183 protein-coding genes and 2 pseudogenes (2 of these 185 cut by a window edge) are annotated in these 230686 nt (G+C 43.9%); 91 read left to right on the top strand and 94 right to left on the bottom strand.

The genetic code is table 11. The features are described from left to right. Window positions 1–259 carry the 5' end (the start) of an SDR family NAD(P)-dependent oxidoreductase gene (locus ACFI6G_RS04420; RefSeq protein ID WP_010431869.1) on the bottom strand. It extends 560 nt beyond the left edge of the window, so the window shows 259 of its 819 coding nt (coding positions 1–259); its start codon is at window positions 257–259; its stop codon lies beyond the left edge, outside the window. Between the two features lie 324 nt (window positions 260–583). Next, entirely contained in the window at window positions 584–2656 is a 2073-nt protein-coding gene (locus ACFI6G_RS04425) for an alkyl/aryl-sulfatase (protein WP_016784370.1), read from the bottom strand. 197 nt (window positions 2657–2853) lie between these two features. Here ACFI6G_RS04425 and ACFI6G_RS04430 point away from each other — a divergent pair, with 197 nt between their 5' ends. Next, window positions 2854–3756 (top strand): LysR family transcriptional regulator, encoded by a 903-nt coding sequence (locus tag ACFI6G_RS04430; protein WP_010431866.1) that lies wholly within the window; start codon window positions 2854–2856, stop codon window positions 3754–3756. Between the two features lie 86 nt (window positions 3757–3842). On the opposite strand, the gene ACFI6G_RS04435 is transcribed toward ACFI6G_RS04430, so the two are convergent. Further along, entirely contained in the window at window positions 3843–4742 is a 900-nt protein-coding gene (locus ACFI6G_RS04435) for a DMT family transporter (RefSeq protein WP_016794848.1), read from the bottom strand. Between the two features lie 197 nt (window positions 4743–4939). On the opposite strand from ACFI6G_RS04435, the gene ACFI6G_RS04440 reads away from it, so the two are divergent. The 5 genes from ACFI6G_RS04440 to ACFI6G_RS04460 all read left to right on the top strand — a co-directional run bounded on the left by ACFI6G_RS04440 (window position 4940) and on the right by ACFI6G_RS04460 (window position 9386). Then, window positions 4940–5329: a VOC family protein gene (locus ACFI6G_RS04440; protein WP_010431863.1), complete on the top strand. Its 390-nt coding sequence runs from the start codon at window positions 4940–4942 to the stop codon at window positions 5327–5329. A 51-nt stretch (window positions 5330–5380) separates the two neighbouring features. Beyond that, window positions 5381–5905, top strand: a complete 525-nt coding sequence (locus tag ACFI6G_RS04445; RefSeq protein WP_462710150.1) for a hypothetical protein — start codon at window positions 5381–5383, stop codon at window positions 5903–5905. A gap of 171 nt (window positions 5906–6076) precedes the next feature. After that, the gene (locus ACFI6G_RS04450; RefSeq protein WP_010431861.1) at window positions 6077–7516 is read left to right on the top strand and encodes a 6-phospho-beta-glucosidase; all 1440 of its coding nucleotides are present in this window, start codon (window positions 6077–6079) and stop codon (window positions 7514–7516) included. Window positions 7517–7623: 107 nt separating this feature from the next. Beyond that, window positions 7624–8622: a LacI family DNA-binding transcriptional regulator gene (locus ACFI6G_RS04455; protein WP_193846224.1), complete on the top strand. Its 999-nt coding sequence runs from the start codon at window positions 7624–7626 to the stop codon at window positions 8620–8622. A 203-nt stretch (window positions 8623–8825) separates the two neighbouring features. Continuing rightward, a complete protein-coding gene (locus ACFI6G_RS04460) occupies window positions 8826–9386 on the top strand; it encodes a sugar O-acetyltransferase (RefSeq protein WP_016787417.1) in 561 nt (186 codons plus the stop codon). Window positions 9387–9549: 163 nt separating this feature from the next. On the opposite strand, the gene ACFI6G_RS04465 is transcribed toward ACFI6G_RS04460, so the two are convergent. From ACFI6G_RS04465 to ACFI6G_RS04500, 8 genes are all read right to left on the bottom strand, one after another. After that, on the bottom strand, window positions 9550–10908 hold the full coding sequence (locus ACFI6G_RS04465) for a diguanylate cyclase (RefSeq protein WP_016793232.1): 1359 nt from the start codon (window positions 10906–10908) through the stop codon (window positions 9550–9552). A gap of 36 nt (window positions 10909–10944) precedes the next feature. Further along, the gene (locus tag ACFI6G_RS04470) at window positions 10945–11814 is read right to left on the bottom strand and encodes a hypothetical protein (RefSeq protein WP_016797865.1); all 870 of its coding nucleotides are present in this window, start codon (window positions 11812–11814) and stop codon (window positions 10945–10947) included. Continuing rightward, on the bottom strand, window positions 11783–14221 hold the full coding sequence (locus tag ACFI6G_RS04475) for a fimbria/pilus outer membrane usher protein (protein ID WP_102416625.1): 2439 nt from the start codon (window positions 14219–14221) through the stop codon (window positions 11783–11785). Before ACFI6G_RS04475 ends, ACFI6G_RS04470 begins: the two co-directional genes overlap by 32 nt. Window positions 14222–14264: 43 nt before the next feature. Beyond that, window positions 14265–14939, bottom strand: coding sequence for a fimbria/pilus periplasmic chaperone (locus ACFI6G_RS04480; protein ID WP_010431845.1), 675 nt, complete (start codon window positions 14937–14939; stop codon window positions 14265–14267). 52 nt (window positions 14940–14991) lie between these two features. Then, window positions 14992–15663 (bottom strand): hypothetical protein, encoded by a 672-nt coding sequence (locus tag ACFI6G_RS04485; RefSeq protein WP_010431836.1) that lies wholly within the window; start codon window positions 15661–15663, stop codon window positions 14992–14994. Between the two features lie 122 nt (window positions 15664–15785). Further along, entirely contained in the window at window positions 15786–16430 is a 645-nt protein-coding gene (locus ACFI6G_RS04490) for a response regulator transcription factor (RefSeq protein ID WP_010431833.1), read from the bottom strand. A gap of 31 nt (window positions 16431–16461) precedes the next feature. Further along, window positions 16462–17220: a helix-turn-helix transcriptional regulator gene (locus ACFI6G_RS04495; protein ID WP_010431830.1), complete on the bottom strand. Its 759-nt coding sequence runs from the start codon at window positions 17218–17220 to the stop codon at window positions 16462–16464. A gap of 387 nt (window positions 17221–17607) precedes the next feature. Further along, window positions 17608–18792: an MFS transporter gene (locus ACFI6G_RS04500; RefSeq protein WP_010431827.1), complete on the bottom strand. Its 1185-nt coding sequence runs from the start codon at window positions 18790–18792 to the stop codon at window positions 17608–17610. Window positions 18793–19073: 281 nt separating this feature from the next. Here ACFI6G_RS04500 and ACFI6G_RS04505 point away from each other — a divergent pair, with 281 nt between their 5' ends. Then, a complete protein-coding gene (locus tag ACFI6G_RS04505; protein ID WP_010431824.1) occupies window positions 19074–19955 on the top strand; it encodes a LysR family transcriptional regulator in 882 nt (293 codons plus the stop codon). Window positions 19956–20081: 126 nt separating this feature from the next. Here ACFI6G_RS04505 and ACFI6G_RS04510 read toward each other — a convergent pair whose 3' ends face one another. Next, window positions 20082–20372, bottom strand: a complete 291-nt coding sequence (locus ACFI6G_RS04510) for a putative quinol monooxygenase (RefSeq protein ID WP_016767356.1) — start codon at window positions 20370–20372, stop codon at window positions 20082–20084. A gap of 206 nt (window positions 20373–20578) precedes the next feature. Further along, on the bottom strand, window positions 20579–21076 hold the full coding sequence (locus ACFI6G_RS04515) for a hypothetical protein (protein ID WP_016767357.1): 498 nt from the start codon (window positions 21074–21076) through the stop codon (window positions 20579–20581). Window positions 21077–21169: 93 nt separating this feature from the next. Here ACFI6G_RS04515 and ACFI6G_RS04520 point away from each other — a divergent pair, with 93 nt between their 5' ends. Continuing rightward, window positions 21170–21448 carry a transcriptional regulator gene (locus ACFI6G_RS04520; protein ID WP_462710151.1) on the top strand — a complete coding sequence of 93 codons (279 nt, stop codon included), beginning with the start codon at window positions 21170–21172 and terminating at the stop codon, window positions 21446–21448. A gap of 137 nt (window positions 21449–21585) precedes the next feature. Further along, window positions 21586–23118 (top strand): phospholipase D family protein, encoded by a 1533-nt coding sequence (locus ACFI6G_RS04525; RefSeq protein WP_010431804.1) that lies wholly within the window; start codon window positions 21586–21588, stop codon window positions 23116–23118. Between the two features lie 89 nt (window positions 23119–23207). Here ACFI6G_RS04525 and nfsA read toward each other — a convergent pair whose 3' ends face one another. Further along, entirely contained in the window at window positions 23208–23930 is a 723-nt protein-coding gene (gene nfsA / locus ACFI6G_RS04530) for an oxygen-insensitive NADPH nitroreductase (protein ID WP_010431802.1), read from the bottom strand. Window positions 23931–24171: 241 nt separating this feature from the next. Between nfsA and ACFI6G_RS04535 the strand changes: the two genes are divergently transcribed. The 4 genes from ACFI6G_RS04535 (at window position 24172) to ACFI6G_RS04550 (ending at window position 27983) form a co-directional block, all read left to right on the top strand. Then, window positions 24172–25155 (top strand): HAD family hydrolase, encoded by a 984-nt coding sequence (locus ACFI6G_RS04535; protein ID WP_032545022.1) that lies wholly within the window; start codon window positions 24172–24174, stop codon window positions 25153–25155. A 223-nt stretch (window positions 25156–25378) separates the two neighbouring features. After that, on the top strand, window positions 25379–26074 hold the full coding sequence (locus ACFI6G_RS04540) for an aspartate/glutamate racemase family protein (protein WP_010431798.1): 696 nt from the start codon (window positions 25379–25381) through the stop codon (window positions 26072–26074). Between the two features lie 596 nt (window positions 26075–26670). Continuing rightward, entirely contained in the window at window positions 26671–26907 is a 237-nt protein-coding gene (locus ACFI6G_RS04545; protein WP_010431796.1) for a YdcH family protein, read from the top strand. A 179-nt stretch (window positions 26908–27086) separates the two neighbouring features. Then, window positions 27087–27983 (top strand): LysR family transcriptional regulator, encoded by an 897-nt coding sequence (locus ACFI6G_RS04550; RefSeq protein WP_010431794.1) that lies wholly within the window; start codon window positions 27087–27089, stop codon window positions 27981–27983. Window positions 27984–28086: 103 nt separating this feature from the next. Here ACFI6G_RS04550 and ACFI6G_RS04555 read toward each other — a convergent pair whose 3' ends face one another. From ACFI6G_RS04555 to ACFI6G_RS04580, 6 genes are all read right to left on the bottom strand, one after another. After that, a complete protein-coding gene (locus tag ACFI6G_RS04555) occupies window positions 28087–28896 on the bottom strand; it encodes an SDR family NAD(P)-dependent oxidoreductase (RefSeq protein ID WP_462710152.1) in 810 nt (269 codons plus the stop codon). A gap of 298 nt (window positions 28897–29194) precedes the next feature. Beyond that, on the bottom strand, window positions 29195–30754 hold the full coding sequence (glpD, locus tag ACFI6G_RS04560; RefSeq protein WP_016786363.1) for a glycerol-3-phosphate dehydrogenase: 1560 nt from the start codon (window positions 30752–30754) through the stop codon (window positions 29195–29197). A gap of 269 nt (window positions 30755–31023) precedes the next feature. After that, entirely contained in the window at window positions 31024–31809 is a 786-nt protein-coding gene (locus tag ACFI6G_RS04565; protein WP_010431787.1) for a DeoR/GlpR family transcriptional regulator, read from the bottom strand. A 262-nt stretch (window positions 31810–32071) separates the two neighbouring features. Beyond that, window positions 32072–33598, bottom strand: a complete 1527-nt coding sequence (gene glpK / locus ACFI6G_RS04570) for a glycerol kinase GlpK (protein ID WP_010431785.1) — start codon at window positions 33596–33598, stop codon at window positions 32072–32074. Between the two features lie 59 nt (window positions 33599–33657). Beyond that, on the bottom strand, window positions 33658–34509 hold the full coding sequence (locus ACFI6G_RS04575) for an MIP/aquaporin family protein (protein ID WP_010431784.1): 852 nt from the start codon (window positions 34507–34509) through the stop codon (window positions 33658–33660). A gap of 497 nt (window positions 34510–35006) precedes the next feature. After that, window positions 35007–35438, bottom strand: a complete 432-nt coding sequence (locus ACFI6G_RS04580; protein WP_010431783.1) for a PACE efflux transporter — start codon at window positions 35436–35438, stop codon at window positions 35007–35009. A gap of 126 nt (window positions 35439–35564) precedes the next feature. Here ACFI6G_RS04580 and ACFI6G_RS04585 point away from each other — a divergent pair, with 126 nt between their 5' ends. Next, a complete protein-coding gene (locus ACFI6G_RS04585; RefSeq protein WP_010431782.1) occupies window positions 35565–36452 on the top strand; it encodes a LysR family transcriptional regulator in 888 nt (295 codons plus the stop codon). A gap of 90 nt (window positions 36453–36542) precedes the next feature. On the opposite strand, the gene arsB is transcribed toward ACFI6G_RS04585, so the two are convergent. The 3 genes from arsB to ACFI6G_RS04600 all read right to left on the bottom strand — a co-directional run bounded on the left by arsB (window position 36543) and on the right by ACFI6G_RS04600 (window position 38683). Next, window positions 36543–37598: an ACR3 family arsenite efflux transporter gene (gene arsB / locus ACFI6G_RS04590; RefSeq protein ID WP_462710153.1), complete on the bottom strand. Its 1056-nt coding sequence runs from the start codon at window positions 37596–37598 to the stop codon at window positions 36543–36545. A 105-nt stretch (window positions 37599–37703) separates the two neighbouring features. Continuing rightward, complete coding sequence (locus tag ACFI6G_RS04595; RefSeq protein WP_010431780.1) at window positions 37704–38045, bottom strand: ArsR/SmtB family transcription factor; 342 nt, start codon at window positions 38043–38045, stop codon at window positions 37704–37706. A 119-nt stretch (window positions 38046–38164) separates the two neighbouring features. Then, window positions 38165–38683, bottom strand: a complete 519-nt coding sequence (locus ACFI6G_RS04600; RefSeq protein WP_010431779.1) for an HPP family protein — start codon at window positions 38681–38683, stop codon at window positions 38165–38167. A 155-nt stretch (window positions 38684–38838) separates the two neighbouring features. On the opposite strand from ACFI6G_RS04600, the gene ACFI6G_RS04605 reads away from it, so the two are divergent. Continuing rightward, window positions 38839–39411 carry a TetR/AcrR family transcriptional regulator gene (locus ACFI6G_RS04605; protein WP_016787401.1) on the top strand — a complete coding sequence of 191 codons (573 nt, stop codon included), beginning with the start codon at window positions 38839–38841 and terminating at the stop codon, window positions 39409–39411. 78 nt (window positions 39412–39489) lie between these two features. Continuing rightward, window positions 39490–40287, top strand: a complete 798-nt coding sequence (locus ACFI6G_RS04610) for a Cof-type HAD-IIB family hydrolase (protein WP_371968156.1) — start codon at window positions 39490–39492, stop codon at window positions 40285–40287. A gap of 90 nt (window positions 40288–40377) precedes the next feature. On the opposite strand, the gene ACFI6G_RS04615 is transcribed toward ACFI6G_RS04610, so the two are convergent. Continuing rightward, window positions 40378–41577, bottom strand: a complete 1200-nt coding sequence (locus ACFI6G_RS04615; protein WP_371968155.1) for an MFS transporter — start codon at window positions 41575–41577, stop codon at window positions 40378–40380. A gap of 202 nt (window positions 41578–41779) precedes the next feature. On the opposite strand from ACFI6G_RS04615, the gene ACFI6G_RS04620 reads away from it, so the two are divergent. Together ACFI6G_RS04620 and ACFI6G_RS04625 are read left to right on the top strand one after the other, a co-directional pair. Further along, complete coding sequence (locus ACFI6G_RS04620; RefSeq protein WP_016795387.1) at window positions 41780–42427, top strand: DsbA family oxidoreductase; 648 nt, start codon at window positions 41780–41782, stop codon at window positions 42425–42427. 34 nt (window positions 42428–42461) lie between these two features. Then, complete coding sequence (locus ACFI6G_RS04625) at window positions 42462–43670, top strand: winged helix-turn-helix domain-containing protein (protein ID WP_016767367.1); 1209 nt, start codon at window positions 42462–42464, stop codon at window positions 43668–43670. A 63-nt stretch (window positions 43671–43733) separates the two neighbouring features. Here ACFI6G_RS04625 and ACFI6G_RS04630 read toward each other — a convergent pair whose 3' ends face one another. After that, the gene (locus ACFI6G_RS04630; protein ID WP_016767368.1) at window positions 43734–44672 is read right to left on the bottom strand and encodes a LysR substrate-binding domain-containing protein; all 939 of its coding nucleotides are present in this window, start codon (window positions 44670–44672) and stop codon (window positions 43734–43736) included. A gap of 106 nt (window positions 44673–44778) precedes the next feature. On the opposite strand from ACFI6G_RS04630, the gene ACFI6G_RS04635 reads away from it, so the two are divergent. From ACFI6G_RS04635 to ACFI6G_RS04645, 3 genes are all read left to right on the top strand, one after another. Next, the gene (locus tag ACFI6G_RS04635) at window positions 44779–45102 is read left to right on the top strand and encodes a putative quinol monooxygenase (RefSeq protein ID WP_016793231.1); all 324 of its coding nucleotides are present in this window, start codon (window positions 44779–44781) and stop codon (window positions 45100–45102) included. A 3-nt stretch (window positions 45103–45105) separates the two neighbouring features. Next, a complete protein-coding gene (locus ACFI6G_RS04640) occupies window positions 45106–46080 on the top strand; it encodes a Gfo/Idh/MocA family protein (RefSeq protein WP_046209057.1) in 975 nt (324 codons plus the stop codon). A gap of 198 nt (window positions 46081–46278) precedes the next feature. Further along, entirely contained in the window at window positions 46279–46617 is a 339-nt protein-coding gene (locus ACFI6G_RS04645; protein ID WP_102290479.1) for a Fis family transcriptional regulator, read from the top strand. 323 nt (window positions 46618–46940) lie between these two features. Here the strand turns inward: ACFI6G_RS04645 and ACFI6G_RS04650 are convergent, their stop codons facing one another. Together ACFI6G_RS04650 and ACFI6G_RS04655 are read right to left on the bottom strand one after the other, a co-directional pair. Beyond that, on the bottom strand, window positions 46941–47156 hold the full coding sequence (locus tag ACFI6G_RS04650) for a hypothetical protein (protein ID WP_016767370.1): 216 nt from the start codon (window positions 47154–47156) through the stop codon (window positions 46941–46943). Window positions 47157–47335: 179 nt separating this feature from the next. After that, complete coding sequence (locus tag ACFI6G_RS04655; protein WP_010431743.1) at window positions 47336–48094, bottom strand: DeoR/GlpR family DNA-binding transcription regulator; 759 nt, start codon at window positions 48092–48094, stop codon at window positions 47336–47338. A gap of 280 nt (window positions 48095–48374) precedes the next feature. On the opposite strand from ACFI6G_RS04655, the gene ltnD reads away from it, so the two are divergent. From ltnD to ACFI6G_RS04695, 8 genes and pseudogenes are all read left to right on the top strand, one after another. Continuing rightward, window positions 48375–49289, top strand: a complete 915-nt coding sequence (ltnD, locus tag ACFI6G_RS04660) for an L-threonate dehydrogenase (RefSeq protein WP_010431740.1) — start codon at window positions 48375–48377, stop codon at window positions 49287–49289. Window positions 49290–49291: 2 nt separating this feature from the next. Further along, the gene (otnK, locus tag ACFI6G_RS04665; protein WP_010431737.1) at window positions 49292–50548 is read left to right on the top strand and encodes a 3-oxo-tetronate kinase; all 1257 of its coding nucleotides are present in this window, start codon (window positions 49292–49294) and stop codon (window positions 50546–50548) included. A gap of 11 nt (window positions 50549–50559) precedes the next feature. Then, on the top strand, window positions 50560–51207 hold the full coding sequence (gene otnC, locus ACFI6G_RS04670; protein WP_016784348.1) for a 3-oxo-tetronate 4-phosphate decarboxylase: 648 nt from the start codon (window positions 50560–50562) through the stop codon (window positions 51205–51207). Further along, complete coding sequence (otnI, locus tag ACFI6G_RS04675; RefSeq protein WP_102290478.1) at window positions 51207–51983, top strand: 2-oxo-tetronate isomerase; 777 nt, start codon at window positions 51207–51209, stop codon at window positions 51981–51983. Before otnC ends, otnI begins: the two co-directional genes overlap by 1 nt. 178 nt (window positions 51984–52161) lie before the next feature. Beyond that, window positions 52162–53615, top strand: a pseudogene (locus tag ACFI6G_RS04680) (GntP family permease). Between the two features lie 113 nt (window positions 53616–53728). Then, window positions 53729–54916 (top strand): glycerate kinase, encoded by a 1188-nt coding sequence (locus ACFI6G_RS04685; RefSeq protein WP_102265431.1) that lies wholly within the window; start codon window positions 53729–53731, stop codon window positions 54914–54916. A gap of 287 nt (window positions 54917–55203) precedes the next feature. Continuing rightward, window positions 55204–56655 carry a catalase KatE2 gene (gene katE2 / locus ACFI6G_RS04690; RefSeq protein ID WP_010431722.1) on the top strand — a complete coding sequence of 484 codons (1452 nt, stop codon included), beginning with the start codon at window positions 55204–55206 and terminating at the stop codon, window positions 56653–56655. Between the two features lie 182 nt (window positions 56656–56837). Next, window positions 56838–57710 carry a patatin-like phospholipase family protein gene (locus tag ACFI6G_RS04695; protein WP_010431719.1) on the top strand — a complete coding sequence of 291 codons (873 nt, stop codon included), beginning with the start codon at window positions 56838–56840 and terminating at the stop codon, window positions 57708–57710. Window positions 57711–57842: 132 nt separating this feature from the next. Here the strand turns inward: ACFI6G_RS04695 and ACFI6G_RS04700 are convergent, their stop codons facing one another. The 3 genes from ACFI6G_RS04700 to ACFI6G_RS04710 all read right to left on the bottom strand — a co-directional run bounded on the left by ACFI6G_RS04700 (window position 57843) and on the right by ACFI6G_RS04710 (window position 60281). After that, window positions 57843–58838: a 2-hydroxyacid dehydrogenase gene (locus ACFI6G_RS04700; RefSeq protein ID WP_010431715.1), complete on the bottom strand. Its 996-nt coding sequence runs from the start codon at window positions 58836–58838 to the stop codon at window positions 57843–57845. 221 nt (window positions 58839–59059) lie between these two features. Continuing rightward, window positions 59060–59392 (bottom strand): TehB-like domain-containing protein, encoded by a 333-nt coding sequence (locus ACFI6G_RS04705; RefSeq protein ID WP_010431713.1) that lies wholly within the window; start codon window positions 59390–59392, stop codon window positions 59060–59062. A 79-nt stretch (window positions 59393–59471) separates the two neighbouring features. After that, window positions 59472–60281 (bottom strand): ferredoxin--NADP reductase, encoded by an 810-nt coding sequence (locus ACFI6G_RS04710; protein WP_010431711.1) that lies wholly within the window; start codon window positions 60279–60281, stop codon window positions 59472–59474. A 332-nt stretch (window positions 60282–60613) separates the two neighbouring features. Between ACFI6G_RS04710 and ACFI6G_RS04715 the strand changes: the two genes are divergently transcribed. Next, window positions 60614–61558: an acyltransferase gene (locus ACFI6G_RS04715; protein WP_010431709.1), complete on the top strand. Its 945-nt coding sequence runs from the start codon at window positions 60614–60616 to the stop codon at window positions 61556–61558. A gap of 110 nt (window positions 61559–61668) precedes the next feature. Here the strand turns inward: ACFI6G_RS04715 and ACFI6G_RS04720 are convergent, their stop codons facing one another. From ACFI6G_RS04720 to glgX, 3 genes are all read right to left on the bottom strand, one after another. Continuing rightward, on the bottom strand, window positions 61669–62391 hold the full coding sequence (locus ACFI6G_RS04720) for a tRNA (adenine(22)-N(1))-methyltransferase (RefSeq protein ID WP_065100714.1): 723 nt from the start codon (window positions 62389–62391) through the stop codon (window positions 61669–61671). Window positions 62392–62533: 142 nt separating this feature from the next. Continuing rightward, complete coding sequence (locus ACFI6G_RS04725; RefSeq protein ID WP_462710154.1) at window positions 62534–64276, bottom strand: sensor domain-containing diguanylate cyclase; 1743 nt, start codon at window positions 64274–64276, stop codon at window positions 62534–62536. A gap of 230 nt (window positions 64277–64506) precedes the next feature. Then, on the bottom strand, window positions 64507–66501 hold the full coding sequence (gene glgX, locus ACFI6G_RS04730; RefSeq protein WP_016786361.1) for a glycogen debranching protein GlgX: 1995 nt from the start codon (window positions 66499–66501) through the stop codon (window positions 64507–64509). A gap of 434 nt (window positions 66502–66935) precedes the next feature. On the opposite strand from glgX, the gene ACFI6G_RS04735 reads away from it, so the two are divergent. The 4 genes from ACFI6G_RS04735 (at window position 66936) to ACFI6G_RS04750 (ending at window position 71670) form a co-directional block, all read left to right on the top strand. Continuing rightward, window positions 66936–68210, top strand: coding sequence for a maltoporin (locus tag ACFI6G_RS04735; protein WP_016797881.1), 1275 nt, complete (start codon window positions 66936–66938; stop codon window positions 68208–68210). Between the two features lie 103 nt (window positions 68211–68313). Further along, window positions 68314–69123: a MalM family protein gene (locus tag ACFI6G_RS04740; RefSeq protein ID WP_016797882.1), complete on the top strand. Its 810-nt coding sequence runs from the start codon at window positions 68314–68316 to the stop codon at window positions 69121–69123. 331 nt (window positions 69124–69454) lie between these two features. Next, entirely contained in the window at window positions 69455–69958 is a 504-nt protein-coding gene (locus ACFI6G_RS04745; protein WP_016797883.1) for a hypothetical protein, read from the top strand. 89 nt (window positions 69959–70047) lie between these two features. Beyond that, complete coding sequence (locus ACFI6G_RS04750; protein ID WP_016797884.1) at window positions 70048–71670, top strand: alpha-amylase family glycosyl hydrolase; 1623 nt, start codon at window positions 70048–70050, stop codon at window positions 71668–71670. A gap of 127 nt (window positions 71671–71797) precedes the next feature. On the opposite strand, the gene ACFI6G_RS04755 is transcribed toward ACFI6G_RS04750, so the two are convergent. The 3 genes from ACFI6G_RS04755 to ACFI6G_RS04765 form a co-directional block, all read right to left on the bottom strand. Beyond that, entirely contained in the window at window positions 71798–72013 is a 216-nt protein-coding gene (locus ACFI6G_RS04755; RefSeq protein ID WP_016797885.1) for a hypothetical protein, read from the bottom strand. Between the two features lie 563 nt (window positions 72014–72576). Beyond that, complete coding sequence (gene pulA, locus ACFI6G_RS04760; protein ID WP_102397437.1) at window positions 72577–76224, bottom strand: pullulanase-type alpha-1,6-glucosidase; 3648 nt, start codon at window positions 76222–76224, stop codon at window positions 72577–72579. Between the two features lie 403 nt (window positions 76225–76627). Beyond that, a complete protein-coding gene (locus ACFI6G_RS04765) occupies window positions 76628–78400 on the bottom strand; it encodes an alpha-amylase family protein (RefSeq protein WP_462710155.1) in 1773 nt (590 codons plus the stop codon). 180 nt (window positions 78401–78580) lie between these two features. Here ACFI6G_RS04765 and ACFI6G_RS04770 point away from each other — a divergent pair, with 180 nt between their 5' ends. Further along, entirely contained in the window at window positions 78581–78970 is a 390-nt protein-coding gene (locus tag ACFI6G_RS04770; protein ID WP_010431668.1) for a DUF1294 domain-containing protein, read from the top strand. A 56-nt stretch (window positions 78971–79026) separates the two neighbouring features. Here ACFI6G_RS04770 and ACFI6G_RS04775 read toward each other — a convergent pair whose 3' ends face one another. Further along, the gene (locus tag ACFI6G_RS04775) at window positions 79027–79611 is read right to left on the bottom strand and encodes a LysE family translocator (RefSeq protein WP_010431665.1); all 585 of its coding nucleotides are present in this window, start codon (window positions 79609–79611) and stop codon (window positions 79027–79029) included. Window positions 79612–79752: 141 nt separating this feature from the next. Here ACFI6G_RS04775 and ACFI6G_RS04780 point away from each other — a divergent pair, with 141 nt between their 5' ends. Both ACFI6G_RS04780 and ACFI6G_RS04785 read left to right on the top strand, forming a co-directional pair. Beyond that, window positions 79753–80193: an Lrp/AsnC family transcriptional regulator gene (locus ACFI6G_RS04780; protein WP_010431662.1), complete on the top strand. Its 441-nt coding sequence runs from the start codon at window positions 79753–79755 to the stop codon at window positions 80191–80193. Window positions 80194–80219: 26 nt separating this feature from the next. After that, complete coding sequence (locus tag ACFI6G_RS04785; RefSeq protein ID WP_016767381.1) at window positions 80220–81149, top strand: LysR family transcriptional regulator; 930 nt, start codon at window positions 80220–80222, stop codon at window positions 81147–81149. 185 nt (window positions 81150–81334) lie between these two features. On the opposite strand, the gene ACFI6G_RS04790 is transcribed toward ACFI6G_RS04785, so the two are convergent. From ACFI6G_RS04790 to dsrO, 5 genes are all read right to left on the bottom strand, one after another. Then, on the bottom strand, window positions 81335–82396 hold the full coding sequence (locus ACFI6G_RS04790; protein ID WP_462710156.1) for a c-type cytochrome: 1062 nt from the start codon (window positions 82394–82396) through the stop codon (window positions 81335–81337). Window positions 82397–82405: 9 nt separating this feature from the next. Next, window positions 82406–83047, bottom strand: a complete 642-nt coding sequence (locus ACFI6G_RS04795; protein WP_462710157.1) for a c-type cytochrome — start codon at window positions 83045–83047, stop codon at window positions 82406–82408. 413 nt (window positions 83048–83460) lie between these two features. Beyond that, window positions 83461–86553: a molybdopterin-dependent oxidoreductase gene (locus ACFI6G_RS04800; protein ID WP_462710158.1), complete on the bottom strand. Its 3093-nt coding sequence runs from the start codon at window positions 86551–86553 to the stop codon at window positions 83461–83463. Window positions 86554–86567: 14 nt separating this feature from the next. Continuing rightward, complete coding sequence (gene nrfD / locus ACFI6G_RS04805; protein WP_016795950.1) at window positions 86568–87716, bottom strand: NrfD/PsrC family molybdoenzyme membrane anchor subunit; 1149 nt, start codon at window positions 87714–87716, stop codon at window positions 86568–86570. Next, window positions 87713–88549, bottom strand: coding sequence for a sulfate reduction electron transfer complex DsrMKJOP subunit DsrO (gene dsrO / locus ACFI6G_RS04810; RefSeq protein WP_016795949.1), 837 nt, complete (start codon window positions 88547–88549; stop codon window positions 87713–87715). The genes nrfD and dsrO overlap by 4 nt, the downstream gene beginning before the upstream one ends. Before the next feature lie 221 nt (window positions 88550–88770). Between dsrO and ACFI6G_RS04815 the strand changes: the two genes are divergently transcribed. The 3 genes from ACFI6G_RS04815 (at window position 88771) to ACFI6G_RS04825 (ending at window position 92826) form a co-directional block, all read left to right on the top strand. Further along, window positions 88771–90642 (top strand): sensor histidine kinase, encoded by a 1872-nt coding sequence (locus tag ACFI6G_RS04815; RefSeq protein ID WP_462710159.1) that lies wholly within the window; start codon window positions 88771–88773, stop codon window positions 90640–90642. 11 nt (window positions 90643–90653) lie between these two features. Further along, a complete protein-coding gene (locus ACFI6G_RS04820; RefSeq protein WP_462710160.1) occupies window positions 90654–91256 on the top strand; it encodes a response regulator transcription factor in 603 nt (200 codons plus the stop codon). Window positions 91257–91575: 319 nt separating this feature from the next. Beyond that, on the top strand, window positions 91576–92826 hold the full coding sequence (locus ACFI6G_RS04825) for a tetratricopeptide repeat protein (protein ID WP_016784328.1): 1251 nt from the start codon (window positions 91576–91578) through the stop codon (window positions 92824–92826). 198 nt (window positions 92827–93024) lie between these two features. On the opposite strand, the gene sstT is transcribed toward ACFI6G_RS04825, so the two are convergent. The 7 genes and pseudogenes from sstT to malT form a co-directional block, all read right to left on the bottom strand. Next, entirely contained in the window at window positions 93025–94239 is a 1215-nt protein-coding gene (gene sstT / locus ACFI6G_RS04830; RefSeq protein WP_010431627.1) for a serine/threonine transporter SstT, read from the bottom strand. Window positions 94240–94620: 381 nt separating this feature from the next. After that, window positions 94621–94745: pseudogene (locus ACFI6G_RS04835) on the bottom strand (ribosome small subunit-dependent GTPase A); the annotation flags it as partial. Window positions 94746–94846: 101 nt separating this feature from the next. Continuing rightward, entirely contained in the window at window positions 94847–95305 is a 459-nt protein-coding gene (locus tag ACFI6G_RS04840; protein ID WP_010431625.1) for a copper chaperone PCu(A)C, read from the bottom strand. An 87-nt stretch (window positions 95306–95392) separates the two neighbouring features. Next, window positions 95393–95989: an SCO family protein gene (locus ACFI6G_RS04845; RefSeq protein WP_010431623.1), complete on the bottom strand. Its 597-nt coding sequence runs from the start codon at window positions 95987–95989 to the stop codon at window positions 95393–95395. Then, window positions 95986–96426, bottom strand: a complete 441-nt coding sequence (locus ACFI6G_RS04850; RefSeq protein ID WP_010431620.1) for a hypothetical protein — start codon at window positions 96424–96426, stop codon at window positions 95986–95988. The genes ACFI6G_RS04845 and ACFI6G_RS04850 overlap by 4 nt, the downstream gene beginning before the upstream one ends. A 204-nt stretch (window positions 96427–96630) precedes the next feature. Continuing rightward, window positions 96631–97551, bottom strand: a complete 921-nt coding sequence (locus ACFI6G_RS04855; RefSeq protein WP_010431618.1) for a polyprenyl-phosphate transporter — start codon at window positions 97549–97551, stop codon at window positions 96631–96633. A 559-nt stretch (window positions 97552–98110) separates the two neighbouring features. Then, complete coding sequence (gene malT / locus ACFI6G_RS04860; RefSeq protein WP_010431616.1) at window positions 98111–100819, bottom strand: HTH-type transcriptional regulator MalT; 2709 nt, start codon at window positions 100817–100819, stop codon at window positions 98111–98113. A gap of 569 nt (window positions 100820–101388) precedes the next feature. On the opposite strand from malT, the gene ACFI6G_RS04865 reads away from it, so the two are divergent. The 3 genes from ACFI6G_RS04865 (at window position 101389) to glgB (ending at window position 108551) form a co-directional block, all read left to right on the top strand. Continuing rightward, complete coding sequence (locus ACFI6G_RS04865) at window positions 101389–103842, top strand: glycogen/starch/alpha-glucan phosphorylase (protein ID WP_010431613.1); 2454 nt, start codon at window positions 101389–101391, stop codon at window positions 103840–103842. Between the two features lie 172 nt (window positions 103843–104014). Continuing rightward, entirely contained in the window at window positions 104015–106195 is a 2181-nt protein-coding gene (gene malQ, locus ACFI6G_RS04870) for a 4-alpha-glucanotransferase (protein ID WP_016767391.1), read from the top strand. A gap of 175 nt (window positions 106196–106370) precedes the next feature. Beyond that, window positions 106371–108551: a 1,4-alpha-glucan branching protein GlgB gene (gene glgB, locus ACFI6G_RS04875; RefSeq protein ID WP_010431606.1), complete on the top strand. Its 2181-nt coding sequence runs from the start codon at window positions 106371–106373 to the stop codon at window positions 108549–108551. 56 nt (window positions 108552–108607) lie between these two features. Here glgB and ACFI6G_RS04880 read toward each other — a convergent pair whose 3' ends face one another. From ACFI6G_RS04880 to ACFI6G_RS04905, 6 genes are all read right to left on the bottom strand, one after another. After that, window positions 108608–109084, bottom strand: coding sequence for a TetR/AcrR family transcriptional regulator (locus ACFI6G_RS04880; protein WP_010431603.1), 477 nt, complete (start codon window positions 109082–109084; stop codon window positions 108608–108610). Between the two features lie 217 nt (window positions 109085–109301). Then, window positions 109302–110141, bottom strand: a complete 840-nt coding sequence (locus ACFI6G_RS04885; RefSeq protein WP_010431601.1) for an energy-coupling factor transporter transmembrane component T family protein — start codon at window positions 110139–110141, stop codon at window positions 109302–109304. After that, window positions 110138–111832 carry an ABC transporter ATP-binding protein gene (locus tag ACFI6G_RS04890; RefSeq protein ID WP_462710161.1) on the bottom strand — a complete coding sequence of 565 codons (1695 nt, stop codon included), beginning with the start codon at window positions 111830–111832 and terminating at the stop codon, window positions 110138–110140. The genes ACFI6G_RS04885 and ACFI6G_RS04890 overlap by 4 nt, the downstream gene beginning before the upstream one ends. A gap of 6 nt (window positions 111833–111838) precedes the next feature. Further along, window positions 111839–112387, bottom strand: coding sequence for an ECF-type riboflavin transporter substrate-binding protein (locus tag ACFI6G_RS04895; RefSeq protein ID WP_010431596.1), 549 nt, complete (start codon window positions 112385–112387; stop codon window positions 111839–111841). Window positions 112388–112689: 302 nt separating this feature from the next. Next, a complete protein-coding gene (locus ACFI6G_RS04900; RefSeq protein WP_016767392.1) occupies window positions 112690–113820 on the bottom strand; it encodes an HlyD family secretion protein in 1131 nt (376 codons plus the stop codon). Next, window positions 113820–114215: a DUF3302 domain-containing protein gene (locus tag ACFI6G_RS04905; RefSeq protein WP_010431581.1), complete on the bottom strand. Its 396-nt coding sequence runs from the start codon at window positions 114213–114215 to the stop codon at window positions 113820–113822. The genes ACFI6G_RS04900 and ACFI6G_RS04905 overlap by 1 nt, the downstream gene beginning before the upstream one ends. A 313-nt stretch (window positions 114216–114528) precedes the next feature. Between ACFI6G_RS04905 and ACFI6G_RS04910 the strand changes: the two genes are divergently transcribed. Next, window positions 114529–115437 carry a DMT family transporter gene (locus ACFI6G_RS04910; RefSeq protein WP_010431578.1) on the top strand — a complete coding sequence of 303 codons (909 nt, stop codon included), beginning with the start codon at window positions 114529–114531 and terminating at the stop codon, window positions 115435–115437. A gap of 11 nt (window positions 115438–115448) precedes the next feature. On the opposite strand, the gene ACFI6G_RS04915 is transcribed toward ACFI6G_RS04910, so the two are convergent. The 4 genes from ACFI6G_RS04915 to deoD form a co-directional block, all read right to left on the bottom strand. Next, on the bottom strand, window positions 115449–117029 hold the full coding sequence (locus ACFI6G_RS04915) for a GGDEF domain-containing protein (RefSeq protein WP_010431576.1): 1581 nt from the start codon (window positions 117027–117029) through the stop codon (window positions 115449–115451). Then, window positions 117029–118498, bottom strand: a complete 1470-nt coding sequence (locus tag ACFI6G_RS04920) for a hypothetical protein (protein WP_016767394.1) — start codon at window positions 118496–118498, stop codon at window positions 117029–117031. Before ACFI6G_RS04920 ends, ACFI6G_RS04915 begins: the two co-directional genes overlap by 1 nt. A 186-nt stretch (window positions 118499–118684) precedes the next feature. Continuing rightward, window positions 118685–120154 (bottom strand): hypothetical protein, encoded by a 1470-nt coding sequence (locus ACFI6G_RS04925; RefSeq protein WP_010431571.1) that lies wholly within the window; start codon window positions 120152–120154, stop codon window positions 118685–118687. A gap of 117 nt (window positions 120155–120271) precedes the next feature. Then, complete coding sequence (deoD, locus tag ACFI6G_RS04930; protein ID WP_010431568.1) at window positions 120272–120982, bottom strand: purine-nucleoside phosphorylase; 711 nt, start codon at window positions 120980–120982, stop codon at window positions 120272–120274. A 347-nt stretch (window positions 120983–121329) separates the two neighbouring features. On the opposite strand from deoD, the gene ACFI6G_RS04935 reads away from it, so the two are divergent. Then, a complete protein-coding gene (locus ACFI6G_RS04935; protein ID WP_016767396.1) occupies window positions 121330–122301 on the top strand; it encodes a L,D-transpeptidase family protein in 972 nt (323 codons plus the stop codon). Between the two features lie 182 nt (window positions 122302–122483). Here the strand turns inward: ACFI6G_RS04935 and ACFI6G_RS04940 are convergent, their stop codons facing one another. Continuing rightward, a complete protein-coding gene (locus tag ACFI6G_RS04940) occupies window positions 122484–122750 on the bottom strand; it encodes an Lpp/OprI family alanine-zipper lipoprotein (RefSeq protein WP_016767397.1) in 267 nt (88 codons plus the stop codon). Window positions 122751–123111: 361 nt separating this feature from the next. On the opposite strand from ACFI6G_RS04940, the gene ACFI6G_RS04945 reads away from it, so the two are divergent. Next, entirely contained in the window at window positions 123112–124443 is a 1332-nt protein-coding gene (locus ACFI6G_RS04945; protein ID WP_010431556.1) for a DEAD/DEAH box helicase, read from the top strand. 153 nt (window positions 124444–124596) lie between these two features. Here ACFI6G_RS04945 and ACFI6G_RS04950 read toward each other — a convergent pair whose 3' ends face one another. Further along, window positions 124597–125847: an SGNH/GDSL hydrolase family protein gene (locus tag ACFI6G_RS04950; protein ID WP_010431553.1), complete on the bottom strand. Its 1251-nt coding sequence runs from the start codon at window positions 125845–125847 to the stop codon at window positions 124597–124599. Between the two features lie 523 nt (window positions 125848–126370). Here ACFI6G_RS04950 and ACFI6G_RS04955 point away from each other — a divergent pair. The 7 genes from ACFI6G_RS04955 (at window position 126371) to ACFI6G_RS04985 (ending at window position 137129) form a co-directional block, all read left to right on the top strand. Next, window positions 126371–127312 (top strand): lipase family alpha/beta hydrolase, encoded by a 942-nt coding sequence (locus tag ACFI6G_RS04955; protein WP_010431550.1) that lies wholly within the window; start codon window positions 126371–126373, stop codon window positions 127310–127312. Window positions 127313–127350: 38 nt separating this feature from the next. Then, entirely contained in the window at window positions 127351–128238 is an 888-nt protein-coding gene (locus ACFI6G_RS04960) for a lipase secretion chaperone (RefSeq protein WP_010431547.1), read from the top strand. Window positions 128239–128579: 341 nt separating this feature from the next. Beyond that, window positions 128580–130601 carry a prolyl oligopeptidase family serine peptidase gene (locus tag ACFI6G_RS04965; RefSeq protein ID WP_016767400.1) on the top strand — a complete coding sequence of 674 codons (2022 nt, stop codon included), beginning with the start codon at window positions 128580–128582 and terminating at the stop codon, window positions 130599–130601. Beyond that, complete coding sequence (locus ACFI6G_RS04970) at window positions 130602–132743, top strand: TonB-dependent hemoglobin/transferrin/lactoferrin family receptor (RefSeq protein ID WP_462710162.1); 2142 nt, start codon at window positions 130602–130604, stop codon at window positions 132741–132743. Window positions 132744–132752: 9 nt separating this feature from the next. Continuing rightward, window positions 132753–135080 carry a proprotein convertase P-domain-containing protein gene (locus tag ACFI6G_RS04975; RefSeq protein ID WP_010431532.1) on the top strand — a complete coding sequence of 776 codons (2328 nt, stop codon included), beginning with the start codon at window positions 132753–132755 and terminating at the stop codon, window positions 135078–135080. 4 nt (window positions 135081–135084) lie between these two features. Beyond that, entirely contained in the window at window positions 135085–136569 is a 1485-nt protein-coding gene (locus ACFI6G_RS04980; protein WP_016787334.1) for an Lcl domain-containing protein, read from the top strand. A gap of 2 nt (window positions 136570–136571) precedes the next feature. After that, on the top strand, window positions 136572–137129 hold the full coding sequence (locus tag ACFI6G_RS04985; protein WP_010431524.1) for an Lcl C-terminal domain-containing protein: 558 nt from the start codon (window positions 136572–136574) through the stop codon (window positions 137127–137129). 101 nt (window positions 137130–137230) lie between these two features. On the opposite strand, the gene ACFI6G_RS04990 is transcribed toward ACFI6G_RS04985, so the two are convergent. Then, window positions 137231–138874 (bottom strand): methyl-accepting chemotaxis protein, encoded by a 1644-nt coding sequence (locus ACFI6G_RS04990; RefSeq protein WP_016784315.1) that lies wholly within the window; start codon window positions 138872–138874, stop codon window positions 137231–137233. Between the two features lie 471 nt (window positions 138875–139345). Between ACFI6G_RS04990 and ACFI6G_RS04995 the strand changes: the two genes are divergently transcribed. The 5 genes from ACFI6G_RS04995 to ACFI6G_RS05015 all read left to right on the top strand — a co-directional run bounded on the left by ACFI6G_RS04995 (window position 139346) and on the right by ACFI6G_RS05015 (window position 145464). Further along, a complete protein-coding gene (locus ACFI6G_RS04995; RefSeq protein ID WP_016799468.1) occupies window positions 139346–140167 on the top strand; it encodes a phosphate ABC transporter substrate-binding protein in 822 nt (273 codons plus the stop codon). A gap of 122 nt (window positions 140168–140289) precedes the next feature. Further along, window positions 140290–141219, top strand: a complete 930-nt coding sequence (gene pstC / locus ACFI6G_RS05000) for a phosphate ABC transporter permease subunit PstC (RefSeq protein ID WP_010431512.1) — start codon at window positions 140290–140292, stop codon at window positions 141217–141219. A 65-nt stretch (window positions 141220–141284) separates the two neighbouring features. After that, window positions 141285–142148, top strand: coding sequence for a phosphate ABC transporter permease PstA (gene pstA, locus ACFI6G_RS05005; protein ID WP_010431509.1), 864 nt, complete (start codon window positions 141285–141287; stop codon window positions 142146–142148). A 75-nt stretch (window positions 142149–142223) separates the two neighbouring features. Further along, on the top strand, window positions 142224–142973 hold the full coding sequence (gene pstB / locus ACFI6G_RS05010) for a phosphate ABC transporter ATP-binding protein PstB (protein ID WP_010431506.1): 750 nt from the start codon (window positions 142224–142226) through the stop codon (window positions 142971–142973). Window positions 142974–143319: 346 nt separating this feature from the next. Further along, window positions 143320–145464, top strand: a complete 2145-nt coding sequence (locus ACFI6G_RS05015; RefSeq protein ID WP_010431504.1) for a sensor domain-containing diguanylate cyclase — start codon at window positions 143320–143322, stop codon at window positions 145462–145464. 174 nt (window positions 145465–145638) lie between these two features. On the opposite strand, the gene ACFI6G_RS05020 is transcribed toward ACFI6G_RS05015, so the two are convergent. Genes ACFI6G_RS05020 through ACFI6G_RS05045 form a run of 6 tightly spaced genes read right to left on the bottom strand, consistent with a single transcriptional unit; the run spans window position 145639 to window position 152587 of the window. Then, window positions 145639–147321: a BatD family protein gene (locus tag ACFI6G_RS05020; RefSeq protein WP_016792231.1), complete on the bottom strand. Its 1683-nt coding sequence runs from the start codon at window positions 147319–147321 to the stop codon at window positions 145639–145641. A 2-nt stretch (window positions 147322–147323) separates the two neighbouring features. Beyond that, window positions 147324–149219: a VWA domain-containing protein gene (locus tag ACFI6G_RS05025; protein WP_462710163.1), complete on the bottom strand. Its 1896-nt coding sequence runs from the start codon at window positions 149217–149219 to the stop codon at window positions 147324–147326. Next, complete coding sequence (locus ACFI6G_RS05030) at window positions 149212–150219, bottom strand: vWA domain-containing protein (protein ID WP_462710164.1); 1008 nt, start codon at window positions 150217–150219, stop codon at window positions 149212–149214. Before ACFI6G_RS05030 ends, ACFI6G_RS05025 begins: the two co-directional genes overlap by 8 nt. Continuing rightward, on the bottom strand, window positions 150212–150697 hold the full coding sequence (locus ACFI6G_RS05035) for a DUF4381 domain-containing protein (RefSeq protein WP_016789912.1): 486 nt from the start codon (window positions 150695–150697) through the stop codon (window positions 150212–150214). Before ACFI6G_RS05035 ends, ACFI6G_RS05030 begins: the two co-directional genes overlap by 8 nt. After that, on the bottom strand, window positions 150694–151620 hold the full coding sequence (locus tag ACFI6G_RS05040; protein WP_016792234.1) for a DUF58 domain-containing protein: 927 nt from the start codon (window positions 151618–151620) through the stop codon (window positions 150694–150696). The genes ACFI6G_RS05035 and ACFI6G_RS05040 overlap by 4 nt, the downstream gene beginning before the upstream one ends. A gap of 10 nt (window positions 151621–151630) precedes the next feature. Next, window positions 151631–152587, bottom strand: coding sequence for an AAA family ATPase (locus tag ACFI6G_RS05045; RefSeq protein WP_016767410.1), 957 nt, complete (start codon window positions 152585–152587; stop codon window positions 151631–151633). 455 nt (window positions 152588–153042) lie between these two features. Between ACFI6G_RS05045 and ACFI6G_RS05050 the strand changes: the two genes are divergently transcribed. Next, window positions 153043–154959, top strand: coding sequence for a methyl-accepting chemotaxis protein (locus tag ACFI6G_RS05050; protein ID WP_010431461.1), 1917 nt, complete (start codon window positions 153043–153045; stop codon window positions 154957–154959). A gap of 195 nt (window positions 154960–155154) precedes the next feature. Continuing rightward, window positions 155155–155355 carry a restriction endonuclease subunit S domain-containing protein gene (locus tag ACFI6G_RS05055; protein WP_010431457.1) on the top strand — a complete coding sequence of 67 codons (201 nt, stop codon included), beginning with the start codon at window positions 155155–155157 and terminating at the stop codon, window positions 155353–155355. A gap of 249 nt (window positions 155356–155604) precedes the next feature. Here ACFI6G_RS05055 and malK read toward each other — a convergent pair whose 3' ends face one another. Then, window positions 155605–156717 carry a maltose/maltodextrin ABC transporter ATP-binding protein MalK gene (gene malK, locus ACFI6G_RS05060; protein ID WP_010431455.1) on the bottom strand — a complete coding sequence of 371 codons (1113 nt, stop codon included), beginning with the start codon at window positions 156715–156717 and terminating at the stop codon, window positions 155605–155607. A gap of 666 nt (window positions 156718–157383) precedes the next feature. Between malK and malE the strand changes: the two genes are divergently transcribed. The 3 genes from malE (at window position 157384) to malG (ending at window position 161123) form a co-directional block, all read left to right on the top strand. Then, window positions 157384–158568, top strand: coding sequence for a maltose/maltodextrin ABC transporter substrate-binding protein MalE (gene malE, locus ACFI6G_RS05065; protein WP_010431451.1), 1185 nt, complete (start codon window positions 157384–157386; stop codon window positions 158566–158568). A gap of 81 nt (window positions 158569–158649) precedes the next feature. Further along, window positions 158650–160221 carry a maltose ABC transporter permease MalF gene (gene malF, locus ACFI6G_RS05070; RefSeq protein ID WP_010431449.1) on the top strand — a complete coding sequence of 524 codons (1572 nt, stop codon included), beginning with the start codon at window positions 158650–158652 and terminating at the stop codon, window positions 160219–160221. 11 nt (window positions 160222–160232) lie between these two features. After that, the gene (gene malG / locus ACFI6G_RS05075; RefSeq protein WP_010431447.1) at window positions 160233–161123 is read left to right on the top strand and encodes a maltose ABC transporter permease MalG; all 891 of its coding nucleotides are present in this window, start codon (window positions 160233–160235) and stop codon (window positions 161121–161123) included. A 532-nt stretch (window positions 161124–161655) separates the two neighbouring features. Here the strand turns inward: malG and ACFI6G_RS05080 are convergent. The 3 genes from ACFI6G_RS05080 to ACFI6G_RS05090 all read right to left on the bottom strand — a co-directional run bounded on the left by ACFI6G_RS05080 (window position 161656) and on the right by ACFI6G_RS05090 (window position 164491). After that, window positions 161656–161901 (bottom strand): hypothetical protein, encoded by a 246-nt coding sequence (locus ACFI6G_RS05080; protein WP_016767859.1) that lies wholly within the window; start codon window positions 161899–161901, stop codon window positions 161656–161658. 305 nt (window positions 161902–162206) lie between these two features. Then, on the bottom strand, window positions 162207–162710 hold the full coding sequence (locus ACFI6G_RS05085; protein ID WP_010431444.1) for an acyl-CoA thioesterase: 504 nt from the start codon (window positions 162708–162710) through the stop codon (window positions 162207–162209). 887 nt (window positions 162711–163597) lie between these two features. Beyond that, the gene (locus ACFI6G_RS05090; protein WP_010431441.1) at window positions 163598–164491 is read right to left on the bottom strand and encodes a DMT family transporter; all 894 of its coding nucleotides are present in this window, start codon (window positions 164489–164491) and stop codon (window positions 163598–163600) included. 98 nt (window positions 164492–164589) lie between these two features. Between ACFI6G_RS05090 and ACFI6G_RS05095 the strand changes: the two genes are divergently transcribed. The 3 genes from ACFI6G_RS05095 to ACFI6G_RS05105 all read left to right on the top strand — a co-directional run bounded on the left by ACFI6G_RS05095 (window position 164590) and on the right by ACFI6G_RS05105 (window position 167694). After that, window positions 164590–165378 carry an AraC family transcriptional regulator gene (locus ACFI6G_RS05095; RefSeq protein ID WP_010431438.1) on the top strand — a complete coding sequence of 263 codons (789 nt, stop codon included), beginning with the start codon at window positions 164590–164592 and terminating at the stop codon, window positions 165376–165378. Window positions 165379–165487: 109 nt separating this feature from the next. Then, a complete protein-coding gene (locus ACFI6G_RS05100) occupies window positions 165488–166396 on the top strand; it encodes a LysR family transcriptional regulator (RefSeq protein ID WP_462710165.1) in 909 nt (302 codons plus the stop codon). 128 nt (window positions 166397–166524) lie between these two features. Continuing rightward, entirely contained in the window at window positions 166525–167694 is a 1170-nt protein-coding gene (locus ACFI6G_RS05105) for an MFS transporter (RefSeq protein WP_010431430.1), read from the top strand. Window positions 167695–167939: 245 nt separating this feature from the next. On the opposite strand, the gene ACFI6G_RS05110 is transcribed toward ACFI6G_RS05105, so the two are convergent. The 4 genes from ACFI6G_RS05110 to ACFI6G_RS05125 form a co-directional block, all read right to left on the bottom strand. Then, window positions 167940–168500, bottom strand: coding sequence for a ricin-type beta-trefoil lectin domain protein (locus ACFI6G_RS05110; protein ID WP_010431427.1), 561 nt, complete (start codon window positions 168498–168500; stop codon window positions 167940–167942). Between the two features lie 46 nt (window positions 168501–168546). Next, window positions 168547–169287 carry a DUF1499 domain-containing protein gene (locus ACFI6G_RS05115; protein WP_372015025.1) on the bottom strand — a complete coding sequence of 247 codons (741 nt, stop codon included), beginning with the start codon at window positions 169285–169287 and terminating at the stop codon, window positions 168547–168549. Window positions 169288–169395: 108 nt separating this feature from the next. Further along, window positions 169396–172533: an efflux RND transporter permease subunit gene (locus tag ACFI6G_RS05120; protein WP_372029002.1), complete on the bottom strand. Its 3138-nt coding sequence runs from the start codon at window positions 172531–172533 to the stop codon at window positions 169396–169398. Window positions 172534–172536: 3 nt separating this feature from the next. Continuing rightward, window positions 172537–173700: an efflux RND transporter periplasmic adaptor subunit gene (locus ACFI6G_RS05125; RefSeq protein WP_372015031.1), complete on the bottom strand. Its 1164-nt coding sequence runs from the start codon at window positions 173698–173700 to the stop codon at window positions 172537–172539. 330 nt (window positions 173701–174030) lie between these two features. Between ACFI6G_RS05125 and ACFI6G_RS05130 the strand changes: the two genes are divergently transcribed. From ACFI6G_RS05130 to ACFI6G_RS05145, 4 genes are read left to right on the top strand one after another with little or no spacing between them, the layout of a single operon-like run. Continuing rightward, on the top strand, window positions 174031–175272 hold the full coding sequence (locus tag ACFI6G_RS05130; protein ID WP_016787325.1) for an efflux RND transporter periplasmic adaptor subunit: 1242 nt from the start codon (window positions 174031–174033) through the stop codon (window positions 175270–175272). Window positions 175273–175274: 2 nt separating this feature from the next. After that, a complete protein-coding gene (locus tag ACFI6G_RS05135; RefSeq protein WP_462710166.1) occupies window positions 175275–177326 on the top strand; it encodes a MacB family efflux pump subunit in 2052 nt (683 codons plus the stop codon). 10 nt (window positions 177327–177336) lie between these two features. Next, window positions 177337–178770 carry an ATP-binding protein gene (locus ACFI6G_RS05140; protein WP_016767866.1) on the top strand — a complete coding sequence of 478 codons (1434 nt, stop codon included), beginning with the start codon at window positions 177337–177339 and terminating at the stop codon, window positions 178768–178770. Between the two features lie 23 nt (window positions 178771–178793). Continuing rightward, window positions 178794–179504: a response regulator gene (locus ACFI6G_RS05145; RefSeq protein ID WP_016767867.1), complete on the top strand. Its 711-nt coding sequence runs from the start codon at window positions 178794–178796 to the stop codon at window positions 179502–179504. Between the two features lie 15 nt (window positions 179505–179519). On the opposite strand, the gene ACFI6G_RS05150 is transcribed toward ACFI6G_RS05145, so the two are convergent. From ACFI6G_RS05150 to ACFI6G_RS05160, 3 genes are read right to left on the bottom strand one after another with little or no spacing between them, the layout of a single operon-like run. Further along, complete coding sequence (locus ACFI6G_RS05150; RefSeq protein ID WP_016797912.1) at window positions 179520–180644, bottom strand: lipocalin-like domain-containing protein; 1125 nt, start codon at window positions 180642–180644, stop codon at window positions 179520–179522. Next, the gene (locus tag ACFI6G_RS05155) at window positions 180644–183181 is read right to left on the bottom strand and encodes an ABC transporter permease (RefSeq protein ID WP_016797913.1); all 2538 of its coding nucleotides are present in this window, start codon (window positions 183179–183181) and stop codon (window positions 180644–180646) included. Before ACFI6G_RS05155 ends, ACFI6G_RS05150 begins: the two co-directional genes overlap by 1 nt. After that, window positions 183168–183890 carry an ABC transporter ATP-binding protein gene (locus ACFI6G_RS05160; protein ID WP_010431399.1) on the bottom strand — a complete coding sequence of 241 codons (723 nt, stop codon included), beginning with the start codon at window positions 183888–183890 and terminating at the stop codon, window positions 183168–183170. Before ACFI6G_RS05160 ends, ACFI6G_RS05155 begins: the two co-directional genes overlap by 14 nt. Window positions 183891–184528: 638 nt before the next feature. On the opposite strand from ACFI6G_RS05160, the gene ACFI6G_RS05165 reads away from it, so the two are divergent. Next, window positions 184529–184792, top strand: a complete 264-nt coding sequence (locus tag ACFI6G_RS05165; protein WP_010431397.1) for a YrhK family protein — start codon at window positions 184529–184531, stop codon at window positions 184790–184792. A gap of 424 nt (window positions 184793–185216) precedes the next feature. Here ACFI6G_RS05165 and ACFI6G_RS05170 read toward each other — a convergent pair whose 3' ends face one another. Beyond that, entirely contained in the window at window positions 185217–187310 is a 2094-nt protein-coding gene (locus ACFI6G_RS05170; protein ID WP_016793203.1) for a TonB-dependent siderophore receptor, read from the bottom strand. A gap of 717 nt (window positions 187311–188027) precedes the next feature. On the opposite strand from ACFI6G_RS05170, the gene rpiB reads away from it, so the two are divergent. The 3 genes from rpiB (at window position 188028) to ACFI6G_RS05185 (ending at window position 190226) form a co-directional block, all read left to right on the top strand. After that, the gene (gene rpiB, locus ACFI6G_RS05175; RefSeq protein WP_010431394.1) at window positions 188028–188489 is read left to right on the top strand and encodes a ribose 5-phosphate isomerase B; all 462 of its coding nucleotides are present in this window, start codon (window positions 188028–188030) and stop codon (window positions 188487–188489) included. 355 nt (window positions 188490–188844) lie between these two features. Further along, a complete protein-coding gene (locus ACFI6G_RS05180) occupies window positions 188845–189708 on the top strand; it encodes a DMT family transporter (protein WP_016784300.1) in 864 nt (287 codons plus the stop codon). Beyond that, a complete protein-coding gene (locus tag ACFI6G_RS05185; RefSeq protein WP_010431390.1) occupies window positions 189702–190226 on the top strand; it encodes a MerR family transcriptional regulator in 525 nt (174 codons plus the stop codon). Before ACFI6G_RS05180 ends, ACFI6G_RS05185 begins: the two co-directional genes overlap by 7 nt. Before the next feature lie 96 nt (window positions 190227–190322). Here the strand turns inward: ACFI6G_RS05185 and ACFI6G_RS05190 are convergent, their stop codons facing one another. The 4 genes from ACFI6G_RS05190 to kdgR form a co-directional block, all read right to left on the bottom strand. After that, complete coding sequence (locus tag ACFI6G_RS05190) at window positions 190323–191108, bottom strand: phytanoyl-CoA dioxygenase family protein (protein ID WP_016767874.1); 786 nt, start codon at window positions 191106–191108, stop codon at window positions 190323–190325. A 128-nt stretch (window positions 191109–191236) separates the two neighbouring features. Beyond that, window positions 191237–192118 (bottom strand): DMT family transporter, encoded by an 882-nt coding sequence (locus ACFI6G_RS05195; RefSeq protein ID WP_010431385.1) that lies wholly within the window; start codon window positions 192116–192118, stop codon window positions 191237–191239. Between the two features lie 123 nt (window positions 192119–192241). Then, the gene (locus ACFI6G_RS05200; protein ID WP_032544939.1) at window positions 192242–193573 is read right to left on the bottom strand and encodes an MFS transporter; all 1332 of its coding nucleotides are present in this window, start codon (window positions 193571–193573) and stop codon (window positions 192242–192244) included. 292 nt (window positions 193574–193865) lie between these two features. Further along, window positions 193866–194651: a DNA-binding transcriptional regulator KdgR gene (gene kdgR / locus ACFI6G_RS05205; RefSeq protein WP_016767876.1), complete on the bottom strand. Its 786-nt coding sequence runs from the start codon at window positions 194649–194651 to the stop codon at window positions 193866–193868. A gap of 245 nt (window positions 194652–194896) precedes the next feature. Between kdgR and kduD the strand changes: the two genes are divergently transcribed. The 7 genes from kduD (at window position 194897) to ACFI6G_RS05240 (ending at window position 203012) form a co-directional block, all read left to right on the top strand. Then, the gene (gene kduD / locus ACFI6G_RS05210; protein ID WP_010431375.1) at window positions 194897–195658 is read left to right on the top strand and encodes a 2-dehydro-3-deoxy-D-gluconate 5-dehydrogenase KduD; all 762 of its coding nucleotides are present in this window, start codon (window positions 194897–194899) and stop codon (window positions 195656–195658) included. 18 nt (window positions 195659–195676) lie between these two features. Continuing rightward, complete coding sequence (locus ACFI6G_RS05215) at window positions 195677–196201, top strand: YgjV family protein (protein WP_010431373.1); 525 nt, start codon at window positions 195677–195679, stop codon at window positions 196199–196201. A 7-nt stretch (window positions 196202–196208) separates the two neighbouring features. Beyond that, window positions 196209–196529, top strand: a complete 321-nt coding sequence (locus tag ACFI6G_RS05220; protein WP_010431369.1) for a cupin domain-containing protein — start codon at window positions 196209–196211, stop codon at window positions 196527–196529. Between the two features lie 72 nt (window positions 196530–196601). After that, on the top strand, window positions 196602–197240 hold the full coding sequence (locus ACFI6G_RS05225) for an RpiB/LacA/LacB family sugar-phosphate isomerase (protein WP_016789899.1): 639 nt from the start codon (window positions 196602–196604) through the stop codon (window positions 197238–197240). Window positions 197241–197645: 405 nt separating this feature from the next. After that, the gene (locus ACFI6G_RS05230; RefSeq protein WP_016797915.1) at window positions 197646–199412 is read left to right on the top strand and encodes a sodium:solute symporter family protein; all 1767 of its coding nucleotides are present in this window, start codon (window positions 197646–197648) and stop codon (window positions 199410–199412) included. 159 nt (window positions 199413–199571) lie between these two features. After that, on the top strand, window positions 199572–200996 hold the full coding sequence (gene uxaC, locus ACFI6G_RS05235) for a glucuronate isomerase (RefSeq protein ID WP_016787321.1): 1425 nt from the start codon (window positions 199572–199574) through the stop codon (window positions 200994–200996). A gap of 9 nt (window positions 200997–201005) precedes the next feature. Then, the gene (locus ACFI6G_RS05240; protein WP_016797916.1) at window positions 201006–203012 is read left to right on the top strand and encodes a heparinase II/III domain-containing protein; all 2007 of its coding nucleotides are present in this window, start codon (window positions 201006–201008) and stop codon (window positions 203010–203012) included. 180 nt (window positions 203013–203192) lie between these two features. Here ACFI6G_RS05240 and ACFI6G_RS05245 read toward each other — a convergent pair whose 3' ends face one another. Further along, entirely contained in the window at window positions 203193–204704 is a 1512-nt protein-coding gene (locus ACFI6G_RS05245) for a DUF1214 domain-containing protein (RefSeq protein WP_016797918.1), read from the bottom strand. A gap of 110 nt (window positions 204705–204814) precedes the next feature. Further along, on the bottom strand, window positions 204815–205603 hold the full coding sequence (locus ACFI6G_RS05250; protein ID WP_016797919.1) for a hypothetical protein: 789 nt from the start codon (window positions 205601–205603) through the stop codon (window positions 204815–204817). Window positions 205604–205732: 129 nt separating this feature from the next. On the opposite strand from ACFI6G_RS05250, the gene ACFI6G_RS05255 reads away from it, so the two are divergent. Both ACFI6G_RS05255 and ACFI6G_RS05260 read left to right on the top strand, forming a co-directional pair. After that, entirely contained in the window at window positions 205733–206659 is a 927-nt protein-coding gene (locus tag ACFI6G_RS05255; protein WP_016789896.1) for a LysR family transcriptional regulator, read from the top strand. Between the two features lie 274 nt (window positions 206660–206933). Next, complete coding sequence (locus ACFI6G_RS05260; RefSeq protein ID WP_010431347.1) at window positions 206934–207209, top strand: hypothetical protein; 276 nt, start codon at window positions 206934–206936, stop codon at window positions 207207–207209. A gap of 113 nt (window positions 207210–207322) precedes the next feature. On the opposite strand, the gene luxN is transcribed toward ACFI6G_RS05260, so the two are convergent. Continuing rightward, a complete protein-coding gene (gene luxN / locus ACFI6G_RS05265) occupies window positions 207323–209932 on the bottom strand; it encodes a quorum-sensing autoinducer 1 sensor kinase/phosphatase LuxN (RefSeq protein ID WP_010431345.1) in 2610 nt (869 codons plus the stop codon). Next, a complete protein-coding gene (locus tag ACFI6G_RS05270; RefSeq protein WP_016797920.1) occupies window positions 209925–211160 on the bottom strand; it encodes an acyl-homoserine-lactone synthase in 1236 nt (411 codons plus the stop codon). Before ACFI6G_RS05270 ends, luxN begins: the two co-directional genes overlap by 8 nt. A 439-nt stretch (window positions 211161–211599) precedes the next feature. On the opposite strand from ACFI6G_RS05270, the gene ACFI6G_RS05275 reads away from it, so the two are divergent. Both ACFI6G_RS05275 and ACFI6G_RS05280 read left to right on the top strand, forming a co-directional pair. Then, on the top strand, window positions 211600–214023 hold the full coding sequence (locus tag ACFI6G_RS05275; RefSeq protein WP_016797921.1) for a M9 family metallopeptidase: 2424 nt from the start codon (window positions 211600–211602) through the stop codon (window positions 214021–214023). 297 nt (window positions 214024–214320) lie between these two features. Beyond that, window positions 214321–214695, top strand: a complete 375-nt coding sequence (locus ACFI6G_RS05280; protein ID WP_010431338.1) for a cystatin domain-containing protein — start codon at window positions 214321–214323, stop codon at window positions 214693–214695. Window positions 214696–214852: 157 nt separating this feature from the next. On the opposite strand, the gene ACFI6G_RS05285 is transcribed toward ACFI6G_RS05280, so the two are convergent. Beyond that, window positions 214853–215431: a hypothetical protein gene (locus ACFI6G_RS05285; RefSeq protein ID WP_016797922.1), complete on the bottom strand. Its 579-nt coding sequence runs from the start codon at window positions 215429–215431 to the stop codon at window positions 214853–214855. 209 nt (window positions 215432–215640) lie between these two features. Then, window positions 215641–217239: an isocitrate lyase gene (locus tag ACFI6G_RS05290; RefSeq protein ID WP_016767890.1), complete on the bottom strand. Its 1599-nt coding sequence runs from the start codon at window positions 217237–217239 to the stop codon at window positions 215641–215643. Window positions 217240–217369: 130 nt separating this feature from the next. On the opposite strand from ACFI6G_RS05290, the gene ACFI6G_RS05295 reads away from it, so the two are divergent. Both ACFI6G_RS05295 and ACFI6G_RS05300 read left to right on the top strand, forming a co-directional pair. Beyond that, window positions 217370–218323 (top strand): LysR family transcriptional regulator, encoded by a 954-nt coding sequence (locus ACFI6G_RS05295; protein WP_010431332.1) that lies wholly within the window; start codon window positions 217370–217372, stop codon window positions 218321–218323. 174 nt (window positions 218324–218497) lie between these two features. Beyond that, on the top strand, window positions 218498–220681 hold the full coding sequence (locus tag ACFI6G_RS05300; RefSeq protein WP_016767891.1) for a malate synthase G: 2184 nt from the start codon (window positions 218498–218500) through the stop codon (window positions 220679–220681). 225 nt (window positions 220682–220906) lie between these two features. Here ACFI6G_RS05300 and ACFI6G_RS05305 read toward each other — a convergent pair whose 3' ends face one another. Both ACFI6G_RS05305 and ACFI6G_RS05310 read right to left on the bottom strand, forming a co-directional pair. Next, the gene (locus ACFI6G_RS05305; protein WP_016792247.1) at window positions 220907–222328 is read right to left on the bottom strand and encodes an NAD-dependent succinate-semialdehyde dehydrogenase; all 1422 of its coding nucleotides are present in this window, start codon (window positions 222326–222328) and stop codon (window positions 220907–220909) included. A gap of 147 nt (window positions 222329–222475) precedes the next feature. After that, the gene (locus ACFI6G_RS05310; RefSeq protein WP_016794524.1) at window positions 222476–223258 is read right to left on the bottom strand and encodes an IclR family transcriptional regulator; all 783 of its coding nucleotides are present in this window, start codon (window positions 223256–223258) and stop codon (window positions 222476–222478) included. Between the two features lie 153 nt (window positions 223259–223411). On the opposite strand from ACFI6G_RS05310, the gene pta reads away from it, so the two are divergent. Both pta and ACFI6G_RS05320 read left to right on the top strand, forming a co-directional pair. Next, on the top strand, window positions 223412–224485 hold the full coding sequence (gene pta, locus ACFI6G_RS05315; protein WP_016795932.1) for a phosphate acetyltransferase: 1074 nt from the start codon (window positions 223412–223414) through the stop codon (window positions 224483–224485). 66 nt (window positions 224486–224551) lie between these two features. Further along, on the top strand, window positions 224552–225319 hold the full coding sequence (locus ACFI6G_RS05320; protein ID WP_016794526.1) for a TSUP family transporter: 768 nt from the start codon (window positions 224552–224554) through the stop codon (window positions 225317–225319). A gap of 183 nt (window positions 225320–225502) precedes the next feature. On the opposite strand, the gene ACFI6G_RS05325 is transcribed toward ACFI6G_RS05320, so the two are convergent. Further along, window positions 225503–227221, bottom strand: a complete 1719-nt coding sequence (locus ACFI6G_RS05325; RefSeq protein WP_462710167.1) for a cobaltochelatase CobT-related protein — start codon at window positions 227219–227221, stop codon at window positions 225503–225505. 3 nt (window positions 227222–227224) lie between these two features. Next, window positions 227225–228208 carry an AAA family ATPase gene (locus ACFI6G_RS05330; protein WP_016789648.1) on the bottom strand — a complete coding sequence of 328 codons (984 nt, stop codon included), beginning with the start codon at window positions 228206–228208 and terminating at the stop codon, window positions 227225–227227. Between the two features lie 262 nt (window positions 228209–228470). Here ACFI6G_RS05330 and xsc point away from each other — a divergent pair, with 262 nt between their 5' ends. Beyond that, window positions 228471–230282, top strand: a complete 1812-nt coding sequence (gene xsc, locus ACFI6G_RS05335) for a sulfoacetaldehyde acetyltransferase (protein ID WP_010431312.1) — start codon at window positions 228471–228473, stop codon at window positions 230280–230282. A 354-nt stretch (window positions 230283–230636) separates the two neighbouring features. Further along, on the top strand, window positions 230637–230686 hold the start of the coding sequence (locus ACFI6G_RS05340; protein WP_016792251.1) for an FRG domain-containing protein. Its footprint extends 766 nt past the window's final position; the window shows 50 of its 816 coding nt (coding positions 1–50); the start codon lies at window positions 230637–230639; the stop codon falls past the right edge of the window.

The raw sequence follows: 230686 nt of genomic DNA on the forward strand, positions 1-230686 counted from the left end.
TAATCAGTACATCAAGTTGTTTGTGCGCTGAGTTGATCTGCTGTGCGAGTTCCTTTACATCTGCCAGGGAAGATAGATCAGCAATATAACTTTCGATGACTGCGTTTTTAGAGAGCCTGGATAAACTGGTTTTTACCTTATTCAGTTTCGCAGGGTTGCGTCCATGAATCAGGATATGGTGTCCTTGCTGAGCCAACATTCTTGCTGTCTCTAAACCTATACCATCTGTCGCGCCTGTGATCATGATTTTTTTTTGCATCTTTCTTCCTTTGAAACGTTGTCCGTGCAACTTTTATAACAAAGTTTGACCGCACAAAATTTCTATTGGTTCACATGCTGGGACTAAGAAAGGGTATGAATTGTGTTGTAAGTGAGAAATATGACAATACAGAGGCCCATAAAGAGACCGCCTGGGTGCTGCTACTTTATGATAGTTGATTGGAAAGTATAGGAAATGAAGCACTGCTTTATTCTTTGATAAGAAAGCCTCAACTAAATGAATTAGCTGAGGCTTGGTCGGTATTAGCCTTGTGATAGCCTATATTGGCTTCGTTGACGTTATTATAATGCTGTTATTTAGACCTTAATGAGCGTGTACAGCTGAATCTTGGTATAGCTCAGCGTCGACTTCTTCACCTTTGTTCGGGCGAGGCACAATCTCAAAAGAGGTATCAGCTTCAGTGAGAGAAGACAATAGTTTGTTAAGAGACGACTTGTCGCCTTTCACACCTGCTTGCCTTGCTTCCATCAGCTTATTGAGTGTCGTTCTCTTCAGTACGATGTCAGACACATCTGATTTGTTGATGATCAGTGTAGTATCTGCATCTTGTAGGTCTGATACTTGAATGTTGTTCAGGTTACCGTTAGACATTTCAACGTAGTAGAACTCTTTCACATCAGGTAACTGAATGTTCATCGTAAATGGCGTGTTTTGAGCCTTCAATGAATCCACTTTTACCGCTAAGTAATCCAACAAGTTCTCAATGGTCATGTTAGCCAATACATCCGGTGATGCTGTTTTTGGTGCGCCCGGCTGTGTGCCAATACGAAGCTCTTGAGCGCCCGTTAGGTAGATGTTTCTCCAACCTGCACCTTCTGATTGATAACCCAATTGCTCGTAAGTATCGGCCAATAAGCCACGTGCAACTTTGTTCTCCGGTTCAGCTTGAATCACCTTATTCAGTGCTGTTGCAACGAAGCGGTATTCACCTTCTTGGAAATCTTGCTGTGCTTTTTCAATCACAGCGTCGCTACCGCCCATGTACTCAACAAACTTCACCGATTCTGGTTCTATCGGCAGCGGGTTTAGGTTGGCTGGGTTCATATCAAAGTAGCCAAGATACATGTTATACACAGCGCGAGCGTTGTGCGAGTAAGTGCCATGGTAACCATTGGTGTGCCAAGATTGTTGAATACTGTCTGGCATCACTTTGTAGATCTCGTCACCGATGTCTTGTAAAACCACCCCATTATTCGCTAGGCGCAGTGTTTGGTTATGAGTAAAGCCGTACGCGTCACGCTGCATTTTTAGGTAATCAGAGATCTCTTGCTCTCCCCAAACTGGCGCTGAATGAGAAGCAAACAGCACCTCTGTTTCTTCGCCCCATGTCACTAGCATCTCGTTGATTTTCTTAGACCACTTCAAACCATCACGTACTTTTGCACCGCGCAGCGTGTACAGGTTATGCATGCCTTGGTAGGTCAGTTCGCCTGTCCAAAGAGCTTTCATGCTTGGGATGTAAGTGACCATTTCTGATGCCGCTTCGGTGCCTGATGCATCCATGAATTGCATTTCTAAGCCGTCAATAACTAGCGTTTCAATTTCTTCGTTATGGTTCAGCTCGTAGTCTGGCAGTACGTAAGTAATGCTACCTGTTGATAGGCCTTTCGATAATGCCGCATCAACAATACCGTGTTCATGTCGGTTCAACGTAGCACCGTATTGATAAGCAGTACGTCGAGACATCGCATTACCTGCCAATACGTTCTCGTCTACGATTTCTTTGGTAATATTTTTCGAACCGTACACTTTCACATCTGGGTAAGCGTCTTTAATCGCTCTTGCGCCACCAAAGTGATCAGCGTGTGAGTGTGAGTAGATCATTGCGACAACAGGCAGTTCACCGCCATCAGGCACATTGCTCTTGAAGAATTTGAGTGATTTAGCGGCTGCTTCTTTGGTGAGAAGAACGTCATAGGCGATCCAACCATTGTCACTGCGGATGAAAGAAATAGACGCTAAGTCTGCACCTCGTACTTGGTAAACCTTACCTGGAACAACTTCATACAAACCTTCAGCTGCTTGGTTTAGTACTGCTTGGCGCCATAATGATGGATTAACTGAATCAGGTGCTTTGTCTGCGTTTGTGACACTTGGTTCGATAAAGTTGAAACTGTTACGGATGATGTCGCCTGTTTCTTGGTCGAAGCTTGCGATTAGACCTCTGTTGTTATTGTCGAACGCTCGGGTGTCTGAGAAGTTGAGCGTTTTCGCAAATTCTTGGTTGGCTTGTGTTGTCATTTTAGTCGCGTCTTTGCCACCTTGGTCGCCAATGTCACTAAAGTGTGCATGGTCATGATTTGCAGCAATAGCAGGAAACGCTAGAGAGATTGCAAGCAACAGTGAAGCATTTTTGAAAGTGCGTGAAGTTGTCATTAGAGCCTCTTCAATTCGGGGAATTGTTTCGTTGAGAGGATTATATGGCCGTCAAGCATAGCGGAAAATAAAGTAAACTTTAGTTAATACATCACGAAATGTTATGTATAAGCTAAGCTTTAGTGATAAACAGAATTTAGAGTGTGATTTTCTAGCCAGTAGCCAGATAGAAAGGTTTGTTAATAAGGAGTTCGTTTGTGAGTGACGTTGAAAAGTTAGATTTAAACTTGCTGAATGTGTTTTTAGAAGTGTATCGGTTGAAGTCGATAACTTTGGCATCTGAGTCTCTGGGTATGACACAGCCGGGTGTGAGTGGCGCACTCAAGCGATTGCAGTCTCAGTTAGGCACCGATCTTTTCATCAGAGAGGGGCGAGGGATCAGTCCCACGAATGCTGCAACGCAATTAGCACTTAGAATCGAACCTGCGTTAGACGGAATCTCAAGCGCTGTAAGTTCATTGCAACAGTTCGATAATCAACAACATCATGTGTTTCGAATTCTGGTTAATGAGATAGGTTTAACCAAGCTTCAACCTCTTGTAGAAAAAGATAATACTCTTGGAAATATCTCTATTGAGTTCAATATGGTACCGAATAACGAAGAAGATTTGCTTCAGAGTTTAAGTATGCAGCAAGCAGATTTAGCGATCGATATCCACTACCCACAAGTTAATGGGTACATGAATCAGCAAGTCATTGAGGATAGGTTGGTGTTGATCGCTCGCCAGGGGCATCCAAGAATTGATGGTTCAGTCACTGAAGCTCAATATTACGATGAAAAGCATGTGACTTTTAGGATGCGTCGCTCTCGTCTGTACACTGCAGATTACTTTACTAAGCAGGCTATCAAACCGAGAAAAGTGAGTTCTGAGTGTGATTCATTGATGATGATGTGTGTGTTAGTTTCTGGCTCTGATTGTGTTGGTAGTACTTCTCGTGACTTCGCTAACCAATTTGCAGAGCGATTCCAACTTCAAGTACTTGAGCAACCGTTTGAGGTGTTGCCGATGCAGCAATATATGATTTGGCATAAAAGAACGGAGTCGAACCTTGCTCATCAGTGGTTGAGGAACAAGATTCAACAATACATGGCTGATTAGCCGTGGATCAATTATCTGTTGTCGATTAGCTTTTATAGCGGTTCAAGCATGCATTGTTGAGGTGTTATGGGTTCATTGGTCACTGATTAGCGAGCAGCTCTCGCAGCACGTTTTTGTTTTGCGCTCTCTATCATCTTAGAAGGTGTCATACCTGTCACTAACATGGTGCCAGTGATTACCAGAATTGAACCAGTAATCGTATTGATGCCAATTGCTTCACCTAAGAATAAGTTACCCCAGAGAATACCAAATACCGGAATGATGAAGGTAACGGACAGGGCTGAAGGTGCGCCGAGTTCAGAAACTAGATTGAAGTAAAGCAGGTAAGCAAGTCCAGTACACACCGCGCCCAGTAAGATAACCGATGTGGTAATAGTTAGATCCGGAGCCTCTCTCATCGGAATGAAAAAGATGAACGGCAACACGATCAATACCGCAGCCCACATGCTGCCATGAGCATTATTGAATGCCTCAACTTTAGGTGCTTGTTTGGTATAGTTTGAAGCTATTCCGTAGCTAAACGCGGCCATCACCGCAGCAAAAATCGGAAGTACAGCCTCATGGCCAATGTTTATCGCATCCCAACCAACGAGTACTCCTACTCCCGCTACCCCAATCCCAAGTCCTACTAGAACTCTCGCCTCGAGTGCTGTTTTAGTCCATATCGCACCAATGATTGCCGCCCATATTGGCGCGGTAGAATTCAAGATGGCTAGGGTCGAAGCGTTAAGTGTTTGCGCGGCATAAGCGAACAGTAAAAAGGGAACTGCGGTATTAAACAGCCCAAGAATAAAGAAGTGTTTAGCATGAGTGTTGAACGTCAGCTTTTTTCTTAAATACAAAGACACCAACATTAGCGTGATTGCTGCAAACAGTACTCTTGCTTCAATTAACACTGCTGGGCCCAATGGGTTAGCGGCAATTCTCATGAACAGAAACGAACCGCCCCATATCGCAGCGAGAGTTATTAATTTTAGAAAGTTCACGGCTTATATCTCAGAATGTGTAAAACCCGACTATGGAGGAAAGATAACTATTACACAAACATAGATACCAATACTGTGCGGTTATGGACATAAAATCGAGTCCGTTAATCAGGAACAATTTCGATGAATTTCGTTCTGTTTATAGTTCCTTATTTGATGAGTAATCTAGCGTTAGACATCAAACTTAGGCAAACAAAATGAAGATTGAACACATCGCAATTTGGACCAAACAACTTGAAGTTCTGAAGCTATTTTATGAAGATTATTTCGGCGCGACATCGAACTCAAAATATCACAACCCAACTAAAGGGTTTTCTTCCTACTTCCTCTCATTTGAAACTGGAAGTCGTTTAGAGATTATGGAAATGGATTCTGTCCCTGAATCGAAAGACGACATCTATGATCAGTTCACAGGCTTCATTCATATGGCGATTTCACTAGGGTCTGAACAAGCGGTCGATGCACTGACTCAAAGTTTGGTCGAAGATGGCTATGAGCGCTTAGATGGCCCAAGAAGAACAGGTGATGGCTATTATGAGAGCTGTGTACTCGATCCGGATGGTAATCGCTTGGAGCTTACCGTTTAATAGAAGGCGCTTGAATAGCGTTTAATTCACTAACGGAACTGAGGTATTACAATGATGAAGCGTACTTTGACTTTCCTTTTTAGTCTTGGGCTTATGGGATGTGTTACCTCAGCTCTGGTGTATGAGAAGAAGCCAGATGCGAAGCCTGACTTGTCACAACCCATTGGTTACCTTGGCTTTAAAGCTCACCAAGAGTGGGCGATTCAATTCAATGATTGTACGGTCTACGATTTAATCGGTGCGCAACCTTACCAGTGGTTTGATCGCACTTCAGCCTCTGTGAGCTGTTATACGTTTAAGCTAAACGATGCCATCGAGCCATTATCAGTCTATGCCGACGCAAATTTCGACAGCAATAAGCTAACCCCGATTAACCGCTTTAAAGAGCTGCAGGTATCAGAGTCAGGCTGGGGCAACTTTCCTGTCGTCTATGAGACCAGCGGCACCAATTGGCTGAGAGTTAAGGAGGGTTGGATTCACCTCACACTAGCGGATCAGACGCTCGTTCAGTTCTACCCAGGAACTCAAGACCAATTTGGCAAATCACAGCATGATCAGTATTTTGAGCAGCATTGATTGTAACGCTGACTTTTGATTAGTCTTTAGTTCGATCAAAAAAAGATCTATTAATTATTGTTGAAACCGGTTTCAGGGTGTATCTTTGTTCTATATTGAAATCGATTTCAGGGCTGCAATAGGCTCTCTAATCCTGATCTGTTTCACGAATAACTTGTAGCGAGTAATGGTATGAACAACGAATTTCCAAACGATTTTTTATGGGGCGGTGCAGTTGCGGCGCATCAGCTAGAAGGCGGCTGGGATGCGAATGGTAAAGGTGTCAGTGTTGTTGATGTATTAACAGCAGGCGCTCATGGTGTACAACGTCGAATTACCGATGGTGTGATTGATGGCGAAAATTATCCAAACCAAGTCGCAGTGGATTTCTACCATCGTTACAAAGAAGACATTAAGTTATTCGCTGAGATGGGTTTTAAGTGTTTCAGAACCAGTATTGCCTGGACACGCATTTTCCCAAATGGCGATGAATCAGAACCCTGTGAAGCGGGTTTAGCGTTTTACGATGATCTGTTTGATGAACTACTGAAATACGGCATTCAGCCAGTGGTAACACTGAGCCATTTTGAAATGCCTTATCACCTAGCCAAAGAATACGGCGGTTGGATGAACCGTAAAGTGATCGACTTCTTCGTTAAGTACTCGACCACAGTGATGGATCGCTACCAGCACAAAGTGAAGTATTGGATGACGTTTAATGAGATCAACAACCAGATGAACACCTCGGCAGACATCTTCGGTTGGTTGTGCTCTGGCGTGAAGTTTCCACAATGCGAAAAGCCTCAACAAGCCATGTATCAAGCGGTTCACCACCAGTTTGTGGCGAGTGCTTTGGTGGTTAAGAAAGGTCACGAGATCAACCCAGATCTGCAAATCGGTGCGATGTGTGCGATGGTGCCTTTTTACCCTCGCTCGTCAAAGCCGGAAGACATTATGCTGGCGCAGCAAGCGATGCGTGATCGTTACTTCTTCTCGGATGTGATGGTTCGCGGCCACTACCCAAGTTACGCAAAACGCGATTGGGCAATCAAGGGCTTCAACATTGATATGCAGCCAGAAGATGAACAGATCTTAAAAGAGGGTAAAGCGGACTATTTAGGCTTTAGCTACTACATGTCGAATACTTTAGATTCTTCTTCTCATCAATCCACAGAAGAGGCAATGGACGGCGGTCATGAAAACTCGGTCGATAACCCGTTCATCCAGTCTAGCGATTGGGGCTGGCCAATTGATCCAACGGGTTTACGTTTCTGTTTAGCTTCTCTGTATGAACGTTATGAAGTGCCATTGTTCATCGTTGAGAATGGTTTTGGCGCTGTTGATACCATTGAAGAAGATGGCAGCATTAATGATGACTATCGTATTGCTTACCTTTGCGACCACATCAAAGAGATGAAAAAAGCGGTTGCGATTGATGGCGTTGATCTCATGGGTTATACCCCTTGGGGCTGTATCGATTTGGTGTCGTTTACCACAGGTGAGATGAAAAAACGCTACGGATTCATTTACGTAGATAAGCACAATGACCAATCTGGTTCATTGGAACGCAAACGCAAGAAGTCGTTTGAGTGGTATAAAGGTGTGATTGCATCTAACGGTGCCACTATTTAGAATGCGTTTCGCCTTACTGTTATGTGGTTTGTAAACTGCATAATAGTTAGTTAACAATGAATTAGCCGGCTTATGTCGGCTAATTTTTTATAAAGGAAAAGAAGCCAATGGTAACCATGCTTGATGTCGCGAACCGTGCAGGCGTATCTAAATCGACAGTTTCTCGTGTCTTAAATGGGAAGAACATTGTGCGCCCAGATGTGGTGAAAAAGGTATTCGATGCGATACAAGAAACGGGTTATCGACCGAATTTGTTGGCTCAGCAATTGGCGACTAAGAAGACTAACTTCATCGGTTTCGTTATCACCAATGAGTTGTTCAATGGCCCGTACTTTTCCTCCTTGATGTATCACGCTGCGTCTTATAGTGAAAAATCGAATCACCAATTGGTGATCACCGATGGCAAACACAGCGCTGAAGACGAAATAAAGGCGATCAATTTCCTGCTAGATATGAAGTGTGCGGGCATCATCATTTATCCGCAGTGCTTAACCGAAAATGAGATTGCTAAGCTCATAGAAAGCACTGACACACCGATTCTGGTGCTCAACCGAGAAATGCCGTCGAAGCCCAATAATGCCATTACCACAGACCATTATCAGAGCGCTCGTTTGATGGTTGAACACATCATCGAACAGGGGCATACCGATATTGCCGTGATTCGTGGCAAAGCAGGTTCTTCGACCGGTACGCTGCGTTACCAAGCCTATCAAGACGTGTTAACTAAACATGGTATTACATTGGATGAGTCTAAAGTTATTCAGGGCGAATGGACGATGGAGAGCGGTTATCACGCCGCTCAGGTTTTAGCAAAAAACAAAGCCACGTTCACCGCTATTTTATCCGGAAACGATGATATGGCGATTGGGGCAATTAAGGCATTAACCGAGCTAGGTTATTCATTACCCCAAGATGTTTCTATCGTCGGTTTTGATAACAGCAAAGTGGGTGAGTTTTTAACGCCAAGCCTCACGTCTGTAAGTGTGCCGTTAGAACAAATGACCCTAAAGGCTATCTTGAAAATTGTTGGAGCTATCGAACAAGCTGAATCGGTTTGTACTACTGGAAACTTGGTGTTGCGTGATTCGATAGCGAAGCTAAATTAGTACTGATTGAATTTCATATTTCACCTACAAAAAATGATGAGCTGCGCATCTATTAAATCAAGCGAAAAGACTCTTTATTCACTGTTATTTAGATGTGCGATATTGCGTTTTTGGGTCGATGAATTGACCATCATTAGTTAAGTAATGTAAAAGCAGTTTAGTAATATGAAAATAGCTAAGTTATGTGAAAACAGGTAAGTAACGTGAGAACAGAAAAGCAAAAGATGTTAGCAGGTGAACCTTATCAAGCTTGGGATAAGGCGCTTTATTCAGAACGTATCGAATGTCGTAAGGTGCTTCAAAAACTCAACAATAGTATTCCTGATACACCCGAGTGGAAAGCGGCAACCCAAGAGCTTATTCCGGGCTGTGAGAACGCGCACTTAGAGCCGCCGTTCCATTGTGATTATGGTTCAAATATCAAGTTAGGTAAGAACTTTTACGCTAACTTCAATTGCGTGATTCTGGATGTAGCAGAGGTGACCATTGGCGATAATGTCCTACTTGGTCCGAACGTTCAAATTCTTACCGCAGGTCACCCACTCGATGTGAAAGGCCGCGTTGAAGAGGGCGTGGAGTTCGGCACTCCGATTAACGTTGGTGATAATGTTTGGCTTGGCGGTGGTGTGATTGTTTGCCCAGGAGTAACCATTGGCAAGAGCAGCGTGATTGGTGCGGGCAGTGTGGTAACTAAAAACATCCCAGCGAATGTGGTTGCCGTAGGTAACCCATGTAAAGTACTAAAATCGATTGATAATGATTAATTGACGCCACTGCATTTTTGAGCGGCTTTCGATCTCTGAGTTGTAGTAAACTAATGTTATTTTTGTAAGCCCAGCTTTCTTCGTTGGTTGATTGGCTATTCTTTTCCTGTTCACAATTGCGGTTGCGGTTGCGGTTGCAGCGAACAGGAAAATTCGTTTTCTTTCAGATAAGGGAGCTTTGAACCAAATTGCGCCCTTGGTTTTTCGCTTGATACAACATCTCGTCAGCGGAAATAATGGCCTCTTCAATCGATTGCCCAGTCGATAAATCCACAAGCCCAAGCGAAGCTGATACTCCTCCTTTAATCATACTTCTGAGCTGTGGGTCGTAGGCGATTTTATCTCGAATTCTATCTGCTAACTTGATGATATCGGACTGACTTTCTGTTTTGAGAATGACGATGAATTCGTCTCCACCGATACGATAGCACTCATCGTTGTTTCTTACATTTTCTAATAATATCTCGCTTATCCGAACTAACACGTTGTCGCCGGTATGGTGTCCGTAGTTGTCGTTGATCAGTTTAAAATGGTCGAGATCAATGGCAATAACTCCGATACATCGGTTGTTTTTGCTCGTTCCAGCATCGCGAATGCGTGAGTTTGCACTTTCTAAGTAAGAGCGGTTCTTCAACCCTGTTAATGCATCTGATTCCAAAGCAATTGAGGTTCGATATTGATAATGAGAAAAAGCGATCAGTAACACATAGCCTATCCCTAACAATGCGATGACCTCAACAAAACTTTGAATCACTCCCTTTATTTCAGCCACAGAACTGGTCATATTATCAAAGATAAAAAGGGTCGCACGAAGTTGTGGTAACGGAACTTCAACAAGATGAAAGTATCGAGAATTGTCATTGTTTAATTGGAAAAATATGACGTCCAGTAGTTCCACTTTGCTTACATAGACAGCGGTGTCTTCTAGAGGTTGTAAGGCGTGCGTGTTCGATAAGTCTAGATTTATCTTTTCTCCAGAAGGCATAAAGTATTGATGTTGATTGTCTCTTATAAAAAGAAGCGTGTTGGCCGTGCCGTTGATTTCTGGGAAGTAATGCTGCAGATCGACATTCGCCTCGTGGTATAGGGATGTCCGCTGCGACACGAGCCCTGCTATTAAGTTGATATGAGGTTTTGGATGATTGAAATTAAATCCCCAAAGTGTCGTTTTTCCGTTTTTCATGGCAAGAAATTGAGGTGACGATGTACTGATATTGAATCGTTCTGCGATGCCTTTAATGTCAGAATTTGAGAAAGGTCGCGTAGGCTGATAATAAACGCCACCCACATTGGGTCTGTTGGTATTTGTTGCTTCTGAGTGTAAAGAAGTACCTAAAATATTCAGTGTTCGCACGACATTACTTTGAACCAGCGTTTGAATGAGATCGCTTCGGTGAGTTTGATCTTTCTCAACAAAATGGATGGTTCTACGGATTTCACCAATATGAATACAAAGGATGACCAAAGCGAAGCAGGCCATGACCCAATGTCTTTGTTTCATTGCTAAATTGATAGCATTCATATTGGTGTACCTTTGTTAAAATGTCACAGCGCTACTTCAGAAAATAGGATCTATTGCTTTTACTTGGATATATAATTCATCGCGGTAACTTCCCGCTCGTGACAGGTTGGTGTTGTCAGTGATCGAGAGTAAAAAAGGAATGGTGTGCTGGCCGCGATTATAGTTTTTTATGGGAGTCATGCGGTGCAATCTGGACACTTCTATCCCATTCACGGTCAGTTGATAGGTAATCGTCCAATCCGGGTTCTGGGTATTGATCAGTTTGCCGTGTCGAGATTTAACCCAAAGCTCTGTCAGAGAATTAGAACGGATCATAAAATCTGCTTGATAACGCTTACCACTATGAAGTTCACCGAGTTGCCAACTGTATCCTGTTGCTGAGCGGTGAATGTTGCTTCCATGGCCAGACCAATCAAAAGTAACGAAAGACTTTATCTTGTAAGTTGCGGTACTTGTTAGTGTTGATACAGGGTTGTCTTCATACTTGAGCTTGGCAATAAAAGGCACAGTGTATTTTGCAGCGTAGTTAATTTTTGCTCTCGGATCGACCAAGTAAAAACGGACCGGAGAATTGTATTTTGCGTATAGCAAGTACTCTCGCTCTTTGGGATCATAAGTAAGCATTGTTTGGCTTTGGTTGACGAAATAAGGTCCATTTTTGTCCAACGTATTGAGAATTTTTAGTCGAACCGACCTTAATGAACATTCGCCGCTTTGAGAGCGTAGCTTTTTGAGCTCGTATTGAATTTTCGCAAATCCCGATTTATCAAACTCAATCGGACCATTGTTAAGTTGGGTTAAGCTCCATACTCCGTTGCAACTCTGTGCTAGTAATGGTGAAGGCAGCCAGAGAATGCATAATGTGAGCAGCCAATTAGTTTTTTTCATTGGAGTTACTTTGAACATTGTTTGCTCCTTGTTCTAGTTGAATATCAGAAAGTCTCAACAGGTTATCGTCTGATTCAGGGATGCTGATGATCCCCGTTGCGTTGGAGTTGATCGTTTCGATTCGATAATCACCGCTGCCTATTCCTTCAATAACGAATCTTCCGCCTTTGTTGGTGAAGAATGGATAAGATGTGTCATCGAGATCGGTTAAATAGCCTTGAGTTAACGCAAGCGGTTGACCGTTAGCTAATAGTAATTTGCCTATTATGGTTTTAGATTTATTGGACCCAACGGTGATGAGATGACTGGTATAAGCGCCTGGGGTGATGTTGTACAGATAATTGCCGATGTCATAACCAACAGGTGCGTTTGGCGCATCTACAGTAAAGCTCTGAGTGATGTGGGCTGTAGAGAGGCTGATAGCATTGGGGTAACCTTGCTGAGAAATCGCTTCTGCGTACGCGTCTTCATCGCTGTTTATTAGGGCGTCCGACTCTAAACTTTCATGAACTTGCACCACAGCCGCCGCACCATATATTGGGCGTGACCAAGAGAGATTGCTGTCACTAATTGTGAATGCTGTACTGGGTCTAAACGAGGTGACCACGGTGTCTTCGGTACTGTTCGAGTTGTAATAATTGATGTCTCCATCATATCGAACCCGGTTGCCTATGTAGTCACCACGTAATTGATACTGTCCTTGATTCGATTCGACATCAGCAGATAGAGAATAGCCATATTGGCCAACTTGATTTTTACTCGGCTTACTAAAGCTTGCTCGTAAGATCTCAGTATCGCTGGCGTATCCGGCATCTGCGGTGTATTGCCCGTCATCAGAACTCCATGTCCAATCAACAGATACAATACCCTCTGTGTTCGAAATGCCCTCATTTGGGTCTTCTTCATGAGTAACACCTAAACCGACCACTACATTGGAGTAAGACCAAGACGTTGAGGCTTCTGCACTCCATTCCGTATCGTAACCACTCTGCTTATCAAGGTTATATGAGAGCGATAAGTAAACATCATCGGTAATGCCTAAGGTATAGCTGACTGCTGCTGAATGGCCTGTCGTTCCTTCTTCCGTCCAAGGTTGATAGGAATAGGTATCGTAAGATTCAAGCGCGATACGTAAGTTGGGGGCGCTGTAATTGTTTTGATCCCAGAGCGAGGCGGCATAATCGATGCTTGCGATATAACCGGTTTCATCATATTCACTCGACTGGCTGCCTGATAGTCGAAAGCCAATATTACCGATGGGGGTGCCAAAAGTGGAGATCCCCCCTAGTATGAATCCATCTTTATGATAAAAGCCATTCAACCCAAGCGTTAAGTATTCGGTTAAGCCATAGTCATAATAGGCACTGGTGATTAAGCTTTCGGTATCGTACCTATAGTGACTGTCTTTTATTTCTGAAGGAGCACCCAAATACACGCCAAAGTCGGATATTCCCTCTTTGAGCAGTTTAGAGTTGTAGAATACGCTGTAGAGAATGGAGTCTCGTCTTCCCGATTGATATTCAATATCTAAACGAACGTCATTACTACCTGAAGACAGTGGCAAGTTATCGAGCATATAACGTCCAGGTGGAAGTCGAAACTCTGTCACGTAGGAACCATTAATGTACAGTTCGATGTCGGCAGACTCTTCAAGCACTAAGGCTTGAGTGCCTCCTACCTGAATACTGCGATTCGGTTGTAATGCTGAGTAATTACGTTCAAACCCGATTCCGCCAAATTGTTGGCTAGGTAGGTGGCCTGAAGTACTGTTAACTTGGTCGCCAAAAGTGACTCGATAAGGGGTTTCTGCACGGTCGATAAAGGCCGATATATCGCCACGATAAAAAGTTTGTTCCTCACTGGTGCCATCATCAAAATAGCCTGACAGTTTATAGTTAACTCCCCGCGCACCAGCAAAGTTTCCTGTGGAGATCCACTCTATATTCCACTTTTGTTCTTCATTTTGAGTCTCAACTCCTCGTGTATCAGATAGGCCAAAGTTAAAGTTATTGATGTTGGTGAAAAAGGCTGATGTGGAATAAATAGGAGGAGAGTAAGGTGCGCTGAAACTTAGCGCTTGCTCTTTTCGTGCATCTTGAACGAAAGATAATGAGATAGACATGTCAGAGGATGAAAAGGAGAGCAACACACCCCACTCTTTCAATGTTTCCACTGAAATAAAGGTATCTTTGTACGAAGATAATTTACCTGATACTTCACTTGTAAGCGCTGAACCAATCAGTGTATTCAGTTGAATGGTATGAACCTTGGAGATCGTTTTACCATCAGAGAACGCATCAATATCGCCCACTGTTGAGCCTAAATAGTTGATTGGGAATGGAAATAACCAATCCGCGGAATAGGCGTGAGGTTGGGCTAGCAAGCATAGATAGACGCACAGAAGAACTGTGTAATATCGGCTCATGTTACCTCCCAATAAAGCTCGTGTAGAAGCAGGTGGTTCAGTGTTAATTATTTTGTTTTATGGCAATACCAGTGACTTTTTTGAATTCGTTTGGAATAGGATAATAAGCGGTGGCACCAGGCATTAAGTAACCACTTGTCTTAGTGTCAATCTGGCTCCACGGTAGGTCTTTTTTCTCGCCGTTAGTTTGAAGTTCGAATACGGAATGAAGCAAGTTCACTAGAACTTGGCTTGTGTTTTCTACCACTATGTTTCTATCTTTAATCGAGGACTTCATAGTGGGCTTTATTGAGTTCGGAGATACAAAAGCTAAGGTCGAAAAACTAAGCAGTGTTCTTATTTTACTGTCACTATCTTCAGGCCCTTCGACTTCTAGTTCGTTGAATTCAATGCGGTACAGTTTGGTCATTGTGAGAGTATCGCTAGGGATATAGCGCACCCGAATCTTTTGAGAACTTTGTGGGTCTACCATTATTTGAGGAGGCAAAATGAGAAAACTGTCTTCATTAAGTGTTAGTACCTCTCCGGTTTCATCGTAACTTACGTCATACACTACAACTTCAATTGGGAGTGAACGGTCTTGAGGGTTATTGATCGTATAGCTTGAGAGAGCCTTTCCTCCAAATTCGTTCATTTCTTGATACATAGGGGTAATTTCGTAGCTGAAAGCGACGGCGTGGAAGAGTAGCAGACTGATAAATAAAGTAATGTTTTTCATAAAACCCTTCCTTGGTAAAATGAGCCCACGTTTGTGGGCTCTAATTTATGAGCTAAAATCCACACATGTGGTGACAAGTTTTCGCTTGGAGTTTCACATACACTGTAGAGCGATAATTACCGGCCCTTGCTAAAGCTGCACCCTCTGTTGTGATACTAAGAGGAACTTCTGCAATTCTTGCTTTTTGGTGTTCACCACTCCATTTAACTTGGAAGTTACCTGTCGTATGACCAAACAAACCATCACTTGCATTGCTTGTATCGAAAATGTCGGTTTGATTTGCTTGTAATGTGTAATCGATACGTTCTTTACCAATGGCCATGCCGAAACGAGTCATTTTGAAAGGTGTGGCAGTCATATCGACTTCCATTGATTTCCCGTAGTTACACCAGGCACGAAGACTTGCAATTGGTTTACTGGCTGTTAGCCCTGAGACCAAATTTTTGCTATCTGCCAGCATGTTCGTTAGGTGGATATCACCATTAACAAACTCTCCGGCTTGTGCTGATTTCAAGTTGAGCACACAACGTTGTGGAATCGTGCCTTCCATGCGAATGTGTGCGCCATCAGTGTTCGTTGCATTGGTCAGAAGAGCATTGGTTGCTCCTCCAAATTGAACCACATTAGCTTCTAACTTGGTTCCACCTGGACCACCACCAACAGCGAAACTATTTACACTGAACATCACACCGGCTACTGCTACCGCTAATATTAATTTTTTCATAATTATTCCCTCATTACTCTTGTTATTCCCGACAACAAATACATAGTAATTAGGATTTAAAAAATACACCTCGCAACGAGGGGTGATATATTGAATAAATAAGTATGAAAAGAGTGCTAATTTTAAACGGTTAATTCATGAGCTTTAGCAAATAGTTCATGTCGAGAATGTACATTCAACTTGGACATCACATTGTAAGCGTGTGTTTTTACTGTGTTTATACTGACATTTGTGTCGTTTGCTATTTGTATGTTTGAAAAACCTTGAATCATTAATTCAAAGACTCTTTGCTCTTTCTTTGTTAAAAAAAACTTTGATGTTACTTTTTCTGTGATGGAATAGGATTTCTTAGAAACGCTACTGATACAAAGGTCAATAATAAAGCTTTCCATAATATGTCTAGGGAACCAAAGCTCTCCCTCTTGAACAGATTTAATGGCTTTTGGAATAAATTCAAAATGATTCACTTCTATTTGGCCAAAAAAGCCAAATTTTAGGTAATCGTAACAAGCGCTGCATTTAATATTGATGGCGATCCACTTATCTTTTCTATTGATAATTGAAACACCACACTTGTCTGGCATCGGTATCGTACTTCTGTCTAAAAGCACAACGCCTTTATACTCAGGGTCAAGTTCAGAATAAGATTCGATAACTTGAAATTGATTGAGTGGGAAAGAAAGTTTCAATAAATCTCTGATCACTCGCGACAAGGTGTTGCTGCGAGTGATCAAGCATGTGTAAGGTGCTGGTCGATTATTTTGCATACTTTGAGCCTTCCTTGGCGGCAGAAGCGAATTAGGTGTAAGCAGAGCGTATTGGTGGGCTGATGAGCCACTGCCCTTGTCCAAATCGAGAGATCAGTTGGTTTTGGTTTTTACATTGTGTTTTGTGCAGGATACTCTTGATCTGACTGCGAACCGTTTCTTTTGATACATCACGGGTTTGTGCGATCTCAGTACCGTTCAATCCTTTAGTCAGTAGATCAAGCACATCAAGTTCTGACTTAGTCAAAGACGGGCTCGTGTTGGCCGTTTTTGGCTCAGAATATTTACGCCAATGTGAGACCATAGTACGGTGGGCGACCCATGAATTTGCCCAAGCGATGGCAATGTCACATATTGATTTTAACTGGCGTAATTCATCAATCCGGAGTTCATCGACACTATGAAACATTATTGATATTCCATGTTCGTAAAGTAGATTTTCAGAAATACTATAGAAATTCAGATAATCTTGGGCGACAGGGAGCTTGTCATGACCCAATATTCTATTGTCCATTATGTCATCTAGCTTGTGATGAATTTTTCCTTTACGGCTCTTTGAAATCAACATGAGATAATCATCTAGATTGTCTGTGATTACCTCTGTCAGCGAGACTCCATCTGACAAACCATCAATATATTTGAAGGCTGGGAAGTCTGGTTTTGATGAGATAACTAATGTGACATGCTCAATTCCAAGTGTAGTTAATCCATTTCTTATCGCTTCTTCGAATTCAGACGGGGATTTATTAAGTCCATTTTCTAGTGGAATCTTCAATTCTGATATCTGCATAACTCAATCCATTTAACCTATTGCAAGCGATAACTCGAATATATTTTGGTGCTTCATTTGAGTTTATCTAAGGTTGATATTAGTCATTAAATGATAGGTTTATCATCACCCAATTGGGTGAAGTAATCCACAAACAATCCACTTTTTATAATAATGGATGCTTATTGAGCAATTAATTGATTTGAATCAATATTAGAAGGGCGATATGGAAGGGTATTTAAATTCAAAAAAAGATTCATAATAAATTATTACTCAAATTATAATTAATAATCTCTTAATTTAATTCAATCGAGGATGTGTTATTTATGTTGTTCGATTCTTATTTGCGATAAGACAAGATAGAAAATAGCAACGATGTAAGATTTCATCGTTGCTATTTGGTTAGAGTTATTGGTTCGTCGCTTGGAATGCTGGTTTTTTATTGTCTAGAGCACCACTAATTCGGGTCAACACTAGCGCGATTAAGACAATCATAGCCCCAATCCAAGGTGTGTTCATTAATCCAGATTTTGCGACAATCAAACCACCTCCCCATGAGCCTAATGCAATACCTACGTTGAAAGCTGCAATGTTGAGCCCTGATGCCACATCGACTGCGTCAGGTGTGTATTTCTCAGCCAGTTTCACTACATAAACCTGTAGTCCCGGAACGTTACCGAAAGCAAATGCACCCCACACAAGTATGGTTGCGACCGATGCATAAGGGTTTACCGCGGTAAAGTTGAAGATTACCAGTACTGACGCTAAGCCAGAGAATATAACGGTCAGTGCTTTTATTGGGCCCATTTTGTCGGCCATCTTACCGCCCCAGATGTTACCAACCGCGACTGATACACCGTAAACGAGCATGATTAAACTGATAGAACTTGAATCAAACCCTGATACGTTTTCTAGTATTGGAGCGAGAAAGGTAAAGGCTGTGAATGTACCGCCGTAACCGAGTGCTGTGATGGCGTAAACCAACAGTAATCTAGGCTGAGTTAGAACCTTTAATTGCGTTGAAATCTTAGCGGTTGGCGGTTGTTTAAGGTTGTTTGGAACTAAGAAGGCGCTTCCAATAAGGGCTACCAGGCCAAGAATAGCAACGATCAAGAAGGTCGCTTGCCAACCAAAAGTTTGGCCGATGTAGGTGCCCAGTGGTACACCGGTTACCAATGCAACAGTTAAACCCGTAAACATGATCGCAATGGCACTGGCTGCTTTATCTTTTGAAACTAAACCGGTCGCGATGGTTGATCCAATCGAGAAGAACACACCATGGGCAAGGCCTGTCAAAATACGAGCAGCGATCAATGTGTTGTAGCCTGGTGCTTGCCATGCCAGTAAGTTGCCGACGACAAACAAGGCCATCACGCCTAGCAGTACCAGCTTACGGTTCCATTTTCCGGTCAACGCCGTTAATACTGGCGCGCCAATGGCAACACCAAGTGCATATAAACTGACTAATAGGCCTGCTGATGGCAAAGATACATTCAAGTCGCTCGCCATCGTGGGGATCAAACCCACGATGACAAATTCTGTGGTTCCGATGGCAAAGGCGCTGAGCGTCAATGCAAATAGTGCTAGTGGCATAATCATCTCTCTGACTGTTCTGTGTTGATTATTGAGCGCGATAACATGGGGCAGCTTGCTACTGCGATAAGAGCGCTTCGTCTGATGGCGGGGATTATCTAGTAAAATATATTTGTTAAAAATGTCATCATTAACAAATAACCTTTGTGTTATTTGCAATAATTAGAGAGTTAGCCGATCATTGGATTAAGTTAATAAGATCGAAAAGACACAGATGATTTGAGCTGTGATGAGCACAAACGAGAGGACATTAAACAACATGAAAGTAGTGAAGGAGCATCATGCTAACCCGTTCAGATGATTTAGAAATGGTACTCACCGTCGTCGATGCTGGTGGCTTTTCTGCGGCGGCAGAGGCGTTGGATGTACAGGTTGCCAAGGTGTCTCGTTCGGTGAGTAAGGTTGAGTCGCAACTCGGCGTCTCAATATTCAACCGAACAACGAGACGAGTGGAATTGACAGAGGAAGGGCGGCAGTTTGTTGATTCAGTAAGGTTGGGGTTACAGGTGATCCAGAGCGCAGAAGAAGAAATTGTGTCGCGCGGTGAGTTGCCAAAAGGTCGTTTAAGAGTTGATGCCGCCAGTCCATTCGTATTCCATCAGCTAGTGCCTTTGGTGCAGTCATTTAAAGAGGCTTACCCAGATATTGAATTGGAACTCACTTCCAACGAGGGCTTCGTTGATCTTCTGGAAAAGAGAACTGATGTTGCGATTCGAATCGGTAAGTTGTCCGATTCAACACTGCACGCCCGTCCGTTAGGGAAAAGTTTGCTTCATATTGTAGCGTCGCCTGATTATCTCGCTAAGCGTGGGTTGCCCACCAAACCTGAAGATTTGAGTTCGCATCAAGTTGTGGGATTTGCAGGAAACAAAGTGCTTAATCACTGGCCTTTGCCAAACCAAAGTTATATCCCGCCTACTGTAACAGCCAGTAATGGTGAAATCGTGCGTCAACTGGCATTAGCTGGAAATGGGATTGCTTGTTTATCGGGTTTTATGGTGCAGGACGATATAGCAGCAGGGCGCCTAGTCCCTATTTTGGAGCAAGACAAACTTGCCAACACAGATCGAGAGCGAGTGAATGCGGTTTACTATAAGTCGTCATCCGTCTCTAAGCGTATCTCGGCGTTTATTGATTTTATACAGCCAAGGTTAAAGCTCTAACTAAGGCTGATTGACGACGATATACGCTTAAATGAAAAAGCCCCGCTGACGTGCAGCGGGGCTTTTAAATCAAAATCAATTGATTGTAAGCGTGTTATCCAGTAGCAGATAACTTGGAATCAGTATTTAAGCGATTTTAGTCATTTCATTGAGCGTGAATGACGCAACACAACCTTCCGTTGCTGCCATGTACTCAGCAAGATGGGCATTACCCATGTGCTGTTGCCACAGTTCACGAGACGTCCAGTTTTCATAGAAAGTGAAATGCGCTGGGTTTTCATTGTCTTGGTGAAGGTCGTAGTTGATGCAACCTTCTTCCGTACGAGTTATATCAATCAGTTTTAATAGCTCGGCTTTAACCAATTCGATTTTGTCTTCGTTAGCGACGATGTTTGCGACGATAGTTAGTTGAGTCATGTTCGTACCTATATTACTTTTCACCGAAATGGTGAGTTGTCTGTGTTTACAGCGCCACTCTTTGTTCATTGAGCTACAGTCTGTATCGATGGATAAATAATAGTAGGAATATTTGAAACGATAAACAGCGCCACATTTGAATTATTTTCAAAAATAAATTGATAATAACCTGGGGTTATGTGCTACCAGGCGTAGGTAAAAAGTGTTTAAAAACCGCCCGCCCACGCATCAAAGTCATCAATGTTGTCGAGCTCTTCCTTGGTTCTTGGGGCTGGGTAATATGGCAGAGCCAATCTTTGAGCGGAAGGTTGCAGTTCCCAATCGGGCGTAATCTTGAGTCGTGTTAACTCATCGTTGAGGCGCACAAACATATAGTAACCATCGCTATGAGTATTGGCGTAACTTGCGACTGTAGCGATATCACCGGAAGGTAATTTTACGTCTCGACCCAGTGGATAGAGTTGGTGCAATGCGAAACTCACTTTGGGATCTTCAAGCTTGCCTTGCTTAAAGCGTTCTAATCCGATGGCGGTTGAAGTGGTGCGCGGCTTCCACCCCGTGAGGAATAATCCACTTAAGTTATCTTGGAACGGCTTACCCTTACGATTACCTTCGTTGCTAATGAATTGAACCGTTAGTGTATCTCCAGATTCATTTAGAATTTCTAAAAATTGTTCGCCTGTTCGATCGACTAAAAGCTTCATGAGATCCAGATACCATTAAGGATGAAATATGATAAAGGGTACTACTTTAGGGGAGGCTTGTGTAGGGACGATAAACGTTATGTAGCGTGAACAATGTTTCCGGTGTTGAATGAGTATCGAGGGTTGTTAGAAACCTTATTGACAATGAAACCTCTTGGTCCTGTAGAAGTGTTTAGCGAACGTTTTGAAGCAGTAGTACACCCTTTAAATCTGACCTCAGAGCAAACTGAAAATGCGCTCCATTTGCTAGTGGACTATTTGCATGGCTACGCTTTAGCACTGAACTGTAATCAAGACAGAACTGAAATTACCGTCGAAATGGTCGAAAAACCACTAGGCTTATACTGTTTAGGGCTGACTCATTTGAAGTGATTTGTTGCTTTAATTGCTGGGCTTTCAATTTATCCTTGATAATTACCTATAAATTTCAGGTAATAGCAGCAATAATCAATAGGTAAATAGGAATGGCTGCGCACCCTGAAAGCCATCGTTGAAAGGAAGTTCAATACATGCCCGTGCTCCAACGCATTAGTTTAACCCTAATTTTAATTGCTATTCTAGGTGGGTGCTCTTCTCTCCCTGAAGGCATTGATCATCCAACAGAACCGCAAACCTTCCCCTCATCCAGTGTCTTGTCGGTCTTAGCTGCGGATTATCAACCTGAGTCTGTTGAGCAAGGAACGACGGCCGTTAGCTTACAAGAATCTGGCTGGGATGCGCTAGCTCAGCGATTGGCACTGGTTGAATCGGCTGAACATACCATCGATATTCAATACTACATTTGGAATTCTGATGAATCGGGTAGCTACCTAGCCAGTCGTTTGTTAGCCGCTGCTGACCGTGGTGTTAAAGTTCGAGTGATGCTTGATGATATTAACCTCAATGAACGTGAAGGTTTGTTATCGGCATTGGATGCGCATCCTAACATTGAGATTCGCATCTTTAATCCAACGCCAACACGTCGTGGCTTCAGCAAATGGTTGAGTTTTTTGGGGGACTTTTCTCGGTTAAACCGTCGCATGCATAACAAGTCGTTTACTGTAGATAGCACTTTGTCTGTCGTTGGTGGGCGTAATATCGGCGATGAATATTTTGACCTCTCTGACGAAATCAATTTTCGAGATCGCGACGTGATGGTCATGGGCTCTGTGGTAACCACTATCCAAGCGAGTTTTATTGAGTATTGGAATAGCCGTTGGTCTTACCCTGTTGATATGTTAGGTGGTGAAGAACAGCCTGATATTTCATTGATGAACGACATCGCTGCTCCGCATTATCTGAACTACCCTAAATTGCCAGAAGACGGTAAATCGAGCACTGAATTGTTAAAAAGTGTCTTGAGTCAAATGACTTGGGTCAATGCCCGTTTTGTTTACGATCCCCCAGTCCCTATCGACTCAGATGATACTAATTTACCTAAAGCAACGGCTGTGTTACTTGCGGATCTAGCACGTAAGTCTGAACACGAAATCTTGCTAGAGTCTGCCTACCTAGTGTTTGATGATGGACAACTTGATGAGTGGCAATCTCTGAGTAGCAACAACGTTGAAATAAAGGCGCTTACCAATTCTATGGCGTCTAATGATCTGGTGACTAATCATTCTGCTTATGCGGGTCGCCGCTACGACATGTTAGATCATGGTATCGACCTGTTTGAGCTAAAACCAGAATCTAATCTTTGTGAAGCATCTACCCAAGATGTGTCTAAATGTGCTCCGGAGACGGCCTATGGCTTACATGCTAAATCGGTAGTATTTGACCGTAGTATTGCGAGCATTGGATCATTTAACTTCAATTTGCGCTCTACGTATCTCAACACGGAATCGGTTTTAATCATCGAAAATAAAGTCATTGCCGAAAAACTAGCAGAAACCATTGAACAAGCAATGAATGAAGATAATAGCTGGCGCCTAGAACTGGAAGACGGTGATGTGTATTGGTATTCCGGTGAGCAAAGTTGGGACAGCGAACCTGAGACAGGTAAGTGGGAAAGAATGCAATCCGGTTTTCTACAATTGCTACCGATTGAGAAATATCTGTAGCAAAACCAGTACCGTATAAACAAAAAAATGTCAGCGTATATTGCGCTGACATTTTTTATTGTGCTTTCTGAATATCGAGTGTGAGCAGTTTATCGCTTGGTCAGTCCTTTACTGTTCAAGTAAGGAAGGATGTGTGGTCGAGACTCACCAGATAACTTTTGTGTGATCTGTTGTGACCAACTGCTCTGCTTTTGGTTACTTGAACGGCTTGCGTAGTAGCTCTGCATCGAATCATCGTAGCTGGCAATTTCGTCTAGGCTTAGCGGTTGGTATTGGTTTTCGTGCATTACTACGTGAGCAGGAAGGCGAGGCTTAACCTCTGGTTGCTGTGCCGGGTGACCTAAACACATCCCGAACAACACGGCGGTGTGTTGTGGTAGTTCTAACAGTTCATCGACTTGTTGTGCGCTGTTACGCAGTCCACCGATATATACACCACCCAAACCTAGAGACTCTGCAGCCAACATGCAGTTTTGCGCCATGATGCCAGAGTCGACTGCACCAATCAGAGTCAGCTCAGTAAAGTCGGTTTTCACTTCAGGGTTAATTTTAGCGTGACGTTGATAGTCGATACAGAACACCAAAAACTCGGCTGCATTTTCTACGTAAGCTTGGTTACCTGCGTATTCCGCTAGCAGCTTGCGCTTCTCGTTGTCTGTGACTCTAATGATGGAAACAGCCTGTAGTAAGCTCGACGACGATGCAGCAAGGCCTGCTTGAACAATCATGTCGAGTTGTTGCTTTTCTATTGGTTGGCCCGTGTACTGGCGAATGGAGCGGTGCCCCAAAATGGTCTCAATCGTGCTGTTCATAATTTTCAGGCAGTCCTTGTTTTATGATGATATGACAAATCACCATAACGAGATTTGTCGTTGGGGTAAACCACAAAGCAATCTTGTGTGAGCTGAAAATTTTAATGCTGAAGCATTACTTCTGCTGTTCAAATCGCAACATAAACATCGGTTATAGTATCCATAAGTGGAAAATCGCGATAGACAAACTAGGATGAATGAAAGTGAACCCTATAATCAATTCAACAACATGGTAGTTGCTATGAAGAAAATATCCCTTTTGTCAGTTGTGATTTTATCGAGCTTTTCCTTTTCATCTTTTGCTAAAGATTGTGATCCTTTGTTGCTGCCTTCTTGGAAGGATGGTGAAAGCAAATCCGCTATCGTAGATTTTGTTGGGCAAGCCACCCAAACAGAGTCCGAGGCGTTTGTGGCGATTGAAGATCGAATCGCTGTGTTCGATAACGATGGTACGCTTTGGTCAGAACAGCCTTACTACTTCCAATTAGCCTTTGCACTAGATCGTGTAAAAGAGTTGGCTTCTGAGCATCCTGAATGGAAAACGGAAGTACCGTTTAAGTTTGTACTAGAAGGGGATATTGAGAGCGTTCTTGGCAGTGGTGAAGAAGGGTTACTCAAAATCATTTTAGCGACACATTCTGGCATGACAGTTGAGCAATACCAAGAAGATGTTGAGCAGTGGTTAGCGGTAGCAAAAGATGCACGTTTCAATAAAGCTTACACAGACCTGACTTACCAGCCAATGAAAGAGATGCTGATTTACCTACAAGAGCATGACTTTAAAACTTACATTGTATCGGGAGGAGGCGTTGATTTTATGAGAGCATGGGCTCCTCAGGCTTACAACATTCCTTCTGAACAGATTATCGGCAGCGCGCTTAAATACAATTACAACTATAACGATGGTAAACCGACGGTCACTAAAGACTCTTCCATTTTGACCATCGATGACAAAGCTGGAAAAGTATCGAATATTCAGCATATTATAGGTAAAAAGCCTATTCTAGCTGTCGGGAACTCAGACGGAGATCAAGCGATGATGCAATGGGCAACCAGCCAACCAAACTCAATGGCTATGATTGTTCATCACACTGATGGCGAACGTGAGTGGAAGTACGACCGAGAGTCTCATGTTGGGCAACTCGACAAAGCATTAGACGAAGCGAGCTCAAGAGATGACTGGACACTGATCGATATGAAGTCAGATTGGTGTGAGGTGTACTAACGCCAAAACTTTGGTTGGTCAAAAGCAACAAAGGCTCGGGTTCTTAATTCGAGCCTTTTTTATGAACGGAGGTTTTTGGAATAAACGGTTTGAAAGCAATGGTTTGGAAAGAATGGTTTGAAAGGAGTAAGGTGTTATGGGCTCGCTTTAAGCAAGAACGTACTATAAATTTGCAACGCATAACGATTTAATCGGGTTAGTCGGAATCTAAAGGGACAGGAATATGAAAACGATCGGTTTGCTCGGCGGAATGAGTTGGGAGTCGACAATGAGTTACTATAAATCCATTAATGAAGGTGTTAAAGCCAATCTTGGTGGCCTTAACTCTGCAAAAATTTGCATGTACAGCGTGAACTTTGATGAAATCGAAAGGCTACAACACCAAGGACGTTGGTCAGAGACGGCTAACATCTTGTCGGACGCGGCTTTATCGGTTGAGAAAGGCGGAGCGGACTTTATCCTTATTTGTACCAATACCATGCATAAGGTCGTACCTGAGATAGAAGAAAAGATTACTATTCCTATCCTTCATATCGCTGATACCACCGCGCAAATACTGCTTGAACAAGGTGTTAAAAAAGTAGGGTTATTAGGTACGGCTTTCACAATGGAGCAAGATTTCTATAAAGCTCGCCTAGTCAATAAATTCGGTATCGGTGTTGTGATTCCTGATGAAAGCGACCGAGAACAAGTGCACAACATCATTTACCAAGAGTTGTGTCGAGGCGAAGTAAAAGAAGAGTCTCGTGATGTATACCGTCAAATTATAGAGAAGCTAAGCCAGCAAGGTGCTGAGGCCGTTATTCTAGGGTGTACTGAAATCGCCCTGCTGATTCAGCAACAACACACTGATGTTCCTTTGCTCGATACCACGTCAGTCCATGCAGACGCAGCGGTCCGTTTAGCGCTTGGAAACTAGTTTTTAGACCCTCGTTTCGACCTCAATGCAGCCTTTATTGTCGTTTTTGTGTAATTTTTATTCGGATGAGTGAAAGTTTTTTGTACAAAAGCAGGTCGTTAATTAATGAGAAGATACTTTGTTCATTAACCAAGGCTTTATTTATGCGTAAGACTTTAGTTAATGGCTGAGGTATCTAAGCTAATAAGCACTATGCTTCAGTCATGAACAAAAGAGGATTTATTATGAAATGGCTTATCTTATCTGTGACGCTGTTATTCGTGGCAGGATGCCAATCGACGGGCTCTGACACATCATCACATGATCACATGAATAAAATAGATACGAGAGGGTGTAGTAGCTAGCTCCTTTTTGGAAACACCTCTTTAGCTATCCACTTATTAGAAAGACCTCTTTAAAGCCTTACGATTACGTGAGGTTTTCTTTTATTCAAAACTAATCCATCTGTTTTGTGGATGGGTGCTGTACATTTTTGAATCAGAATTGTCTATATTCTATGCTGTGTACTGGATCTCATTTGTTATTTAAACCACTTGCTAAGGTTAATAATGAAATGTTTTTAATACCAATCACTTTACTCAACTTAAGAGGTTTCTATGCTAGGTGAAAATCATTCTCTTGTTCACGAATTTCCTGAAATGAAAGATAAAATTGCTGAGCTTGTTAAAACTGACGATGGATTTGCTGAAGATATGAAGACATACGACAACCTTGATAAAGAGATTCGTAAGCTTGAGCTGAAAGATTCACCCATTGATGACGGTTCGATGCACCAGCTAAAACATGATCGTTCTGTACTTAAAGACGCGCTGCATGCTCGCTTAGTAGCTTAGTAGCTTAGTAGCTTAGTTGATCGAGATAACATCGTTTTAAAATTGTTAAACTCCTTCGGGAGTTTTTTTAGTTCAATAATATGGCCAAAATGAAACGTTCATAAATATTACATTGCTATGTTTTTGGCAAGTAATGTGGTCTATTAACAAAGGATTTTTAAGATTTTATTGGTAATCATATGAATATTGAACACCTTAAGTTATTTGTTCGTTTAGCTTCCACACATAACATCAGTATGGCTGGCCAGGAGCTTGGTTTGTCTCCTGCGGTTGCTAGTTCGCACATCAGTAAACTTGAAGATAATTTAGGTGTTCGCCTGGTACACCGAACGACTCGTAAGGTGTCTTTAACAGAAGAAGGTGAAGCGTTTTTACCTCACGCTGAAGAGGTGTTATCGAGTGTTGATGCTGCCAAGTCGGCAGTCGGTGTGGGCTGTGATTCACCAATCGGAACATTGCGCGTTACGGCCTCTGCGTCTTTTGGGCGTTTGCATCTTGTTCCTGCATTGCCTGGATTTCTCGATCGTTACCCTGGTCTAAAAGTCGATTTGAGACTGTCAGACTCCATGGTCGATCTTGTGGAAGGTGGTTTCGATATCGCGATTCGCATCTCTGAACTGAAAGATTCGACACTCATTGCTCGAAAGCTCGCAAGAGACAAACGTGTTGTGTGCGCATCGCCAGATTATCTAATCAAATACGGCAATCCTGCCAAGCCTCAAGATCTTAATGACCACCAGTGTATTAGTTTGATTGGCTTAGAAAACTGGACCTTCAATACCGAAAACGGGCCTAAAACGATTAAGGCATCTGGATCGCTCAGGGCTGATAATGGAGAAGCCCTGCGTGATGCTGCTATTGGTGGGTTGGGTATCACGGTGACATCAAATTGGTGTGCGTATGAGCAACTGAAAAACGGTCAATTGATTAAAATATTGGAAGACTACTCTTTAACGTCAGAACCTGCGATTTGGGCGGTGTACCCAAGTTCAAGGTTGATTGCACCAAAGGTGAGAGCCTTCATTGATTATTTCTCTGAGTATTATGGTAACCCGCCATATTGGGAACAAAAGTAGAGTCAGATAGATTTAGAGAAAAAGCCCTGTGTTTCTAAACTAATGCATTAGAAAAACAGGGCTTTTTGCTTAGAATCAGAAAATCAATTGAGCGTAGCTGTCATTAAGAAAGCGTAGCCGCGATGATCTCATCAATTTTAGCGACAACTTGCTGTGATTTATCACCATAAATTGCATCTGGGTGTGGGTTAGCAAAGGTATTGTTGTCGTTATCGAAGTATTGACCGCCAGCTTGTGCGAACTCGTCAGACAATGAGGCGCGAACTAGAATATCAGAGCCAATGCTTAGGTCGCCGCCTGCAATGCCGTACGCATCTTTCACCATCTTGCTGCCTAATAAGGAAGCCGGGTTTACTGCAACAACCATCGGCCCTGTTGAACCTAATTCTTTTGCCATTTTACGAGTCCACATGGTGATCGCCAGTTTGCTTTGTGCGTAAGCATCACCATCAGAAAGCGTTTTTTTCCCTTCGAGAGCTTCAATACTTACTGCCGCTTGTGCCGCTGAAGATAGGTTCACCACTCGGCTAGATGAACCGAGCAATGGCAATAGACGTTTGGTTAGGTGATAAGGCGAAACCGTATTCACTGCAAAACGAACATCTAACCCGTCTTTAGTTATTGGGTTCGGAGTATTGAACACGCCAGCGTTGTTAATCAGTACATCAATCTTATCGTGCTCAGCAATCACTTCGTCGGCCAACGTATCGACCTCTGCCAGAACCGATAAGTCTGCTACGTAGCTTTGAATTTTCGCTTCAGTCGAGAGCGCCACAAGCTGTTGCTCAACGTTTTTGAGTTTGCTTGGGTTACGTCCATGCAATAAAACGTGGTGGCCTTGTTGAACGAGTACTTTTGCAGTTTCGAAGCCGATACCATCAGTAGAGCCAGTGATCAGGATAACTTTTTGCATGGAATAGATTCCTTATTAAAGCGCTGACATCGCGAGCGTTTTTGAATGTTTCGTTGAGATAAAGAATAGCAACCTTTTGTAAAGTTGATAATCCAGCAGATTAATAAAACACTATTTAGTTTTTGTTGAAAATAGGGGAATGAACAAAGCCTCAGTCAGTGTGAAGGAGACGATCAATCGAGAGGTTTATCTGATCGAGCTCTTAGATCGGAATAGTAGACAATAAAAAAGCTTAGCGTGGGGAGCGCTAAGCTTTGTCATTATTTATATTCAGGAGCAGATGGTTTTGCTAGAAGAACTAACCGACTTGAGAAAAGTTCACCACAGTGCTTTCAAGGTTCTCTTTTAAGTAGCTAGAAACTGCATGCTGCTCTGTTTCACTTAAGTACAGACCAAGCTTGGTTCTGCGCCATAAAATGTCTTCGTCTGTTAGTGCCATCTCTTCATTGATCAAGTAATCGATCTCAGCTTGATAAACGCCGTGTGCTTCGCTTGAGAATTGGATACCAAGATCAGCTTCGCTCGTTGCACCTTCCAGCAGCTTCCAAGTGTAAGTACCAAATTGAGTCACATAACGTAGTAACAGTGCTTCTGATATCCAAGGGTACTTGGTGTGGATCATCTTAGCGAGCTGTTCTCTGCTGCAGCTGAAGTTACCACCTGGCAGGGTATCGTTAGCCGTCCACGGAGCGCCCATGTTGGTTAGGTAAGGGTTGAGTTTCTTAAGCGCCGCTTCACCTAGCTTACGGTAGGTGGTTAGTTTGCCGCCGAAGATCGAAAGTAGTGGCGCTTGGTCTAGCTCGGCATCTAATTCCAGTGTGTAGTCACGAGTGATCGCTTGTGGTGAATCCGATTCATCATCACAAAGCGGTCTTACGCCACTGTAAGTCCAAACTACATCTTCACGCGCTAACTGTTGTACGAAGTGCTGGTTAACAATATCAATTAGGTAATCCACTTCTTCATCGTTAATCTCTACTTTACGTGGGTCGCCTTTGTACTCAAGATCGGTAGTGCCAATGATCGAGAACTTATCTAGGTAAGGGATCATAAACACAATGCGATTATCTTTGTTCTGCAGAATGTAGGCTTGTGGTTCGTCATGAATGCGTGGCACGACAATGTGCGAGCCTTTAATCAAACGAATATTTCGAGGAGAAGCCTGTTTTAGCCCGTCATCAAAGAATTGCTTAACCCAAGGGCCGGCAGCGTTCACTAGCGCTTTCGCTTTGCGCTCGAAACGTTGATCCGTCATTACGTCGTGGATCGTTACATGCCAGATTCCACCTTCACGATGCGCTTTTTCAACTCGGCAATAGTTACGCACTTCTGCGTTATTCTCTTTAGCCGCTAGAACGTTGAGCAATACCATACGCGCATCATCAACCCAACAATCTGAGTATTCGAAGCCCGTCTTCATTTCTGGTTTCAATAGACCTGATTTTGCTAAGTTGACTGTCTTACTTCCTGGAAGCGTGGTGCGTTTACCCAAGTTATCGTAAAGGAATAGGCCACAGCGAATCATCCAAGCTGGGCGCAAAAATGGTCGATGAGGTAAACGGAAGCGCATTGGTTGTGCAACGTGAGGTGCTTTTCTTAGCAGAACTTCACGCTCAGCAAGTGCTTCCGAAACCAAACGAAACTCGTAATGTTCAAGGTAACGCAAGCCACCGTGAATTAGCTTTGAGCTCGCCGATGACGTAGCAGAAGCAAAATCATTCGCCTCGTATAAACCAACGTTAAGACCTCGACCTGCCGCATCTGCCGCGATGCCCGCACCATTGATGCCGCCGCCGATCACGATCAAGTCTAAAGTGGAAGATGTACTATTTTTTGAATTATTTTGTTGAGCACTCATGATTTTGACCTCTTGCTGAGCGAACGAGCATTTTAGAACATAATTGAATCCTATATTAACTTTCGTTTGCGGTCATTTATTATTTTCGTTTATGAGCGTTTTATGTGATTTGTGCATAAAAAAACCTCTGCTTATGAAAGCAGAGGTTCAAATAAGTCTAATTCGAGCATAGAAGCGACAGTGACAACGAGCAAGTTTTACTTTATTAACTTTTCTATAAAGAATCGTGATTCATTTAAGAAAGTGGCGTCACTGAGTTATTTTTTGATTTATACGCTCATAGGACGAGCGGTATCGATCACTTCTAATGGTATTGCAGAGTCTTTAAGGATGTTGAGAATCTCTTCTGGTGGTTGCTTGTTGGTAAATACCATGTGCGCTTGAGATATGTTACCAAGCTTAACCATCGCGTTACGGCCAAATTTACTGTGATCGACCGCTAAGAAAATACTGCGGCTATTATCGATAATCGCTTGTTTTACGCGAACTTCATGATAATCAAAGTCAAGCAGTGAACCATCAAAGTCGATGCCGCTGATTCCCAAGATACCGAAGTCGAGACGGAACTGCTTTACAAAATCGAGTGTCGCTTCACCGACAATACCACCATCGCGGTTTCGTACTTCGCCACCCGCCAAGATAACCTTAATCTCAGGGTTCGGCAGAAGGATACTTGCTACATTGATGTTGTTGGTCACGACTCGTAACTGTTTGTGGTTTTTGTTAAGTGCTCGGGCAACGGATTCTGGTGTAGTTCCGATATCGACGAATAGAGTTGCGCCATCTGGAATGTGCTTAACCAATTCATCCGCAATTACGTCTTTTTCGTTAAAGTTAAGTGCTTTACGCGTGTTGTAAGAGGTGTTTTCTGAGCTTAAAGGAATGGTTGCACCGCCATGATAGCGACGAATTTTGTTGCTGTCAGCGAGCTCATTTAGGTCACGTCTGATGGTTTGAGGACTTACATCAAACTTCTCTACCAACTCTTCGGTACTCACATACCCTTGTGTTTTAACCAGGTCGACTATCTGCTGGTGTCTTGGTATTTGCTTCACTTTACTTACCACTCCCTGCACGCTGCTGTGTTTTAGCGCACTTAATTCTAAATATCACCTCGCGCTATTGTGCTCGAATTGATACTCAGAGAGAAGTAATGATGGTAAGGAATCATGTCTAAACCGCAAAAACGAAGCTCAAAATGTAGAAATAACCACTGAAACGCAAAAAAGAGCACAAGATTGTGCTCTTTTTGGTTTCGTTCACTGAGACTCGAATAACCGGTTTATTCGTATCTTAGTTTTAGTCTGGGCATTTGGACTAGTCTTCACCTTCGTCTTCATTGTGAAGCTCAGACCAAACTTGCGCACACTTGATTGCGCGTTTCCAACCTTTGTAACGGCGGTTGCGTTTTTCTTCGTCGTGATGTGGCATAAACGTACGGTTTAGTACGGCTTTATCTTGAAGCTCATCAATACTGCCCCAGAAACCAACCGCTAGACCCGCAAGGTAAGCAGCACCCAATGCCGTTACTTCTGTTACTTCAGGACGGTGAACTTCAGTATCCAATACGTCTGATTGGAATTGCATTAGGAAGTTGTTTGCTACTGCGCCCCCATCAACACGTAGGTTGGCTAGCTTAATACCAGAGTCAGCTTGCATTGCGTCTAATACGTCGCGAGTTTGGTAAGCAATGCCTTCCAGCGTTGCACGAATGATGTGGTTCGAGTTCACACCACGAGTCAGGCCAACAATCGTACCACGAGCATAAGCGTCCCAGTATGGCGCGCCAAGACCAGTAAAGGCAGGAACAACATACACACCATTTGACGAGTCTACTTTCGTTGCAAAGTACTCAGAATCTTCTGCGCCAGCCAGTAGCTTCATTTCATCACGTAGCCATTGGATTGATGCGCCGCCCATAAATACCGCACCTTCAAGTGCGTAAGCTGGTTCGCCGTTAGGGCCACATGCTAGTGTTGTTAACAGGCCGTTCTTAGATGTGACTTTCTCTTGGCCGGTGTTCATTAGAAGGAAACAACCTGTGCCGTAAGTGTTCTTAGCTTGGCCTGCTTCTACACACATTTGACCGTAAAGAGCGGCTTGTTGGTCGCCTGCAATACCTGCGATTGGAATACGAGTACCACCTTTACCACCAAGGTTCGTTTGGCCGTAAACTTCTGAAGAACGTTTTACTTCAGGCATCATTGACGCTGGAATACCCATTTCGTCTAGCAGTTTGTTATCCCAGCATAGGTCGTTGATGTTAAATAACATAGTACGTGACGCATTGGTGTAATCCGTAACGTGAACACGTCCTTGAGTCATCTTCCAAACCAACCAAGTATCAACCGTACCAAACAGTAGTTTGCCAGCTTCAGCGTCTTCGCGAGCGCCTTCAACGTTGTCTAGAATCCATTTTACTTTTGTACCTGAGAAATACGGGTCAAGGACTAAGCCAGTATTGTCACGTACGTAGTCTTCTAGGCCACGCGCTTTTAGGTCTTCACAGATGTCTGCTGTACGGCGACACTGCCATACGATTGCGTTATAAACCGGTTTGCCTGTTTCTTTGTTCCAAACAATGGTGGTTTCACGTTGGTTAGTGATACCAATACCCGCTAGCTCATCGCTGCGGATGCCGGCTTTAGCAAGTGCTTCAACCAATGTAGAGCTTTGAGTTGCCCAGATTTCCATTGGATCGTGTTCAACCCAACCCGCTTTCGGGTAAATCTGAGTGAATTCTCTTTGAGAAGAGCTAACGATGTTTGCATCGTGATCGAGGATTACAGCGCGAGAACTTGTGGTGCCTTGGTCTAGGGCAACAATGTATTTTTGCTCGGTCATGGTAAGAATCCTTTTTGTCTTGTTATTTATATTTTAGTAAATGTAGGGGCGCTTAGGGATTAAGCTTGAGCTTGTTCAGCTTCTTCTGTATCACATTGGTTTGGAATGGTGCAGCCTTGGCCTTCAATTGGCAGGTAAGCACCGATAACTCGTGGGTATAACCAACCACCAAAACAGGCACCAGCAATTGGAGCAAGGATTGGTACGATGAAGTAAGGGATATCACGAGCACCTGTTAGTGCGAAATCCCAGCCTGCAAAGTAAGCAAACAGTTTTGGTCCAAAGTCACGAGCAGGGTTCATTGCAAAACCAGTTAGTGGACCTAAAGAACCACCGATAACCGCGATCAGTACACCAATTAGTAGAGGGTTCATTGCGCCGCGTGATGCGCCGTTGTTCTCATCACCTAACGCTAAGATAGCGAACATCAAAACAGCAGTAATCACAAATTCCACAGCAAAAGCGCCAAAGAAAGAAAGTGAAGCATGTGGGTATGTTGAGAAAATACCGGCTGTTGATAGTGCATCTTGGCTGCTACGTACGAAGTTGTGTGCAATTTCGTAGTCGGTGAATAGGTTACTGTACAGGCTGTAAACCAATGCCGCAGAGCAGAATGCACCAAGTAGCTGAGAAATGATGTAAGGCACAACTTTCGCTTTATCAAAACCGTGGAACATTGCTAAGGCAATAGTCACTGCAGGGTTGATATGAGCGCCAGAAACGCCAGCTGTACAGTAAATGGCGATTGCTACGCCGAAGCCCCAAATAATGCTGACTTCCCATTGTCCGAATGTTGCACCAGTTAATACCAGTGCCGCCACACAGCCAACGCCAAAGAATATGAGCAAGCCTGTACCGATAAATTCGGCTAGGCATTGCCCGAATAAAGAAGGGTGTTTGTTTGTTGTCATGTTCGAGTCCTTGTTAGTTTTTGCTTATCTAGCACGTGCATTGTGCATATATTTGCGAACTCGAAAACAAACGAACATTAAAAGTGAGCGTTTGAGCATAAATTTGTTAATTAAAGTCACTTGAAATGTTAATCCGAACACTTTTGTTCGAAAAAGAAGCTCGCATGAACGTCATTGCTTGAATTGATATGTTCCGTGGTCGCTAAAACTACCTGTATGTAAGTGAATGCACAACTGGTACGAGGAGCCTTCTGTTGGGATTTGTGACGGTACTTCGTGGATGGTGGATTATTAAACTGAAATTTTGTGGACTTTGTAGCGTTCTCAATATGTTAGAAAAGCGTTAACAAACAAGGTGATATTGTCTAAATGAATAAACTACCAAACCCGATGTGGTTTGGTAGTTCGTTTTTTTGGTTTTCTTTTCTAAGCATTAAGCATTAAGCAGTTAATCACTTGAGCATTCAAGAACTAAGCATGAGCGATCGAATGGTTGATTAACTTAGTGCACGGACTTTTCCTTGAGCGACAAAGTAATCCCGAACCGAGTCATACACCCAGTTAAAGCCAATTGCATACAACACGAAGAAAACCACTAGGCCAATGTCCATGATCAGTACAGTTAAGAAATTGAGCTGCAGGACCCACATCAAGACAGGTAGAGTTACTGTCATCAAGCCAAGTTCGAAACCTAGTCCATGTAGTACGCGTGTTTTCTTGGTTCGTTTACTGCGGTCTGCTCCGAATACCTTGTCGTAGCCGTAGTTGTAAACATAGTTCCAAGCCATTGCGATTAAAGACATAGCGAGTGCCAATCCTGCCATTTTCCCCGCGCCATCCCCAGTTATGTAAGTTGCAAGCCCTGCCATCAAAATCAAAGCTGCTAATTCAAATAGCACCATGTGTAACATGCGTTCTTTATGTGACATCTTTTACTCTCTTTATATTTTCTAGCCTCTATGAGCTAATGACTTGTTTAGATAATATCTATTTAAGTGATAATATAAAGATAGTTATCATCAAATATGGTGATAGCAAGTGTTGGGAGATACCGAATGTACAACATTGAACAGCTAAAAATGTTTGTGTATGCCGTTGAATTAGGGTCATTTTCTGCAAGTGCTCGCCAACTTGGAAAAGTGCAATCGGCGGTGAGCCAAGGCATCAGTAATCTTGAAATAGATTTTAATGTTAAGCTTTTTGATCGTTCGACTCGAAAGCCCTCACTAACCAAAGCGGGCGAGCAGTTATTTAAACAGGTCAAAGCAATCGTGCTTCAGGTTGAAGACCTGAATGTGACGGTTAATGCGATGGGGAGCGGTGAAGAAGGACTCATTAAAATTGCATTAGATGATTCATTATTGGTCCCGAACCTATCTAAAATCCTAAGTGAGTTTAGTAAACAGTTCCCTGCGACTGAAGTTGAACTGGTGGCGTGTACCACAACAGAGGTTAATCCGTTGATTATCGAAGAGAGGGCTGACATTGGATTAATGTTTACCAACTTGGCTTTTGACGTCGGATCTGAGCCATGTTTTATCGGTCACTTACCGTTTATTGCTGTGTGTCACCCAAGTCATGCGCTCGCAAAAACAGGTGTTGCGAAACTCTCTGACTTACTTCCGCATCGTCAGTTAATGTTGAGGGGAGACAAAGGTAAGGTGATGGATCAGTTTCCGCTGATTGCCGGAAAGGTATGGTGGTCAAACAGCTTTATTGTTATCAAAGAGGTGGTGCTCGGCAGTGATATTGGTTGGGCTTATTTACCCAAACACCTTGTCGAAGAGGAGTTGGATAAGCAACGTTTAGTAGAGATTAATGTCTCATTCGATCACAAAACATGGTCGCCACCCGTTGATCTTGTTTTGTCTAAAACACGCTCGAAAGGTCCTGCATTACTTTGGCTTGAACAGGCCCTGAAAGGCTTATTGGACGAAACGTAAACTGGACGAAACTGAATAAAGAAAAGGCTCACCGTTTAACGTGTGAGCCTTTCTGTTTTATGTGATGCAGTTTTTTGTTAGTGCTAGATGCTAGATGCTAGCTTTAACGGTTTGACCGTTGTAGTACTTGTCTTTCATCTTAAGCGCAACGTTCACTAGGTAAATCAGTACTGGTACTTCAATCAGTGGACCGATAACGCCTGCAAACGCTTGGTCTGAGTTGATACCGAATACAGAGATTGCTACGGCAATGGCTAACTCAAAGTTGTTACCTGTCGCTGTGAATGCAATTGATGCGTTCTTGTCGTATTCAATACCCATCTTCTTACCAATGAAGAAGCTGATGAAGAACATCGCTGTGAAGTAGATAGTCAGTGGAACCGCAATCAGCAATACGTCCATTGGCAGTTCTACAATCATCTCGCCTTTTAGGCTGAACATTAGAACGATAGTGGCTAGTAGTGCAATCAGTGTGATTGGAGAGGTGCGTGGAATAAACACATCGTTGTACCATTGCTCGCCTTTCATCGACACAAGGATTTTGCGGCTTAAGAAGCCCGCTAGGAATGGGATACCTAGGTAGATAAGTACACTGTGTGCAATATCGATCATCGAGATATCAACCATCATGCCTTCGTAACCGAATACAGGTGGTAGAACGCTGATGAATAACCACGCCATAAAGCTGTAGCTCACCACTTGGAATGCGCTATTCAATGCAACCAATGCTGCGCCGTACTCTTTGTTACCGCCGCCGATATCGTTCCAAACCAGAACCATCGCCACACAGCGAGCAAGACCAATCAGAATGACACCCACCATGTAACCAGGGTGGTCACCCAAGAACGTCAGTGCCAGCACGAACATTAGAATTGGGCCAACTAACCAGTTCATGATTAAAGATAGCTTGATGGCTTTCTTATCTTTGACCACGGTGCCTAACAGGTTGTAGTCAACCTTAGCCAGAGGTGGGTACATCATTAAGATAAGGCCAATCGCAAGTGGAATGTTGGTAGTACCAACCGACATCGATTCATTCCACTGTTCGATCTGTGGGAACAAGGTGCCAAGCAGAACACCAAGCCCCATCGCAATAAAGATCCACAGTGTTAAGTAGCGATCTAGAAAACCTAACTTTGGTTTCATGATATTTTCTCTTTAGTTGATATCGTTAATCGTCGAAAAGCGATATTAAAAAACAAAAAAATACGCTTAGTTTGTTCTGTATTCGACAAACTAAGCGCGATGAATCTATTTTAGAATGGTATCGATTAGCGTCTCAAATTGCTGAATCTTATCTCGATTAATGCGGTAGCACATCTTCGGTGGTATCGATTCAGCAGTGATGAAACCTGAGGTTTTCAAGATTCTTAGGTGCTCTGATACAGTTGATTGCGCTAAACCTAATTCGCTAACTAGATCACTGTTCAAGCAGCCGCCAGACTTTTCTAAAGCGGATAAAATACTAAGTATGCGAATTCTCGCTGGATGCGCGAGTGCTTTTGCTAACGCAGCCATCTCTTTTTCTGCTTCGGCATTACTTGGCGGAAGAGGAAGAGAACAGCTTTCTGTTACTTGGCATGTTGTAGTCATACTTAAGTGGCTCACTTTACGCTAATCGTTAAAAGACGATTAATAGTAGGCTTATTTCTTTTAGTGGTCAACGCTAATTTGTTTAATGTCTGATAGGAATGGCCAGTTCTAACATTGATTTAAGATTTCCCTACCCAATATAGCGGCCACTTTTGCTGTGCTGACGTGTTATTGAGCATCGCTCCTACACAAACTAATGCGATGCTACCAATCAAAACTGGGGTAAATAGGAAAGTCCAATCCACAGCCGATGTGCCAGCTAACGCGATGACGATTGGGTTAGCTCCTGCTGGCGGGTGAACAGCGCGGAAATATTGCATCAACATGATTGCCGAGCCTACCGCCATCGCCATTACTAAATAAGAATCACCAAACCCATAAAGTGCGATCAACCCAACCGCGGCAGAGATAAAATGACCAGCGATGATGTTCCTTGGTTGAGCGAGAGGTGATGTTGGAACGGCAAACAAGAGAACGCAAGTCGCGCCAAAAGGTGCCATCAACCAAGGAATTTCAGATTGCTCTGCGAGTAAACATAAAAACAAGATGCCTACCGTGCCACCAACAAATCCCCTTATTAACTGACTGAGCGTTGCCCGTGGTGGAAGTTCACCCCCGCCGATTAGTTTTTTCATCATCGCGACTGACCTCTTTCAAGATTAAAAATACAAAGTGTACAGATCTGTACCTATTGAGCTGAATAATACAGATCTGTACACTGTTGACAACAGGTAATTTAGTCGCTGTAAATTTAGCAGCATCAAATTTTTCCCGATTTGAAAGAGTAATAGGCATGAGTAAGAAAGAACTGATCTTGGATGTAGCCGAATCTTTGTTTAACCAATTTGGGTATACCGCCGTTGGTGTAGATAGGATCCGAGATGAGGCCGAGGTTTCTAAGACATCGATGTACCGTCACTTTGGGTCAAAAACTAAGTTGATTGAAGCTGTGTTGGAAAGGCGTCACCAGCGTTTTGAATCGAGTTTAGAAGCGGCACTATCATCAACTTCTGGATTACAAAACCAACTCGATGCGCTGTTAGATTGGCACCTTGCATGGTTTGAACAACCTGACTTTAAAGGCTGTATGTTCATGCACGCGCTGGCTGAATTTAAAGAGTCTGAAGATGACATTGCGATGCTCTCGCGACAGCACAAGGTTTGGCTCAAAAATAGCATTCGTGATGTGTTAAGAGGTAATGAAGAAGTCGACACTGCAATACTCGAATTACGCAGTGAATCGGTTATGACTTTTATCGAAGGACTTATTGTAAGAGGTGAATTTGGTCAGCTTGATTCAAAGTCAGACTCAAACAGACAAGCCTACCGAAAAGCATTGCATTCACTGGCTATTCTAGCGATATAATCGAACGCAGAACCGTTACACAAGATAACGAAAAATCATAATTTACACTTTAATCTTTACTTATAGGTAAGCCCTGAAATGCCACAACAGAACATCAAATTTATCGCTGCTGATATGGACGGCACTCTGCTTAATGAACACGGAAAATTAGACCCGGAATTTTTCAATCTTTATGAGCGCTTAGAAGCTCAAAACATCATTTTTGCTGCGGCATCGGGTAGACAGTACTACAGCTTGATGGAGACATTTGCTCCACTTAAAGATCGCATGATGTTTGTTGCTGAAAACGGCACATTAGTGATGCACAAAGGCCAAGAACTTTACAGCTGCTTGCTAGATACAGATGCCATCAAAGAGATCATTAAAGAAGCGCGTGCTATTGAAGGTGCACATGTGGTGCTGTGTGGTAAGAAGTCGGCATACATCGAAACCAAAGATGAGCGTGCTTTAGAAGAGATCTCTAAGTACTACCATCGCCGTGAGCAAGTAGAAGATTTACTGGCGGTAGAAGATGAATTCATCAAGGTGGCTATCTGCCATTTCGACGGCTCACAAGAGAAAGTAAACCCAAGCATCAATGCCAAGTTTGGTGACAATTATCAAGTGGTTGTGAGTGCAAAAATTTGGTTGGATGTGATGCATGCTGAAGCGTCGAAAGGGGCGGCAATTAAACATCTCCAGAACACATTAGGTTTCACTTTCGAGCAGACCATGAGTTTTGGTGATTACCTGAATGACTTGGAAATGCTTAAAGAGAGCTACCACTCTTACGCGATGGAAAACGCGCATCCCAAGTTAAAAGAGATCGCACGTTTTAGCGCGCCAAGTAACGTCGATGCCGGTGTATTCCAAGTACTTGAGAAGTTGCTAGCGTAACGCGGTTAAGCTCAATCCGGTTTTTATCAAAGCCAACTCGTGAAGATGAGTTGGCTTTTTTGTTGGTGAGCCTGAGCTTTATAATTCGTCTTAACATTGATTCGCCAACGTACATTCAGGTTTGATTTGTTTACCAAGTTTACTCATCCAAAATGTAGCAGCTAGAACCACAATCCCTGCAATGATAAAACCGTACACAATGGTATCTGCTTGCGCCAATACCGCAATCAACACATAGCTTAGGCTTTGTGTGAGTGTGGCAAATAGGGCTAGCCCTCCATCCACTCTTCCTCGCTGTTTCATTGCCACCGCGTGGTGCATCCAATTGGTACGTGCGATTCTATTGAGCGCGTTGAATGCCCCGAAGATGAATGTCAGCACAATGATATACGCTGGGTTTTCTACTTGGCTCATGAGCAGTAAAGAGACGGCGATAATCACCATGGCTAATTGGATGATTGTTTTGTGGGAAGCGGACTTTAGAATTAATGGTAAAGACACGCCAATGATCAATGCACCCATGCCGAGTGAGATGTTGTAAAGCGCGAGCCAATCTCCGGTCACATTGAGCTCTGAAAACCAGATAGGAACCAATCGACTTAAAAAAGTCATCATCGGATATGAGAGACAAGAAACAATCAGGAATCCGTAGAATTGTGGCGACTGAGAAAATACTTCTTTAATCTCGGTTAGCTGCTGCTTGAAAGGTGCGTTGACGCTGTCCTTGATTCGTCTTCTGTACGGTGTCATTAGGTAGCTGATAGCTGAAATGGTCGAAGCAATACCTGCAAAAATCGCAAACTCATTGATGCTCCATTGTTCTAGTAGCACAACGCCCAAAGCCCCAGCACCTAATGTTGTCGACTGCAGAATAATTTCTTGGTGGCTAGAGATTTTGGCGTATTCGTGGTGATCGTAATTTTCTTGTGTAAAGGCGTTGTTGGTGTGCCATGCAAGGCTACTTGAGACCCAAAAGATCAGCTGAGCCGCACCTAACACCATAATCGAGCCAAATCCGAGCCAGTATATAGCTGCGACAATAAATGCGGTTGAAGCTTGAATTATCTGCGCGATGATCAGAATGTGTTTACGAGAATGGCGGTCGATCAACGCAGAAAAATACGGGGTTACTAGAAAAGTTGTGACGGTACAAAGCAGGGCGGTCAGTGCGACAAAAGTCCCCATGTTAGGTGTCGCTAGCATTAACCAAGGCAGCGCTAACATAAACAGCCCTGAGCTGATGCCATCAAAGAAACGTCCGGTAAGGTAGGGTGGTGTTTTTCTCTTCATATCGTTGTCTCATAGTCTCTGTTTTGCATAACTCTACAACTTAAAGTTAACTTTAAGTCAAAGGTTAATTGGCAGAAGTTGAAGTTATTTTGGAGGGAAGATATTGATATTTGAACGATTGTTCATCTTGTTGTAATCTTAGTGACAAAGATGGGTATTCACTTGTATTGAGTACGCCTTATCAACCACATTTGGAATGACGATGAGCAAGAAACTTCAACTCGATATTATTTCTGACGTAATGTGCCCTTGGTGCGTAGTCGGCTACAAAAACCTAGAGCAAGCCGTTTCTGAACTTGGCTTAGAACAGCAGATTGAACTTGAATGGCAGCCGTTTGAGCTGAATCCCGATATGCCGCAAGAAGGTGAAAACCTGCGTGAGCATATCATGAGAAAATACGGCTCTAGTGCGGAAGAGAGCCAAAGTTCACGTGAGCAACTGGCTGCTCGTGGCAAAGCGGTAGGGTTCGATTTCAATTTCTATGACAGCATGAGAATGGTGAATTCACGTCACCTACATGTGCTGCTTGATTTTGCTCTAGCGCACGGTAAACAGACTGAGTTAAAGCTACGCTTCTTTACTGCTCATTTTTCAGAGCAGAAAGATCTGTCTGATCTTGAGGTTATCGCACAAGAGCTTGAAGCGGTTGGGCTAGATTCGACGAAGGCATTGAAACGCCTAAAGAACATCGATAACTTGAAGCAAATTGAAGCTCAAGAGTTTGAATGGCAACGCATGGGTATTTCAGCGGTGCCAACAGTGGTATTCAATCGTAAAAGTGCGGTAACAGGTGCTCAGACGGTAGAAACGTACAAGCAAATTCTTCAAGAACTTATTGCTGAATCATAAGCCGATCATTGATATCAATTAGAGTCTGAATCTCATGGAATCACTGTCACTCGCTCAGGCGCAAAAAATGGTACTGCTTTCGCAGAAATTGCCACCTAAGAAGCTGCCGCCTAAAAAGCAACGTAATGGCGGCTCCTTGGCGAATACGCTGTCTGCGATTGAAAACCTTGGGTATGTGCAAATTGATACCATCTCTGTGATTCAGCGAGCTCACCATCATACGCTGTGGAATCGTAATCAAGACTATCAGCTTGATCATCTCGACAAGCTGTTAGAGCGTCGAGAGGTGTTTGAGTATTGGTCGCACGCCGCCGCGTATTTACCCATGCGTGACTTCCGATTCAGCCTACATCGCAAGAGTGGATTCGCAAGCGGTAAGCTTAAGCATTGGTATAAAAAAGACGATGCCCTGATGGCACATGTTCTCAAACGTATTGAGAGCGAAGGGCCGTTGATGGCGAAAGACTTTGAAGGGGATAGGCCAAACCCCGGTGGGTGGGGCGGTAAACCGGCCAAGCAAGCATTGGAAACCTTGTTCATGCAAGGCGATTTAATGGTGCCAAGCCGAGTGAACTTTCATAAAGTGTATGACTTAACCGAGCGAGTTTTACCGAGCGGAATTGATACCTCTGAACCGACTGAACAAGAGTACATCGAGCATCTGATAACTCGTTATTTAGAGGCTAACGGAGTTGGAATAGCGTCGGAAATGAGCTACCTACTCAAGAACACAAAGCCTCTTATTCAGAAAACACTCCAACAGATGTTTGAAAATAATCAGGTGCTGAAAGTGGATGTTCAAGGTTCTGATTACTATGCTCTGCCGGATGCCTTTGACCTGTTGAATCAACCCCTTTCTAGAACCAAACTAAAGATACTGTCGCCATTTGATAATTTGTTGATTCAACGTAAACGAATGCAATCATTGTTCAACTTTGACTACCTCCTTGAGTGCTATGTGCCAGAGGCCAAGCGTCAGTTTGGTTACTTTAGTTTGCCTATTCTGTGGCAGGGTGAGCTGGTGGCACGAATGGATTGCAAAGTTGATAGGAAGAGTGGCTTACTCAATATTCGTAACTTGGTTGTTGAAGATCGAATCAAAAACCATGAATTATTAATTCACGCCTTATGCGATGAGCTTAAACACTTCATGGTGTTCAACCAATGTGATGAGATGGTCGTCCATAACACTACTCCTTCTGAGCTTGGTAAGCACTTGATGAGTCATTGGCAAATGGTTTAGCGTTCATCGTTGCTTTAAAGCCATTAGTAACGCAGCCCACCTTAGTTACTCAGATCACTCTAGTTATTTAGAAAGCTCGGCTAACAAGAACTCGACAAAGGTTCTGTTCTTCAACGACAGTTGCTTGGTCTTGTAGAGTAAGTGAATCGGTTTGGGTAACGGTGCCATGCCGGGCAAGATCTCCAATAGCATTCCACGCTCAATTTCTTCGGCAACTAAGATAGTCGGCTGTAACAATACGCCTACGCCTTGAAGGGCAGCATATCGCAACACATCCCCATTGTTCGACATCAAACGTACTTGCCCTTTATTCACCGCGCTATGCGTTGCTTGGTGGTTCTGAGGAGCTAGGAGTTGCGATTCACTGCTTTGCGCACCCCGCGCTTGTGTATCTCGACCACTCACATCACGACGACTGCTATAGCTGAATCCAAGCGATGGGTGTTGTGCAAGGTCTTCCAACACACGGATTTCTGCATGTTGGTTAAGGTACTCAGGAGCCGCGCAGTAACACATCTCATAATCCCCTAAGTATCTAGCGACTAAACTAGAGTCAGATAGATCGCCGATTCGCACAATCAAATCAATATCGGATGAATAAGGGTCGACAAGGTCATTGTTCAACACGAGTTCGACGTTGATCGTTGGGTGATTTGCGAGGAACTTAGCCACTATCGGGGCAAGTACCTTGTTTCCATAGGTGACCGGGCAGTTTATTTTTACCGTGCCTTGAGGCTGGTTTTCCAAGGTTTGAATCAGGTTTTCAGCATTGCTGAGGTCTTCAAGAATTCGTTTACATTCTCGATAATAAAGCTGACCTGAATCGGTTAAAGATTGCTTACGCGTGGTGCGATGAATCAGCTGAGAGTTAAGGCTCGTTTCAAGGTGGTGGACATGTTTACTGATCATGGTTGCCGACAGGTTGAAGTGGTTGGCGGCGCTGCGAAAGCTGCCTTGCTCCACTACGTAAACGAAGACCTTCATGCTAGTTAACTTATCCATTAAATACTCTCAGTTGATAAATAATAAACAAAAGGTGAGTTTATCAATTATTAGGGGTTAATTATATTAATGGCAAACCGATAATTAACTTAAATAAGAGCGTGAAATGCCTCAAACAAACGAAACCATCTTTGTGACTGCCGAACTTAAGATCAAAACCAACATTGAAAGTGAGGCTGCGGTTGAAGCTATCGAGCAGTTTTGCCTAGACATGCAAAGCGAACCTGGCTGCCTACAAGCAATTGCGACCTATGATCAAAGCCAAAGCGATCGTGTGATTTTGCTTGAGCAATACGCAAACCGCGAGGCTATTAATCAGCACTTTGTGATGCCTCATACCCAAGCGTTTATTGAGCGTGATATTACGGAATTGGTGCAAGCATTTGAAACACAACGTGGACCTATCAAAACACAAGAGCAGGAGATCTAAGACATGAAATGGGGAATCCTAGGAACCAGTTTTATCTCAGGTGTAATGGCCGATGCGATTAAAGGTGATGCTCAAAGTGAATTGTATGCCGTCGCTGGACGCACAGAGAAAACACTCAATGAGTTTGCTGCACAGTACCAGCCAACACGAACCTTCAACAGCTACGAAGCCTTGATTGAAGACGAGTCGGTCGGCATTATCTACATTGCTCTTCCAAACCACGTTCATCACGAATACGTGATTAAAGCGGCTCAAAAAGGCAAAGCTATCTTGTGTGAAAAGTCTCTGTCGGTTGATATGGAAAAAACCGAGCAAGCTTTGCAAGCAGTGAAAGAAGCGGGCGTATTCTTCGCTGAAGGTCTGATGTACCTAAACCATCCACTGATCGCCAAGCTTCATCAAGAGCTAGCGACAGGTGAGATTGGCGAAGTGCGCTCTATTCAAGGTTCCTACGTTGCGGCGATTGATCAGTTCGTTAACCCTGCGAGCAAGGGTGCACTGTACAACTTGGGTTGTTACCCAATGTCTCTGATTCACTCTGTCGCGCAACAACAGTTTGGTGAGAGTGTGTTTGATGATGTGCAGATCTCAGCAATCGGTCGACGAGGTCAAGATGGCAATATCTGTGAATCGTCGGCGATGATACGTTTTAATGACCACTTCACCGCACAAATCCATACCGCAGAAGACCACGGCTTAAAGCATGGCTTCACGATTCTAGGCAGCAAAGGCTGCATCACTCTTGATACTAACCCATGGTTACCGACCGAAGAAAACTCGTTTACGGTAGAGATCTATGAAACGTCGACACGTGAAGTGAAAGTTGCAGCCCAAGGCGACGGTTTCCACTATCAAGTTCGTAATATTCGCCAAGCAGTTGAGCGAGGTGACACACAACTTGCTGCGCCAATGGCGACCCATCAAGACTCGCGCGTAATCATGAAGCTATTAACCGATTGGGATCTCGCGGCGAGTTAGTGTCTTAGTCAATTCTATGTTCGCCTCATGCTTGATAGCCTTGTCAGTGATCAAGCAGGAGGCGTTTCCTCTATATCTTCTAGCCGACTCTCCTAATAAATACTTTGCATTTGAAACTGCCACAGTGTCCAATGTCGGTTAAGACAACATTGACAGAAAAACCTTATTTTTTAAGGTGTTAAATAGGACCTTTGCCGCATGCGTAAATCAGACAAGAAGATCGAGAATCAAATCAGAGATGTGTTAAATGATGTTTGTGAAGATACACTGAAAGGCTTCGATGGTTTTTTGTGGGTGACTCACTCGGTCAACTTCTCTTCATTCCCACAAAGTTTGAAAATTGTCTGTGTATTCGATACCAACCAGGATAGAACGAACTTCTTAAATGGCGAAGGTCAACAGAGTGTCTCTGCGGCAATCCAACAAGCGTTCAATCAAGTTGGGATTCAACTGAAGAATATCGATAAGCACGTGAGCTTCGATACACAAGAGAATTGCGACCGAGACCATCAAGGGAAGTGGAATAAAAGGCTTTAATACTTTTTCTGCTTTAGAGCCCCCCTGTGTTGTGATCAAAAGGTCGTGAAATGAAAAAAGCTTAAATATCGCTTAACAAGAACACACTGCTAAGTGTGTTCGAGCAACTTTTAATACCAGCCTTATGGCTACTCGCAGGAAGTGTCGTTTGGTTTGGTTTGTTTGGTTTGTGTGGGGGATTAACGTTGTCCCCTTTGACGATCCTTACCTCTCTGATACTGAGTATCAGCGTCTAATTAAGTAAGAAACTCAGCTGATCAATATCGGCCTATGGGTAGGCAAGCTTTATATCGCGTGTGTGGTGATGTTTTTTATTGTACGCGTTAGGAAAGTGCTTCGAGCCTCAAGCGATTGATGAAATCAGTAAGGGTTTCGCTTTGAACAACTTTTTGTATCAATTTGACTTGGGCTTCGGTCATGGTTTTCGCAAGTGCATTTTCTTGTTCGATGCGTTCCATTCGCTCACTAAACGTTTCGGTGTGCGCGGAAAATACAAAAGTAACGGGTAAAACCAATGCCAAAAGGCGCTTGAAAAACATAACCTAACTCGTTGAATGGACTCATGACTATTATGCCGACCAACGACAATATTATTAATGAATAAACACGCTTAACTGTAAAAATTATTTTTATCGAGTGGATAAATAAATGTTCTTGGAATTGGGTTATTCAGGCTCTGAATGTTTGGTTGGTGAGCCTGAAAATTGATGAGGATCCGTTACGAATTAATGACCTTAATACCTTTGTCTTGAAGTTCATCAATCACACTACTCGAAAGATCAATATCGGTGATCACGCCATCAAGCGCGCTTAAATCTAAGGCGTGGAAGGTAGCGATGCGCCCGTATTTGGTTGAGTCTGAAATCAGATAGTTTGAATTAGCTGCTTGAACAATGGCTTGTTTGACTAACACCTTATTTTCACAAGGTGTCGAGAGCCCTTTTAGATTCCAAGATGAAGAAGAGATAAACGCAATATCAATATTCATCCCTGCCAAGAACTCAGCCACTTTACCCCCAATACTCGATTGATTTTCACGGTCAATCTTGCCACCAGTATGGTAAATCTCAGATTGTGTGTTGTTCATTAGGTACGCGGCAATTGCGAAGTCATTGGTGATGATAAGCAGATCATCTCGCCCTGCAAGTTGGTGGGCGATCTCCAAAGAGGTTGTTCCAGCGTCTAAGTAGATAGTCGAATACTTAGGAACCAATTGAGCCGCTAGTTGACCTATTTGAGCTTTTTCGCTTGCTTGCTGTTCTACCTTTATGTCGTGTGACAATTCGCTGTGAAGTGCTTTAGTCAGCTGAACACCGCCCGAAACTGAAATCACTTTCCCTGATGTCTCTAGCTTTACGATATCCCGACGAATGGTCATATGAGAGACCTCTAGGTGCTCTACAAGCTCAGAAATACTGATCACTTCTTGGTGTGATAATAGTGACAAAATGGTTCTCTGACGTTCCGCTGGAATCATGATTCTTCTTCTATGTTCTTATTTTTCATCATCCTATCAATCTTTCTCTGTTTTGTGAATATCTGTGAATATCTGTTGTTAAATAGTAATTAGAACTGTGATAGTCGCCGAAATTACCATTATCAAATGCCTCGAAAGGGTTAAATTACTCATAAGTGTTAACTTTTGTTAAAAGTGTGACTTATCACTAAGTCGCATTCGATTGCTTCACATATAATCACAAACATAAACAAGAATTAACAAATTTAGAGTTTAACAATTACGTGAAAGGCATCTTGCTATGAATGAAGTTCAATCTGTTGGTGTTATCGGTTTAGGTTCTATGGGCATGGGCGCAGCGAAGTCATGTGTGCGAGCAGGGCTTGATGTATATGGTTTCGATTTGAATCCGCAAGCGCTTGAAACCTTGGGTGAATATGGTGCAAAAGTGGTCTCGACAAGTGCGGTTGAGTTTGCAGACAAACTTGATTCTGTTTTGATATTAGTTGTGAATGCTGCTCAAGTTAACACGGTACTGTTTAAGACTGGTCTTGCGGCGGCACTAAGACCTAATACACCGATTATGGTATCGGCGACGATTTCCGCGGAAGACGCAAAACAAATCGAAGCTCAGTTATCTGAGTACGGTCTTGTGATGCTTGATGCTCCCGTTTCAGGTGGTGCAGTAAAAGCAGAAGCCGGTGAAATGACCATTATGGCTTCAGGCGCAGTAAGTACATTTGAAGCTCTGGCTCCTGTACTCGATGCAACTGCAGCAAAAGTCTACAACATTGGCGAAGCGGTTGGACTTGGCGCGACTGTGAAGATTATTCACCAGTTACTTGCAGGTGTTCACATTGCTGCAGGCGCGGAAGCGATGGCATTAGCGGCACGCGCAAACATCCCTCTAGATCTTATGTACGACGTAGTGACCAATGCTGCGGGCAATTCTTGGATGTTTGAGAACCGTATGAAGCACGTAGTGGATGGCGACTACTCTCCAAAATCTATGGTCGATATCTTTGTTAAAGACCTCAATCTAGTATCCGATACGGCTCAGGATCTTAAATTCCCACTTCCGCTATCCAGTGCAGCACTGAATATGTTTGTGAGCGCAAGCAATGCTGGCTTTGGACAAGAAGATGACAGCGCCGTTATTAAGGTATTCCAAGGTATTGATCTACCGGGTGTGAATACACCAAAAGTGGAGAAGTAATCATGTTATTAGGCGTTATTGCAGACGACTTTACTGGTGCGACAGATATCGCGGGTTTCCTTGTTGAAAACGGTATGCGCACTATCCAATTAAATGGCATTCCTACTGGTGATTTTGAGGTTGCAGCGGATGCGGTCGTGATCAGCCTTAAATCACGTTCTTGCCCCGTTGATGAAGCTATTACCGACTCCGTTGCCGGGCTTAAATGGCTACAAGCACAAGGCTGCCAACAGTTTTACTTCAAATATTGCTCCACTTTCGACAGCACGGCTGAGGGCAATATTGGGCCTGTCACTGATGCGCTTTTAGCGGAACTTGGGGAATCATTTACGATGGTTTGCCCTGCATTGCCAGTAAATGGTCGTACGGTTTACAACGGTCACTTGTTTGTTTTTGGTGAGTTGCTCTGTGATTCAGGTATGCGTTATCACCCTGTTACACCAATGACGGATTCAAGTGTGGTTCGAATGATGGACGCACAGTCAGCAGGTGTTTCCGGTTTAGTTAACTTTCAAACGATTGAACAGGGCTCTGATGCTGTTACCGCTCGTCTTAACGAACTCAAAGCTCAAGGTAGTCGCTACGCCGTGGTAGACGCATTTAATGCAGAGCACTTGGTGACGTTAGGTCAAGCGGCTAAATCTCTGAAACTAATCACAGGTGGCTCAGGCCTAGCTGCTGGTATTGCTAAAAATTGGACGAAACATCTTGCTGACCAAAGTGATGCAAAACATGCAGGTAGCCCAGTCAAAGCACCAACGGTTGTATTCTCTGGTTCTTGTTCAGTGATGACTAACCAACAAGTTGCGCTATACAAACAGCTTGCTCCTCACTTTGCTATCGATGTGAAGGCTTGCTTAACCAATGATCAATACGCCAATGAAGTATTCGATTGGGTGATGACTCATATTCAAAGTGAATTTGCACCGTTGGTATACGCGACGGCTGAAGCAACGGCACTAAAAGTTATTCAAGAAGAGTATGGCGCGCATGCCTCTAGTCATGCGGTTGAACAGTTCTTTAGCCAGCTAGCGATTAAGTTGCAGCAGAACGGAGTGAAGAACTTCATTGTCGCTGGTGGTGAAACCTCTGGTGTAGTGACCCAAAGCTTGGCTGTGAAAGGTTTTCATATTGGCCCTCAAATCGCACCAGGTGTGCCTTGGGTGAGGTCGGTTGAAGGTGATCTTTCATTGGCACTTAAATCTGGCAACTTTGGTGATGAAAACTTCTTCGCTAAAGCTCAATCATTCTTTTCATAAGCGAGATTCAAATGAGTAAAGTTTTGATGAACGAGCAGCAGTTAAGAGAGCAAATGGTCACGCTCGCTCGTTCAATGTTCGAGCGAGGTTATGCTACAGGTGGCGCAGGTAACCTATCTATCAAATTGCCAAATGGGCATTTTCTAGCAACACCAACAGGCTCTTCATTTGGTCGCCTTATCGCTGAGGAATTGTCGGTTGTTGATATTGATGGTAACCACATTTCAGGTAAGAAGCCTTCGAAAGAAGCCGCGTTCCACTTAGCGATTTATAGAAATAATGAAGAGTGCAATGCGATTGTGCACCTGCACTCTACATATCTAACTGCACTGTCTTGCCTTGAAGGGTTGGATGGTAACAACGCGATTAAGGCTTTCACACCGTATTTCGTGATGCGAATTGGTGAGTTACCAGTGATTCCTTACCTACGGCCCGGCGACCCAAAAATTGCTGAAGAGTTGGCAAAACGAGCAGGTGATTATCGAGCATTTTTGTTAGCAAACCACGGCCCAGTAGTCACTGGTACCGATTTTGTAGATGCGGTGGATAACGCCGAAGAACTGGAAGAGACCGCTAAATTGGCGTTCTTATTGAAAGATAAAGACATCCGTTACCTAACAGACGAAGAAGTGATGGATTTAAAAGGGAGAGGAAAATAATGGCTAAGTTCGCTGCAAACTTAACAATGCTGTTCACAGAAGTGCCATTTCTAGAGCGTTTTGAGAAGGCACACCAAGCGGGCTTCAAAGCAGTTGAATACCTATTCCCTTATGCATTTGAGGCCGAAGAGCTTTCAGAAAAAATGCAGAAATTTGGTTTTGAACAAGCGCTCTTTAATATGCCTCCAGGTGATTGGGATGCAGGCGAGCGTGGCTTTGCCGCTATTCCTGGTCGTGAAGATGAATTCAAAGCCAGTGTCGACAACGCGCTTATGTATGCCAAAGCTTTAGGCTGTAAAAAAGTACACGCTATGTCTGGTCTACTGGATGAACGTTTTACTAAAGAGCAACACGTAGAGACGTTCATATCGAACATTCGTTTTGCGGCAGACCAGTTTGCTGAGCAAAACATTGAATTGATGATTGAACCGCTGAATAGCCGTGATGTTCCTAATTACTTCATTGCTCACCAACGTGATGCTGTCGAACTGATTAAGTTGGTCGATAGGCCAAATGTGAAGTTGCAACTCGACCTTTATCACGCGCAAATTATGGATGGTGATTTAAGTACTTTGATTCGTGAAGTTGCTGCTTATACCGGCCATATCCAAATTGCTTCTGTACCAGAAAGGCATGAACCATCGGAAGGCGAATTGAGCTACCCACACTTATTTAGTGTTTTGGATGATTCAGGTTACCAAGGTTGGATTGGTTGTGAATATAACCCAAGAGGCACGACAGAAGAGGGGCTTGGCTGGGTAAAAAGTTATTTATAGCGTGGTGTGAATGGCGTTTATATGTAACGAACCATAAAAGTAAAAACTGATTTAGATAACACGGCTTATAGGTAAGCCAACACATAACGATAAAGTGCAATAGGTGATCCCGATATCACTTATATGCACCACCCTACAATTTTCATAAAAATGAAGAAAGAGACAAAAGGAATATAAAATGGATGGAGCACTGATAGGCATCGTAATTGGCATTTTAGCCATGATGGGTATGATTATTAAAACGAGAATCCCAGTCGCACTTGCTATGATTATTGCAAGTATCATCATGGGTCTGTTTGCAGGAATGGCACCAACCGAATTGATCAACGCAATTAAAGCAGGCTTCGGTGGTGTTTTAGGCGGCATTGGCCTGATTATCGCGTTTGGCGTGATCATGGGCGCGTGTTTCGAGCGTTCTGGGGCTGCGGTTCGTATGGCAAAAACCTTTGTTAAGCTTTGTGGTAAAGGCCGTGAAGATTTAGCACTAGGTTTCACTGGCGTATTAGTGGCTATCCCGGTTTTTTGTGACTCTGCGTACATCATTTTGCATTCCCTTGTTCGCGCAATCTCACGAGATACGGGTAAGTCAGCGGTTGGCCTTGGTGTGACTCTAGCACTTGGCTTGCTTATCACTCACGCACTTGTGCCACCAACACCGGGCCCAGTTGCTGTGGCTGGAATTCTAGGTGTAGATCTAGGTGAGTACATGTTGTGGGGTTTGATGGTTTCTATCCCTATGATGCTTCTTTCTATGATTTATATTCGCCGAGTAGGTAACGAGTACTACCGCGTACCAAACGGTGAAACATGGATTACGAACCAAGCTGATTGGGCAAACCTTGAAAAAGTAAAAGAAACAGATGACAGAGAGCTACCAAGTAACTTTTTATCATTCGGTCCAATTTTGTTGCCAATCGCATTCATTCTAATCAATACGCTTGTTGGTCAAGGTGATACTGCAATGCACAACGTTATTTCGTTGATTGGTAACCCAGTGGTGGCTGTAGGTATCGGTGTTCTTATGGCGCTATACGGTCTTACTCGCCACATCGAACGTAAAGACATGGTTAGCTCTATGGATGATGCGCTATCGACTACAGGTCTAATATTAGTAGTGACTGGTTGTGGTGGTGCAATGGGGGCTGTACTTAAAGCATCAGGTGCTGGGCCTCAAGTTGCAGAAGCGATCGCGAGCAGTGGCATTCCACCATTATTAGTACCATTAGCAATTGCATCTATGCTTCGCTTAATCCAGGTTCAGCAACGGCGTCCATGATGGTTGCGGCGACAATGACATTACCTCTTGTTGAAACGTTAGGTTTGGATCCTGTGTTCGTGGCCCTTGCTTGTGCAGTAGGTCCTGTAGGCTTCTCTCACTTGAACGATTCATACTTTCATATCATTAACCGTACGTTAGGTATTACTGAACTTGCAGACCAAATCAAGATCTGGTCTGTGTCTTCAACTATCGCATGGGCGATTGGTGCAAGCATCATCATGGTTCTCAACCTGGTATTTGGTAAAGGCGGTACGTGGATTGATCCACTGATACCAATTGCTGTGTTAGGTGCTCTGTTTGTGTGGCTAAAAAGTAAAGAGAAATCACAAGTAAAGACAGCCGTTACTAACTAATATTGCATAGCTTTATATACTGCCCCTATTAAGTGATTAGCTTGCTGATCTTCAATAGGGGCATTTTTGGATCGGGCACTCATCAAAATTACTAATCTTTTGGATATCTCAGTATGAAAATTGTTATTGCACCAGACTCGTTTAAAGAGTCTTTATCTGCCTTATCGGTGGCAGCGTGTATCGAAAAGGGCTTTCGTGAAATCTTCCCTGACGCTGACTATGTGACCTTGCCTTTGGCCGATGGCGGTGAAGGGACTGTGGATGTATTGCTCCAAGGGCTTTTTGGTGAAAAGCGACATAGCCAAGTCGAAGGGCCGTTAGGGCAACCAGTCAATGCAGAATGGGCAATGCTAGAACCGTCGGATCAGAATCCTAAGAAAACGGCTTTAATTGAGATCGCCGCTGCCTCTGGTTTGGATTTACTTAAATCAGAACAGCGTAACCCGTTAATAGCTTCTTCATTTGGTACAGGGCAATTGATCTTAGAAGCCATTGAACAAGGTGCTGAGAGCATTATTTTAGGATTGGGTGGCAGTGCGACCAACGATGGTGGTGCAGGTATTGTTCAAGCGTTAGGTGGACGCTTGTTAGTTAGTAAAGGGCAAGATAGTACTGGACAAGAGCTTGGCCGAGGTGGTGCTGCACTTGCAGAATTAGCATCAATAGATCTTACAGGTTTGGATTCGCGCTATGCAGATGTCGAGTTGATTGTGGCATGCGATGTTGATAATCCATTGTGTGGCGATAACGGTGCCAGCCATGTATTTGGTCCGCAAAAAGGAGCGACACCTGAACAAGTCTTAATGCTTGATAAGGCGCTTGCGAATTTTGCTCAAGTCGCAGAAACGCAAGGTTGTGTAGACGGCGGTGAATCCGTTCAAAAGCGTATGGGTTATGGTGCGGCTGGTGGCTCGCCGATGGGACTTGGTTTGCTATTCAACATGCAAATTAAACCTGGTATCGAGATGGTACTGGACGTTTTGCAAGCCGATGATGTGTTGAAAGGTGCCGACCTTGTGATTACCGGTGAAGGGCAGATGGACAATCAAACTCTGCAAGGAAAAACACCTTATGGCATTGCCAAACGTGCGAGCTTACAGGGCATTCCAACAATAGGAATTGCCGGATCTTTAGGCACCGAAGTAGAAGCGCTTTACGGCGAAATGAGCAGCTTGTTTGGAACTGTAAGATCGCCACAAACTTTAGAAAAAGTATTACAAGAGGCGGAGCTTAACTTAACAAGAACGGCAAGAAATATCGCAGCGACTTTACGGTTAGGTCACAAAATATCTCAAAAATAGTGGGCTTCTACGAGGTAGGCTGCGCCTAGCTTTGGTTTGCTGTGTTTTGTAAGTTCATGATTATTATATTGTAAATATTATTGTCAATATTGAATGATTATGATTTAGATCATTAATTTGATAGGTTTTATCCATGATAACGATAAATACAAACGATTATATTTTACTTTAGCCCAGGCGTATTCTATATCCTTAATTACTGCGTGGTTTTGTGTGATGAATAGCCACCATTCAGAAGTAAAGATGCAACAAAGATGGTGCATCTAAAAGGTAATAAGGAATAGATGATGAGTAAAAAATTAACTACAGCTGCGGGTTGCCCTGTTGCTCATAACCAGAATGTTCAAACTGCGGGTAAACGCGGTCCTCAACTTCTTCAAGATGTTTGGTTTTTAGAAAAAATGGCGCATTTTGATCGTGAGGTGATTCCAGAGCGTCGTATGCACGCGAAAGGTTCAGGGGCTTACGGCACTTTCACTGTGACTCACGATATTACTCAATACACCAAAGCTAAACTATTCTCTGAAATTGGTAAAAAGACGGATCTGTTTGCACGATTTACAACGGTAGCGGGCGAACGTGGCGCAGCGGACGCGGAGCGTGATATTCGCGGTTTCGCGTTGAAGTTTTATACTGAAGAAGGTAACTGGGATATGGTGGGTAACAACACGCCAGTATTCTTCCTTCGTGATCCTCTTAAGTTCCCAGACTTAAACCACGCCGTTAAACGTGACCCTCGCACTAACATGCGCAGCGCGAAGAACAACTGGGATTTCTGGACTTCTTTACCTGAAGCACTTCACCAAATTACTATCGTGATGAGTGATCGCGGTATCCCTGCGACTTACCGCCACATGCATGGTTTCGGCAGTCACACGTTCAGCTTCATCAATGCTGACAACGAACGTTTCTGGGTTAAATTCCACTTCAAATCTCAGCAAGGTATTAAGAACTTGTCTGACGCAGAAGCGGCACAAGTGATCGGTGATGATCGTGAAAGCCACCAACGCGATTTGCTAGACAGCATCGATAATCAAGATTTCCCGAAATGGACGTTGAAAGTTCAAATTATGCCAGAAGCTGATGCGGCAACGGTTCCTTACAACCCATTCGACTTAACTAAGATTTGGCCTCACGCTGATTACCCATTAATTGAAGTGGGCGAATTTGAGCTAAACCGTAATCCACAAAACTTCTTCGCAGAAGTTGAGCAGTCGGCGTTCAACCCAGCAAACGTAGTTCCGGGTATCAGTTTCTCACCAGATAAGATGCTTCAAGGTCGCCTATTTGCTTACGGTGATGCACAGCGGTACCGTCTAGGTGTTAATCATCAGCATATCCCAGTAAACGCACCTCGCTGTCCTGTACACAGTTATCACCGTGATGGTGCGATGCGTGTTGATGGTAACTTTGGTAGCACATTAGGTTATGAACCAAACAATGAAGGCCAATGGGCAGAGCAACCCGATTTTGCAGAACCAGCATTGAATCTTGATGGCGCAGCAGCGCATTGGGATCACCGTGAAGATGAAGATTACTTCTCGCAACCCGGTGACCTATTCCGTCTGATGACACCAGAGAAGCAAGCGATACTGTTTGATAATACCGCTCGTAACTTAGGCGGTGTACCAAAAGAGATTCAACTACGTCACTTAAGACACTGTTACAAAGCTGACCCTGCATATGGTGAAGGTATTGGTAAACTGCTTGAAATCGACGTAAGCGAGTTTAATTCGTAACGGTTTAATCTAATTCGATTTAGATGCTTAAACTTTAAAAGCTGTTGGGTGAACACCTAGCAGCTTTTTTCTATTTTAATTGATAGCTTTTGCCTATCGAAGTTATCAATTTATCCCATTATATTTCTAAGCCTGAGCGGATTATTCTGTCCCTATCAATTTATAAAGTAGTTGGGTTTGAGATGAGTAAAAGCGCATTAATCGTTGAAGGTGGAGCAATGAGAGGTATTTTCGCTGCCGGAGTGTTGGATGCTTTTATGCAAGACGACTTCCGTCCTTATGATTTTGCCATTGGCGTATCTGCGGGTGTGTCTAATTTGGTGGGTTACTTATCTCAAGCACCGAAGCGTAGTTATGATGTTATTACAACGATGGCAACCGATAAGACGTTTTTTAACCCCGCGCGCTTTGCCAAAGGTGGCAACTTAGTAGACGTGAAGTGGTTATGGAACGAATCCAATCAACGTTATCCACTCGATTGTGGTGAGCTGTTTTCAAGCCTCCCACTCATAGCAGCTGTCACAAATGTCGATACGGGTAGTGCAGACTACTATCATATCAAGCCAGAAAACCTTTCTAATGTGGTTGAAGCAACAACAGCTTTACCTATAGCTTACCGCGAAACACCGTGTTTCTCGGGTGGTTGTTATACCGATGGTGGTGTAGCGGATTCGATTCCGGTTCGCGAAGCATACCGTCGCGGCGCACGAGACATTACGGTGATTCTTTCTCATCCTCTTAGCTACCGAATGAAACCGCAGAGGTATCAGTGGATGCTGAAAAAGCTGTTAAAGAAATTCCCAAATATTGCTGAGTCGATGGCTGTGCGCGCCGAAAACTACAACCAGTCTTTGGAGTTCATTCGTAACCCTCCCAAAGATGCGACCATTAAAGTGATTGCGCCGCCAGAAGCCTTCGCGGTGAAGCGTTTGACCATGGATCAAGTGACACTTGATGCAGGTTACGAGATGGGCATCCAAGCTGGGGAAGAGCATATCGCGATCCGAAAAGGCGTGTATGGTTTGGATATTGAAGATTGTCACTTTTGTGTCTAGTTCTGTTTTCGATAATGGACTAAGCTAAAAAGCCACGCTATTCATTAAGACCTAGCGTGGCTTTATATTTTAGAAAACAATCTATTTTTAAAACAATATTTTATTAAAGCAGCCTGTTACTAAACCAGTCTATTACTCGACCAATTCATTACCGCTGGTGTTACCAGTAAAGAAGGCATCAACACTGGTGAGCGTTGTGTTGGCAATGTTGAACAACGCATCTTTAGTCAAGAAAGCTTGGTGACCTGTGAACAGTACGTTGTGGCAAGCGGACAGGCGGCGGAATACATCATCCACAATGACATCGTTCGATTTGTCTTGGAAGAACAACTCTTTTTCGTTGTCGTAAACATCGAGGCCAAGCGCGCCAATCTTGCTCTGTTTAAGCGCTTCGATTGCAGCTGTTGAATCTAACAATTCACCACGACTTGTGTTGACTATCATCACGCCATCTTTCATTTTATCAAATGCAGTCGCATCCAATAAATGGTAGTTTTCTTTGCTCATTGGGCAGTGCAGAGAAATAACATCAGACTCTTGGTAAAGCTCGTCTAGTTCAACATATTTAGCCCCAAGTTCGACAGCCAACGGATTCGGATATGGGTCGTAGCATAGGATGTTCATGCCTAAACCTTTCAGAATACGCATGGTCGCTAGGCCAATTTTTCCAGAGCCTATCACACCTACAGTTTTACCGTGGAAGTTGAAGCCTACCAAGCCCTCAAGAGAGAAGTTTGCATCACGAGTACGCTGATACGCTTTGTGCAGCTTGCGGTTTAAACACATCATCATGCCGACCGTATGTTCTGCTACTGATTCTGGTGAATAAGCAGGAACGCGAACCACTTGTAGACCAAATTCTTTGGCTGCGTCTAGATCGACTTTATCAAAACCTGCACAACGCATCGCAATCAGTTTGGTGCCACCTTGCGCTAGAATTTTAAGCACGTCTCGTGACAGGTCATCGTTTACAAAAGCACAAACAACTTCGTTGTCGTGCGCCATTTTTGCGGTTGTTGTAGTGAGTCGAAAATCGTGAAAATGAAACTCAGCATCGAGTTTACCTTTCGCAAGTTCGAATGATTTTTCGTCGTATGACTTTGAGCTAAAAAAAGCAATGTTGAGCATAGCTTCCTCTCTTACCTAAAATGTGAAGACCCAAAATTTTATTATCTAAAACCGGGTTCAAATTAATAACTTTATTCAGTGTGCTAGAGTTTTTTTGTCTTGTCTATCACCATTAGCCATTGTAATTATTATGGTTAATTAGATTTCACCTTCGCTTTTTTAACATTGAAAACCATATTACGAAGTAGCTAGCTCATAAGTTCATTCAGATTGAATTGATCTTATTTTCGGGTATTAAACATTTTCTTGGTCTCTTTTTCTGACCAGAAGTTGATATTAAACTGAGCATCGTCACTAAGTTCAATACGGTGCCAATATTGCGGAGGGCTTGTCGCAAATTGTCCGGCATTGATGATCACGGTGACTTCTGGTTCTGTCGCATCTGCGTTTGCAAAACCGTGGTAGGTAACCGTACCTTCCATAACACATAATTGACCGAATACACCCTCTGCGGTGTTGTGGTGGCTGATTAACGCGGCAGGCACGTTGTCTTTAGTGAAGAATGGTGTTGAACGTTGAATCTTCCAATGTGAAGGAATGCGTAAATGACTCATATAAAACCTCTCAGACTTTCATACTTTATGTAATGGACGTATCAAGTGCACGATCGCCCCTCAATATTTGTTAACTTTATTACCAGTAGTTTTCGCTACTAAATTGACCTGGTTTTTTACGTAAGTGTTTTTGTAATCCCAATGAGATCAGTGCTTCGCTCGTGTCTCGAACCATTTGGGGATTACCGCAAAGATAGAAGAAACTATGTCTTTGGTTGATAGTGATAGACGAGGCTCGCTCAAGGTCGCCTCCACGTAACAAGCTTGGGATTCGTCCGCGCAATGTTCCGGTGACTGATTCTCTAGAAATAATTGGCACATACTGTAGTTTCCCCTGAAAATGTTGAACAAGCTGAGTGATACGATCTCGATAAGTCAGGTCTTGCTCTGTTCGTACTGCGTGAATCAGCACAAGGTTTTTGAACGATTTACCCTTTTCTGGCCCTAACCCTGCGTCTTTCTGCTGTTGTATCTGCATGCTTTCGAGCATCGAGATAAACGGACCAACCGCGGTTCCTGTCGATAGCATCCATAGATCGTCTGCGATCTCTGGGATCTCATCCAATGTCATAAATCCACTAGGGTCTTTGCCGACAAAGACATCATCACCCACCTTCAGTTGATGGAGTTGAGGAGAGAGCTGGCCGTTTTGATCCTTAACAATCAAAAACTCCAGGTGTTGATGACCTTTTGCATGTTCTGGCGCATTCACCATTGAATAAGCGCGTCGAACAAATTCACCTTCACTGTTGCGTAACCCCAACTTTGTGAATTGACCAGCTTGGTAGGATGAAACTGGTGCACTGACTTGGAGTGAGAACAATTGATCGGTCCACTCTATCTTGTGTAGGACTTTTCCGGTTACCAAACCATGAGGAATATCTGTCATATCATCACCTTTACGTAGAGAAGCTATCTCATTAAGGATACTCAACTATCTTACTTTTTGGAGTTGCATGTACCATGCCAATAATGAGAATGCTTATCAGTACTAATTCTTTAGTGGGATATAGGTTTGATTGAGTCAGAAAGACTAGATTATTTTGGTGTCCAAAAGACTCTATTGTGTTTTTTTGTTTCTATTAGCGTTCTGAGAGTTAAGTGAGCCATGTCCGAGATCTGTTGAGTGGTTCGACCCTTAGGATATTCCACCAATAACTAAAGAGAATAATTTGTAGATGCGTATAATGGCGGCTTTCGATCTCAATATAGCCGTGTTTTATGCTTGATAATCTTCGTATGGCCTTGAACGTGTTGTTCGTGACCATCAATACTGCAATGACTGCGTTTACCGTAAGCTTCTTTGGCCTCATTAAACTAATTCTTCCAATCCCTGTTGTGCAGAAGTCATGTACTCGTCTCGCTAACTTCACATTTTGGTGTTGGGCTTCGCTCAATCTTTGGATGTTGAATGTTAATAATGATATCGAATGGCAAGTCGAAGGGGGGGAGGACATTTCAACCAAGCAGTGGTACTTGATGATGTCTAATCACCTGAGCTGGGCGGATATTGTGATTTTGTCTTCTATCTTGAAAGATAAGATGCCGATGACTAAGTTCTTCCTCAAGCATGAATTGTTATACGTTCCTTTTGTCGGACTGGCATGTTGGGGTCTAGATATGCCTTTTATGAGACGCCATTCACGTGAGTTTCTGATTCGTAACCCTGAACGTCGCAATGATGATTTTGACGCAATTAACAAGGCGTGTACTAAGTTCAAGTTGGCGCCGACGACATTGGTGAATTTTGTTGAAGGAACCCGTGCCAACCATGAGAAATTATCGACAGTGAAGACACCTTATCGACACCTACTAAAGCCGAAAACTGGTGGTGTGGCGTTTGCTTTGTCTGCAATGGGTCCGATCTTAGATGGTATTGTCGATGTTACTTTGGCTTATCCAGAGAATCAGACTTCTCCATTTGAAGACATGCTGAAAGGTAAGATGAAAAAGGTGGTCGTGCGTATTAAATTACACCCAATGGATGAGAACGTAAACGGTAACTACTTTGAAGATAAAGCCTTTAAACGCCGTTTCCACAGTTGGTTGAATAACACGTGGAAAGAGAAGGACGACTATCTTGATACGGTTTATGGGGTTGATACGCCCTGTGAGGTTGAAACGTTTGATGAGCCCGATGCGGTTCATAAGAAACAAGAGCAGTAAGCTTAAACTAAACCAATAGCATCAAAAAAGCCGATAGTTCATTGAACTATCGGCTTTTTTATTGAATTGGTTGTATCAGAGGTAAGCGATAGAGTTAGTACTTACTACAGTCAAATCGCTTGGTAAGCATCAATGATGTACTTCACTTCGCTAGGCTTACCTTGCTGATCTTGGCCTTGATGAATGCGTAAATAATGCTGTAATGTTTTGGCTTTGTATTGCTGAGATATCTGTAACTGATGCTCACAACTTGGCGCCCAGATCTTGTCACCAACGTTTGATATCTCACTAAGTGGTCGAATGTTTTCGCTTTCGCCTTGGTTGTTACTGACCAATAAAATCTCGTAGTAACGGCGGTTCTCTTCAATCAACACTTCGTCAACAAGGCCGAACTTGAGCGCTTTTAAATGGCTTCTTAGTTCGAATTGCTGATGCACTGGGCAAAGCAAAAAATCGATATCTTTGTCTGGATGCTGGTGATGAATGTCGTCGACGAGCTTCTGAGTCAGATCGCCACCCACACCAGCAATAATAACGAGGTGTTTGCCAGTGTGCTTATTCAGAGGAATGGCTGCGACATCTAAACAATAGACTTTCCACTGACTCCGCTTGTGTTGTTCAACGTTGTTATCTTGAGGAAAGTAACGCGTTAATTTGCCTTCAAGATCGTGCATAAGAGAGGGAACAATATCGACAAAGTGAATCAGAGGCGCTTTGTTGTCTGACAACAATTGAACACCCAAGAATCCATGATCACAGCAACAATCCCAAATGTGTTGGTAATCATCGCTGACAAGAGAATGGAGTGTTTGCAGTCGGTTACTTAGCTTCATAAGGTTCGTGTCGTTAGGAATAGGGTATTGTCGTGGCGAAGGCGCATTGTAATGACTTTCTATAAAAACAAAAGCACCTAGAAAATAAATCCTAGGTGCTTAAGAAGTCGATGCTTGAAACAATGAGTGACTTCAAGGCTCTTTAAGATTCTTTTGCGACTGCTCTTATATGGCCTTCTACTCTGTTCTTTCCGAGTTGTTGGGCGATAAGTTTCGCCTGTTCCGCTAAAGCTAACGCTGAATCTCTTTCGCCTTCTATTCGTGAAAACCCTACACTAACACCTAACGAAAGCGTGATGTCTGGTGTAGCGATAGTTTTCTCTGAGATCCTAATTCGACACTGATCCAATTGGAATTTGGCATCTTTAGCATCATTTGCTTTGAATAAGATGGCGAACTCTTTCCCACCAACTCGAGCAAGGCACAAGCTCCTTGGTTTAGGGAAGTAGGAACGTAGAGTTTCTGCAGTGAGCTTTATCATATTGTCGCCAATCGCTTCACCGTAGGCGCGGTTTACGTGGTCAAAATTATCGATATCAAGTAAAGCAACATAGGTCTCTGGCTCACTTGCGTAGTTTTTTAATGCGACATTGAAACTACTTTTGTTATCTAGCTGCGTCATCAGATCCTTGCGGCTCAACTGGTGGTTGAGTAACAAGTTAGATAAAGAGACTTCAGTGTAATCTCTGATCATACGCAGAATACTTTGGCTGATCGGCAAACTCGCATTCACATAGAGAATCGCAATCAACTGTTTGCGAGAGTGTAAAGGAATACAGTAATGACGTTGATGGATCTTGAGTTTACATGCCAATGGATCTGCGTACTTTCCGTTTCGGTAAACCATGGTGTCTTCTGGAAAGCGCTCTGCAAGGGATTGACCATAGTGTACTGTTGATTTGTTCCCATGATAATCAATGGTACTAAACGAATGATTTTCCGGCTGATAAAGGCAAAACTGAACGCCTTTATGGTACGTAAAGCTATCCAGTATCGATTTTAACTCTCGCTTAAAGCTGGCGAGGTCATTGACTTTATTAAGTCGTGATAACAACACATTTAAGCGGTAAGCCAGATAGTTTGCCCCAATCCACAGTAGAAGCAGTGAGCCTAGCACCACGCCCGTTAACGTAAATTGGTGTGAACTGGTTAATATGTCGTGGCGATCAGTACCCGCGATGAAAACCCAATTTAAGCTGTTGTCTGCGTCGAAAACCGATATCTTAAAATTATCTTGGTAGTAGTATTCGTGTAACCCGCCAGTTTCACCTTGTGAGAGTTGCTTGCTGATACCGGCATGATAGCTGATTGATTTAGAACCAATACGTTTCGGATCTGGGTGGAATACCAGTCTTTCAGTTGTTCGATCGACAACGAAAACATAGCCATTGCTGAGTGTTTTAAGGCTTCTTAAACCCTGCGTGGTGTGCAACAAGTCAAATTCAATCCATATTTCCTCGTTCAATCTTTCTACCGTGTGTTTTACCGCAAATACCCAACGCCCATCAGGCTTTTGATAAACGGAAGAAATGTAGAAATCCTCAACGACGTTATCTATTGAATGCCATTGTATTACGGCGATTTGTTCGCTCGAAAGTGGAAGACCTCGAGTGGAAATATAATTTTGAGATTGCGGTTTGTATCGAACGATATCTGAGAAATTGGGTGTTCTTTTTAGGATATTATCACTGATTTCGCGAAATTTTTTGTCATCAAAGCTGGATGCCTTAGGTAAGCCTAAACTGGTCTCAAGAAAGTAAAGCTTGCCGAAAACGGCTTCGATATTTGAGCGAATAGTGGAACTAGCGATACGAATATTTGATGATGATTGGTTAGTTGCTGTAGTTTCTACTTTCTCTAGTTGAGCGATAGCTAAATAAAGCATTCCTCCGGTTAGTAAGAGCATGTATGGTTTGAAAAGCCGAATAAGTGTTTTAGGTAAAGCCATGATATCCAAGACGTTATAGATTCATTTTTATAGTACGGCAATACTAAACAGTTTCATCCATCACATCAATGCAAATGATTCCATATAAAAGAATGATTTATGTGATATTCAGCTAATAAAAAAACCAGCTATAAATATAACTGGCTTTTATGGTTTTTGGCGTTTTATTAAGCTAGCTTAGCTTTTACTTCAATCAAATCAGTGTTATCTGGCGAGTAGTGCAAAATTGCCATCGAAGTCGGCGATAGCAGCATTTCACCTTCTGCATGACCTGGTTTTACATTCCGTAAGTTGGTATCACAAATGGTGACCCAGTTTTGGTCGCGATCAGTCGGTAACGAGAATCGAGCGGGTGCGTTGGTTTGGTTTATCAAATAAATCAATTCGTCACCGTCTTTGCCAATACCTAAGTGCAGCGCAACAGAGCTTAAACGGTTCCAATCATCATGCTCCATGAGTGTGCCATCGACACGGCTCCAGAAGATGCGGTTCGAGTTGCGTTTTTCTCCACTGAACGCCTTAATAAAAGGCACCATATATTGTTGACGTGCAGAGATCATTTCAGCTAACCAAGTCTTGAAATAAGTTTTTCGCTCAGAATCTTCCCAGTTAATCCAGCTAGTTACACTATCTTGACAGTAAGCGTTGTTGTTGCCTTTTTGAGTGTGAGATAACACATCAGCTGTCAGAATATGTGGAATGCCAAAGGCAAACAACAGACTCGCCATGAAGTTACGTTTCTGTTTTTCGCGTGTGGCAACAACCAATAGGTTTTCGGTTTCCCCTTCAACACCGTAGTTATCAGAGCGGTTATCACCGTGTCCATCTCGGTTGTTCTCGCCGTTATCTTCATTGTGCTTGTGTTTGTAAGAGACAAGATCTTGCATTGTGAAGCCGTCGTGATACGTGATGTAGTTTACGGTTAGTCTATATGGCCAGTGTGCTGCGCTGTAGATATCGCGAGATCCCATTAAGCGCGTCGCAAACTCTTTTAGATAGCCTTGATCACCGCGCCAGAAGCTACGTGTGATATCACGCAGTTTGTCGTTACATTCATTCCAGCCTAGTGGAAAGTTACCTACTTGATAACCGTTAGGGCCAATATCCCACGGTTCTGCAATCAACTTGGTCTCTTTGAGCACAGGATCTTGAGCAACGGCTTTGAAAAAAGCAGCTTCAGGGTTGTAATTATCGCCTTCACGTCCCAGCGTCGCGGCCAAATCAAAACGGAAGCCGTCGACTTTGAATTCACTCACCCAGTAACGAAGCGTATCCATCACTAAGTTGAGTGCGGGCTGGTGGGTGAGATCTACTGTGTTTCCACAACCCGTGAAATTCGCATAATGGCAGCCATGTTTAATGTAGTAGCGGCTATCGAGTGCTTTTAGGTTGAAGGTGGTTCCGCCTTCTCCACCCTCTGCTGTGTGGTTGTACACCACGTCTAGAATGACTTCGATGCCATTGCGGTGCAGTTCGCGAATCGCAGTCTTTAACTCGTTTACGGCATCTTTCTCTGCGTAGCGAGGGTCAGGCACCATAAACAAGTATGGGTTGTAACCCCAATAGTTCACTTTACCCATGTCTAATAGGTGTGGTTCATGCATGCATGCGGCAATGGGCAAAAGCTGTAGAGAGTTGATATTTTGCTGTTTGTAGAACGCAAGCATTTCAGGGCTAATCAACCCTAAATAACGACCTTTCGCGTTAGTCTCCACCGCTGGATGAAGTTTAGATAGGCCTTTTACATGAGTTTCAAAAAGAACAGTTTCTTCGCGGCTAATACGTGGCTTTTCGACGTCTTGCCAATCAAAGGTATCATCGACAACAACACATTTCGCCATCGAAAAGCTTTTTTCATTGGTATATGGAGTGACGTAATCGAGCGGTTCGCTGATTGATTTGGCGTATGGGTCTGAAAGTAAGATTGGGCCATCGTCAGTTTCAGCAATGAAGCCGTATTTTTGTCCAGCTTTAATGCCTTCGATAAACACATATCTGATATCGGCGTATTCATCTTCCAACGTGTAAGTGGTGAATTCATCGTTCTCATCAAAGAGCGCGAGAGATAGAGATTTACAGTCAGGAGAAAAAATAGAAAAGTTACAGCCAGTGTTACCTAGCGTTGCGCCTAGCGGATAAGGGCGAGCGAGCGTTCTAGTCATTGCTTGATTTCTTGTTCGTTTATCGACATCAGTGAACTATAAGTAAAAAGCTTTGTCACAATAAGGTCAAGCAACTTCACAGATTAATTACGGTAAAAAAAATAATTCATCGATGAAGTTCAAATTATATATTTGAGCTAGATCTCACTTATGTTGAATAATTAGATCTGTGTGCTGTCTACTCCTCCTATATTAAGTGATCTACCTCTTTAAAACACCATTCTGTATATTTTCTACTCCCCTCTAGTCCCCCTTAATTAACTTAGGGGCGGAGGAAGTCAAACTTGTCATCCCCTCTTAATATTGACCCCGTTGAAACGAATCAGGGGAAACCCTAAACCTCTCTATCTTACGACTACCATTACTGCCTTTGGTTGCCGCAAGAGAGCAAAAATATAAAAACCTAAAATAAATCGTCCTTAATGGAGTTAAGAATGAAAAAAATAAGTTTGATTGCTACAGCAGTGGCAACTACGCTAGCTGCTGGCTCTGCGTTCGCTGTAGATTTCCATGGTTATATGCGTGCTGGTGTTGGCCTTAGCGCTGACGGTGGCCAGCAAGTAACATTTGAAAAGAACAAAATCGGTCGTCTAGGTAACGAAGGCGATATATACGGTGAAGTTCAACTAGGTAAAGAAGTTTACAATAACAACGGCAAAACGTTCTACGTTGACTCTATGTTTGCAATGACTTCTAACGGTTCAAACGATTGGGAAAGCACTTCTACTAACTGTGGTCTTGACGACGCTGGCGATATTAAATGTGTTGATGATGCACAATTCGCGCTACGCCAGTTCAACGTTCAAGCTAAAGGTGTTCTAGATTTCGCTCCTGAAGCGACTCTATGGGCAGGTAAGCGTTACTACCAACGTCACGACATCCATATCTCTGACTTCTACTACTGGAACATCTCTGGCGCAGGCGCTGGTATCGAAAACATCGAAGCTGGTCCAGGTAAACTATCTCTAGCATGGGTTCGTAACGACCGTTCTGACATCGCTGACCCAGGTAACGATGGCGGCGACGCAAACGTAAATACACTTGATGCGCGTTACGCGGGTCTTCAAGTATGGGATAATGGTTCTCTAGAACTAGGTCTAAACTACGCGTTAGTTAACGAAACTGACGCAGCGCCAGACAGCACTAAAGATGCTAAAGATGGCGTAATGTTTACAGCTGAATTGACTCAAGGTCTAGATACAGGCTTTAACAAAACTGCAATTCAATACGGTACTGAAGGTTACTCTAAAACAATGGCGTTTTACGGTGACGGTAGTTGGTACGGTGCAGAAGCAAACAGTGGCGCATCTGGTTACCGCCTAATCAACTGGGGTGTAATCGGTATGGGTGATAGCTGGGAACTTGGTCACCAACTTGTTTACGGTGTAGGTGAAGACATGTGGGACGGCCAAGATAAGTGGGAAGCGATGTCTGCTGTTGTTCGTCCAATGTACAAATGGGATGACAACCACAAAACTATCTTCGAAGCAGGTTACGCTATCGATGATAACGATGGTGCAGAGAACAAATACGGCAAGCTAACAGTTGCTCAAGCATGGTCAGCTGGCTCTAGCTTCTGGGCTCGTCCTGAAATCCGTCTATACGCCTCTTACCTAACAGCGGATAAAGACGACAACTCTAACACATTCGACAACGGTCGTTCTGACGATACATTCCAGTTCGGTGTACAAGCTGAAGCTTGGTGGTAATCATCTAGCCATTAAGTCCTAAATTGTCCTAGAATGATACAGCCAGAACCTTATCTGGCTGTATTTATTTCAAAAAAACAATAATGAGTCGAGGTAGAAGGTAATGAAAAAATGGCTTGCTCCCGTACTGTTGGGAATGTTGGCTACAGGTTGTACTTCTGTAGAACAAGTCGATATTAACCCGAAAGGTCAGCAACAAGTGATCACGCAATCGGGCGACATTCAATGGGTACAAATTGATGTGCCTGTGGTTACTGAGTTCGCTTTGACTGACAAAAGCCAAATGCTGTTAGATGGCAATAGCGCTGGCGCAATTGCAGCGTTCGTGTTACCAGGTAATCGCGGCAGTCTCGATATCAAACTAGAGACATTTGTAAACAAAAATCTAGAGTTTTTCGCTCCTAACGTCACGGTAATGAATACGGCTGGCGAAACTATTTACCAAGCAGATTTCTCAAAGTTTAAGTACGAGCCAGCAAAACTGTTGGATAACGATAAGTTTGTACTTGAAATGAATGTGATTCCTGATATGACAGGTAACGACTTGCATGTTTTGGTTTACACGACTTCTTCTGATCTCAAAGGAAGTTCAGAAGTTCTTCACCCTGCAAAAGCCTTCGCTCTGGCAAATCACACTCAGCCGCCAGATATTGCAGACCCTCAAGCGAAACATAACCCACTCGGTCAGTTCCGTTTTTCAATATCCGCGAATGATATAGTGAATGCTAAGATTGTCGCGAAAAACGACAATATTCCGCAAGGTACAGACTTAACCAGTTACTACCATAACGCCATCAAAGTGGCCGTCGAAGCTAATGATATCCCGAAAGCTCTGACGCTTCTCGATGAAGCAAAAGAACTGGGTATTGAAGGTGCACAAACTGTATTTGTTAAAGCAATAAATACGAAATAATAAAATCGAAAGGCCAGTATTATGTTGGCCTTTCAAAATTTCAACTGGTTCATTATAAATTCGCCCTCCCTACATAGAGTTAGCTTATTAAAAAATTTATTTGTTTTGCTTTGTTTTTCATATTTAATAGATCAATAATTAATTTTGTTTCTAACCTTACTCATCCTAGACTAGGAAATAATTAAACCTATCAAAGTGATTTATCTCAAAAAAATAGAAAATAATATTCTTTATCAGTAGTTCGATATTTGCTTATTTTTAAATGTTAAATTTTCACGAACTTGGTGAGTTTTTATTTATTTTGGAATATTAAAAAGGAATTAATGTGAAAATGGACATGATGAAAACTTCGCTTGCTGCTCTATTTATTGCTCTTGTTGGTTGTCAATCGACGACTAAACCTGAAGCGACTGCCGAGCCAATTGTTAATCTGTCTCAAGACGAAGTCGTTGCTTTCATGGCGGCTTGTGACAAACCAGATAGCACTGCGAAAGGCCCGATATCTAAACCTTTGTTTGTTGTCGGTACGTTTGTTGATTCTGATTGGAAGCATGTACCTCAACGTAAATACACTTACAAAGGCAATAACTTCTACCAAGTTGTGACGCAAGAAAAAGTAGGCTTTTATAATATGCAGTATGCAACAGAGTTGTGGACCCCTCAATTTACTGCAAAAGGCAACCAAATGAATGTTGGTGAATTAACCCCACTTACATTTGGTGGTTACGAGTTGGATACTTCGGTTGATATTAAAAAAGATGGTAAATATGTCTGGAGTCTTCAATTTGAAGAAAAAGGCAAGCCAGTTCACGTAATGGTTAATAAGTGCCAGTAATATTCTATTCAGTCTTTATATTTTATTTGTTATTTATTAACCCCTGTATGTAATTTATGTTGGGGTTAATTTTACCTGGGAGAGTTTTAATGCATTATATCCGATATAATAAGATGCTCGGTAAATCTCTTATTGCCTTGAGTATTGTCAGCGTTTTATCTGCATGTAATTCATCTGGTGGAAGCGATAGTGGCAGCACACCATTGCCCGATACAAGTTACGCCTGCCAAGCGAATGTAATGGAGCAAAGCAATCAGCTTCGGACTTATCAAATCATGGTTGAAAGTTTTGTAGATGGAGATTCGAACATAGGTCATGGAACGGGTTATGGCACCAGTCATCACAATGGTGATCTTCAAGGGATTATTGATTCGCTCGATTACATCCAAGATTTGGGTATGAACGCAATTTGGCTTACTCCGATTTTTGAGTCTCAAGCGATCACGGGACAAGATCATTGGGCCGATCGTTTGGATGCAACGGGCTACTTTGCCACGGATTATTTTAAGATTGATCCTCGCTTTGGTGATTTGGAAACCGCGAGAACGCTGGTAGATGAAGCACACAAACGTGGCTTATATGTTTTCTTTGATGGTGTGTTTGGTCATCACAAAGAAGGGTTGATTAAGACATCTCCATCGGGTTTGTTACCTTCTGGTTCGAGCAATCCAGTGGATTACCCAGCAAGCTTGGATTTCTATAAAGAAGTCGCTACTTACTGGGTAAAAGAGCTAAAAATTGATGGTTGGCGTTTAGATCAAGCGTACCAAGTTCCAACCGACGCATTGACACAAATCCGCAAAGCGGTGGATGAAGCCTCGCAAAGTGTGACTTACACCAATGCGGATTGGGAGCAAGTTAATCCTTTGGGCTACATGGTAGCTGAGATTTGGAAAGGCGAATCAGAGATTGCAAGTGATGCGTATGGTGCGTCTGCTGAACCTGCGTTGTGCTCGGCATTTGATTTCCCTATGCGCTATCGTGTGGTGGAAACTCTTGCAGTGAACGAGAGCGGTGTTGGCGGTCGTGGTGTGCAATGGTTAGACAATGGTTACCAAACACACAACCAATACCCGTCTCATGCTCAGCCAAACTTGATGATTGGTAATCACGATTTGGTCCGCTTTGGTGACTTGTTGCAACGAGGCGGGTTAGCTGATGTGAACGACGCTGAATACTGGCAACGCCACAAAGCAGCGTTTGCATTCCAAGCGGCTTACACCGGACCAATTACTCTCTATTACGGAGATGAAATTGGTGACCAAGTTGATGATTTTTCGGCAAAAGAAGACAACAACACCTGCGCAGCCCGAGGCGTGTGTGATGATCACGTCGCGCGAAGCAGCGCTAAGATCGAAGGCGTAACTGCGACCTTAGATGCCAACCAGGTTGATCTGAAAAACTACGTTAAGTCATTGATGGATATGCGTGCTGTTCATCCTGCTTTGTATCAAGGTAGCCGCACTAACTTGCTAGCAAGTAATGGCAGTTATGTGGACTTGAAAGTATCTGGCGATGACCAAGTCTTATTTGCTTTGAATACACTAGAGAGTGCTCGCAACATTGTACTGACAGAATCGCAAGTTGGTAGCAATCGAGTGCTGGTGGATTTAATCACTAACCAACAAATCACATCAAGTAACGGGCAATATCAGTTCTCAATGTCTTCGTTACAAGGACGCTTCTTCAAAGTGAGGCTAAGCGGACAATAAGTTTTCCCTATTCATCCAAAGCCAAGTGTTGTTGCTGACCCCCCATAGGTGCACGCTTGGCTTTTTGTCCAAAATGCCGCTTTTTCTTGGTAACTATTCAGCTGCGAACTATTGACGTCGGCTTATGCTAGAATTCTGGTGTCTGATCATCCTCTTGGATCATATGGTGCTCGATAATTTTACGCAGCCACTTATAAGCTGGGATTTTCTGAAGCTTGGCGGTTTCTATCAGTGAGAACATGTACTCACGAAACAGATCTCCTCGATATGAGCGAGTCACGTAACAAAACTTTCTCATCAAGATATATTTACGCAGGACTCGCTCTGTAGCGTTGCTTGTCAACGGGCACATCCATAAAACGCCAGACTATGGCGTCATCAGCGATGAGATTTCGGCACCTACCTCGATATCGTTTCGAACATTGGTAACTGCCTAATTTGAGCCAGTGAAGCCAACTCTTCCTTAACTGCCTGAGTCGACAGTAATATTGGTTTCGGTAATTGTATTCTTGATATATCGATGGTGACACCTGAATACGCAATAAGCGACTAAAGCGAGTTTTTCTCTGATTTTTTGGTTTTCAGGATAAACGCTCTCCTCGATAGATATGACATTCCTTAGTATTTGAGCCCAGTATAGTTGGCGCTTAGATTCATCTATATATTTATAAGCTGAGTATTGGTCAGTCACTCAAAGGTGTGAAGCCGCCTCACCAAGCAGTGTTTGAATTCCAAGTTAACTGCAACCCGTTTGTGGACCACCCTGAGTTTGTAGAGATGGTTTGGGGGAAACTAACCACATTAGTTAAAGCGACTCGCTAGAAATAAAAAAGGGAGACTGACGTCTCCCAAAGGCTAGCTTTCGCTGGTTTTATTATTTGTTATTAGAATTCTATGCTTTAAGACTTAGTTCTTGGTTACTGAAACGACCGCTTTTTCAACGCTGTCATCCAACTCATGAATCGCATTTAGAGTGAATGTGTAGTCGCCAGCTTCTACTACGCTTAATTGGCAGTTACCATCAGTACCAAGGTCGATTGAACCATCAGCAAGTTCAACTGAATCACAACCGAAGTTAGGTGTTTTCCAGTCAGCATCGGCAAACTTGAAGCCATAGTCCCCCGCTTCCAAAGTACCTGTTACAGAGTAAATCCCATTAGCAACAAAGCTCATCGCCCAATTATCAGCTGCACCCCATCCATTCATGTCACCACGAACGTAAACCGTTGTTTGACCGTATGGAGGAATGCTAGACACATCTTTATCAGAGTTATCAACTGGCAGGCCGACACCTTGTGCGTCACCTTGTACTTGTACAAATACAGCGGTGGTTAATGCAGGTACCGTGAAGGTTTCAGCGGCAAAGCTTGCGCCTTTCACTGTGTTATCAGCGGAGTTTTGTTGAACGCCGTGAAGTGTAAAGCCTTTCGCACCTGTGATTTTGAACGATTGAGATTCATTGGTTGAGTTTACAACTGCCACAATCGCATCATTGGCTGGGTCAAGATCTTCGCCCGCAGACACGCCATCATCGATAGACATCACGACCAGGCCTTCGACTTGATCTTCGCCAACGTTACGGAAGTCGACTCGCTTCATGACTTCGTCTGCTGTGTCTAAGCGGAACAGTTCACTTGAGCTACGGATTTTGAGTAGTTCTAGGAATTGCTGCTTAGTCAGCGCAATGTCGTCTGCGTCCGGTTCAGCCGTGCTGTCACCAATGATGGTTTTGATCAAATCCCAGTTAGCACCATCTTTATCTTCACGTGGTAAACCAACATTCCAGTTATTGTCAGTACCATCAAACATGACGCGGTTGTACCAGTCACCTGAATCGTAAGAATCACGCTGCATAGACTTAGAGCGAAGTAGTTCAGAACCCATATGGATGAATGGTATGCCTTGGCCTAACATCACGGTAGAAAGCGATACAGACTGCATTCGAGCACGCTCTGCTGAGCTAGTACCTGCCGCGATCTTGTAAGCGTTGTTATCCCAAAGCGTTTGGTTATCGTGTTTTGAAACGTAAGAAATGTTTTCTGAAGGCATTTTGGTGTAGCCAGCAGGCGCGCCGTTGTAGTCAACGTTTTTACCCAGTTTGGTGTCGCCTTTGTAATCAATCAACACGTATTCTGCGAGGTTACCTGCCATACCTAAGCGAACAAGGTCTTGGTTATGCAAGCGACCATTGATCGAATCTTGATCAACTTTGGTTTCTTCGTTGGCAATCGCTGCGTTACCAAAGCCTTGGTTAAAGCGAAGCGGGTGGTTGCCTTCTGAATCGACGCCACCATCAAATGGGCTGCCGCCTCGTACTGCATCACGTAAACGATCCGAGAAGGTACCGATTTCTGTGCCTGCCATGTTGATTTGGTTTGCTTGGTCGAAGCGTGCATTGTTTGCTACTTCGCCAAAGTCCCAGCCTTCTCCATAGAACAAGGTATTCGGATCGATCTTACGCACTTCTTCCAATGCTTCTACCATCACGTCTTTTGGCTGGTGGCCCATTAAGTCAAAACGGAAACCATCCACTTTATAGTCGTCAGCCCACACCTTAAGTGAATCGACCATTAACTTACCCATCATTAGGTTTTCGGTCGCAGTGTTGTCACAACAAGTCGAGTTTTCGACGCCACCAGTGTTTACGTTAAGACGGTGATAGTACCCAGGGACAATCTTATCCAGTACTGATTTATCGTTCACACCAGACGCGTTGGTATGGTTGTATACCACGTCCATGATCAGCTTGAGATCCATGTCGTGCGTGGCTTTCACCATTTGACGGAACTCTAGGATACGCTTAGAACCATTTGGATCTGTCGCATAACTCCCCTCTGGAACCGTATAATGGAATGGGTCGTAGCCCCAGTTGAAACTGTCGAGCATGCGCAGGTCGTTCATTAGCGCTTGGGCATCGCCTGTAGAAGGGTCATAACCATCGAGTACATCCTCGATGACCTTATTTTCGTCTTCGTTTCCACACAAGGCGGCAGCAGGTTTTACATCACATAGCTTACCAACGGTGTCCGTAATATCGACACGGCTCGCTTCATCTTCATCTACGGTAGCGATATCGAATGCGGGTAAGATATGTAGTGTCGTTAAGCCCGCATCTTTCAATTCTTGAAGGTGTTTAACCGATTCACGATCTGCTTCTGTGAGCGCTAGGTATTTGCCGTTCCATTCTTTTTTACCTAGAGTGTCGCTGAAGCTAAAGTCTCGAAGGTGTGATTCGTAAAGCACGTGGTCTTCGTCTTTCTTTACAGTAGGACGTTTATATCCAACCCAGCCTTCAGGCATTAATGCCGCATCATTAAGGTCGATAACTTGAGAGTATGCAGAGTTTTTTGACAAACTGAGTGAGTAAGGGTCGGTTACTAGGCGAGTTTCAATGTTACCTGTGGTTGGATGGTAGACCTTCACTTGGTAACGGTAGTAACTGTTGACTGCATTAGACACAGCATCAGTCGCCCAAATACCGGTTTCAGTGCTCTCCGTCATTGGGAACACTTGTGAATTTTGCAGATCTTCGCTGTATAGGACGAGTTCTACATCTTGCGCTGTTGGTGCCCAAAGTTTGAAGGTAGCCGCACTGCCTTCAACAATCGCGCCTAGTTCTTCACCCATTGCATTACCAGCATCTTCGCTAGCAAATACCGCATCAAGCACACCTGGCTTTTGAACCTCAGTTGAAGAGATAACATCGCCATTGGCATTATAGGCAACAAAAATTATCTGAGATTTTAAGATGGTGCGTAATGTGTTGTCGTCAACGTCGATAGCAAGGGCAGGTAAGCTTGCAAGGTGGCGGAAACGCTCTTTCAATTCAGAAGACAATTCCCCATCTTTGCTTAGTTCAATTGCAGTGCCGCCCACGATCTCTTTGTCGTCGTTCATCGTGATGCTGTTATCGAGTGCGTAGAACAGTTTCACAGAATCGGCGTTACCAGCGGCTTCCCAGGCGATGGTCTCTGCGTCCAACCAATGCGCTTTTTGGCCATCGATATTGACGGGGCGATCTGAAATCGGGTCATAATACAATTCACTGCTGCCATGGAAACCGAATACGCCTTGGGATTCACCAAGTTTATCTAGCTCGACTTTAGAATTGGCGCTACCAAATGCTTTCTCATCGCCATTATGTAGGATGAAGTTCATACACTTGTGCGGGTCAGATGCGTCCGGATTCACTCTCAACACGTAGTAAGCACCATAGGTATCGCTGATACCCTCGTATTCGTAAGGGCTGTTCCAATCGGTTCCAGTTTCACTGAGACCCATGGCAACGAGGTCAGTGCTGGTACAGCCTTCGCCGTTCCACAGATGAAGGCCCCAGCCGTCGTAGGTTGAGCCAGAAGTACTCGCGGCTGCAACATCACGTTTGTAATAAATAACAACCTCGTTTTCGCCCGCTTTGTACAAGCCACTGTTGCCAGCCTCTGTACCGTTGTCGCTATCATTATCACTGCCACAACCTGCGATCAAAGTTGCCGTGAAGAGAGGTAAAATCGCTTTAGCCAAAGTAGAGCGTTTGAAGCTCCTCTTTTTGGTCATGTTAAAGGTACTTTGTAGAGTCGCGTTTTTATTAATATTTATATTGTTCACGTTTAATATCCATATTTCACTTTTTATGAAGATGAATATCCTAGTCCGAATGATGGCCAACTATTTGTGATGGCTATATGTAAAGTTATTTTTAATATGTAAAAATACGAAACCTAGTGTCAGTATCACGCTTTGTATTTAGTTTAAGTAAAATTAATTGGATCAATAGCTCATATATTCGATATTAATAACCTAAGGCGTAGATGCTAGGAGTAGATAATAAGGATGAGAGCTCATCCTTATTAATGTGAGGAAGGTATCGAATTGAGAGTCTGTTAATTTAACTCGGAAATTAAGTTAATTATCAACGAGAAAGGTAATAGTTGCTTGGAAACTAATATTGATAGATAGGTTATTCATCTAACGATAATACCCAAACCAAAGATGCGAGCGGCTTTAATTCGATATTAAAAGTACCAATGCCCTTTTCAATGGTGAATTTTTGCCGTTGAACGCCTTCAATATGTTCATCTAGCAAGTAATTACCATCAGTTATTTTGAGCTTTAGGACAACATCGTTTGGAATCTTCAAGTGAATACTCTCAGTGGCGTCCTGGCTGAAGTTTGCGGCAACAATGGTGAGCTCTTGGTTGTCATAGCGCAGGAATGCGTAAACGGAATCATTCAAGTTGTTACTCTGGTGTAAGTCTTGATAATCACCAGTTATTGAAGAGTGCTCAAGGGAAAAGTTCATGACCTTCTGATAGAAGTGACGTAGTTGCTTTTCGTTGTCGTTTAATAATCCGCCATCGAATGCACCGTGATTCATCCATTTTTGATGTTGTGGGACTCTGATGTAATCGAATATAGAGGTACGTGAGGGTTGTCCAAAGCCTGCATCTTCCGCTCCCGGTTCGCCAACTTCTTGTCCAAAATAGATCATGGTCGGTGAACTGCTTAATAATGCGCTGACGAGCATTGCAGGCTTTGCGATATGTGGATTGCCAACAAACTCTGGGGAAGCGATGCGTTGCTCATCATGGTTATCCAAGAAATGCAGCATGTGATGTTCAATATCCATCATCTGATGTTGGATATCGGGGATGATTGCCGTTGAAGCCTTGCCTTGCATGATGTCTTTTAGACCGTCATAAAGGTCAACTTTATCGTACAGGTAGTCCATTTTTCCTAGGTGAATATAGTCGCGGTACAAGTCCGGCTGATAAACCTCTGCCATTAAAAAGGCATATTGGTTTTCCATCTTTATCGATGAGTTGAGGTAACTCCAGAACTCGACGGGCACCATCTCTGCCATATCGTAGCGAAACCCATCAACGCCTTTTTCTAACCAGAACAAGGCGATGTCTCGGAATTTAACCCAAGAGCTAGGTACATCAACAGATTCCCAGAAGCGGAAATGATCCATGTAATTTCTCTGAGCATAGTCACTTGGCAGTTCAGGGAAATCTTTTGAGCCGTCAGGGCGCACGCCGTAATTGATTTTCACCGTTTCATACCAATCATCGAAATTGGGCTTGTCTAAGCGAGAGCCGTTACCTGTCCATTTGGCGGGCGTTTCGATAAACGGAGAGCGTAGGTTAGGGTGCTGTTCACCACCAAGCGGGGTAAAGGCAGGAGCTATATCTGGCAGTTCAAAGGAGCTGTTGGGAATGTAATAAAAGTTGTTATTTCGGTGATATTCGAGTGTTGTGTCATCTTGAGCGCCAAAGTCACTGACTCCCTCTGGGTTATTTAAGCCTTGATAATGACGCGCAACGTGATTCGGTACGATATCGAGGATCACTTTTAAACCGTTGTTGTGGCTCCTTTTGATTAGTGACTCAAATTCTTCTACACGGCGTTCAGGGTTCTCAGCGAGGTCTGGGTTCACTGAGTAATAGTCTTTGACTGCATAAGGTGAGCCTGCGCGTCCCTTTACTACGCTCGGGTGATTGTCTGAAATCCCGATGTGTTTGTAATCATTGATGACGGCGTGATGTGGCACTCCGGTATACCAAATATGCGTAATGCCGAGTTTGCGGATTTCCGATAGCGCTTTGTCGGTAAAGTCATTGAACTTGCCGACGCCATTTTGCTCGATTGTGCCCCATGGAACATGCTGGGTGTTTTTATTGCCGAATAAACGCGTAAAAACTTGGTAGATGGCGTACTTTTGGTTGTACATATTTAAAATTCCTTTAACTTCCATCATGTTATGTAGGGATGGAAGGGCTTTTCTCTTAATTGGGAGGCTGACCTAATTGCTGTTTTATTTATACCAATCGTGGTAAATAACGGCTCATCCTTATCAAAATCTATAGGGCGTAATTGCTACAGTATATGAGCTGTTACCCAAAAGGAGTTGATGTTGTCTTCATCTATTCAAATCGCTATCACCTATATGGTGTTGGTGGTGGTGTCTGTGTTGTTTGTAGAAAGTTCGAAAGCGCTGTTGGCGTGGTATTTAGTTATCGGTGTGGTGACGTTTTTTGTATACGCAAAGGACAAGAGAGCAGCGATCAATGGTAATTGGCGTGTGCCTGAGAAAACCCTGCACATTTTGTCTGTTGCTGGTGGTTGGCTAGGGGCGTTAATCGCTCAAGATAAGCTGCGTCATAAAACGCAAAAACAACCGTTCAGAGCGATTTATTGGCTGACTGTGTCAATGAATGTAGCAGCGTTTGTGTGGACGTTAACACCGAGCGGGCAGGCGTTATTTGGTCGTTGGTTAAGTGAGATTATTGGGTATCTTTAACGGCAATGATGGCTAGTACTCGTGTACTAACCATCACAATATAGGACGTTATTTGATTAGAGCATCGGAATCGTCGAGGCTAACAGTAAGCCCGCCATGCCGTAATTAAAGCTTTTGATGCGTACCGGCGTTGTTAGCCAGTGCTGTAGCTGTTTGCCTGCTGCCGTCCAGAAGGTCACCGATGGTAAGTTGGCTAGCGTAAAGATCGCCGCGATGATCGCAAGCTCCCACCATGAACTGCCACTGCTGTACACTGAAATCGCAGTCAGTGCCATTGACCAACCTTTCGGGTTTACCCACTGAAAACTTGCCGCGCCAATGAAGGTCATGGGCTTATAAGCCTCGGTGCTTTTTGCTTTGCCGCTCAATGCAATCTTAATTGCTAGGTACACAAGGTAAGTCAGGCTTAGGTATTTCAATATCTGGTGAGAGACAGGGTAAGCGTTGAAAATGCCCATTAAGCCGAAGCCAACCAACAACAACATGGCTGCAAATCCCAGAGCTATCCCAAGCATGTGCGGAATAGTACGGGCAAAGCCAACATTGGCACCTGATGTCATGAGCATGATGTTATTTGGACCCGGCGTGAACGTCGAGACAAACGCAAACAAGGCAAGTGCGCTAAGTTGTTCTAAAGGCATAATGGTTCTCCAGCAATAAAATGAACGAAGTGACTGACCGGTCATGACTTTCACGTGTTGAGAAACATAGTAGGTGGAAAGTGAGGCAATTATGTGCTTTTATTTCCTCTATTATCACTAAATGCACAATAATAAGTACCTATGGATAGATTTGACGAAAGGATATTGCAAGAGCTTAAATTGGACGGCAGAATCTCCAACATCGAGCTTTCAGAACGAATTGGCCTGTCAGCTTCAGCGACCCTAAGGCGAGTACAAGATCTCGAACGTAAAGGTATCATTCAAGGTTACCGCGCGGTTCTGGATAATGGCCTGATGGGTGTCGGCTTTATTGCTTATGTTTCGATTGGTTTATCGAGCCACAGCAAATCGGCTCAGCTAGAATTTGAACAGCATGTCAGCATGGAAAAAGAAGTGGTGGAGTGCCACAACATTACCGGTGCTAACGAATATTTGCTGAGGGTAGAAACCAAAGATCTGCCGGGCTATAAGAAGTTTCATGCCGATGTGCTTGGGGAATGCGCTCAGGTTCAATCCATTACGACCATGGTTGTGATGGATACCCCCAAAGATGAACGCTAGTCGAGTTTTATTTCAGGAGAGGCGCAGTGCCCAGTACTAATCAGTTGTTATTGTTCTTAGATGTGGTTCAACAAGGGTCGTTTACCAAAGCGGCAACCTTGCATGATATGGACAACTCATCACTCTCAAAACAAATAAAAAAGCTTGAGCAAGACCTAGGTGTTCAGCTGCTCAACCGTTCCACGCGCTCGTTCTCGCTGACGTCAGCAGGGGAAGATATTCTCGCGCAAACCTATGTGCTGAAAGATACCATCAATCAGATCCAAGGTATTGCTGATTCCTATCAGTCTGAACCCAAAGGTGTGCTGCGAATTACTTCACCGATCTATTTTGGTCAGCAATATCTGCAACCTATCATCACGCAGTTCATGAGAAAGTACCCGGATGTTCAGATCGTGCTGTCATTGGACGACAAGATCGCCAACATTATCGCAGGGCAGTTTGATATCGCATTTCGCTTCAGCAAGCTTGTTGAATCGAATTTGATTGCGAAGAAGATTGCCGACAGTAACTTTATGTTGGTTGCCTCGAACGACTTTGTGAAGCAGCATGGCGAACCTAAAACGCCACAAGATTTGCTCGCGTTACCTGCTGTAATTTATACCAATGGCGATATGACGGTCGATCATCTGCGTATCAGTGAAGAGCCGCATGGCAACACTTTCCAAAGCCTAACGATTCGTGGCAACTATAAGGTGAGTGATGTTCGCACCATGGTCTCTTGTGTAAGAGATGGCCTAGGGTACGGCTTCCTCGACCAATCAAACTTGTATGCCTCAATGAAAGAACTTGGCTTGGTCACTTTACTTCCAGACTATCCAATCTCTACTGCTGATACGGCTATTTATGCCGTTTATCCGCACCGTAAGCAGACCAAGCTGGTTAAAGAATTCATCACTACGGTTCAAGACTATATTGGCTCTCCGACGATTTGGGAGAAGATGCAGCAAGGTTAGTTATTTTTCTAATCGTTCAAACACAAAAAAGGAGCCAGATCGTTAAACAATTTGGCTCCTTTTTATTCGTCCAGTTGTAACCAATTTACAATGTAAAGCTTAGCTATAGCTGGTGTAAGCAACTATCCGGTCTCACTGAAAGGCATGACTACTCACGAAAGCCGGTTACTGCTCTTTAAAACGAATTAGTGATCATTAATCACTTCTTTACCACTTGGGTAGGCTTTTGAACCCAGTACATGACCGTCGACTTCTTTGCCATAGTAACCTTGGTGGCTGTGGTAACGCTTAGCATTGCCGGCAACATCGCCTTTGTATCGAGGGTCTTGTGGGCGTTCATGACTGTTTACAAACGCTGCCACATCCCACGCATCCTGAATTGACAGCTGTTGGCTTTTTCCAAGCGGCATGTTTTCGTAGATGAAGTACGCGGCGGTGTTCACTCGGTGCATACCTGCGCCCCAGTTGAACGAATTCTCGCCCCAAAGAGGTGGTAGGTATGATCGGCCATCCGCCCCTTTAATGCCTTCGCCATTTTGACCATGACAGGTTTGGCAGCTGGTTTGGTAAACCTTTTCACCACGCGCTATCGACGGTTCTTGTTCAGGGTTATCAATTTTAGGGTAGCCACGACCTGCCAACTTGCTGCGGTCATCGATTGGGTATTTGCTTAGCAGTTCTTCAGGAAGAGGGAAGCTATCTGCTTTTCCTCCGACTTGTAAATCGGCATCGCTGATCTCAGGAACCGGCGTGTCTTGCATGCCGTTCTTGTCTAAGATGCCGCCCATCGCTAGCCAGTATGAATAAGCCGTGAGCGCGACCATCTCTTTTGAGCCTACTGCTGGTGGCAGGCCATTCATTGAATAAGTGAAACAGCCTTGGATACGTTCTGCGTAGCTGTTTACCTTGTCGTTTTTCTTACGGTAAGCAGGGTAGGCCATATACGCTCCCCATAGAGGTGCTGCATTCGCCTTCATGCCCGCTTGCATGTGGCAGTTGACACAGTTTTGTTCATTGCCGACGAACGTACCGCGCATCTGTTGTGAATCGACAAACAGCGAGTAGCCCAGTTTTACCTTGTCGCCAAATTCCCCATCAGGAATATTTACCAAGTCTCGTGGGACCAAATATTTGTTATCTTGAGGCTTCTCAACGGCTGGTAATTCGGTTTGGCGATCAGGCAACTCAGCTTCGGCATAAGCGATTCCAGAGGCAAGGGTTGCGGTAATTAGAAGTAGTGTTTTCATGCGAGCCCTTTAGTATCGGAAAGATGCGAAGTAGTACGACAGGTTTTTGATTTCATCGTCGGTTAGCTTGCCCGCGATGTTGCCCATCATGTTCAAATCATCACCCTTCCGAGTGCCGTTTTTCCAAGCGTTGAACTGAGTTTGAATGTAGTCGGCGTGTTGACTGGCTAAGCGTGGGAATTTGTCTACGCCCATCCCACTTGGTCCGTGGCAGGTTGCACAAGCTGGGATGTTTCGGTCCCAATCGCCTTGGAATACAAGTTTACGATAAGGGTTATCGATATCAGCTTGTGAGCCGCGCTGTTCTAAATCGGTGAATTCGTATGAAGGCAGTGATGCAAAGTATTCTGCGACTTCACGACGAACGGCAGGGTCAGACACACCGTCAGCCATTCCCTTCATGATTGCGCTTTGACGCTCACCACTTGAGAACAGGATTAGTTGGTGTTCGAGGTAATCAGCATTGAGCCCTGCAAGCATAGGGGCGATGTTGGGCATGCCTTTACCGTCGGCTTGGTGGCAGCCGCTACAGGTTTCTGCAGCTTCTGGCATTGGGTTAGGCGCTGCTTGTGCAAAAGCGGATAAAGAAAGGCTTCCTAGAGCAGCGATGCAAAGCGTTAAAGTTTGAGTTTTAATTGTCAGCTTAATCATGAGGCGTCGCTATTGGTTGTAATGCACGCATTTTCGACATAATTGGTTGTTCGCGCTATTGTGGATTTCCACATTAATTCACTTGGAACTTGAGGTAAGTCTCACATTAATAACCTCAGTCACCATAGTGGCATTGATGTGAATTTCGATAGGCGAATCTGACTGCCGTTAACGAAATGCAAGGGAACTGCCATGTTCGCCTCGGTGTAACTGCTTGTTAAGGCTCTTTTATGGCACCGATTGTATAAGCATAGCCGCTTGATGGGGCTAGGTAAGAAACATGTAGGGAAGTGATGTGAAGGGTTGATGGTTTGGCGTTGAATAGGTTAGAAAAGAAGAGCAACCTCAAATGACGAAGTTGCTCTGCTGCGTTCCTATTCAGGAATGAATAGGGATAGGTATTGGATCACTGATTAGACTTTGTAGATCTTAGCCGGAAGTGCTTGTCTTGCTGCTGCGCCTACCACCCAATCCAGCATCACACCTTTGCCTTCTCTCGTCGGATCAATTAAACCAATATCATTGATGTTAACGCCATCGTTTGACTTCATTTTTACTGGTTGTTGTGTGTCTCCAATCCAGTGTGCACGTTCACCGAGCTCTTTATGGCCAAAGCCATGTTCAAAGCCTAATGTGCCCGGTTTGATGCCATCAATCACCATCGCCAACGCATGTGTGGTTGAGCTCGGTGTTTCAATAGCAAATACGTCACCGGTTTTGATGCCTGCAGAAGAGGCGTCTTGTGGGTGAATGTAAACCGGGTTCACGCCTTTGATCGACTCTAAGCGTGGTGATAGGTTAGATACCGCACTGTGAATATTGGATTTAAAGTTGGTCAGAGTAAATGGCCACTCTTTTGCTGGGAACTGCTCTGCTAATGGCGTGCCATCTGCCAGCTTTTGTGGATACCATGTAGGACACCCCATGTATTGCTCGCCGCTGATGGTGTTGCGAGAGGTACCAAGCTTTTCATTCCAAATAGCCAATGGTTTGGTCCATTTGTACTTCATGGTTTCATTGGTGTAGGCATTGGTTGCGTCTTCAAAACGACCGCCACGCGCAAAGATATACGCCACTTTGAGCATCTCTTCTGGTTTAAGCGTTTTGTTCATCACAGGGACTAGGCGCTCTAGACCAGACCAAACGATATCTTCAGCGTCTACATTCGGTACGCCGCCTTTTACGAATGCCAAGTTAGCTGCAGAGCGTAGATAGAAATCTTCAGCGCTATGAATACCGTGCCAGTTACCTTGATTGTCTTTGATTACGTTGTCGCCGAAGCCACCTAAGCCCAGTGTTTTTGCCACATCAATAAAGAAGTTCTCTAGGTTGATGGCACGTCCGTCTTGAGTGCGGGAAGTTTTAGGCTCAACAATCGGCCAACGAGCGGTGATCGCTTTGGTCGCAACGCCATGCCACGGTATTGCCATGCCCCAGCTTTCGTAAGTAACCGTATCTGGCACGAGGTAATCCGATAATGCTGTGGTCTCATTGATGAAGGCATCGATAGAGACGATCAAACCAAGCTGCTTTGGATCCTTAAGCTTCTCACCGAGCAAGTTGTCTAAACCCGGAACGCCATAAAGTGGATTCGCCATGTGGTTGATCCACGCTTTTGCGCGGTAAGGATAGCCATCAATGGCTGCTGATAAGTGCTCGGTTAAAAGCGGTGCTGAGATTGGGTACCACGGAGCGCGTGTTGGGTAGGGTGATTCACCTGCTGCAACGCGGCGCTTGTATTCGCTGGTCTTGTGGTAAGGAAACTTGTTACGAGATAAGAACACACCTTGCGGCTTAGTCTTGCCTTTGAATTTGGTAAAGTCATAACGTGGACCTGCAACAGAAGTTGGGTAGCCGCCTGCTTTCGCCATCGCACCGCCTTTCGCGTTGATGTTACCGATCAGCGCGTTCAGCATTAAGATAGAGAACGAGTTGTAGAAGCCGTTGGTGTGCATGTTGCCACCGTGGGTATCGACGACTGCTTTTGTTCCGTAGCTGGTAAAGCGTTTCGCCAGCGCAATAATTTGATCTTGTGGAATTTCACACTGCTCACTGTAGTAAGCAAGGTCATATTTGAAGGCTTCTTCCTTCAATCTTTGTAGAGAAGACTTAACACGAACGGTTTGACCATCGATTTCTACGTCTTGATCAACGAACAGAGCCGCTTCATTCACCTGAATATGCGATGATAATAGTGACGCTGTCACATCTAGTGCGATAAATCCGTCATCGTCAGACATCGGTTCGCCTGTTTCTAGCAAACCCACATCCGATGCACGGAGCATACGTCCATTTTGTGGGTGTGTTTCGTCACTGATCACAAGGTGTGAAGCATTACACCAATGCGTGGTGCCTGCTTTTTGCATCGCTTGTGCGCTTGGGCGAGACAAGAAATCGTGATTGTAACGCTGGTTTTCGATGATCCACTGGATCATGCCCAGGACTAATGCTGAATCAGTGCCAGGTTTGATCGGTAGCCAGTTGTTACGATCGCCCGCCGCAAGGCTTGATGATCCTGCTGGAAGGCTTGGAGTCACAATGGTGTAGCTCAGTTTTCCATTAGTACGAGCTTCAGCCAGTTGTCTTGCTTGACGCTTGAACGGGTTACCCGCTTGAGCTGGAGACATACCGATGAAAAGAATGAACTCTGCGTTGTTGAAGTCGGGTTTTAAGTGCGAGAACTTGTCTAAATCATTCATGATCGCGCCAGAACCTGCGCGGAATGCGTAACCACAGTAAGAGCCGTGGTGACCAAAGTTTCGTGTGCCGTAACTGTTAAACGCAAAGCGCTTCAAGATGTCATCACGACCTTCATTACCGGCATTAGTCACTAGTAACTGGTTGGCTTTAGGACCGTATTCAGGGTTGTTCGGATCAAGTGGTGTTTCGATGTCGCGAATCGATCGCAAGCCCTCAACTTCACCTTCACCGAATAAGTCACCACCCTCGGTGATCTCAGAGATGAGTTGTTCGTAGCTGATCGGTTTCCACTTGCCTTCACCACGTTTACCGACACGTTTGAGCGGTTGAGTGATTCGGTAAGGGCTATTTTGAATCTCTAACATGCCATTACCACGGGCGCAGGCTGTCGAGCGGTTATTGATGCCTGACTCACCAGACAAGCCAATGTAGGCGTCTTTTACCGGTGTTTTGAATGGGATCTGTTGGTCGCTTGATAGCGGATGGTACGGATTGCCTGAGATACGCAAGATCTCGTCATTGCGATTATCGATACGTACACGCAAGCCACACAATGTCCAGCAGCCAAAACACATTGATGGTGCAACGCGTTGGTTTGGATTCGGTGTGATTTTACCTTGTTCATCGACACGGTATTCTGTCTCTAACGAATTACCGTGATGGATGTGATTGGTTTTCTTACCTGCGGTGCCATCAATAGCACCGTGAACCATGTGTTTTGTGGTTGTCGCATAACCTGCAGCAAAAGCTCCAACACCACCGGCAGCAAGGCCTGTTTTCAAAAATTGACGACGTTTGTTATCCATGATGATTCCTCAGACTACAAGCTATGTGAGCGGTTAAGTGGTGACGGTGTGTTTTGGTTTGACTTAGATTTTGTCTTTTGTGAAGAGCCAGTTGTTCTTGTCGATCCAGTAGACACGATTTCAGAAGCGAACAGCGCAAGCGCTAACCAAAGGCCACACATACCAATAATGCCAAGTAACCCAGCGCTACCCATAGGCAGTTCATAAGGGAATGGGCCTACATCAAAACGTGGAATGGTTTGAACTTCCATCATGGTGACCCAACGCACCGCCCATGCTGAAACGATGGTCGCTAGCGCTATGCAGACAATTCCTAGCTTGCTTTGAGATAGACGTTGCAGTGGCAAAACTAAGATCATGCATAGCAAAATGCTGGTAGTCATGATGCCTAAATTGATGCCCCAAGCGTCGTTCTCATACAGGTTGAAGTGACCATGGTTAGATGCCCAAATCGAGGTAAGAATGATGGCAAGGCCACCTGTTAAGGTAATGGTTCTTTGTACTAGAGCGAGGTCTGTCGGTTTTAAGCTTGGCTTGTTTGAAGGCAGCAGAGCCCAAATCAACAGCGTTAAACCCGTTGCAGCAAAGAATGCGGTCGTAAACCAAAGCAGCGGAGAAGCCGGTTGATGCCAAAGCGGTCGGCTCGCCAAAATTGCAATCTCGGCGCCTGTGTAAAGCGCGATGCTTAAGCCAGAAATAGCGGTCGCAGCAGCGAGTGCAATCATCAGTTTTGCTGAAACCTGCCATTGCCCTAGTGTTAGCCAAGACAAACGCTTTAGAAGCGGGTTTTCACTCTCTTTAAGCTGTGCGATGTCATCACGCAGGTAAACCCAAGCTGTCGCGACAGCCAGACCAGAGAACAGAGGAAGAAACAGAGAGCCTAATGACATCCATGACCAAGGTGTGATGTGAGCGTAGAAGTGCCACGCACGGCCAGGTTGGTGTAAGTCACCGGTTAGCGCCAGTGGGCCAACAATTGCGCCGATGGCCATCACAAGCACAAGGGCAGAACGAAATTGATGACTGGTCGAGTTTTTGAAGATCAGTGCAATCAAAAACAGAATAGCCGCCGCGTAAGCTGAACCAATGTAGAAGAAATATTGAACCGCCCACGGTAGCCAAGCGATCTCTTGAGCGGGAACTAACACCTCAGTGATATTCATGCTGTCTCTCCTTGTTTTCCTAGTGCTGCGATTGCCGAGTCTTGTTTGCTAAAGGATGAGTTATCGATGGCGGCTGGATCATAAATCGCAGGTTGGCCTTCAATGTGGTTAACGAAACGCTCGTTCATGCCGATATAGAAAACATGGGGGTTGGTATTCTGCTCTGGCTTGAGCACCTTGATGTCGTCTCGATTTTCATTAAGCAGGCGGTTGATCTCGCTGTTTGGGTCTTTGAGGTCACCAATGACACGCGCCCCACCAACACAGGTTTCGACACAAGCGGGCAGCAAGCCGTCTTCAAGGCGGTGTGCACAGAAGGTACATTTGTCTGCGGTAAGGGTGTCGCTATTGATGAATCGAGCGTCGTAAGGACAAGCTTGAACACAGTAAGCACAAGCTACACAACGTTCGTTGTCGACCATTACAATGCCGTCTTCACGTTGGAAGGTCGCTTGAACAGGACAAACCTTGATGCAGGGAGCGTTGTCACAGTGATTACAAAGGCGAGGCAACATGAAAGATTTCACGTCTTGTTGAGCTGTCGAACCATCATCAAGGGAGACTTCATACTGTTTTACAGTGGTTCTGAACTGGCCAATCGGCGCTTGGTTTTCAACGCTACAGCCAACAGTACATGCCTGACAACCAACACATTTACGTAAATCAATCGCCATCGCGTAGCGTTTACCTATTTCGCCTTTGCGGTCAGGTTGGTTGTTATTGCGAATGGCTGTGCTCGCGACTGCGGTGTTGATTCCGGCAATGGGAATGAGCGCAGCACCGGCGGAAACTTTACCGAATTGGCTGAGAAACCGTCTTTTCAATGAGTCCATAGTGGTACCTATAAATGGGTATTCTTTCTGTTGAGCTCATTGTCAGTTTTTGACCGTACACGGGGTATTGTGGATTTCCACATACCCAGATCAAAATTGATCTAGAACAAATGTGGTTTTACTAATCTAGCTGTTATGCTTTGTATCAAGGCTCTATTTAACGTGTCATCAATGCGTTATTTGAGTGTGGATATGCCGTCAGTGTGGAGAAAGAGATTTTAGTGACAGTCCGAAACCTAATATCAATCGTTAGCCTTTGTTGGTTGAGCTTAACCGCAGGAATGTGTTTAGCCGCTCAAACGGAGCAAGAGATTACAAGGACAGGCACTGTTGAGTCGGAACAGGTTATTGAGGTCGGTGTATTGGCTATTCGAGGCAAGCTTTCCGCTCAACAGCGTTGGCAGCCGACAATGGATTGGTTGTCGGAGCGCATTCCCGGAAAACACTTTGTTCTCAAGCCTTTCAACTTGGAAGAGATGGCCGACGCGGTAAAAGGTGTTGAGGTCGACTTTGTTATCACCAACCCCGGTCAGGCGGTTCGCTTAGGACGCCAGTATGCGCTCTCTTGGATGGCCACCATGACCAGTCATAACTTTGAACAGTCGGGAGCCAGCAATACGCAAAGTATTGGTTCGGCCTTGGTGGTGAGAAGAATGTCGCCTTATATTTCGCTCGAACAATTGAGCGGTAAGCCGATTGCGGCGGTCTCGGAAAATGCATTTGGTGGTTACCTCACTATGCGTTACCAAGTGATGCAACAAGGGCTCAACCCTAATCACTTTTTCTCTAATACTCAGTTCTTAGGTTTCCCTATTGATGCCAGCCTGTATCAACTGCGTGAAGGGCACATTGAAGCTGCGGTGGTGCCTGCGTGTTTGGTCGAGAGCATGATCAGTGAAGGTTTGCTGGTGGCGGGACAATATCGAATTATCGAGAATCAAGCTCCAGAAGGATTCCGATGCCAAGTGTCTACGCCGTTGTACCCCAACTGGTCGTTTGCCAAAACAGAGCGGGCTTCTTCGACTCTGGCCAAACAGATGAGTCAGGTACTATTTGCGATGCCCAAAAGCAGTGCGCCCGCGATTGCAGCGAATGCATCGGGTTGGACATCACCGACAAGTCTGCTTTCGATAGACAAGCTTTATCAACAACTCGATATGCACCCACTACAACAACCTTGGTGGAAAGAGGCGTTAATCTGGCTTAAGTACAATCAGCAATGGGCATGGGCGTTCTTCATTCTTGTGGTGTTACTGAATGCTTACCACTTCTGGTTGGAGTACAAATTCAGTCGAAGTAAAAAGCAGTTGGAAGCCATGTTGCACAAGCTAAAAAGTAAGAGTGAGCAACTCGAGCACTCTCAACGCATTGCAGTCGTGGGCGAGTTGGGGAGCAGCCTCGCACATGAGATCAACCAACCTTTGGCGGCCATTCGTAACTACAGCGAAGGCGGTTTGTTACGGATTTCGAAGAACAAACCATTGACCGATATTGAACCTGTGTTCGAGAAGATTCAGTCGCAAGTGGATAGGGCTGATGCGATCATTCAACGTCTAAGAAACATGATAAAGAAACGCTCATCTGAGAAGTCCCAGACTGACATCGAACAGTTACTCACCGACACCATCGAATTGCTGCAATTTCGATTACAGAAACACAAGATAACCGTTGAACGTCATGCCGTAGGTAAGCCTATTGAGCTGTATGTTGATTCGGTGGGGCTACAACAAGTGATTGTAAACCTGATCAACAATGCGACCGACGCATGTAATGCACAGATGCATCGTGAACAAAGCGCTACGTCTGATATTGATAACAAAAACAGCGAGCCACCAACAATTAAAGTGATTACCGAGTATCAACCGGATAAAATGATGCTGTCGGTTATCGATAACGGCACGGGTTTAGATTTCACCGAACAACAAGTCACTCAAGCCTTTGTGAGTAGCAAAGAAAACGGCTTGGGTTTAGGGCTTGCGATTTGCCAAGACGTGATTGAAGACCACAGCGGCCAAATGGCCATCAAATCATTGACTCCTCATGGCTGTCACGTCTCAGTGACGTTACCTTTTTCTCTTTCAAATGATTCATAAGGAATCTTGTTATGTCTGAACTTCATCAAATGTTGCCGGTTTATGTGGTTGATGACGATGAATCGATGAGAGACTCATTGGTGTTCCTATTGGAAGAGCATGATTTTACGGTGTTAGCTTATGAAGATGGTCTGAATTTTCTGGATTCAGTGGATTTGAGTGCGCCGGGGTGCGTGGTGTTAGACAGTCGAATGCCTGAAATGAGAGGACAACAAGTTCACGAATTAATGATGAAAGCGCAGAGCCCACTGTCGGTGATCTATTTGACAGGGCATGGCGACGTGCCAATGGCGGTAGAAGCTTTACAAGCCGGCGCGTTGAATTTCTTCCAAAAGCCAGTGAAAGGCAATGAGTTAGCTGAGGCAATCAAACAAGGTTTGGAGGCTTCTGAAAAGCACTTACATATGAATGTGTACCGCCAAGCTTATGCTTCGTTAACCGAGCGCGAAGTAGACATCCTCAAGCAGATCATTGATGGCAAGCGCAACCAGAAAATTGCCGATGAACTTTGTATTGCAGTGAGAACGGTGGAAGTACATCGAGCGAGTTTGATGAAGAAATTCTCTGCGAAAACAGTTGCCGAGCTTGCTTACGTTTATGGAAAGCTGAACTAACGATGTGACGACAGTATGTGAAGCTACGAAGAGAAATACACCAAGCTTGCTACCGTTTTACAGATTTTTCTGATACTCGGTTCTTCAATATCACTCTATATTGAAGCAAGATCACACCATTTGGGGAGCGCATAACGATAGGTCTCTGCAGGCTTTTTATCGCTATGTATTCCTGAGATACTGAACTAAGTTCATTTTGGGGCGGAACGTGTCAATAACGACGCTTTTCCCTATAATTCGAAACATTCACTATGGTTGATGACACCTCGATATAGAGATTTGTATCAGCCGAGTTAGGTTAATATATTTTATGAGTACAATGGGAATCGCAATTGGTGCGACGGCTCTTTCGTTAATACTTGTGGCCGTTTGGCTGATTTCTTTATCGCTAAGAAAGCAACGGTTAGAGCAAGAACGAAAAGCGCGAGCAGTTGCTTACCGAAAGGCGATTGAAAAGGCTCGAATACAAGAACAAAAAGAACGCCACTTTAAGGCTGAAACAGGCCATACGCCATCGATTCTGTATTTAGCGAAAGAGGCTGAACGTAACAATATTAAAGAAGCTTTGTATTGGTATGACAAAGCGGCTCATTTAGATAATATCAACGGTATGTATGGCGTTGTGCGACTCAGTATGAAGCGCAAAGAAGACCTGATTTTAAGAGAAAAAGCCAATTTTTGGCAGCTTGCGATATCCGCACTGGATAATGATTTGGTTGCGAAATTTGAGATGGGTAAAGCGCTCGTGTTTGGTCGCGGTACGGATAAGAATATCCCTAAAGGTTACACTTACATCGAAGAGTCAGCTGCAGGTGGAAATACCGAAGCAATGCTGTTTATGGGCGACTGGTGTTTGGATAAAGAAAATTCAGACTATTCAGCAGAAAGTGCCGTTGAGTGGTATCGCAAGGCAGCAGAAAAAAACAGTTTAGATGGCAAGATCAAACTGGGTACATGTTATTTGAACGGCGTTGGTATAGAACCTAATCATGGTGAGGCTGTGTACTGGTTTGAAACCGCAGCTGAAAAAAACAGCGCAGAAGCCATGTTTAGAGCCGGCGAAGCTTGGATAGACCATGGTGAACATGGCAGTGCAATTGCTTATATCTGGCTGTTTTTATCAGCACACTTTGGCTACTCAGATGCGAAACAATTACGAGACAAAGTTGGGGGCGATCTTGGTGTGGATGCGGTCGTGGGTCTACAGGCTCTGACTAAGCCGATAATGACCAAGCTAACGCAAGAGGCGATAACTAAGCATTCAATCGTCAAAGCGCTCAATAAGCTCTACAAGCGTAATGTGCCTATCCCTAAGAAAGTAAAAGAAGCTTCAGATGAAGATATTGATGAGTTAGGTGTAGAGAGTGGTCACCCAAAGACAGAGGCTTCGAGTGAGCATGTTTCTAATATGGATTACGGACAACAGGCGACAGCCAACCATAATGGTGCGATGACAGAACAAGAACTTAACGTGAATCAGCCATCATCAGATAAGCCATCAAGCGTTAACAGTGGTTCTTTGGACTTTAGTCAGTCTGCAGTCGAGCCTAGTTGGAAGAATAACCACTAAGCAAGCTCTAGTGCATCTGTTCAAGAAGTCATCGACAAGATAGGTGTAGATTGAGTGATAAAAATGGTCAACTAGCTAAAGCTTTAACGATAATCTGGAAGATAAGAACAACAAAAAAAGGGAAGCATCTGCTTCCCTTTTTGTTTATGTGCTATTTACTTTAGAGCTTAGAGCTTAGAGCTTAGAGCTTAGAGCTTATTACGCTTTGTTTTGCTCTGCTTTACATACAGCAGCAGTGAACACAACGTCTGTTGAGCTGTTAAGTGCTGTTTCAGCAGAATCTTGAATCACACCAATAATGAAACCAACCGCTACAACCTGCATCGCTACATCGTTCGAAATACCGAATAGGCCACATGCTAGCGGGATAAGCAGTAGTGAACCGCCAGCAACACCCGATGCACCACACGCTGAAATCGCAGCAACTAGGCTTAGTAGGATTGCTGTGAAGATATCAATCTCGATACCCATAGTGTGCACAGCTGCAAGTGTTAACACAGTGATAGTGATTGCAGCACCCGCCATGTTGATCGTTGCGCCTAGAGGGATAGATACAGAGTAAGTATCTTCATCTAGGTTTAGCTTCTTACAAAGGTTCATGTTAACTGGAATGTTTGCAGCACTTGAACGAGTGAAGAATGCTGTTACGCCTGATTCACGGATACATTGAAGTACAAGTGGGTATGGGTTCTGCTTTGTCTTGATAAATACAAGTAGTGGGTTAACCACAAGCGCAATAATCAGCATTGAGCTTAGTAGAACAGCTAGCAATTGACCGTAGCTTGCTAGAGCATCGAAACCCGTTGTTGCGAAAGTAGTCGAAACAAGGCCAAAGATACCGAATGGTGCAAGACGGATAATGAAGCGAACAATGTGCGAAACACTGTGGCTTAGGTCTTCGAAAACCGCTTTAGTTGTTGCAGATGCGTGGTGCAGAGCAAGACCAAGGCCGATTGCCCAAGCTAGAATACCAATGTAGTTTGCGTTCATTAGCGCGCTTACTGGGTTATCTACAAGCTTGAATAGAAGAGTATGAAGAACTTCAGCAATACCTTGTGGAGGGTTCGCACCTTCAGCGCCAGCAACCAGTGTCAAAGTGGTTGGGAACATGAAGCTTAGAACGACTGCCGTTAAGGCTGCAGAGAAAGTACCAATCAGGTAAAGCACAATGATTGGACGCATATGAGTATGCTGACCTTTCTTTTGGTTTGCGATAGAAGCTGCAACAAGAATGAATACTAAAATTGGGGCAACAGCTTTCAGAGCACCAACAAACAGACTACCGAGTAGGCCTGCGTCTTGAGCTGCTGAAGGAGAAACCATGGCGAGAACGACACCGAAAACAATACCAGCAAGGATCTGTAGGACTAGATTCCCACGAGCGATGCGGGCGAGTATGTTGTTGTTTTGCATAAAATACCTGCAATTGTTAAATTATTATAGTGATGTATCTTTTTATAAAGTTGTACCAAATCCAACTATACACTAGTGGAATGGGCGGTAATATTAGCGAGATCTAAGAGAGTGTCTAGGAATAGTTTACTTTTAGGGTGATTGTTTGCGTCCAGTGGCGTTTTTGGAGCTAAATGTTAAATAAATGTGTTAATGTTGGTCTATAAGTCTACATGTTTATGTTTGTAAGGGGCAATATTCTGGTTGTTGGGGTATGTAAACTGTTATTGGCAAAATCATTGTATTCAGAAATAGTTATACAGATACCAAATTGAAATAAAAAAGCCCCACCTGATTAACAGGGTAGGGCTAAGTCGTCTTATAGTCGTTAACCTAAAAGGCTTAATCGGAGGCTTTCTTAAGGTTGCGGCTCTCTGATTGTACAGTTTATATATCTTAGAAAGCGGATTTCTATTAGCGCGTTGTTCGGCTAACGAAGCGCCATTTCTAGCTTGTTCCTTCAACAACTATTGATTTTTGGCGAGATCAAAAAGCGAGCTCAGTTTAAAAAAGCCACGATGGCAAAAAGTCATCGTGGCTTAAATTATTCCATCAATTGTGAATGCGATTAATGATGGTCGTGGTTCATCTTTTTCATGCCGCTCATCACTTTCTTCACTGGTGCATCGAAGGTTTGTGTTTCACCGTTGGCGAAGGTTAATGTCATCTCGATTTGATCACCTTCTTTTAAGCTGCTTTTTAGGTCGAACAACATGATGTGTAGGCTACCTGGTTTCAGTATCGCTTCCCCATTCGCAGGGATTGTGATCTCTTGAACTTGGCGCATCTTCATTACGTCGCCATCAACGATAACATCATGAAGCTCTACCTTTCCTGCTGCTGGTGTTGCTGCAGAAACAATAGCGCGATCTTTATCGCTGTGGTTCATCAGAGTCGTGAATACCGCGCTGTTCACTGCTGAAGGCGGTGTTGCACGAGCGTACGCATCATGAACCATAATATCGCTATTAGCGTGAGCAAGAGGAGTGAGCAATAAGCCTGCTAGAGCGAGTGCTTTTAACTTCATGTTGTTGTCCTTATTTTTTATGTTCTTTGGTCTGGGACCTGACTTTTTTGATCGAACTTTATTCATTAAGTTCTTTGTTTTTACGTTTTATTGCGTCAATTTGTTGATGGCCTCAACAATTGGCGCTGGCGTTAACGTATGCGGCACTTTGGTAATCAGTGTGCCATCGGGCTTTAAAAAATAAAAATATGAGCTGTGGTCTAGGGTGTATTCCAACTCTGAACCTTCCAGCTTTGTTTTTCTAAAAATAACACCGTAATTGTGTGCAAGCGTTGTTGTCACATCCAATGGACCACTTAGCCCTTCCATCATTGGGTGGAAGTATTGTGCGTATTCGTACGATGCTTCTGCAGCATCACGTTCAGGATCAAGTGAAACAAACATCGGCCGAATTTTGGCTTTTGCTTCGTCAGAGACTTGGTTAAGTGCACCGGCTAGCATCGCTAAAGAAGTCGGGCAGACATCTGGGCAACGAGTGAAACCAAAGTAAACGATGCGAATTCTGTCATCGGTTTGGTCAAAGATTTCCGTTGGCTGGTTATCTTTACCGAAAAGCGTGGTCATTGAAAACTCTTGCTTTGCTGCGTGTTGTTCTTGAGCTTCGTTTTGCCCATCAAGATAGCTTTTGACACCAAAACCAAGTACAAACGCTACCACTAATGCTAACGACCAATTCTTACTCATCTTGCCATCCTTATTGCAGGGTTTACGGTTTCAACACCATCGGTGAGTTCGCCAAGCCAAGTCATTTTATCCATGGTGCACACAGGTAAAATCACATCCCCTTCGTAGATATTATTACCAATATTTTTTAACTGAAAACGTGCTGAACCCATGTCCATTTCTAAGCCCGTGAGTGACAACATTAATGTTTCAGATGCCGCTCCTTCCCAAACTACTTTCATTTTAGTAGGAACCAGTGGTTGGGCGGTCTCGCTATCAAGAGACATAGAAATCTCCTGTTGCTTACACGACGCTGTTGAAAGCATGCAATAGTCGTCTAAGTTAACGTCAGCTGAGGTGTGTTCCATGGTTGTTTTAAATTGCTGGATCGCTTGTGGTCCATAAAAGCCTGCCACGAGAGCGACTCCAAGAGCTGCCACCTTTAATGCCGGGTGCATGTCGTGTTCTCATTTAATTTTATAAGAGCGGCGATGTTATCATACCCGTCAATACGTGCTTGTATCAAAAAGCAATTTTGTGCGTATGGTAGAAGTAAAAAAGCGAAGCCACAGGCTTCGCTTTTGTCTATATAAGAGGGTCGTTGAGTTTAGTATTTCTTACACTCATCGGTTTGTCATGCTAAACAAAGGTTCGCTGAATGATTAGTCAGCATTGCACTCTGCAAACTTTTCCAACCCGAGAACCAATGCAATGGCAACAAGCATCATCACAATCGCCATAACCAGTTGAGATGGTTGAGAAGTGACCGCTTCGAAATCGAAAGGCGATAGATTTTCCTGAATCAAAGGAACTTGCTCACCTTTGGAGTTTGTACGCCAGCTGATGGTCTCTTTCCAAGGCCAGATCTTTGGTAGCGTACCAATCATCAAGCCAGTTAAGAATACTAATGTGAAATCGCGGAATGAGCGCAATAACCAAGAGAGAATGTGTGAGAAAGTCAGTAGACCGATCACACAGCCACCTAAAAATAGGGCAAGCACATCAATTTGAAACTCTTTGACCGCGCCAAGTACTGGGCCATACATCCCAATCAATAGCAGGATAAAGCTACCTGAGATACCTGGTAGGATCATCGCACAGATCGCAATCGCACCCGCAATGAGAACATTGATACTAGTAGGTTCCATCTGCAGTGGCTTAAGCACGGTAATACTATAAGCGAAGGCAATACCGAGCAGTAAAAATACGAAGCGAATTACATCGCGTTTCTCTACTTGTTTAAGAATATGGAAAACAGATACCAAGATAAGGCCAAAAAAGAAAGACCATAAAGGGATTGGATGTGTAACCAATAACCAAGAGATGAGTTTCGCGAATGTTGCAATGCTGGTGAACACGCCCGCGAACAGTGAAATTAGGAAAAACCCATTGATATGGCTAAACGCAGCCTTGAAGCCTTCACGTTTCCATAAGCCAAGCACGCTAGGGTTAATTCTTCGAATGCTTTCTAGCAAGGTATCGTAGATACCTGTGATGAATGCGATGGTTCCGCCAGACACACCAGGAACAACGTCGGCTGCGCCCATTGCCATGCCTTTGAAAAAAGTACTTAAGTAATTCATTGCTTCATAGAGTTGAGGATGATTTTGTGCAGTATACAAACTTTAGTGTAAAAAAAGTATGAATATGCCATCAATGAAAGGGCTTTATCCCCTTTTAAATTGTAAGGCAATAAGTTGAAGTGAACATGTGCCTAATATTTAGAATACAACCACTTAGTGTTTTATCACTAGTGCTTAATGATGAAACTGATCTCTTATCAATATTGCATCTTAGTTGCATTATGCAAGTGCACTTTGCAATTAGCATGATGAATTAGCAGTTTTTATGCGATGCAGGGCTTATAAAACGTCTTTTTAAAGTTGGCACGCTAACTGCATTGTAGTACTTGACCCTTCTTAAGCCGAGGGTCACCTAGCCAACTGACGTTGTTAGTGAACCTATTGATTTGTTCACAAATATATAGAGCCAATCGCGATTATTGCGGTTGGCTATTTTTTTATCTGTCGTTTGGTTATCTGTGATTTTTTCCTGCTATTTCCTTCATGCAAAGAAAAAAAAGCCAGCCACTATGGGTGACTAGCTTATGCTTTATCTCGAATCTCGAATCTCGAATCCGCTTTAATACCCCATTAACTGCAGCAAGTTCTCGGCAGTACTGATTGCTTCTTTACGGTTGGCAATATTGAGCTTTTGATAAAGATTTCGAATGTGTGTTTTGATGGTGGTCCCTGCTACATCGAGCTCTTGAGCGATCTGTTCATTACTGAATCCAGAATAGATCAGGCCAAGCACCTGCCATTCACGTTGAGTGAGTGGGCTAGTACGCACAAGCTCCGGGATATTAGGGTGATTAACCAAATTCTCAACAAAGTCTTCATCGAAGTGAACCGATCGGCTACGCTGAGTCGTCGAGATATCTTTCATAATCTGCTGCGCACGATGACGTTCTAAATCACCTAAGCCCGGCTTGTTGCTCAACTTATCTAAGATATGACCAATTGTGCCACCGTCTACTAAGAAGTTACCAACCATACCGGTTTGGTTAGTCATGTGTAAGGCTTCTTCAAGAAGTACGCGAGCACTGTCTTCGTCGTTAATTTGGGTGCGCAGTACCGCTTCCACGATTAAGTTTCGGTTGGTATCCGTCACAAGGTGAGAGCGTTGAGCTTCACTCTTCAAGAATGCCAATGCTTCTTCTGCGTCTTCGTATTGCTCAAGGATGATATGAGCGCGAACAATGTTTCTCCATTGAAGCTGACAGAAGTGGTTACTCGCTGATTCAGGTCGAACCGCCACATTTAACCAATCACGAATGGCTTCTTTATCGCCTTTTACTTGCCAAAATAGGATCAGAGAAAGAGAAGCGTTCGCCGTCCAGTCTACATGGTAGGTGGATTGGCGTAATAGGTGTTGAATTTGGTCGATAAACTTTGATGCTTTATCAATCTCTCCACGGCTCAGTGAAATACGAGCCAGCATTGAATAGCTGTGCAGGTGCTTACTTGGTGAATGGTGACCAAGAATATCTAAACCTTTGTAGCAACACTCTTCTGCTTCATCTAATCGGTTCCAACACCAGAATATCTGGGCACGTACACGCAATAGAAACTCATGTAGAGGTACGTATTGTAATTGATGCTCTTCGATCAATTTGAACGCACTGTCTTGCAGTTCGAACGCCGCTTGAACGTAGCCTTGAGCAATCAAAATTTCACTCTGTTGCAGAATGGCCCACAAGGCTTGATGGTAAACCTGATATTGGCGCGCGAGTTTCTCTGTTTGTTGCATCATTGGTAACGCACGACTGAGGTTGCCCATTACGTGATTCACTTCACCAACAACCGAGGTTGCTACAATGCGGCTACGATAAACTGTTGTGTTTAACTGACTCAACGAAAGTTCAGCAAGTTCTAATGCTTTTTCAGGTTCATTACTGTTGATGGCGACTTGGGCGCGCAAGGCATTGTATTGGCCTTGTTGTTGAGTATCGAGCTCGATGTTTCGATCTTGATATTGAGTTTCAGCCTCTTCCAACAAAGTACCCACTTGATCATAGCGGTGCTGGCTTTGTGCAAGCCACGCGCGCAGCATTGATAGCTTAGGCTCGCTGTAAAGCTGATCGGTGGTCAGTTGCTTGATCGCCATTTCTAACGAAGACAACTCACCTTGGTTGAACATCGGCCAGCCGTGCTCTGTAAGAATTTGAATGATCAGGTCCGGGTCTTCAGCACGTTGTGCATGTCGTAGTGCTTGGTGAGGCGTTTTCTGTTTGATCCACGCTTTAGCGGCACTTCGATGCAATTCAGCTTCTTGCTGAGGAATTCGCGCCTGACGTTCGTGTGCTAGAAATTCACCAAACAGATTATGGAAGCGGTACCAGTTTTTTTCGCCCTCAAGCGGGTAGATGAATAAGCCAAAACGGTTGAGTGATTCAATCATTCCGAGTGCGTCTTCACGTTGTGTCAGTGCGCAGACTAATTCGTCATTGAAGTGATCAAGCACAGAACATTGCATTAAGAAGTGTCGAGTTTCTTTGTCTAATAGATCGAACACTTCTTCAACCAAATAGTCCCAAAGGTGGGCATGGTTAAAGTGAGAGAACGACTCGGCTGACTGGGCAAGTGTGCGTTTTTGGTGTTGTGCTTGAAGCGCGATAAGTTGCAGTGCAGAAGGCCAACCTTCTACATAGCTACAAATACTGTCTGCCGTTGTGTCATCAATGCCATCGGCAACACGTTGATTGAAAAAGCGTGTGGTTTCTTCGGTATCAAACGCCAGCGAGTCATTACCTAATTCGATCATTAAGTCACGAACGCGCAGGTTTGCTGTGCCAAGTGGTGGTGTACCACGACTGGTTACCACAAGCGTTAAATTGTCGGGCATGTGTTTGAGGAAAAAGCGCATCGCTTCATGAATGTCATCATTATTAACCAAGTGATAGTCATCCAGCACCAGGAAACATTCGTGATGGAATTCAGACATCTCAGCAAACACTTCACTTAATAAAGAATGCAGTGATGAAAACTGTCGTTTTTCTGCCAATTTTTGGGCGTTAGGACAGGCATTTTGAGTCGCTTTATTGAGTGATTGTAGGAGGTAGTTGATGAACCGGAATGCATCGTTGTCACTATCATCGATGCTGTACCAACCTACATTGGGTTTATCTACCAGCCACTGCGCAGCCATGGTGGTTTTGCCGTATCCCGCTGGAGAGCGAAACAATACTAGCTTATAGCAATCTGCATGTTGTAGCAGATCGAGAACTCTCGGTCGCAAGATTGCGTTATGTAGGCGGCCGGGACGAGTCAGTTTCGAAGGGATCCACATGTTTAAGTTTTTCACCTATTCCGTGGCTTATGCTATGGATTATCTCAATCTATCGTTGAGTACATGTCCAATGACATTCGCCTGATTACTTAAGTCTTCAGTCATAGTACGTGATGCCAAACGATACCGACTATGATCCTCCTCAGAAACCTTGCACTCCTGCAGGTTTTTGATGTTCTACGCCCTTTATTTGTGACATATCTCACTTAGTGGGGCGTTTTTTTAATGTGACCTTGTCCTCCCCTGTACAAGATTTTATGTAAAAGATGAGACGAGAGAAATTTTTTCGTGATCTAAATATCAGATTTGGCAATAACTTCAAATGGGTTAAATAAAAGTCACATCAATTGAAGTTAAGTTATCGAACGGGACCTTGTGATCTCAGTCACTCCAAGTTTTTGTTCTAAGTCAGAACATGAGAGTCAGATCACTAACCCCATGTCGGTACGCCCCCTACGCCCTCTCATCTACTCCTAGTTAGTCGTACGGGCGGGAGGATGTTTAGTTAATGGTGACCATGCACGATATGTCACAGATGAATTAGAACTATTAAAAGCGAGATTTCTGAAATGAAACCAACTCAGCAAAAAACTTTCGATAAAGTGTCGTTCCAAGAAAGCGTTAAGAAGCATTTATCTGCAACCTACGCAACAACGATTGAAAACGCAGATAGCCGCGCATGGTACCTAGCAATGGGGCGTGCGCTAGCAGAACTCACAACATTTGATCTGTTAGAAACTGAAAATGACGAAAAAATTAAGAACGCGAAGAGCGTTAACTACCTTTCACTAGAGTTTTTGATTGGTCGTTTAACCGGTAATAACCTGATCAGCATGGGTCTGTACGAACAGATCACTCATGCAATGGAAGAGCTAGGTCAAAACCTAACGGATCTTCTAGAAGAAGAACGCGATCCATCACTAGGTAATGGTGGCCTTGGTCGTCTAGCTGCTTGTTTCATGGATTCTTGTGCCGCTCAAGAATACCCAACAGTAGGCTACGGTCTTCACTACGAATATGGTCTATTCAAACAGTCTTTCCAAGACGGTCGTCAACAAGAAGCACCTGACGCATGGCGTGGTGTTGAAGGTTACCCATGGGAAGTGGCTCGTCCAGAACTAGCACAACACATTGGTTTTTACGGTCATGTAGAAGTTGAATACATCGACGGTAAAGAAGTTCGTACTTGGGTTCCGGGTATGGAAGTAAAAGCAATGCCTTGGGATCTACCTATCGTAGGTTACGAGTCAAACACGGTTTACCCGCTGCGTCTTTGGGAATGTCAGGCAATTGCACCATTCTCACTAGCAAGCTTTAACAACGGTGACTACTTCGAAGCGCAACACTCGCTAATCGATGCAGGTAACATCACTAAAGTACTTTACCCGAATGACAACCACGAGAAAGGTAAGACTCTGCGTCTAATGCAGCAGTACTTCCACTCAGCAGCGTCTGTTCGCGATATTCTACGTCGTCACGAAGCAGCAGGTTTCTCTCTAGAAGACCTTCCTAAACAAGAAACGATTCAACTGAACGATACGCACCCAACTATCGCTATCCCTGAATTGATGCGCATCCTGATCGATGAGAAAGGTTTAACTTGGGACCAAGCTTGGGAAATCAGTGCTCACACGTTCGCGTACACGAACCACACACTGCTTCCAGAAGCACTAGAGACTTGGTCTGAATCTTTGATCAATCGTCTTCTTCCACGTCACATGGAAATTATTTTTGAAATTAACCACCGCTTCATGCAAGAAGTTCGCAAGATGTGGCCTGGTGATGGTGAGAAACAAGCGAAGCTTTCTATCATTCAAGAAGGTTTCCACCGTATGGTTCGCATGGCAAACCTATGTGTGATTGGTTCTTACAAAGTAAACGGTGTAGCTGCACTTCACTCACAACTGGTTAAGAAAGACTTGTTCCCTGAGTTCAACGAAATCTTCCCTGGCAAATTGACTAACGTAACGAACGGCATCACGCCACGTCGTTGGTTGAAGTTCTGTAACCCAGGTCTATCTACGTTAATCACAGGTAAGATCGGTACTGAGTGGCCTGCAAAACTTGAGCAGCTAGAAGGCATCGCTAAGTTTGCAACAGACGCGAAATTCCAAAAAGAATTCATGGCTGTTAAGAAAGAAAACAAACAGCGTCTTGCTGATTGGGTTCAAGAAAACATGGGTATCGAGCTAGATACTAACGCTATCTTCGACGTGCAAATCAAGCGTCTACACGAATACAAGCGTCAGCACCTAGACTTGCTACACATTCTATCTCTGTACCACCGTATTCTAAACGAACCTGGTTTCGAGTGTGAGCCACGCGTATGTTTCTTCGCAGCGAAAGCAGCTCCAGGTTACCACCTAGCCAAAGAAATCATCTTTGCGGTTAACAAGATTGCAGAGAAGATCAACAACGATCCTCGTATCGGCAACAAGTTGAAAGTGGTATTCATCCCTGACTACCGAGTGAGCATGGCTGAAATCATCATTCCAGCAGCAGACGTTTCTCAGCAAATTTCATTAGCTGGTAAAGAAGCATCAGGTACGGGCAACATGAAGATGGCTCTAAACGGTGCTCTAACTATCGGTACGATGGATGGTGCAAACGTTGAGATTCGTGAAGAAGTTGGCGATGAAAATATCTACATCTTCGGCCTAGACGTTGATGGTGTTGTGGCGTTGCAAGCTCAAGGTTATAACCCTTACGACTACTACAATGCTGACCCACTACTGAAAGCTTCTCTAGACCTACTGACAGGCGATGAGTTCTCTCCAGGTCAACCAGGCCTCCTGCGTGCAACGTTTGATAGCCTGCTAGACGGTGGTGACCCATACCTATGTCTTGCTGACTTCGCATCTTATGTGAAAGCACATGAAGACATGGGCAAGCAGTACAAAGACCAAGCCGGTTGGGCTAAGAAAGCAATTCTTAACACAGCATTGGTTGGTAAGTTCACATCAGACCGCTCAATCCGCGACTACGTGAATAATATTTGGAAACTTGAAGCGGTTAACCGTTAATAAACCCAAAAGCAGCCAAGGCAGTTTCTGCCTTGGCTCAATTGACTTGTGCACAAGCCAGTATTCAAATTAACGGCTTATAAACTGAATCGTTCACAAGCTGATTGATGAACAACAGATTAAATAACAACCCTACAAAATTGAAAGCGTTAGAACGTTTTCGGAGAGAGCGATGAAAGAACAGACCGTATTAAAACAAGTCGCAGAAATGGCAAATATTGCCGACAGTTACGTTAGTGCGTGGGGCGATGAAGCACAAGTATCAGACGAGACGATTACGTCTCTATTGGCTTCATTGGGCTACGATACAAGCAGCGATGATGCACTGCTAAAATCAGCAGAAAGAAAACACAAAAAAGATGTACTAGACCCAGTTCTTGTCTTGCGTGACGGTGAGCCAGTAGAAGTGGCGCTTAATCTAGGTGTAAGTGCTCGTGAAAGTGAGTTCAGCTGGCGCTTAGAAACCGAGCAAGGAGAGGTACTTGAAGGCTATCTTCAATCTCAAGTCGTTCGTGATGAGCGTGCAGAGGGTGGCCCTTTAGTGTTTGCATTGCCAAGTGATTTGGCATGGGGTTACCACAAGCTAATTGTGAGCCGTAAGCGCCGTAAGAAGCCTTACGAGATGACATTAATCATTACGCCAAAAGCGTGTTTCAAGCAATCACTAATCGAGCAAGGCAAAAAGCTTTGGGGACCAAGCGTTCAACTCTACACTCTCAGAACTCAGCACAACTGGGGCATTGGTGATTTTGGCGATCTAAAACAACTTGTTGCCGATATCGCGTCTCGCGGTGGTGATTTTGTTGGTCTAAACCCAATCCACTCATTATTCCCAGCGAACCCAGAAGGCGCGAGCCCATACAGCCCGTCCTCACGTCGTTGGTTGAACATATTATACATTGATGTGAGCTCAGTACCTGAATTCGCGTTAAGTGCTGAAGCACAACAAACGGTAGGCAGTGCTGAATTCCAACAGCGCCTACAGAAAGCTCGTGAAGCACACTGGGTGAATTACACTGAAGTGTCCGAGCTTAAGATGAGCATCTTGCCTCTGTTATTCGCAGAATTTAAGACTCGTCATTTAGATAAAAACAGCGATCGTGCACAAGCGTTCTTAGCGTTTGTTGAAGAAGGCGGTGAAAGCCTGATGCATCAAGCGGCGTTTGATGCTCTGCATGGTGAGTTACATGCTGAAGATTCAGGTATGTGGGGCTGGCCTGTATTCCCTGAGAAATACCGCACATTCGAAAGCCCAGCAACACAGAAATACATCAAAGAGAACCTAGAAAACGTTCATCTGTACATGTACCTGCAATGGTTAGCGGATTGCCAAATCAACGATGCCCAGTCTCTTGCAGAAGAGAAGGGGATGGCTGTTGGCCTTTACCGTGACTTAGCGGTAGGCGTTGCGGATTCAGGTAGCGAAACGTGGGCAGATGAAGGCAACCTAGTGATGGATGCGAGTATCGGTGCTCCACCGGATGTTCTTGGTCCTTTAGGTCAAAACTGGGGTTTACCACCGCTGAACCCTGAAGTACTTCAAGAAACCAGCTACGACGCGTACATTAAATTGCTTCGTGCCAACATGAAACATTGTGGTGCACTTCGTATTGATCACGTTTTAGGTCTGCTGCGTTTATGGTGGATTCCAAAAGGTGAGAACGCAACCCAAGGCGCGTACATCTACTACCCAGTGCAAGATATGCTTTCGATTCTGGCGCTTGAATCTCACCGTTACCAATGCAGCGTTATCGGTGAAGATTTAGGCACCGTGCCAGACGAAATCGTTGATATCCTAGCGGATGCGGGCGTACATTCTTACAAAGTGTTCTTCTTCGAAACATCGGAAGACGATGGTGGTTTCATTTCACCGAAACACTACGCACCACAATCGATGGCAGCATTGTGTACTCACGATATGCCAACGCTTCGTGGCTTCTGGCACTGTGATGACTTGAAAATGGGTCAAGAGATTGGTTTATACCCAGATGCAGAACAGCTAGAAACCTTGTTCGATGACCGTCTGGAGTGCAAACAAGGTATCTTAGATTCAGTGGCATGGCATGGCTTCTTACCTGAAGGTGTTGGTCGTGATGCAAGCCAAGTACCGATGGACTCTTATCTTGCTGAAGCACTTCAACTACACGTTGCGGCTGGTGGTTCAACATTATTGAGTGTTCAGTTGGAAGATTGGTTAGAGATGGACAAGCCAGTAAACATCCCTGGCACTGTAGATGAATACCCGAACTGGCGTCGTAAACTATCCATGAACTTGGACGAAATTTTCGCTCATGAAGGCGTCAATCGTATCGCTTCTAAGCTGACAGACGTTCGAGAAAAAGCAGGTAAGTAATGACGTTGAGTGACTTGAAAATAAGTGGTTTTTTGCTTACGGCGTACGAAACTACAACCTCGGTCACTCAATAATGAATGCTCATCTGGTAGAATAAATTGTCGTTATATTGCCCGCACTAATAGCGGGCATTTTTGTATTATATTTTTTGGATGTTTGGTTAGGGAGAAACGTTTTGGAACTAAGTTCGATTTCAAAGCAAAAACAAATATATACCCAACTATCACAGGCTTGTTTCACTGACCCGTTTGCGTTTTTAGGGCCGTACTTACCTTCAGATCAAGGTGCATTAAGAGTATGGATTCCAGGGGCAGATAAAGTAGAGTTGATCGTTGGAAAGGAACCTCGTATTGAGTTAGCGCGAGAGGGTGAAAGTGGCTTCATCCTTAAGCAAAAAAGAGACCTACGTTTCACTCACTATAAACTTGCGGTTGATTGGGCTGGGGTAGAGCAGATCATCGATGATCCATACCAGTACCACGATCTGTACGCGAGTTATGAAGATCTTCATACACCTAAAGATATGTATCATCACATGGGGGCTCAGTTTATTACGCTAGAGCGTGATGGACAGACGATTTCAGGTACGCGTTTCTTGGTGTATGCACCGCATGCAACGGCGGCAAGTTTGGTGGGTAACTTCAACGCTTGGGATGGTCGTCGCCACCCAATGCAACGCCTAGATTACGGTATGTGGGGCCTATTCATTCCTGAACTGGAAGAAGGCGCTCAATACAAGTTTGAATTAAAAGGGCCAAATGGTGAAGGCTTACCACATAAAGCTGACCCATGGGGCTTCTACTCAGAGCAATACCCATCGTTCTCATCAGTGACTTACGACCACGCTCGTTACGAGTGGCAAGATAGTCAATGGCAGAATCGCCCTGTTACGCAAAAGCGCAAAGAAGCACTTTCGTTCTATGAACTGCATGCAGGTTCTTGGAAGCGTAACGCCGAAGGAGAGTTCTTAAATTATCGCGAGCTTGCGGCAGAGCTAATTCCATACTTGACGGATCTTGGCTACACACACGTTGAGCTAATGCCAGTTTCAGAGCACCCATTCTACGGTTCTTGGGGTTATCAACCTGTTGGTCTATTTGCACCGACTAGTCGTTTTGGATCTCCTGATGATTTCAAATACTTTGTCGACCAATGTCACCAAGCTGGCTTAGGTGTGGTACTAGATTGGGTTCCTGCTCACTTCCCAAGTGATGATCACGGCCTAGCAAACTTCGATGGTACGCCATTGTTCCACGATCCAGATCCACGTCGTGGTTGGCATCAAGACTGGAACTCGTACATTTATGATTTAGGCAAAGAGCATGTTCGTCGTTTCTTGGTAGCAAACGCTTTGTACTGGTTCGAACAATTCCATATCGATGGCATCCGTGTTGATGCGGTTGCTTCGATGCTGTATCTCGATTATTCGCGTAGCCATGACCAATGGATTCCGAACGCAGATGGCGGCAACGAAAACTATGACGCCATTGCTACCCTTAAGTGGATGAACGAAGAAGTTTATAAACACTTCCCGAATGCGATGACGATTGCTGAAGAATCGACTGCTTTCCCTGGTGTTTCGGCACCGACCTTTATGGGCGGCTTAGGCTTCGGCTTTAAGTGGAATATGGGCTGGATGCACGACAGTTTATCTTACATCCAAGAGGACCCGATTAACCGTAAATATCACCACGATACGATTACTTTCCCGCTGGTCTACGCACACAGTGAAAATTATGTATTATCTTTGTCACACGATGAGGTGGTTTACGGTAAGGGGTCTATCCATAACAAGATGCCTGGTGATGAATGGCAACAAACAGCCAACTTACGTGCTTATATGGGTTACATGTATGCACAGCCAGGTAAGAAGTTGAATTTCATGGGTGCTGAATTTGGTCAGACGGCTGAATGGAACCACGATGATCAACTGCAATGGTTCTTGCTGGATTACGATCGTCATCAAGGTGTTCAGCGCTTAACCAGAGACCTGAATAACCTATACCGCTCTGAAGCTGCAATGCATGACCTTGATTTTGACCCGAAAGGCTTTGAATGGCGTCTACAAGATTCTGCAGAAGCGAGCATTCTTGCGCATGAGCGTATCAGTGAGTCAGGTGAGCGTGTATTGGTAGTTTCTAACTTTACGCCAGTCCCTCACGAGCATTTCCGATTAGGTGTTCCAGCAAAAGGGAAGTATTCACTATTGTTGAATACAGACTCGGTTGATTACGCAGGTAGCGGTTTTGAAGTGAAGAAAGTCGCTGAGATTGAATCAGTAGAAAGCGAAGGGCTAGACACATCGATTGAGCTACGCCTACCACCGTTATCGACGGTTTTTTATAAACTGAATTAACCGATTGTTAAAATAAAAAATGGGAGCTTTAAGCTCCCATTTTTATTGCTTCGAAACTAATTTGATGGTGTTCCAAGGTTAGTTAGGTAGAACATTGAACGTCCTATTACCGTTTCAAGGATGCGAGCAGAGTCGGTCCCGAAGCTATTCAGCATTTTTTCGCGAAACAGACCATCTGAACTGACATTGAATGCTTCGGGACTTTTGACCTGTGAGGCATGAAAAAACATCAGTTTGATAACGTATCGGAATTGTTCATTGTCTAAAGCATTTTGCCATGATTGAAGAAAGACCTCTTCCGAAGCGAAGTCTAGGTTTTCTATAACAATCGATAACATGTGCTTGTGAAGCACTGTTCGGATAGCACGTGTCGATGGATAATAGCCCTGAAGCGTTGTTAAACTAATGCCAATTTCCTGAGCAATCCTTGCATAAGTTAGAGCTTCATGTCCTTCAGCCAGAAAAAGGTTCAATACGATTTCATCGTAGTTTTTTTGATTTTCTAGTTTCTGTAATTGAGTTATTCGAGCCATTATAAATCCCACATTAGGTGTGACATTCTGTATAGAAATTACGGATTGAGGATGTTAACAAAATATTCCGTAATAGACCTTAAAAAACAAAAAATTACGCATAAAAAGATATAATTAATCGATAATTTATACATAAACTACTGTTTAGTGTGAAAAAAGGCCACTTAACTAAGTGGCCTTTGATTCTTTAACAGTGTTGTCTTATGACTTTGCAAGGCTAGAAAGGGTACCAGAACAGCTGCTCTTCAAGTACTCGCTTTGTGATGGCGAGTATTACGACTAATGCGATAACGGCTAAACAAACAAAATCTACACGTTTCAAAGGTGCATAGCTATACCAAGTACGCGCTTTGTGTCGACCAAAACCTCGCAACGTCATTGCATTAGATATCTCGTCTGCGCGGTCCAAGCTAGAGAAAATAAGCGGGCCTAGGACCTTGGCTACATTTTTGATTCGAGTAATTAGGGGCGCTTTCTTCGAAAGCTCTACACCACGAGCCTGTTGGGCGTGCATGATATTGACGAAATCTTTCTTAACTTCTGGCAAGTAACGTAGCGTTAAGCTCACCGCATAAGCTATTTTGTAAGGAACACCGATACGGTTGAGGCTGGCAGCAAATTCAGTTGGATGCGTAGTAAATACGAATATCAACGCAATCGGGAACATGCTCATGTATTTAAGCGTTACCGTGACTAAGTAAAACAGGGTCTCTTGGCTTAACGAGTAGTTGCCAGGTAGCGTTAACAATATGTTCTCGCTACCGATAAGCTCAGTACCTTGCTGTGGCGCAAGGAGGTACATGAATAAAGCATTTAGGCTTAATACACTCGCCGTACCCAATAACAAAGGCTTATACACGCGTACAGGGACATTGGTAAGCTTCAACAGGTATAAACCAGTCACAATAAGCAGCGTAATCAATCTTAGGTCAAACGTAGTTAACACCACGGTTACCCAAGCCAAGAAGAGTGCAAATTTGGTGATGCCGTTGAGTGCGTGAAGCGGTGATTTTGTATCAATGTAATTGATGCCGAATTTTACTTTTGATGCGTTCATTGAGCACTTCTCTCGTAGTCGATGAAGTATTGCATGAACGCATTAGTATCGTCGATTTTCATCATGGTCGCGAGTTCATAAATGCTGGTGGTACAAAGATTTGCGCGTTCTAGAAGTGATGGTTGGCTAAATACTTCTGTCATCGCCGCATTAGCGATGAGTCTGCTGTCTGCAATCACAATTGAACGCGTGGTGTATTCTAAAACGAGGTGCATGTCGTGTGAAATGATCACAACGGTGATATCTAGGTCGCGGTTGAGTTTTTGGATGAACGCTAACATTGACGTGTAGTTTCGGTAATCTTGGCCAGCTGTTGGTTCATCCAAGATGAGAAGTTCAGGTTCCAACACTAAGATAGAAGCGATGGTTACACGTTTTTTCTGGCCGTAGCTTAGTGCTTCGATCGGCCAATGGCGGAACTTACTCAGCCCACACAACTCAAGAACATGCTCTACTTTTTCTGTGATCAGTTCTTCTGCAATGTTGCGGTTACGAAGACCAAAAGCAATCTCATCAAAAATCATATGATGCGAGATCATATGATTTGGGTTCTGCATCACGACACCGACTTTCTGGCTTCTTTCAAAGATAGAAAGTTCAGATAGGTCTTCACCATTTAGATAGGAAGAGCCTGAATCGGCATCGATCACACCCATGATGAGTTTGGTTATGGTAGATTTACCCGAACCGTTTTTGCCTAGAATCGAAACAAACTCACCTTTGCCAATCTTGAAGCTCACATCTTCGAGTGCGTTTTTCTCGCCGTCGTAAGAATAAGTCAGACCATGAACTTCAAGTAAAGGTGGATATTGCTTATCTGCTACCGGGGCAGGGCGCTCAGCAAACCAAGCTTGAACAGCAGGGCGGAACCTTTTGTAGTCTAAAGCTTTGAGGTTTGACAGCTTATCTTCGCAGGTTAGTGGGGCTTTCGCCGCCTTAAGCGCCGACAAGTAAAGCGGTTCACGAATACCGTGTGTATCAAGTAATTCAGAAGCTAAGATTTCATCGGGTGTCGTGTCAGCGACGATTTCACCACGTTCCATTAAGATCACGCGATCGATATCGCGATGCAGGACATCCTCAAGGCGGTGCTCGATAATCACGATGGTCTTGTTGGTTTCTTTATGCAGCTGATCAATGATCTCAATCGTTGCCTTACCTGTTTTCGGGTCAAGGCTTGCTAGAGGTTCATCGAACAGCAATATATCAACGTCATCAACTAAGATGCCCGCTAAGGACACTCGCTGTTTTTGACCACCTGAAAGGTCATGAGGTGAACGTTCAAGCATGTCCGCTAGATCGACCATTTTTGCAGTCGACTTAACTAACGGGTACATGTCAATGTTCGACATCAACTGGTTTTCGAGTGCGAAAGCGATGTCTTCACCGATACTCAAACCTACAAACTGGCTGTCAGTATCTTGTAATACCGTGCCGACTTGCTCGGTATAATCGTGCATCGAAAACTCAGAGATATTCTTGCCGTTTATCTCTAAAGAGCCGGTTACCTCACCTTTGATTGCATGAGGTATCAAGCCATTGAGACACTGACCTAGGGTAGATTTACCACTACCACTTGGCCCAATAATGACGATTTTCTCTCCTTTCTCTATCCTTAGATTGATATTTTTTAGCGTCGGTTTGTCCAGCGACTCATATCTAAAAGAGAAGTTCGAAAATGCTATAGTCATTATCGCTTATGCCTCAGTCAGGTTGCGGCTTTGTTTGTTGCGTTTAGCGACTGATTTTAGGATCAGGAAGCCCACAACAGCGATCAGAACTGTGTTACCCGCTGCGATGATAGACAGTTGAGTGAAGACTTTAGTAAACGGTTCAGCGTATAGGATGGTGTCTAGGAACGCAGAGCAGCCATAGCCCACAACGTTACCTGCAAGGGCAAGTATCACGAACAATACAAAATCTTTCATTGGAAGCTCGCCTTGCTGAAGGCGATTTTTGGTTATTATTGGGAAAAGACCGATAACCATACCTACGATACCTGAGCCTAATACCCAAGTTAGCCATACGCCCCAACCTGCAAATAAGTCGGTAACCCAGTGGCCAATAAAACCAACCAAGAAGCCAACAATAGGGCCAAATAGAACCGAAAACAGTGCAAGGACGGCCATTGCTGGTTTCAATGTCGTGTTCGCAAACACTGGGACACCAAACATAGGTAAACCACCAATGCCGTACAGCGCCGCGCCAATGGCAATAACGACGACTGTTTTAGCTGAAAAGTTCATAGATAACCTCGAATACAGAAAGATAAAGCATGATAAAGAACGAATATTCGCCATTAGTAATATGCGTCTCAATGAGAACATTTTTTGGGCAAATATAAAAAATAAGGCGCGCATTATACAGTAGAACCCTTCCATAAGGGAAGATAAGTGTCTAGATGTCTAAAATTCCACCTTAGTAGGCTAATGTGGCGTAAAAAGCACAACTTTATGGTTAATCAAGCAACAAAAAAGCCAGAACAGATCTGGCTTTTTCATTCATATTAACAATGTGTTAAGTAGTTTTCTCTTTGTTCCACTACAGTTTAGTGGTCAAGGTATAGATAATTTTGCCAACTTTTCATACGAATAAGCACTTTACGCATAATAGATACATGAGTGAAACTGTCAGAATAAACGGCAACTTCAACCGCGGTACCCATAGGTAAATGGTATTCCGATAGATCATCGGTGATGCTTAATTTAACAAACACACGACCACTGGTACGCAATGCATCAGTACCTAGAAGCGCGCCTCTAGCTTGGAATTGGCTCTCACCGATAGCTGGAATCACCTCATCAATGCGCCCTTTGAATACTTCCCCTGGTAGCGCTCTAAACAAAAATTCTGCTTCGTAACCAGGTTGTAGGCGTTGTAAGGAGTTTTGTCTGAATGCTGCAGTATAGAACTGTTCTTCGGTGTGAACAAAAGTCATAACGGGTGCTAGTGGAAGTGGCACAGCCATTACACCAGGGCGCAGAGCAAGTTGAGTTACGTAACCATCGGTCGGTGCTCGTACCACGGTTTGCTCTAGATCGAACTGAGCTTTACGCAATTCGGCCAATAAACTCAAAACCGCGGTATTCTCGCCACCAATTTCAGAGTCCAAGGCGATTTTTGCTTGTTCTAGATTTGCATCTGCCACTTTCACGGCGGCTTCCGATGCTTTGTAAGCTTGTCTGCGAGTGTCTAATTGTTGCTCAGTAAAGGCGCCACTGTCATAACCACGTTTATAACGAGAGAATTCACGTTGGGCTTTATCTCGCTCTGCGATGGCTTTGATTCTTGCGGCTTCGGCTTCGGTTACTTCCGATTCCATACCGAGAGCGCCTTGGCTCGCCTCTTTTACTTTCGCCTCTAATCGTGCGACTTCAGCTTCAAATGGAATAGGGTCGATCTTGAAAAGAATATCCCCTTGCTTAAGAGGTTTATTTGCCTCTACAGGCACTTCTATAACTTTACCTCTTACACCAGAAACAACCGGCGTTGTTGAGTAAACTTGGTTACCAATTTGAGTAAAAGGGTGGTTGTAGTTCATCAATAGGATCAATGTACCTATGATGATAACACCACCAAGAACGGCGGTAGGTACAGTCCATTTGTTTAGCGGGATATTAAACACTTTGAAAATAGTGATACAAAGTGCCGCGTAGGTCATTATCAGCAGTAAATCCATTACTTAACCTCCTGATCTTGATCGTTGTTTTGAACTTTGTCTGTATTCACTTCTACGGAATTTGCCTGTTTGAGTTGAGCAATTTCTTCCTGAAGCGTGCTAACCTGGTCGATCAAAATATCAACACGATGATGAATGTCGTGTTGTTCTTCTTCTAATTTAGCGAAGCCCCAGCCACGATCTTTACGCCATAGCGTTGCCCAGATCCAAAGGAAGGGCCAAATAGCATGTAAGGTGAATAGGCTAACCCAGCCTGAGACGTGAATAGCATCTTGATGAGGGTGATTGCGTTCTTTTGCTATTTCGTAGGGAATATCGTGAATAACGATGATGCCGTAAAAGATTACTAATGCTACGAAAATAAGTAGGCCGAGCGCAAAGTAGTCTAAAAACATAACAGATCCTTGTAATGTTAGATATTAGTTATAAATATACTACGCTATCATCCAAGTAATTGTTATAAAAATGATTTATCGAGTTGAAAATAATGTGTGTTCGCTTCTAATGTGAGCATAATAGTTATTGGTTTTTATAAAATCCAGTTAGAGGCAAGGTGAGTCGGTGGCTAATTTTAGGTTCGATTAACGCCAAAAAGTGGGTGTTAATATGAAATTTTCAGAATGACAAACCGTAATTAGCCGAATCATCGTAACAGAAATCATGCAGGCTAGGTTGAAATGGCATACATATCACTGAGGATAAATACGGATGTATATAGGTGAACTTGCCGCGATAGGTGCGGCTATTGTGTGGGCGTGTGCGACATGGATTTACGGACAGTTCGGTCATCGCTTCTCTGCGATGCAGTTGAATATTGTTAAAGGCGTCGTGGCTTCTGGCATGATGTTACTTGTGATGCCCCTTATTCCAATGCCAGAGTTTGAAATGAGTGCGAATCACTTTTGGATACTGGCCATTTCTGGTGTCATTGGCATCGCGATTGGAGATAGCGCGTATTTTGCGGCATTAAAAAGAATTGGCGCGAATAAAACCTTGTTGCTTGAATCTTTGGCTCCACCTCTTTCTGGTGTATTGGCATTAATGTTTTTAGGTGCTGCATTGACGTTGCAAAGTTGGCTCGGTGTTGTTATCACGACTTTAGCCGTGACATTTGTCGTTTTTCAGCCGTCTCAGTCTGTGAATGGGGAGGCCGATTCTAAAAACAAAGCACAATGGAGTGGTATTGGATTTGGGCTTGTGGCGAGTGTTTGTCAGGCTTCTGGAGTAGTGATTTCCCATTATGCTTTGGTGGCTGGTGATATTCCCCCATTGTTAGGAGCGCTGATTCGCCTCACGATAGGTGTGTTTGTCGTGATGCTGATTATCCCTTTTGTTGAGAGTAAGCCTTACTCGTCTATGAAAAAAGATTTATGGGAGATGACCAAATTCGACAAGCTGTGGCTTTTAGGGGCAATATTTGTCGGAACATTTTTGGCGCTGTGGCTTCAGCAGGTTGCGTTGAAAAATGCCAACCCAGCAATTGCACAAACATTAATAGCGACCAGCCCTGTCTTTATTTTGGTGATCTATGTGCTCAAAGGGGAAAAGATCTCGAAGCAAAGTGTCATCGGGACACTTGCTGCGTTAGGTGGAATCTCTCTTTTTTTCTATCAGTAGTTTGGCTTAAATTATTCGGTACAAGTTTGATTACGACCGTTAGCTTTAGCTCGGTACAAGGCTTTGTCTGCTCGGTAGAAGGTACGTTGAGTATTCTCTCCCTCGCGGTGTATTGTGATACCAATACTCACGGTTAGACCGCGCTCTCCTAAGATCTCATGCCAGCCGAATTGGAAAATACGTTCTCGATAATTCTCAGAGTGCATTTCCGCTTTATCAAGGTTAGTGTTTTCAAGGATAACTAAGAATTCTTCTCCACCAAACCTAACACATGAAGCTCCTCTAAATTTAAAGTAAGAACGCAGCTCTTGAGAAACGCTAACAATCGCTTTATCACCCACTAAGTGACTGAGTTCGTCATTGATTGATTTAAAGTGGTCAATATCGACAACCATCAATGCGAAAGGTGTCTCGTGTAGGAGCAAGTCTTTGAGTTTTACGTCTAGCCAACGACGGTTGTGTAAACCTGTCAGTGGGTCGGTGAAAACATCTTGTTGTAGTTGAGCCACTGCGTTTTTGTGCTGTTCGGTGGTTTCTTTCAACTCACGATTTTCTTGTTCAGAGAGAATTAGCTTCAGTTGTAGTTCAAATCGCGAAAGACGACGTAGTTGGCTCGAGCCCAGTTCGCTGATAGGGATCTGTTTCATGAGATCCGTTTCAATGCGGTAGCCCTTTTTCTCATAGTTCAATGCTTCTTGAAAGCGGCCTTGGTTCATACACACATCACTCAAGGAGTCGTAGAAGCGCTTTGCGAGAACGGGGGATGAGTATTCATTCACACGTTTGTCTGTGCTCGATAAGATCATGCTTGCGTATTCTTGCTTACCAATAGCACTTAAACAATATGCCGTCTCTAAGCGAGTCATCGTAGCAAGCCAATTTGCTTGAGTATTATTGACTGGATACTGAATCTTAGTCAGACAACGCAGTGCGTCGTGATGTTTCTTCTTAGCGCGAAGCACTTTTGCTTGGTAAAGCAGTATTTGAGCTGTGAGTTGTTTGTCGCTGACGAGAATACTGAGTTCATCACACTCGTTAAGCAAATCACTGGCCGCAGTAATACGATTAAGCAACAGCAAACTTGCCACCATATGAAGCTTAAACTTGAGTCGAAGTGAGCGACTACTTATGGCATGGTCAATACTGTTGATTTTCTGGTAGTAGCGAAGGGCTCTACTGTGATCTCCGTAGGCATCACAGAGGTTGCCCATACCCAAAATAGCCATGACGTATTCATCAATGTAACCGTGTTCAACGGCGATTGACGATGAGCTCACGAATTCATTCAATGCTGAGGTATAATCGCCAATTTCAACCAAGCGGTCACTTAAGCTGGTTTTTACCGTAAGAATGTCTTCGATATCAACAGGCAAGTGCAGAAGGTTTAGTGCATGCCTTAATTCTTCGATACTGGTTTGATTTTGTTGTAATTCAGCGCGATATTCAGAACTGATGATATAACAGTGCGCTTGCTCCGTTTTGGTTGTCGAAACGTGTTGGCGAATATGGTTCCAGAAGATGATCGCTTCTTCACCTGAGACCGATGAAGGATCTAAACCGGCATCGGTGATCTTGCTTAATAGAGTTTCCATCAATTTAGCACCTCGGCATCGTCTTCTTCTAGTTGTTCAAGAGTGAACGGGAACGTCAATATGTCATTGAGGCTGACGGTTGGCTTCGAACCTTTTAGTCCTTTTCTATGCCACGGATAAATTTCAAGCATGGTGCTGAGAGTTTGGAAAGTTTTCTCTGCAGCTTCCCCTTTTTCAGAAAGCATAAGAGCGACTCGCTCTGAACTCAGTCTTGAAATGAAGTCATTCTGATTACACAAGGTATGAGCAATCTCGGTGCAGACATCTAAGTAATCGGTATCGATGTGCTGAAACATAATAATGCTGTGGTTTGAACGTTTGAGCTCTGTTTTAAAGAGCACCAGTTGTTCCCACCAAAAGGTTTCGGAAACGACATGAGAGAGGTGCTTTTCAGGGTCGTATTCGTGTTGGCCACGGATACGGTTAATCAATTTTCTTGCTCGCTGTTCAAGTTGGCGCTTTGAATTGCGTGCTTTATCTAGGCCAACGCGGTTGGTTTGCTCTCGAAGCATACCGATAGAATATTGGCGGTATTTTTTAAAGGCGATTAAAGCTGCGTTAAAATCTTGGTTTTCTTCAGCGACTAACGATTGTTGATAACAAATTTGACTGAGTAGTTCACCGTTATCGAATTCGTTTGCAGATTGTTCAGCGAGTTTAAGCAATTCAGCGGCATGTTCGGGCCTTTTTCTCAGAAGCTCTAATCGAGCTCGACTGATATAGGAATGCGCTTTCATCCATACGAGGTTATGCTCAACAGCTAGGCTGTGCGCTTTGGCTGTTGCCTTTTCTGCATCATCTAAACGCTCTAAACCAAGAAGCGCAAGACCTCTGAAATCCCACACCTCGGCATGCCAGGTATTATCTTTATGATCTTTTAAGGCTTCTTCCGCACCATCGAGTACCGACAGCATTTCAACATAGTTATTGAGTAAGTAGTAATCCCACGCGAGCAATATTCTTGCTTTGCCTTCTAACCAACCGATACGACTGTTGTTTGCAACTTTTACGGCAAGTTGGTGTGTAGAGCGCGCTAGCTTGTATTCGTGGGTCATTCGCCAAATGTTGCCAAGACCAATGAGGCATTCGATTTGTATCTCTACCTCATCAACTAGCGCAGATTGTTCTAAGGCGTTGATCCAGAATTGTTGGGCAGAGTAATACTTGGCTTGCCCCCAGAATTGGAGTGCGTGCAGGTGGAGAATTTCAGGGAGAAAAAGATCGGTGTCTAATCGGCTTTGTCGCTTGTAGGCTTCCTTGATGTATTTTAAACCTTTTTGGTAGTCCATTAGGTTCCAGCAACATCTGGCCATCAACATTAATGACTGGATCGCCCCCTCTTCAAACAAAACTTGTTCTGACCTGACGAGACATTGTTGAGTAATCTCAAGGATCACTAACGGTTCAGAATCGACGCGAGTTTTGAGTTGTTCTAATTCTGTTTCAAGAAGGTACTGATTTTTGTCCAAGGCTTAGATCCATAATTATCGAGCATATTGATAACACAATCATTATAAGAGTGTGATTTAGGATAAGCACCAATTATCTTTCCTAGAGCGTCAAAGAAACATCTATCTTTTCCAATTATGGGTGTTACCTCATGTTGTTGCTTTAAAATCAATGAGTTCCCGAATAAATATCTATATGCTTCGCTGCTATGAAAGTAGTTGCTTTAGGGTTAATGGCTGCTCCGCGACACCTAAGCGCTGCGCGGCTGTAAGGCCCTGCTTATCTTGGTAGCACAGATTGTGCCAAGCTCTGAATATATCGAGCAATGGAAGGATGCCCCCTGGACGAAGCTTACGTCTAGGTTCATTGATAAAGCTATCAAATAGCAGTTGAAACCGCTGCTGATAAAACTTAGTTTGCTGAATTGAAGCAGTGTTAAACCACTGTTTTGGCTCTGGATTATTACCTGTTAGGTAGCATATGCCTTTCTGGTTGTCACCTTGATTTGCGATAGCCCAGCGATCACGCCACCAACTCATATGGACGATATCGATTTTTTCAAAACTTTGATCGTCTTGCCAGCCTGAATCTTCTTCAACATACATCAGGTCAATATTTTGACTCTGAATGCGCGGCAAACAAACGCTGAGAGCGGCAGATCTTAGTAATGGATCTTGTGGCATATAAATAGCGACGTGTTTGTTTTCGTCACACATATCAAGCACATGCAAGAAATGAGCATAAGAGGTATAGGGTGGTCGAACTAGCGCGCCTTTAGAAGGGTAGCTGAATGCGGTGAGATTCCCCATTGGGTCTTCAACGTTACCTCTGGCAAGAATCACTTGGTACTTTTGTTCAATACGCTCTTTTAGCTTATCTGATGGCTGGGGAAGCTCTAGATTCGCTTCTGACGAATGCTCCTTTGATACAAAGCGTGCAACGTCGTCGTAAGGGTTATGATCGACATTCCCAGACGGTTCTTCGTTCTGAGAGTAATTGACGTGCTGACAAAGGATATAACCAGAATGTGCCTCGCCCGTTGCTATCCAAAGGACACCATTATTACTTTGCGGCTGTAGTCGCTGATAATGCGAAGCAAATTGGTAATTTTTTGCATGATTAACCCATCGTGCATCGATCATTGCCAACTTACGACGACAACGACTCGCGATATGGTCAACATGATCATAGAAAGTCTTTGGGTTGATCTCTAATTTTCTGCAGATCTCACGTACGGAATAACCCATGAACAATAAGCCCATGAGGTTCTCTTGAAACTGAAGTTTTTTATTGGATCCAGACCACTTATCAACGAAGGTTGATTGGCAGTCTTTGCATCGATAGCGTTGCCTGTCACCACTATAGCCAAAGGCATGGTAAAGATGTTTATGGGTATGAACCGATAGGCCAAAGTTCTCGCAATCATCATTACGACAAGCAGGAAGGCCATCGCTGTGAAGTTGTCTTAGGCGATGAAGTTCGCTTAACACTTCACGATTGTTAAGTAAGGGGGGGAAAGCTCCACACTCACGACAAACCATCGCTGGACGCTTAGGATTCGCATGTTGCAAAACATATCGTTTTGCATCGCTCAAGCCAAAGTTGTCACACGCCAATGTTTTACAAAAGTTGAGTTGTAATCCATCCGCATCTTTTGGCAGCTTGTCGTTGGACACGATCGCCCCCTCGGGGTTATTTAGGCAGCCAAGCGAACTTGGCTGCGAGGTATTGCGTTTCAATCTATGTATTGTCAAAAACTAGCTAGTGTAAAAGAGATAGCTATTTTCTTTTAATTAGATGTTGATTGCTGTTTCAAGAGCAACGGTCATCATGTCGTTGAATGATTTTTGACGATCTTCTGAACTTAGTTTCTCACCACGGATGATGTGATCAGATACTGTAAGAATTGTTAGGGCTTTAGCTCCTAAGTCTGCAGCAACACCGTAGATACCAGCCGCTTCCATATCAACACCAAGGATGCCTAGTTTTTCCATTTTTTCGAAAAGGTCAGCTTCTGGAGTGTAGAAAAGGTCAGCAGAGAATACGTTACCAACTTTAACTGGAACTTCTTGTGAACGCGCTTGTTTTACTGCTTCTTCTAGCAGACCGAAATCAGCGATAGCAGCGAAGTCGTGGTTGTTGAAACGAATACGGTTTACTTTTGAGTCAGTTGAAGCACCCATACCGATAACAACGTCCATTAGTTTAACGTCGTCACGTACTGCGCCACAGCTACCTACACGAATAACGTTTTTCACACCGTACTCAGCGATAAGCTCATGTACGTAGATGCAGCATGATGGGATACCCATACCGTGGCCCATTACAGAAACTTTCTTGCCTTTGTAAGTGCCTGTGTAACCAAACATGTTGCGAACGTCACAAACTTGCTTCACGTCATCAAGGAATGTTTCCGCAATGTATTTTGCGCGAAGCGGGTCGCCCGGCATAAGTACTGTTTCTGCGAAATCACCAGCTTGAGCATTAATATGAGGTGTAGCCATGGTCGTTCTCCAAAGTTTATGCGGTAATGATAGGAACAGAATTTAATCAATTACCGATTCTGTTGAATTGAATTCGTTTTGTTGAGGCAATATTAGCGAGTTGGAACGAGGCTCCATGAGACTTTAGTCACAAAACAGGTCTACCATTATAGTTTTATTAATATTGATAACCAAATCTGTTGAAAGCTTAAAGGCAATCGATTTTGTTTGGTAAGATCGTTGTATATAAAGAGAAGAACGCGCTGATTGGCTCAAAACAGATTGGCTTTTTAGTTGTAACTAACCGTTGTAGAGACATTTGATCAGCGATAATCTAAACTTTGATAAAAGACAAACCAAGGAATTGTATGTCGTATTGCGCTAACACTACGCCTTTGCACTCTATGAGAACACAGATACGTAAGGTAGCTTTGCCTCTAGTGAGGGTCACCTTGCTTGTGGCGGCGATGGCTTCGTCGTGTGTGTCTGCGGCGACCTTTGAACTGCCTCCGGCGGAAAGCCGCATTGTCGGCAGGATACAACAACACGAAGTGGCTGCTGGCGAAACGTTAGCCATCATTGCGAAACAATACGATATTGGCTTTCTCTCTTTAATGGCAGCAAACAAAGGGGTGGATCCTTTTCTTCCTGCAGAAGGCTACGTGTTAAGTATTCCTAGCCGTTTCATTTTGCCTGACACCTCAAGAGAAGGGATTGTCATCAATCTTGCTGAGTTAAGGTTGTACTTTTTTGAGCCGGATAAGAACCAGGTTCATGTTTTTCCTGTAGGCATTGGTCGAGTAGGGCGTGATACACCCGAGATGATCACCAAGATAAGTCAGAAAAGACCTAATCCAACTTGGACTCCTCCCAATTCAATTCGTAAAGAGTATTTAGAGAAAGGTATTGAGTTACCACGAGTGGTCCCTGCGGGTCCTGAGAATCCTCTAGGTGAGTATGCATTGCGACTTGCTTATGGTGCGGGTGATTATCTTATACACGGCACTAATAAAGATTTTGGTATAGGCTTGCGAGTCAGCTCCGGATGTATTCGCATGGAACCGAAAGATATCGAATGGCTTTTTGAACAGGTTAACCGCGGTGAGCAAGTCACAATCATCGATGAGCCGATCAAAGTCTCTTTAGAACCCGATAGAAGCGTGTTTGTTGAAGCGCATGAACCATTGACGCGAAGTGATGGTTCTAAGAAGGCGTTGCAGATTCCGGTTGAACTAAAATGGTGGCTTGAAGATGCTGATTTGCCAAATTCAAAGGCTAAAGCGGTTATTTTTGCTCAAAATGGTGTGCCGGTTGAGATAGCACCACCGCACCATTTGTGACTAAGTTTTAGTTCGAAAGGTTCTTTGAAAAGCATCACTGCTGTTCACTTTCTCTCACTCTTTTTACCCTTTCTTTTTTCTTTATTCCAAATAAAAAACACCACCTCTATTCGGAGGTGGTGCTATCAATTTACTGCATTTTGCGACTGATATAATCTACAGCTTAATTGCGTATGTCTTTATTACTTAGTGTAAGACTCTGCAATGTTGTCGATACGGTCGTTAGCACGATCCGCTTCTTCTTTTGCTGCCATAGCGGCTGCAGATGCTTCTTGAGCCTTCATTTCAGCGGCAGCTTTGTCACTCTTAAGCGCTTCAACTTCGCTGCTTAGTTCAGCAACTTGGTTAGTCAATTGATCCATTTCTGACATTGCAGCTTCTTCTGGCTCAGAAGAACAACCAGCTAAAATGAAAACTGAGGCTGCAGCTGCGATTAACGTCTTATTCATAAGAACTCCTTGCTTATTTATCATCAAAAGATGCGCTATACATTCTTTATCATATAGTCGCTTCATTAATGATTGTAGCGACTAATTTTTTAACTGCAAAAACAATAACTAAAGAAATTGCTAAATTTTTGAGGTAATTAGCTAAGCATCACGTTCTGTCTCATTTATGAGATGGAGAGATTAGAATCGATTTTTGTCTTATTTGGAAGGACTATCCCTTTAGTGTCAATGCATACAATATACTAGGCAACTTGAGATATAAGGATAAATTTACTGTGATCTCTATCCTTATAAAGTACTTTCGCGGTATCATGTCACGTTAAATTAATTTTATTCAATACCATCAAGACTGGAGAGTCCTTTGCACTTTAAAGATTTAGGCTTAGACAACCGCTTACTGAAGAACTTAAAACATTACGACTTCAAGAAAGCGACAGAGATCCAATCAAAAGCGATCCCTGTTGCTATTGCCGGTAAGGATCTATTGGCTTCATCAAAAACGGGATCAGGAAAAACGTTGGCGTTTGTGTTGCCAATGATACACAAAGCATTAAAAACCAAAGCGTTTTCTGCTAAAGATCCTCGTGGTGTAATTTTGGCTCCTACTCGTGAGCTAGCTAAGCAAGTTTATGGCGAACTCCGTAGTATGCTTGGTGGTTTGTCTTACGAAGCCGCACTTATCTTAGGTGGTGAAAACTTTAACGACCAAGTTAAAGCTCTGCGTAAGTACCCTCGCTTTATTGTAGCGACTCCAGGCCGTCTTGCGGATCACCTTGAGCACCGCTCCCTATTTTTAGATGGTGTTGAGACGCTAATCCTTGATGAAGCTGACCGTATGCTTGATTTAGGCTTTGCTCCTGAACTACGTCGTATTGCGAATGCCGCTAAACACCGTCGACGTCAGACTCTAATGTTCTCTGCAACGCTCGATCACGCGGAAGTGAATGGTATTGCAAATGAGATGTTAGACGCGCCGAAGCGTATCTCGGTGGGTGTTTCTAACGAGCAACACTTAGATATCACACAAAAGTTCTACTTGTGTGATCATCTAGACCACAAAGAGGCGATTCTTGACCGTGTATTAGAAGAAGCTGAATACCGTCAGGTTATGATCTTCACGGCAACTCGCGCAGATACCGACCGTCTAACGGAAAAGCTGAACGAGAAGAAGCTTAAAGCGGTTGCACTAAGTGGTAACCTAAACCAAACGCAACGTAACGCGATCATGAGCCAATTTGAGCGCGCGGTATACAAGATCTTGGTAACAACAGACGTTGCTTCTCGTGGTATTGATATTCCAAACGTAAGCCACGTTATCAACTTTGATATGCCTAAGCACACGGAAGAGTACGTTCACCGTGTTGGTCGTACTGGCCGTGCTGGTAATAAAGGTGATGCGATTTCATTGGTTGGTCCAAAAGACTGGGACAGCTTCAAGCGCGTTGAACTTTACCTTCAGCAAGATCTTACTTTCTCTATTTTAGAAGGTTTGAAAGGTAAGTTTAAGGGCATTAAGCCGCGTAAACCCGCTGTTGCTAAAGGCGGTCCAGCGAAGAAGAAAACCAATACTCAAGCTAAGAAAACGCCTAAGAAACCGGTTAAGCGCGATAAAAGCTTCCACAAGAATGTGGCAGTGGGTGATACCGTGTTTATCCCTAAGAAGAAAGTTGCTCCAAAAGCGGACGACGAGTAATCAACTTGCGTGACCTAAAAGCTTAGCTTTGAAAGGTTGATGCAAATAAAAAACCGCCGATGATGGCGGTTTTTTTGTATCTGTACCTTGTGTAAGCCTTAACTTTCGGTACTTACAGGCGGCAACTCATGAGGCTCGATGAGCTCTTCCTCGCTAGAAATTGAACGTTGAGAACGAGTACGCCAAGATATGGTCTGCGATGTATTTATGAGTTGCTGTCGTTGGGTGTGTCACGCCCCAAAATACATAACTATCCGAGCCATATGTCGCGCAGTCGCTGGTTAAACTGTGGCTTCGTAAATAGTCGGTCGATGAGCTTCTGTTGATATTTAGGCAGGCATCACTCGCATTCCTAAAGCCATGCTGCTCAGGATTATTAGTGATACTGGCAAAGAGTGCGTTTGCATCGAACAACACCACGTTTTTCCCCATGCCTTGATAATATTCGGCTTGAGCTTTGATGAATTGGTTGAACTCTAAAATCTTGCCACGAACTTTAATGATCTCTTGCTCGGTCGAATATTTAAATTGCGGAGCCTTGGTCGCATCGGGCAATGTGAAGAGTAAGATATTGTTCGCTCCAGATTCTGTTAAGCGGATCAAAGCGCTACTGAAGTCGGCTTTTACATCGGCGACCTCTCTGCCGTAATTCATGAAATCATTGAGGCCAAATTCTAACGTAAATAACGAATTTTCCGGGCGGTAGTTTTTCGCAACTTTCATGTAGGTCAAGTAAGACGTAACTTGGTCATAAACACCAGTCAGTGCGACGTATTGATTGGTACCTGCTGCGCCACCCACGGCCCAGTTATAAAGAGGAACGTCTTTGGCTTTAGCTAAATATTCGGTCCAAACCAAACCGTTTGAAAAGTGCCCTAGAAACCATGAGTTTGCATTTGGGAAAACCCATTGAGAGCCATTAAATAGGTTGCCAGTATCAGAAAGGCTATCACCAAAGGTAACAATACGATTGATACTATTGGCTTGCACAGCGTTATCGTTGGTCCAGATTGAGTGATTGTAAGAGAAGCGATTGTCTGCGGCAAAATAGGTGATGTCTCCGACATCATGTTGGAGGCCGAGAGTCTGTTCACAACGCTGTTTGATTTCAGATTGTGGGGCGTCACTGTAAAACATATTCTTGAATGAGACTGAAGACCACCAGTATCCATTTATCGTGTAATAATCTCCATTTTCCTTCTTTGCCCATTGCCAATCTGTGGCTGGAGAATCATGTGATGCGTCGGTTCGATACCAACATCGAACATAGGAATAGGTTTGTTCTCCTTGTGTTTTTAGAACCTGTGCAGACGTAATCGATTCAGGAGTGGGTATAGAATTTTCTTCAGATGCATAAGCACCAAAAGGGATGGTTAACGCGAGCATCAAAGCCGTATTTTTCATCACTGCAATCTCTTATTGTATTTAGGTAAGCCAAATAAAGACGTTGTTTTGTGTTGCTTGTTATTCTTAATAACTGAATAGCGAATAACTGGTACGACCTATATCTAATGTCAATAATTCTCGTCAACATATTCAACCTCTGGTTGTCCTCTAACTGGCATAAGCATCAAATTTTCAACGGCTTTTCTATTGTTCGAACAATCAAATATAAGACGAAGTTTGCCATTGGATTTTGGTTAGTATTTGTTCCTTAGTAGGCTTTCATTGGTGAGTACTCACGAGTAACCTGGACGTGAGCCACTATTGTGGAATCGAATTCGATTTTTCTAAGTCATGTAATAATGCATTTAAATCAGTTATTTACTGTTGGGCATGTTGTTAGGAGACATAGGTTGAATGTTAATCACCGCTGTTTAATTCAAGTTCATCATCACAAATATCAATCTCCAATTTTCTTTTTTATAAAATTCTAACCTAGGGTTCCTTTACTCATCAGAGGTCTAATCTGTTTAAGGAAAGAGCATTGAAAAAGATATTAATTTGGACGATCGCCTGTCTATCCAGTTTTGGAGCCTACGCAGGCACAAGCGCATCGGCATTAGAAGCCAGTGGATACACAGAAACGAAATATCCCATTATGTTAGTACATGGTCTGTTTGGCTTCGATACATTAGCGGGTGTGGATTACTTCTATGGCGTACCTGAATCTCTAACCAAAGATGGTGCGAGCGTCTATGTAGCGCAAGTATCAGCGACCAACAGCTCTGAAGTCCGTGGCGAGCAGTTGTTGGCTCAAGTTGAGACACTGTTAGCCGCGACAGGGGCAAGTAAGGTGAACCTTGTCGGTCACAGCCACGGGGGACCGACAGCGCGTTATGTCGCATCAGTTCGTCCTGATCTGGTTGCCTCTGTGACAAGTATTGGTGGCGTCCATAAAGGATCTAAAGTTGCCGATCTCGTGCGTGGAAGCGTGTCAGAAGGTTCTCCCGCAGAAGGTATCGCGGTTAAGTTGGCTGGTGGATTAACTACGCTCATTAACCTGTTATCTGGTGGAACGGATCTTGACCAAGACGGTCTCGCATCTCTTGAAGCTTTAACGACGGAAGGCTCACTTGCATTCAATCAGTTTTACCCTGAAGGCGTTCCGACGTCTGAGTGCGGTGATGGTGAATGGCAAGCCAATAACGGTGTTTATTACTATTCATGGACAGGGTCATCCACTTTTACCAACCTTCTTGATCCTACCGACGGAGCGATGACAATCCTTGGCTTAGCCTTCAATGAACCGAATGACGGACTAGTGGGGGCATGCAGCGCGCACTTAGGCAAAGTGATTGGCGACGATTATAAAATGAATCACCTAGACGAAATTAATGGTTTGCTGGGGATTCACCATCTCTTTGAGACCGACCCTGTGACGCTCTATCGTCAACACGCCAATCGATTGAAGCTGGCTGGCCTTTAGGTTGCTTACCCATTTATTAAGACCTTAAGGAACACATAATGAAAAAGACCGCCATTTTGTCGATAACCACGATAGCCCTGATGAGCACAGCGGCGGTCTTTTTATATCTAAAAAAGGAAGACCCAGATTTACACAATGACGAAAAACGAAGCGCTTCTTCATTAAAGGTCGCCTCTCAACAAGATACCGACATCGATAACGCATCAGCCAAAGACATGATGGAATATTTCGTGTCAGGCAATACAGAATTAACCCTTGAAGATATTCGTGACAATGTCGCAAGGCACCACGAACAATCACCAACAGTCATTGTCGATGAGGCACTGTTTACCAAGTATCTTGAATACAAATCAGCGTTGACATCTATAGATGTTCAATTCGATACGATCTCAGCAGAAGATTTGCGTTTGCTCAATCAAACGTTACTCGATCTCCAGGCTCAATTTTTTAGTCAGAGTGAGATAAGTATTCTGTTTACCCATGACAATAAAATGAGGGAAATAGCCTTAGAGAAATTGCTTCTGAGACAGGAAGGTTTAGCCGAGCAAGATTACCAACAAAGGTTCGAATCGTATTTGTCTGAACAGCCCAATTACGTTCAGTCGAGTTATCAGAACCAGGTGTTACTCCAACAGCTTTCTAGCTCTGAAGGTCTAGATGAACAAGCGAAATATTTGAAGAGAAACGAACTGGTCGGTGAAGAAGCAACCCAAAGGCTTGAATCTCTGGATCAGCAAAGAGCCGAATTTGAAGAAAATTTGAAGGTTTACTTTGCCGAGCGAAATGACATTTTGAACGACTCCGCCCTCTCAGAAAGCGAACTACAAGAAACCATTGCTCAACTTAGGGCGGCGCGCTTCGCGCCAGAACAGGTTCGAAGGGTTCAAGCAATTGAACGAATCAGAGCTGCGAGTCTGGGACTGTGAATTTAGTTCGCAAAATCAACCATGCGAACCGGCCACACTAGTTAAGTCGATGATTCCTACTAACTCAAAAGCTCTAGATTTAAGTCATTTTATCAAAGATAAGAAAACGATTGCTTTCTTTAATTAATTCCGACAAATCCAATATAATCAATATTATTGACTGATTTGTTATTCATATGCAAATTTAAATAACACCTGATATTGCAATGGTAACGCATCATAAATTAGCGTTCTTCTCGTGACTGGCATCACATATCTATGTAAATGATAATTGATCTCATTATCGTTTGGGTGCATCATGCGCGAAATTTATTGATTTAGCGTATGGATTTGTTTTGTTTATGAAAGCATTTGTGTTGTTAGCTTTTGTTTTGGTCTTGTCGGCAGGAGTTGGTGCTTCGGATCAGTTCTCTTGGCTCAGAGATGATTCCCGTAGTGCGAATAAAGTACTTAATTATCTCAATCAACAGAATGATAAAACTCAGTTGCATCAAGAACGTATTCGATCTCTGAGCGAATCCCTACAAAAGAAATGGCAAGACAATCGTCCTGAACGAGCCGATAGACCATGGCAGGAAATCGGTGGCTACGAGTATGCGATCCTAAATCACAAGGGCAAAAGAACCTTATTGTCCCGATTAGTTGGGAGTAAGGATTTGACCGAGTTGCTTAACATTGATGCTCGTTCTGCGGAGCACAATTACTATCAGTTAGGTGATTGGGCACTCGACTCAACGAAAACCAAGCTCGCAATAGCAGAAGATATTACGGGTACTGAACAGTATCGAGTGAGTGTTGTTGATCTTAAAACTCAGCAAGTCACACTAGTAGCTCAAAATGTAGACAGTTCGCTTGCGTGGTCGAAAGACGGTCAATCTCTGTATTTGATTCAACTTGAACAACAAACTTCGAGACCTTATGCGCTAACGAAATACTTCTTAAATGAGTCAAAGCCGATTCAATTAACGGAAGAGTTGGATTCCGCTTGGTTGCTTTCGTATTACCTTTCAAGTGATAAGCAATTTGCTGTCGTTCAGGCAAACAGTGAAAACTCCAGCGAGCAACGTTTGTTAAACCTCGATAACGGTGAAATCTCCAAACCACTATTACCACGAAAAACTGGGGTGGAATACTACGTTGATGTTTCGGATTCTATGTTGTTTGCAAACAGCAATCACGACCGCAATGATTTTGCTTTTTACTCTGCACCACTTACTCAGGCTCCACATATCAACCTCTGGCGAGCGGTTTTTGAACCAACGGACGAGTCTAGAATCAGTAACTTCTATTTGTTTGAATCCGGCGCTGTGGTTGTTAGCCAAAGTGGTGCGTCTCAGTCTCTAAATTTTCTCGACAAAGATAACCGCTATCGTTCAAGCCAGTTATTGGCTGACGCAGGCCAAGTTGCTTGGGTAAGCCAAGTGGGCGACTACCAAAGTAACAAATTGCATATTCGCAGCATGTCTTTGACTCAGCCAGCAAAGTGGGACCGGTTAAATACTGATACTTTACAACGAGAACGCTTCTCTCAAGACCATTACCCTCAATACCAACAATCAGCGTATCAAACCGAGCAAGTTATGGTGAATTCTGGTGGGGTAACAATTCCAGTCACACTGGCTTATCGCAAAGACAAATTGACTAAGACCACACCAGTGTTTTTGTATGGATACGGAGCTTATGGCATGGCGATGAAGCCCTATTTCATGCCACAAATTATTAGCTTACTTGATGAAGGTGTTATTTATGCAATTGCACATGTTCGTGGGGGCGGGTTTTATGGTGAGTCTTGGTATCAAGCCGGTAAGGGGATTAAAAAAGAAAATGCCATCTTGGATTTCATCGCAGTTGCTCGTGATTTGACAGCATACAATCTTGGTAAGCGCCCTATTTATGCGATGGGTGGAAGTGCTGGTGGCACTCTTGTTGCTGCAGCTTTAAATCAAGCTCCTGACTTGTTTGATGGTGCTGTCCTTAAAGCGCCATTTGTTGATGTTGTTAATAGCATGTCTGATTCTGCATTACCTCTAACAGCTCAGCAGTACGGTGAGTGGGGCAATCCAAACATTGCCGATGAATTGAAGGTCATGCAGCAATATGACCCTTATCTGAATCTTAGCGAACAAAATTACCCACCGATATTGATTCAAGTTGGCCTCAACGATCGCCGCGTTCCCTATTGGGAAGGGGCTAAGTATTACGCAAAATTAAGCGAGCTAACGACTGGAAGTGGGCCCTATTTATTGTCGACAAACTTTACTCAAGGACATTCGACAGATAGACGAAAATCCTTAGCGCAACAAGCGTTTGAATACGCATTCCTTTTATCACTTACCCTGAAAGACATTAAAGCGGAGCAGTAAATGAAGCTTTCCCCCCTATCAGCGGCAGTACTGAGTGTACTTGCTGCCAACGTCGTGCACGCCGAATCTGAGGTTTACCACTTTGAAGAGGTGCTCGTAACGGCGAACAAAATAGAGCAACCGTTATCTGAAGTAGCAGGTTCAGTTGCTGTGATCACGGGTGAAGACCTAGAAAAAAAAGGCGCAACAGAACTCTACGACGCAATAAAAAATGAACCTGGAGTCAGTGTTTCTGGGGGGGCAGGCCGACCGCAAAACATTACTATTCGCGGTATGACAGGTAACCGGATTTTGATTGTTAAAGACGGGATAAAATCTGCTGATGGTTTTGGGGCTAATGACATCAACGACAAAATAGGGCGCAACTCATTCGATATGTCGAACCTCGACAGTATTGAAGTCATCAAAGGTGCGAGCTCGTCTGTGTATGGGTCCGGTGCGATTGGTGGTGTTGTGGTTGTGAGATCTAAAAAGCCGGGAGACTACCTCGACGATAAAGATTTCTATAGCGACGTCTCTGCAACCTATACCGGTATCAGTAATAAATACAAAGGTGCGACAAACCTTGCTTTCCGTTCGGGGAAATTCGAAAGCTTGGTTAATCTTTCTTATTGGGAAGGTGAAGAAACCCGTAATTTTGATGAAGACCTATATAACCGAAGTATCGATGGCGTCGGTGGTGGTTACACCCTGAACTACTGGTCAAGTGACGCTCTGATGCTCAAAGGCAATGTCGAGTATTACAAAGAGAATTCAAGTCGTAAAGAAGGGTCTTCTAAGATCCAAAAGGACGGTAAATGGGACACTGAAGATTTTGACCAACAGTCTTATACCGAGACGTTCTCTGCGTATGCGGGGTTTGAGTATCTACCTGCCAATACTTGGTTTGAGGAATTAGATGCCAAGATCTATTGGCGTGATATGACTAATGAAGATACCACTAATCGTTTGATGTCTCGAAACAACAATAACGTTTCTGAGTTACGTAGAACGATTAATATTCGTGGTTTTACGGATCAGCTTCTCGGTGTAAACGCCGATTTTATTAGCGCATTCCAACATCAAAACATGAACCATACCTTGTCTTATGGTGTGAATATGGAAACCAACCTCCATGAGCGTCCAAGTCAATCTTCTGTTTTAGATTGGAACGGAGTGTCACTTAACGCGGATGTCCCTTTTGCTCCAGCCCGTTCGTACAATTTTGCTGCTTTTATTCGTGACGCGATTGAAATTGACCATTGGACTGTGACGGCAGGAGCCCGTGTTGATTTACACCAGTTGAAACCTGAATCACAGAGCACAATCAATGACTATGAAGTGAAGGAACAAAATTCGAGTGAGTTTTCTCCTAGCTTATCGGTGAGTTATCAGTTAACAGACTCGCTAAATACATACCTTTCGTACAACCACGGCTTTAGAGCACCGGGTTATGACAAAATTTATGGTTATCAGAACCATGATTTTGTCCCAATTACCCCATTTGTCATTGTGCCTAATATGGACCTAGAGGCCGAAACCAGTGATTCGTTTGAATTAGGCAGTAAGTTTGATAATGGACAAACACAGCTATATGCGGCCGTTTTCTATCAAAAGTTCGATAATTTTATCGACGTTAAACAGATCTCATTTGTGCCGGATCCAAATACAGGTAACTACTACAAGCAGTATCAAAACGTAAATGGAGTCGAGACATATGGCATTGAAGCTTCTCTTGCACATCGTTTAAGCGATTTTTGGAGTGTGAGTACTAAAGTCGGCTACGTTGATGGAGAAGATGAGGATGGAGAAAAAGTTCGTACGCTAACACCTTGGGAAGGTAATGCCGAGGTGACTTATGACGATAACGCCTTCTCCGCTTATGCGCAGGTTAATTGGGCGCAAGCGATGGATAACGTCCCTCAATGTGAAGATGATTTAGGTATCGTTACTGACTGTGCGACTACTTCTGGCTGGGCGAGTGTTGACCTTGGCGTAAGTTACTCTTGGACCTTCGGTTTGGATGTCAGCGCTAATGTTATCAACCTTTTCGACAAAGAATACATCCGTTACCAAGATGTCGCGGGCATAGCTGATAGTAATAAAGTTTACTCTACAGAGCCTGGTCGTTACTTCACCGTTAACGCCAAGTATGCGTTTTAAGGAGGACATATGAAAAAGAGTCTTCTATACATTGCTTTGTTGTTGGTTTCAGCAACAAGCAGTGCTGCCGAATGGGATTACCCTCTCGGTAATATTGTTGTAACAACGCAGCAGGAAGCCAAAGCGTATTTAGAAGAAGCTTATCCTGACGTTGGTACGCTGAGGTTTCGCTATGAAACACAGTCTAAGTTGGGACACCACTATAACTTCGACTTATTGATCAAAGGTGAGTACCAACAACAGAAATCTGTGGTTCTATCCACTAACTCTGACGAGCAGGTTTCACGCGTTTTCAGAAGCTTAGAAAATACCGTGTTACTCAACGGAAATCCGACAACGGCTGCTGAGCTAGAAGTTCCTCGCTTATTAGAAGCAGAGCGTGCGCCGAGCTTAAGCAGTGGCCAAGTGGTTGCGACGCATGTGAATGTGTTCAGTCCTGATTTAAGAACCATGGATAGAGCTGCGCCACCAGAAAGTTTGCTCACCGATGTGAGTCAATATCCAAGCCTCCCACACTACGTGCAAGCGGATGTGGAGGTATTGAACCACAGCGATGGTATCTACCTTACCAATGCTCGTATATCTCAGGTTGATGCAACAGCCTTGTATTCACTTGACCCAGACTCAGGTGCTGTAACGAACCGTGACACTTCAAGTTTTCTCGCAGCTGAGGGGCTCACAAAGTTTGCGGATCTGAACGAGCTGCAAAATGTGGATTGGCAAGATGTGCGATTCCTACAATTGATGGTATTTGCTCATCTAGATCAGTCTTTACGTTATATCAGCAGCTTGGGCTTTGATCTGTTTGATGCCCCTCTTGAGTTCGATGGCAGAGGCTTATCTGCAGATAACTCGACGTACTATTATGGCCCCAAAGCGGCTTTATTTGGTATTGGCGGTGGCTCACCTGATGCATTAGATGGTGATGTGATTCTGCATGAGCTTGGCCATGGGATTCATTATCACATCGTAAAAGATTGGGCTTACGGCCATACAGGTGCCATCGGTGAAGGGTTTGGAGATTACTGGGCGGGTAGTTTTAGCTTTCGTATTCAATATGAAAATGCACAGACTCGCGGGCAAGAGTTCGAGATAGATACTGTCTTTAACTGGGATGGTTACTTCGGGGTAAGGAATACCACGCGTAGCCTGTGGAACCAAAGGGCACGTTACTTTAGACAAGCAGAATATCGCCCTCATGAAAGTGTTGCTGGTGAACTAGGTGATGAGCTTTGGTCAACGCCTTTATTCCAGGCTCTGAAAGCCTCAGTTGAGCAGTATGGTGAGATCGCTTTTAACGAGTTCGATTCAATCGTACTCGAGTCTATGTATGGGCTAGGTCGTGGATTGAAAATGCATGACCTAGCTGAGAGCACTCTGTTTGTGGCTCAACAACTATATCCAAATCGAGATTATGCTGAAATATTGAAGCAAAAGTTTGATGTGCATGGATTGATCATCGAGCCATTTAAAGTAGAGGCTCCTGACCGTTATGTTGATCCAAAGAAGCCGTTGACGATTGAGTTGTACCCAACATTAAGACAGGCTCAAGTGGATGGCCAAATCAATATTTCAGAATTGGTGAAGTCGTTCGTTAGCGATCCGGTTGATCAGTTGTCGATAGAGGCGACACTTCCGACCGGCGAGATGTGTGGTTCTTCAGTCGCCATGAATACGAGTGTCGACTACCGATACAACGACGCCCTCAAATTACACAATTGGCAGCATGATTTGTCTCTTGTATATGGCTTACCTGTACTCGAATCCGATATCAAAGAAGTGAACAGTTACCTTCCTGATAGCCGGTTTAGCTCAACTAATCAGCCGATCGTTGGCTTTAAAACATTCAATTTCACTCTAAATGGCACGGCTCAGACCGCAGACGAAAATTTCGGTCTGTATTTAGATATCGATCACCCTCGGTTGAGTGATTTAGTGGTGACCCTTATTTCCCCGAAGGGAACACGAGTCGATTTACTTAACCATAAATCGACGCGATTTTCTGGCTTTGATGGTTACTTCACACTTAAGCATGACTCGGTTCTTGATTCGTTTAAGGGTGAGCCTACTAACGGGTCTTGGCGTTTAGAAATTGCCGATTACGTAAATGGTGAAACTGGGCACTTAAAACGGTGGGGGCTTGGCACGATTTCGAAATACGAATGTGGAGAAACAACGACTTCACCAGAAGAACCAACAGTTACCAGTGGCTCTTCTGGTGGTTCAGCTTCACTCATATCAATTCTATTCATGTCCTTGCTCTCGTTCGGCAGGTCATTTGGTACGCGTTACTTGTCTCTAATGGCAAGGCTCTTTAAAAACAAAACAAGAAGATAACTCTATGAAACCTCAATTGACAATTTTGGCCATCTCTTTGGCTCTTGCTGGCTGCGGTGGTTCGGGCGGTTCCGATACCTCTGCATCAGCAGCACCAACCTATACAGTGTCAGGTACAGTGACAGCACAGAATGTAGATTTACAAAGTAAGGTCTGTGCAGACATAAATCAAAACTACATGTGTGATAGTGGAGAACCAAGCTCGACGGCTAACGCGAATGGCGAATTTAGTATTACTAGTACTAAGAAGTCGATTTTATCGGTTCCTTTGTTAGCTCAGGTGGATACGGGGATTGCAGCCAATAGCACGAGCGCTTCTGCCTCTTCTTACGCTTATATTGCCGCTCCCGGTCTTCAAAAAAATACGGGAAATGAGATTAATGGTATCAGTTCACTATTGGCGGGTTATGTTGCTGACGGATTGACGGTAGCTGAAGCTAACAACAAATTAAAAGCGCAGTTGGCGAAAAGTGGCATCGCTATATCTGGCGATATTCAAGACGATTTATCTGCATCTGAACTCGCGAGTCTGGAACAAAATATCGTATCAACAATTAAGGCGTTTAAGCACTCTAATCGTGCGTTCATGCTGGCTCAATTGAGTGCGAAATTTGATAAGAGTGCGGTCGATTATGTAGGTGGAGTACTCACTAATGACCAAGTTACTGCTTTTGCAAATTTCCTCGAAGGAGAGCTAAAAGCTGCGACAGCATTGAATGATACGGGTGTTTTACGCTATTTCTCAGATATCGATGACACACAAAATGTCGTTGAACCACAGAGTTCATTCCCAGGTCAAGATGCAGAATACGGCTTTGATAAAACAGAGCTGAATGACAATACCGGCAATGGTTTCCAGTTCGCAAAGTTAGATTCAAGTGGTCAGGTGCTTGCCGATGATGCTGCGGAGTGGTCTTGTGTTTTGGATCAACGCAGTGGCTTGATTTGGGAATCGAAAACGGATGACGAAAGCTCTATTCAATATAAAGATCGCATATTAGCGCTTGAGCTACCCGGACTAGTAACGCCTTACGATCAAGATGTTGATTTAGCGACGTGTAAAACGAAAGGCGATGCGATATGTACCACTCAAGATTACGTTGAACATATCAATGCAATGAACTTATGCGGCAAGTCAGATTGGCGCTTGCCAACATTCAATGAATTCTACAACGTGCTCGACTTCGGTGAGACAGAAACCAACTCGGATGGTGAAGTTTATGGTTTAACTTACAAGTACTTCCCACATCAAACCCTTGGTATTGACTATACGGCTTACACTGGTTCGGTATGGACTCAATCCATTACTTATAGCCAATATACAAACACAGCTGTTGAAGGTGGCTTCTATTACAACGAGATTGGAACCCAGGGTTCAGACAGAGGGGTTGTTGGTTCTATAGAGATCTATTCAGGTGATGTTGATTCTTCGGATAATTATGACTCGTTCCAATTCCCAATTCGTTTAGTTTCACTACAAGGTCAATAGATATGAAAAATTTACTCTCCATCACTTTAATGGCTCTGTTTTCTGCGGGTGCAATGGCACAAGAGTGCAGTTTAGATATGGAAAAATCGGCTCCGAGCACGCGTTATGTTGCGAATGATAATGGGACGTTTAGCGATGAACTGACAGGGTTAACTTGGATGCGTTGCCAACTGGGTAAAACTTGGGATACGAAGACATTAGCTTGTAGTGGGCCTGCTGAAACGTATCACTGGCAGAGTGCGCTCTCTATGGTTGAATCAATCAATGATCAGAGTGGCAGTCATGCGTTGCATAAGTTCGGTGGTGAAAAAGAGTGGCGCATGCCAAACATCAAAGAATTAGTGTCATTAAAAGAAGTGGCTTGTCACTCTCCAGCAATGAGTCACAAGGTGTTTGGTGATACGTTTAACGTTGAAGCTGGAAACTTAGCCGTTTATATATGGAGTTCAACTCCTGCGAGTGATGGTCAGAGCGTGATGACGTTTGATTCGATTAATGGTGAGGTTTACCAGTACAACGCCGCACAATATAAATTTAGCGTCTTGTTAGTTGCAGAATGATTTAGTTCTTAATGCGTAAATAAAAAGGCCGTGGTTTTCCACGGCCTTTTAGGTTCTGGCATATAGGTCTTAACTTAGATCTGAAGCTTAGACTTTAAACCCTATACCTTAAAATAATCCAACTGCTGCTTTTGCTGCTCGGCTAAGTTAGATAGCTCGTGGCTCGCTGCTGCGGCTTGAGTAATACCGGTTACGTTTTGGCTTACTAGGCTGTAGATGTTTGAGATATTACGGTTGATGTCTGCAGTCACTTGGCTTTGTTCTTCTGCGGCAGAGGCAACCTGAGTGTTAATTTCTGTCATGTCGGTTACTGAGTTAGCAATACCAGAAAGGGCTGCACTCACCTCACCTGAGAGCGTTTGGTTGTGCTCTAACATAGACAGTGAACTGCTCATGCTCTCATTGGCGTTACCCGATTGAACCTGCAAGCCTTCGATAATTGCTTGGATCTCTTTGGTTGAATCTTGCGTACGAGCAGCCAGCATTCGAACTTCATCGGCTACCACTGCGAAACCACGGCCACTCTCACCAGCTCGTGCGGCTTCGATTGCTGCATTAAGTGCAAGAAGGTTAGTTTGCTCAGAGATGCTTTGAATTACTTCAATTACCTTACCAATCTGCTCGGAGTGCTCTTTTAACGTGCCTACAACGTTTGCCGCTTCGCTCAGCTGAGTCGCCATTTGCTCATTAGCTTGGTTGCTCTCATTAAACAAGCTCATGCTGTGTGTTGCCATTTCGTCGGCTTGCTTGGAAGCTGAGTCGGCTTGTACTGCATTCTCGTTTACGTGCGATGCTGTGCTCTCAAGTTGGTTTACAGCAGAAGCAACTTGCTCCACTTCTTGCTTCTCTTGATCTGAGTTTGCGCTTGATTGTGTCATTACAGCCGCGAGCTCTGTCGATGCTGACGCCACTTCGATACTGATCCGAGATAGTGAACTTACGGTGTCTCGCAGTTGTTCAACAGATTGGTTTACGTCTTGTGCAAGACGTGAAATTTCATTGTTACCTTGTTCATCTGCTTTAACTAACAGGTTGCCCTTTGCCACTTCACGCATGGTTTCCTGAATATTACTGATTGGTGTAACGATGACACCAGCCAGTGTCCAACTAATAAGCAGAGCAGCAGAAAGTATGACTAAAAGTGCGATCGTCGCTGTATTGAGCGTGCTGGTATGTTGTTGACCGTTGATGTGGACTTCTTGGGTAGCAATGTGATTCAGCTTTTTAGAAAGAGTATTGATAGCTTGTACCATTTCATTTCCCGCGTGACGGTATTGGTCGATAGCGGTTTGGTAACTGGCATCAAAATTAGAGGGAAGCGCTGTATTGCCGTGTTTTGCGGTCAAGAGAGGGAGCATGGTGATACGAGAAAAATCGACATAGTGATTCATCGCTTTACGCATTGCAGTGACTTCTTCCTGCATCCCTGTAACGGTGTTCAATGAATCTAATAGACGCGCATTTTGGTCACGTTTTTGGTTTAGTGTCTCAACTAAGGTTTTCACATCGTCTGCATTAAATAAGCTGTAAATCGCTTTGATACGCATACCGTAACTGTTGTCGACGATTTCACTGAGTTCTTCTTTATGTAGGATCAACTCATCGGTTGAAACTGACACATCTTTAAAAGCACTTTCGAGTTTATCCCCACCGATAATGACGCCAGCCAATAATAAGACGACGGAAAATAGAACCGGAATAAGGATCTGTATTTTTATAGATAAGCCACTGAGAAGTTGGCGCATTTAATGTCCCTCTTTGAATAATTTAGTAGATGAGAATTATTATTATTAAAATTGATTGGGGATTCTAACTAATGAGACTGACAATTCAATCAGTAAAGGTATTCATTTTGTTATATGCGATAGGTATTTGATATACATGATTGTTTATTGTTCAAAATTGCGATTTAGCTGCACATTACTCTCAATTGTGTTACGCCTATTTGATTGAAAAACATAGAAATATATTGGTTGTCGTTCGATATAAATAGAAGGGAGGTTGGTTGTTTGGCGTCTGAATTCTACACAAATAAGTGTGGAGATAAGCGAACCTGATGGATGTGTAACTACCGATTCATTAAAGAGCCATTAATTTGCAGTTGTCATATAGGCTTCAATTAAGTGAAACACAACTGTCATATTTGGATTCTAAAGTGGGCACCGTTCAAGCAAAACACAACATTACGGCAATAACGCCATTAAAGGAAATTTGTGATGAAAAAGACAGTTATCGGTGCAATCGCTCTTTTAGGTGCACTAACAGTGACTCCAGCTTCAGCTAAAGAAACTATTTCAGCAGTTGGTTCAAGCAGCGTGACTCCACTGATGGAAGTTTTCTCTGAAACATACATGAAAACGAATTCAAACGTATTTGTTGAAGTACAAGGCCCAGGTTCTTCTGCTGGTGTAAAAGCAGCTAAGAACGGTAGTGCAGATTTAGGTATGTCTTCTCGTAATCTTAAAGATAGCGAGAAAGAAGCAACACTCGTTGAAGAAGTGGTTGCTCGTGACGGTATCGCAGTTGTTGTTAACCCTAAGAATGCTCTTGACGGACTAACAGCTGAGCAAGTAACGGCTATCTACAAGGGTGAAGTAACAAACTGGAAAGACGTTGGTGGTGCAGACAAGCCAATCGTAGCAATCACTCGTGATACGGCATCTGGTACTCGTGGTGCATTCGAAGACATCATGGCTCTTAAAATGGAAATTTCTGGTACAAAGGTATCGGCAATCTCTCAACGTGCTCAAGTTGCGAACGGCAATGGCGCACTAAAAACAATGGTTGCATCTAACCCTTACGCAATCGGCTACATCTCTCTAGGTACAGTGGATAGCTCAGTTAACGCACTTGCTATCGACGGTACTGAAGCATCAGTAGACAACGTTAAGAACGGTTCTTACAAAGTGGCTCGTCCTTTCCTAGTGCTTTACAAAGAAGGTCAACCTTCTGCTGAAACTCAAAAGTTCCTAGATTGGATGCTAACTGACGAAGCTCAGTCTCTTGTTGAGAGCAAAGGCTACATCGCAGTTAACTAATCTAAACCCAAATTAATAATATTGCTCAGCCTACCTTTTCAGGCTGAGCCTTTTCTATCCCACTTCGAGTTAATCCTGCGCTTACATAGCGTGTTGAGGATTATCGATATGTGAGACTTGTTATGACCATCGCAACGAATAGTGAACAGCTTATGAATAGCGAAGCGACTCAACTGAAACGCAGCTTACGTCAAAAGAAGCGTGTAGATTGGAAAGAGCGTATTTTTCACGGCTTATTTCTTACAAGCGCAATTATCGGCATCGTATCTCTTGCTGTTATTGCTTACTTCATCGTTAGAGAAAGTATCCCAGCATTCCGTGAAGCGGGCCTATCAGGTATCGTTTTAGGGCAAAACTGGCTACCACCAGCACTTTACGGTGTTGCTACCATGATTGTAGCTTCTGTCGTATCGACATTGGGTGCGGTAGTAGTTGGGGTGCCTATTGGTGTATTAACGGCAATCTTCATTGCTGAAATCGCGCCAAAGCGTCTAGCAGACATCATTCGTCCTGCTGTTGAATTGCTAGCGGGCATCCCTTCGGTAGTTTATGGCTTCTTTGGCCTCGTTATTATCGTTCCCCTGATTCAAAATGTGTTTCAAGTGCCTGCGGGTAACACGATCTTGGCTGGTATTATTGTATTGGGTGTAATGATCCTTCCTACGGTAATCACAGTTTCTGAAACATCAATTCGCGCGGTGCCAAGAACGTATAAAGAAGGCTCTTTAGCGTTAGGTGCTTCAAAAATCTTTACCATCTTCAAGCTTCTCGTTCCTGCTGCTCGTTCAGGCATCATGACTGGTGTGATTCTTGGTATTGGTCGTGCATTAGGTGAAACGATGGCAATCATTATGGTGATGGGTAATGCACCAGCGATGCCTGAAGGTATTTTAGATTCAGCTCGTACACTGACGGCGAATATTGCGATTGAAATGTCTTACGCAAGTGGTATTCACGCAAGTGCGTTGTACGCAACGGGTGTTGTTCTCCTTGTGTTCATCATGTCTCTGAACGCGATTCTACTTTACTTGAACCGTGAGAAGGCGAGGTAAACATCATGTCTTTAGAAAATAACGTAACACCTCAAGCTAACCCTACGAAGTCGCAAGGTAAAACGATGAATAAAGTTGCGCTAAAGAAAGCTCGCGCACGTAAAGATGCGGTATTGAGTGGCTTTATCTGGGCTGCTGCTGCTCTTACTGTGGGCTTCTTATTTTGGATAATGTGGTACATCCTTTCTAACGGTCTACAGCACGTTGATTGGAAGTTCATTACTGACGATTACACTCGTACTGGTGATGAGCACGGTATTTTCCCGATGATCATCTCTACGATTTACATGGTTATCGCTTCGATCGCGGTTGCGGCGCCGCTTGGCATCATGACAGCAATCTATCTGACTGAATACGCAAAAGTAGGCAGCCGTTTAGTTAAAATCATTCGTTTTTGTACCGAGTCATTAGCGGGCATACCGTCGATTATCTTTGGCTTGTTTGGTATGACATTCTTCGTGGCTATTTTAGGTTTAGGTTTCTCTATCCTATCGGGTGCGTTGACATTGAGTATCCTGATTCTTCCAGTGATTATTCGTACCACTGAAGAAGCGTTGATGGCAGTCTCTCAAACTTACCGTGAAGGTTCGTATGGGTTGGGTGCTTCTAAAATCTACACAATCTGGCGTTTGATTCTTCCAAGTGCAATGCCAGGTATCATCACTTCAGTTATTCTGAGTATTGGTCGTGTTATTGGTGAATCAGCACCCGTATTCTTGACCGCTGGTATGGTTGCTCGTATCCCAGATTCATTGATGGACTCTGGCCGTACACTAACTGTTCACTTATATAAGTTAACGACGGAACTGTTTACCATTGAAGAATGGAATCAAGCATACGGCACAGCAACAGTACTGATTGTTCTTGTACTGCTGATCAACACACTCACTAAGTTGATCGCAAGACGTTTTAACACTGCAACTTACTAAGCAGAGCTTTCTTGAGCCAAATGAGCTCATAAAACAAACGCAGTACAGACTTTGACGAATTACGAGATTACGAATATGAACAAATTTAATATTAAAGATTTAGACCTTTTTTACGGCGACAACCAAGCACTTAAATCAATTAATTTACCAGTGCCAGAGCGTCAAGTGACGGCTTTGATCGGTCCGTCGGGTTGTGGTAAATCAACATTATTGCGTTGCCTTAACCGAATGAATGACCTTATCGAGGGTGTGAAAATCACAGGCCTTCTTGAAATGGACGGTACCAACATCTACGGCAATATCGATGTTGCAGACCTACGTATCAAAGTGGGCATGGTTTTCCAAAAGCCCAATCCATTCCCAATGAGCATTTACGAAAATGTCGCTTACGGCTTACGTGCTCAGGGTATTAAAGACAAAAAGCATATTGATGAAGTGGTTGAAAGTTCACTTCGTGGTGCTGCGCTGTGGGATGAAGTGAAAGACCGTTTGAAAGCACACGCATTCGGCCTATCGGGTGGTCAACAACAACGTTTGTGTATTGCTCGTACAATCGCGATGCAACCTGATGTGATTTTGATGGATGAACCTACATCAGCACTCGACCCAATTGCGACTCATAAAATTGAAGAGTTGATGGAAGACCTGAAGAAGAATTTCACTATCGTTATCGTAACGCACTCTATGCAGCAAGCGCGTCGTATTTCAGACCGCACAGCTTTCTTCCTAATGGGAGAGCTTGTAGAGCACAACGAAACAAGTGTTATCTTCAGCGAACCCAAAGATGATCGTACCAAAGGTTACGTAAACGGTGACTTTGGTTAATTGATTATTTAAGTGTTGTTATGACCTTTTGTTTCCGCTGTCAAATACCAAAGCACGCTAACTGAAACCAGGTTAGATAATCGAATCGATCGACAGAATTATCACTATAACTATAAGCGATGGAAGTTTTGCCCCACTTTATGTGGGGCTTTTTTATGCCTTTAAAAAACCTCCAACGTCGATTGAAAATTGGGCAGGAAATCCCATTTTTGTCGCCCTTCTCATGCTTGTGATAATGTTAAAAGCGAAATTGCGACTCGCTTAACATCTCATTTTTACTTACATTGATTGCATATCAAGGCTTCTGTATTTTTGCTTTATTCTTTTTAGCCAATGGACGGAAGTTGTGCCTGTTAAAGCCTTTGCAAAACAAATATCTGCAACACGCGACCACCGTTTATTAGCTGAATCTCTTTTTGATTACCTTGAGGAGGTGCTGACTCCCAAAGGAATTGGCATATTCTCGGAACCAACACCGCAAAGTGATTCATTACCTCTATTTTCTTGTGGCGAGTTAACTGCTCTTGTTCATTACCCTTCAACCTTTTGGCCTTGGATTTCCCAGTTCGATACCGCTGACGGTGTGCTGCCTATGGCTATCAATACGTGCAAGTGGGAACATATCGACGTGTTGGGTGGCGAGTCATTTATCATGATGCTTGATAATGCGCCTGCCTGTAGAACTTATTTAATTGTTCAAAATTGCGATACAGAAAAGGTCAATCAAACCTTTAACCAAGGGCTTGATGTCCTACAGTTAGCAGCAGCTCGTTGGCAATGTATTCGTGCTGAAAAGAATGCAGCCACTGAGATAAAACACAGAGACACACGAGAAGCTCAATATCTTGATGAAATTAAGCTCCGTGAATTGTTCGTAGAGAACATGAAATTGGTTCACCAGGTGGCGTTAGAACTTTCTAACCCAGAATCTTTGGATGCCTTGTATAAAGCTTCTGTTGAGGCTGTTCGAGATAGGCTTGGTTTTGACCGAGCTATTTTCATGCTACTGGATATGAAAAAGCGCTGTTTTAGTGGAACGTATGGCACTGATGAAGCGGGTAAAACAAACAGTGAGCATCATACTCAGTATGATTTACATCAGTTAGAATCAGAGTACATTGAGGCATTGTCGGATAATCACACCAATTTAGTTATCATTGAGCAAGCTCCGTTATACACCGCTGGGCAAGTGGTTGGGCAGGGCTGGAATGGTATGCTTATCTTGCGTGAAGGAGAGAAACCGGTGGGTTGGATCGCGATGGACAATTACATTCACCGCTCGCCAATTACCAACTATCAAAAGCAAATGCTCGAGTCATTTGGTTCACTTCTTTCTCAGATCTACATTCGTAAACGGCAGGAGCAGAATATACGCATGCTTCATTCAAGCATGGTTGAGCTATCTCGCTGTGATACTGTTAGCGAAGTGTGCAAGTCAGCGGTAAGTTTTGCTATTCAACACCTAGGGATCGATCGACTGGCGGTTTTCCTTACTGATAAAAATTGCAGCTACATGCAAGGTACGTGGGGCACGGATATTAAAGGCGATATTGTCGATGAGTCTTACTACCGTTCTGAGCTGGTGGAGCGCGATATTGTTGCTGCCGCTCGGGCTTGTCCGAATCAAGTCGCCTTTGAAGAGTCAGTACCTATCTATCACGACTTCAATATTGTGGGTGTCGGTTGGACAGCCATGACGATGCTCACAACCAATACGGGTGAGCCTATTGCGTTTATTGCTGCAGATAACTTGTTAACTCGTAGCCCTTTAACCTCGCAATTACGTGAAGTGATTCGTATCTTTGCCTCAAGTCTTGCTGAAGTGCTGCAAAGAACCATGGCACAAGAAGAGCTCAAAAAGCTTAACGAAACATTGGAACAAGAAGTCAGCAAGCGAACTAAAGAATTAGAACTGGCGAACCAACAGTTGGAAGTGATATCTAAGCTCGATCCGCTGACCCGCCTTGGTAATCGCCGTATGTTGACTCAGGTTTTAGATGATCTAAATTGTGACGGCCAAGGGGCGTTCGTCACACAACATGAAGTCACTTTCGGGCTGATCCTAGTCGACCTCGATCATTTTGGTTTGTACAACAGTGTTTATGGTCACACGGAAGGTGACGCAGCTTTGCGCACGATAGGTAAAATATTAAACGATCATGTTTACAATGACAAAGAAACCTTCTGCCGCATTGGTGGTGAGGAGTTCATGTTATTGATGATCGGTACCAATCACTCCAAAACCAAGCAACGTGCGGAGTCGATTCGAAAATGTATTGAAGAGGCTAAGATCCTCCATTGTGAAAGCAGCACTAGCCAATATCTAACTGCGTCTGTCGGTTATGCGTCAATCACCTCTGATCAACGCCAATTCGACTTCGATTTATTGTATGGCAAGGCCGATAAAGCCTTATATCAAGCCAAAGACTCAGGTCGAAATCGAATTGTTTCTGCACTCAAGAGAAGAAAGGTTTCGGCAACGCTTTCTTAGCTCTTAGTCTCGACCCTAGCTTTCAAATTCTAACGAAATCGAACGGATTTGGTTTTCTCGTTATTTCTATTTTCTTAAAACGAAGCCTAAGAAAACAAGAAGCCGTGGTAGTCAAATGGTGACCATCACGGCTCCGGGTTGTTGTCTATGTACTTTAGTTAGAGTTACGTATAGTTAGAGCTTCTCTAGTGTGCTCTTCTGAGTTTTACTAGAAAGTCGCTTTGGCTTTTTAATCGTATTGATCGCCAATCTAGGCTCCCATGACTGATTTGGTGAATCTGCTTCAGCGTAGAGACTCTGATTTAGCTTGGCGAGCTCGGCTTCGATTGTTTCCAACGTTTCACCACTCAAGTCTGGGTTTTCTGTTTTCCACTGTTCGAACAAAGTTCTCGTCTTCACACCGTCTTTCATTTTCAGAGCGGCAATAAGCGCTTCTGCCGTATCGGATTGACGTTCATCTTTTTGCTTTGGTTTTACTACTGTACCGCGGCGTGACCAGAAGTAGAAAGCAAACGCTGAGCTGATTAACCATAATGCTGCAAACAGCGCGGTTAGATAAGGCCACATTCCTGGGTTTTCAACGGTAACAATCGTCGGGCTGGCTTGCTGAGTTGGTGTCTCCATAACAGGCGTTGGCGAGCTTGAGCTAGCGCGTTCACTTGCCTGAACCGACAACTCAAGACCAAGAGCGTTACTGGTTTCTTGTGATTGTGAGTCTGTGTTAAACCAAGCTTGAGAAACATCAGGAAGAGAGATGCTTCCTGATTCCTTAGGGATTAGTACCTGCTTATAGACAACGACAGCATCACCGGATTGGGTGGTGCCAAATTTCGGTTTTTCTTCATAAACACGTACCGTTTTAGGGTAGGTGATATTCAGTTTCGGCAGTTGGTGCTGCGTTAAGTTGCTAGCCGTCATAGTAATGGTACGAGTTAACGAATCACCCGCTTCCATTTCAATTTTCTGCTTGTCGTCACCTAAAGCATTGCTACTCCCCAGTTCATTGCCTTGGCTATCTGACCATTGTTGTATCAGTTTGAAGTTTGATGTTGGTAACCACTCACCTTGGTAGCCTTTTGGCACCTCTTTGACGGCTACATCTAAGGTTTTAACAGGCGTGTCGAGCTGGAAAAGGCGCGTTGTGCTTGAGTTGTTGGTTGAGTAAACAACGGCTCCTGTCAGCTTTGGTCCGTTCAGCTTAAACTGTCCGGGCTTTTGGGACGAGATATGGAACGACTGTTGGACCACCGTAACTTCTTGTCCGTTGATAACATCTTGATACTGCTTTGACTCACCAATGGGATCTACCTTCAACCCTTGTGAATTTGGCGGAGCTATTTTTGGATCTTGTAGTCTTCTCGGGTCAGCCTTGATAATGAGTTTTACATCAAGCTCTGCCACTTCTTGTGGGTATAGCGAGTTTTTACTGAGATCGAGTTGAAACTCGGCCATATCACTCTGCTTTGGAGCGGCTTTATTAACCGCAACGTTGATGGTGATCGGTTGGGTTTTTGCGCCTTCAATATCAAAGCTAGGAATCTCCAATCGGCCTAATCGAAGTGGGGCAAGGGTAATGTTCCACTCGCTAGACACAGTGCGGCTGCCATTTACGATTCTCATCGACGACCCAAAGCTTGGGGTACCGACATAGAAATCCTTTTGAAGGGGGGCTAGATCTAAAGCACCAGACGATACTTTTTCATCGGTCGTCACTCTAAGTAGGAAGACTTCATCTTTGGTAACACTGTTTTGCGAAACGCTCGCAACAGCGGTCGCTGCGAATACAGAATGTGACGAGAAAACACCGATTAGCAGTGTCAGTAGCATTGATAAAAATGGCTTGTTTAAAAATCGCATGGTTACCACTTTTTGTTTTGGTTGTTAGGAGCACTTTTTTGTCGTGCTTGTAGAATCATTTGCGCTTTAAGCAGTTGGCTCGGGTCACGAGCGCTTTCTACTTGCTCAAGTTTTCGCATATCAGGATCGCTCGATAGCGGCTGATCTGAGGTTTGCGCTAAAGCTTGTCGACCATCGCCTTCACCTTTTTCGTTTGAAGCTTGCTGTGCGCTCGCACTTTGAGGTTTTGAATCCTTTTGGTCTTGCTCTTCGGACTGATCGGATTTACCTGACTGCTTAGATTGCGCTGCTCGCTTACTGTCTTCTTCACCTACTTTTTCATCCGGTTGATTTTTGGCTTGCCGTTGGTTTGCACTTTGAGTTTGGCTATTCGTTTGGTTTTGCGAGCTTTCATTGTTTGCAGAGCTTTGTTGTTGATCCTGCGAATCTTGCGAAGAATCATTCTGCTGACCCTGCTGACCCTGCTGACCCTGCTGACCCTGCTGACCCTGCTGACCCTGCTGACCTTGTTCGTTTTGGTCTTTGGACTCAGAATTGTCTTGCTGTTGCTGTTGCTGTTGCTGTTGCTTCTGAGCCTGTTCGACAAGCTCTAGATTTTTCTTCGCATAAGCATGTTCAGGGTTGTTTTCGAGAATACGTTGGTACTCTTCAATCGCTTGATCGTACTTGCCTTGCTGCGCCTGTGCATTTGCAAGGTTGTAGCGAGCATCTTCGCCATTCAAACCTTGTAGTGTCTGCTCTGCAGCTTCGAAGTCACCGGCTTTGTATTGTGCGATGCCTTTCCACTCTTGTTGTTGGAACTGCTCTGCAGCTTGTTGGAAGTCTTCATCTTGATAAAGCTGATAACCCACCTGATCGTCGGTTTTCCAAGGGCTTGCAAACGCGGTATTCGGTTGGCTGAACGACAAAACCACAGCTAATCCGCACCAAACAACACCCTTTCGAAACAGCCCAAGTGCGGGCAGTAATAGGAATGGCAGAAGCCAGAAGCCATTGTTGACTCTCGTGTTGAGTGAGTTATTGGTCTTGGTCACTTCAGAGGTTGTTGCAACTCGGTCGAGATAACTGGCGATATGTTCAACATCTGAGTTATCAAATTGAACCTCAGTGAACGTGCCACCATAACTGCGAGTCAGGTCGCGCATGTTCTCTAAGTGGGTTCTCGCGACCACAGTTTGCCCTGAGTTGGTTTGCAGCATTGAGCCTGTTGGCAAAGAGATTGGTGCGCCACTTTCAGTACCCACCGCTAAAATGGATAGCGTCCAATTGCTACCAGATAGCAGCGAGTCGATCTCTTTCTTCTCTTGGTCATCTATGTCATCAGCAATCAATACCAAGTCACCGTGGTAGATATGAGCGCGAGTCATCATCTCAATGGCAAGCTTAACCGCAGCGGGGGCGTTGCTGCCTTGGTAAGGCATAATATCCGGAGACAAGTTTGGCACTTGGCTCTTGATGGTGTTGATGTCGGACGTTAGCGGGCTAATGGTGTAAGCATCGCCAGCGTACGCGACCATTCCTGTTAAGCCTTCTTTCCACAACGAAAGCAGGTCAAGAGCCTTGTATCGTGCTTGAGTCAGGCGATTTGGTTTTATGTCGGTAGCGTATAGAGACATCGACATGTCCATCATCACAACTCGAGCCTGCGTTTTTTCAAAGCTCGGTTGTTCATTGTTTTGAAAGCTGGGGCCGGCTAATGCAATAACACCGATCATCCACCAGATACCAAAGTAAGTACTGCGGTTTTTTGATGGCTTGCTTGATTCTGGCGCCAAGTAGCGAGCGATATGAGACGCCAATAACCCTTGCTTAGATTGCTTCTTACTAAGCCACCAAATCGCGGGTAACGCGACAAGCGCTAAGAACCAATATGGGTAGATAAAAGTAAAGTTAGACATTGTTTCTCCTAATGGCTAACAGCATAAATGCGAAGAACATTGCCGCAGACAAAGGCCATACGAACCACTCTTGTTGTGGTTGCCAAACCTTGGTGGCATTTGTCACGGGTTCTAACTGGTTGATGGTGTCGTAAATGGTCGCCAGCTCTTTGCTGTCACGCGCACGGAAGTATTGACCGCCAGTGCGTTTGGCTATTTCCATTAGCGTGCGTTCATCCAAGTCTTGAGCAGTATTGACCTTACGAGTCATGAAGAACTCTTTGACCATCATTTCGCCTGCGCCAACACCGACGGTGTATATGGTCGCATCGTATTTTTTTGCGATGTCTGCGGCCTCTAATGGGTCTAACACCCCTGCAGTATTACTGCCGTCGCTGAGTAGTACCATCACACGTTGAGGCGCATTACTATCAACAAAGGTCTTGGTCGCAAGGCCAATGCCATCGCCAATCGCAGTTTGAGTACCAATCAGCTTTAACACTGCTTGATTGAGCTGTTGTGAAAGCGTATTTCTATCTAGCGTAAGCGGGGTCTGCAAGTAGGCGTGATCAGCAAATAGTACTAATCCGACTCGGTCGCCTTTACGGCGATCAATAAAGTCACTCAATACGCGTTTCACAGCCGACAAGCGGTCGATGTATTCGCCATTGAACTGCATGTCTTCTTGGCTCATCGAGTAGGAGAGGTCGACAACCAACATCAAATCACGATGCTTCGGCTGAAACTCCACCGGTTCGCCATACCATACAGGGCGAGCGCTCGCCGTAACCAGCAGAATCCAAATAATAACTGACAACGCTTTTGGTAAGCGACTGCTCGGTGTTTTGGTATGGCTGTCTTCTGGCAGAAATGGAAGCCTTAGGGCGTTGCTTGATTCTGACTTTGGTGAGAACAAGTAAACGAGAAACGGCAGTGGCGCGATGAAGAACATCCACCACCAAACGAACTCGATGTTTAGCAAGTCCCTGCTTAGAAACAAAGGGCTTAGAAAATCACTCATAACGACCTCGCTTTGGAGGAAGGGCTTTACAAAGCCAAGTTTCGCAATCATTAACCAATTGCTGTTGATCCATTTTCTGTTCGTCGTTCATTAAGGCTGCATCTTGATAGAGCGCTTGCTGCCACTGGGATTGTTTTGCTACAAATAACGGCTTCTCTAATTGCGCATCTAAGAACTTCAACCAATCATCACCTGCTAGACCTGCAATTTTTTCGCGTGGGAAATAGCTTAGTGCTGCCTGACGAACGATGTCTTGAGCTGTGCGCGGAGACAAGCTATCTGAAGACTGACCATGACGAAAACGAGCAAGTGCTTCGTTCTTCGCGTGTTGGTTGTTTTGTCTGCGTTTTACAATGAAAAACACTAAGGCGATCAGAGCAATAGCCGTGATAATCAATGCCCACCAACCCCACGCTAAAGGCCACCAAGTCGGTGCATCTGGTGCAATGACAGGGCTCAAATCTAAGGGCTGATTCATGACTGAACTCCTGATATCTGGCTCATTAATGACTGTGCACTAGACAGCGAGCTATAAGGTATCGCGAGAGATAAACCAAGTTTCTGCAACTGCTTCTTCTTTAGTAAAAACGCGTGGTTAAGTTTTTCCTTCTCTTTATTCGAGGAGAAGTTAAACCATTGAGTTTTACTGCCGTCCGTCACTTGTTTAGATCCCTTGTAGGCGGTTTCACCTTGCTCTAATGGATCATGAAAATGCACGAAACGGACTCTGTTGTGCCGGCGTATTTGGCTGATAAGTGAGTAGTTACTTTCTTGGTAGCGTACAAAGTCACTGAGGATAATAATATCACTGCCTTTTGGACAAAGCTGATGAAGAGATGTCAGTCCAAGCTCTAAGGTTGTCTCGCTGTGATTGTCGTGGTTGGTCAGCGCTGCATTATTGATTTCTATGACTTTTTGAAGAATGCGTAATGGCGCATGATTACTCGCACTGGGCTTGATTTCAATGATCTCTTTGCCAGTATCTATTACTGCGCCAATTCGGTCTTTTTGAGCCACAGTGAGCCAGCACAGTTGGCTAGTAAAGTGTGCAAGTTGAACTGATTTCAACAACAAGGTTGAGCCGAAAATCATGCTGCTTGATAGATCCAAAAACAAAATGACAGGCTGCTCTCTTTCTTCAGAGAATAGCTTGGTATGCGCCTTGCCCGTTCTTGCTGTGACGCGCCAATCAATGCTTCGGATATCATCTCCTGCTTGGTACTGACGAACTTCAGAGAAATTCATCCCGCGACCTTTGTGGTTACTCTCGTGTTGACCATTAAGTTGAGACCAAAGGCTCTTGGCTGGAGGCAACCATCGAACAGACTGAGCTTTGTATTGCAGCAGCTCATCCAAATTCAACGTGACGCCGTCACTATAGTTGGGTAGTTGATTATTCATACGCGTGTCCTTATGCGCTGCCAACCAATGAAATAAGATGTGCGATGACTTGATTGGCCGTAACGCCTTCAGCTTGAGCATGGTAGCTACGGAGCAGGCGGTGGCGTAACACAGGGAATGCCATCGCTTGAACGTCTTGTGGCGTTACATAATCGCGGCCAGCAAGCCATGCGTGAGCACGCGCGCAGCGATCCAAAGCAATAGTTGCGCGTGGGCTGACACCCATATCTAACCATTGATCAAGTTGATCGCTGTATTGCTTGGGTTGGCGAGTCGCCATAACCAGTCTGATGATGTATTGCTCAATGGTGTCTGCCATATGAATGTTGAGCACTTCTTGGCGCGCTTCAAAGATCGTTTGCTGAGATATCTGTTGTGGCTGAATAGATTCGTTACCTTGAGCTTCGCCTCGGTTCAGGCGCAAGATCTCCAGCTCGCTTTCCATATCTGGGTATTCGACCTCAAGGTGAAGCAAGAATCGGTCTAACTGGGCTTCTGGCAGAGGGTATGTCCCTTCTTGCTCAATTGGGTTCTGTGTCGCCATTACCAAAAACAGTTCAGGCAGAGCATAGGTCTTTCGACCGGCAGTCACTTGTTTCTCTGCCATCGCTTCCAGCATTGCTGCTTGAACTTTCGCCGGAGCACGGTTGATCTCATCCGCTAGAATAAGCGAGTTGAAAATCGGGCCTGATTGGAAGGTAAATTCCCCAGTTTCTGGTCGGAAAATATCGGTACCAGTCAAGTCCGCAGGCAGTAAGTCAGGTGTGAATTGAATGCGGTGGAAATCCCCCTCAACGCAATCAGCCAGTGATTTTACGGCGCGAGTTTTTGCTAAGCCGGGAGGCCCTTCAACGAGGATATGACCATCCGCTAAAAGGGCGATCATCAGTTGCTTAACGAGCTCTTTTTGACCAATGATTTGAGACTCTAGATAGTTTTGAAGGACTTCGAAATTTGTTTTGTGCATTTTGGACTCTCTGGGTATCCATTTGATTTTATTTTGAGTATTGGTCACTGATTTGTAGCAAAAAGTTCCAGTGCATTTGCGTAATTTATTTTTTCAAAATTGGAAAGATTTACAAGTGGTTAGCTAAAAATATCGTTAGGTTGTGATTATTACTATATCAATTGGTTTTTATATACAAAAGCTTGGCTGTGGGGAGTTGTTTGAGTTCAGTTAGATCTAAGGGCTGATAGCTAAAGCCGACTCTCGACAGTACGATATTGGCTTAGTTAATTCATATTTAATTTGGATGATTTCGGTTGTTACATCATATGTGCAATTTTTTGAGAGAAAAGTCTCCAGTTTTATTGGTTGTGGCCGATATATAACTCAGATTGTGCATCACTTTGTTGGGGCGCGTTAACAAAGTCCTGTTCAAGGTTTACAAACAAAGAGCGATTCTTTTTAAAGGTCTAAATATGTTCAAAACTAACTCTCTGAGTATCAAGCAAAAAGTTGTACTTGGCATTACCTTTGCGGTTCTTGCATCGACAGTAATTGTCGGCGCGATGGCACAACAACAAGCAAGAGATGTATTGAGTCATCGACTGATCGATATTGAGCTTCCTGGAATGTTGGAGCGAATCAATGGTGAAATTGACCGTGAAGTGTCTCAGCTATTATTAGCAGCGGAGCAAATTGCTTCAAATGAATTTATTTCTGATGCTATCGAATCGACCGACCGCGATCCGGCATTAGAAAACAAGCTGGTTAAACAACTGAATAACGTTCGTAATCAATATCAGTTGAACGATGCCTCAGTGGCGAACCGTCAAACGGCTTACTACTGGAATCAAAATGGTTTCCTACGTCAGTTAAACCAACAACAAGATGGTTGGTTCTTTGGCTTTACGCAATCTGGACAGCCGACCATGGTGAGCATGTTCCAAGAAGCCAATGGCGAAGTGAAAATGTTCGCTAACTACCAACAGCCTTCTGGTTTAGCGATGTCAGGTTTATCAAAGTCGATGGATGACATGGTTAACCTACTGAACGGTTTCAAGATTGAAAATACAGGCTTCGTATTCTTAACCGATAGCCAAGGTGATGTTCAAATTCACCGCGAGCGTTCACGCAGTGACTCTTCACTTCAACAACTCTACGGTCCTCAAGCAAGTCAATTACTGAACAAATCGGGCTTTAATCTGATTACCACTGAAAGCCAAGGCCAAGAGCTGTTCGTGGCGAGCTTGTATGTGTCTTCAATGGACTGGTTTGTTATTGGTGTAGTTCCGACTGGTGAAGTGTTTGCAGAGCTCGATGCGACAGCGCAAAAGATGCTGATCATGACGGCTGTTGTGGCTTTGGTGTTTATCCTAATGGGCGTAGTGCTAGCAAACAGCATTACTCAACCAATTAAACTTCTGGCTAAACGATTTGGTGACCTTGGCGAAGGCGATGGCGATCTTGCGCAGCGTATTGAAGTTAAAGGCAACGATGAAATCGCACAGCTTTCTAAGGGCTTTAACGGATTCATTGAGAAGATTCACGAGTCGATGAAAGAAGTATGCTCGACAAGCCAAGCGCTGCAAGTGGCGGCAGAGAGCGTGTCTAACAAAGCACACATCACCCACGACAACAGCCAAGAGCAACGTGATCAAACCCTTCAAGTGGTCGCTGCCATTAATGAAATGGGTATGACCATCAGCGAGATTGCATCAAACGCGGCAACAGCAGCAGAAACGGCAACGCAAGCTTCGGGTAATACTGAAGTGGGTCGTTCTGTGGTAAACAAAGCAAAAGACGCGATCAGTCGTTTAGCGCAAGATATCGAAAGCACGGGTCAAGTGGTGGAACAGCTTGCTTCAACAACTCAAGATATCGGTTCTATTCTGGGTGTTATCCGTGATATTTCAGATCAAACCAACTTACTCGCATTGAACGCAGCGATTGAAGCAGCCCGTGCCGGCGAGCAAGGTCGTGGTTTTGCGGTTGTAGCAGATGAAGTACGTAACTTAGCAAGCCGCACTGCAGATTCTACGGAAGAGATTCAGAAGATGATCAACCAACTGCAAAGCGATGCTAAAGATGCAGTAACGGCAATGAGTGCGGGTAAGGTGATCACGCTTGAAGGTGTATCGGCGTCGGATGAAGCGGTAGACGTTCTGAGTGGTATTTCAGACCGTATTGTGGATATTACAGACCGTAACACTCAAGTGGCGACAGCAACGGAAGAGCAATCAACCGTAGTTCATACCATCAACCAGAACATTGAAGAGATCAACGCAATCAACGAAGTGACAACGGGCACGGCTGAGCAGCTTGCAGAAGCGAGCCAAGAGCTTCGAGACCTGTCTTCTCGCCTCGATAAGATGGTTGGCTCGTTTAAGCTGTAATACTGCTTGAGCTAATGACGTTGACAGAGAGCTGGCTTCATTTAATCGTGAATCCAGCTCTTTCTAATTTCAAGCCAGCCCTGTGTTTAAACTGACGTTCGCTTGATCTGGTTTCGGGCTTTGGACTCAATCGCTCTAGCATCACAGGTCGTAAATGAGTAAAATCTCGTTAGATTTAATATTTAGGTAAGTATCATGAGCGATTTTGAAAAAGAACTAGAGCAGATGACTCAAGAAATGGGTGATGAGCCAGAAGTAAAACTACCATCACTTGAAGAGCAAAAAGCGATCGTCGCTGAGTTCAAACGACTAGAAGCAGAAGGCAAACTAACGCCAGAAGTGTTAGAGAAGCATTTTGGCCAGTTCAACAAACAGAATGATACGCCAATTCACTAAGTTGATTTAGACTGGTGCATGTCTCAAAGAAGTGATAATGGTGGTTGGGCTTATAGCCTGACTCATAGATAAAGGTCTAGCGCTTGCTAGGCCTTTTTTATTGCTATCAATAAAAAATTGAATACGTTTATAGAGTTGCTGGCGAGGTGATTTAATGAAAGTAAAACTAGTCGCCCTAAATAGAAAATCCCCCTTACAACGTAAGAGGGATTGGATATGGGCAAGTTATATCTTAAAAGGCGGAACCGATTAGTCTGTGCCGTACTCTTTGTATAGGCGACGACATGCGCGACCGTCACTGTGGAACAAGTGACAACGGTGTGCAGGAATACCAATCGCTAGCTTGTCACCAGACTCAATCGTCAACGTGTCTGGCTGGCGATAGATAACGTCAGCATCGGCACTTTCGAGGTTTAGGTAAACTTGTGTTTCGTTACCTAGCTTCTCAACCATCATCACTTCAGCTTCAATCGTCGCATCACCTGTTTCAGCAGACAATAAGTGCTCAGGACGAACGCCCAGAGACATACGGTCACCTGCATTGACAGTGGTACCATCGACTGGAATCCAGAAAGTCATGCCGTTTGAAAGTTGTACCAATACGCGTTCAGCTTCCGCTTGCTCGATGTGAACAGACATAAAGTTCATCTTCGGCGAACCAATAAAGCCAGCAACGAAACGGTTTTGAGGGTAGTGGTAAAGGTCAAGCGGTTTTCCGACTTGAGATACATAACCACCATCAAGAACAACAATTTTATCGGCCATAGTCATCGCTTCCACTTGATCGTGGGTAACGTAGATCATGGTGCAACCAAGTTGACGTTGTAGTTTAGTGATTTGCGAACGCATTTGAACACGTAAAGCAGCATCAAGGTTTGATAGCGGCTCATCAAGTAGGAATACATTTGGTTGAGAAACCAGAGTACGACCAATCGCAACACGTTGGCGTTGACCACCAGATAGGGCTTTAGGCTGACGCTCAAGAAGGTGACCAAGCTGAAGGATTTCTGCAGCATGTTCAACACGCTTATCAATTTCAGCTTTGTTAGCGTTCGCTAATTTGAGGCCGAAAGACATGTTGTCGTATAGGTTAAGGTGAGGGTAAAGCGCGTATGATTGGAATACCATACCCACGCCACGCTTTGACGGTTCAACGTCATTCATGCGTTGGTCGCCAATGTACAAATCACCAGACGTAATGTCTTCTAGACCTGCGATACAACGTAATAGCGTCGATTTACCACAACCTGATGGTCCAACGAATACTACGAATTCACCTTCGTTGATGTCTAAGGTTACGTCCTTAGAAATCTGTACATCACCATATGATTTATAAACGTTTTTTAACGTGACACTCGCCATCTAGCTTGTCCTCGATCGATCAAATTTTAAGTTTTACTGCTTATCATTATAAGAAATTTTCGGGTCAGCAGTAACTGTAGGAATTGGTAAGTATTGAGTGAGTAAGAAAAAAAGTGGGTGAGACTTGGATTTCTTTAACCAAGCCCACCCGTCATAGCCAAACTGGTGTCTATTTCCCCCACATCGAGCCAAACCTCCCCCGTGATTCAATCACAGATTTAACTCAATGCTTAATAAAGACACTAGCGGGCAGTGAAGCCAACTAAATGAACAATGCTGTTACACATAACACTTACTGGTAAAGGGTTCTTACTATCCACTCTTGGATGAATGCAGTTTCGATGAATTAGCGAAACGGTACATCCTCCCAACGTAAAATTAACGAGGGGGAGTAGTAGGGGAGGAGTAGATAAATGGGGTTATTAATAATTGGCGATCCAGTTCAAATAAATCCACGCCATAACGGTGATGTTGATCACGATGAGTATGTGTTTTGTGACTCCAATCTCTAATCTGACCGGATGGCGATCACGATTTTAAGCCATAATAGCTAGGGCGTAGTGGCTAGGATGATGAGCTAGAGGCTATTTTCTCAGATCATAAGCCCTGAAAACTGGCTCGTCTTGGTAGATGTGCCCTACGTATAAATATAAAAAGGATATTCACATGAAAAACGCTCTAAGCGCTGTAGCTCTAGGTACAATAGTTGCTCTGGGTTCTTTTGGTGCAAATGCTGCTATCGAAGAAGGACAACTAACTATCTGGGTAGGTGGTGACAAAGCTTATGAAGGCATGGCTGAAGTAGGTAAACGCTTCGAAGAAGATACTGGTGTTAAAGTAACAGTCGCTTTCCCTGACAAACTAGAAGAGAAGTTCTCTCAAGTTGCAGCGGCTGGCGATGGCCCAGACATGATTTTCTACGCACATGACCGTTTTGGCGGCTATGCAGAAGCGGGGCTTCTTGTTGATATCAAACCTTCTAAAGAAACTAAAGAAGGTATCGTAGACTTCGCATGGGACGCTGTTTCATACGAAGGTAAAACAATCGCATACCCTGTAGCGGTTGAGTCAGTTTCTCTAATTTATAACAAAGCGCTTGTTCCTAACCCACCTAAGTCTTGGGAAGAAATCCCAGCACTTGATGCTGAGCTTCAAAAAGATGGTAAAAAAGCGATCATGTGGCCTCTACGTGGCGGCGCTTACTTCACATGGCCTCTACTTGCAGCTGACGGCGGTTACGCATTCAAACAGACGGCAGAAGGTTACGATATTAAAGATGCGGGCGTAGCGACTGAGGGTGTTCAGAAGTCTCTAGGTTTCATCGAGAAGATGGTACAAGACAAAGTTATCTCTGCAGACATGGATTACTCAGTTGCTGAGTCTGAATTTGTTGCGGGCAACGTTGCAATGACAATCAACGGTCCTTGGGGTTGGGAAAACATCAAGAAAGCTGGCGTAGATTACGGCGTAACAACTTTACCTAAGTTCAACGGTAAAGCGTCTAAACCTTTCGTTGGTGTATGGGCGGGTGGTATCAGCACTGCGTCTCCAAACCGAGACCTAGCTGTTGAGTTCATGGAAAACTACCTGCTAACAGATGAAGGTATGAAGAGCCTGAACGACGACAAGCCACTAGGCGCTGTTGCTCTTAACTCTTTCCAACGTCAACTAGACAGCGATACTCGTATTGCAGCAACAATGGACAACGCGATGAACGGTGAGATCATGCCTAACATCCCTCAGTTCACAACATTCTGGTACAGCATGGAAGAAGCGATCGGCAACGTAGTTGACGGCCGTCAATCAGTAGACCAAGCACTAAAAGCTGCTGAAGGTCGTATGGTTAAGTAACACCCAAGCACTACCTTTTAAGGAGGGGGTAACCTCTCCTTACTTTTCTATTTTTTATCTATATCGCTAGCAGGTTCCTCTATGCAGTCAGTTCAAGGTACAGATGCTATCCCAGCACCATCAAGCCTTCCAGGCAGTAAAAGCGTCTTCATCAAATGGGGGTTGCTTGGTAGCGTTGGCTTAATAAACGGCTACGCTACAATTCTTATGTATTCTCGCGGTGAGCTCGCTTTTGCGCTGCTTACAGTGATCTTAACGGCTTTGGCACTTTACATTTTTGGTAGTAAAAAAACTTACGCCCACCGTTATATTTACCCAGGTATTGCCGGAATGATCCTGTTCATTCTTTTCCCATTGGCATACACCGTAGGGCTTGCGTTTACTAACTACAGCGCGAAAAATCAGCTTTCTCTAGAGCGTACTCAAACCGTTCTTTTAGACCGTTCTTTCCAAAGCGGTGAGAGCTACCCATTTACTTTGTACAAGACAGATGACGGTCACCAGATCGTCGTAAAAGATGGCGACCAACTGTTAGCGACTGACGTATTTTCTCTAGACAATATGACAGCAACAGAGATGGACCTATCTGTCATCGAGTCTGCGCAAGGTGAAAAAGAGAAAATCAAAGCGATCATCCAAAACCGAGCTGCGATCAGTGGTGTTGATTTCAATCTACCGGACGGTGGTGACATCCGCATGAGTGGCTTACGTAAGTTTGCTTCTGTTGCTCCGCTTTACACGCTACAAGACGATGAAGAAACGTTAATCAACAATGAAACGGGTGAAGTTCTTAAGCCAAATATGGATGTGGGTTTCTACCAACCTGTTGATACAAACGGTGAGTTTACGGGTAATACCATCTCTCCAGGTTTTGTGGTTAGTATTGGCACACATAACTTTGAGCGTGTATGGAAAGATGACGGTATTAAAGAACCGTTTATCAGCATCTTTATTTGGACGGTTATCTTCTCGGTATGTACCGTAGCGTTCACGCTTGTTATCGGGCTTGTGCTTGCGAATATCGTGCAATGGGAAGAGTTGAAAGGTCGTTCTATTTATCGTGTTCTACTGATTCTGCCTTACGCCGTCCCCGCGTTTATCTCGATTCTTATCTTTAAGGGTCTATTCAACCAAAGCTTTGGTGAGATCAACATGGTGCTCGAGAATATCTTCGGCTTAAGCCCGAACTGGTTCTCAGACCCTATCTTAGCGAAAACCATGGTGTTGATGGTTAACACATGGCTAGGTTTCCCTTACATGATGATTCTATGTATGGGTCTGCTTAAAGCGATTCCTGATGATTTATACGAAGCGTCAGCGATTGATGGTGCGAACTTCCTTGATAACTTCAAGCGCATTACATTCCCATTGATGATTAAGCCGCTTACACCGCTATTGATTGCAGCGTTTGCCTTTAACTTCAATAACTTCGTAATGATTCAACTATTGACGAACGGTGGCCCGAACATGATTGGTACTTCTGAGCCAGCGGGTTACACAGACTTGCTTGTAAGCTACACGTACCGAATTGCATTCGAAGGCGGCGGCGGCCAAGACTTCGGTCTAGCAAGTGCTATCGCAACGCTTATTTTCCTATTGGTTGGTGCACTAGCGTTACTAAACCTTCGTTTCACTAAACTGTCTCAAGATTAAGGAGCACGACAATGGCTATGGTACAAGGTAAAGGCCTTAAATACCGAGTGTGGGCAACGCATGCAGTGTTGTGGTGCTTCTTGGCAATGATTATCTTCCCACTACTGATGATCATCGCTATCTCGTTCCGTGAAGGTAACTTCGCAACCGGTAGTTTGATTCCCGATAACCCATCACTGGAGCACTGGAAACTGGCTCTTGGTATGTCGGTAACGAATGCTGACGGCTCGGTGACACCACCTCCATTCCCAGTACTAACGTGGTTATGGAACTCAATTAAAGTCGCGGGTGTTACATCGATTTTAATCGTGGCACTGTCAACGACATCGGCTTACGCATTTGCTCGTATGCGCTTTAAAGGTAAAGAAACTATCCTGAAAGCGATGATGATTTTCCAAATGTTCCCAGCAGTACTTGCTCTAGTAGCAATCTACGCGCTGTTTGACAAACTTGGTCAATACATTCCGTTCTTAGGCTTGAACACACACGGTGGTCTAATCTTCTCTTACTTAGGTGGTATTGCACTTCACGTATGGACGATTAAGGGGTACTTTGAAACGATTGATAACTCTCTGGAAGAGGCAGCAGCCCTTGATGGTGCAACGCCTTGGCAAGCATTCAGACTGGTTCTACTGCCGCTGTCTGTGCCAATCCTAGCGGTTGTGTTTATTCTATCTTTCATCGCGACAGTTGGTGAGGTGCCAGTAGCATCTATCTTACTTACAGATGTGAACTCTTACACACTAGCAGTAGGTATGCAGCAGTACCTATACCCTCAGAACTACCTATGGGGTGACTTTGCGGCAGCGGCTGTACTATCAGCACTTCCGATTACTATCGTGTTCTTACTTGCTCAACGTTGGTTAGTTGGCGGTTTGACGGCAGGTGGTGTAAAAGGATAAGCTGTACTCTATAAGAAAGAAAAGAGCGACCTTTAGGTCGCTCTATATTGGCATTTTTATTACATCATTTGGTTTGGCCGCCGATCAGTAATAAAAATAACCCTCAGGTTACGCATAGCTGGCCGCTAATCAGGTTCCTTACGCTATTAATGATTAGTGGTTTTTGTAACTCTAACCCAGGTATTTACTTGGGTTTTTTTATGTCTGCTACTTTTTGGTATGTATTTGTACCAGCCTTTATCTGCTTATCTCGGTGACTTAGATTTGAGCCATTCCATGCCTAAATCTTTCATTATCAAAATAATCACTCTGTCTCATAAATCAGACGCTCAGTATAAGGGGCAGCAGGTCTATTGATATGTTGCTAATAATTCAATGCGTGATACTTCAATGATTTGCATGCAACGAGCGTCTGAATTTCACCGAAAGTGTCTATAAAGGCTAAATACAACAGGCCTATTGAGAGTAGATCTCAACAGCATACTTTGAGCTAGACTCTTATCAGACATAGAGAATCGAGGCTGTGTGAAGATTAAAACTCTCGACTAGAAGGCGCACAGCCTAAATGCTGTAACAGTACATAGATACTTTCTTGATCGAGTGCTACGCGTCTAAACAGATCGGCAAACGTGTGGTCACCACCAAAACAAGTTTGAATATAGTGGTTAATCTCATTGCTGTCGTAGCCTTCTACGTACAAAGTTCTAACCCATTGATACTCAACAGCCTTCAAATTGTTCAGTGTAGATTCGCTAAGAGTGGGGCGTGTGACGCTCAAGAGTGGCTCCGAAAAAATTCTAATACATCCATTATGATTGGCGGTATTTAATCAGAGCAAAATGACGACTTTATTACAGAGAAGGCAAATCCATATTCGATAGTGGATTCATTTCAACTCTTTGGTTGAGTATCACGCTTTATCGGAAATATTGGTCTTAGAGATGTTTTATTTACTTTGGAATGATTTGTCGCAGAGTCACAAGACCAGAACTGTTTCGTTTGTGTTTAAAGTGGGTTAGGTAAAACAAATGCCAAGCATCTGCTTGGCATGGAAATAGGCGTATGTGAGCGCCTTGATTGACCTTACTTGAGGTATTTCACGTGTGCTTCCATCTCTTCACCGATTTGCTTTCGCATGTTCATAAGACGAATAGCCGAGTCTCTCAACTCAATGTCTTCTTCGGTATCAGGGATCCATTCTGGCACTTTGGTTGGGGTACCATTTTCATCGACAGCTACCATAATCACGATGCAGTGAGTCGTCAGACGATTGTTGAGTTCTTTGGGGTCGCTAGCTTGGACGTCTATTGCAATGTGCATTGACGATGAGCCGGTATAGATGACCTTCGCACTTACCTCGACAAGGTTGCCAACATGGATGGGTGCTACGAATCGAATACCACCTGCATAGGCGGTGATGCAGTATTTGCCACTCCAACCTGCAGAACAGGCATAGGCTGCTAAATCGACCCACTTCATTACTGCTCCACCATGAACTTTACCACCAAAGTTCACATCTCCGGGCTCAGCTAAAAAACGCAGAGTAACGTCTCGTTTGCCATCTTGTCGGCTGTTGTTACTGCTCATCTATCTTCCTTTATTATTATTTTGCTACATAACATGCTCGTTACTTGCTAATAACAATATACTTAAGATGACATAAATTAAAGTGGATAATCTCACTGTTAAGATTATTTTTTCAAACGGATGACGAACCTATGAACATTGGTGTTTTCTGGCGATCGAGACGAGTGATAAACAGGAAAGGGCAAGATAGGTGTAAGTTATTTCGAAAGTGGGTTTCAAAAAAAAAACACCTAGCATAGCGCTAGGTGTTTCTAAGCCGTTCGGTACTCATATCGGTACCTTTTTATTTTAGCCAACTAACCGTTGTTCATCTGGTTAAGTTAAAGTGATTCTATCCTTATTAACTCTAAAGTGGTAGTTAAAGTTTTTTTACTATTCAGCTCACTTTTACTCTTTGAACAAAGTATAGATCCTTTGAGTGAACTTTGCCTGTCGAGTTATTGATTGGTCATTATTAAAGGGAAATTGGCCCTGACCGCAATCTTGTAAAGGTATTAATTATAAAAACACATTAAGTTGTTTTTCTTAATCACGTAAAAGATCCAAATATTCAGGTTGATCTGACGTTTGGTCAACTTGTTGCAAAGGCTCACTGTAGTAGTAATCCTTCATTATTTACACTGCCGATAAGCGAACACTTTAACTAAACAGTATGGATGCCTTTAAAGTAAATCATAACCTTGTTGCAAGAGAAGAAGCAACGATTAAATAGTTTTAAGAGGATTGTTAACAAAAAATTAGATCGACAAAGCTTATCTAAGGAAGTGGTTTTAAACGAGGTAGCTATGAGTAGCCGTGGTTTGAAGCAGTAAAAAAATACCTGCTATGGTAGCAGGTACTGCGAGAATATCTCGTTGAGAACATCGTTGATAAATGAGGGGGAGAGCTTAGCTTTGTTGAGGAAGCGGAAGCTCAAGCCTTGGTTTTCTCTTGATTTGAGCAAGAATGACACCAGAGATTACCATCACGCCTCCAATGATATGGAATTGGTTAATTTCTTCACCTAACCAAGTAGACGCAAGTACAATCGCGATAACGGGCATTAAATTCATGAACATGGCACTTGAATCTGCGCCAATGGTGTCAATCGCCTTCACCCACATCCAAGGGGCCAAAATAGAAGCAGCAAGGGCAGCGTAAGCAATCAAAGGAATAGCTTGTTGGGATGGCAACAGTTGTTCGCTGGTTAACCAAAGTGGCGTCAACATAGAAACCGCAAACAATCCTTGGATATAAATCACTACCCAGCTACTTAACGGCATTTTCCAGCGTTTAAGCAGTACACAATAGGAAGCATAAACGAATGCGGCTATTAACATATAGCCATCACCCTGAGTCAGTTCTTGATGTATGAAGAATAAAGGATCGCCTTTCCCTAACATCAGAGCTAACCCAGACAGCGACAATACGCCGCCAACAATGCTTAGGCCAGAAATAGACTTGCTTAACAAGGGTACGCTAAGGAACACGCTGATCAATGGTACTAATGAAGTGATCAACGCCATATTAGAGGCGGTTGTCGTTAAGCCGGCGTAGTAACCCAAAGATTGGTTTAACACCATGCCCAAAAAGCCAAGGAACGCCAGTTTAGACAAATTAGGTTTAATGATTGGCCATTGCTTGATAACCGACCGAATACAGAAAGGTGTCAGAATCAACATTGCAATGAACCAACGGTAAAAACTCATCGCGCTCGGCTCTATGGTACTTGCAGCGAGCTTATTGACGATAGCATTTGCACCCCAGATGCAGACTGTAAAAAATGGTAAAAGATAATGCATGTGAATTCCGTCGCAAATGAGTTGATGCGGCTAGTTTGACAGGTCGTTATACTTACAGATATCTTTAAAAAGACATCAGGCGCGATAGGAAGACAAGTTTGAAAAAACACTCAAGAAACCTTCACCCATCCTTATCAATCGATAAGGCACCATCCAACGTATTTATGAATTTCGAAGCTTTCTTATCGAACACTGAAACTCGCGTGCATAGCCACCCTTGGGGACAAGTACAATTGATCAGTGGCGGTATTCTAGAAATGGAAGCTGAAGGTACACGCTTTCTAGCCCCGCCACACCTAGCTATTTGGGTACCTGCCGGAGTCATGCACTGCAGTTATAATCGCAAACCCTTAGATTATTGCTCTTTGAATATTTCCCATGAGCTAACGCAACATCTGCCTGAGAAAACCAGTTTAATAAAGATCACACCAATCGTATCCTCGATTATCGATGATTTTCGTCAGCGTGATATTAACGTTGCTGCGAGCGAACAAGATCAAAGATTAGTGCGAGTATTGTTGGATCAATTGGCAGAGCGTCAAGTTGAGCATCACTTTTTGCCTTCAACTGATAATAAATATCTTGCGCCCATTCTTGCTGCGATTGAAGAGAACCCAACTGATGATATCTCACTGAAAGATTGGGCCGATAAAGTGCACGCGACAGAGCGAACCTTATCGCGCCACTGTCAAAGTGAACTGGGGATGAGCTTTACTGAATGGCGACTTCGAGTACGCTACTTGTACTCTATGGATCTGTTAAGAAATGGGCAATCCGTTAAAGAAGTCGCACTGACTTTAGGCTATAACCAAGCTAGTCCGTTCATTAGTATGTTCAAGAAATATTCCGGCCAAACGCCAGAACAATATAAGAACCGTTTGTTGTAACTTGTTCTTGGCTTTAGGTTTACTCGTCAATTCTTTGTCATTGAGAATAAAATAATATACACGCGCAGTGTTCGCGCTTGTTAACCATCAAGGTTTATATTGAGGTCATATGGAGATCAAAGTATTAAAAAGTTTTGTAGCTGTAGCCACACACAGAAGCTTTTCAAAAGCAGCAAAGGAATTGAACACAGTTCAGCCTGCTATTAGTCGCCACATTACAAGCCTTGAGCATGAACTAGGGGTTAGCCTATTTTTTCGCACATCTCGCGAAGTCGTTATTAGTGCTGCTGGAAAGCATTTACTCACAGACGCCATAAAACTCATAGAACATATTCAACAAGCGAAACAATCCGCAATTCGAGCCTCTTCTGGTCATATTGGTACTTTGACAATTGGTTACCTTGGGGGCGCAACGTTGAGTTTCTTGCCTCGTTTAGTTCGGCAGTATATTACTGAAAATCCAACTATTGATGTCGATCTTGTTGAGATGACAGCTTCTGAACAAATCGAAGCTCTTGAAAAGCGGGAGATTGATATCAGTTTCTCTCGCCCACTTCCAAATCTGATTGATGATGACTACGTTTCCGTTCCGATTTATGCAGATAAGCTCGTTGCGGTTGTGCCAATCACACACGAACTCGCCCAATGTTCGATCATTCAAATAAAGCAACTGCAGTTCGATCCCTTCATTTTATTTGAACGTGAGCAAGCCGTGGGGTTATTTGATTCCATCATTACTCAATGTGATTTATCCGGTTTTTCTCCAAATATAAAAAAACAACCCAACCACATGCAAACGGTGTTAACCCAGGTATCTTCTGGCTTAGGTGTCTCGGTAGCTCCTTATGCTATTCGTGACTTACGTTGTGAGGGTTGTGTCTTTATTAACCTTGAATCTGTGGATGTAGAGATGCCATTGGTGATGACACACCATTTACATGCTCAATCTCCCACTGCTAGTGCATTTTCAGCGATAGTACAGAGTGAAATTAAAGCAATTCAACAGAGTATGAGTTAGGAAATCATCTATGCAAATTGCGTATAGAATTTACATCAAATAGGTATTTTTGCTATTTAAGCGTCACCCTTAAACTCACTTCATCGAAATCACTCATTAAAACGATGAACTAAAATTAAGGTGTAATCATGTCAAAGGTGACGACAGAAACTTTGGGTACAGGGCGCTTATTACTTATGTCGAGCGCTGTCTCAGCAACCGCTGCAAATCTTTATTATAACCAGCCGATTTTACCCAAGATCGGTACAGAACTCGGTTTAACAAGCGCACAACTCGGCGCAGTGCCGGCGGCTAGTCAGATTGGTTATGCAGTGGCGCTACTTTTCTTATCGCCATTAGGGGACACTTTGCCGCGCAAACGCCTCATTGCGATCCTATCGGTAATGTTAGTGTTGTCATCATTTATTGCGTTTTCTGCATCTAGCTTAATTGTGTTGGTTGTTGCGTGTTTTGCGATTGGCTTAAGTGCCAATATCACTCAACAGTTGATTCCATTTGCAGCGTCATTAAGCACTCCTGAAACGAAAGGGAAAGTCATTGGGACTTTAATGACAGGCCTGACCGTTGGCATCTTGCTTTCTCGTACACTCAGTGGTTTTGTTGGTGAGCAGTTTGGGTGGCGTGCTGTGTTTATGATGTCGGCAAGTATCGCGATGATCTTTGGTTTAATGTTATACGCTTTTTTACCGACGAATACTCCGACAATCAAGATACCTTACCTTAAGCTTGTTGCTAGTATGGCAACGTTAATTAAGCAGCATTCGATACTACGTACATCTGCTTTAACCGGCGCGCTTTGGTTTGCTTCGTTCAATGCACTTTGGGCAACGTTAGCTTTGCACGTCAGCGAATCACCATTTAATTACAATGCTCAGCAAGCTGGGATGTTTGGGGTTATTGCCTTTGCTGGTGTGATTGGTGCCAAAGTTTCAGGTTCATTAGTAGGTAAGTTTGGTTCTCGAAATATGATCAGTATGGCGTTAGTCATTATTGCTGCTGGCTTTGTTGTTTCGGGGCTCTTTGCTGATACCTTGATTGGGTTGATCGCCGGTATCATTCTTATCGACCTTGGTGTGTTCAGTGCTCAGGTATCGAATCAAGTCCGCGTATTTTCAATTGATCCACAAGCTCAGAGCCGTATAAATGGGGTCTATATGCTTGGCTACTATCTTGGTGGTGCCTTCGGTTCGTTTGTGGGTATTCAGGTATTTGAATTGGTCGGCTGGGTAGGTGTAGTAGGCTTTAGTGTTGCAGCTGTGGCATTAAGTTTTATTGTTAACCGCATCAACAAGCAATAAATCACGTCGCCTTCATTTATGTGTTTACACATACTTGAGTTAAGGCTCGTTGCTATCGAAAATGAATGCTATTTAAACGTTTTAAAGTTTGGATAACACGGTTTACGACTCTCAATGGTGAGTGATAAGCGATGAGAATCATCCATCTTTCATTTCCCTGCAAAATAAAGGTGACATTACATATATGCAATGTCACCTGTAAAGCATTGGGTTGTGAAATAAATAGATTAACCAATGAGTACTTGTTACTTAGAAACAACAGTCCACTTCATTAGAACCGGTTCTGCTTCCTCACACTGAATCAGTTCAAGTGGACGTTTCACCCATGGGCCCGCTTCTTGAGTTTCTGATGTCACTGCCAAACAGTAGCTAGAGTCCGCTTTTAATCGAATGGTTTGATCATTTTCGCTGTAAACAAAACCTTGGTTTTTGGCGTCGCTACACTCTAGTAACGCGAGTTCGCTTTTTCCTTTCGCAAGAAGCCCTTGCATACACAGCCCTTCGAACGCGTAAGACTGAATTTGGTCTGTTTCGTTGTTGAATTCAAATCTCACATCATGACCCGAATAGTTGCGAGGAGAACCTTCAGGCGCTTTGGGTTTACAAGTATGAGTTTGCATTAATTCTGATTGACCAGGTCCGTAGGTATCAATACAAAACCCATAACCGTTTGGCTCATCTAAATTATCACTTAAGACAATGTATGGCGGTTCTGTCGGTACATTTGGCTCTGCTGCAAAGAGGAATGAAGGAGCAACAATTAAGCTAGATGCAACAATGAAGTTGGTCATACTTTTTAGGTTCATATTAATTTCATCCTTTAATGAAGGTAGGTGTTGTGACTAAAACGGCTTACTGGTTAAAACTTTCGGTGAACTCTACAATTCTAGCGGCATTGACACCTTTGTCACTGCGACCGATTCGAGACACACTACGAATATCGATACGGCTTTTGTTGTTTATTGGGGTAACTTGAACGACCACATCGTCCATAAAACCAAAGAAAGTTGTTTGAGCCGTTGCTTCAAAGCGTAATGCCTCTGGGTATCCTGCAACCACTTCCCATCCACTATTTTTCGCTATATCCAGTGCTTTTGCGTACGCATCTTCAGAAGAAAGGTTCGACTGAATAGGTTTAATGTATGGGTACAATTTTTTCTGTATGGCAGCCACTTCTTCTCCTGCATAAATCAGAGAGTTTTTGGCACCTGCACGCGTATCGTCTAGCTTATAAAATTCAGGTGGGTTTATAGTGTCGGTAGTAATGTCATGAATTGCAGGCTCACGCTTTACGGGGTGAGTTATGCCATGGAGCATTGGCGCGATGAGACCAAGCCCTATGAATGCAGCAACCAGAGACTTGAGCGCACCTGTACGATCACGAGTAATCCATTGGTAGATGAGCCCGAGTGTACTTAAAGCGAGTAGAGAGAGGCCGATAGGGTTGAGGTAGTTTCGAATGTAGCCAAAGCCAACAATAGGGTCCCATAAGCCCATGCGAGATCCAAATATCATCACCGCAACCATTAGTAATGCGGTAAAAGCGATGACTAGTAATAATGTTCCTATACCAGATGGTCGGTTGTTCGTCATTTTCTATCCTTTGAAAGTTTTCAGCGAGTAATGATGAGCCACTCCTAGGCTCACCATATCTTCATTTTGTTAGTATTCGGTTTTATTATTACTTCGTTTTGTGATTGCTCAGTTTGGTTGTTCTGTGTCGTTTGCTATTTCTGCTTTGTCATCTGACTTGAACAGTTTGCAGATCAAGACAAAAAATAGCGGAGCGAAGTAAATCACTAACAACGTCGCTCCCATCATGCCGCCTAAAACGGACGTACCAATCGCATTACGCGCGTTAGCACCTGCACCCGTACTCAGCACTAAAGGCAATACGCCGAGTCCGAACGCCAGTGACGTCATGATGATAGGGCGCAAACGCATCTCACATGCTTGTACCGTTGCATCAATAATGTTGACGCCTTTTTCATAAAGTTCTTTGGAGAACTCAACAATCAAAATGGCGTTCTTGGCGGTTAAACCTATGGTAGTTAGCACGCCTACTTGGAAGTACACATCGTTTTCTAACCCTCGTAACATAATCGCAGCCAGTGCGCCGAGTATGCCTAATGGAACCACCAGAATAATCGCAATTGGAATACTCCAACTTTCATACAGAGCCGCTAAGCAGAGGAAGACCATCAAGATGGAGATCGCATACAGAAGTGGCGCTTGGTTGCCGGCTTCTATCTCTTGATAGGACATTCCCGTCCAGCTTACCTGTACATCATTGGAGATCTCGGCTGCCAATCTATCGATTTCAGCCATCGCTTCACCAGTACTATAACCAGAGGCGGCTTCACCGACGATTTCCACTGCAGGATTACCGTTATAACGTTGTAACTGTGGAGAACCTTGACCCCAGTGATAAGTACTGAAGGCTGAGATAGGCACCATCTCGTCGTTGTTATTACGCACAAACCATAAGTTCAGGTCTTCTGGTGTCATGCGATATTCTGCATCAGCTTGAATGTAAACTTTCTTAGAGCGGCCACGGTCGATAAAGTCATTCACGTATGACGATGCCCAAGCAATCGACAGTGATTGGTTGATGTCATCGATTTCTAAACCGAGCACTTTGGCTTTCTCATAGTCGACATCAAGGAATAGTTGCGCGGTATCCTCCAGGCCATTTGGACGTGTACTTTGCAATAATGGACTTTGTGCCGCAGCACCAAGTAGTTGGTTTCTTATCTCAATCAGCTTGTCATGACCGACAGCACCGACGTCTTCTAAGTAGAAGTTAAAGCCTGTTGAAGTACCAAGCTCTCGGATCGCTGGGCTACTAAAAGCAAAGATCTGTGCATGTTTGTAGTTTGAAAATTCACCCATAACACGGCCGATAATGGAATCCACATCGGTTCCAGGCTCCGTCCTTTCTGACCAGTCTTTCAAGCCAATGAATGCCATTGCTGCATTTTGTCCAGAGCCTGAAAAGTTGAATCCAGACACGGTAAACACGTGGTCGACAGTGTGTGACTCGTTCTCTTCAAAATAATCTTTGATATCCAACATCACTTCTTGTGTCTTTTGTAATGTGGTCCCCGTTGGTGTGGTGACCATAACCATGAAGTCACCTTGGTCTTCATTTGGTAAAAATGAACTTGGCAGCACGTTGTATAGGTAAGCCGTGCCGGCAAAAAGCATTAGGTAAACAAAAACGAAGCGTAGTGGTCGCTGTAAAGTGTGTTTAACTGAACCTTGGTATTGGCTGGATAGATTGTCGAACCCTCGGTTAAACAGTGCAAAAAACTTATTGCTCGACGCTTTATCGACAGGCTTTAGAAGCGTTGCACACAATACAGGAGTAAGAATCAATGCGACAACAACGGATAGCACCATTGCCGAGACAATCGTCAAAGAGAACTGTTGGTAGATAACGCCCGTTGACCCTGACATGAAGGCCATAGGAATAAATACAACCGACAACACCATCGTAATACCGATTAGGGCACTGGTAATTTGTCCCATTGACTTCTTAGTTGCTTCAAGAGGAGATAGATTCTCTTCATGCATCAACCGCTCAACGTTTTCCACGACTACGATGGCATCATCAACCAGCAAACCGATCGCTAACACCAAACCAAACATGGTGAGTGTGTTGATTGAGAAACCCAGCATGGCCATGACACCAAAGGTACCAAGTAGTACGACTGGCACGGCAATGGTTGGGATTAAGGTTGCTCGTAAGTTCTGCAAAAACAGTAACATCACGATAAACACAAGCCCAACCGCTTCAAATAGCGTTTTGACCACTTCAGTGATAGAAAGGCGAATGAACAAGTTGTTATCGGTTGTTTTAACCAATACTAGTCCGTCTGGAAAGCCTTTTGAAAGTTGTTCCAGTTTTACATCAACCGCGTTTTGTGTGTCTAACGAATTCGCGCCGGTGGCGAGGGTGATCGCAATACCTGAAGAGTCCTTACCCATGTAGGCTGGAATGGATGAAGATTCTTCACTGGCTAACTCGACACGTGCGACGTCTTTGAGCTTAATTTGAGATCCGTCACTGTCGACTTTAATTAAGATGTCCTCAAATTCTTCAACGCTGGTTAATAGGCTTTGCGCTGTGATACTGGCATTAATTAACTGAGAATCAACGGCTGGCGTTCCGCCTAGTTGTCCAACAGTAACTTGGCTGTTTTGAACCGATACGGCATTAGAAACGTCAACAGGGGTGAGACTGTAGCTGTTCAATTTTGCAGGGTCTAACCAAATACGCATCGCATAAGATGGACCGAAAATAGTCACTTCGCCTACGCCGTTAACACGGCTTAAGATGTCCTTAATGTTAGAGTTTGCGTAATCTTGAATGTCGCCCGCACTCATGCTGCCATCAGGCGAATAGAGGTTGGTGACCGACATGAAACCCGACGTACTCTTGGTCACAGATGTGCCTTGGTTTTGTACTGCTGTAGGCAGGCGATTGCTCACTTGCTGTAAGCTATTCTGCACCTGTACCTGGGCAATATCGGGGTCAGTGTCTGCGCTAAACGTTAAGGTCACACTCGCACTACCAGAAGAGTCACTTTTCGACGCCATGTAAAGAAGGTTATCTAACCCTGTCATGCCTTGTTCGATGACTTGGGTTACGCTGTCTTCAATCGTTTTCGCTGACGCGCCAGGGTATGACGTTGAAATAGTCACGGCTGGTGGTGCAATTGTTGGGTATTGCGCGACAGGCAAAGAGACGATCGCCGCAATGCCTGAAAGCATAATGACAATGGAAATCACCCAAGCAAAAATCGGTCTGTTAATAAAAAAGTTCGATAAGGACATGGTTTATTCCTCGCTCGCCAAAGCAGGAACGGTACTGTCTGTTCTGCTATCGACAACAACCGCAACATCATTTTTCATGTTAATTATGTTGGTGATGACGACTTGTTCACCGCTAGAAAGCCCCTCTTTAACAACCCAACCGTTACCCACTTCATTGCCGAGAACGACTGGCTTTTTCGCTGTTTTGTTGTCTTGGTTAACGACAAAAACTGAAGGATCACCAGACTGGCTTCTTACTACAGCTGATTGCGGAACAACAAGGTAGCCTCGTGCTTCTGGCATCGAAATATGGGCGCGTACGTACATACCGGCGAGTAAAGTATTGTCAGGGTTCGGAATGATGGCACGTAGCGTTACCGTACCGGTTGAGTCTGAAACGAGCGTGTCCGAAAACTCTAAATGGCCGACTTCGTCATACGCACTGCCGTCTTCTAACGTTATCGTTACTGGGATCTCTGCATTTTTGTTGGTAAAGGTCGCAAACTCTTTTCTGATTTTGGTAATCGCTAACGAAGATTGCTGCATATCCACGTAAACGTTCGTGGTTTGCACAATAGTCGTCAGGTAAGAAGACTGCTCAGAGGTCAATAAAGAGCCTTCAGAGACCAAAGAAAGACCAGCCTGACCTGAGATAGGCGCTTTGATTTTGGTATAAGACAGTTCAATATTGGCGTAATCCAATTCTGCTTGGCGGATCGCGACTTCAGCTTGGGCTTCTTTGTAAAGGGCGTCTGCATCGTCAAAATCTTGCTGACTGGTCAGTTTTTTTCTTAATAGTTCTTTATAGCGGAGTGCCGTTTTTCGAGCGGTATCTTCGCTCGTCAGTGCTTTCGCTAATTGAGCTTGTGCGCTATTAACGTTGGATTGATAAGTGGTTGGGTCAATTTCATAAAGTACATCATCGGCTTCTACGTGAGAGCCCTCTTTGTATAGGCGGCTTTTGAGAATCCCTGTTACTTGAGGCCTCACTTCTGCTTGCTTGAACGCGGCAATTCGCCCTGGCAACTGGGTCGTCAAACGCAGTGTTGTTGGAGTCAAGTCTAAAACGTCGACATGAATAGGACCTGGGGCTGGTCGTTGTTCCATAGCTTGTTCGCCACAGCCCAATAGTAGAGAACTAGAGAGAAGTAAGCCCAAAGGCAATCTTAACGCGCGGGGTAGAAACATAATGAAACCTTATCCTAGAAGCAGAATTGCAAACATAGAAAAAAGGATAGCAGTTATATGGTTAAGGCAGGGTTAAGGCTCAGGGGTTATACGAGTCATTGGATAGCTGCAAATAACTTGATGCAGATTGCATTCCTGAACTTAGAAACGCTTAGTTATACGTCTCTCTGTTGTTCGTTGTTTCTTTATCACCACACATTTATCACACAATTTAATGTTTTTTAATAAAACTTACTTATTATCAGTGTGTTGCATGGTGTTAACGTCTCAAAGTTCCCTCACATTTTTTCGTTATCCTAGGAGTAATGAAAAAATTGGGAAAACCTTCGCATGAAAAACATCAAACAGTTAGTGACGATCACTTTACTTGTTATCGCTATCGGTGCTGTCGCCGCTTATTTTTATATGAAGAACGATGCCTCAATCGTCACTTATTCTACGGAGCCTGTTCGCATCGGTAACATCGAAGATGTGGTGCTCACTAACGGTGTGCTATATCCCTACAAAATGGTGAATGTGGGTGCTCAAGTTTCAGGCAAGTTAGAGTCGATAGCCGTGACGGTCGGTGACACACTTAAAGCTGGAGATGTTATTGCTCAAATTGATAACCTTTCACAAGAAAACGCATTGAAAGAATCCCATGCTTCACTCACTAACATTAATGCGCAATATCGAGCGAAAAAAGCGCAGATTTATCAGTCACAACTTGCTTTTGAACGACAAAAGGCGATGTTGTTAAAAAATGCCAGCTCGCAATCCATGTATGACGCAGCAGAGGCCGAACTTCTTGTTTATGAAGCCGAACTCGACCAACTGGTTGCAGAAAAAGAGAAAGCGCTGATCAGTGTCGATGACGCTCAACTGGATTTAAGCTATACAAAGATCGAATCACCGATTGATGGCACGGTTGTTTATGTCTCTGTTGAAGAGGGGCAAACCGTTAACACAAATCAATCGACACCTTCCATTGTTGAAGTCGCTCAACTTGATGTTATGACGGTCAAGGCACAAGTGTCTGAAGCCGATATCATTCACATTGCGACGGGGCAAAAAGTGTATTTTTCGATTTTAGGCGCGCCACAACACAATTTCCATGGTGAACTGAAATCAATTGAGCCAGGCCCAACCCTTTTGACTGGCGACGATAGTGAGTTAAACATTGGCGACAACGATGCCATTTACTACAACGCGGTATTTGATGTCGACAATACCGAAGGGTTGCTTCGCTTTGGCATGACAGCGCAAGTGTCAATCGTGTTAGATGCCGCTCAAGAGGCGCTATTGGTTCCGTCCCAGGTCCTGACTAAAAAGATCCAAGGCAAGAATCGTTATCGTGTCCCTGTTTTAGTTGAGGGCGCATTAGAGATGCGAAATGTTGAGATTGGCATCAATAATAAAGTGTATGCACAAGTTCTGGATGGGCTAGAGCTAGGAGACCGAGTTGTTATTGGTCAAGCGAACGCCAAGTCGTCATCAGGTTTTGATATGTCATCGACATTAGGGCCTGAGAAAGGTGGTCGTGGTAATGGAGGTCCTGGAGGTCGGGGGCAAGGTAACGGCGGGAGACCTTAGTTATGAGTGACGTTCTATTAGAAATTTCAGGACTCAGTCGTCGTTTTCCTGCAGGTGATGATCAGTTAACGGTATTGAACAACGTTAACCTAGCCATACGTCGCGGTGAAATGATCGCGATAATGGGTGCATCTGGTTCGGGTAAATCGACTTTAATGAATATTTTAGGTTGCTTAGATACTCCTAGCGAAGGAACTTATCTTGTTAATGGTCGAGATACATCGGTAATGAACCCTGACCAATTAGCGGAATTACGCCGTGACTATTTTGGTTTTATATTTCAACGTTATCATTTGTTAGATGATCTCACTGCTATCGGTAATGTCGAGATCCCTGCGCTTTACTCGGCCGAAAATAAAGCGTCCCGCCAAGCACGAGCTGAGCAACTGTTAAAAAGGTTGGGGTTAGCCGACCGTATGGATCATAAGCCAAGTCAACTTAGTGGTGGGCAACAACAGCGAGTTAGTGTCGCCCGCGCTTTGATCAATGGCGGTACGGTGATCCTTGCCGATGAACCAACCGGGGCTCTCGATAGCCATAGCGGTAAAGAGATGATGGACTTGCTTCGTGAGTTGCATCAACAAGGGCATACTATTGTTCTGGTTACTCATGACCCTAAGATCGCCGCCTCTGCGGAACGCGTAATCGAGATCTCTGATGGAGAAATCGTGAGTGATATAAGGAGCGATGCCAGTAACGATAGCGCCTCAACTGAATGTTCAACGACAGCTCATTCGGCAGTAGCTAGTTCGAAAGTGGTTAGTTCGACGGTAGCTAGCTCGGTAACGGATGATTCGTCGACAAGAATCGAAGAGAAACAAAGTACCAATAAACCTATATCAAAGCCATTTTCTGCGCAGTGGTTCAGCGTTGTTGAAGCGTTCAAAATGTCGCTATCCGCAATGGGAAGCCATCGACTAAGAACGTTTCTGACGATGCTGGGGATCATCATCGGTATTGCGTCTGTGGTGTCCGTGGTAGCGATTGGTAATGGTTCTCAAGCTCAGGTGTTGTCACGAATGGCTTCAATGGGCACCAATACCATTGAAATCAAACCTGGTTCTGGGCTAGGCGACCGACGTGCTGGGCGAGTGAGAACTTTGACAGCAAGTGATGCAAACGCTTTAACGAATCTCTCCTTTGTTGATAGTGTGACGCCGACTGTGCGTGTCAATGTTGCGGTGCGCTATGGTAATGAGGCGGTGACAGCAGAAGTGCAAGGTGTTGGTCCTGACTACTTTCGCGTTCGAGGTTTTGATGTCGCACAAGGGCAGTTATTTGATGACGGAAGTATCGATGCACTAGAGCAAGTGGCGGTTATTGATAACAATACCTTAAATGACCTTTTCCCTGATGGTGAAGCACTTGGCAAAGTCATCTTTTTAGGTCGCTTGCCAGTGCGTATTATCGCGGTTACCGAAGCAAGAGAAATGGCGTTTGGTAATAGCGATGCTCTGAATGTTTGGCTACCTTATAGCACGGTAAATTCTCGTATTTATAGCCAAAATTACGTTAATGATATTACGGTCAGGGTGAGCGATGAAGTATCCAGCACCGCAGCAGAGCAAGCGATCATTAACTTAATTAAAATGCGCCATGGTGTGGAAGACTTCTTTACCGTCAATACGGATACGGTCAGAGAAAATATTGAACAAACTTCATCAACGATGACCTTACTTATCTCGGCTATTGCCTTTATTTCATTGGTGGTGGGTGGCATCGGTGTTATGAATATCATGCTGGTGTCGGTAACCGAACGAACGCGAGAAATCGGCATTCGTATGGCAGTTGGAGCAAGGCAAGCAGATATTCTGAGACAATTTTTAATTGAAGCCGTTTTAGTGTGTTTGTGTGGTGGCGCTTTGGGTATAGGGTTAGCTTACGCTGTGGGCTTTATTGTCTCGTCGACGAGCAGTGGTTTGAGTATGATTTATTCGACCAACTCAATTATTGCGGCCTTTATTTGCTCAACACTGATTGGGGTTCTCTTCGGTTTTTTACCCGCTAGAAATGCAGCAAAATTAAACCCTGTGGATGCGTTATCTCGAGGATAAGGAAAGAACGTTGAAGATAGATTATAAATTGAAGCTTATTCATAAGTTCTTCTTTGCTTTTTGTATCACAAGCTTTGTCGCGGTGTGCATTATGCTCGCTTTGATTATGCAGAACCTGTCGTCGGGTTTTCATGACTTTATCAAAGAGGCCGAATCGAGCTATATCAAGCAAGTCAGCCAAAAGTTGGGAGAGTACTATCAAACCAATGGGTCGTGGCAATCGCTAAAAGAAGACGAGAAGCATTGGCGACGTTTGGTGGGCACTCGAAAAGGGCCAGAGGAGCGAGGATCACTCTCTTTGCCGACGGATACGACGGGAATGAGCCAGTTACTGCAAACGCAGAGAAGACTCAGTTTATATGATGTCGATAAAACGGTGGTGGTAGGCCGCTCTCGAATTGATGAAAGCGCCTTTACTCACGCCATTGTGTTAGACGGTGTCGTGGTCGGCTGGCTCAGTTATGTTCCTTCGCGGCTGGCTGAACACAGCCCTGCCAACGCATTTTTGGCTGAGCAATACCAAAGCTATGTTGCGATTACGTTGGCCGTTATCGTGCTTGCGTTTATAACAGCTTGGCTTTTTTCTCGTCACTTGGTTGCGCCCATTTTTAAAGTGAATGAAGGTACGACTCAGTTGATTCAAGGTAACTTTTCAGCAAGGGTGGAGAGTGCTAGTAACGATGAACTTGGCGTACTCACTGACAATATTAACGTTCTGGCTCAGACACTGGAGAAGAATAAAACGGAACGCTCAAAGTGGATGTCAGACGTTGCTCATGAACTGAAAACACCGCTCACAGTGGTTCGAGGGCAGCTTAACGCAATTCAAGATGGGATTTTTAAAGCGGATGAAAAGCGCTTACAGGTGATGATTGATCAAATTGATAGCATGAGCCATTTGGTCGGTGATATTTATCAGCTGTCTATTACTGATATTGGCGGTTTGTCATACCAAAAATCTTCATTCGATCTTGTTGAACTTCTCAAAGGTATCTTACTTGGCTTTAAGGTTAAGACCGATGAATTGGGGCTAGGTTTAGAGTGTGAATCACTGTATGGGAAAGAGCGGACAGCGTGTTTTGTGGTGGCTGATCGAGAGCGTTTGACGCAGTTGTTTACCAACATATTGGAAAATAGCTGTCGTTATACCGACGCACCGGGAAGCATCGCTTTATCCCTTCACAAAGACAAAAACACCGTAGAGGTGGCAATTGAAGACACGTCACCATCCATTCCTGAGCAAGATTTCACACGGGTATTTGAACGCTTTTATCGAGTAGAACAATCTCGCAGTCGAGATCATGGTGGCTCTGGTATTGGTTTAGCATTGTGTCACCAAATTATCGAAGCGCATCAAGGCACTATTTGTGCTAAAAAATCAGATCTGGGCGGTGTTAAAATGATGATAACCCTACCGATCCATCACCATACTGGCTCACAATAAGATTTCGATAGAGGAAAGAGAGAATGAAGACGCATATTTTGATTGTGGAAGACGAGGAGTACATTGCCGAAGTCTTGATCGCGTATTGCCAAAATAGTGGCTTTGAAGCGACCCACCTCGCGTCGGGTGCGAATGTTGTTGAGACGGTGAAATCGCAGACTTTTGACTTAATGTTGCTTGATTTAATGCTGCCAGATGTAGACGGTGTAGAGATATGCAAACAAGTACGTCAGTTTTCTCAATTACCTATCATCATGGTGACCGCAAAAAGTGAAGAGATTGACCGATTAATTGGTTTAGAGTTCGGAGCTGATGATTATATCTGCAAGCCGTTTAGCCCTAGAGAAGTGATTGCGAGGATCAAAACGGTACTGCGCCGCATTCAACCAAACCCAGCGTCTAACCGTTCTTATCAACCAAGCGCTGAGTTAGTTTTGGGACAATTTATATTAAAGCCTGACGAATATGAGGCCCGATTTGGTGGCTGCTTTCTTGACTTAACGCCCAAAGAATTCATGTTACTTCGCCTGCTAGTGGAGCATCCCGGCCGAGTGTATAGTCGTGATGATATTCTCAATGCGCTTTACAGCGATCTTGCCGATGTATCAGACAGAAATATTGATACCCACATAAAGAACATCCGTAAAAAAATACATGCTGTGGCACCAACAGCAAACCCTATCCGTTCGGTTTATGGGGTAGGGTACAAATTGCTGATTGAAATGCCTAAGTAGCCAGAGATATTTTGCTTAATATCCTGTCAGCTCCATATAGCCAGAACCAGAGTGGGATCCTTTAATCATGATTGGTCCTTCCCAATAGGGCACCGATAGTGGCATTTTCGCATTTGGATTAAGTGCCGAAACAGTCAGTTTAATTTGTTGCGTCGGAATCTTAATTTGCCATTCTGTTGGATAGTCACGCCCATCGATCTCTGTTTTCTTGGTGACGGTTAAGCTGATGTCTTGTTGTTTAATCGCGATGCCAGAACCTTCTCGCTGCATTAACCTCGCATGGGAATAGCTGGCTTTGCCTGTTTTTGAATCTCGAAGTTGGAACAAGACCAAACTGGTTGCATCGTTTAACCTTAGAGCAAACCAATCCCAACCTTGTTGTGAGTCGAGCAAAAACTGCGAACTCCACTCTCTGTCGATCCAACCTTTGCCTGATACTTGATGTGCGACTCCATTAATGATCACTTCGCCTGATACATCAATGAACGGCTGACTGTAGTAATACGAAGCTACCTTCGCGTCACCGCTCTTGGTGCTGTAGCCTTGGTCGCCCTGTTTTTGGTAGGGTGCATCGTTAGTTAATTTGAGCGAGTAACCAAACTGTTCAGAATCTGCATTCAACGTAGCAGGGAATAGATCATCGGTAGCCGAGGTCCATTGCCAATCATCAAGGTAAACTCGAAATGGTGAAGAATCGACACCTGCTAGCTTAGCTTGACCGCGAGACCATTTTTCGTTGGCATAGTGTTTGTCTTTGGTGGTGACGGCACTATGCGCCATATAGATCTGTTGGCTTTGCCATGTTGTTTTCTGAGTGCTGTGGTCACTTTCTTGTGGTGCGGTTGCGAAACGAAATTGAGTCCATTGCACACCTAATGAGTGACCTTCTTCATCAGTCAGATTGGCAGTTAAATACCACCATTCATGACGAAAATTAGGGTGTGCTTGATGGTCGGCAGGAAAGGTGATGTCGATGCCTTTTACCACTGTAGTGAACTGCGCTTTGTCTGTTTGCGTTTCTTCGTCAGTTTGTCTTTCAGTGCTGAGGACTGAGCCCATGTTTTGGGGCTGTGAGTCTTCACATGCGATAAGAGATAAACTCAACAGAATGAGCGCTGCTGCCTTAATTAGTTGGTTCATCACAACACCTCACTTTGCAAGCTGCACACGACCGGCTTACTGACCAAACGCCACAGCGGAATTAAGGTAGCAACCACTGCGACTAAAATAGTGATGACAGCAATGTTCAGTGCGTCACTCCAGTTCCATACGTAATTTAAGCTCCAACCGAATGCGCGAAGGGTGACGATGTCCGTCAGTACATAGCCTACCATGGCACCAAGCGGCACGGCGACCACTAGAGTAAAAGCGACCAGAACAACGATTTGCCCCACCACCATAACCATTAATTTCTTCCGACTAACGCCAAGCGCATACAACCTTGCAATAGCGGCCTTACGTGCGTCGAGCAACATAAAGCATGCACAGAACAAACCAATAACAGCAACCATTAAAGTGACGCCATTGAGCGCCCGCGTAATGGCAAAAGTTTGTGAGAAAATGTCCAAAGCGATGGACTTGATTTGGGCTTGATCGTAAAGCTGACTAGGATGCAAATTCAATTGTTGGCGTAATTGTTCGTACACCTGTTGTGGGTCGCCAGATACTTTGATTCCCAAGCTGGTGGGTAAGTCCGTAAAGCCGTTTTCAAGCCATAAGTTGGGAGCCAATAACACTTCCCCATTTGGTGAGCCATAGTCATGGAAAATCGCGCCAACACTCAATGTATTGTCTTGAATAGCGTCTAATTTGAGTTGGCTTCCAAGGGACAAGCCGAGCTTCACCGCCGTAGGTTCGCTGATCGCCACTAATTCACCTTGGTAAAAGCGCGTCCAGAAGTTATCAACATGAGATTGGAACACCATGGTTTGTTCAAGTGTTTCATTGTCTTTGGTGCCGAGCAAAATAGGCAAGCCTTGCAAGTTATCATCAACGTAGTATTGCTTGTAGACGGTTTCAACGTTATCAAACAGGGTTAAGGCATGTTCAACATTGGCAATTTCACCTTGGGCGGGGCTAACGTAAATGTCGGCATGCAATCGCTGTTCAAGCCATTGCTTTAGGGTGGACTCAAAACTGCCAACTAAGGTATTCATTCCTATATTGGCGGTAACAGCAAGAAGCAGCGCCATCATGGCAAGGGAAAGAGGGGAGATCAGCTCACGCAGTTCAGCAAACAGATATTGTATTAAACCTGATTGGGCGCGCTTTTCGCTCCAACTCGCTAGCACACTTAGGGTTTTCGGTAGATACAAAGGTATCGACACAACTAACACACCGAGCCAGGCCATCGTGAACCGGTGGTGTTCGCTAAGCCATAAACCGGCCAACGCCAAAACAGTGAGTACCACGCCAACAACAAATAGCTGATTTTCGTTCGAGGCTTCCGGCGCTTGATAAAAACCACCATGTGAAGAGAGAGGCTGGCGGACGCGCTGCTTAAAGTGCTGCCAGCATGCAACCAGCGTTGCGGCTAGAGTGAGCAGTAAAGCTTGCGCTAACCATTGCCACTGCCATGTACCGGGAAGCAGTGTTGCACCATAAAGTTGCTCAAGCGTTATCGCGACGGTGGGGTGGAGCCAGTGGCTTAATTGAATTCCTAAAATGAAACCAAGCGACGCACCCAATGTGACTAAAAGAGTCAGCTCGACTAACAGAGCTGAAAATACGATGCTTGGCGCAATTCCAGCTTGTTGAATTTGCACCAACAGCCGATTACGTTTCAGCAAACTGTACTTAACACCGTTGTAAGCGATGAACAGGCCAACCAAAAACGCCAACAAACTCATGGCGGTGAGATTGAGGTGAAAGCTGTCAGTAATCGAGCCGAGATCGGTACTTTGATTATTGGTGATCCATTGCCCTTGTTCGCCAACGATGCTTTGCCATTTATCGAGTGAGTTGTTATTGGGATTAAACACAGCGATGTAGCTCAGTTGTCTTTGTTTGTTGAGCAGTTGCTGAGCGAATCCAATGTCCATCAGCATTCTGCTACCCAGTTGCCATTCGTCTGGTAGCACCACGACTTTGGTTTTGATTTCATCCAGAGTGAGCGTGTCTACTTCGCCCAAGTTTTGGTATTGCGATTGGCTCATCATCACGATGGGCTCGCCCGCTAAGAGTGGCGGTAAAGGTAAGGCGGCATCGAACAGGGAAATGTTTGGATCATTGCCTCGAGTATTGTCTTTTTCGTTATCGCTTTTTTCATCGACGCCAGAGTAACGAGCTCTTGAGGTGAGAGCGGCGATTAATTCACTGCCTTGTATTGACCAACGACGTCCTTGCTCGTCTCTCACTTGCCCTTCAATCACAGGCAGCGCGGCACTTAATCCATTTTGTCTCAAGGTGAAGTAAAGCGATTCTGGTAAGTAGTTTTGCCCTGATGGCGGAATGATTAAGTTTTGCGCCTGTGCGCTAAGTTGCTCAGTCGATTCTGAATAACTACGTTTCGCATTAAGGTTAATGGCTTGCACGGCGACAAACAAGGTCACCGCCAGCACGATGCCGATTAAAATTGCAGCAGCTTGTAACGGTGATTGGCGATAGTGCGCCACGAACAGATTTAGAGTCAGTTTGGTATGGGTGAACTTGGTGCTCGCAAACCTAGCTTGCTTCATAGGGCTGCTCACTGGCTTGCGATAGAGCCTTTTTCAAATCAACGGTCTTCAAACGACCATCATCTAAAACCAACTGTGTTTGCATAAAACTGGCACACTCAGGGCTGTGTGTGACCAACAGTACAGCAGTGTTGCCTTGTGTGGTGATTTCACTCAGCAACTTCATGACTTCCAAGCCTGCTTTTTGGTCGAGGTTGCCTGTCGGTTCATCGGCAAGCAGTAGCTTGGGTTTGTGGGCTAGCGCGCGTGCAATAGCGACACGTTGCTGTTGGCCGCCAGAGAGCGCAGAAACATGCCTATCAAGTAGCTCGCTGATGCCTAAAGCTTCCACCAAATAATCACACCAATCGTTCCATTTTTGTTGGTTTAAATGAAGCGGGAAGGCGATGTTTTGTTTTACGTTGAGCGGGGTGAGTAAGTTGAACTGTTGAAAGATAACGCCGAGTTTGTGATGGCGAAAGCGACTCCATTGCGGATCCTTCCAAACCATCGCGTTATCGCCATCTAGCCACAACTCACCAACTGAAAGTGGTTCGAAACCAGCAATCACGTTGAGTAGGGTGCTTTTGCCACTGCCACTCGCTCCTGTCAAAGCCACACTTGCGCCCGTCGCCAATGTGAAGTCGACGCCTTCCAATACGTTATGGGTCTCTTTGCCATCAACAAAGCTTTTGCTCGCATGTTTGAGCGTGACAATTGGGCTTTCCATTTCATCTCCCTAAAACCAAAAACAGAATCAAAAGGTGTCGTTTCTATTGGCAATTACCGAAGCGATAGGCCCTATGAGATTCTAGACAACAATTTAAAAAAATTAGCGATTTACATCGAATTATTAATAACTTGTACTTCGATTAGGAGAAAATAGATCAATATAAGAAGAGGGGATAACGATTGAAGGGCAATTTGGACGGCTTATAACTTGAGATTCGCGGGCCGTGCTGGCTTGGTGAATGCTTGAACTAGGTTTTTATATCAAGTCATGAGTTAGCTTCTAGCTCAGATCTGCCCCAAAGTTAGCTGAACACTCATAAATGAGTTGAGTTTACCACTGTTGTTATGCCATTGGTGTAGCCAGCACTGTATAAATCAATAGGACATAATAATTTTCAATTACGCCTGGTTTACACTCTGTAATTGTTTATGTAGGCTCTAAAGAGAAGCGTTTATATCGGGTACTACTTGGAAAGGTGAGTGTGTTATTAATGTCGGTAATCTACCGATAATTGATACTCTCTGAATAACTTCCAACACTTGATGGCTTCAATGAAAGTCTTGATAGGGCAATTAACATATTGATGAGCTAATAGCCCTTTGTATCTTTAGCTGTAGTTCGATTTAGGAGAGTTTGTGAATCAAGGTGTAGAGTTGGATGTAGATATTGGTAAAAAACATATAGTGATTCAGCGTCGTTATGAGGCTTTAGGAGCATTCAATGATTTATTAATTGCAGTTTGGTTTTTGGTTGGTAGCTTCTTCTTTTTAAATGAGTCTCTGATTGAAAGTGGTACTTGGTTATTTATAGTAGGTAGTGCGCAGCTAATCATCAAACCATCAATTAAGCTAATGAGCTTAGTTCATGTTAGTCGAGTGTCCAAAGCATTGACACAATAGCTATTGTTATGCACCAAGGTTACTGACAAAACCAATTAATAGACTAGATCTAAACTCTTCTACAAATAAAATTATTCTTCATCGTTTCTTTGTTTTATATCGACTTACGAAAGTCGCTCTGCCAATTCGTTTTAAGAGATATTCTGGGTAGGTATCTGATAGATGGAGTTAAATACTGGCTTCTGATTGCCTCTAGGTGTCGCAGGGGAAAGGAGCACTTAAATCTAGGCAAGTTCTTCCTTGGTAAGAAGCCTAAAAGTAAGGTCGGTGTTAAATGAATCCTGATATTATAGCTAAAGCTATAAGCTGAAAGGTAAAAACCAATCAGCTTATAACTTAACCTAAAATCAGAAAAGCCATCGCGAACATCACACCTATTGAAAAACGGTTTTGGTTGCAATGGCTTAAGCTGAGAGCCAGCTAATTAATATTCAAATTGGATGCTAGCCATATAATTTCGACCCTCACCAATATCAACATCCTCACCACCTAATTGAGTGCTTCTTGTATTGCCGCCTCCATCTAGATAATCAGTATCAAATAGATTTTCAATATTGAAGCGAGCTACGATGTTGAGGTCGTTGTACTTCTGAGTGTAAGAGATACCGGTATCAATACGCGTATATGCATCTTTCTTGAAAGTGTTACCTGAGTCACCGTAGCGGCTTCCGACATGGACAACGCCTAGATTTAGATTGGTGTCATCTCTAAGTTTGTAATTTGACCATATTGACGCTGAAAACTCAGGTGTATTCGCTGGTACATTACCCTCGTAAGAAGCGCTGTTTGTTATCTCTGCATCAAGATATGTAGCAGATCCTGAAAGACTTAACTTACTACTAACAAGCCCCTGTGCTGCGAATTCAGCTCCTCGATGAACCTGTTCGCCATCTTGAGTCAAAATATCTTCATCTGCATTATCTGGGTTTTCAACGCTTAGTTGAATGTTCGATAAAGTTGTCTCAAACAAAGCCCCAGTCAAAAATAAGCGACGATCAAATAGCTCCCATTTGGTTCCGACTTCATAAGATTTACCTAATTCAGCGTCGAGTTTTTCACCTTCGTTTATATAAGATGTACCCACTTCACCTTGAGGAATGAAACTTTCTGAGTACTGGACATAAATAGAGCTATTATCTGAAGGGTGGTAAATAATCCCTGCTTTTGGTGAAACTTGGCTTTCAGTAATATCATCATGTTTCTCGTCATAACGAACACCCACTAGAAGATGCCATTGATCATTGAATTTTGTTAAGTTTTGGATGTAAGTACCCCAAAGATCGTAAGAAGACGCTCTTATGCTAGTATTCAACGATTCAGGGAAGTCGACAGACTCTCCAACACTTGCACTAACTACATCACCTGTATGATTTATACGGTCGAAAGAATACCTCAAGTAGTTCGCACCAATTAATAGAGTATTCTCAGTTCCAACTAAATCGAAGTTGTGGGTAAGATCAACATAAGCGGTATCATGGTTCCACTCGTCATACTGTTCACCGGGGGTCAGAGTGACAGTCCCATTTTCTTCATAGTTGCTAAAGTTAGTCCATGTGTAACGATAATCACGTTCATATCTTTGGGCGTTGTATCCCGTCTTTATGTTGGTGTCATAACTTGGTGATAGGAGAAGGTCAAAACCGTAGTTTTGAACTTTAATATCAGTATTAGCCCAATCAGCGTCCCAAATATATTTGCTGCCTGCAACTGGCTTACCATCCACAATGTAAGAGCCAGTATCAACATCACCGTCATAATCAAAATAGTCATAATGCAGAGATAACATCGCTTTTTCATTGATGTCATAATCAACCATTAGTGCACCGATCATGCGTTCTGTTTGAGGGTTGCTTCCATCTGCATATTCGCGCCAAGAGCTGTAGCTATCCTTTACTAGGATAGTTCTTGCGCGCAAAGATTGATCTTCGTTAAGTGAGCCACTGAGATCTATCATAGTTTTAGATTTATCGTTAGAGCCAATGTCTTGGCGCAAAATGAGTTGCGTCTCAGACGTTGGCTTTTTTGTCACCATGTTAATTAGACCGCCAGGCTCTGATTGACCATAAAGTAAACTTGATGGACCTTTTAACACCTCGACTCGTTCTAGTAGCTCGGTCGGTTGTGGGTAATACGACCAGAGTTGATGACCATCTCTCATGATCCCGCTACCACTACCAACATCAAAACCACGCATGGTAAAGTATTCAATGTTGTGCCCTTTGGTATTCCCTGTTGTTACACTTGACTCATACTCTAAAACTTCTCCAAGACTACTTGCCCCTTGCTCTTCGAACATTGAACTGTCTATGACCGTAATTTGCCCCGGAGTTTCTAATTGAGTCATCTCCATACGCATAGCGGTGTTGTTGGTATCATTCTTATAATGAGCAAACTCGCTACCCACAATTGTCATTGTTTCAGCTGGCACCATTGGCTCTTCAGTCGTATGACTTTCTGCAAATGCTTGATTCGCTAATACTGCACTGATTAGTAGCGATACCTTTGTTTTGAAAAACACTGTACTTTTAACTCCTATTTATTATTTTTTATCATCGTTAGATTTTTTCTTCGCGTAACCAGTTTCGCCAATACCAAAGATTGACCGTATTGGCTTCCATAGACCCTGTCGTTGTTTAAGCGATGGAAGAAACAAATTATCCGTAACCTGAACCGCGCTCATTCTTTGATGACGTCTAACGAGTCGTTTATTCCTCCGCAAGGTAAATGACAATGATTTACATTTGCATTGAATTTACATTATTTACATTTTCTTACACTTTCTGTGTTTAAATCACAGCTCTCTGGTTGGTGTAAATTTGTCCAAAAAGACATAACAACTAATCAATAGGAAAAGGAACACGTTATTAATGCCGCATGGTTTAGAGGTAAACTAAGTAAGCAAAGGAACCGGAGACAGTAAAAAATGTCGTCGCCTAACGCTCCCAATCATGTTGATGGGCAGTTTGTAATAGCTCAATGAATTGGCTACTTGATTGGAGATTTGTAATACTTGAAACTATCCGTGAGATGCTAATTTAGTCCACTCATTGATACGTTGCTGTGCAGAAGAGAGGAGGGGGAACATCGTAACGCAGAAATATTCCGTTCTTTGTTTCGGCTGATTCAATATATGCTTCACTCTGGCATCATTTGGTATATTTTTTCATCGAGCTATGTGGCTAAATTTAATTGTCCACTACATTTATATAAAACCTATGAGGTAGAAAGTAATTGTATGAAAGTTGCAATAGGTAATGACCACGCTGGACTTGAATTAAAGCAGAAGCTTGTCACTCATATTGAAAATAAAGGCCATACCGTTATTGATATGGGTACAGGAAATAAGGAACGTACACATTCAGCGCTCTATGCAGATAAAGTAACCAAATTGGTTAAACTTAAACGCGTAGATATGGGCATATTAATCTGTGGGACAGGTGTAGGAATGAATATTTGTGCTAACAAAGTTAATGGTATAAGAGCTGTGATGGGCTTTGAATCCCATACTGTTGAGCAGGCTAGGCGACATAATGATACTAATGTACTTACTTTGGGAGCCTTGACTATTGAACCGACACTAGCAATAAAACTAGTTGATATTTGGCTGGAAACTGAGTTTGACGATAGTGAAACTAGGCGTTATAGGTTGCATTTAATCGAAAAAATTGAAATCGATCAAAATGAGAGTGACATATAAGAGCTAAGGCTGATAGACAACGGTTTCTAAAGGCCCTGCATAAAATAACGCAAACTACCTCTGTCACTTTGAGTAAGCAATTTGAAAAACAGGACGAGCTATTATTTTGTCCAAAACCTTGTCACTTTAAATCTTAACCAACGTCAATTTTTAACTCAGAATTACCCTTTTTCATGTTTCAAAGAGACTACTTTTATCCGTTAACAACTCATATCACTTGACCTGTCTACAGGTAACGACTTTAGAATGATTAGCCTTATACTTATCATGACTAAAGAGGCACATTTCGTTGTACCAATTACGAGACTTACAGCAATCAAAGATACTTCAGCTCTTTAACCACCTTTCATCGACAATGAAAGGGATCACTCTTGCCCTTATATCTACAGCACTGTTTACTATAGTTGGGGTATTTGTTCGACAACTCAGTACAGACTATGACACATTTCAGATCCTGTTCTTTCGCCAGCTCATCTTTATGCTCTTGCTCCTGCCTGCGATCAGAAAAAATATTGGTGTGCTGCTTAAGCCCAACAAAATATCGCTTCACCTACTAAGAATACTAGGCGCTTTTACCGCTCTATATTTTGGCTTTATTTCAGTGAGCAACATTCCATTTTCTGACGCAACAGCACTCGGTTTTCTGCAGGTACTTTTTGTGGCTCTAATCGCTCATTTCGTATTGGTAGAGCAGATCACCAGCAGTCGAATTTTCACGATTGTGGTTGGATTTATCGGGGTAATGACGGTTGTTCGACCGACCTTTGCAAGCCATAACCTTTATGTTTTATCTGGCGTGATTGCCGCACTAGGCGCGTCGGTAGCGGTAGTGTGTGTTAGGAAAGTGGCACAGAGCGAACCAAAGATAACATTGATGGCATACCAAGCTCTGGCAATTGGTTTGATGACATTAATACCAACCCTTTACTTATGGCGCACACCAACAGTCGAAGACTTTATGCTACTGCTGTTAGTTGGCATCATCTCTTCGTTTGCTCAGTATGTTGGTATCTCTGCATATAAATGGGTGCAAGCCAACATCATTGCCAATGTTGAGTATGTAAAGATTATCTATTCACTTATTATTGGCTTAGTTGTCTTTTCTGAAATTCCTGATTTATGGTCAATGATTGGCGCACTGATTATTCTTATCAGTGCATTGATTCCATTGATTTGGTCTCACTATCAAACAACCAAAGAGGATAGCCCTAAGTGTTGAGCATCAAACAATTTTGTGAGCAACTTGAGGTATGTCGAACAACGGTTCTCTACTACGAGCGAAAGGGGCTAATTACTCCCGCAGCTAGAGCATCTAACGGTTATCGCCAATATGGAGAGCGAGAACTTGATAGGTTTAGATCAATACTTGCCTATCGCTCTTATGGTATTCCCGTCAGTGAGATTGAGAGCCTGCTACAGCAATCTCAGGATGAAGACCGAGATGTGGTACTAAGACAACAGTTTGCTGCCCTCGATCTAGAAATTCAAAAATTGCGCCAGCAGCAACAGTCCATAATGGCGTTACTCAAAGACCCTGAACTTCTTAATCAAGGCCTACTCACCAAAGAGCGTTGGACAGAAATACTTAAAGAATCAGGAATGGATGAACAGGGTATGATCAATTGGCACAAACGCTTTGAGCAGATGGAGCCGCTAGGACATCTCAAATTCCTGCAATCTTTAAATATCGATGAAGATGAAATTGCGCAGATAAGGGCGTGGTCTCGCCAATCATAAATCAGCGATCTGGGATTAGATATTTCAACTCTAAGCCGTAATATGTGCGATATTCTCTACTCTAGTTTGTTAAAAATTCGCGATGTTAATTGATTGCTAGCACAGCATCGATTTTAACTGTAGCGTGTTCATAAACAATCTAGGATCGTTAAACTTGTTCAACATTGATGGAGTTGGCAAGCAATCGTCATCGACGTAGTCTACATAATCGGCCGCAGAATCAAAGATCAATATATCCAAAGCCAACCGATCCAGCCCGTATCGGCCTCGATGGATCATATCCGCCGAAAATACCAACAAGTCGCCTGCAGCTAACGGTATTTGCTTCCCGCCAGAGATGTCATCACTGCTCTCTTTACCATTCACTTCTTGGCGAACATTGTATTCCTCTTCATTGTCCCATCGCTTGTGTGTTCCGGGGATGAGCTCCATTCCGGGTTCATCAAATAAGGGGACGCGTAGGTGTAATACTTGCGTTTCTAGTATTACTCTCATCTGGTCATCAATGTCATAATCGTATTGACAGTCACGATGCCAAAAGTCTTTCTGCTCCGGGTTTACAGGGTTGAAGAATAGTTGCGTGTTCATGAATGCAGGGTTGTTCGGAATTACCGCATCAACGACATCCATGACTTTTTTTGAGCTAATGAAATCAAAGAGTGCAGTTCTATCATCAGTAGGTAAATATTGGCTTCCCGTAATTAGAGACGAGTTAAACGCTTCTTCTTGATAGAACTCTTCGTTGTCGGCCTTCCACGATTCATGGAATTTAAGTACGACTTTTCTAAGCGATGCAATTTGAGCTTCATCGAAATAATTTCTGAGAACAAAGTAACCCTGCTCGTCGTATTGGTTACTTAATTGTTGGTTGTTTTCTAACACTGACTACCTTCGTGCTATCTATACCGTGAATGTGCACGGATTTCTCGAGCGCATAATGCCAGACTGTAGTGATTCAACCAAGTAAGGAATGAGGGAATGATTAAACACCACGGTATGACGTAGTTCAACTACTGCCACATTACCAACACAGCTGCGATAGAAAGTAAGATCAGCGCAAGAATGTCTTTGCGAGCAATACTTTGCCCCAACCAGAAGTAAGAGATCAATACCATAAAGACTACTTCGATTTGCCCTAATGTTTTTACATAAGGCACGGCTTGAAGTGACATCGCGCTAAACCAGCCAAGAGAACCAATTACACTTGCTAGGCTTGTCATTACCACCAGTTTCGACTTGGTAAAGATCTGGCGCAATGTGTCGCGTTCTCTGAAAAAAAGATACGTACAGATAATCACTGTCTGAAGGGAAATGACGAGAAACAGCACCCATGCGGCGCTATGAGGGAAGGGCAGGCCAATACTCAAGCTAGCTTCACGTACCCAAAGAGACGTTAAAGCAAAGGCTGTGCTGCAAGCCATACCTAAGAGAAAGACTTTGGGAGAGAGGCTTCGCCAACCGGAAGAGCTGCTCATTATTAGCACGCCTAACGTGCCAATAAGTACTCCTATCCAACCTGTCACCGTTAACGCGGTACCAAAGAACAACACAGAAAGCACTGCCGAAACGGGAGCCTCACACTTAGCGAGTCCGGCTCCAATCGCGTAGTTTTCGAGTTTAAATAGCATCACCATTAAACCGGTCGCGAGGATCTGCATAATGGCTGCTGCAACGATAAAAAAGCCAAACTTGCCGGAAAAACTAGGAACAGCGACTGGCTGCCATTGATAGAGCGCGCATAGGTAAATAAGTGCAATAGGGCCAGCCCAAATAAAGCGAGCCAGCGTCACTCCCGCCACACTCATTGTGCCACTTAATTTGCTTTGAAATGCATTACGCCAAGATTGGCTGAAGGCAGCAAGAAGAGTAAAAGCTATCCAACTAAAAGACATGACGCTTCCATGTGTTATATAAATTAATGATTATACTAACAAACCATACCAATATAAGAAGCGACTTAGTCTTGTTATAGCCAGAGGTGAAGCTTTAATTTCGACAAAATACAGCTAACCCCTTCAAAAAATGGGTCCTTTTTTGTTTTTGAAATAGAACAGTACGCTGATCGAAACGAACAATAAGGTGAAGTAATAGAAGAACGAAGACAGTGAAGCTAAGAAGTCGAGGTTTTGTTCTATCTCTTGTGCGGTGTAGCTCTGAGACACCAATTTATAGTAGTAGGCATACAAAATACCGATCAAGCCATACCCAAGGTTAAACATCAGGCCTTTGAAACTGAGAACGGTCGCTCGGTTGTGTGATTCCGTCTTTTTGTTCAGATGGTAGCTAATGAATATGTTCATCGTCATGATGATAAAGATCAGTACCAACGCGGGAATTACGCCATAAATCGACCAACCTAAACTGATCCAATAGTAGGTCGCCATGCTTGCTAACCCCATGAACACAATAAAGGTTTTGGGCTCGATGCTTTCTGCCAATCTTCGGCTTTGCCCTGCCAATATAATCTTAAGCAAGCTGATACCCGCGCCAATAAAACCAAAGTAGATAATTGGAATATCAATGGCCAGATAGTATTGGCTGTTCATGGTTAGGAACATTCGCGAGGTGTGTTCGAATAGGCTGTAGTAGAGCAAGATGAACAGCACGTAAGGCGTAGCAAATACCCATTTACCTGCATCGATCGTTAACTTGAGGCTTGCGATGGTGGTTGCTAATTTGGTTTGGTCGCTTGGCATCACCTTTTTCTCTTCGCGCATATTAATCGCGGCATAGATGGCGATCGTCGCAACAAATAAGGTGGCGAACACGGGAATACGCATCAGGTCTTTAGTGCTTTCTGGCTCCGCTAGTCCAAAGAAATGAAAGATGTTCGCCATAAAGTTCACATCGTACATCGCCGCACCAATTAGAGTGACAAAGATACCGACAGTTGAGGCGACACGAAGCTGGATTTGCAGCACTCGGGGCCACAACTCTTCATTGCCTTGTTCTTTTAAGGTGTCGTAAGCTAATGCCTCGTCGGCGCCGCTCGCCAGTGCCATCGCTAAGCCACTGAGAATCCGATTAATTAGAAAGACAATGAACACCAAGTTAGGGTTTCCGGTTGGCACTAAGGCGATCATCGCGATCTCAACAAACATCACAATCGAAGATAGCACCACCAGTTTCTTACGGCCTAAGGTATCGGCGAATGCGCCCGACGGTACTTCAGCAAGCACAATGGTGGCTGCCCAGACTACGTTTAGCATGGCAAACTGAGACAGGGTTAAGCCGTAATCTAAATAGAGTAGGGTGAAAATAGGGTAATAAAAACGCGCAAAGTAGCTACTTCGAAACATTAAGAAGTAGCGGACATTGGGAGTTTTAAGGATCTCTGTGAGCGTCATGATATTTTCAGTCATTTAGATAACACATCATTATGTATAACCCTTTTACTCTTTTAAATCATGGGATTGTTTCTAAATCCCTAGAATATCTGGTTTAGGGGATCTTTGAGAACATCGTTCATGGTGGGTTATAGGTTTGCAGGTCTTCGTGCGATCTGATGACGGTGGAAGCTATTTATCTGATCTATAAGTCTTTCTATTTACACATAGCATGGCTTGTCATGATTCTTGGGCTGGTAATCGATGGGACAACGCGTAATAAAAAAGGCAGCAATAATTGCTGCCTTTTTTATTATTTGATTGGGTAATCATTAAACCCTAATTGCTTGGATATATTTCTGCCTGCGTTGTGCAGTAACTCCACATAGTAAGCTTTTTTCTCTTCATCAAATCGAATAGTAGGAAATGAAATTGAGACACCGGCAATTACGGTACCAAAGCGGTCGTAAACTGGAGCTGCGATACAACGTAAGCCTGGCTCTTGTTCTTCATTATCTTCGCCAAAGTGCTGTAGCTTAACCGCTTTAAGTTCATCGACAAGTTGGTCGACATTTTCAAGGGTATTTTTTGTACTTTTCACAAATTCGGCGTCTGCCAACTGAGTGCGAACGAATTCTTCGTCACGTTCTGCCAATAATACTTTACCAATCGCAGTCGTATGCAGAGGATTTCTTCGACCAACGCGTGAGTGCATGCGTAGGGCGAAGCTAGAATCGATTTTGTGTATGTAGATGATAGAGCCATGGTCCAACGCACCTAAGTGAATGGTTTCATTGGTCTCTTCTGAAATCACACGCATCTCTTTCTCGGCGATTGTGATCATATCAACCCACTCGAGTGACTTTGAGCCAAGCTCAAACATCTTTAATGTAAGTGAGTATCTGTCAGCTTCGCCTTGTTGAGATACATAGCCAAGCATTTTCATGGTTTGTAGAAAGCGGTAGGTAGTGGCCTTAGACATCATTAGACGCTGTGAAAGGTCTGATACGCCTATTTCCTTCTGTTCCCCCAGAGATTCAAGAATATTAAAAACTTTTAATACCGATGAAACGGCTTCTGGCTGGGTGGACTTCTCCATTTTTCTTCCTTTGAGCTATCTAATATCAAGACAAAATACCATTTTTCGTAATTTCTAAAAAGCCTTTTCAAAAAAATAAAAAAGATAACGATCAACTTCAAACTTTTAGGATAAGTAGAAATTATTTTTGAAATGTCGTTTCAAAAATAATTGTCAGCAATGATTTTATGTTTTATTGTATGACTAAATCGAGTGGGCGACATTACAGAAATGCCACAACACTAAACGTAATTGAGGAAGCAAACATGATGTTAGAGTCATTCAATCTGGAAGGTAAAGTAGCGATAGTGACGGGTTGTGATACTGGCCTTGGTCAAGGTATGGCAATTGGTCTGGCTGAAGCTGGATGTAAAGTGGTGGGCGTTAATCGTGTTGAGCCAGTAGATACCATTGAAAAAATGAATAAAGCGGGCCATACGTTTTTAGACGTACGTGCCGACCTTCTAAAGCAAGAAGAGATTCCTGGAATTATAGATAAAGCGCTGACTGAATTTGGTCGTATCGACATCCTTGTTAATAATGCCGGCATCATTCGTCGAGAAGATGCGATTGAGTTTTCTGAGCAAAACTGGGATGACGTAATGAACATCAATACTAAGACTGTTTTCTTTATGTCTCAGTCGGTTGCGAAGCAGTTTAAAGCGCAAGGTACTGGCGGCAAGATCATCAATATCGCATCAATGCTCTCTTTCCAAGGTGGTATTCGTGTTCCTTCGTATACAGCGTCTAAGAGTGCTGTAATGGGTATCACCCGCGCGATGGCGAACGAATGGGCTAGCGATAACATTAATGTCAATGCGATTGCACCTGGATATATGGCAACCAACAATACTCAAGCACTGCGTGAAGATGCTGATCGTAACCAAGCTATTCTTGAGCGCATTCCTGCTGATCGCTGGGGTACACCTAAAGATGTCGCTGGCCCATGTGTGTTCTTAGCATCATCTGCATCGGATTATATTAATGGTTATACCATTGCTGTCGATGGTGGATGGTTAGCACGCTAACGATTTTTGTAATATAAGATGGTTAACGAGATCGTTGCACAAGCTGTAGGGCTACTAAGTTTCCTTCTGGGCCTTTCGACCTTTTACCAGAAGGACGACAAAAAGCTCAAAGTGGTCATGTTGATGTTGAACGTTAACCATCTTATCCACTTTTTATTATTGGGTTCTATTACATCGGCAATCGGTGCTTTGATTTCAGCACTCAGGACTTGCACTGCTATGTACACAAAATCGCTGTGGGCTGCAGGGTTCTTTATTGCCCTCGCAGTTGGTAGCGGAATCGGTTTTGCTCAGCATTGGTATCAACTTCTGCCTTTAGCCGGAACGATTATTGGAACGTACTCAATATTTAGATTGAATGGTATTGCACTAAGAGTCGGCTTTTTATTGGGAGCTGCATGCTGGCTAACTAATAATCTGATTATTGGTTCAATTGGTGGCTCGCTGATGGAAATATCAGTGATAGGGATTAACCTCGTTACTATTTTTCGTCTATACCAAGATAACGCCAAGTGCAAAATTACGCCGCAACAACAGGAATAAAAACGACATGTTTGTGTATAACGAAGACGTGAAAATGGAAGATCTTGGCGCGGGAGTTTCCCGCAAGGTGCTTGCTCATAGCGAGAACGTGATGGCTGTAGAAGTTCATTTCGAAACAGGCGCAGTTGGTGCGTTGCATACCCATCCTCATGAGCAGCTCACATACGTTTTGTCGGGAGCCTTTGAGTTCACGATTGGCGATGTAACGAAAGTGGTGCGCGCAGGCGACACTATGTACAAAGAGCCGGGTATCGAACATGGCTGTGTTTGCCTAGAAGCCGGCGTATTAATTGATAACTTTACGCCAATGCGTAAAGACTTTGTTTAAGCTCTAAATTTTTTAGAGCGAACACTTGAGCACTAATTTTTAAATTTGCAGTAATGCTGCGGGAGAAAGTAAATGAAAATCGCATTAATGATGGAAAACAGTCAAGCAGGCAAAAATGCAATGGTATCAGCTGAACTAGAGTCAGTTGCTGGTGGTTTTGGTCACGATGTTTTCAACCTAGGAATGACAGATGAGAACGATCACCACTTAACGTATATTCATCTAGGTATTATGGCGAGCATTCTGATTAACTCAAAGGCTGTTGACTTTGTTGTGACAGGATGTGGCACTGGTCAAGGTGCTTTGATGTCGCTGAACTTACATCCAGGCGTGGTTTGTGGTTACTGTTTAGAACCTTCTGATGCGTTCTTGTTCAACCAAATCAACAACGGCAACGCTATCGCGCTCGCTTTTGCGAAAGGTTTTGGTTGGGCTGGTGAACTGAACGTTCGTTACATCTTTGAAAAAGCTTTCACAGGTGAGCGTGGTCAAGGTTACCCGTTAGAGCGAGCAGAGCCACAACAACGCAATGCCGCGCTTCTTAATGAGGTAAAAGCAGCGGTAGTGAAGGATAATTTTATTGATTCACTGCGCGCTATCGATCAAGATCTAGTGAAGACTGCTGTGGGTAGCCCTCGTTTCCAACAGTGTTTCTTTGATAATTGCCAAAACCAAGCAATTGCTGATTATGTCCGTTCGCTTTTGGACTAATTGAAACGCTTGATTTCAGAGAGCCAGCCCAATGAGGCTGGCTTTTTTATATCAGGAGTTTGGATAACTAATAGCTGATGTTTAGTTAATACAAAAGCAATCGGCGCCTGAGTCATGGCTTGGTATACCTCCTAGACGCGTAATTTGGTCGCTATACCCCTAGGTTACTTGATCTATTTTCGCCCCTTCTCGCCACGATGTATCTAAATATCCATCAATGATCTTTTTAAATTAAAAAGCGCAGAACTCAATAATCCAAACTCGATCTCATTTGTATGACTTTTGCATTGTTTGGATCACAAAAATCACAGGAAACCCTTAAATAAAATATCGTTAATGTAATAATGAAACGGCATTTTAAAAATTAAATCACTTAAACGGAACAATAATGAAAAGGGGTTCGTAATGAATATCGACATGCTCGTTGTTGGTGTCTACTTTATCTTTATGATAGCGATTGGCGTCATCTTCAAACGTTTTGCAGGCAGTTCTACCAGTGATTACTTTCGTGGAGGAGGCAAGATGTTGTGGTGGATGGTTGGCTCTACCGCATTCATGACGCAGTTTAGTGCCTGGACATTTACTGGCGCTGCGGGTAAAGCTTTTACCGATGGTTTCCCAATCATGGTTATTTTTATGGCGAACGCATTTGGCTTTCTACTTTCGTGGTTGTTCTTTTCATACCGCTTTCGACAAATGCGTGTTGTTACACCTATTGAAGGTGTGCGTCGTCGCTTCGGTGCAACGAATGAACAAGTGTTTACGTGGGCAACAATGCCGACAAGCGTGGTCTACACCGGTATTTGGCTAAATGGTCTCGCACTTTTCGTTAGTGCTGTGTTTAAAGTTGATATCGAAACCACGATCGTTGTGACTGGTTTGATTGTTCTCTTTATTTCGGTGTTGGGCGGAGCGTGGGGTGTAGTAGCTTCAGACTTTGTACAAATGGTTGTGATAATGGCGGTGACCGTGGTTTGTGCGGTAGCTGCATTGGCAAAAATTGGTGGCCCAGCGAATCTTATCGAGCAATTCCCTGCCGACAGTGTCATGGGCTCTGATATGAACTATCCATTGCTGTTCGTATCTTGGTTTATCTTCATGTTCGTTAAGCAATTGCAAAACATCAACAACATGCAAGATTCTTATCGCTTCTTAACGGCAAAAGACTCTACTAACGCACGTAAAGCCGCCCTACTTGCGTTCGTATTAATGCTGATTGGGCCGGCGATTTGGTTCTTACCACCCTGGGTAACGGCAATTATCTATCCTGAAGCGGCAACTGTACATGCGGCTGAACTTGGTAGTAAAGCAGCGGATGCAGTTTACCTAGTGTTTGTCGAAAACGTCATGCCGGTTGGTATGGTGGGACTGCTTATGTCGGCTGTATTTGCGGCAACAATGTCTTCAATGGATTCAGGTCTAAACCGAAATTCAGGTGTGTTCGTGCGTAACTTTTACGCACCAATCATAGACAAAAACGCGGATGACAAGAAGCTGATGCGAGTGAGTCAATTCATGACTATGGTCTTCGGCATATTGATCATCATGGTAGCTCTGTTCATTAACTCTCTTCGTGGCTTGAGCCTTTTCGACGCAATGATGTACGTAAGTACGCTGTTACAGATGCCAATTCTAGTGCCGTTATTCTTCGGTATGTTTATTAAGAAAACGCCCGACTGGGCAGCTTGGGCGACATTGGCTGTGGGCATGCTGGTGTCTTACATCGTGAGTTTTGTGCTTACAGCAGACGTTGTTGCCAATTTATTAAACTTAGAGGTTCCGTTCACGGGACGTGAAGCGAGTGACCTAAAAGTTCTGCTTGGGGTTATTGGGCACCTTGTGATCACGGGTGGTTTCTTCTGTCTAACAACTAAGTTCTACAAAGAGCCAGTGGGCAAAAGAAATACAGAACTTAAAGAGTTTTGGAGTGATGTTGCGACTCCTGTTATCGAAGAGGAAGGACAAGATGAAATGGATCGCCAACAACGCGATATGCTAGGCAAGCTCATTCTGGTTTTCGGTGCACTTGTAACGGCGATGGTACTAATCCCGAACCCGTTCTGGGGTCGCATGGCCTTTGTCTTCTGTGGCGCGGTAATTGTGACTGTGGGTTCTCTGTTATTAAAGAGTGCGAGAAAAACGCCTCGTTTAGAAGTATCTACATCCAAGTAATCGGCAATAGCTAGCCATGTAAAAGTAACAAGGGTATAGGCCAGAGGGGACACTCTCTGGCTTATATGAACCACCTCGTAGAGGGGCTTTAGGAAACAATTTCATGAATGAATTTTTCCCTAAAGTTTATCAATACAGTTTTCTACAAGAGTTTGAATTATGTCTTCATACATACATAAAGATTTTCTATTGAAGGGGGACACTGCTAAGCGTTTATATCACGATTACGCGGCAGGGCTTCCCATTATTGATTATCATAACCATTTAGAGGCCAAAGAGATTTATGACAACCATCAATACGACAATATTGCTCAGGCTTGGTTGAGTTGCGATCACTACTTGTGGCGTGCATTACGAAGTAACGGAGTCGATGAGTATTACATCACAGGTGATGCGAGTGATTATGAAAAGTTTCAAAAGTGGTGTGAGACCATGCCGTATCTGATCGGCAATCCGCTGTATCACTGGTGTCACTTGGAGCTTAAGAAATACTTCGGTCTCGATTTACTGCTCAACTCAGAGAATTGCGAGGTTATTTGGCAACACTGTAATCAAAAACTCAGCCAAGAGTCTCACCGATTCCAAAGTCTGCTTAAAGAGAGTCGAGTCGATACCTTGTGCACCACTGATGATCCACTTAGCGATCTGAGCTATCACGATAAACTGAATCGTTCAGGATTTTCTGTACAAGTCTTGCCGACATTTCGTGCTGACAGTCTGATTGAAATAGAGAATCAAAGTAGTTTTCAAAATACACTCAATTCACTGGCGTTCATCACTGACATTAATGTCGTCGATTTCGCAAGCTATGCTCAAGCAATCACGTCTCGTGTGGACTTTTTTGCACAACACAACTGTCGATTATCTGACTTAGGGTTAAAAGTTGTAGATTTTTCGCACTATTACCCTGACGTACTTGATCAAGCTATAGCAAATGTCAAATGTGGTGATGCGCTGAATAGTGAAGAAATTTCGCAGTTTAAGACGGCCGTTTTTGAAGTGCTTGGCAAGGCTTATCATAAGCACGGTTGGTCGATGCAAGTTCACATTGGAGTTTTAACAAATGTGAATAAGCGCCGCTTTGATGATCTAGGTGGCGGTACGGGATTCAGTGTTATCAGTGACAACCCAATTGCAGAAAACCTGAGTCATTTATTGAGTTTGTTAGATCAAGACCGCCAACTCCCTCAGACTATCGTATATAGCCTTAACCCGAAAGATAGCCCAGTGCTTGGGTCAATCATAGGCGCCTTTCAAGACAGTGATGCGCAGCCAGGTAAAGTCCAGCTTGGTTCTGCGTGGTGGTTTAACGATCATAAGGCGGGTATGGAAAAACAACTTCAAGATCTAGCTAGTTTAGGGGCGCTAGGGCGCTTTGTAGGAATGTTAACCGACTCTCGCAGCGTGTTGTCACTCTCTCGTCATGACTATTTTCGTCGCATTCTATGTAACTTACTTGGTAAGTGGGTCGATGACGGGGAACTACCGAATGATGAGCCTTTGCTTAAACAGAGTGTCGAGAACATCTGTTATCAAAACGCCAAACAATACTTCAATTTTCATTCATCTAAAGATTTAGTATAGGTATCCATTATGCTGCAGTTTACCTCTCAGGAAATGGCGGTCATTCGTCAAAATGCCAACCAAGAGATCATCGAACAAATTATTCAAGATAATCAGGTTGTGCTTACTTCAGACACTCTCGTTCCACCCGATGCCCGCGCAACATGGAATTTATATTATTTTTGCCCAACGCATGGGGTTCGCTTAAGTTGGGATAGAGACCGACCCACTGAACATGTGTGCCCTGTTGATGGCGAAGTACTTACTGGGGAACCTTATGACGGAGCATGGTGGCGTTGGCTTAATGGGCTCAATTCTAAAGCGTGTAATGACCTAGGCTTGCTTTGGCACATTACTCAAGACCGCAAATACTTCGAAAAAGTTCGTGAGATCTTATTGGGTTATGCTGAATACTACCCGAATTACGAAGAACACGGCGGTATTCCATATAACGGTCCAGGAAAAGCAAATGCACAGACTCTTTGCGAAGCGAATTGCAATATTGATTTTGCCCGAGGCTATGATTTCGTTAAAGAGCAGTTGAATACCGAAGAGCAATTATTTATTGAACAGCGCTTGTTACGCGAAGGCGCTGGGTTCCTGATGCAACATCGAGCTGATCAATTGCATAACCATGAAATGAAAATTTCTGCGACTATTGGTGTGATAGGCTTGATACTTGGTGACCGAAAATTCATCGACTTTGCGGTGAGCACGCCTTATGGCTTGAAGTATCAGTTAGAGTATGGTGTAAAGGGGGAGGGCTTATGGTTTGAAGGTTCTATCCATTATCATTACTACGCTTTACAAGCACTTCTGAATTTCGAAAAAATGGCATGTAAAACAGAGTACTCACTACAATCGGTACCAAACTTCCATACCATGTTGGCGTTCCCGCTCAAGCTACTCATCAATACGGGTGACTTTCCACGTCTGAACGACTGTATTGCGGGTCAAGAGAAGTTAACTCATAGCCACTTGTTCGAATTCGGGTATCGTGAGTTCAGAGACCCTTTATTTGCATCGGCGTTGCAGAGCATCTATCAAGATAAGCCACGCAACAATATCGACGCACTGTTGTACGGTGTTGATGCATTACCTGTGGCAGAGCTGCTCATGTGCCAGTCTATTCATGCAGAACAATCAGGCGTCACGATCATGCACGATCGAGAGCACGATAACATGCTATTAATTAAGCACTCTCCGTATGGTGGTGAGCATGATCACTATGATCGACTAGGGATGATCGTTACTCGAAATGGTAAAGAAATTTTGCCTGACTTGGGAACAACAGGGTACGGTGCTGAACTGCATTATGGGTATTATAAAAATACGGTGACGCACAACACCTTGGCGGTGAATCAGAAGAATCAACCGCCAGCCAACCCTCAGGTGAATACGTTTGTAAAAGAACAGTCCTACGCATGGTTAGACACACAAACAGATTGGTGTGGTGAGTTACCGACGGTCGATAGCCATACTATTGTTCAGTGGGATTTAGCCGCGTACAAAGACGTTGTGTTTCGTCGTCAAATTCTGTGGTTAGGGGATGTGGCGATTGAATTCAATACCGCGGAAAATCCTCACCAACAACAGTTGGATTTGGTCTGGCATATCAGAGGACAACACTGTGCTTTGGCAGAGGCACAAGGTTGCGACAATCCACTAGATGGGCCTTTAGCAAGAATGACGAGTTGCCATGAGATGCCTCTTAAAGCGTCCACTAATTTACGTTATTCGATTGATGGACAAACCGAATTTAATCAGCAGCTGATAACGGATAGTTCAGCGACTCTGTTGTTGGGGTATGCGCCAGACAACCCTGCAACCAGTGATTTAGCTTACACGATTTTGCGTAGCCAAGAAGCGGTTCTTAAAGTTGCCACGGTACATAATTTGACGCAAAACGATGAGGTTCGAGTTTCTGATATCGAGTGGTGCTCGGATGTTATCAGTCTAAGGTTGATAAGAAATGGAGTAGCGCAATCCATTTCAATTAACCAAGAAACGGGTGTTACTTTATTCGTCGCTGATTAACTTGTTAGCTACTTTCCATCGACTCTTCACCTTCGGTTAGGTTCCTAAGACGATTCCCTTGGTTTTTACTATTTAGCCAAAGTAAAAAAGAGGAGCCCTGAGGCTCCTCTTTTGTTTTGCTCTGTGAGCCTGATAGTTATTTTTGGCGTGAACAGGTCATATGTGACTCGCTCTAGATGATCAGTTCACACGCTTAAAGTTAGGCAACACGGTTTCTGGCTGCTGCGCTACAAACGCTTTACTTGGTGAGTAGGCTCGAAAGTAAACAAACCAGTTTTCGTCTTCTCGAGTTTGCACCCAGTTCGCTTCATTCACACCCGCTGGCTTGGTTGGCGAAAAGTGGAAGGTGTAATTGCCTTGTGCGTCTTTAACCGTTCCTTCGATGTTTGAGCCCACATCGGCACGCTCAATGTCGTTGTCGATGATGGCGCGGTTCTCAACGTTATAAACAGTGATTGTCCAGAACAAATCGGCGAAATTCACATCGCCATCCAACGTCAAAGTATAGTGATTGCTGCCATTAAGCCCATTTGCATTGTCATCACGGTAGTTGTCTAGGTAGATCTGACCCCAACCGCCGTTTTCGAAACCGTGCATCGCAATATCGTTGGTCACCGCTTCATAAAACCAAGCCGCACGTCCATCGAGATCCATACCGTAGTCACGATCTTGGTTCGGAGTCGAAGCTGTTGCTATTTCCCACGAATTACCTTCATTACCGTAAGCTGCGTGTGGCAAGCGTTCCGTTTTGTTGAAGTCGATGTTCTTAACCATAGCTTCACCCATGACGACAGCTTGCTCTAAGATGTCACGCTGCTGAACTGATGGCGTAAACGCTTTACCTTTTTCAATACCTAATGGACGTAGCATGTCGTGCATCATACGATCGCGCTCTGCCACAGGTTCAGATTGGATAGCTTCATTCAACGTTTCCCAAAATGCCATACCACGTGGGTGTTTGGCATCTTCACCACGTTCAGGGAAGTTTATGCCGTTATCGCTCAGTGGCTTGCCGTTAAGATCGGTAATTTTCAGTGCTTCTAAGTCTTTCATACGTTGCTTATCTGACTCTGCCATTAAGCGAACACCGAAGAATACATAATTGGTATCCGATTCAAATACCTTAGCGCTTTTTGGTAGATTACTCGGTGTTTCTGCTCCTTTTGCTTTTACCACGTAGACGCCCGGTTCGGTCATCTGAGAAATTCCGATCTGCCACATGGTGTGCACTGCACCGCGCAGTTCATCAGTGGGAATTTCTATAACGACTGGCTCTTTTTCTACGTTAAACCAAGTAATCGCGTAAGGCGTAGAGGTGTTGTAAGTTAAACCTCCTAGCTTAGATTCGTGAGACTCAACATAAGTAATTTGACCGTCCTCTGCGCCCATGTCGGCATAAGCTTGTTTCCATGCGTAGTTTGAAACCAAAGGCACTGACCAAATGTAAGCTTGTGACGCACGTTGATAGTCCATCAGTTCAAACAACTTCGCTGAACTTTCTTGTGTCGGAATACCATGAAGAAAGTCGGTTTCGAAGGTGAAGTCTCCCGCACGTGTTTGCAGGGTTTCTGTTGGGTTATCGTTTCCTGCAATCGCTGTTGCTGAAAACAAGGCCGTTACAGAAACGAGCATCGCTGTTGATCGTAGTGGGCAAGTGAGAGTGCCGGCTATTGCTTTAGATAAAATGTTCATGTTGTGTCCTCAAAAATTCTAAGCTTGTTTTTTTATTTGAAGCTTCTCGCTGAATTTGAAACCGTTCGTTAGAAATGCTCAGTTAAAACTGCTTTGTTAGAAATGCTTAGCTAAAACTGATAGTTAAATTCGATGCGGTGATCACCGTCTTCGATACTGGTGTTTTCAGTCCAGTTTGCGAAATAACGAACGTTGGCTCTTGGAGTGATCTGATAGTTCGCTGCAAATTCATGTGCGAGTACTGAATCACTGCCCTCAAAGCCAAAATCTTTGAATGTTGAAGACCCCGACATTGTGCCTAAATACATAGGGTTATAGTTCAGCCAAATCTTGTCAGTCAGTTGCATTTTTGCGTACATACCTGCGACGTAGAAAGTACCGTGCATGTTGTAGCGGTCGCGAAGCTGATCGGCGTCGAGATCGCCTCCAGTGCCTTCAACCAACTCTTCACCTGCAGCAACACCGACACCTGCAAGCGGGTAGAAGTTAAACATGCCCATTTGTGGTAATGCTTGAATAAAGCTGTAAGACGCACTGCCTTGGTTGCTATCGAAATCCCAAGACATATCAACTTGAGTGCCTCGGCCATTAGTTAGGTCTACACCAAAGTTTCTAAAGCGGATGGAATCAACACTGTTGTCTGCATCTCGACCGTTCCAACCAATAGCCTCACCAGCGATACCTTTGATTTCAAACACATTCATGCCCATGGTGGTATCACTACCAGTGTCGTAGGTTTGTCCAACTTTTAGGTTTAAGCCCTTGTCGGTGTAGCCGAAGCCGGCTTGTGTGTAGACCGCCAATGGGTCTGACATATCTTGAACTTCTGTCTCTTCAGCGATAGCACCGCTAGCCAACAAAAGAGGGGTTAGAGAAAGGATCGAACGTTGTAATAACATAGCTGCCTCATAGAGTTATCTCACTACATCCGTGTACTTCGTGAAGGTGGGATAACTATACAAAGTGGACTTTGTTAAGTTAATTAATATAAACTTAACCATTCGTTAAGCAGTGCTTTATGGTGTCTCATGAAACTGAACAATGTCGATCTGAACTTATTGAAAGTGTTTGTGGTGGTGTATCAAGAGAAGAGCTTGCGAAAAGCGGCTGAGAAGTTGTTTGTCTCGACACCAGCGGTTAGCCAAAGCATCAAGAAGCTTAAGGAGTCCTTAGGTGAAGAATTGTTTGTCCTGTCTCATCAACAGTTTTTACCAACGCCTTATTCGGACGACCTTTATCAGCGCGTTTTCCCGCTATTGGACGGATTGGTGACGGCGATAGAAGAAGGAAAACAGTTTAATCCCGTGGACCTCAGTGAAGATTTTAAAATTGATGCGAATCCTCATGTTCTGCCTTGGTTGACTCCCGCTCTGTTTCATCAGCTATCAGTAGAAAGTCCATCTTCAAGACTGATAAGTCATACTAGCTCCCAAAATTCCTTAGAAAGACTTAAGAGTGACGAGATTGATTTTGTCGTTCATTTCGAAGCTGAGAATTTGCCTGCCGAGATCATTGCCGTACCTCTCGTAAACTTAAAATTTGTATTGGCAGTAAGAGAAGGTCATCCTTTCAAGGCGTCCATCGCAACGATTGATGATTTGTTGGCGTTCCCTTTCGCTCATGTTGACCTCGCTTACTTCGACCAAAACAAGCACTCGCGATTGGAAGAGGAAGTCATAAGCCAAGGTAAATCGATTAACATGGCGCTTCGGACGACTTCTATCGTTGGGCTAATTGAAACGATCAAGCACTCTAATATTATCGCCCCTTGTATGCCTCCTGTGATTGAACAACATAAAGGTGTATTGCGCTCAATCGCGATTGAGGGATTGGAAGAGGGAACCGAGGAGATGGAGGTGTTCGCCTATCTTCATAAGAAAAACCAACATTCAGCTAAATACAAATGGCTGCTGGATTTGATTGAAACGGCGATGGCAGAGGCTAATCACCAGTAAGGGCGAGCTTTGTTTTCTACTTTTTAGAGGCCCTAGCCTCTGAATACCTCTTCGATACATGATTCCAACCAGCGCATTTTCGGTTGATTGCGATGTTTACGCCCGATAGTCATGCCTATGTCGCCATTTGGCATGTTGGGCATGTGAGGAAACTGCACAAAGGAAAATTCATTTGAAAGCGAATTGGCCAGTAGCTTTGAGCATGGGAATAATACGTCGCTCTGTTTCACTATAGACAATAAGCTGCCAAGAATGGAGGATTCCAACACCAAACTTGGACTTTGTAGGGCGTGGTGGTTATTACTCTTTGACAACCTATGGTGCGGACGGTTGGATTGATTCTGAGCATTTCTATGCGTCGGGCGAGTCCATGCGTGATAACGGTGATGGCACGGTGTCAGTGACATTTAACTGTGGCTCAGGTGAAGCTTATGATTTTGAAGTGTCTGAAGGCTGGGCGGGAGTGTTGCACTTATATGAGCCAGTCGATGTGGATGAAACTTTGGAGTACATGGAAACGCTGCGTCAGATCGAGATTAAAGAGCTTTAGTATTTCTTCTAATTCCTGAAATATCCCCAAATAAAAATCCCCTCAAGAACCTTTCTTGAGGGGATTTTTTTATCAGTCGTTGATTAACTTGTTAGCCATTAGTCATTAGCCATCTACTCTTCACCTTCGGCTTCTTTGGAAGCATTTGACGCCCAGCCTTTATCAAGCCAGTTATCGAGCACGTGTTGCAGTGCATTCAAAGAGGTTGGTTTCTCTAGGCGACCATCCATCAACTGGCTGATCATATCTAACTCGTTCTGTCCTGATTCGCCGGACAAAGCAATGATTGGCGTTTGAGGAGAGCGTGCCTTGATGATTTGGCTTGCGTCAAAACCATTCATTATCGGCATTTGTACGTCCATTAAGATCAAATCGACCTTGTGTGTTTTGAACAGCTCAACGGCGTTCTCACCGTTTTTGGCTTGTAAGCTATTTACACCAAGTCGACTCAGGTACATCTGAACAAGCGTGCGTTGTACTTCTTTATCATCGACGATAAGCACGGTTGGAGCCAAATGGTTTTCTGGGGTTACTGTACTTGTTGGTTCTGAATGTTGCGTTTCCGCTTGGTTATCTGGCTTAACCTTGGCGTTGGTTTTGTTTTCAGTTGCGGTTTGATTACTTTTCCAATCATTGAAGTAAGGCGTACGAAGCGCATCTGCTTTGGGTGCATTTGGCACCACAGGGAAGTAAAGGTGGAATTCTGTAAACTCACCAAGTTTAGAGTGGCATTCAACTTTGCCGCCAAATGAACGCATCACGCGTTGGCAATAACCTAATCCTAGTCCACTACCTCCACTTTTTTGATAAGAGAAGAAGTCATCAAAGATCTTGTGAGCTATGGTTTCGTCAATGCCCGGGCCTGTATCTCGGAAGATCAGAACGTTCTCGTATGACCCGGCTTTAGTGCTGATCTCTATTTGGCTTTCTGGATAAGAATCAAAGTAATAGATCGCATTCCGTATCAGGTTGAAAATGACAAAATTGAACAAGGTTTCATTGAGTTTTACTACAAAATCAGCATGTTGTGGTAAACGAATTCGCTCAATAATCTTCTCATTCTCGAAACCGTATTGGCTTACCGCCTGATCCACCGCTTTGTGAATAGAGGTCATGGTAACGGGACCGTGCTCCGGAGAACTGTCACTGACTTCGCGTAAGATGATATCAATCAGCTGACGCCCACGCTGAATAGCCGCTTGGCCATTCTCGATATCGAGTAATATCTGTTTAGCCGGTGCTTGGTTATCAATATGCTGCTTTAGCACTTCAAAATGTAATTGTACTTGAGCGAGAGGATTACGCATTTCATGAGCAATCGAGTTAGCTAGTGCTCGGCTTTGGCGAATACGACGATCGGCTTCGATGGTACTTTGCACACGAGTTAATAAGGTTTGCAGTGCTAGGATCTCTTCATTAGAGAACATCTGGTCGTTATTCTTGTGTGACGATATCAATAAGTGCGAAACAGACTGGCCTTTGCCGAATAGAGGCATAACCAAGGCGGTGTTATTCGAGCTCATTTTGTCATAAAGCGCCTTGATAGAGCTTTTCGTAGGCTCTGAGTAATCGAGTTCTTCAGAAAGTTCATCGAATAACAATACGGACTTATTGGTTGAAAGGTACTCTTCGTAAAAAGTCTCGTTGTAGTTGCTATTGACGAGGCGCAGTTTGTCTTCTGGTATCTGCAGCAGGTTACCTAAACGACGCATCGCATCATCAATCGAAAGTTTGAAATCGTCTTCCAAAGCAAGGATTTGTTGTACTGGCGTTTTCTTGTTTCTGTAAACCAAGAGGGAGGCGTAGTGGCTCACGCGTTTGTAGAGTACATGCCAAGTAATGCCTATCAGCGCACAGATAGGAATGGCTACTAGCCACTGATTGTCATCGGTCAGTGGGATGAAGATTGCACCGAAAGGTATCACTAGAATCGCGCAGACTAACAGCGCGTTGAGACTCATATAAGCGAGGTATTTCACACTGTAAAAGCGTGAAGTAAGCAGGGCATAACCAACGAACATCATCTCACTAATCGATAAAGCAGGTGGTAGCCAGGTCAGTGAGAAATCACGCATGAAGTAGGTCATGCCAAGGTGAATGGTCGCAGTTGAAAGCATGAAAACTAAGATGCCCGCAATCATGTAATTTGTCTTGGCGAGTATGAGTTTGCTGCTATTGGTTCGCATAGCGACAAGGTTGGTTAAGGTTAGGACAACAAAGCTCACCAGTCCGATAAAGAAGTATGGCGTATGAGGACCAAACTCAATAACGAATTGGCTTGGGCCGGTAATATCGACGTGTTCAACGGTTAATCCTGGACTTAAATTAATAAACAGGGAATAGACAGATGAGCTGACGAAAATGGCTTGTTGCCATAAGTGTACTTTGCCATTGCGTTGCTCGGCTGCGAGCTGACACGAGAAGTAGTAGGCGAAGGCAAACGCAAAGAAAGATGCAAGGTTGGCAAATTTTGCCGCAAACACAGCGGCCGAAGCGCCAAGTTCCGGTAACAACTCAGTATGGAAATAAGCATTGCTACCAATCCAAGCAATGATGCAGACGGAATAAGCAATGTAAGGTACATGATGCGTGCCTGCGATTACTTCTCTTTTTTGTTTAAGGCGATAGCAATAGTAGAGCAACCACATTACGACGATTGCTGCCGTCATTAGGAGCGTTATTGCTTTGGCATAAGCGATCGCCTCTAGGCCGAAATCAAACATGTTCATCTCTTTTTACTGAACTGGATTTATCTACTGAGCTTACTTTTTCTATAGAACTGAGCTTTCTATTGTCCCGCACTGTGCGCTTGTAGCGACGAAAATCGGTGTTATTGAATACTTTGGTCATCACTTCGAAATTCCAGAACCCACGATAAATGGTTGTACCGTCGTCATTCAACTCGCAATATCCAGAATGGAAATACGCTTTGGGATCGGTAGCTTGATAAAATTGGAGCATGAAAGGTTGCTCGATAATAGTGAAGCCGACTTTGTACTCTATTTGATGTAAGGCATTCATCAATTCTTTCTGAGCAAGGTAGAGAAAATAGAGTTTTTGTTGAGTATTGCCACTTACTGTCAAGCGCAACACTTCACACACAGCGTTTTTGTCAGACAATTGTAACTGGAAGTGATTATCAAATTCTACGAGAGAATGACATTTCGGCAGTTTTGGTGGTGTGAAAAGTTGTAATCCTGCTAAATCATCGTAACCCTGCTTAGGTAAACAGTATTGCCATTGTCCATTGCTAAATGGTGGCGCGTAACTTAGCCATGTTTCATTCTTCGACCAATCTTGAATTAAGGCAGATGAGACCAGCGTAGTGTGTACTTCACCGGTTGGATGTTTGAGTAAGACAAAGTGTTTACCTGTTTGTGATAGGTGCAGTAAAGGTAACATTTCAAACCATTTCTCACCTTTGATGAAAACCTCAAGGTTGCATAAAGCAATGGCATCACAGATTGGCATGGCTTGAGGGTGGCTGGGTATTTGTACCACAAGTGAAGAAGCTTCTATCTGTTCAATAATTGCACCGTAATAAGCACTGTCTTTGATAGGTAGTTCTACATGAAGTGTCTCGTTCACATCGATGGGTGCCTTTGCTTTTATCCAGGCAATTTCACATTCACACCAAAAATCTAACCAATGCTTATAACACTGGCCAACGATGGCTTCCAGCGAAGCCATTTCTATCGACAAAGTGTTTGGATATCGTTGTAGGAGATCGCGGTAGCTCATCAATTCAAATAATACAGATAAGCTTTTGTTTTGATGTTTAGGGAAGAGCGATTCTAATTGGCTCCTGCGATAGTCTGTAATGGTTTGGAAAAGCACAGTACGTTCTTGAGGCAGATAGGCGTTGAGCATGATCTCGATCAGCGTTCGCTGTTTCTTTTCGATAGGCAGACTGCTAGCCAACAGTGAGTCTAAAGACAACTTTAATTTCATGGAGTTAACTTAGCCTAGGTTTATATAATAGTTATTATTTGGTCTGCACGAGTCATGATTTACGAGCACTAATTTTAGTATTGATATGTGGTACGCCACTAACAGGGTAATAGTGACTTTACCTGTGCTCGCACTGTATAAAACATGTTGCACAATTGGGCGCAAGTTTACTACTTGTGCTCGTCCTTAACAATATAGCTTTATCATATCTGATCTAATTAACATGAAAATAAACTGTCTTACTATCAACAGTTTGTATGTGTTAGTTGTAGTTTTAATATGATCTAATCAGGTGAGCATAAGCTTTTAAATTTATAAAATTATGAAAAATATCTATTTTTTGAACCAATCTCATAAATCATAAGCAACTATATTCACATTGATAATCGCAAGGAATATAACGGCGAGCCAAAATATATAATTAACTAATGAGTGTAGTATGTCTCATACCCGTTTATTCCCGCGTCATCGTTTGGCGATCGCTTGCATCCTTGCCAGTGTTTCCAGCTTCTCTTTTGCCGAACATCAATGTGATGTCATTGATCTTCAACAGGTCGCTGATCTTGCTCTTTCTGTCTCTGCTGCAAATAATAGGTGCTATGGATCTTGGTTCTCTGCACCGGAAAATGCATTAAATAATATTTATAGTGAAGCGAGTCTTAGCCGCATTCAAATCGCGCTGAGCTTGGAAGTTGCCGGCTATCGAGGGGAAGTACAACAAGCCCGTAAAATCGAAAACCTTGGTGAGTTTGTTCGTGCCGCTTATTACGTTCGCTATAACGCGCAAGCTGAAGATTTCTCTAAAGCCTTGAGTCAACGTTTTGCTCAATCGACCAATGCTTTTCTTGCGAATACAAATGCATTAGACCAAGGTCGCGAACAAGTCGGGGCAATGAAGAGCCTGACGTTAATGGTCGATAACGTTAAGCAATTGCCACTAACAATGGATGCGCAACTTGCGGCATTACGTCACTTTAATCAAGAAACGGCGCAAGACTCACAATGGGTCGACGGGTTAAACAACCTGTTTCGAGCAATGGCAGGGCACGCAGCTAGAGATGACTTCTACGATTACATGGCGAGCCATACCCAGCACATCGATACGTTGGCGGTATTCGCCCGTGATAACACGTGGGCTTTAGATACTGATGCGAGCTTCCTTGTTTATAACGCCGTGCGTGAAACCGGTCGTTTGCTAGCAAGCCCAGATAAATCAACGAAAGACAAAGCGCTGCGTTTTATGCAGCAAGTGATGGTACAAAACCCACTTGGTAGTGAGCATGACAAGCTTTGGTTAGCGGCGGTTGAGATGATGGGGTATTATGCGCCAGACGGCTTGAATGGATTGGATTTAGAGCAAGCAAAGCGTGATTTAGCAATGCGTGTACTTCCCAATCGTCATGAGTGCCAAGGACCTGCGATTATTCGTTCTCAAGATTTAACGCAAGCACAATCACAAGAAGCCTGTGATGTACTCGCGGGGAAAGAGGCGGACTTCCATCAAATAGCGAACACAGGTCAACAACATGTCGCCGACGATAATAACGAGCGAGTTGAAGTCGCGGTGTTTGGCAGTAAAGGTAGCTACACTGATTACTCTGCATTCTTGTTTGGAAACACCACAGACAACGGTGGTCAGTACTTAGAAGGAAACCCATCAGAAGTGGGTAACGTCGCTCGCTTTGTAGCTTACCGTTACGCTAACGGCGATGACCTTTCAATTCTCAATTTGGAGCATGAGTACACTCACTATCTCGATGCGCGTTTTAACCAATACGGGTCGTTTAACGACAACTTGGCACATGGTTACGTTGTGTGGTGGCTAGAAGGTTTTGCTGAGTTCATGCATTACAAGCAAGGTTACGATGCCGCTGTTGGTTTGATTAGTAGCGGGAAGATGAGTTTGTCGGATGTGCTTGCTACCACTTACTCCCATGATTCTAACCGTATCTACCGATGGGGCTACTTGGCGGTGCGCTTTATGATAGAAGAACATCCTCAAGAGGTACAAAGCTTATTGGCACTGTCTCGTGCTGGCAAATTTTCAGAATGGGCACAACAAGTGAAAGTGCTTGGGCTGCAATACAATGGTGAGTTTGAGCGTTGGCTAGACACTGTTTCAAGTGAACCAACAAAGCCGACTGATCCTACAAATCCAACAGACCAAGCCATAGTGCTTGCAGCAAACCAAGGTGTGGTGTTGAACGGCGAGGCGTACAGTGAGCAGTTGTTCTACGTCGATGTACCAGAGAACACCACGCATTTTGAGGTTTCGATTGAAGGTAGTGCTCTGGGTCAAAGTGATGCAGACCTTTATATGAGTTACAACAAAGAGGCGCATTATTATGATTTCGAGTTCAGCCAATACGGTAACGGCAGTAATGAAGTTGTGACGTTTGAGCCAGAAGCGTCGGGTTACATCCAAACAGGTCGTTACTATATGAGTATCGCAGGGCGCACCGATTTCAATGACGTGAAACTGTTGGCATCGTTAGAAACAGAAACGCTACCACCACCAGTCCAAGAACAAGATGATTTAACACCAATAATCTTCGAATCAGGTCAGCCACAAATACTTACTGTTCATCAACGCCGCTATGCTGCGGTGTATGTTCCTGAAGGTGTGCAGGAGGTGCGAGTGTGGTTAACGGATAAAAAAGCGACTCAATCAGATACCGGTAATGTCGATCTGTTTGCTAGTCGCTCATATTGGCCAACCGCAGGGAAACACGAGTATACGTCGAACTACACAGGTAGTAATGAATATCTGCAAATTCCGGTGAGCGAGGCGGGTTATTTGCATTTCTTACTCAGCGCAAACTTAGAAGGGGATGATGTTGAGATGTTGGTGTACGTTCACTAAGTAGAGAGCACCAATAAGACGTATTAAGTCAATAGTATTAATAAAAGGGCATCAGCCCAACTAGAAATGACGAAAACGTCCCCCTACCTAATTGGTCTAAATATAAGCTCAATAGCAGAACAAAAAGTCGGGCATAAATGTCCGGCTTTGTTTTTTGACACTGCTCTGTGATTATGGGTTTGGTACACCGTAATTTCTGATGAAGTGATGACATTTGAGGTTTAATCTTGACAGCATATGAAACATTGTTGCGAGTAATTGCTTGTTACTAGAGGCTTGACCTATTAGAGAGGGTTTATGAAAAAAACATTACTGGTTACTTTGGTAGGCGTTGTGGTTTTGGCTGGGTGCAGTCAGAAGGGAGAAGCTATGAACCAATCACAAGAGAATACGAATCCAATCTGTAGCACTCAAAACCTTACCGGTGGTTGGTCGAAAAGTGATATCACGCCTCAGGCAGAGCAAGCTTTAGACGCAGTTCTTGGTCAAATGAACACTGCAGCTGAGCTCAAACAAATTCTGAGTGTTCGTACTCAGGTCGTTGCTGGCTTGAACTATGCTATTGAGTTTGAAATGGATAATGGTGAGGTATGGAATACTATCGTCTATCGTTCGTTACAAGGTGATATCGAGATGATGGAAGTCGCGCAACAAGGCCGTTTGTGCCAATAAACAAGTTTAACAAATTCGGCTGTTAAGTTGGGTTGCACAGCTCAACAAGTGGTTAAAAAAATGGCTCTCAACTGAGCCATTTTTAATGTCAGTAGGAGCGGTTTAAACGTTATTAACTAGCTAGTAGTTAATAGTTAGCTGTTATTAGCTAGCTATATTAGTTAGCCAGTTCGGGTTCCGATAACTCTTTCACGCAAGCGCGACTTATGTCTTCATCAATGTATGCCATCCCAAGTTTGTTGAGGTAGTCCATACGATCGGCATTACGTAGTTCTATGTTTGGGCCTTCAATGTTGTTCTCTTGATAGATCTGAGCCAAGTGTTCCATGAACTGCTCTCCAGCACTCATCATTAGTAGGCTCATTGCACCAACGTCAGGCCTTACTTTTTGACGTTGTTTTTCTGGTAGGTTCACTGCTAAAACGACAGGGAGTTCTGTGCCTGCAAAACGAACTGTGCGTTCTCGAACCGTTTGCTGAGCCCAGTAATACGCGAGTTCTTTACTCTGAGTAAGAAAGATAGGTTGAACGGATTCTGTGTAGTCGTTTCCAATAGTCGCCATGGTTTTTAAGGCGGCTTCGGTGAGTGATTTATCGCCAGAGCGTTTTAGCCCTTGACCTTGGATTGAAGCAAGTAAGGCTGAAGATGTACCGTGATACCAAGTATCCCCCGTCGCGAAACCATTTTCTGATAGCAGTGTTTTTACATCTTGTAAGTGTGTAGGAATTGAAGTCATAGGCACTCTCAATAAATAGGAAAGTCAACGAACGGGAATGTAATTAGCTTAAACAGAAGTTGTTCAGTTAACCGTGGTGTGGAACACAAATCTGAGGCTTTGAGATGAAGCTTATAATAAATACAATCTTCATTTCAAAACCTCCTCCCTCCGAAAACCTAACAGGGAATGGGGAAGGAGGAGATTTTATTGGGGAAAACGGTTAGCGATTAATCAAACTGATTTGATGTATTCGCTTCACCTGCTGCTTTCAATGCATTTTCACCAGCAAAGTATTCTTTGTGGTCATCGCCCATATCTGAACCAGACATATTTTGGTGCTTAACACATGCGATACCTTGGCGAATCTCTTTACGCTGAACATTTGCAACGTAGCCCAACATGCCTTGGTCACCGAAGTACTCTTTTGCAAGGTTGTCGGTAGACAGTGCAGCTGTGTGGTAAGTCGGCAGAGTAATCAAGTGATGGAAGATACCCGCTTCGCGAGATGCGTCCGCTTGGAATGTACGAATCTTCTCGTCAGCGCTTGCAGACAGTTCCGTTTCGTCGTATTCCGCACTCATCAGGTTTGCACGGTCGTAAGCTGATACATCTTTACCTGCTGCTACCATTGCATCGTACGCTTGCTGACGGAAGTTTAACGTCCAGTTGAATGATGGTGAGTTGTTGTATACCAGTTTAGCGTTAGGATGCACTTCACGTACGCCATCCATCATCTCTTTGATTTGACCTATGTGTGGTTTCTCTGTCTCAATCCAAAGTAGGTCAGCACCCGCGTTGATTGCTTCAATACAATCAAATACACAGCGGTCTTCACCAGTACCTTCACGGAATTGGTACAAGCCAGATGGTAGACGCTTAGGACGAACTAGCTTGCCGTCGCGGTTAAAGCAAACATCACCTTCAGCCATATCTGCAACATCGATCTCTTCAACATCTAGATATGAGTTGTAGATATCGCCTTGGTCGCCTGGCTCTTTCACTACTGCGATTTCTTTTGTCAGACCAGCGCCTTGTGAATCGGTACGAGCAACAATGATGCCGTTGTCGATACCTAGCTCAAGGAATGCGTAACGAAGTGCGCGAAGTTTTGCGTGGAAGTCAGCGTGTGGAACCGTTACTTTACCGTCTTGGTGACCACATTGTTTCTCATCGGCTACTTGGTTTTCGATTTGTAGACAACATGCACCAGCTTCAATCATCTGCTTAGCCATTAGGTAAGTCGCTTCTGCGTTACCGAAACCAGCATCGATATCGGCAATGATTGGTACTACGTGTGTCACGTGGTTGTCGATTTTGTCTTGGATAAGATCCTGTTGATTAACATCGCCGGCTTCACGTGCTGCGTCTAGTTGACGGAATAACCCGCCTAACTCACGTGCATCAGCTTGGCGTAGGAAGGTATATAGCTCTTCTACTAGACCTGCAACCGACGTTTTCTCATGCATTGATTGGTCAGGAAGTGGACCGAAGTCAGAGCGAAGTGCTGCTACCATCCAACCTGAAAGGTATAGGTAACGACGGTCTGTCTTGCCATCAAAGTGCTTCTTAATAGAGATCAGCTTCTGTTGGCCGATGAAACCATGCCAGCAACCCAAAGACTGAGTGTATTGAGAGCTGTCTTCGTCGTAAGCCGCCATATCCGCACGCATGATATCTGCCGTGTATTGCGCGATATCCAGACCTGTTTTGAATTTGTTTTGAGCTCGCATACGAGCAGCAGATTCAGGGTTAATTGCATCCCATGGTGCACCTGCAGCGCTTTTTGCAACTTCTATCATTTCGATATCTTGTGTAATTTGCGACATAACTATTCCTTAGTTTCACGTGGGGTATGGTAGCCAAATTGGCTTGGATTAAAACTTTGCTATGGACAAAGAATAACCATGCATGTGATAATTTTGTTAATTTATAGTTATTATATTCGGTATTTTTCTTATGAATATTGCTCGTATAGACCTTAATTTACTTGTGTATTTAGACATGTTGTTACGTGAAAGAAACGTAACTCGTGCGGCAAATCAGCTAGGAATTACTCAACCAGCCATGAGTAATGGACTGCGCCGACTGAGGGATTTATTTGAAGACCCACTGCTGGTGAGAACAAGTGAAGGAATGGTTCCTACCGAGCGAGCGCACAAATTACAGCCGCTGATTCGCAACATACTGGCCAATGTAGAGAAGACGCTACAACCGACCACTGAGTTTAGTGCGGAAGACAGTGAACGTGTGTTTCGTATTATGGCGAGTGATTATGCTGAATCGACCATCATTCAACCATTGCTAAAAAAGTTGAGTGAGATCGCGCCGAAAATACGACTGGATATCATGACGCCAAGTGACGTGAGTTATCAGGATGTAGAGCAAGGAACTGTTGATATTATTATCAATCGTTTTGACGATATTCCACAGTCGTTTCACCAGATGAGCCTTTGGCACGACGGGTTTTCTTGCTTATTTAGCTGTGACAATCCAATAGCCGACAACTTTGATATTTTGTCTTATTTAAAGGCACAACATATTTGGGTGAGTAAAACCGGAATGGGAACCGGAGTCGGGATCAATCCGAGTGAAGCACAAAAGCTGGGTTGGATAGATGAAGCACTAATGCGTATTGGTAAAACACGAAATATTACGGTGTTTACTCGACACTACTTGTCGGCGATTTTGTTCGCTCAACAGAAAAATTTGATTCTTACCATTCCAACCAAAGCTGCACAATTGCAGCGCAATAATCCTAGGTTGTTGATCAAACCTGCGCCATTTGCGATTGAGCCCTTTGAGGTAAAAATGGCGTGGAGTCCATTATTACAAACCAATCCCGACCACCAATGGATGCGCCGCTTAATTAAAAGTGTTGCCAACGAGATAGAGAGTGGAGTGACGGGATAACACAGCTTGTAGGGTATTTTTTTTATGAATATCCGGTATAAGTGGCATAAATTAGCTAAATTCATGTCCGTTAAGTAAGTTTAAGTTAGTAACATAAATGTGAGCTAGTAAAGTAAACTTAAGCCAGTTACGTAAATCTATTGAGTAGTCATCAGTTAATTTGAGAGAGATTTTATGAGCAGTCGTATTCAACAGGGAAGCTTGAACATTGATAGCACCCTCTACCAATTAATTAATGAGCAGATCATTCCTGGAACGGGCATTATCGCCGAGGACTTTTGGCAATCTTTTGCAGCCATCCTTGCTGACTTGGCTCCAAAAAACCGCGCGTTGCTTATTAAGCGTGAAGACCTTCAACACCAAATTGATGTTTGGCACCAAGAGCGTGCTGGACAAACGCTAGATGCGGCAGAGTACAAACAGTTCTTACAACAGATTGGCTACCTAGTCCCTGAAGGCGATGATTTTCAAGTGACAACAGCGAATGTCGAACCAGAAATCGCCACCCAGGCAGGGCCACAGCTTGTAGTGCCAATTATGAACGCACGTTTTGCACTTAACGCAGCCAACGCGCGTTGGGGCAGCTTATATGATGCGCTCTACGGCACCGATGTGATCAGCGAAAGTGACGGCGCGGAAAAAGGTGGAAGCTTTAACCCTGTGCGTGGCGCTAAAGTCGTGACTTATGCTCGTGAGTTCCTTGATGATGCTGCGCCACTAAATGGCGTTTCTCATAAAGACGTAACCAAATACAGCATCAGTAACGCTAGTATCGGTAATAAGCTGATAGCGACACTGGATAACGGTGAGGAAGTCACTCTAATTGATAGCGACCAGTTCATTGGCTATCAAGGCGACGCAAGTTCCCCTTCGTGCATTCTGCTTAAACACAATAATCTGCATATCGAAATTCAAATTGACCCGAGCGCACCGATTGGTAGCGTTGATGTTGCTGGTATTAAAGATGTATTAGTCGAAGCTGCCTTGACGACCATTATGGATTGTGAAGACTCGGTTGCTGCGGTTGATGGTGAAGATAAAGCGCTTGCCTATAGCAACTGGTTAGGTTTGATGAAAGGTGACCTGAAAGAGTCGCTAGAGAAAAACGGCAAAACCATCGTTCGTAGTTTGAATCCAGATCGCCAATACACCAGTGTCACTGGCGGTGAGATCTCGCTCAAAGGCCGCAGCATGTTATTTATACGTAACGTGGGTCACCTAATGACCAACCCTGCGATCATTGACGCCGAAGGTAATGAAGTACCTGAAGGCATTATGGATGGTATGATCACCTCGCTAATCGCGATACATGATTTAAAAGGCAATAGCGCTTACCAAAACTCGACCGCAAACAGTATCAACATTGTAAAACCTAAGATGCATGGCCCTGAAGAAGTGGCGTTTACCAATGAGTTGTTTGGTCGCATTGAAGATGCTTTAGGTTTAGACCGCTACACCATCAAAGTTGGCATTATGGATGAAGAGCGTCGTACTTCGGTCAACCTGAAAGAATGTATTCGTGCGGCTAAAGATCGTGTTGTGTTCATTAATACCGGTTTCTTAGACCGAACGGGTGATGAGATTCACACGAGTATGGAAGCTGGGCCATTTGCGCCTAAAACACAGCTGAAAACCATGACTTGGATTGGCGCATACGAAGATCAAAACGTTGATCTTGGCCTAGCTTGTGGCCTGCAAGGTAAAGCTCAAATCGGTAAAGGTATGTGGCCAGAGCCAGATAATATGGCGAAGATGATGGACGCGAAAATCGGACACCCACAAGCTGGCGCGAATACGGCTTGGGTACCTTCTCCAACTGCTGCGACTTTGCATGCTCTGCACTATCACAAAGTGAGTGTACCAAGCCGCCAGAAAGAGCTTCGTGAGCGAGTGAGAGCCAATGTAGACGATATCCTTACTATTCCGCTATTAGGTAATCAAAAGCTAACAGCTCAAGATATCCAAAACGAATTGGATAACAACACGCAAGGTATTCTAGGTTACGTGGTTCGTTGGATTGACCAAGGCGTAGGATGCTCTAAAGTACCTGATATTAACGATGTAGGTTTGATGGAAGATCGCGCAACACTGCGTATTTCAAGCCAACACATCGCTAACTGGCTACGTCACGGTATTTGCGATGAAGCCCAAGTAATGAAAACTATGAAGCGCATGGCAGCAGTGGTTGATGAGCAAAACGCTGGCGACCCTAGCTACCGTAATATGGCTCCTAACTTTGAAAACAGCATTGCATTTTCAGCAGCTTGTCAGTTGGTATTCGAAGGTTGCGCCCAACCAAGTGGTTACACAGAGCCAGTGCTACATGCGATGCGATTGAAGTTAAAAGCACTTGCATAAAACAAGGTTGCTAAATAGGCCACAGAACAAAATAGCAAAGTAACGTAACTGTGTTACGGAGTAGCTAAATAACAACGTCACTAAATAATAAAACCACTAAGAAAAGAAACACCCATTTAAACCGAGCCCAAGGTGCCGCGCTTTATAGCGCGGCTTTTTTTTGAGGGGTTATAGAAAGAGAATAGCTGAGTCAGTGAGGAAACTTAGTGACTACCAACCCTATTTTCAACCAAAGCAAAGATACTTAATATCCATATACTCATCGATGCCTTCCTTTGCGCCTTCACGGCCAATACCTGATTGCTTAACACCACCGAAAGGGGCGACTTCAGTCGAGATCATACCGTCATTAATGCCGACCATACCGTACTCAAGTGCCTCTGCTATGTTCCATACTCGATGAATGTTCTGACTGTAGAAGTACGACGCTAATCCATAAATGGTGTCATTTGCCATCTCAATAAGCTCTTCGTCTGTCTCGAATCGCATCACAGGAGCGACAGGACCAAAGATCTCTTGCTGAACAATGTCCATGCTGTGTTTTACATCTTTAAGAACAACGGGTTGAAGGAAGAGTCCATCAAGTTGTTGAAGTGGCGTCACAGGTGTCGCGCCTTGTTCAATAGCTCGGTTTATCAATCCTTGGATGTTTTGCTTAGCACCTTCATTGATAACAGGGCCAACCGTTACACCCTCATCTAAGCCGTTTCCAATTTTAAGCAGCTGTACCGCTTGGTCGAATTTAGCCACAAACTCATCGTGTACTTTACTGTGTACGTAGAAACGGTTTGCACAAACACAGGTTTGGCCTGCATTACGGAATTTTGAAGCCATTGCGCCTTGAACGGCCGCGTCGATGTCTGCATCGTCAAACACAATAAAAGGTGCGTTGCCGCCCAGTTCCATTGAAGTGCGCTTAATGCTTTTCGCAGCTTGAGCCATCAAGATACTGCCGACTCGGGTAGACCCAGTAAAAGAGATTTTTTTAATCAGTGGGTGTGAGGTGAAAAGACCACCCACTTGCTCTGGGCTTTCACCGAGTACGACTTGAAGTAGATCTTTAGGAATGCCCGCTTGATATGCCAGCTCAACCACAGCAAACGCAGACAGTGGTGTCTCGTCTGAGGGCTTCACAATAAAACTACAGCCAGCAGCAAGGGCAGGGGCGGCCTTACGAGTGATCATTGCAATCGGAAAGTTCCACGGCGTAATGGCACACGCGACCCCAATCGGCTGCTTGATTGTTACTAAGCGTTTGCCAGCGACTGTGCTAGGAATGGAGTCACCGTAAGTGCGCTTGGCTTCTTCGGCGAACCACTCAATGAAACTCGCGCCATACACCACTTCGCCCGTCGCTTCTGCTAACGGCTTACCTTGTTCGATGGTCATTAGGCGAGCAAGATCTTCTTTGTTTTCAAGGATCAGTTGATGCCAACCACTTAGCAATGCAGCACGGGATTTAGCGGGAATTTTTGCCCACTCTTTCTGCGCAACATGAGCGCGTTCGATAGCGCTCTCTAACTCTGCCTCAGATGAGATTGGTGCATGCCCAATAAGCTCACCCGTTGCTGGGTTTGTGACTGCAACTGCGTTGTTCGCTTCTGTCACCATAAAAGAGAGTAAGTGCTGGTTCTTAATGTTTAGCATCGTGATTCCTTTGTTGTGATTACTTTAGACGTGTTGCTTATGTGCGGGTTGGCGAGTGTTCAAATGACTTCGACCAAATGTTCATTGGTCGAAGGGCATGGATGTTAAGTCGCTAATCTTGGTTATTCTCTGAGATAAATCTTCTCACTAGCCCCAGTTATCAGACTCTATCTTCGCGAGCGCTTTGGCTGCTTTTTGAAGAGCTGGCAGAAACTTGATCGCTTCGTCTGGTTTTACTCGAATCACTGGAGCTTGTATTGCTAAGCCAAGATTGGATTGGCCAGTAGAAGACGGTATTAATACGGCGATACAGACTAACCCTGGTAAGAACTCTTCATCATCAATAGCAAAACCTTGGATCTTCGCTTCTTCGATGTCTTTCTCTAACGTCGAATAGTCAGTAATGGTTTTCACTGTGTACTGAGTCAGTGGCACGTTTTCAATCAGTCTTCTGCGCTGTGATTTCGACATGTGCGCCAAAAACAGTTTGCCTGTAGCTGAGCAATGCACGGGTACGCGAGAGCCTGGCTGTAGATGGAAGCGCAGCGGGGCTTCAGTTTCTGCGCGATCAAGATAGATGATCTCACCGCTCGACAGTGCCGTTAGGTTGCAGCTCTCGCCGACTTCTGCTCGAAGGTTTTCAAGAATAGTGCGTCGTGCGCTGTGCATGGTGCTATTCAACAGCAGATTTTCAGCAAGCTTTCTGAGTCGAATACCAGAGCTGTAATGCTTCTCATCGCCGTCTCGTTGAATGATGCCTGCTGCTTCTAACTGCTGAAGCATTCGGTGCAGGGTCGGTTTTGGTAGTCCAGTTTCTTCGACTAATCCCTGAAGAGAAATAAACTCGTCTTTTTGCGCTATCACCTCTAATAGTGCAAAAAGTCGGAGAGTCGGTGTATCCCCTTGAACTGGTGGTGTTTCTGTTTGCATATAATGATCCATCCTTGCGATATGTCTATGCCTAAGAGTGTACATACCAAATCATTATTCTTCAATTATCTGAATAAAATTTGACCTTTTTTATTATTCCAATAATATAAATATAAATTATGGAACAATTAATCTCAATAAATGGAATTTAAGATGAAAGCGATTGAACGGATTATTGATAAGGCTCACTTAGATCGTAAGCGAGTGGTTTTGAGCGAAGCAGAAGACCCTCGTGTACTCAAAGCGGCGCGATTGGCGATAGATAAACAGCTCGCTTACATCACGCTGGTCGGTGATGAAAAGGCGATTATCGAAGCAGCGCAGTTGAACCACATTAATCTCGCCGGCATTCATATTGTTTCACCACAAACATCAGCACTTAAAGCCGTGTTGGCTGAACGTCTGTATGAGTTAAGAAAAGCCAAAGGCATGACTTATGAAGATGCATTGGAGAAGGTTAAAGACCCACTGATTTTTGCCAACTTGATGGTAAGAGAAGGGCTGGTTGACGGCACGGTTAATGGCGCGGTTTATACCACGTCAGATGTGGTGCGAGCTGCGCTGCAGATCATCGGCCCAGCACCAGACAGTGAATTGGTATCGAGTTTCTTTTTAATGATGTTGTGCGAGCCTTTCCACAATCTCAAAGGTGGCATGATTTTCAGTGATTGTGGCTTGGTGATTAACCCCAATGAAACTGAACTTGCATCAATTGCAGTAGCGGCATCAAACAGTGCTCAAACGCTATTGATGGAAGAACCTAAAGTGGCAATGTTGTCGTTTTCGACCAATGGAAGTGCTAAACACGAATCAGTCGATAAGGTGCGTAATGCAGCCCAGTTAGTGAAGCAGCGTTGCCCGGGAATTGCGGTTGATCAGGATGTTCAACTCGACGCGGCGATTGTGACTGAAATTGCCGCGAAAAAGCTGCCCGATTCAGAAGTGAAAGGCCAATCTAACGTATTGATATTCCCTAATTTAGAAGCGGGGAACATAGGCTATAAACTTGCAGAAAGGTTAGGAGGCGCGGTCGCGATTGGCCCGTTACTGCAAGGATTGAATCAGCCTGCCAATGACTTATCCAGAGGGTGTAGCGCGGAAGATATCTTTAACGTAATTGCGGTGACTGCCGTACAAGCGCAGCAAGGGAAAGTGTCTAGCTCTAAGGCTGATACTGAAGCTGATGTTGAAGAAAAAGAAGAATCAGAATTTGAGTTCCGGTATTAACATCTAGCTCTCGTATCTAGTACTCAGATTCAAATCAAACCCAAAACAACCTAATTAGGATAGCTAATGGAGTTACCTGTTTTACTCGCCATTCTTGCCACCATCGCGGTAGGTACCTATTTCCAAACCGTTACGGGGTTTGGGCTGGGTATCATCGTGATTGGTTTGACGGTCAGCCTTAATCTGGTCTCTTTACCCGTTATAGCCGCTGTGGTCAGTATTGTGACCTTGTTCAATTGCTTGGTCGCTTTGATGGGTAAGCCACTGCTTGGGGAGCTCAAAATTCTGGTGGTGTTAATCATCGGTATTATTCCCGGTGTGTCGATGGGGGTGTTCTTGCTGGACGAGTTGAGTGACTCTGCGACCAATATCCTGCGAGGACTATTGGGTGCGATGGTGCTATTCGCAGGTTTGAGCTTTATGTTCAAACCTAAAACCAGAAAGGATCGTTCGGCAACGGTATCATTCCTTATATCAGGATTTAGCTCTGGTTTAGCGGGCGGGTTATTTGGGATGGCGGGCCCTCCGATTGTTTATCATCTCTATCGGCAACCTTTTACACTCGATCTGGTGCGAAGCACACTGCTGATGGTGTTCGCTTGTACGTCGATGTCCCGTACTGTCAATGTCTACGCTGCTGGTGACATGGAAGCGAGCATACTGTGGCTATCCGCAATCGCTGTCCCCTTGGTGGCGCTTGTTACTATGTTTGCTCGGCGTTTCCCACCGCCGTTGTCCAATGATCAACTCAGAAAGCTGGTGTTTATTGTGCTGATGTTGATTGGTGGGTATTTAATGGCTGTGTCTGCATGGTTGTTGCTTGCTGTCTTTTAGTTACTTGTTATTTCTTAGTTGCTCGCTATTTCCTAGTTACTTGTTATCTCTTAGCTGCTGCTATCTCTTAGCTGCTGCTATCTCTTAATAATATCCTCTAGAAAAGGCTAGCGGCCTGCTAGCCGATACTTCGCGGCTCCTCGCAACGTCACTGCTCATTGAGTGCACGTATAAACAAAAAGCCTAACGCTTTAGCATTTCAAATACGTTCTTACATAACCCAAACAAACAGCTCTCCTGCACATCTAAAGTGATATTACTGCGGTAGTACGGGCTTAAATCGACGCCCATTCCTACACCATGAATTTCGATATGGTTTTTGTTTGATTCACGCTCAATCACTTGTTTGAGATGGTTATCCAAATAGAACTGGTCGTTGGCTGTGCTGGTGGCGGTATCCATCGGGCAGCCGTCTGAGAACACGATTAAAACCTTTCTTTTTGCACTGTGCTGTTGCAACCGCTGACTAGCGAACTGCACCGCTTCGCCATCAATCCCTTCTTTAAAGGTGTCTGCTTTACGAAGGCTCGCAATGCCAAGGCGAGAGCGTCTCCAATGTGTATCAAAATCTTTAAACACAATATGTCGAACTTCGTTTAAGCGGCCTGGGTGTTTCGGTTGGCCTTGTTTAAGCCACTGCCGATAGACTTTGCCACCGTTCCAGTTATTGGTAGTGAAGCCAATAATCTCAAATGGAATGTTGGCCAGTCCAACGGATTTGAGAATTGTATCCATCAGTAGGCTTAGCTTGTGACTGTGTTTCTGCATTGAACCTGAACAATCCATCAAAAACGTGATGGCACATTGATGAGACGCGCCGATGTCAGGTTGATAAAAGACAGTGCGATCCAATGGCGAAGTGATGAGCTTGGTGATGGTCGTGGCGTTAACAATGCCTTCTTCTAAATGATCCTGACGTCGGTTCCTTTGTGGCGTGGCAACAAAGCGAGTGAGCATAGCGGCTAAACGACGAGTGTTTACTTGTCTCGCCATGATGTCATCGGTGAGTTTCTGTCTCAGTTCGAGTAATAGGGCGCGCCTGACGAGTTTGTCTGCCGTGATGACTTGATCAAATTCTGAATTAAAGACCTGATAATTGGCGCCTGACAGTTCGAATACCTTACTACTGCCCGTTATGTCGCTATCGACGTCTTCCTCTTGAATGTCACCATCAACAATCAAGGCAAGCTGCGCAAGGATCTTAATGTCTTCTTCGACTGTTGGAGTGGGCGAGTTATCACTTTCTTGTTCTTGGATGACTAACTCTTGTGCAAGGGCGGCAAGCTCGTTCGCGCAGTGTGCAAACAGTTGTTGGTCGGTTCGATGTTGCTTTAAGCGCTTCAGGCAGTGACCAAAAGTAGGTACGATGCCGGCGCGAGTCGATTCAATGGTTTCAGCAATCGGCTCAGACACCGGAACGCCAGTTAAGCGGGTGTAGATGACTTGCATCAGTGTAAACAGCAACATGCCTATTCGTGATTCGGTAAAGCCATTTTGATGATATTGGTCGCTCCAATACGCAAAGTTGAATTGGATATTGGTGGTCACGCCTTTTAGATAAGGCGGGACTTGAGATTCAATTCGGACCTGTTCGCAGAAGTCGTAAAGCAGACGTTCTATTTCGTTTTGAGAGCGTAGTGAATAGTGGAGGTCAGCGTCTGAAAGCAATAATCGCAGTGCCGATGAATCGATCTTACCCTGCATCGATAGCTTGCTGTTTTTTAGCTCGTGGCGAGACACAAAGGTGAGATCGTTAGTATGTGCGGACTGGTAATAACAGGGCCTATTACCTTTATAGAGACGTTCTCCTCGATAGTTCAGATTGAGTTCGCCACTGATTGCTCTGGCGACAGACACACCAATATCGAGGATCTTTTTCTGCTGAGAAGAAACATTGGCCATGGTTTACGACTCCGAGTGCGAATAGTTTTGAGTATGCGTTTCCAAGGCTTCACCAAAGCAACGGAAATAGTATTCGCTAACCAGTTCTTTCTCTTCGTCTTCACAGCGATTCAAGAATGACAACCTAAATGCCGTCGCTACATCGTCGAATATTTGGATGTTTTCAGCCCAAGTGAGCACTGTTCGCGGAGACATCACAGTCGAAAGGTCGCCAGCCCGAAACCCGTTACGCGTTAATCCTGCGGTTGCGATCATTTTCTCAACCAGTTGTCGGCCACTTTCATTATTCAGCTCAGGAAGCTTGGATAACACGATCTTGGTTTCATGTTGTGGATCTAAATAGTTGAGCGTGGCGATGATGTTCCATCTATCTAACTGACTGTGGTTAAGCACTTGAGTACCCGAATACAAACCTGAAAAGTTACCCAAGCCAAGCGTGTTGCAGGTAGCAAACAGGCGGAAAGAAGGGTGAGGTGTGATCACTCGGTTTTGCTCTAAAGAGGTGTACTTTCCGTCTTGCTCTAATAACTGCTGAATCACAAACATCACGTCAGGGCGACCAGCGTCGTACTCATCTAATACCAGTGCGATGGGTTGTTGAATGCTTTGCGGAAGAATGCCTTCTTTAAACTCTGTTACTTGCATCCCGTCTTTAATGACGATGCTGTCTTTACCTATGAAATCCAAGCGACTTAAGTGTCCGTCTAGGTTGATCCTCAAGCATGGCCAGTTCAATCTCGCGGCAATTTGCTCAATGTGAGACGACTTGCCCGTTCCGTGTGTGCCTTGAATCAGTGTGCGGCGATTGGAGGTGAACCCCGCTAATATCGCTAGCGTCACTTCGGGGTCGAAACAGTAGTTAGGATCGATTTTAGGAACATATTCGCCCGCATGTTCAAATGCCATCACGGTTAGGTTGCTGTCGATCCCAAAGCGTTCTCTCACACTGACTGGTTGCGTTGGTATCAATTCCGCCTCTTTCATCATTTTTCCCTCTATATAACTCATCACTTGTCGCTGCTATCGCGATATGTCATCGATTATTAACAGCTCTGCTTAAGTTAACGGCACTTTTTGTACGAAAAACTACCAATAATGTGATCTAGTTTCATTAATTAGAATGAATTGTTCCAATTTAATATAAAAAGTTGACGCGCAAAAATTCTACTACTAATGTGAAAGTGAATCCGAAAAAGAGACAATTTATTCCGAAAAATGAAATTTTGGTTAACTCAAGGAGAATGGAAGAATGAGCGAGCAAGAAAAACGTACGGTTGTTTCCGGCACAGTAACAATGACACCATCAGAAGCGTTCGTTGAAACTATGGTTGCTAATGATGTTACCGATATGTTCGGCATCATGGGGTCGGCATTTATGGACGCAATGGATATCTTTGCTCCTGCTGGCATTCGATTGGTCCCAGTAGTACACGAGCAAGGCGCTGCTCACATGGCTGATGGTTACTCTCGTGTATCGGGTCGCCATGGCGTGGTAATCGGGCAAAATGGCCCAGGTATTAGTAACTGTGTGACTGCGATTGCTGCGGCGTTCTGGGCACATAGCCCGGTCGTCATTGTGACGCCAGAGACAGGCACTAAAACAATGGGATTAGGTGGTTTCCAAGAGTGTAACCAGCTTCCAATGTTCCAAGAGTTTACTAAGTATCAAGGACACGTAACGCACCCAGATCGTATGGCTGAATACACAGGTCGATGTTTTGACCGTGCGATGAGCGAAATGGGCCCGACTCAGCTGAACATTCCACGTGACTACTTCTATGGCGAAACTCAAACTGAGATCCCTAAACCCGCGCGTTTAGACCGTGGTCCAGGTGGCGAGAAATCTCTAAATGAAGCGGCAGACCTGATTGCTGAAGCGAAATTCCCAGTCATAATTTCTGGTGGCGGCGTGGTAATGGCAGATGCAGTTCAAGAGTGTGCGGCATTGGCAGAAAGATTAGGCGCACCCGTAGTGAACAGCTACCTACATAATGACTCTTTCCCTGCGAGTCACCCATTATGGTGTGGTCCTTTAGGCTACCAAGGTTCGAAAGCAGCAATGAAATTGATGGCTCAAGCGGACGTGGTTATCGCTTTGGGTACACGTCTCGGTCCATTTGGTACTTTGCCTCAACATGGCATGGACTACTGGCCGAAGAACGCGAAAATCATTCAGATTGATGCCGACAACAAGATGCTAGGTCTGGTTAAGAAGATTTCGGTTGGTATCTGTGGTGATGCGAAAGCCGCTGCGGTTGCTCTATCCGAAAGATTGGAAGGCCGCGCACTGTTGTGTGATGACAACAAAGGCGCTCGTCAGGATACAGTCGCAACAGAGAAAGCACTTTGGGAAAAAGAGCTTGATGAGTGGACACACGAACGTGACTCTTTCAGCTTAGATATGATTGAAGAAAACTCTCAAGAGACTCCGTTCTCTGGCGGTGAATACCTACACCCACGCCAAGTACTGCGTGAGCTAGAAAAAGCGATGCCTGAAGACGTAATGGTCTCGACGGATATCGGTAACATCAACTCAGTGGCAAACAGCTACTTACGCTTTGAAAAACCACGTAGCTTCTTTGCTGCAATGAGTTTCGGTAACTGTGGTTATGCGTTCCCGACCATTATTGGTGCGAAAGCAGCGGCACCTCATCGTCCAGCTATCTCTTATGCAGGCGACGGTGCGTGGGGCATGAGCTTGATGGAAACCATGACATGTGTTCGCCATAACATTCCAGTGACAGCCGTGGTATTCCACAACCGTCAATGGGGTGCTGAGAAGAAGAACCAAGTCGACTTCTACAACCGACGCTTTGTTGCTGGTGAACTTGAGAACCAAAGCTTTGCAGAGATCGCACGAGCAATGGGCGCTGAAGGTATCACAGTTGATAAGCTAGAAGATGTAGGCCCAACTCTGCAAAAAGCTATCGACATGCAAATGAACGAAGGCAAAACAACCATCATTGAAATCATGTGTACTCAGGAATTGGGCGACCCGTTCCGCCGAGATGCACTATCAACACCGGTTCGTTTCCTAGATAAATATAAAGACTACGTATAAGTCATAGGAAGTTTGTCCGGCCACCGCATTATAAAGAACGTGGTCGGGCAATATTAACGGGTATTGGCAAAGTGCTTAAGTGAAGAACGTAAACGCTTAGTTCAATAATTTCTACTTAAACATTAGAACACTAATTAAATGTTCCATCGGTACATAAGTGGTTCTAGCTATATAAATTTTGTCACTCATTATTATTGTTCGATCCGTAACTAATGGATCCATAAATGGTCATCTTTGACGAAGATATATACCTATTATCATTTTTCAATAATTACAACTATACCAATTGAACAATTTATTAACGTGATTATTAATACTTTAACTTTACCGAATATAAACTAAATGACTTATTGTATGAATGTTGTGAAAAATAAACGTTATATAAGCTCACTCGAAGAGCTGTA

The sequence above is a fragment of the Vibrio sp. PSi01 genome, assembly GCF_054960695.1.

Excerpts from the sequence above, each read along its gene's own strand:
- ACFI6G_RS04720 (WP_065100714.1), bottom strand. The coding sequence starts at position 62,391 with ATGAAGCTAAGTAACCGACTGCAAACACTCCATTCTCTTGTCAGCGAT.
- ACFI6G_RS04965 (WP_016767400.1), top strand. The coding sequence starts at position 128,580 with ATGAAAGCATTTGTGTTGTTAGCTTTTGTTTTGGTCTTGTCGGCAGGA.
- otnI (WP_102290478.1), top strand. The coding sequence starts at position 51,207 with ATGGCTAAGTTCGCTGCAAACTTAACAATGCTGTTCACAGAAGTGCCA.
- ACFI6G_RS04960 (WP_010431547.1), top strand. The coding sequence starts at position 127,351 with ATGAAAAAGACCGCCATTTTGTCGATAACCACGATAGCCCTGATGAGC.
- ACFI6G_RS04620 (WP_016795387.1), top strand. The coding sequence starts at position 41,780 with ATGAGCAAGAAACTTCAACTCGATATTATTTCTGACGTAATGTGCCCT.
- ACFI6G_RS04655 (WP_010431743.1), bottom strand. The coding sequence starts at position 48,094 with ATGATTCCAGCGGAACGTCAGAGAACCATTTTGTCACTATTATCACAC.
- ACFI6G_RS05100 (WP_462710165.1), top strand. The coding sequence starts at position 165,488 with ATGGAGATCAAAGTATTAAAAAGTTTTGTAGCTGTAGCCACACACAGA.
- ACFI6G_RS04640 (WP_046209057.1), top strand. The coding sequence starts at position 45,106 with ATGAAATGGGGAATCCTAGGAACCAGTTTTATCTCAGGTGTAATGGCC.
- ACFI6G_RS05110 (WP_010431427.1), bottom strand. The coding sequence starts at position 168,500 with ATGAACCTAAAAAGTATGACCAACTTCATTGTTGCATCTAGCTTAATT.
- ACFI6G_RS05330 (WP_016789648.1), bottom strand. The coding sequence starts at position 228,208 with ATGATGAAAGAGGCGGAATTGATACCAACGCAACCAGTCAGTGTGAGA.
- malF (WP_010431449.1), top strand. The coding sequence starts at position 158,650 with ATGCAGTCAGTTCAAGGTACAGATGCTATCCCAGCACCATCAAGCCTT.
- ACFI6G_RS04605 (WP_016787401.1), top strand. The coding sequence starts at position 38,839 with ATGAGTAAGAAAGAACTGATCTTGGATGTAGCCGAATCTTTGTTTAAC.
- ACFI6G_RS04850 (WP_010431620.1), bottom strand. The coding sequence starts at position 96,426 with ATGCACCCGGCATTAAAGGTGGCAGCTCTTGGAGTCGCTCTCGTGGCA.
- ACFI6G_RS05125 (WP_372015031.1), bottom strand. The coding sequence starts at position 173,700 with ATGTTTCTACCCCGCGCGTTAAGATTGCCTTTGGGCTTACTTCTCTCT.
- ACFI6G_RS04885 (WP_010431601.1), bottom strand. The coding sequence starts at position 110,141 with ATGAACGCATCAAAAGTAAAATTCGGCATCAATTACATTGATACAAAA.
- ACFI6G_RS04575 (WP_010431784.1), bottom strand. The coding sequence starts at position 34,509 with ATGACAACAAACAAACACCCTTCTTTATTCGGGCAATGCCTAGCCGAA.
- ACFI6G_RS04800 (WP_462710158.1), bottom strand. The coding sequence starts at position 86,553 with ATGGATAACAAACGTCGTCAATTTTTGAAAACAGGCCTTGCTGCCGGT.
- ACFI6G_RS05310 (WP_016794524.1), bottom strand. The coding sequence starts at position 223,258 with ATGCAAACAGAAACACCACCAGTTCAAGGGGATACACCGACTCTCCGA.
- ACFI6G_RS04715 (WP_010431709.1), top strand. The coding sequence starts at position 60,614 with ATGCTTGATAATCTTCGTATGGCCTTGAACGTGTTGTTCGTGACCATC.
- ACFI6G_RS05245 (WP_016797918.1), bottom strand. The coding sequence starts at position 204,704 with ATGAACATTTTATCTAAAGCAATAGCCGGCACTCTCACTTGCCCACTA.
- ACFI6G_RS04470 (WP_016797865.1), bottom strand. The coding sequence starts at position 11,814 with ATGTTCAAAGTAACTCCAATGAAAAAAACTAATTGGCTGCTCACATTA.
- ACFI6G_RS04520 (WP_462710151.1), top strand. The coding sequence starts at position 21,170 with ATGTTTCCGGTGTTGAATGAGTATCGAGGGTTGTTAGAAACCTTATTG.
- ACFI6G_RS04775 (WP_010431665.1), bottom strand. The coding sequence starts at position 79,611 with ATGCCTTTAGAACAACTTAGCGCACTTGCCTTGTTTGCGTTTGTCTCG.
- ACFI6G_RS04535 (WP_032545022.1), top strand. The coding sequence starts at position 24,172 with ATGAAGAAAATATCCCTTTTGTCAGTTGTGATTTTATCGAGCTTTTCC.
- ACFI6G_RS05150 (WP_016797912.1), bottom strand. The coding sequence starts at position 180,644 with ATGAACCAACTAATTAAGGCAGCAGCGCTCATTCTGTTGAGTTTATCT.
- ACFI6G_RS04950 (WP_010431553.1), bottom strand. The coding sequence starts at position 125,847 with ATGAAAAATACGGCTTTGATGCTCGCGTTAACCATCCCTTTTGGTGCT.
- ACFI6G_RS04455 (WP_193846224.1), top strand. The coding sequence starts at position 7,624 with ATGGTAACCATGCTTGATGTCGCGAACCGTGCAGGCGTATCTAAATCG.
- ACFI6G_RS04645 (WP_102290479.1), top strand. The coding sequence starts at position 46,279 with ATGCGTAAATCAGACAAGAAGATCGAGAATCAAATCAGAGATGTGTTA.
- ACFI6G_RS04705 (WP_010431713.1), bottom strand. The coding sequence starts at position 59,392 with ATGAGTCATTTACGCATTCCTTCACATTGGAAGATTCAACGTTCAACA.
- ACFI6G_RS05270 (WP_016797920.1), bottom strand. The coding sequence starts at position 211,160 with ATGAAATTAAAGTTGTCTTTAGACTCACTGTTGGCTAGCAGTCTGCCT.
- ACFI6G_RS04740 (WP_016797882.1), top strand. The coding sequence starts at position 68,314 with ATGAAAAAATGGCTTGCTCCCGTACTGTTGGGAATGTTGGCTACAGGT.
- rpiB (WP_010431394.1), top strand. The coding sequence starts at position 188,028 with ATGAAAGTTGCAATAGGTAATGACCACGCTGGACTTGAATTAAAGCAG.
- ACFI6G_RS05155 (WP_016797913.1), bottom strand. The coding sequence starts at position 183,181 with ATGAAGCAAGCTAGGTTTGCGAGCACCAAGTTCACCCATACCAAACTG.
- otnC (WP_016784348.1), top strand. The coding sequence starts at position 50,560 with ATGAGTAAAGTTTTGATGAACGAGCAGCAGTTAAGAGAGCAAATGGTC.
- dsrO (WP_016795949.1), bottom strand. The coding sequence starts at position 88,549 with ATGGACTCATTGAAAAGACGGTTTCTCAGCCAATTCGGTAAAGTTTCC.
- ACFI6G_RS04935 (WP_016767396.1), top strand. The coding sequence starts at position 121,330 with ATGTCGTATTGCGCTAACACTACGCCTTTGCACTCTATGAGAACACAG.
- ACFI6G_RS05160 (WP_010431399.1), bottom strand. The coding sequence starts at position 183,890 with ATGGAAAGCCCAATTGTCACGCTCAAACATGCGAGCAAAAGCTTTGTT.
- malQ (WP_016767391.1), top strand. The coding sequence starts at position 104,015 with ATGAAAGAACAGACCGTATTAAAACAAGTCGCAGAAATGGCAAATATT.
- malK (WP_010431455.1), bottom strand. The coding sequence starts at position 156,717 with ATGGCGAGTGTCACGTTAAAAAACGTTTATAAATCATATGGTGATGTA.
- ACFI6G_RS04735 (WP_016797881.1), top strand. The coding sequence starts at position 66,936 with ATGAAAAAAATAAGTTTGATTGCTACAGCAGTGGCAACTACGCTAGCT.
- ACFI6G_RS04700 (WP_010431715.1), bottom strand. The coding sequence starts at position 58,838 with ATGCTCAACATTGCTTTTTTTAGCTCAAAGTCATACGACGAAAAATCA.
- pstB (WP_010431506.1), top strand. The coding sequence starts at position 142,224 with ATGAACAAATTTAATATTAAAGATTTAGACCTTTTTTACGGCGACAAC.
- ACFI6G_RS04545 (WP_010431796.1), top strand. The coding sequence starts at position 26,671 with ATGCTAGGTGAAAATCATTCTCTTGTTCACGAATTTCCTGAAATGAAA.
- deoD (WP_010431568.1), bottom strand. The coding sequence starts at position 120,982 with ATGGCTACACCTCATATTAATGCTCAAGCTGGTGATTTCGCAGAAACA.
- ACFI6G_RS04825 (WP_016784328.1), top strand. The coding sequence starts at position 91,576 with ATGGGAATCGCAATTGGTGCGACGGCTCTTTCGTTAATACTTGTGGCC.
- malG (WP_010431447.1), top strand. The coding sequence starts at position 160,233 with ATGGCTATGGTACAAGGTAAAGGCCTTAAATACCGAGTGTGGGCAACG.
- ACFI6G_RS04450 (WP_010431861.1), top strand. The coding sequence starts at position 6,077 with ATGAACAACGAATTTCCAAACGATTTTTTATGGGGCGGTGCAGTTGCG.
- ACFI6G_RS04770 (WP_010431668.1), top strand. The coding sequence starts at position 78,581 with ATGTTGTCTTCATCTATTCAAATCGCTATCACCTATATGGTGTTGGTG.
- kdgR (WP_016767876.1), bottom strand. The coding sequence starts at position 194,651 with ATGGAGAAGTCCACCCAGCCAGAAGCCGTTTCATCGGTATTAAAAGTT.
- ACFI6G_RS04985 (WP_010431524.1), top strand. The coding sequence starts at position 136,572 with ATGAAAAATTTACTCTCCATCACTTTAATGGCTCTGTTTTCTGCGGGT.
- ACFI6G_RS05225 (WP_016789899.1), top strand. The coding sequence starts at position 196,602 with ATGAAAATCGCATTAATGATGGAAAACAGTCAAGCAGGCAAAAATGCA.
- ACFI6G_RS04905 (WP_010431581.1), bottom strand. The coding sequence starts at position 114,215 with ATGTTTTTAGACTACTTTGCGCTCGGCCTACTTATTTTCGTAGCATTA.
- ACFI6G_RS04795 (WP_462710157.1), bottom strand. The coding sequence starts at position 83,047 with ATGATTAAGCTGACAATTAAAACTCAAACTTTAACGCTTTGCATCGCT.
- ACFI6G_RS05305 (WP_016792247.1), bottom strand. The coding sequence starts at position 222,328 with ATGCTAAACATTAAGAACCAGCACTTACTCTCTTTTATGGTGACAGAA.
- nfsA (WP_010431802.1), bottom strand. The coding sequence starts at position 23,930 with ATGAACAGCACGATTGAGACCATTTTGGGGCACCGCTCCATTCGCCAG.
- ACFI6G_RS05240 (WP_016797916.1), top strand. The coding sequence starts at position 201,006 with ATGCTGCAGTTTACCTCTCAGGAAATGGCGGTCATTCGTCAAAATGCC.
- ACFI6G_RS04525 (WP_010431804.1), top strand. The coding sequence starts at position 21,586 with ATGCCCGTGCTCCAACGCATTAGTTTAACCCTAATTTTAATTGCTATT.
- ACFI6G_RS05045 (WP_016767410.1), bottom strand. The coding sequence starts at position 152,587 with ATGCACAAAACAAATTTCGAAGTCCTTCAAAACTATCTAGAGTCTCAA.
- ACFI6G_RS05200 (WP_032544939.1), bottom strand. The coding sequence starts at position 193,573 with ATGACGCTCACAGAGATCCTTAAAACTCCCAATGTCCGCTACTTCTTA.
- ACFI6G_RS04515 (WP_016767357.1), bottom strand. The coding sequence starts at position 21,076 with ATGAAGCTTTTAGTCGATCGAACAGGCGAACAATTTTTAGAAATTCTA.
- ACFI6G_RS05120 (WP_372029002.1), bottom strand. The coding sequence starts at position 172,533 with ATGTCCTTATCGAACTTTTTTATTAACAGACCGATTTTTGCTTGGGTG.
- ACFI6G_RS04895 (WP_010431596.1), bottom strand. The coding sequence starts at position 112,387 with ATGAACTTTTCAGCTAAAACAGTCGTCGTTATTGCCATTGGCGCGGCG.
- ACFI6G_RS04490 (WP_010431833.1), bottom strand. The coding sequence starts at position 16,430 with ATGCAAAATAATCGACCAGCACCTTACACATGCTTGATCACTCGCAGC.
- ACFI6G_RS05255 (WP_016789896.1), top strand. The coding sequence starts at position 205,733 with ATGAAACTGAACAATGTCGATCTGAACTTATTGAAAGTGTTTGTGGTG.
- arsB (WP_462710153.1), bottom strand. The coding sequence starts at position 37,598 with ATGAAACCAAAGTTAGGTTTTCTAGATCGCTACTTAACACTGTGGATC.
- ACFI6G_RS04865 (WP_010431613.1), top strand. The coding sequence starts at position 101,389 with ATGAAACCAACTCAGCAAAAAACTTTCGATAAAGTGTCGTTCCAAGAA.
- ACFI6G_RS05050 (WP_010431461.1), top strand. The coding sequence starts at position 153,043 with ATGTTCAAAACTAACTCTCTGAGTATCAAGCAAAAAGTTGTACTTGGC.
- ACFI6G_RS05025 (WP_462710163.1), bottom strand. The coding sequence starts at position 149,219 with ATGTCTAACTTTACTTTTATCTACCCATATTGGTTCTTAGCGCTTGTC.
- ACFI6G_RS04425 (WP_016784370.1), bottom strand. The coding sequence starts at position 2,656 with ATGACAACTTCACGCACTTTCAAAAATGCTTCACTGTTGCTTGCAATC.
- sstT (WP_010431627.1), bottom strand. The coding sequence starts at position 94,239 with ATGCAAAACAACAACATACTCGCCCGCATCGCTCGTGGGAATCTAGTC.
- ACFI6G_RS04765 (WP_462710155.1), bottom strand. The coding sequence starts at position 78,400 with ATGTACAACCAAAAGTACGCCATCTACCAAGTTTTTACGCGTTTATTC.
- ACFI6G_RS05300 (WP_016767891.1), top strand. The coding sequence starts at position 218,498 with ATGAGCAGTCGTATTCAACAGGGAAGCTTGAACATTGATAGCACCCTC.
- ACFI6G_RS04695 (WP_010431719.1), top strand. The coding sequence starts at position 56,838 with ATGAGTAAAAGCGCATTAATCGTTGAAGGTGGAGCAATGAGAGGTATT.
- ACFI6G_RS04750 (WP_016797884.1), top strand. The coding sequence starts at position 70,048 with ATGCATTATATCCGATATAATAAGATGCTCGGTAAATCTCTTATTGCC.
- glpK (WP_010431785.1), bottom strand. The coding sequence starts at position 33,598 with ATGACCGAGCAAAAATACATTGTTGCCCTAGACCAAGGCACCACAAGT.
- ACFI6G_RS04880 (WP_010431603.1), bottom strand. The coding sequence starts at position 109,084 with ATGGCTCGAATAACTCAATTACAGAAACTAGAAAATCAAAAAAACTAC.
- ACFI6G_RS04600 (WP_010431779.1), bottom strand. The coding sequence starts at position 38,683 with ATGATGAAAAAACTAATCGGCGGGGGTGAACTTCCACCACGGGCAACG.
- pstC (WP_010431512.1), top strand. The coding sequence starts at position 140,290 with ATGACCATCGCAACGAATAGTGAACAGCTTATGAATAGCGAAGCGACT.
- ACFI6G_RS05180 (WP_016784300.1), top strand. The coding sequence starts at position 188,845 with ATGAAAGGGATCACTCTTGCCCTTATATCTACAGCACTGTTTACTATA.
- ACFI6G_RS04910 (WP_010431578.1), top strand. The coding sequence starts at position 114,529 with ATGTATATAGGTGAACTTGCCGCGATAGGTGCGGCTATTGTGTGGGCG.
- pstA (WP_010431509.1), top strand. The coding sequence starts at position 141,285 with ATGAATAAAGTTGCGCTAAAGAAAGCTCGCGCACGTAAAGATGCGGTA.
- ACFI6G_RS04510 (WP_016767356.1), bottom strand. The coding sequence starts at position 20,372 with ATGACTCAACTAACTATCGTCGCAAACATCGTCGCTAACGAAGACAAA.
- ACFI6G_RS05230 (WP_016797915.1), top strand. The coding sequence starts at position 197,646 with ATGAATATCGACATGCTCGTTGTTGGTGTCTACTTTATCTTTATGATA.
- ACFI6G_RS04500 (WP_010431827.1), bottom strand. The coding sequence starts at position 18,792 with ATGCCACTAGCACTATTTGCATTGACGCTCAGCGCCTTTGCCATCGGA.
- ACFI6G_RS05275 (WP_016797921.1), top strand. The coding sequence starts at position 211,600 with ATGTCTCATACCCGTTTATTCCCGCGTCATCGTTTGGCGATCGCTTGC.
- ACFI6G_RS04780 (WP_010431662.1), top strand. The coding sequence starts at position 79,753 with ATGGATAGATTTGACGAAAGGATATTGCAAGAGCTTAAATTGGACGGC.
- ACFI6G_RS04480 (WP_010431845.1), bottom strand. The coding sequence starts at position 14,939 with ATGAAAAACATTACTTTATTTATCAGTCTGCTACTCTTCCACGCCGTC.
- ACFI6G_RS04505 (WP_010431824.1), top strand. The coding sequence starts at position 19,074 with ATGCTAACCCGTTCAGATGATTTAGAAATGGTACTCACCGTCGTCGAT.
- ACFI6G_RS05090 (WP_010431441.1), bottom strand. The coding sequence starts at position 164,491 with ATGCATTATCTTTTACCATTTTTTACAGTCTGCATCTGGGGTGCAAAT.
- ACFI6G_RS05085 (WP_010431444.1), bottom strand. The coding sequence starts at position 162,710 with ATGAGCAGTAACAACAGCCGACAAGATGGCAAACGAGACGTTACTCTG.
- ACFI6G_RS04890 (WP_462710161.1), bottom strand. The coding sequence starts at position 111,832 with ATGACTATAGCATTTTCGAACTTCTCTTTTAGATATGAGTCGCTGGAC.
- ACFI6G_RS04585 (WP_010431782.1), top strand. The coding sequence starts at position 35,565 with ATGTACAACATTGAACAGCTAAAAATGTTTGTGTATGCCGTTGAATTA.
- ACFI6G_RS05215 (WP_010431373.1), top strand. The coding sequence starts at position 195,677 with ATGGTTAACGAGATCGTTGCACAAGCTGTAGGGCTACTAAGTTTCCTT.
- ACFI6G_RS04475 (WP_102416625.1), bottom strand. The coding sequence starts at position 14,221 with ATGAGCCGATATTACACAGTTCTTCTGTGCGTCTATCTATGCTTGCTA.
- ACFI6G_RS05325 (WP_462710167.1), bottom strand. The coding sequence starts at position 227,221 with ATGGCCAATGTTTCTTCTCAGCAGAAAAAGATCCTCGATATTGGTGTG.
- ACFI6G_RS04845 (WP_010431623.1), bottom strand. The coding sequence starts at position 95,989 with ATGAGTAAGAATTGGTCGTTAGCATTAGTGGTAGCGTTTGTACTTGGT.
- katE2 (WP_010431722.1), top strand. The coding sequence starts at position 55,204 with ATGAGTAAAAAATTAACTACAGCTGCGGGTTGCCCTGTTGCTCATAAC.
- ACFI6G_RS04615 (WP_371968155.1), bottom strand. The coding sequence starts at position 41,577 with ATGAAGAGAAAAACACCACCCTACCTTACCGGACGTTTCTTTGATGGC.
- nrfD (WP_016795950.1), bottom strand. The coding sequence starts at position 87,716 with ATGAATATCACTGAGGTGTTAGTTCCCGCTCAAGAGATCGCTTGGCTA.
- ACFI6G_RS04995 (WP_016799468.1), top strand. The coding sequence starts at position 139,346 with ATGAAAAAGACAGTTATCGGTGCAATCGCTCTTTTAGGTGCACTAACA.
- otnK (WP_010431737.1), top strand. The coding sequence starts at position 49,292 with ATGTTATTAGGCGTTATTGCAGACGACTTTACTGGTGCGACAGATATC.
- malE (WP_010431451.1), top strand. The coding sequence starts at position 157,384 with ATGAAAAACGCTCTAAGCGCTGTAGCTCTAGGTACAATAGTTGCTCTG.
- ACFI6G_RS04540 (WP_010431798.1), top strand. The coding sequence starts at position 25,379 with ATGAAAACGATCGGTTTGCTCGGCGGAATGAGTTGGGAGTCGACAATG.
- ACFI6G_RS04980 (WP_016787334.1), top strand. The coding sequence starts at position 135,085 with ATGAAACCTCAATTGACAATTTTGGCCATCTCTTTGGCTCTTGCTGGC.
- ACFI6G_RS05220 (WP_010431369.1), top strand. The coding sequence starts at position 196,209 with ATGTTTGTGTATAACGAAGACGTGAAAATGGAAGATCTTGGCGCGGGA.
- xsc (WP_010431312.1), top strand. The coding sequence starts at position 228,471 with ATGAGCGAGCAAGAAAAACGTACGGTTGTTTCCGGCACAGTAACAATG.
- ACFI6G_RS05115 (WP_372015025.1), bottom strand. The coding sequence starts at position 169,287 with ATGACGAACAACCGACCATCTGGTATAGGAACATTATTACTAGTCATC.
- ACFI6G_RS04650 (WP_016767370.1), bottom strand. The coding sequence starts at position 47,156 with ATGTTTTTCAAGCGCCTTTTGGCATTGGTTTTACCCGTTACTTTTGTA.
- ACFI6G_RS05130 (WP_016787325.1), top strand. The coding sequence starts at position 174,031 with ATGAAAAACATCAAACAGTTAGTGACGATCACTTTACTTGTTATCGCT.
- glpD (WP_016786363.1), bottom strand. The coding sequence starts at position 30,754 with ATGAGTGCTCAACAAAATAATTCAAAAAATAGTACATCTTCCACTTTA.
- ACFI6G_RS04485 (WP_010431836.1), bottom strand. The coding sequence starts at position 15,663 with ATGAAAAAATTAATATTAGCGGTAGCAGTAGCCGGTGTGATGTTCAGT.
- ACFI6G_RS04555 (WP_462710152.1), bottom strand. The coding sequence starts at position 28,896 with ATGCAAAAAGTTATCCTGATCACTGGCTCTACTGATGGTATCGGCTTC.
- ACFI6G_RS05295 (WP_010431332.1), top strand. The coding sequence starts at position 217,370 with ATGAATATTGCTCGTATAGACCTTAATTTACTTGTGTATTTAGACATG.
- ACFI6G_RS04610 (WP_371968156.1), top strand. The coding sequence starts at position 39,490 with ATGCCACAACAGAACATCAAATTTATCGCTGCTGATATGGACGGCACT.
- ACFI6G_RS04975 (WP_010431532.1), top strand. The coding sequence starts at position 132,753 with ATGAAAAAGAGTCTTCTATACATTGCTTTGTTGTTGGTTTCAGCAACA.
- ACFI6G_RS05145 (WP_016767867.1), top strand. The coding sequence starts at position 178,794 with ATGAAGACGCATATTTTGATTGTGGAAGACGAGGAGTACATTGCCGAA.
- ACFI6G_RS04685 (WP_102265431.1), top strand. The coding sequence starts at position 53,729 with ATGAAAATTGTTATTGCACCAGACTCGTTTAAAGAGTCTTTATCTGCC.
- kduD (WP_010431375.1), top strand. The coding sequence starts at position 194,897 with ATGATGTTAGAGTCATTCAATCTGGAAGGTAAAGTAGCGATAGTGACG.
- ACFI6G_RS04710 (WP_010431711.1), bottom strand. The coding sequence starts at position 60,281 with ATGACAGATATTCCTCATGGTTTGGTAACCGGAAAAGTCCTACACAAG.
- ACFI6G_RS05105 (WP_010431430.1), top strand. The coding sequence starts at position 166,525 with ATGTCAAAGGTGACGACAGAAACTTTGGGTACAGGGCGCTTATTACTT.
- ACFI6G_RS04635 (WP_016793231.1), top strand. The coding sequence starts at position 44,779 with ATGCCTCAAACAAACGAAACCATCTTTGTGACTGCCGAACTTAAGATC.
- ACFI6G_RS05285 (WP_016797922.1), bottom strand. The coding sequence starts at position 215,431 with ATGACTTCAATTCCTACACACTTACAAGATGTAAAAACACTGCTATCA.
- ACFI6G_RS05290 (WP_016767890.1), bottom strand. The coding sequence starts at position 217,239 with ATGTCGCAAATTACACAAGATATCGAAATGATAGAAGTTGCAAAAAGC.
- malT (WP_010431616.1), bottom strand. The coding sequence starts at position 100,819 with ATGTGGATCCCTTCGAAACTGACTCGTCCCGGCCGCCTACATAACGCA.
- ACFI6G_RS04855 (WP_010431618.1), bottom strand. The coding sequence starts at position 97,551 with ATGAATTACTTAAGTACTTTTTTCAAAGGCATGGCAATGGGCGCAGCC.
- ACFI6G_RS04990 (WP_016784315.1), bottom strand. The coding sequence starts at position 138,874 with ATGCGCCAACTTCTCAGTGGCTTATCTATAAAAATACAGATCCTTATT.
- ACFI6G_RS05030 (WP_462710164.1), bottom strand. The coding sequence starts at position 150,219 with ATGAGTGATTTTCTAAGCCCTTTGTTTCTAAGCAGGGACTTGCTAAAC.
- uxaC (WP_016787321.1), top strand. The coding sequence starts at position 199,572 with ATGTCTTCATACATACATAAAGATTTTCTATTGAAGGGGGACACTGCT.
- pulA (WP_102397437.1), bottom strand. The coding sequence starts at position 76,224 with ATGACCAAAAAGAGGAGCTTCAAACGCTCTACTTTGGCTAAAGCGATT.
- ACFI6G_RS04630 (WP_016767368.1), bottom strand. The coding sequence starts at position 44,672 with ATGGATAAGTTAACTAGCATGAAGGTCTTCGTTTACGTAGTGGAGCAA.
- ltnD (WP_010431740.1), top strand. The coding sequence starts at position 48,375 with ATGAATGAAGTTCAATCTGTTGGTGTTATCGGTTTAGGTTCTATGGGC.
- ACFI6G_RS04725 (WP_462710154.1), bottom strand. The coding sequence starts at position 64,276 with ATGCTTTATTTAGCTATCGCTCAACTAGAGAAAGTAGAAACTACAGCA.
- ACFI6G_RS05250 (WP_016797919.1), bottom strand. The coding sequence starts at position 205,603 with ATGTTATTACAACGTTCGATCCTTTCTCTAACCCCTCTTTTGTTGGCT.
- ACFI6G_RS04445 (WP_462710150.1), top strand. The coding sequence starts at position 5,381 with ATGATGAAGCGTACTTTGACTTTCCTTTTTAGTCTTGGGCTTATGGGA.
- ACFI6G_RS04840 (WP_010431625.1), bottom strand. The coding sequence starts at position 95,305 with ATGAAGTTAAAAGCACTCGCTCTAGCAGGCTTATTGCTCACTCCTCTT.
- pta (WP_016795932.1), top strand. The coding sequence starts at position 223,412 with ATGAAAGCGATTGAACGGATTATTGATAAGGCTCACTTAGATCGTAAG.
- ACFI6G_RS04915 (WP_010431576.1), bottom strand. The coding sequence starts at position 117,029 with ATGGAAACTCTATTAAGCAAGATCACCGATGCCGGTTTAGATCCTTCA.
- ACFI6G_RS05320 (WP_016794526.1), top strand. The coding sequence starts at position 224,552 with ATGGAGTTACCTGTTTTACTCGCCATTCTTGCCACCATCGCGGTAGGT.
- ACFI6G_RS04495 (WP_010431830.1), bottom strand. The coding sequence starts at position 17,220 with ATGCAGATATCAGAATTGAAGATTCCACTAGAAAATGGACTTAATAAA.
- ACFI6G_RS04550 (WP_010431794.1), top strand. The coding sequence starts at position 27,087 with ATGAATATTGAACACCTTAAGTTATTTGTTCGTTTAGCTTCCACACAT.
- ACFI6G_RS05280 (WP_010431338.1), top strand. The coding sequence starts at position 214,321 with ATGAAAAAAACATTACTGGTTACTTTGGTAGGCGTTGTGGTTTTGGCT.
- ACFI6G_RS04900 (WP_016767392.1), bottom strand. The coding sequence starts at position 113,820 with ATGGATTTACTGCTGATAATGACCTACGCGGCACTTTGTATCACTATT.
- ACFI6G_RS04820 (WP_462710160.1), top strand. The coding sequence starts at position 90,654 with ATGTCTGAACTTCATCAAATGTTGCCGGTTTATGTGGTTGATGACGAT.
- ACFI6G_RS04440 (WP_010431863.1), top strand. The coding sequence starts at position 4,940 with ATGAAGATTGAACACATCGCAATTTGGACCAAACAACTTGAAGTTCTG.
- ACFI6G_RS04790 (WP_462710156.1), bottom strand. The coding sequence starts at position 82,396 with ATGAAAACACTACTTCTAATTACCGCAACCCTTGCCTCTGGAATCGCT.
- ACFI6G_RS04580 (WP_010431783.1), bottom strand. The coding sequence starts at position 35,438 with ATGTCACATAAAGAACGCATGTTACACATGGTGCTATTTGAATTAGCA.
- ACFI6G_RS05040 (WP_016792234.1), bottom strand. The coding sequence starts at position 151,620 with ATGAATAATCAACTACCCAACTATAGTGACGGCGTCACGTTGAATTTG.
- ACFI6G_RS04625 (WP_016767367.1), top strand. The coding sequence starts at position 42,462 with ATGGAATCACTGTCACTCGCTCAGGCGCAAAAAATGGTACTGCTTTCG.
- ACFI6G_RS05135 (WP_462710166.1), top strand. The coding sequence starts at position 175,275 with ATGAGTGACGTTCTATTAGAAATTTCAGGACTCAGTCGTCGTTTTCCT.
- ACFI6G_RS05195 (WP_010431385.1), bottom strand. The coding sequence starts at position 192,118 with ATGTCTTTTAGTTGGATAGCTTTTACTCTTCTTGCTGCCTTCAGCCAA.
- ACFI6G_RS04970 (WP_462710162.1), top strand. The coding sequence starts at position 130,602 with ATGAAGCTTTCCCCCCTATCAGCGGCAGTACTGAGTGTACTTGCTGCC.
- ACFI6G_RS05035 (WP_016789912.1), bottom strand. The coding sequence starts at position 150,697 with ATGAATCAGCCCTTAGATTTGAGCCCTGTCATTGCACCAGATGCACCG.
- ACFI6G_RS04940 (WP_016767397.1), bottom strand. The coding sequence starts at position 122,750 with ATGAATAAGACGTTAATCGCAGCTGCAGCCTCAGTTTTCATTTTAGCT.
- ACFI6G_RS05055 (WP_010431457.1), top strand. The coding sequence starts at position 155,155 with ATGAGCGATTTTGAAAAAGAACTAGAGCAGATGACTCAAGAAATGGGT.
- ACFI6G_RS04465 (WP_016793232.1), bottom strand. The coding sequence starts at position 10,908 with ATGAATGCTATCAATTTAGCAATGAAACAAAGACATTGGGTCATGGCC.
- ACFI6G_RS05020 (WP_016792231.1), bottom strand. The coding sequence starts at position 147,321 with ATGCGATTTTTAAACAAGCCATTTTTATCAATGCTACTGACACTGCTA.
- glgX (WP_016786361.1), bottom strand. The coding sequence starts at position 66,501 with ATGACTAGAACGCTCGCTCGCCCTTATCCGCTAGGCGCAACGCTAGGT.
- ACFI6G_RS04745 (WP_016797883.1), top strand. The coding sequence starts at position 69,455 with ATGGACATGATGAAAACTTCGCTTGCTGCTCTATTTATTGCTCTTGTT.
- ACFI6G_RS04595 (WP_010431780.1), bottom strand. The coding sequence starts at position 38,045 with ATGACTACAACATGCCAAGTAACAGAAAGCTGTTCTCTTCCTCTTCCG.
- luxN (WP_010431345.1), bottom strand. The coding sequence starts at position 209,932 with ATGTTTGATTTCGGCCTAGAGGCGATCGCTTATGCCAAAGCAATAACG.